This window comes from Corynebacterium suicordis DSM 45110 (assembly GCF_015351405.1).
Classification (GTDB): domain Bacteria; phylum Actinomycetota; class Actinomycetes; order Mycobacteriales; family Mycobacteriaceae; genus Corynebacterium; species Corynebacterium suicordis.
In genome coordinates, this window is sequence record NZ_JADKMY010000003.1 from 1 (window position 1) to 230,686 (window position 230,686).

Below are 230,686 nucleotides of genomic sequence, written 5' to 3' on the forward strand. Positions count from 1 at the left end.
ACAAAGGAATTTAGTGGGAAAGTGAGAAGATTCTCTGCTTGTCAGGGCCTGTTGTCCTGCCAACCACTGACCTGCAGTGGCGGTGTCGGTCGCGCTGACTTGAATTAATCTACACACCACCCTGAACAAACACAACCCCGCAGGTCAGAGGCAAAAACTTAAGCCTCGTTGCCCACTTTACGCTCCACGGTGGCGCCCAGGGCATTCAATTGCGCTTCAAAACCTGGGTATCCGCGATCCACGTGATAGATATCGTGCACTTCTGTCACGCCATCCGCGATCAATCCGGCAAGCACCAGTCCCGCGCCTGCCCGAATATCGGAGCTCCACACAGGAGCGGAAGAGAGTTGCCGGCCTCCGCGGATCACCACGTGGTGCCCGTCGATGGTGGCGTCGACTCCCAAACGCATCATCTCGTCCACGAACCTAAAGCGCGATTCAAAAATGTTTTCCGTGATCACGGACATTCCCTCGCTGGCGGCACACAGCGCGATGGCCAGCGGCTGCAGGTCTGTGGGGAATCCGGGGAAAGGCAGGGTCTGGTAGTCCACCGCCGTTGGCGCGGTATTTTGAATCACCCGGAAGCCGGTGGGGTATGTCTCCACCTGCGCCCCGGCCATCTTCAGCTTTCCGAGCACCAGGTGCAGGTGGGCGGGGTCTATGCCTCCCACGGTGATGTCTCCCCGGGTGATCGCCGCGGCGTAGGCCCAGGTGCCGGCCACGATGCGGTCACCGACCACCTCGTGGGTCACCGGAGCCAGCCGCTCCACTCCGTGCACAGTGATGGTGCTGCTTCCGGATCCCTCCACCTGCGCTCCCATTTCATTGAGGAAGTTGCACAGGTCCACGATCTCCGGTTCGCGCGCTGCATTGTCCAGCACTGTGATGCCCTCGGCCAGCACGGCCGCGGTCAGGATATTTTCGGTCGCGCCCACGGAGGGGAAATCCAGCTTGATGTTTGCTCCGCGCAGGTGCTCCACCTCGGCGACCACGCAGCCGTGTTCAATTCGGGTGGTGGCGCCCAGCTTTTCCAGTCCGCTTTGGTGCATGTCCAAGGGGCGGGATCCGATGGCATCACCGCCGGGCAGGGCCACCCGGGCTTTGTGCCGACGGGCGGTGAGCGGTCCCAGCACTGCAACGGAAGCGCGGAATTGACGAACCGCGTCGAAGTCCGCGTTGTATTCCACAACTTCCGGGGTGGTGATGTGTACGGTGTCGCCGTCCAGCTCCACCTCGCAGCCCAGGCCACGGAGGACTTCTCCCATGTAGCTGACATCCGCGATGTCTGGACAGTTGGTCAGCGTGGTAGTTCCGGGGGCCAGAAGAGCCGCAGACATCAGCTTCAGCACGCTGTTTTTCGCGCCGGCAACTTTGACTGCGCCCTGTAGGCGCGCCCCGCCATGTACTAGGAAGCTATCTTTCACATCCCCCACCCTAATCAGAAAGTAGCGCTGGTTTCAGGTCAACCCGCGCCAGCTGGGAGGAGTTGGCGTCGGGAAGAAAATCGGAAAGAAAAAAGACCCGGGAAATCTCCCGGGTACTCAACTAAATGTGATCAGGGCAGGGCGCCGATGCGGCGGGCGGCGTTCACGGCCTCGTAACGAGTGTGCGCGCCCAACTTGCGCATCACGGAGCGCAGGTAGCTCTTCACGGTTTCTGCACCGATGCCCATTTCGCTGGCGGCCTCCACATTGGTGTGGCCGAGCGCCACGCAGGCCAGAACGTCCAGCTCACGGGTGGAAAGCTTGGTGGTTTGCTTCACGCGAACGGGGGAAACCATCTGGTCGCAGAGGACTTCGAGGTCGCGGCGGAGGGCTTCATCGTTCACGCGGTTGGCCAGCATGCGCAGCTTGGAGTGGGTGGCGCGAACCTGCTCCCACTCGGCGCCGGACATGGATCGCACCTGCTTGACCCCGTTGGTGGCCCCCCGGCCATTTTCCGCGCGGCGCATGGCTTCATTGATGGCCAGTTCCTGTTCCAGGGTGCGGGCGGTCATGGTGACCTCTTCCAGCACCTTATCCCCCATGCGGGCCCGGGAATGCACACCGGCGTACATCACACCCTTGACCTCACGATTCACGATCACCGGCACGGCAACGATGCTGTGCATCCCCTCATCGTGAATCTGTCGGTCATATTCGTGAGTAATGGACTTGGCTCGCGTGTAATCCGAAACCCCCACTGGCCGGCGGGTGGTCACCACGCGCCCGCCCACGCCAGCGCCGGCGTTGATTTCCAAATTCTGCAGCGCGGGAGTGCGCAGCCCCACCCACTTGATGATCTTGAGCTTCCCCTCCGGAAGACAAGCACCGTACATCGTCGCGGGAATACCAGTGGCATTCTTCAAAGAATTCAGCGCTGTCAAGATCGCTTCTTCGTCATCACGATGGCGCTGCTGCTCCACGGACTCACTCCCTTTACAGGTTTTCTCGGATGAACCGAGAACATATCTCAGGCCCTCCAGCCACTGGATCGGGCGCGCAATCACTCTCAATTACTCGCCCGATCCAGCACGGCTACCCACATCGGGGGACACCTTACTGGGGGATGTCATTGTTCTGCTGACACGTCTGAGGTGAGTATAGAACACCCCCCGAACACCCCCAAAACCGGCACGCGATTTTCGCCAGAAAAACCGTGCTCATGGGTGCATTTCCGCAGCGTGAGTGGTCTTATGCTGTGTCCGAATTCACTGGATTCTCCACCAGATACTGCGCCCGTTTCAGACCCTTTTCCACGGTTTGCTCGGAATTTTCCAGCAGGTGCTTGGCCAGCTTCCCACCGATGATGGGAATGCTGGTATCCACCTTCACTTCGGTCTCCACGTCGCTGCCCTGGCCAGTGGAATCCGGGCGGATCTGCATGTCCGTGAACATGGTTCCCATGCCCGCCAGCGGGGTGATGGTGGAAAAGCGGAAGGTCATCCCCTGCCGAGCCTGCTCGATGGGACTCACCGTGGTGGTTTGTTCGATGCGCAGTTCCTTGGGGGCGTTCGTCTCCGTTTTTTCGACGCCACCCTCCTCACCTCCCGCGTTCTCATTAACGGGAACGGCCTGCACCATTTCCACGCGTGCGGCCACGGTCCCATCTTCCCGCACCTCAGAGTTGGCCTGAGCGATGTGCACTTCGCGATCCGAGACCACTCCGTCTGTGGTGAGCAGGTAGCGCTCGGAGGAGAACACCGCGTGCAATTCCTGAACCGGCAGCGGGCTGTGCAGCGTAAACTTCTTCTTCTTTGCCACTAGCTGTTCTTCCATTCTGGCTTGCGCTTCTCCACGAATGCAGCCATGCCCTCTTGCTGGTCATCCGTGGCGAACAGGGCCCAGAAGGTATCGCGTTCCGTGGCCACTCCCTGCGTGAGGGTGGTCTCGTAGGCGGCGTCGACCATCTTGGCCGCAGCTGCGGTGGCCACCTGGGACATGCCTGCTACCTTCTTTGCCACCTTGGCTACTTCCTGCTGGAAGTTCTCAGCGGGAAGGATGCGGGAAACCAGTCCGCTGCGCTCGGCTTCTTCGGCGTCCATCATTCGGCCGGTGAGGATGAGATCCATGGCCTTGTACTTGCCCACCGCGCGGGTAAGGCGCTGGGTGCCGCCCATGCCGGGGATGATTCCCAGCGTGATTTCCGGCTGTCCGAACTGTGCGGTCTCGCTGGCCAGCAGGATGTCTCCCAGCATGGCCACTTCGCAACCGCCGCCCAGTGCGTATCCGGAAACTGCGGTGATCAGCGGGGTATCCAGCTTGGCCAGACGCTCCCAATTTTCAAACATGCGCTCCACGCGGATGGCTGGGTAGGTCTTGGTCTGCATTTCCTTGATATCAGCTCCGGCAGCAAAGGCCTTCTCGCCACCGGTGAGCACGATGGCACCGATGTTGGCATCGGCATCGAACTGCTCGGCTGCCGCGACCACGTCTTCCAACACCTGGCTATTCAAGGCGTTCATGGCCTTGGGGCGATCGATGGTGATGGTGGCTACTGCACCTTCGGTTGCTGTCTTGATGGTTTCGAAGTTGTTCATATGAGCCATTGTCCACATCTGCGGCCAGAATTTCAGAGACATCGCATTGCGCAGGTGAATTGGTGGACGTTTCCTCCTCGAAAGAGGTAGACTCGGCCACGTACCCATATAGACCGAACGGTCTACAACGAATACTCGCTCGATACATTCAGCAGAAGGAGCACTCAGAAGCTCATGGCTAAAATTTACGAAAACCTCACCGACCTCATCGGCAACACCCCCCTGGTCAAGCTGAACAAGCTCACCGAGGGCCTGAACGCCACGGTTATCGCCAAGCTGGAATCCGCCAACCCAGGCAACTCCGTGAAGGACCGCATCGGCGTGGCCATCATCGATGCTGCGGAAAAGGATGGATCCCTCAAGCCAGGCGGCACCATCGTGGAAGCCACCTCCGGTAACACCGGCATCGCCCTGGCTATGGCCGGCGCTGCACGCGGATACAAGGTCATCCTGACCATGCCAGAGACCATGTCCACCGAGCGTCGCGTAATGCTGCGCGCTTTGGGTGCTGAGCTGGTTCTCACCCCAGGCACCGGCGGCATGCAGGGCGCAGTGGACAAGGCCAACGAGATCGTGGAGACCTCCGAAAACGCCATCCTGGCACGTCAGTTCTCCAACCCAGCTAACCCAGAGGTGCACTACAACACCACCGGCCCAGAGGTTCTGCGCGATACCGATGGCAACGTAGACATCTTCGTGGCTGGCGTGGGCACCGGCGGCACCGTCACCGGTGCAGGCCGCTACCTCAAGGAGAACAAGGAAGGCATCGAGATCGTCGGTGTGGAGCCAGCTGATTCCCCACTGATCACCGAGGGACGCTTCGGTCCCCACAAGATCCAGGGCCTGGGCACCAACTTCTTCCCAGAAAACCTGAACCGCGACATCTTGGACCGCACCCACGATGCTCCACTGGATGAGTCCATCCGCGTGGCTCGCGAACTGGCCGTGCAGGAAGGCATCCTGGCCGGTATCTCCTCCGGTGCTGCCGTATGGGCTGCTCTGGAAGAGGCAAAGAAGCCAGAAAACGATGGCAAGACCATCGTGGTTATCGTTCCTGACTTCGGCGAGCGCTATGTCTCCACCGTCCTGTTCGAGGACCTGCGCGACTAATCGCTTTCCCCATCATTGATGGAATAACCATGCGCTGCTTCGCCTTTAACTTAGGTGAGTAGCGCATCTTAATTTTGCTGCGGTAATTCGCTGCAGCCCGAAAGAGGTATTTACGTGAGCATCTGGGGTCTCCTCCGCGAGGATCTAGCAAACGCCCGATCGCATGATCCCGCGGCGCGGGGTGACCTGGAGAATGCGCTCATTTACTCCGGGCTGCACGCCATCTGGGTTCACCGCCTGTCCCACAAGCTGTGGAACAAGGGTCACCGGGGCATCGCACGCCTGCTGAGCCAGATCACGCGCGGTTTCACCGGCGTGGAGATCCACCCCGGAGCCACCATCGGCCGTCGTTTCTTCATCGACCACGGAATGGGCGTGGTGATCGGCGAGACCGCGGAGATCGGCGATGACGTGATGCTCTATCACGGAGTCACCCTGGGCGGCTCTGAGCTGGTTCAGCGCAAGCGTCACCCCACCATTGAGGATGGGGTGATGGTGGGCGCCGGAGCGAAGGTTCTGGGCCCCATCACCATCGGCGCGGGCTCAGCGATTGGCGCCAACGCCGTGGTGACCAAGGACGCTCCCCCGCAGTCCATCGTCACCGGCATCCCGGCCAAGGCTCGCCCCCGCAAGCCGGATCAGAACAAGCCTCTGGTGGATGCCGTGCAGTACATCGACGACATGCAGAACAACATCTAGCTGCCTCTCCCCCAGGCAGCGATAAACCCCAGCCACACTTCAATGAGGTGGCTGGGGTTTGCTCTATCTATCGAGCTACTTGAGCCAAACTACTCAGACCCAATTACCTACAGCTCAATCAATTAGGCCAGCAGGTCCTGGTAGTCAGGGTTCTTCTCCACGAAGCCCTCCACTGCCGAGCACGTGGCCTTGATCTTCTTGCCCTCTTCGCGCGTTGCATCCAGAGCCTGGGAAATCAGTGGCTTGGAGAGTCCCTGGCCGCGGAAGTTGGAGTCCACCACGGTGTGGTTGAAATCGCGCACGGAGCCGTCTGCGGAGTCCTGGAACGCGGCGAATCCGGCTTCTTGCCCATCGACCTCGATGACGAAGCGGTCATCCTTCTTCTTTACATCCTGTGCCATGCTGCTTCACCCTTCTTTTTTGTCGACGCCAACCGCGAGTCAATCAACCCACGGCCCACAGCCTCGGGCTGCGTTTCTCGGCTTAGGGTTCCCCAGTGTAGCCATCAACCCGCACTCCTCGCCGTGACCCGCATACAGAGCTCCGACACAAGGAGTGCAGTTGAATACAGAAAAGCCCCCAGCCTCTGATGAGACTGGGGACTTTCCTAAACCACGGTTGTGGCCAGAGCCGGGATCGAACCGGCGACCTTTCACTTTTCAGGCGAACGCTCTACCGACTGAGCTATCTGGCCTCGATACCACCCTAGCGGATGATAACGATGCGACCCTGACGGGACTTGAACCCGCGACCTCCGCCGTGACAGGGCGGCGCGCTAACCAACTGCGCCACAGGGCCACACACACGTTGCGCCACCGTGATGGCGCGTTTTGTGCACGAAAGAGTACTTTACACAGCCCGTCACAACACCTACAAATCAGCAGGTGGCAGCACTTATCCATCCCATTCAGAATGTGCCGGAAAGACGAAAAAACCGGATGCCGCGCGCTTGCGCTTCATCCGGTTTAATATGGCGACCCTGACGGGACTTGAACCCGCGACCTCCGCCGTGACAGGGCGGCGCGCTAACCAACTGCGCCACAGGGCCGTACTCCCAACGGGATTCGAACCCGTGTTGCCGCCGTGAAAGGGCGGAGTCCTAGGCCCCTAGACGATGGGAGCAATGCTAAACCACGCGCTTATATAAGCCCGCTTTGTTTAGCAGCTCGCTTAGTCTAAACCACCCACCATTAGCACTACAAATCAGCAGCTCACCCTACAGAAAAGCCCCCATCCGAAAGCTTTCGAATGGGGGCGTGTTGTGGGCCCTGTGGGGCTCGAACCCACGACCTGCGGATTAAAAGTCCGTAGCTCTACCAACTGAGCTAAAGGCCCGTCAACGTCTAAGATCCTAGCGCATCACCTGCGGACCTTAACAAACGGTCCCCAGGCAGATGCTGACTAGGATCTCAGTGCTGAAAACAACCGCGAAGGCTGCCCGCGGGTTACTGGCGCTTCATGGTGCCCGTCTCCAGGAAACGGGTGTGGAAGGCGAACGCCTGAGACAGGTCGTGAGGAGTTGCCAGGGCCTTGCCCTTGTTGGCAGCCTCCACGTACTCCTCCAGCAGTGGCTGGTACTCAGGGTTGGCGATCGCGATCATCTTCTTCACGCGGTCACGCGGAGCCAGTCCACGCAGGTCGGCAACACCGCGCTCGGTGATGATGACCATGGCGTCGTGCTCCGTGTGGTCGATATGGGAAGCAAACGGCACGACCGCAGAGATCGCGTCTCCCTTTGCCATCGATGGCGAGATGAAGGAGGAGATCAGCGCGTTGCGGGTGAAGTCGCCCGAGCCACCGATTCCGTTCATCACCTTGGAGCCAGCGATGTGGGTGGAGTTGATGTTGCCGTAGATATCCGCCTCGATCATGCCGTTGGTGGCGATGAGCCCCATGCGGCGAACTACCTCAGGGTGGTTGGAGATCTGCTGTGGGCGCAGGATGATGTGCTTGCGGTAGTGAGCCGCCTGATCGTTCATCTTGTCCGCTGCCTCAGGGGACAGTGCGAAGGAGGTGGAGGAGGCGACTGTCATCTTGCCGGCGTCGATGAGATCCAACATGCCGTCCTGGATGACCTCGGTGTAGGCCTTGATGTTCTCAAACTTGGAATCCAGCAGGCCAGACATCACTGCGTTTGGCACGTTGCCCACGCCGGACTGCATGACGTAGCCGTCATATGCCAGACGGCCAGCCTGAACCTCGCCATCCAGGAAGTCGAGGAAGTGTCCTGCGATCTGCTTGGAGGTCTCATCAGGAGCCTTGAATGGAGAGTTACGGTCCGCGGAGTTGGTCTCCACCACGGCCACAACCTTGTTCAGGTCGATGTCCATGTGCGGCTTACCGATGCGGTCACCCGGCTGGTTGATGGGCACTGGGGTGCGGTTAGGCAGCTTCTGGATGCGGTAGATATCGTGCATACCCTCCAGATCCAAGGACTGCCAGGAGTTCACCTCGAGGATGATCTTGTCTGCATAATCCATGAACTCCACGTTGTTGCCCACGCCGGAGGAAGGGATGAGGTAGCCCTCTTCGGTGATGCGGGTGACCTCGATGACCGCCACGTTGATGGGCAGGAAGCCGTGCTCAATGTACTGCGGAGAGTGGGAAAGGTGGATGTCCTGGTACTTCGCGCGGCCGGTGTTGATGGCCTCGCGCAGCTTGGGGTCACCCATGTAAGGCATGCGGTAGTTGATGGCATCGGCTTCCGCCATCACGCCATCGCAGTCAGGAGCGGTGGAGGCGCCGGTGTAGACGTCGATCTTGTAATCCTCGCCCTTCTCATGCGCTTCCTTTGCACGGTTGGCGATGGCAGTGGGCAGAGCCTTTGGGTAGCCGGCGCCGGTGAAGCCGGACATACCCACGGAGTCACCGTTGTTGATGAACTGAGCTGCCTCATCGGCGCTCATTACCTTGCCCTTAAGCAGCTCGTTGGCGATGCGATCTGACATCTTTCCTCCAAAAACTCGTTGTACGTGATTGTTGAATCTGAGTAGCCTCGCATGTTGCGCGACTCGGCCTTGGCAGATGAATTCATAACTGCATTTCTGCAGGTAAACTGCTTTTACCTTCGTTGTTCACCCTACCTAAATGAAACGCTGCGTGCCCTGTATCGCCCCCAAACGATTGCTTCTCCGCAGCACCTGTAGAACCACTCGCTTGGGTTTCTTCGGGGTCAGTGGGAAAATAGACGGGTGAATTCCCCAGCACTAGCCCCTGAAGCCTCCACTACCCCGGCCCTGCGCATCGGTCCCTTTGACCTCGATAGCCCCGTGGTGCTGGCTCCCATGGCTGGGGTGACTAACGTCGCTTTCCGCACGTTGTGCCGCGAGCAGGAGCGGGAGCGCATGGGTAGCGTGGCCGGGCTCTATGTCTGCGAAATGGTGACAGCGCGTGCCCTGGTGGAGCGCAATGAGAAGACGCTGCACATGACCACCTTCGCCCCGGACGAAAATCCCCGCAGCCTGCAGCTTTACACCACCGATCCGGAGTACACCTACAAGGCTGCGAAGATGATCGTGGACGAAAACCTCGCCGATCACATCGACATGAACTTCGGTTGCCCCGTCCCCAAGGTCACCCGTCGCGGTGGCGGCTCCGCGCTCCCCTACAAGCGCCGGCTGTTCGCCAACATCGTGGCCGCCGCCGTGAAGGCCACCGAGGGCACGGATGTTCCCGTCACCGTGAAGTTCCGCATCGGAATTGACGATGAGCACCACACCCACCTGGACGCCGGACGCATCGCCGCAGAAGAGGGCGCCGCAGCAGTAGCCCTCCACGCCCGCACCGCTTCTCAGCGCTACTCCGGCACCGCGGACTGGTCCGAGATCTCCCGGCTCGTGGAGCACATGGACGGTCGCGTGCCAGTGCTGGGCAACGGCGATATCTTCAAGGCCACCGACGCCCGCGCCATGATGGAGCAAACCGGATGCGATGGCGTGGTTGTGGGCCGCGGTTGCCTGGGCCGCCCGTGGCTCTTCGCCGAGCTCTCCGCCGAACTGCGCGGATTGTCCATCCCCGCAGAGCCCACGTTCGGTGAAGTGGCGCGGATCATCCTGCGCCACGGCGAGCTTCTGGCTCAGCACGACGGCGAGCACAAGGCCTGTCTCGACCTACGCAAGCACATGACCTGGTACCTCCGTGGCTTCCCCGCGGGAGGGGATTTACGACGCCAGCTCGCCCAAACCTCCACCCTCAGCGAACTGCATGAGATTCTCACCCCGCTGTTCTCCGCCACTGATCTAGCCGAGGATGCCGATGGCGCCCGCGGCCGCCAAGGCTCCCCCGGCAAAGTGGTTCTGCCCGAGGGATGGCTGGATGACCCAGAGGATGCCACCGTGCCAGACGGCGCGGAAATTATGCACAGCGGCGGTTAGATACTTCTATTTTTATGGCCTGAACACCACAATTGTAAAAATTGGCATATGGCAAACATATGCAATTAGGTCTAAACTCGTTCCACATGCGCACCGCTTATCGTGAACAACTGAACCGACTCACACATGACCTCCTCATCATGGGTGATCTGGTGCGAAACACAATGGAACTGGCGAGCACTTCCCTGTTGGAAGTCGACCTCGCAAAAGCGGAAAAAGTAGTCAGCAGCATTGACTCCATCGAGGAGCTGCGCGCCAAGTGTGAAGCCGCAGCTTTTGAGCTCCTCGCCTTAGAAGGCCCCGTGGCCAGCGACCTCCGCCAGGTGGTCAGCGGCATTTACATCGTTGAAGAGCTGGCACGGATGGCTGCGCTGAGCGTGCATGTGGCCAAACTGGCCCGCCGCCGCCACCCACAAGCGGCGATCCCGGAAGAGATCAAGCCGTATGTGAAAGAAATGGCGCAGCAGGCGGTCAACACTGCGTCGAAGATCAAAGACGTCCTGGTCACCGCGGATGTGACGCAGGCCATGAAGCTGGCCGAAGATGACGATGCGGTGGATGACATCCACCGTCACCTGTTTATCCTGACCACCCAGCGGGAGTGGAAGTACAGCACGCGGGAAGCAGTGGATCTCACGTTGGTTTCCCGCTACCTGGAGCGCTACTCCGATCACGCGGTGGATATCGCCTCGCGCGTGGTGTACATGGTCACGGGCATGCGGCTTCCTGAGTACCAGGAAGCTGAGCGGACCAAGGAGCAGCAGCGAGCGCTGGAGTCTCAGTTCAATGAGATCTCCCGCCGCTACAGCGATAATTGGTAAGCGCCCGGGCCTTCTAACGGGCTGCCGGGCGCTCGCAATGGGGGCTAGGCGGAGCTAGCAGGATTAGCGAACTCTCTAGCCGAAGTTCGCGCCTGGCCCGAATTCGCGAAGTCTAGCTCTGGTAAGCCTTGGCGGCGAAGTTCGCTGCCGCCATGGAATCTTCCTCCAGCTGCTCTGGGCTGCGAGTGACATCAAGCTGAATCCCCAGCTCATCGGCCTTGAGGGTCTCCAGCATGGTCAGCTGCTTTTCCAGCAGCTCAGGAGGCATGTTTTCCCCGATGCGATTAGCCATCCTGGACTGGAGCATGTCTTCCGTGCCGTAGAGGTGAACGTAGAACACGGTTCCCTTGGCCTGGTTGAGGGTCTCGCGGTGCGCGCCCTTCAAAGCGGTGCAGGCTACCACGGTGGATTCACCCTTCTCGCCGTGCTCGTTCATCCAATCCCGGACGGTGTCCATCCACGCCGCGCGTGCTTCGGCATCCGGGAGCCGGCCATCCTGCAGAGTGGCGAGGTCATCGGCTGGGTGGAGATCATCAGCTTCAAGCAATGGGCGGTTGGTGCGCTCTGCGAGGCGGCGGGCAAGCGTGGTCTTTCCGCTGCCGCTCACTCCCATGACCACGATGTGTAGTGGCTGTCCCGCCATTTTTCGCACTCCTTCCCGCCGCGCACTGTTGCTTTGCTGCAACCAGTTATCTGGCTCCACCATAGCTGTTCACGCGAGCTTTCGGGGGCAATTTCCCCCGGGCAGCTGGGCCCGGTTCTTAAGCAATGGAAAAAGGCGGGCACTGCGCTTGCGCGCGGTGCCCACCTTTTTCTTGCAGCCCCGCTAATTAGGGGCTGTGCACGAATAATCCACTATTCACTGTGCGGGGAAAAGCTGTGATTCTTGCAGTTAGTCCCGCGCCGATCATTGACCGGCGCGGCACCGCACTTCGGATTTATCCGAAGCGACCGGAGATGTAGTCTTCGGTTTCCTTCTTGTCAGGGTTCTCGAAGATCTTGGTGGTTGGGCCCACCTCGATCAGCTGGCCTGGGCGGCCGGTTGCTTCAAGAGAGTAGAAGGCGGTCTGGTCGGACACACGGGATGCCTGCTGCATGTTGTGGGTCACGATGACGATGGTGAAGTCTTCCTTCAGATCGTGGATGAGATCCTCCACGGCCAAGGTGGAAATTGGGTCCAGTGCGGAGCAAGGCTCATCCATGAGCAGCACTTCTGGCTCCACGGCGATTGCGCGAGCGATGCAGAGACGCTGCTGCTGACCACCGGAGAGGCCGCCGCCTGGCTTGTCCAGACGATCCTTAACTTCTTCCCACAGGTTTGCTCCGCGGAGAGCCTTCTCGGCGGTCTCCTTGAGCTTCTTCTTGTTCTTCTCACCGGACAGCTTCAGACCGGCAACCACGTTTTCCTCGATGGACATCGTTGGGAATGGGTTTGCCTTCTGGAACACCATGCCGATGGTGTTACGCACTGCTACGGGATCAACCTTGGAAGCGTAGATGTCTTCGCCGTCGAGCAAGATTTCGCCCTTGACGTAGGCACCTGGGATGACCTCGTGCATGCGGTTCAGGGTGCGCAGCACGGTGGACTTGCCACAGCCGGATGGGCCGATGAAGGCGGTCACTGCCTTTGGTGGGATGTTCAGGTTGACGTTTTGTACGGCGTGGAAATCGCCGTAGTAGATGTTGACATCGTTGAGGTCAAGGCGCTTAGCCATGATGAATTCCTTCTCCTTGAAGTGGTGACTGTGAGTTAACTGAAGTGAAACCGGCTATTAGACCTTGACCGAGAAGCGCTTGGAGACAAGACGCGCGCCGATCATCAATGCAGCCACCAAGATAACCAGGGTGAGAGCTGCGCCCCAGATGCGTTCCAGCACGGCTGGGTTGTTACCCGCGCGGTACATCTGCAGCATGAACAGTGGAAGCGAGTTCTGGTTGCCCTCGAAGACATTCCAGTTGATTGCTGGGGTGGAACCCACGAGGATCAGCACTGGTGCGGACTCGCCCATCACGCGGGCAACAGCCAGCATGATGCCGGTCACGATGCCGGACAGAGCGGTTGGCAGAACGATCTTCAGGATGGTCTTCCACTTTGGAACACCCAGTGCGAAGGAAGCTTCGCGCAGATCCATTGGAACGATGCGAAGCATTTCCTCGGTGTTTCGCACGATGATTGGAACCATCAGAAGCACCAGGGCCAGTGCCACGGCGAAGCCGGAGCGGTCGAACCCGAGAGTGGTCACCCACATTGCGTAGACGAACAGGGCAGCGACGATGGAAGGCACACCCGAGAGGATGTCCACCATGAAGGTGGTGATACGTCCCAGGAAGTTGCCGTTGGCGTATTCCACCAGGTACACAGCGGTGAAGACACCGATGGGCACGGAGATCAGGGAGGTGATGATCACCTGGGCGAGGGTACCGATGATGGCGTGGACAATACCGCCACCTGCGGTGTTGTTTGGCTGGCCGGTCATGTCGAACATCCACCAGTCAGCGGAGAGCAGGACAGGCAGGCCCTTGATGAGCACCGTTGCCAGCACCCAGATCAGTGGGGCCAGAGCAATGATGATGGACAGGTAGATGATGCCGGATGCGATCTTGTCCTTGGCCTTACGGGCGCCGGAGATATCGTCGAACATTTCGTTCTTCTTGGTCTTGCTTGCTGCTACTGCGTTTGTCATCTCTTCGATCTCCTAAGAATTCTTCGAGACGACTGCGCGGGCAGCTGCGTTCACCACGAAGGTGAGCACGAACAGCACCAGGCCAGCGGCGATGTAGGCGCCGGCCTTGAGGTCGTCATTAAATTCGGGGGCTGCGTTTGCAATCGCCGTAGCGAAGGTCGTGCCACCATCCATGAGGGATCCGCGGAAACCTGGGGAGGATGCAACAACCATGTAGAGCGCCATCGTCTCACCGAGTGCCCGGCCGAGGCCGAGCATGCTGCCGGAGATGTAGCCAGACAGACCGAATGGAAGCACGGTCATGCGAACAACTTCCCAACGGGTAGCACCCAGTGCGAGCGCTGCCTCAACCTGACCCTTTGGAGTCTGCACGAAGACCTCACGGGAGGTAGCTGCGATAACCGGCAGGATCATGATTGCCAGCACCACGCCACCGGTGAAGATGTTGCGGCTGGTTGAGAAGGATGGGGAAGAAGAAGGATCGAAGTTGAAGAGGAAGAATCCTCCGGCCCAACCGGAAATCCATTCGAAGAACGGGCCGAGCGCTGGGCCGAGCACCTGGATACCCCAGATGCCGAACACGATGGAAGGCACTGCTGCCAGCAGGTCAACGAGGAAGCCCAGTGGCTTGATCAGTGACTTAGGGCAGTAGTTGGACAGGAAAACTGCCACGCCGAGTGCAACTGGCATCGCGATCAGAAGTGCCACGATTGAAACCAGCACGGTGGTGAAGAAGAGGTTCGGAATACCGAACTGCATCGAGCCACCATCATTTGCAGCGTAGTTGGTGTTCCAACGATCGCCGTAGGTGAAGAAGCTGAAGAGTCCGTCGCGCAGGCGATCCATTGCGGGAACTGCACGGATGATGAGGAACAGAGCGATCAGGGCAATGATGACCGAAATCAGGATTGCCGATCCCTTTGCGAGGGCTTCGAAAATCAGATCGCCGGGGCGCTTAGCGTTGCTGCCGCTTTCACCCGAACGCTGACTATTTTCTGGTTCGCTGCGCGCAACAGTGGGCGCGGAGGTTGCCGTGAGGTTAGGTTCTACCTCAACCCCAGAGTTATTGGCATTTGCCATGTGAGTTGTCCTTTTAAGAAATTTGTTCCGCGTAGTGCCGAACAATGTGCAACATGGGCATGGAATTCACACTGGAACCCCCGAACGTTGTGTCCATTCGGGGGTTCTCAATTAAAGATGTAGTGAGACCTTAGAAAAGGAAGGTCTTACTGCAGTGCGTCAACAGCAGTTTCGAGCTTCTTCTTGAAGTCGCCGTCCACTGGGATGTAGCCCTGCTCTTCGAGCTTCTCGTCCTGGTTCTCCAGGATGGTGTACATGAGGTTCTTGACCAGCTTGGCGGTGTCACCCTCGTAGCCCTTGGAGCAAACGATTTCGTAGGTGGTCAGAACCAGTGGGTACTGGTTCTCGCCCTTCTCGGCGTAGAGCTTCTTGGAGTCAACAACCAGGTTGTTGCCCTCGCCCTTGAACTCTGCAGCGGAAAGTGCAGCGTTCACGTTCTCAGCGTTCAGCTCAACGGGGCCTGCACCGAAGTCGATGTTGGCGATTCCGAGCTGGTCGCGCTCCTTGGCGAAGCCGGACTCAACGTAGGTGATTGCACCCTGGGTTGCAGCAACCTGGTCAGCAACACCGGTGGAGCCGTTAGCGCCAGCGCCGGTGCCGGTTGGGAATGCCTTGCCCTCGTCGGTCCAGATGTCACCAGCGGAAGCGGTCAGGAACTTCTGGAAGTTGTCAGAGGTACCGGACTCATCGGAGCGGTAAACCACAGCGATGTTCTGGTCAGGAAGCTCGACGCCCTCGTTGGTGGCAGCGATGGCTTCATCGTTCCAGTTCTTGATCTCGCCCTTGAAGATCTTGGCGACGGTCTTGGTGTCCAGGTTCAGCTTGTCTACACCATCAAGGTTGTAGGCAACTGCCACTGGGCCGATGACCATTGGGAGGTGCCATGCTTCGTTTCCGCCACAGCGCTTAGCTGCAGCTTCAACCTGCTCGTCCTTCAGTGCGGAGTCAGAACCAGCGAAATCAACCTGGTTAGCGATGAACTGTTCCTGGCCAGCGCCGGAACCGGTGCCGTTGTATGCCAAGGTGGAGCCGGACGCGGAGAATGCTGGTCCGAAGACGTTCTCCATAGCGTTCTGCTGAGAGCTGGCGCCCTCGCCGCGCAGTTCTCCGGTTACGTCTGCCATTTCGTACTTGGAATCGCTTCCGCCCTCGCTGTTATCAGAGTTCTGCTCAGCGTTAGAGCAAGCAGCGAGAACAAGGGAGCTGGCGAACAAAGCAGCCGCAGCTGCGCTGGTGCGCTTAAGGTTAGACTTCACGGTATTTTTCCTCCGAAAGTAGTCAGTGTCATAAAAACGTTGTGGATTACTCGCACATCGGCTTCTACGCTTTCTTTACCAAAACAATTTTGGTGAGAGCGCGCAGTCGCCTTTGCATCAAGTAAGAATCTAACTACCCCGTATGGACTGAATTCGCACTAGGAATGAACAAAAGGTTAACGCCCTTTAATTCGCAGGTAGAACCTTGAAAAATAGATGAAAATTCCTGTGAAAACACCCCCATACCCCCGATATTTTCCCGCCAACCCGGTTCTTGAATATGCAGTTGTTCACTTTAAGTTCACCTAATAGGCCGTTTCTGAGAAACAAATAAACGCCTATGCTCTCTATTTCCAGAAAACCGCTCGCTCATTGCGGAGACCTTTATATATCCAGGAAATTCGAAAGCGTTCTAACTACACGTGCTGAGATGGAAATCCTAAAGCTGGGGGAAAGCCTAAAACGAAGGCCTCACACTTCAGCTCGCACGCCTATTACTCGGATTGCTCCGGTTGTTCGGCGGCCTCACCTCGGTAGACCACGTCCACCTGCACAATCTCAAATCCCAGGTGCTCATAGGTGGCCACTGCAGGCGCGTTATCACCCTCCACGTACAGCTCCACTGTGCCCGCGCCTGCCTCCAGCAGGGCCCCCAAGCCCACCAGAGTGATCGGGCCGCCGAGTCCCCGCCCCCTGGCTTCATCGGCCAGGCACACCACATAGACCTCGCCAACCTGCTCACCGAAGGGCTTTTCGCGCTCTTCTACCGGCAGCTTTGTCCAGTGGAAACCGAGGCAGCGCACCTCTTCTGAGACCGGATCTTTCGCCCACAGCGTCCACACGCCCTCGGGGGCAAACCAGTCTGTTTCGCGAGCAGTGCGCAACTTATCCACGCTCCATCCGCCCTGCTCAGGATGCCAAGCGAACGCTTCATTGTTGACCCGCACCCACTCCTCGTCCACAAAATCCGCCCCGAACTCCTCGGCGGCCTCTGCGTAGGTGAGCACACGTAGATCCTGCTCAGCGATCGCTCCTCGCGCCCGCTCGGTGCACTGCTCCAGCTGCTGTCGTTGCGTTGATTCAGGTGGGCATTCCACCGCCATCTTCAAAAGTTCTCTGGTTCGACGCCCACCAATCGATTCCACCAGCCGCTGCGCTGCCGGGAGGTCTCCATGCGCCCACACATCCACGGCACCCCCCAGATCTAGGTTCGCCACGACCGATTCGAGAAGCGCGCTGCCTATTCCATGGTTGCGTCGAGAAGGGGAAACGGCCAGCTCAATGGTGGAGGACGCATCCGCGCCCAGCACCCCGACCACTTCTGGGGAATCCCCGGAACCCTCGGGGGAACCCTCCAGCGCCAGGACGTGGCGGTGGCTGTGATCCTCGGAGATTCCGCGGACGAATGCCTCGCTGAGGGCGGGGATGGAATCGTGCTGGGAGACATCATCGAGAAGCCGCAGGACCCTTTCCACCAGCTCCGGGTGCGCGTAAAGGTCCTGATATTCCTGAAAAGTGACGTTGTCTTTCATGAGCTACTCCATATCCTCGGGATCAATTGCTTTGTAACCCACATTGCGCACGGTGGCAATCACGCCTTCATACTCTCGGCCCAGCTTGGCGCGGAGACGCCGAACATGCACGTCAACGGTGCGGGCGCCGCCAAAATAGTCATAACCCCACACGTCTTGCAGCAGCTGCTCCCGGCTGAACACGCGACCGGCATTCTTCACCAGGAAGTGCAGGAGCTCGAATTCCTTGTACGTGAGATCCAGCGGCTTGGCGCCGATGCGCGCCACATAGGTCACCTCGTCGACAACCAGTCGGCCAATGGCTGCGACCTGGGAATCCTCCGCCTGCTCGACAGGAACTGGGCGTCGAGAAAGAAGCAGACGCAAACGCGCATCGATCTCCACGGGCGAGGCAGTGGGCAAAATGAAGTCATCCACCGCCCACGAACTATCCAGGGCAATGAGGGATGCCTCGGCGATCGCAGCCACCACGGGGAGATCCTGATGCGCTGCCGCCACCGCGCGACAAAAATCGCGCGCGGCCAGCAGGTTGCTACCGGTGACGTCGATGATCACCACATCACTGTCACTCAGCAGACGAATGGACTTGGATTCAGCCGAAAGAAGTTCCAGCTCGTGGGAAAGCAGTGGCAACGCAGGGATCACGGAGGCGATATCTGCAGCGTGCGACACAATGGCAACTTTCACGCCGCATCCCTCCTCGCTCCCCTGCTTTCTGGCACTAACTAAAGCGGGCCCCGCAGGTAAACGAGCCCAGCCGTTCCCCCGACAATACCCAATTCGGGCTGCACTTGAGGTAAAAATTAGATTGATGAGCGCGTCGAGCAAACGGAACCGAATCCTATCCCGGATAGCAATAGGGCTGGTTATCACCTTTTTTGTGGCGGTACTGGCGGACAGCCTGGTGGCGGCCCGCACCGAACACCGGATCTCGCAGCTGCTGTACGAAGAGAGCAACCTCCCCACCCCGCCAGCCGTGGAGGTGGCCGGGTTTCCGTATGTCCGCGCGGCCTTTGATCACGAGCTGCCTTCCGTGACCGTCACCGCACAAGATATCGATGTGCCCGGCTGGGGGCTCATGAGTGTGAAGTCCTCCGCCCAGTACGTCACCGTTACTTCCGAGGACGTGTTTACCGGCACCATCGAAGATGCCCCGGCGCGCAAGGTGTTCACCCGGTTGCAGCTCGACGGAGTGAGTATCGGCCACCGCATGGAAATTGATGATCTGCTGATCCAGAACCTGGATGACATCTCTCCCCGTGGCGGCTGGGAAACCGAAGCGGTATTCGAAGGAACTCCCAAGGGATTCCGCGAGCCTGCCACGGTAGAGATGAAATTGCGCGTGGTGGAGGGGCAAGTGATCATCTCCCCGCAGAAAATCATCAAGGCTCCCACCAGCGCGGACAGCACAGGAAATCTGGTGGAGGGTGAGGAACTCTCCGAATCCACCCGCCAGGAAATCATGGATGCTTTCCGCTTGACCATTGGTGCCAAGTCCCTGCCGCTCAAGGACAAGCCCATCCGCGTGTACGTGGCCGGTGGTGGCGTGTTCATTGAATCTGAGCAGTTCTACACTTCTGTCAGCATTCAAGACCTCATGCCCAACACCCGCCCGCTCAGCGAAGACGAAGAGCCTGGACTCTAAACTCCGGGGTTCTGGCCCCAAGCCGATGAGTGCTGCGCGGTACAGTACAAGGCATGACTGAAGAATCCACCGGTCCAGTAAATCCCAACGAGGCAATCGCCCGCGCCGAAGACCGCGCACAGGGAACCAGCACCAAAAACCTGCCAGACTTCACGGACTTGCCCGTGCCTGAGGACACCGCAAACCTCCGCCTCGGCCCCAACCTGCATGATGGCCTGCTCGCCCTCCTGCCGCTGGTGGGAGTGTGGCGTGGCCAGGGTCAGGCTGCTCATCCCACCGAGGAAGAGTTCACCTTCGGCCAGCAACTGGTGTTCGCTCACGATGGCGAAAACCGTCTGCGCTATGAATCCCGCACCTGGCGGATGGATGAGGACGGCCAGCCGCTGAACACCCCGGATCGTCGCGAATCCGGTTGGCTGCGCATCAACGATGATGACGCGATCGAAATGATCATCACCCACTCCGATGGCATCGTGGAGATCCTCTACGGCAAGCCACTGACGGAACGTGCGTGGGAGCTGGAAAGCGCCTCCACCATGGTGACGGAAACCGGGCCTGCGGAATTGGGTCCAGGCAAGCGCCTGTACGGCCTCATGCCCAACAATGACTTGGGCTGGGTGGATGAGCGTCTGGTCAACGGCGAAATGGTGCCGTGGATGTCCGCGCAGTTGCAGCGCACGGTTGGCTAGCTAGTCACTGCCTCCCAAACCATTGCTTCCACCTCGGCTGCATTGCTGGGACGCTGCAGCGCTTGCCCGTCCACCTCTGTGACGGGCGCGGCTGCCCGCACCGAGGACACCAGCCACACCCCGTCTGCTTCCAGCAGATCCTCCACAGTCATCGTGCGATAAGCCACGTCCCATCCACGCTCCGCGGCAATCCGGAACAGCGCTGCCTGGCTGGTACCCGGCAATACCCCGGCCTCGATGGGCGGGGTGAGCAGCGTTTTCCCCTTCATCACGATGATGCTGGAGGTGGGCCCCTCCATGAGATGTCCCTCATCGGAGACGAAAATAACATCATCCAAATCCTTGGACTTTGCATAGCGCAGCGCAGCCATGTTGGCGGCGTAAGACAGAGTCTTGGCACCCACCAAGGCCCACGGGGAGCGCTGCGAAAGGTCGATGCGGAACCCGCGCTCTGCGGTCATGACCTTGAGCCCAGAAGTACGGGCGCGGGTGAGCTCCTCCCCCATCACGGTGATGACGATCCATCCCGTGGCCGCCCCAGTGGATTCTCGCCCGCGGGAGTACACCCAGCGCAGCGCAGCCTCATCGGATTCCGCCAACTCCCCCACCTGCGCATGGAATTGCTCCACGGCCAACTCGGTGGCGGCCAACCACAGGTCCATATCCGGAACCGGCAGGTTGAGCATCGCAGCGCTGGACAGGAAACGGCTGCGATGCAGCTCCACATTCTTCACGTGCCCATCGCGCAGCATCATGGTTTCGAATACGCCATCCCCGCGGATTGCCGCCAGGTCATCAACGAAGATCAGCGGCTGGGTGGGGTCCCACACTCGCGGTTGCTCTCCCCCGAGAACATCCACGATGATTTGGCTGGGCCGGGCATTGGGTTTTTCAAGATTCATGCTTAACAACCCTAGTGCCTGGCTTTTGCAGGCACGCAGAAAACCCGCTGCTCCGCGCACCCGCCACTAAACTCCTGGAGCTCCGAGTGGTACGAATAGAGACGTGGAAAACAACGCATCTGCCCACTTTCCCCCTCACCCAGCGAGCACCGATGGCTATCGCAGCCCCGTGCTGGAGCGTGTTCCGGGAGCCAGCAATGAAGCCGATGGCGTCACGCTTCCCGTGGCGTGGCACTACGGCAAGCCGCTGGTGGAGCAGTCCCGAGTGACACCCTCCCGCCCGGGAATCGTGGATCGCTCGGATCGCGTGGCCCTGTTGGTCAGCGGCGAAGAGGCTCTGACCTGGCTCAATACCCTCATCTCGCAAAAGGTCAACGCCATCCAACCGGGCCAGGCCACCTGGGGATTGAACCTGGATATCCAGGGCCGGGTGCTGCAACACTTCGGCATTTCGGCTCTGGATGATGGCGGTCTGCTGCTGGATGTCCCCGGTGCGCAGGCAGATGACCTCGAGAACTACCTGCGGAAGATGATCTTCTGGGCAAAGGTCACCGTGGAGCGTCTTAATCTGGCTCAGATCACCCTCGTGGGCGCGCCATTTAGTGCAGCCGGGTTGGATGGGGCGGATCAGACCAAGGGTGGCGTCGAAAAGAATGTACGCACCCGCATGCTGGGCGAGCTTCCCGTGACCGACCACTGGGTTCCGCGCGATGAGCTGCTGCAGCACTGGGATGAGCTGGCGGAAAGCGCCGAGCCCGTGGGGTTGATGGCGTACACCGCGTGGCGGATTTTGGGTAGCGAGCCGGAGCTGGGCGCGGATACCGATGAGAAGACCATTCCTCACGAGATTCCCGCGTTCCTGGGTGAGGGCGTGCACGGCGCCACCCAGAAGGAAGACATCAATGCCGGGCCAACCTCTGCGGCCGTGCACCTCAACAAGGGTTGTTATCGCGGGCAGGAAACGGTCTCTCGAGTGCACAATCTGGGGCGCTCGCCGCGGGTGTTGGTGCTGCTGCACCTCGATGGTTCCACGGGCACCCTCCCGGCAGTAGGTGCGGAACTGCAAGCCGGTGGGAAAACGGTGGGTCGGGTGGGATCCAGTGTGCACGACGCCGACTATGGCCCCATTGCACTCGGGCTCATGAAGCGCGCGGTAGTGGAAAAGCTGGCCAAGGATCCCTCCGCGGTGCCTCCATTAACCGCCGAAGGAGTGGACGCAGCGGTGGATCCAGCTGACATTCGTATCGATGATGCAGTCCGTCCGGGCCGCGAGGCGATCAACGCGCTGCGCAAAAAATAATTCACCGCGCCTGCTGCATGATCGTTGCAGGTCACTATGAGTAATTCCACCCACCCTGAAAGTGCTGGGGTGGGTTTATCAACCCTCGTTTCGGAAAACTAAGACCGCACCCGCTATGGTGTAGAGCAGGAAGAAACACACATCAGAAGAAGAGTGACCGCTCCCCGCGTCACTCCACTAAACGCAAGGGGGTCAAGCCATGGGTCGCGGCCGCGCAAAGGCAAAGCAGACTAAGGTTGCCCGTCAGTTGAAGTACAGTGCTCCAGACGTGGATTTGCAGAGGCTTCAACGGGAACTCGCAGGTGAATCCGAACCAGCTGAGCCGTCAGCAGATTCTGTGGAAGACGAGTCCCTGGACTCTGAGGATTCTGCAGACTGGAACGATTGGGATAGCAAGTACTGATCCCCGGACTAGAACCGCACTGGCATAATTGCCGGTGCGGTTTTGGCGTTGGTGGACGCTTTAAGCGCGCTTGTGCTCTCCGGTGAGGAACGCACGCTCTTCGCCTTCATTGGCGGTGCGCACCTCACCCATGCGCCAGGCATCGATGTGACGAGCGGTGAGCATGGCCAGCGCACGCTCGGCATCGTCCTCAGCCACCACGGCCACCATGCCCACGCCCATGTTGAAGGTCTTTTCCATCTCTTCCTGGTTCACCTTGCCCAGGCGAGCGATGGTGCGGAACACGGGCGCTGGGGTCCAGGTGTTGCGCTCCAGTTCGGCGGTCAGGCCTTCGGGGATCACGCGCGCCAGGTTTGCCGCGAGTCCGCCACCGGTGACGTGCGCGTAGGTGTGAACTTCGCACTCGCTAGCCAGATCCAGGCAGTCCTTGGCGTAGATGCGGGTGGGCTCCAGGAGCTCCTCGCCGAGGGTGCGGCCGAAGTCCTGCACAAAGCCATCCAGTGGCAGGTTGTTCATCTCCAGCAGCACGTGGCGCGCCAGGGAGTAACCGTTGGAGTGCAGGCCGGAGGATGCCATGGCGATCACCACGTCACCCAAGCGCACCTTGTCTGGGCCCAGCAGTTTGGACTCTTCCACCACGCCAATGGCGGTGGCGGATACGTCGTATTCGCCTTCCTTCATCAGCCCTGGGTGCTCAGCGGTCTCGCCGCCGAGCAGCGCACAACCGGCCTCTTCACAACCATCAGCGATGCCCTTGACGATGCTCGCCACGTGCTCCGGCACCACCTTGCCGATAGCGATGTAATCCTGCAGGAACAGCGGCTCTGCTCCGCACACCACCAGGTCATCCACACACATTGCCACCAGGTCGCGGCCGATGGTGTCATGCTTATCCATCGCCTGCGCCACGGCCAGCTTGGTGCCCACGCCATCGGATGCTGCGGCCAGCAGTGGCTTTTCGTACTCGCCCAGCGCGAACAGACCGGCGAATCCGCCCAAACCGCCACGCACTTCCGGCCGGGTTGCCTTCTTGGCCAGTGGGGCGAACAGCTCCACTGCCTTATCGCCGGCTTCAATGCTCACGCCAGCTGAAGCATAGGAGGCGCCTTGGGTGTTGTTCTCTTCAGTCATGTCAGTATTTTTCCAATAACTTTGTGTGTGGTCTGTGTTTCTTCGGCCCGCTGGGGTTGAGGTGGCATTTTTTCCGACGCCGCCTCTGACTCCCCTGTGTGTCACCGAGCTGGCTGCTCGACGAACTGTTCCAGGGGATCCGCGGTTTCGCAGCCCCCCACTCTCTGCTGCATTTTCCGGACGAGCTCCGCGTTGGGGTTGTTGGTGGGCATCCCCAGCGGGAAGTTTCCATCGAAGCACGCGGCACAGAGTTCATCATAGGGTTGCCGGGATGCTTCCACCATGGATTCTGTGGAGACATAGGACAGGGAATCCGCCCCGATTTCCTCACAGATGCGTGCTACGGGATCGTCCTGCTCCACGGTGTTCGCGATGAGCTCTTCCGGGGAAGCGAAGTCGATGCCATAGAAGCATGGCCACTTCACCGGTGGCGAGGCGATGCGCACGTGAACTTCTGCGGCACCGGCATCGCGCAGCATCTTGACCAGTGCACGCTGGGTGTTTCCGCGGACGATGGAATCATCCACCACGACCAGCTTCTTACCCTCAATGACGTGACGCAGGGGGTTGAGCTTCAGGCGAATACCCAGCTGGCGAATGGTCTGTGAAGGCTGGATGAAGGTACGTCCCACATAAGCGTTCTTCACCAGTCCCTGTGCGAAGGGGATGCCGGAACCCTGGGCATAACCCACAGCTGCGGGAGTGCCGGAATCCGGCACGGGGATGACCATATCGCCTTCTGCGGGAGCTTCCTTAGCTAGGCGCCGACCGATCTCCACGCGGGTCTCATTAACCGACTGGCCCTTGATGATTGAATCCGGACGAGCCAAGTACACGTACTCGAACACGCATCCCTTGGGCTGAGCCTTGGCGAAGTGCTGGGAACGCACACCGTCTTCGTTGATGACCAGCATCTCACCTGGCTCCACATCGCGCACAAATTTCGCGCCCACGATATCCAGCGCAGAGGTCTCCGAGGCAACTACCCAGCCACCGGCTTCCATCTGGCCCAGGGACAGCGGGCGGATTCCCCGCGGGTCACGCACAGCGTACAAGGTATCCCCATCGGTGAAGGTGAGGCAGAATGCTCCCTTCACCCGGGGGAACAGCTCCATCGCAGATTGCTCCAGCGGGTGATCTTCCCGGGTAGCGTGCGCGAGCAGCGAACACATCACATCAGAGTCCGAAGGCTCCTTGCGAGGATCAACGAGTCCGAGCTCTGCGGCTTCTTCCGTCAGCTCCCGGTGATTCACCAGGTTGCCGTTGTGCCCCAGAGCCACGTCAATGCTATCCGGGCTCATGCGGAACATCGGCTGGGCATTTTCCCAACCCGCTCCACCAGCGGTGGAATAACGAGTGTGGCCGATAGCCACATGCCCCTTCAAAGATTCCAGCGATTGCTCATCAAAGACCTGGCTGACAAGCCCCAGATCCTTGAACACCAATACTTGATCGCCATTACCCACGGCAATGCCCGCAGCTTCTTGGCCACGGTGCTGCAATGCGTAGAGACCGTAGTAGGTCAGTTTTGAGACATCTTCCCCCGGAGCCCACACTCCAAAGACGCCACATTCTTCCCGCGGACTATTTTCACCCAAGTCATCGTATGGCGAGCTCTGAACAGAGAGCGTGCTCACTGCTTGTTGCTCGTCGCGATTCAATTGGCTCGACCGCAGGTTTTCCCGGCTGTTCCTTTTTGCCACGGATCACAGAGTACTACCCCCTTAGGACAAACCCAACCGATCACCAAGCGGGCACTCCCCTATCGCCAGTGGGTTCCAATTGATACGCGCATCGCGTTAGGCAGAACGAAACGGCAGCAGCGGTAGATACGCCTCCACATCTTTGGCACGCGTTCCGGAGAGATCCGCGGTGGCGTCGGCCAACAAAACATCCCCCACTACAAGCCGCAACCACTCCCGCGGTGCGCACTCCACCACGTTCGGAGGGGTGCCACGCCGGTGCTCCGGGCCTGCCACGCACTGCACCGCGGCGAAGGGAGGAACGCGTACTTCCACGCTGTGACCAGGGGCGACCTCGCCAAGAACTTGGATGCTCAGGCGGACGGCGCTAGCCATTGCGGACCGAGAAGGACGCGGGGCGGACTCATCGCGCACCCAATCCAGCACTTCTGCTACCGCTTCGCGTGCCGCAGCGGAGAGTTCCACACCCGTCATGCCCTTTTTCATCCAGCCGAGCCTACTATGCGAAGTCACAAGGCGAAATCGCCTGGGGTTAGGATGGTGAGGTTCTGCGGTCAGAAGCAAGCCGCCCGGCACAGCGAAAGGTTAAACAGTGGGAGCTCACAGCGCGAAAGAGGAACAAGCGGACAATACGTCGTTTGAAACGGAGCGTTCGGCCAATGTGACCCTGCGTTTCCTCGCCGCACCCACCGATATTCTGATGGCCGGAGCCATCGGCGTGCACGGTGGCCGGGTTTTGGAGTGGATCGATAAGGCCGCATATGCCTGCGCCGTGGGATGGGCGCGCTCCTACTGCGTGACTGCTTACGTGGGGCACATTCACTTCAACCGACCCATTCCTTCCGGCCACATGGTGGAGGTGCGCAGCCGCATTGCACACACCGGGCGTTCCTCCATGCACATCGTCAACGAGGTGTTCTCCGCTGATCCGCGCGAGGGAATCTTCACCCGCGCCAGCGACTGCCTGGTGATTTTCGTGGCCATGGGCGAGGATCGCAAGCCCAAGGAAGTACCGAAATACGTGCCGGTGACCGACGAGGAAAAGCGCGTTGCCGAAGCTGCCCTTTCCCGAGTCAAGCTGCGCAAGGCCATCGAAGAGGAAATGCTCAAGCAGACCTACTCCGATGATTCCACCGCGCCCGAGCTCACCAACCGCTTCCTGGCCAAGCCCACCGACGTGAACTGGGGCGGCAACGTGCACGGCGGCACCGCAATGGAGTGGATCGACGAAGCCGCCACCGCCTGCACCATGCAGTGGTCCGGCGAGCGCACCATTGCCGTGTACGCCGGTGGCATCCGCTTCTACCGCCCCGTACAGATTGGGGATCTTGTGGAGGTCAACGCCAGGCTCATCCGTACCGATACTCGATCCATGTCCGTAATCGTTCACCTCCGAGCGGGAGACCCACGCAAGGGACGGGAAAACCTTCCCGTGGCGATCCACTCATCCTTCACATACATCGCCACGGACGTGGATGGGGATCCGCTGGCCGCGCGGCAATTTACGCCAGTCACCCAGGAGGACAAGCGCTTGGAGCAGCATGCGCGGACGCTGCGCGAACTGCGGAGTGAATACCAGCCACGTCCGCTGGTGCTGCCCGAGCGGGAAAACTACAAGCTGATTGACTAGCGGTTTCTAAACAAAACAGCTGTGCATGATTCATTTACCATTATGATTCCCTCTTGGAAAGTATCTCAATAAAAGAGGATGGTTCATGGATCAAGAAACCCAGCGTCAGTCACTCATCGCCTTCTATTTCGGGCCTACGGTTGCTACGTCTAGACCTGAGACCACTGAAGTAGTAATTGCGGCCTCTCACCGGGCATATCGAGATCTCAATCGAACGCTGACTGGCTTCGGATCCTATCGCGACCGGGAGTCGCTACGCAACGAAGTTCACGCATCAATCAGCGAATTCATCTCGACAGTAGGGGCAGTTAAAACCCAGGAAGAGTTTGATAAACAGCATCAAGATCAGTGTGAAAAGATTTGCAAGCTTTTCGAGCGAGTCGAAATCTCTAATCACACGTTCAATTTTCACCCTGGTCAAGCGCAAAAATGGCTCAACATGACGCTGAAGTACCTCGCGGTACTGGATCATCCGCAGGTTCAACGGGTTTATGAATATCTTCATGTGCCGATCGATAAATTCGTCTATGAAGCAGCTTTAAAGGAAGGCATCAAGCGCCCACTCCCCAACCCGAAAAGTTCGACTCGCAGTACCGCTTGGTCGCGCCTCACTTACAAGCAGTATTGGGATTATCAGCAAGAACTCCGAAAATTAGTGGGCCCTACTAAAGAGCACGCAACTCCTCTCGATTGGGAAGCTGCTGTTTGGGTCTCGCGAAACAATGAGAATCCCCAGACGAAAGGGAAGGCGAATTAATGAAGATGTTTGAAGCAGCTGAGTTCCCGGAATCTTTCAACAACTTGGACGAAATCCACCGATTTGTCGACGACAGCGCAAAATCTGCACAGAGCGGCGTGGGCTTTGGCGGAGGCATGATGATCGCGGACTATCAGGATAATCAGGCCTATTACCAGCCTCATGCGTACAACGGTTCTTGGCACAAGACTGATCCCGAGGGAAATCTCTACTAGTCCGAATTAAGACCCAGGTTGAAAACCGCCCCACTCCAGCATTTCTGCTGCGGCGGGGCGGTTTTCTTTCGTTCAAGCACTAAAACTCGGAGTCGCTACACCGCCGAGTTAGCCCCCACGGCGTGGGAGAACAGCGCCGGAAGAGTCGCAGTCCATACTTCGCGGAGCTCAGCCACGCTAACCGAGATATCTACGCCCGGAGTCTGTTCTTCGCCTTCGCTGACAGTGGCGCTGGCCTCTGCTGGCTGACCCAGATCCGTGGCCAATGCAGCCTGCTCGCTCATTGGGGTGCTGGGCATCGCCGCAGTGTTCAAACGCACCATTGGCTGACCCTGCTGGTCCTTGGTTCCGGTGACACCCACCCAACCTGCGGTCAGCTCTGCATCCACCAGCGCACGCATCACTTCACCGTAGTTCTCAGGGGTCACTGCCAACAGCACACGAGACGCGGTCTCGGAGAACAGAGACACGAACGCAGCTTCAGCAGCAGAACGCTGTCCACCGTTCTTCACGGTCTCGGTGAGCTCAGCGCGACGCTCATCAGTCAGCGCCTCGCCCTGACCCATTTCCTCGGCCACCAGTTCATCCATCGCAGAGATAGATTCCGCATCGCTCAGGAATGAGCTGTAGTGCATGCCCAGCAGTGGATTCACCGTCAGACCGGTGTTGGAGTTCATCGCAAACTCAGCCAGAGCCTGGGAGAGACCACCTTCAGAGAGATCATGAGCTGCAGCAATGTTGTCGCGCAGGGATGCGATGGCAGTGCCCAGCTTCTTCTCGAATCCCAGATCAACCTCTGGAGGCATTCCACCGAGAGCGTCGTGAATGGCCTGCTGCCAGATGGATCCACCCAGCTCATCCTTGGTCTCCGCACCTGCGAGGATCAGGTGGTAAGTCTGCTCATCACCCGCGGGGAGCTTCTGCGGGATACGAGTAGACACTTCATCGATGGTGCCCAGGACGGCGATTACTGGCGTCGGCAAAATAGGAACGCTGCCGGTCTGGTTGTAGAAGGACACGTTGCCACCGGTCACGGGGGTTCCAACCACAGCGCAACCATCGGCCAGGCCGCGCACCGCCTGGCTAAACTGCCACATCACGGCGGGATCTTCGGGCGAGCCGAAGTTCAGGCAATTGGAGACGGCCACGGGGGTCGCGCCGGTGACGGACACGTTGCGGTAGGCCTCAGCCAGGGCCAGCTGCGCGCCGCGGTAGGGATCCAGGCGGGTGTAGCGGCCGGAAGCGTCGGTGGCCAAAGCGATGCCGCGGCCAGTTTCCTCGTCGATACGCAGCACGCCGGCATCCGCATCCTTGGCCAACACGGTGTTGCCGCGCACGTAGCGGTCGTACTGCTCGGTGATGTACTCGCGGGAGCACAGCGCGGGGGAAGCGACCATCTTCAGCCACTGTTCGCGCAGCTCCATCACGGTGTTCGGGCGGGCCAGCTGTGGGTCTTGCTGCAGCTCGTCCTGGTCTGCAGGGCGCTCAAAGGGACGCTCATATACAGGGCCTTCCTCAGCCATGGTGCGAGGCGGCGCATCCACCACGATCTCACCCTGGTGGGCGATGGTGAGACGGCCGGACTCGTTGACATAACCGATGTCAGAAGCCGTCACCTCCCACTTTTCGCACACGGCCATGAAGGCATCCACATTATCCGGGGTAACCACTGCCATCATGCGTTCCTGGGACTCAGAGCTGAGGATCTCCGCAGCGGTCATGTTGTCCGCGCGCAGGTGCACCTTGTCTAGGTCAATGTGCATGCCGCCATCACCGGCGGATGCTAGCTCAGAGGTGGCGCAGGAAAGGCCAGCTCCACCGAGGTCCTGGATACCCACCACAACTCCAGCGTTGTAGAGCTCCAAACAGCACTCGATGAGAACCTTCTCCGCGAAGGGATCGCCCACCTGCACGGCAGGTAGCTTGCGCTCTTCGCCTTCCTCAAAGGAAGCAGAACCGAGCACGGACACGCCGCCAATACCGTCCAGGCCAGTGCTGGAACCAAAAAGAATCACGCGGTTGCCAGCACCGGATGCGAAAGCCAGCTTCAGATCCTCCACCTTCAGCGTGCCCACGCACAGGGCGTTGACCAGCGGGTTACCTGCGTAAGAGTGATCAAAGACGGTCTCGCCACCGATGTTTGGCAGGCCCAAGGAGTTGCCATAACCACCCACACCGGCCACCACACCGGGCAGAACGCGCTGGGTATCCGGCGCATCAGCTGCGCCAAAACGCAGCTGATCCATCACGGCAACTGGACGCGCGCCCATGGCCATGATGTCGCGGACAATGCCACCCACGCCGGTGGCCGCACCCTGGTAGGGCTCCACGTAAGAAGGGTGGTTGTGGGACTCCACCTTGAAGGTCACCGCATGGCCATCGCCGATGTCAATCACGCCGGCGTTCTCACCGATGCCAGCCAGCATCTTGGACTTCATTTCCTCCGTGGTGGTCTCCCCGAAATAGCGCAGGTGCACCTTGGAAGACTTGTAGGAGCAGTGCTCAGACCACATGACGGAGTACATGGCCAGCTCGGCATCGGTGGGACGACGCCCCAGGATCTCGCAGATCCGGGCGTATTCATCGTCCTTCAGGCCCAGCTCCACGTAGGGCTGTGGCGCGGTTGGGTTGTTCTGGGCATCAGCGACGGTGTCATTGTGAACCTTGTCGTTGTGAACCATGGCGTGGGTGCTCCTTTGGGCTTCAAGTCCGGTGTGTGACTCAACAGCGCTGTGTGCGGCTTGGCGGAAAGGTCCCGCGGCAGGACCTCAGAAAGATTAAGAAGAAATGAGAGAGGTCAGAACGGAGGTGAAAATGCCCAGGCCGTCGGTGGATGGCCCGGTGAGTTCCTCAATGGCGTGCTCCGGGTGTGGCATCAAGCCCACCACGCGGCCGTTTTCATTGCTGATTCCGGCGATGGAATTGCGGGAACCGTTGTGGTTGACCTGGTAGCGGAAGACCACGCGGCCTTCACCCTCCAAACGCTCCAGAGTTTCCGCATCCGCCTGGAAGCGTCCCTCGCCGTGCTTGGAAGGAACGTAAATGCTGGAGTTCTTCGCGAATCCATTGGTCCACGCGGTCTCCGTGTTTTCCACGTCCAGGTACACGTCGCGGCACACGAAGTGCAGGCCTTCATTGCGGGTCACGGCTCCGGGAAGCAATCCCGCTTCTTGGAGGATCTGGAAACCGTTGCAGATACCCAGCACGGGAACGCCTCGGTTAGCAGCTTCCACCACGGACTGCATCGCCGGAGCGATGGAGGCAATAGCACCCGCGCGCAGGTAATCGCCGTAGGAGAATCCCCCTGGGACCACCACGGCATCAACCTTCTGCAGGTCTGAATCCGCGTGCCACAGCTCCACGGGTTCTGCACCGGCGTAACGCACCGCGCGGGAAGCGTCTACGTCATCAAGGGTGCCGGGGAAAGTAATCACACCAATGCGCGCGCTCACTTATGCCTCGCCTTCGCCGGCTACCGCGCTGGCGCCTTCGATGACCACGTCGAACTCCTCAATGACAGTGTTTGCCAGCAGGGTCGCGGCGACCTTTTCCAGGTCTTCGCGAGTGACAGTTTCATCAACTTCCAGTTCGAAGCGCTTGCCCTGGCGAACGTCGGCGATGCCCTGCACCCCGATACGCCCCAGCGCGCGAACTACGGCCTGGCCTTGCGGGTCCAGGATTTCCTGCTTCGGCATAACATTGACAACGACACGGGCCATGGATTTTTCAGCTCCCAGCTGTGAGGATGAGTCCACTAAAAATGGATAAATACCCGCCTATCCTAACACCCGCCCGCGAGCCTTCACCCCCGCTGTTTTTCCGCGCGGATTTTAGGCGACTGCGAGCCGCTGCCGAGACACGTACTTGCTGTAATGCTGGGACTGATAGCCGCGATCCAGCAGCTCTTCCACGATCCGCAGCAGGTCAGATTTGGTGTTTTCCCGGTCTGCCTTACCAGCGTTGATGGACAGTCGCACATCCGCGCCGCGCTGCGCCATCCGCTCCACGGAGGCAGACACATTCCGACGCCACCACCGCGCCGCACCGAAACCATCACCGAAGGCAAGTACGCGCACATTGTGCCGTTCCCCGCTGTGTAGATCGCGGATTCCGTAGGCATCGGCCGCAGCCAGCAGGCCCTGTTGCCGTGCAGCCCTCATTGTTTCTTCCGACGCCATCCACTTATCAGGCGCGAACACCTCTGGCTCCAATCCCAGGGCAGAAAGCTGCCGACGCGACGCGGTGAGACGCAGCTGGGCCTCATGGTGACCGAGGCGGTGGAATTCCCCCTTGGTTTCCGAAGTACCCACGCGGCTGAGGCCCATACCTCCAAGTAAAAGCTCATGCTTCTGCGCGACGGATTCATGAATGAACTCCAAGGCTGCGGAATCGGCCTGCAATTTCCATTCAGGAGCTTGAGCAGTGACAACCAGCCCAGCTTTCGCCCCGATGCCGCGCAGGGCATCACGCATCGCCTCTGCGCCCACTACTGTTTCCCGCCGGATCCCCGTGATGGTGAGAAGAAGCTGCGGGGACTCGGCTGGATTCATCATGAAGAGTAGAGTGCCCCGACTACATGAACAGCGCGTGACCGAGAGTTTGCCGGAGCCCTAGTGCCGGCTGAATTCTTGGTGCTCCGGCTGGTTTTCAGCGCAGCAACTCGGTGGCACCCATGCGATCCAGCTCCCAGGCCGTCTCAAACGCGGCTTGTTCCCAGCGCTCGTAGCGTCCGCTGACTCCACCGTGCCCGGAGGTCATGTCCGTTTTGAGCAGCACATCCGCCCCTGCCACCGCGCGGAGCTTGGCCGTCCACTTTGCCGGTTCCACGTAAAGCACGCGGGTATCGTTCAGCCCACAGATCGCCAAGATTGGCGGGTAGGTCTTGTCCGCGGAGACATTGTCATAAGGCGCGTAGCTGGCCATGTAGTCATAGACTTCCACGTCCTCGTACGGGTTGCCCCATTCGTCCCACTCGGTCACCGTCAGTGGCAGCTCCGGCTTGAGCATGGTGGTGAGCGGATCCACGAAAGGAACGATTGCCTCGATACCCGCGAAGCGATCCCCCGCCTCGTTGGCGATCGCGCCCATGAGGATGCCTCCGGCCGAGCCACCTTCTGCCACCATCTGCTGCGGGGTGGTCATCCCTTCGGCGATGAGGTGGTCGGCCACATCGATGAAATCAGTGATGGTGTTGCGCTTGTGCAGCCCCTTGCCGTTGTCATACCAGGCCCGACCCATCTCTCCACCACCGCGGATGTGCACGATGGCGTACACCACTCCCCGATCCAGCATTGAAAGGCGGAAGATGGAGAAGCCGGGATCCATGCTGGCTTCATATGCGCCATAGCCGTAGAGCAGCACCGGGTTTGCCTTGCTCAGATCCACATCCGCATGGTGAATCAGCGAGACCGGGACCTGGGCGCCATCCCGCGCAGTCACCCACTCGCGCTGCGCGCGGTAGGACTCTGCGGAAAACGGGGTTCCATCCGGCGCCGGCAACACTTCTTGCTGCTTGCGGAGGATCTTCTCCCCCGTCTCCACCGAAATATCGTAGATCTGCGCTGGCTGGGTAAAGCTGGATACACCCACGCGGACCACGGGGGAATCCCATTCGGAATTACCCGTCGCGTTAACTCCCACCAGCTCTTCGGCGAACTCCACCTTCTGGAACTCCCCCAGGCTGTAGCTGTCCGGCTCCGCATTCTGTTGAAGCACCATCAGATAGAGGGTCTCCAGCGCGTTTTCACGCACCTCCAGCAGCAGGTGGTCAGAGAAGATCTCCAGGCCTTCCACACGCACGTCATCGCGGTGCGGCACCAGCACGGTGAGGTCATCCAAGCTGTTCACCTGCCCCACGGGCGCGTAGCCGATCTCCGAGTTCACGCCGTTCTTATTGTGGGTGATGAGCCAGTAGTCTTCCCCATCAATAATCCCGTGGTCAGCGCCGTATTCCACGCCGCTCTCCCGGGGTAGCAACAACTGCAGCTCGGCGGAATCATCGTGCAGATCCAGGTAGTGCATCTCAGAGGTGATCTTGGAACCGCTGAACACCACCAGGTAGCGCTCGGAGCGGGTGGTGCCCACTCCTGTCCAGAAGTGCTCATCATCCTCGCGGTAGATCAGTTCATCCTGCTCCACTGGTGTTCCCACGGTGTGCTTCCACACCTCGTGCGGCCGCCATGCCTCGTCCACGCGCTGGTAGTACAGGGTGTCATTACCCACCCACGTGGCGCCATGGGAGACTCCCGGAATTTCATCGGGCAGATCTTCCCCGGTCTGCAGGTCGCGAACTCTAAGTAGGAAGCGCTCATCACCGGTGGTGTCCGTGGAATACGCCAGACGAGTTCCATCGAGGGTCACGCTGGCTGCTCCCAGCGAGAAGAACTCATGGCCCTCGGCCTCTAGGTTGGCGTCGAAGAACACCTGTTCATTGTCCGCCGGATGCTCTGGGTGGATCTCCGGCGGCTGCCAGGAGTTGGCGTCGAGAAGAGGAATACGGCACATCTGGCCATAGGACTTACCCTCTTGCGTGCGGCCGAAGTACCAATAGTTTCCGGAGCGCACGGGCAGGGATTTATCGGTCTCTTGGACGCGCGCCTTGACCTCGCTGAAAATGGCCTTTTCCAAGGGCTTGAGGTGCGTGGTGCGAGCGGAGGTGTACTCGTTTTCCTCGCGCAGAAGTTGTTGAACTTCTGGGTTTTCCTTTTCGCGCAGCCACTCGTAATCATCGGCGAAATCCCGGCCGTGGAAGCTGCGCACATACGGCACCTTCTTGGCTACGGGTGCCGCGGGAGAGTTGGGCTGATGCTGAGGGGAATCAGAATTCATAATTGCCGATGGTAGCCCCTGCCCAATTCGGTCTTAGACGCAGCTACCGATCCAATCGGCGAAGCGCAGGCCGGAGATCTTTTCATAAGCCTCCACGTAGCGGGAACGGGTGGCTTCCACCACGGAACCTGGCAACGGTGGCGGCTGGGAACCATCCTTCGGGTTCCACCCGGACTTTGAGCTGGTCAGCCAGTTGCGCACGTACTGCTTGTCAAAGCTGGGCTGAACCTTACCCTCCTTGTAGCCCTCGAGAGGCCAGTAGCGGGAGGAATCCGGGGTGAGAACCTCATCTGCCAGCACCAATTTGCCCTCGGCATCCAGGCCGAACTCGAACTTGGTATCTGCCAGGATGACTCCGCGCTCCTCACAGAGAGCCGCTGCCTTGGAGTAGATGTCCAAGGTTGCCTGGCGAATCTCGTTGGCACGCTCCTCGCCCAGCACCTTCACCACCTGCTGGAAGGTGACGTTTTCATCGTGGTCACCGATTTCCGCCTTGGTTGCTGGGGTGAAGATTGGTTCGGGAAGCTTCGACGCCTCCGTCAACCCCTCCGGAAGCTCAATTCCGCACACTGTGCCGGACTCTTGGTACTCCTTGAGGCCGGATCCGGTGAGGTAGCCACGAGCCACGCATTCGAAGGGCAGCATGTCCAGCTTCTGGCAGACCATGGCGCGGCCCAATACGGATGGGGGGATCCGGTCATCATCGAGGCCGCCAGCCAGGTGGTTGGGGAAATCGATCTGTTCGAAGAAGTATGAGCTCATCGCGGTGAGCACTCGGCCCTTATCCGGGATCTCGGTTTCAAGCACGAAGTCATAAGCACTGATGCGGTCAGTGACCACCATGAGGAGAGTTTGCTTATCGATTTCGTAGATTTCGCGCACCTTACCTGCGGAAAGGTGTTCGTATGTACAAAGTTCCGGACGCATGGGTAGCAATAGTAGCCCTGTCTGTGTCCGTTGACTATTTGGTACCAATTTGGTGCAAAATCGGGTGATCCGGCGCACTTTCACCCCGGTAATTCCGGGGTGCGAATCAGGCTAGAGAATCTCGCTGGGAGTGTACTGCGCGGCCTTGCGGTGGCGGTTCACAAATTCATTGACGCGCAGCAGCACTGCCTCTACCTGGGATTCCGCAGCACCAATGAAAGCCTGGCGATCCACGAGAGCGTTCTCCAGATCTTCCTTGCTCATCGGCAGGCGGTCATCCGCAGCCAGGCGCTCCAGCAGATCTTGGTCTCCGCCGTTTTCGCGCATGTTCAATGCCACGGCTACGGCGTGCTCCTTGATCAGCTCGTGCGCGGTTTCCCGGCCCACGCCCGCACGCACGGCAGCCATGAGGATGCGGGTGGTGGCCAAGAACGGGAGGTAGCGGTCCAGCTCGCGCTCGATCATCGCGGGGAATGCGCCGAACTCATCCAAAACGGTGAGGAAGGTTTCGCACATGCCATCAAAGGTGAAGAAGGCATCCGGCAGGGCCACGCGGCGCACCACAGAGCAGAACACGTCTCCTTCGTTCCACTGCGCGCCAGCCAGGTCAGCGGTCATGGTGAGGTATCCGCGCAGCAGAACCTGCATGCCGCCCACGCGCTCGCAGGAGCGGGCGTTCATCTTGTGTGGCATGGCGGAGGATCCCACCTGCCCCTCCTTGAAGCCTTCCGTCACCGTTTCATTACCGGCCATCAAGCGGATGGTCATGGAGAGCGAACTCATGGCAGCACCCAGTTCCACCAGGGCGGAGATTGCATCGAAATCCAGGGTGCGCGGGTAGACCTGCCCCACGGAGTCAAACACCTGGTTGAAGCCCAGGTTGTCCGCCACGGAGCGCTCCAGAGAAGCGAGCTTGTCCTCGTTTCCACCCACCAGATCCAGCATGTCCTGCGCCGTTCCCATGGGGCCCTTGATGCCGCGCAGCGGGTAGCGGCTGAGCAGATCCTGCACGCGGTTGAGGCCCACCATGAGCTCATCTGCCGCTGAGGCGAATCGCTTGCCCAGCGTGGTGGCCTGCGCTGCCACGTTGTGGGAGCGTCCTGCCATCACCAGCGTTTGGTACTGCCCGGCGCGCGTGCCAATGCGGTTGAGCACCGCGATGGCCCGGTCGCGTGCCAGCTGCAGGGAACGGTAGATCTGCAACTGTTCCACGTTCTCGGTGAGATCGCGGGATGTCATGCCCTTGTGGATGTGCTCGTGGCCTGCCAGCGCGTTGAATTCCTCAATGCGGGCTTTCACGTCATGCCGCGTGACCTTTTCCCGTTCCGCGATGGAATCCAGATCAACCTGCTCTAGCACGTCCTGATATGCGCTGATGGCCTCAAGAGGCACATCCACACCCAGCTCACGCTGTGCCTGCATGACGGAGATCCAGAGCTCGCGCTCCATGATGATCTTGTTCTCCGGAGACCAGATATTGGTCATCTCTGCGGAGGCATAGCGGTTGGCAAGGACGTTGGAAATCTTCTTCTTTGGCTGCACGTTGGCCATTATCCCATAACGCCCCACCACTCGGTTATCCGCGAACCTCTAGCTCTTCTGGCAGGTAGGGCACCAGAACAGATTGCGCCCCTCCACCACTTTCTCCGCGATGTCCGTCCCGCACAGGTAACACGGCATCCCCGCCCGCCGGTACACGTACACTTCGCCCCCGTGATCATCCTTGCGCGGATCCCGATCCATCGCCTCTGGCGTGTGTTCCGGGCGCACCGTATCGATCCGCCCCGCCTTCTCCCCCTCCACCATCAATTCCACCAGGTCTGCCCAGATGGCTTCCATTTCTTCCGACGCCAACTCCGTTCCCTTCCGCTCCGGATTAATCCCCAAGCGGAACAGCACCTCAGCTCGGTAGATGTTGCCCACCCCAGCGAAGAGCTTTTGATCCATGAGCAACGAGCCGATGGTGCGGCGCGAGTTCCTCACCTTCTGTAAGACTCCGGTGAGCGTCTCAAAGTTCTCATCATCTGTACGCAACGGATCCGCGCCCAATCTTGCCACCGCGTGATCCCGCTCTGCATCGGTGATCAGCCGGCACCACTGAGGTCCTCGCAGCTCCGCAGCCTGCGCGTTTCCCCATGCGCAACTGTCTTCGCTGCCTTCCGCCGCGATGCGGTGCATGTGCAGCCGCACCTGCCCCACGGCTTCTCCCGGCTTATAGTCCTCAATCCGGAAGGTGCCGATCAATCCCAAGTGAATGTGCACGATGTGCTCCGCAGATCGCGCTCCCACTCCCGCTCCTGCCGAGTAGTCCGGCACGTCAAAATCGAGGAAGAGGTGCTTGCCCCATGCCTCTGCGCCATGCAGTCTGCACCCGTTGAGCACCGCAGCTTGATGAGCGAACCGCCCCTGCGGGGAGGTCACGCGGAGTACTTGACCGGCAAACTCGCGATTCAGCTCACGAGCCAGCCGGTGGATTACATGACCTTCAGGCATCGATGCGAATCTCGCCCTTGACGGCTGGCAGAGCGATATCCGTGCGGAAGTGCCCACCAGGCAACGTGATGTTCTTCAGTTCCGCATAGGCAGCTGCTCGTGCATCCTCCAGGGTCTTACCGGTTGCCACCACATTGACCACGCGGCCACCCGCGCTCACCAGCCCGGCGGCAGCACCTTCACCAGTACCAGAGGCAGCACCAGCACCTTCACTAACACCATCCTCAGCCGCCCGCACACCCGCTGCCCGCACACCGCGGGCTTCGCTTCCGGGATCCGCGCCGGTCAGGGGCACACCAGCCACGGGTGCTTCTGGGTATCCTTCCGCGGCCAGCACGACTGTCAGCGCATAACCGTCTTTCCATTCCAGTTCAGGAAGCTGATCCAAGGTTCCCGTGGCTACCGCGTTGAGCACGCCGCCCAGGGGAGTCTCCAAAAGCTCCAACACTGCCTGGGTTTCGGGGTCGCCGAAACGACAGTTGAATTCCACCACGCTGGGGCCGTCCTGGCCCCAGGCCAGCCCGGCATACAGCAGACCATTGAACGGAACTCCGTCTTCCACCATCTGTGCCGCCACGGGAACCACAACTTCATCAACGATGCGCTGCACTCCGTCTTCCGGCAACCACGGCAGTGGGGTGTACGCGCCCATGCCTCCGGTGTTCGGTCCGGAGTCATTGTCTCCCACGCGCTTGTGATCCTGGGCGGGCAGCAGAGGAACCACGGTTTCGCCATCTACCAGGCAGAACAGGCTCACCTCTGGACCGTCCAAGAAGCTTTCCAGCAGCACTGGGTTGCCACCGGCGTGGACCGCGCGGATATGCTCCCGCGCCTCCACCACGTCATCGGTGACCACCACTCCCTTGCCCCCGGCCAGGCCATCATCCTTTACCACATAGTGAGGGCCGAAGCGGTCCAGGGTGGCGTCGATCTCCTCCTCCGAAGTACCCACGGCCACCTGTTCGGCCCGTGCGGTCTTGACCCCAGCGCGCGCCATGGTGTCTTTCGCAAACTTCTTGGAGCCTTCAATCTGGGCGGCCTTGGCGGAGGGGCCGAAAACCGCGAAACCGGCCTCGCGCAGCTGGTCAGCCACACCATCAACCAGGGGGATTTCTGGCCCAACGACCACCAAATCCGCCGCGATCTCGCGGGCCAGAGCAACTGCGTCAGCCTGCGGATGCAGCGTGGCGATGGCACTCATACCGGCGTTACCTGGGCTCACGTGAACCTCGGTGACCTGCGGATCGCGGGACAAAGAGTAGGCCAGGGCGTGCTCGCGGGCACCGTTTCCAATCACAAGAATGCGCATGGACAACAGTGTAGTACTCGCCAAGACACCAGCCTGCAGCGCGCAATGTGGCTAGCATGGGTGAACATGACGAGCGTATTTACCAAAATCATCGAAGGCGAGATCCCTGGTCGTTTCGTGTACCGAGATGACGAGGTCGCCGCGTTTTTGACCATTCAACCCGTGGCTTACGGTCACACCTTGGTGGTGCCCATCAAGGAAGTTGATAAGTGGACCGATTTGGATCCGCAGCTTTGGGCTCGCTGCAACGAGGTGGCGCAAAAGGTGGGGCGAGCCATTATCGACGTTTTTGGTTCAGAACGAGCCGGCTACCTCATCGCCGGATTCGAAGTGCCTCACGCGCACATCCACGTTTTCCCGGCCAACGATATGTCCGGCTACAGCTTGTCCAACGTGATGAGCCCCGAGGACACCGACCCGGCCAAGATGGACGAGGCGGCCGAGAAGCTCTCCGCCGCGCTGGCCAAGTAACTCCATAACGCAGGGTGAACGACACTCCAGATCTCCCCGACCACCACCTCCCGGAGCCTCCCGAAGTGGATCCCTCCGAGGTGGCGATGAACCCTGCTCTTTCTGCAGGCTCCGAACTCGAACCAATCTTCACAGACAGCGACCTCGAGCACAGCGACCTCGAGCACAGCGACCTCGAGCACAGCGACCTCGGGGAAGTGGATGAACTCAACCCGCTGACCCTCGAAGATCAGCTGGTCCTGGCCGATGACGACTCCGCAGAAGAAGCAGTCTCCCGCGGCTTGTTCTCCCGCTTGGGCAGTGGCGTGGCCTCCACGGGCAAGTTCATCTGGGATATCCCCGGGAACTTGGGAATCGCCCGCAGCAATACGCCGCAACTGCGCAATGAGCCTGCAGCTGTCCCCTTGGGCGCGCGGCAGGTCTCCCACGGTTACGCGGACGATCTATGGCAGGCACGCCCGCCTTTGCACCGCCCCTACCCGGTGATCTTGATCCACGGCACCATCAGCTCCAAAAACGTGTGGCAGAACTTGGTGTTGCGCCTGCGCGCTGATGACTTCGTGGTGTTCTGCCCGGATTATGGCGTGCACGGCACCCAGGACATCCCCAGTTCAGCAGCGGATGTGGGCGCGTACATCGAGCAGGTTTTGGCTGCCACGGGTGCCACTCAGGTGGATATTGTGGGCCACTCTCAGGGTGGATTGCTCGCTCGGTATTGGATCAATGAGATGGGCGGCGAGGATCACGTCCACCATCTGCTCACCTTGGGCACTCCGCACCACGGCACCACGTTGCTGGGCATGCTCGGCGGGCTGGTGACCCGGGAATCCACCCAGCGCATGGCCACCTCAACCGTGAGGCGCATCTTTGGGCCGGCGGGCATGCAGCAGGTGGTGGGTTCACCGCTGTTGGAAACGTTGGCGGCTAGCGAAGATACCCGCCCGCACATCCTCTATTCCTGCTTCGCCACGCTCAACGATTCCACCGTGGTGCCCCACGATCAGGCGTTCCTCAAGGGCGAAGGGGACCGCTCCGATGGCTCACCACGGGTGCAGAATACGTACCTGCAGGACAGGGGCATTTCTCGCTGTCGCCATGAGGAGCTCCCCAGCCACCCGCAGGTCCAAGCTCTAGTGCATGAATTCTTACTGGATGGACTGGATCATGAGGAGGACTGGGAAGATTCCGAGCCGTATGAGCCGGAATCATCCGAGCCCGGCTCGCCTCAGCCACAGGATTCCGAGACCTACGAAGATGAGCCGAATTCCGCAGAATCCGCTGGTTCTTCCTGATCCATGCCGTTCTCCTCAGCCAGTTGCGGCAGCAGGATCCGGAACGTGGTGCCCTCCCCCAGCTGGGAGTGCACGGAAATGCTTCCCCCGTGCTTTTCCACCAGACCCTTGACGATTGAAAGCCCCAGCCCCGAGCCGCCCGAGTTACGCGAACGGGAGACATCCGGCCGGTAGAAACGATCAAACAGATGCGGCAAATCCTTCTCCGGAATGCCCCGCCCGTTGTCTTTGATTTCCAAGATGATGCTGTTGGGCGCCAGGTGCGCATCGGTGCGCAGCACCACGGTGGTCTCCGCGTCTTCACCCGCATGACGCATGGAGTTTGTCAGCAGGTTGCTCAACACCTGGTGCAGCCGAGCTGAATCTCCCGCCACCACGGGCACACTGCCGGATTCATTTCGCACCTTCACCACCCGCCCGGGGAATGCCGCGCGAGTGGATTCCGTGGTGGTCAGCGCCAGCTCCAACATGTCCACGTGATCTGAGCGCAGTGGCCTGCCTTCATCCATTCGCACCAGCGCGAGGAGATCTTCCACCAGCAGGCTCATCCGCCCTGCTTCCTCGGAAATTTTGTCCATCACCATGCCCGCATCTTGCGTGGCTCCGGATGTATAAAGCTCCGCGTATCCACGAACAGAAGTCAGTGGGGTGCGTAGTTCGTGGGAGGCGTCGCCAATAAACCGGCGCATGGAAGCCTCCGATTTACGTGCTTGTCTTTCCGACGCCGCCACTGCCACAAACGCGCCCTGCACCTGCTGCAGCATGCGGTTCAGCGCTTCCGATAGCCTTCCCACCTCAGTATTGTTGGGCCTTTCGGGGATGCGCTGCCCCAGCTGACCGCGGGAAATCAGTGAGGCGGTGTACTCCACCTCGTTGAGTGGTCGCAGCGCGCGGCGCACGATGTATGTGCTCAGGGCCATCACCACGGCCAGCAGGATGATGCCACCCAAGGCCTGGAAGAACACCAGGCGAGCGATGGTGTGCTCCTCATCAGAGAGGGAGAGCGCCACGATGGTGACGGTGCCGTCCGCATTCTCCACGCTGGCTGCGCGCCAATGAGCGGGATCGGCTGACCCGGCCCTGGCCGGCACTGTCCGCGGCTGTCCTGGCTGGGTGAGTGAGTTGACATCCGGCAAGGAATCCATCACGGAGTTGAAGGATTCGATGGCCCGGTCACCGTCCACCACGCGCACGTAGAACTGTGATGGGGGTCGGCTGGTGCCGTCATTTCCCGGCACGGAACCCTCCGAACCACCAAGCTGACCTTGCTGCGTACTACCCGAAGAGCCGCTGGGCCCAGGGAAAGCAGAGCCGGTTTGGGTGGGATCGGTCTGGGTGGTGTCATGCGCCCACGTTTGGGTGGCGGAGTTGAGCTGGGCATCCACTTGTTGGATGAGCACGTTTTGCAGAGTGGTGGTGATTGCCAGGCTGAAGACCATCAAGCCGAAGGCCGTCAGCGCGCCAATCACCATCACGAGCGAGACGCGCAGTGGCATCCGGCTCAACAGATGCCCGGAAAACCTGCGGTTTTCTTGGGGCTCCATCACTTGCACTGCTGCTCTATCCGGGCCCTTATCAGGGCGAAATGCACTCACTGAATTTATGCCCTGGGCTTCCGTAGTACGTAGCCCACACCACGCACGGTGTGGATGAGCCGTGGCTCCTCGGTATCAATCTTCCGTCGCAGGTAAGAGACGTAGCTTTCCACCACGTTGCCATCGCCGCCGAAGTCATAGTTCCATACGTGATCCAGGATCTTGGACTTGCTCAGCACCACTTCCGCGTTCACCATCAGGTAGCGCAGCAGTTTGAATTCCGTGGGGGAAAGCTCGATGACCTTGCCACCCTTGGTGACCTCGTGCATGTCATCATCCAGGGACAGGTCTTCGTAGGTGATGAGGCTGGTGGCAGCTTCCTCTTCCGGCGTCACTCGGCGCAGGATCACGCGCAAGCGGGTGATGACTTCTTCCAGGGAGAAGGGCTTGGTCACGTAGTCATCGGCGCCAATGGTCAGTCCGTGGATGCGATCCTCCACGCCATCCTTCGCGGTGAGGAAAAGCACGGGGGCATCGTGGCCCTGGGCGCGAAGCTTCTTCAGGAGGGTGAAGCCATCCATTCCGGGCATCATCACGTCCAGGATGAAAGCGTCCGGCTGGTAGGACTTGGCCAGCTCGAGGGCGTCTGCGCCGTTGTCTGCGCTTTCCACGTCGAAGCCTTGGAACTTGAGGCTGACCTTGATGAGGTCTGAGATATTGGCTTCATCGTCTACGACGAGCACCTTGATTGGCTGGGCATTTGGAGTTGTCATGCCGAGTATTATTACTCACCCTCGTCCGGTTACCCTGAATGGTCGCTGTACGTTTCCTGTGAGAGCTGACCTGTGAATTTAGCGTGTTTAACTGGCATGGAGCTGTCAAGAGGTTTAGGGTAAAAATTATGAGTTCTTACATTGGCACACACCGTCGCCCGAGCCGCACGGGTCGTCGTGCCGCTTCCTTTGGCTTTGCAGTAGTCGCAGCGTCCAGCCTCAGTGGTGGAGTCGCATCCGCACAGACTCCAGCAATTGGCTCCTCACCAGCCCAGATGGGTCAGCTTCGCAATGATTTCAACAACGGCGTGCTGAACGCTCGTGACGGAATCGTGAACGAGTCCGGTCGCCTCCCCCAGGAAATGCAAGCTCCTGTTCAGCAGGGCGTGGATAACGCAGTTGACGTTATCGCTCCCGGCGCATTGCAGGCTCGCGAAGCACAACGCGCAGCTGCAGAGCGCCAGGCAGTTGCCCAGCGCGAAGCCGCTCGCTTGGCAGAGGCAGCTCGCAACAGCCCATGCCCTCCTTCGGCACGAGCTTGCGTCGATTTGCAGAACAACCGCACCTGGCTGCAGAACAACGGCCAGATCACCTACGGCCCAGTGGGCATGTCCCACGGTCGCGCCGGCCAGGAGACCCCAAAGGGTACCTTCCGGGTGCAGTACAAGGTTCGCGATGAAATCTCCCGCGAGTTCAACAACGCGCCGATGCCTTTCGCCACCTACTTCACCAACTCCGGCCACGCTTTCCACCAGGGCACCACGGGCACCCAGTCCGCTGGCTGCGTGCGCATGAACCGCCCTGATGCGGAGTTCTACTTCAACAACCTGAACCCCGGAGACCAGGTCTTCATCTGGTAGGTTCGACAGCCTCTGTGGGCCAAACTGTTACCCTCGAGTAATGGTTAACCACACAGATTCTGCTGAAACACGCTCGATCTCCTTCCGCCCCGCCGTGGAAGCAGATCGAGATTTTCTTTTCCGCATGTTCCGCGAAACGGACACCTGGGGCGAGGATCGGGACGTTTCGGAAAGTTTTACCGAGGACGTCAAGCTATATGTCGACGCCTGGTCCCCCGAGCAAGGCGGTGTAATCCTCGAAGAAGATGGTGAACCCATCGGCGCATCCTGGTTGCGGAATTCCACCGAGGAAAAGCACGCCTCTGGTTTCATCTCTTCCGAAATCCCCGAGCTGGCAATCGCGCTGGCCCGCGGCAAGACCGGTGGCGGCCTGGGCAAGAAACTGCTGATGGAAGCAGTGTCCGTGGCCCGCGATAAGGGTAAGCCAGGCGTGAGCTTGGCTGTGGATCTGGGCAATGATCGCGCCTACCACGTGTACGAAAAGCAGGGCTTTGTCGATCAGGGACTCAACGAAAAGGGCACCTGCCACGTGATGCTCTATGACTTCGCTAAGCATCCCGCAGAGTAATTGTTGATTTTCCCCTAAGGAGCACCGAGGCCCATGAGCGCGACTGTTATCACTGTCCTGCTCGTGGGCTCCCTCATTGCTGGCTGGGTAGATGCCGTGGTGGGCGGCGGCGGGCTGATCCTGGTGCCGCTGGTGATGATCCTCAACCCGCAGTTCTCTAATGCGCAGGCCCTGAGCTTGAACAAGGTGGCCGCGATATTCGGCACGGGCAGCGCGGCCATCACCTTGGCGCGCAAGGTTCCCTCCGCGCGCACCGCCTTGAAATATGCGCCGCTGGCATTCTTCGGCGCTGCCGGTGGCGCCGTGATTGCCTCTTCCGTGGATAAAGACATCATGCGGCCCATCATCATCGCGATGCTGGTAGCCGTGGGTATTTTTGTGGCGGCGAGACCTTCGTTTGGGCAAACCCCGCAGCCTAAAACTGTGACCCGGAAGCGCTGGCTTAGTGTGCTTGCGCTGGTCGCAGCCATCGGCGTGTACGACGGCACCTTCGGCCCCGGCACCGGACTTTTCCTGATCCTGAGCTTCACCACCTTGCTGGGTACGGACTTCCTCACCAGTGCCGCGTGGGCCAAAATAATCAACACCTTCACCAACCTGGGCGCGCTGGTGGCGTTCGGTCTGCAGGGCGAGGTGCTGTGGCTCATGGGGCTGGCACTCGCGGTCACGAACGTGATCGGTGCGCAGATCGGCGCCCGCATGGTGATCGGCAGGGGAGCCGGTTTCGTGCGCGTGGTTCTGTTGGTGGTTGTGGTTTTAATGGCCACAAAGTTGACCGCTGACCAGCTGGGAATTGGGCTGAACTAAGGGAAAACTCCGTCTGGCTGGGCATCAATGAATGAGCTCATCAAGCCACGAAACATCCTAGGAGTCTCGTGAAAAACCTGTCCACCTACGCTGCAATCGTTCTGGCGATCCTCTCAATCCTCGTCGTGTTCATGAAGATAGGAAACCCAACGGTTCCACTGCTCCTGCTGGTTGCCGCGGTCATCGTCGGTTACTTTGGCAGCCGCCAAGAAAAATAGCCCCAACCGGCTGTCTTTGAAGCCTGCCAAGGAACTATCACGGCGGACACAGCAACCGATCCGTAGCTAACCTCCACTATTTAGTCGCTTGGCTGGCCCAGTCCACCGACAATGGACATTCTGCAGCTAGTAAGGCGTCACACTTCTGTTCTTGCCTTCCCAAATCAGTATCCCCGTGATAACATGCATGTAATCGTTCAGCCTGCCTTGGACTAGCCTTAAAAGGCAAGTTCAAGAGCGGGCTGGATCTTTTTATACCACTGGAGCCTAGAGCCTTGGTCAATGACCTCAAACCTGCTGCCACGCTCGAAGAACATGTTCAACGGCTCAGAGCCCGCCATATGCTCATCGACGATAAGGAAGCAGAGCAGTGGCTAAAAAATGTGAGCTATTACAGGCTTTCGGCATACTGGTACCCAGCACGAGCGATTGATCCCCATTCTAACAATCGTCGCGAAGACTTTATCCCAAACACTTCTTTTAAGGACGTAATCAGTCTCTACGAAGCGGATCGAAAATTGCGGACTCTTATCCACGATGGAATGGAGCGCATAGAAATCGCGATGCGTACCCAAGTGGTAGAGCTGCTCTGCTCGTATACGCCTGAAGATCCCACTTCCTACCTCAAATCGGATTTATTCAGAGAGAAATTTAATCATACCGACTGGATCTCCACTGCATACGGAAGATTGGCTCGCGCTAAATCAAGTGAATCGATCAAACACTATAAAAATTCGTACGGTGGTCGATTCCCACTTTGGGTAGTCGCTGAAGTAATGGATTTCCGCGATATTTCAGAGTTGTTTGCCGGCCTCAAAGGAAGAGACCAAATGAAGATTGCGCAGAATCTCAATCTCACAATCGATTTCGGGTCTTTGTCCCGTGCGCAAAAAGATAAGGTTCGGAACCGGCATCCTCTAGCGGGTTGGATGGAGCAACTCACCATCATCAGAAATACATGCGCCCATCATGGGCGACTCTGGAACAAGTCTTTCACACCCGCATCCACGTCCGCACTCCGATCGAATGGGAATTTGGACTTACTTCCAGAATCCGGGCAGAGCGAGAGAATTTTCGGAGCGCTTTTGATCATGTCGCATTTGGTGCGCGCAGTGTCACCTGGTACAACATGGCCCGACAAGATCGTTGATCTACTCGCTAACAGTTTCCTCAGCAACAACTTAGTTGCTCCAATTAACCTCGGTATACCCACCAGGTGGAATCGGACGGCAATCTAGACTAAGTCTTTTAAACCAGTATTTGTGAAGATCCCGCTATGGACAATCTGGTCTTTCGCGACTTCGGGTGTCCTGGGTTGAGCTGGTCAGACCCCGCATGTTTCTTGCGACGGTCCCGCCTCTGATCCCCCTAGCTGCAAACGATTTGTCCTTCTCTTCCCAGCGGAATCGCACATAGAAAACTGGAGATCGGATCCTCCGGCACCGACCCTGCCTAGAATCGGACTCATGAATCTATCCATAAAAGAACATCATTTTCCCGATCATAATTTCCCTGTTAGTGGTGGCTTTCAATTCCTCAGCAAATGGGAAGGCGTTAGATTTGAGCTTCAGTGCCGTGATCAAGATAGTTACCAGCGCTTCAGCTTTTGGAATGAAGACAACAGGTGCGTTGCGCTTCTAGAGTTGGATTGGGGGAACGTTGAGAACCGATTTGCGGGCAGTGACTACCAAGTCCCGACGACAAACAACGGCCTACTGGAAATTCAGTTCATCGATGTCCATCAAGGGTTTCGAAATAACGGGGTTGGAACCCAGATTATCGACTGGCTCATTAGAAAGTTTCCCGAATGCGACCTGTGCGCCCTTGAGGAAGAGGCTGCGGGATTCTGGCAGCGGTTGGGATGGGAACAAATTTTGCCATCCGAAAAGCGCATGAGAGAAATGTATTTCAAACGTGCCGCAATCAAAACCTAAAATTTTTAGCCATTTTTAGACACTTCAGCCGGAAACATCAAAGAACCCCAAGCAGAAACTGTGTTCTACCTGGGGTTTTTGAGCTGGAGACGAGACTTGAACTCGCAACCTACGCATTACAAGTGCGTTGCGCTGCCAATTGCGCCACTCCAGCACAGCCCACGCACGCAAAACGTGTTCAGACTGCCCAAAGATTAGCAGCAGCGTGAGGGTTCGCCCAATTCTCATCCTCGCTCTTCCGGTGTCTGCACCAACATGTACGGTAAGGGCGTGGCTAGCAAGTTCAGGAATGCGGTACGCAAAGGTGCCGACCTCATGTTCTCCGGAAACAGGGCGACAATCGATGCGATTCGCATGGCACCACCGCCCTCTATTTTGGCTCCGATTGATTTCACGGATACCTCCAAGATCCATGCAGTGATGGATCTGGCTTCGCGTATCGGCGATCTCCTCTTAGCCGCCGGAACAGGCAATTCAGATGCAAAGGCGCAGATCCGCGGCATCACCGCTGCCTTTGGTCTGCACTACGTGCACGTGGATATCACCCTGAACACCATCACGTTGTACGCCACGTATGACCAGTCCAAGAATCCGGCGTCCAGCTTCCGCGTGGTGCATAAACTCACCACGGATTTCTCGCGCTTGACCGAGGTGGACCGGCTGGTCCGCTCCATCGTGCGCGGTGGTGTGCGGTTGGAAGAAGCGCAGAAGATCCTCTTTGAGATTGAGACCTCCCCCCTGCCTTATCGAAATCGCTATGCGCTTGGCGCGTGGGGATTCTTCGCTGGTGCCGTGGCGCTGTTGCTCGGTGGTGGCTGGTGGGTGGCGCTGTTGGCCACCGCCACCACCATCTTCACGGTATTCGCCACCGCGTGGCTGGCCTCGAAATCCCTGCCCGTGTTTTTCCAGAACTTCATCGGCGGGTTCATCGCGGTGATCCCGGCCGGGCTGGCGTTTCGATTAGCGGACCAAATTGGCGTGTATCTCCCGCCCTCGCTGGTGGTCGCGTCCTGCATCGTTGCCCTGCTGGCAGGTCTGACTCTGGTGCAGGCACTGCAGGATGGAGTCACGGGGGCGCCCGTCACATCCTCCGCTAGGTTCTTCGAAACTCTGCTGCACACCGGCGGAATTATCTCCGGCATTGGTACGGGTATCCAGCTGATTAACTTCCTGGGCATCAATTTGCCACCCCTGGATACCTCGCAAACTGTCGGTGCGTTCGGTTCCACCACCATTCAAATCCTGGCAGGCGCAGTTGCCACGTCATTCTTCTGCATCGCGTGCTTCACGGAGCGCCAAGCAACCATCGTGGCATCCGCAACATCGCTGGTGGCCAGCTTTTTCTACTACCTGTTCATCAACGATTGGCAGCTCTCCCCCGTGGCAGCCGGCGGCATGGCCGCCATCATCGTGGGCTTCACCGGTGGTGTGCTTTCTCGTCGTTTCATGATCCCGCCACAGATCACCGCAGCTGCTGGCATTACCCCATTCCTGCCTGGTCTGGCGCTGTACCGCGGTATGAGCTCCATCCTCAACGACCAATTTGTGATCGGCCTGTCCAACCTCGCGATCGCCCTGGCTACCGCAACCGCACTGGCCAGTGGCGTGGTGCTGGGTGAGTGGATTGCTCGTCGTATCCGACGCCCACACCTGCCACGCATGCGCGAAACCCTGATCCCGCCACGGATGACCAAGACCGGACGCGTGCGCCAGCCGCTGCACTGGCGTTCCCGTGAGCGCAAGGGTGCGCAATCCCTGTGGCAGCTGGATGCCCAAGTGGCCGACCGAGAAGCCCCGCTGCTCGCGGATGATGAAGATACAGACACAGAGGCGAATGACGAAGGGGTCAAGGGCGGCGTCGAAAACTAAGGGCACCAAGAACGAGGACGACGCACCTTTCCGCGTCCTGGCGCTAGAGTAGAATGGTTAGGTAGAAAATTTTTAGCCACAATCAAAGGGGATGACACGTGCCGCCTAAGGTCACCGATAACCGGACCGCCAATACTGAGTCTTTGCATGCAGTGGAGACGGAAACTGCCGAGGCTGCTCAGCGCATCGTCGCTACGTACTCCGATGATTTCTTGGATGCTGTCACGCTCATGTCCATGCTGGGTGTGGAGCCAGAGGGCTTGATCCACCGCAAGGTGGTTGCAGATCTGGCAGCTGAGGAAGCCGAAGAGACCAAGACTGCCCGCAAGACCACCAAGAAGGCTGCAAAGAAGGCCGCGAAGAAGACGGCCAAGAAGGCAACCAAGAAGACCACCGCCAAAAAGGCGACGAAGAAGGCGGCGGAATAATCCGCAGATAAGGCAAAAGTGCTGCTGTGACAACCTCTCCAGAATCCACAGAACACACCACCTCCGAGGCTGATTTCGGCTCGGCTGATTTTGTCGTGGTGGCTAACCGCTTGCCAGTGGACAGCCAGAAAGATCCCGAGACCGGAGAGGTGACGTGGTCTCCCTCCCCCGGCGGATTGGTGACTGCCCTGCGCCCGGTGTTGGAAGCCAATAGTGGCGCGTGGGTCGGCTGGCCCGGCTCCACCGAGCCCGTGCAGCTGGAAGATATGCCCAGCGCGGAAGAAGCCGGTGGCTTGCACGCCATCCCCGTGAACTTGGACGAGGAAGACTTTGCCCAGTTCTACGAGGGTTTTTCCAACGCGACGTTGTGGCCGCTTTATCACGATCTGATTGTGCCTCCCCGCTTCGAGCGGGATTGGTGGGAGCGCTACCAGACGGTAAACCAGCGCTTCGCCGAGCAGAGTGCGCGCAGCGCCTCCGAGGGCGCCACCGTGTGGGTGCAGGATTACCAGCTGCACCTGGTGCCACAATTGCTCCGCGAACAGCGCCCTGATCTGTGCATCGGGTTCTTCCTGCATATCCCTTTCCCCAACCCGGAACTCTTCCGCCAATTGCCGTGGCGCAAGGAGCTGCTAGAGGGCACACTGGGGGCCGATGTGATTGGCTTCCACACTCAAGATGGCGCCCGGAACTTCCTGGATACGCTGCGCGCCCTGGATTACACGGTAGAAACCGATGACGATGAGGAATCCGCCGAGTTTCTGCGGGGAGCTCGCATGCCGGAGGATAGCTGCATCGTGGGACGCGTGATCATGCCCGATGAGCGCGTGGCGCGGGTAGGCGTGTTCCCTATCTCCATTGATTCTCAGAAGGTCAAGGATCAGTCTTATTCCGGCGAGACCATGGCTGCCACCACGCAACTGCGCGCGCAGCTCGGTTCACCGAAGATCCTGCTGACCGGTGTGGATCGGATGGATTACACCAAGGGCATCCTGCACCGATTGCTGGCCGTGGAATCCCTGATGGATTCGGGCGACCTCTCCCCCGCGGACATCGTGATGGTGCAGGTGGCCACCCCATCGCGTGAGCGGCTGGAGGATTACCGCCGCACCCGCGAGGAAGTGGAACGCGTGGTGTCCCGCATCAACGGCAATTACGCGCAGCTGGGACGTCCGCTGGTCCACTACATCCACCACGGCCTGCCGTTCGCGGAGATCGTGGGTCTGTATGCGGCCACGGACATCATGCTGGTCACCGCCATTAAAGACGGCATGAACTTGGTGGCCAAGGAGTACGTGGCCAGCCATGCCGATGGCAGCGGCGCACTGGTGCTCAGCGAGTTCACCGGTGCAGCCACCCAGCTCACGCAGGCATACCTGTGTAATCCGCACGATAATCAATCCATCTGCGATGCCATCCTGCTGGCCATCAAGGAGCCCACCGTGGCCCGGCGCGAGCGGATGCTGGAAATGTGGAAGCACGTGGAAGAAAACGACGTGGATTATTGGGCCTCCACCTTCCTCCACCAGCTCAAGGAAGCTCGCCAGTGAGGGCAGGCCTCCGCGCACGCGCAAGCGTCATCGCAGGTCTCATGACCTGTGGTTTTGCCTTGGCCGCATGTGGCTCGGACAGCGCCCCGCTGGGCACCACCCAGTGGCAGGTGAGCTCGGTGTACGACGGCACCGATCGCCCCACCGAACTCACACCCACCCAGCAGGGCCGCACATTCCTGGTATTCGGAGATTCCTCCTTCACTGGGGCCAGCGGCTGCCTTGCCCTCCGGGGTGACGTGGAGTGGAACAAGGACACCACCGAGGTGAGCATCTCCAACTTTTCCTCGGAGCTGATCGACCGCGGCGAGGACAGTAGCGTTCAGTGCCTCCCCGCCGATGAAGATACCGCCAAGCGTTTGCAGAAGGCCTTGGATAACTCCACCGTGAGTATCTCCCGCCCCACGGAAACCTCATTGCGGCTCCAGCAAATCCACGCTGATCAGCCCGATTGGCAGACCGCTCCTTCCGTGGAATTCATCAGCGGACCGTAGAATTCCCAGCGGAATCTTCAATATTTTTCTTCACACATTAAGGAAGCCCCTTGCGCGCACTCTCCCCCGCGGACATTGCCTACCTGGCGAATGTGCCGAACCTGCTGGTTGCCATGGATTTTGACGGCACTCTGGCTCATTTTTCCACAGATCCCTATCAATGCCGTGCGGTTGAAGGATCATTCGACGCCCTCCATTCCCTTTCCGCCATCAACAACACTTCAGTGATGGTGATTTCCGGGCGGAACGTGGAGCTCCTCTCTGCTGTCACGGAGATTGATCCTGCGCATGCCGCCAAGGCAGCCACTGGCGGCGATGGAATCATCCGCTTGGTGGGTAGCCACGGTGCGGAACCTGCGGATCAGCCAATGGTGAACCTCAGCGACCCGCAGCGGGAACTGCTGGGGCAACTCGCGCACTTCGCCGAAACTCAGGCGCAGCGGGAACCGGGGATCTGGGTGGAGCGCAAGCCATTTTCCGTGGGGTTGCATACGCGCGCGGCCAAGGATCGCTCGATCGCCCTGGATGCAGCAGAAGAATACCGGGCTTTCGCGCAGGATTGTGAGGGCGCAAAGGTGACCATGGGCAAGGACATCGTGGAGGTCGCGGTGGTCTCCATGACCAAGGGCAAGTATCTCTCCACCTTCCTGGAACGCGCGGTTCCAGCGATGGACGCGGTTGTTTTCGCTGGCGATGACACCACCGATGAGACAGTGATGAGCATGCTCCGCCCGGGCCAGGATATTGGCATCAAGGTGGGCGAAGGGGAATCTGCCGCCATCCGCCGGGTAGAGACACCGGAGGACATCCGGGATTTCCTGGTCCAACTAGCCACCGCCCGCCAAGAATGGGCAGCCACGCGAACTGGGAACAACTAAAACGGGAGATTTCCCTGACGAGGTGGACCGACAGATTCTCCCTGCACCACGCTGGTTTCCAGCAACACCCTGCGAGCACTCTGCGTGCGCGCGCCCTTGAGCGATTTCGCTGTCTGCGCCTGCTGAGATTCCTCGATGAGCTGAGCCAACATATCCCCGCTCTCCTGCCCCTTGCGCCGGGACGGCTGCCGCACGGTGGTGATGCCCCGGCTGACCGCCTGGGGAATGCCATCGAATCCGGTGATGGAAAGATCCCGGGGAAACTCGCCACCCCGCTGAGTCAGTACGTCTGCCACCGCGATGGCCATGGAATCCACCGTGCACACCACGGCCGTGATGTCTGGATGTGTGCTCAGTAGTTCCTCGGCCGCGCTGCGGGAAGTGTTCTCATTGTTGATGTGTCGCTCAATGATTGGCACGCTCTCGGGAGAAATACCTGCGGATTCCAATACTTCGAGAGCCCCGGTAATGCGCGATCGCTGCACATGCATCTGCGCGGTGCGGAGCCTTTCCGCCGAAACCGGACCGTTGTTCGGGGTGCGATCCAGACGGATGCACAGGATCCCCACCTTGGTGTGACCCACGTCCACCAGTTGCTGAACCACGGGTTTGATCGAGGTGACGTCGTCAATACCCACAAAGTTCGTGGCCGAATCATCTGCGGGCTGGTCGCAAATCACCGTGGGGAGATTGCGGTGGATCACGGTCTGGAGGAAGGGATCATCCCGGGCCACCGAATAAACGATGAACCCATCCACGCTGGCTTGGTTGATGAGTTCGGCGGCGTGATTGGCGGCCGGATCTGGGTCGACGCCAGCAGGTACCAACAACATGGAGGCATTCATCTTGCTGCATGCCTGGGATACGCCGGACATGAATTCAAGTGAGGCTTGGTCTTCGAAGGCGTAGGTGAGTTCCTCCGTGAGCAACACCCCGATGGCACCCGCCCGGCGCGTGCGGAGAGAACGTGCGGTGGGATCCGGACCAGGGTAACCGAGCGCCCGGGCGGTGGAGAGAATCTTTTCCCGCAGCTGTGGGGAGAGCTGGTCCGGCTTGTTATAAGCATTGGACACGGTGGTGCGAGAAACCCCCAGCTCGGCAGCGATGGAGGCCAGCGTTCCTCTACGGGCGGGGTGGTTCATGCTGTTCAGTCTATGGTCTGGGGTGGCAGGCGGGTTGAGTATTGGGGGGTTGCGCGGGGTGGCTAGCCCGGCGAGATCTCTAATTGACAACGGTTGTCAGATTCCATAATGTGATTTTCATGAAACGCGCGCTCTTCTCTTTGGTTGGCATCACTACATTGGCACTGGGGCTTTCGGCATGCGCGGAAGGCGGCTCCAACAGCAAGCCCGCGGACACCAATTCCATCACCGTGGTCACCTCCACCTCCATCTACGGGGACTTGGTGGAGGCTCTGGCCAAAGAGAACGCGGACGTGAACGTGGTTCCCATCCTGGATTCCACCAGCGATGATCCGCACGAGTACGAAGCCACCGCCAGGGACGTGGCCCAGATCCGCAAGGCAGATCTCGCGGTGGCCAATGGCGGGGGTTATGACAACTGGCTGACCGACCATGTCACCGAAGGCACTCCCCTGTTGACCGCTGCCGAGCTGGCCGAGGGGCACTCGCATGCGCACGGGGAGGATGGGCATGGCGAGGATGCGCATGAGGAAACCGGGGATGCTCAGCCAGAACAGAGCGGTTCCGAACAGAAAGGCTCCGACCACAAGGGCCACAACCACGGTGTGGCCTTCAAAGAAGACCCGCACGTCTGGCTAGACATGCATTCCATCGATGAGCTCGCGGAGAAGATCGCCGCCGAGCTGCACAAGCTGGATGGAAGCATCCCGGATGATGCAAAGGCTGTCACCGAGCGGACTGCCAAGTTCTCCGACCGGGTGAGCAAGCTGGACGCGATGAACAACCTCATTACCGAACCCGTGGCCTCGCATTTGCTGGAGGGTAGCAAGTTGCACGATGTCACCCCCTCCGGATTCGCCACCGCAGTAGCCAAGGAGGCCGAGCCTTCCGCCGCGGATATCGCCGCAGCTCAGCAAGCGATCAACGATGGGAAAGTGGACGTGCTCATTACTAACGAGCAGTCCCAGACTCCCGCCTCCCAGGAGCTCATGAGCGCCGCCAAGGACAAGAAGATCCCCGTGGTGAACATCAACGAGACACCCGACGCCGACAGCGACTATTTCCAGTACGTCGATAGCATCCTCAAAGATCTCGAATCCGCCAGCAAGTAGCGCACGATCAGACACACCAAGGCTCACATGATGGCACTCTCTCCAACCCGCTCAGCCGCGCCCTCCCCCGCGTTGGAATTTGTTAACGCAGCCGTGGATCCCCTGTGGCGCGGCCTCAACCTCGAGGTCGCGCCGGGCGAATTCCTCGCCGTCCTCGGTTCCAATGGCGTGGGTAAATCCACGTTGCTCAACGCTGCACTGGGAACCCGCTCGCTGACCCACGGAAGCGTGCGCGTCAATGGACCCATCGGCTTCATCCCGCAGCAGCGGATGTTCGATCCCGACACCCCGCTGCGCGCCAAGGATCTGGTGAGCTTGGCCATCGCCCACGGGGTGTTCAAGAACCGCACTCCGCGGGCCCACCAAGTGGCCGATGCCCTCGAACAAGTGGGCGCCACGGGATTGGCAAACCTGCGCGTGGGCGAGCTCTCCGGCGGGCAACAGCAGCTGATTAGGCAGGCGCAGGCCCTGGCCAACAACCCTCAACTATTGCTCTGCGATGAGCCATTGCTGTCCATGGACCTGCGGGCACAACAGGCGACGGTGGAATTGCTGGATCGGCGGCGTCGAGAAGAAAACACGGCCGTGGTGTTTGTGACTCACGGGATCAATCCGATTCTGGAGGTCACGGATCGGGTGCTGTACATCACGCCACACGGGCACGTGATCGGGCCGGTGGAGGAGATCATGACCTCGGAAACGCTCTCTGAGCTGTACCACACCGATGTGCGCGTGTTGCAGGTGGACGGAAAGTTGGTGGTGGTGTGAGCGAGTTTCATACGGGCGAGTGGTGGGCGGATACCGTCTCGCTGCTGGGCGTGGATTTCGTGCAGAACGCGATTGTGGCCGCACTGCTGCTGGGCATCGTGTCTGGCGCGGTGGCGCCGCTGATCGTGATGCGGAAGATGAGTTTCATGGCTCACTCCACTGGTGAGCTGGCACTGATGGGAGCCTCGGCAGCACTGCTGTTTGGTTTTGGGGTGAGCTGGGGCGCGGTGCTGGGTGCCGTGCTGGCTGCGTTGCTGCTAACCGCGCTGGGGAGGCGGGAGCAGGATTCCATCGTGGCGGTGATCCTCAGCTTCGGCATGGGGCTTTCCGTGCTGTTCATATACCTCTACCCGGGTAGGTCCACTGAGGCATTTAGCCTGCTCACCGGGCAGATCGTGGGGGTCTCCAACAACTCCCTGGGATGGCTGGCCGGGCTCACTGTTGTGGTGGTGGGTTTGATGTTCCTGCTGTGGCGGCCACTGCTGTTCGCCACGGTGGATCCCATCGTGGCGGCTGCGTCCGGGTTGAAGGTGCGCACGCTTTCCCTGATCTTCGCGGGCATCATCGGGTTGGTGGCCAGCCAGGGCGTGCAGATTGTGGGCGCTCTGCTGTTGATTGCCCTGCTGATCACACCGGGTGCCGCGGCAGTGAAAATCACCGCCAACCCGGTGCTGGCGGTGATTCTTTCCGGACTATTTTCCGTGACCGCGGCGGTGGGCGGATTGCTCGCCTCGCTTGCCCCGGGGCTGCCGGTCAGTGTGTTCGTGACCAGCATTTCTTTTGTCATTTACCTGCTGTGCCGTGGTGTGGCTTGGCTTCGTGGACGACGCCTCCATGCAGATGAGGTACGAGCCCGGGAGTTTGCCACTGCGGGTCACCATCACGTGGATCCCAACGAGTCAGCTCCCGCGCACCACTGACACTTCTTTGGCTACTTCGCCCGCTTGCGGGAACGCGCAGAAGACAGCGCCACGAAGAGGCAGCCAACCAGCATCCACGCCAGCAACACGATCACGGAGTGCGTGATTCCCGCGCCATTGAAATAGGCCACGGAGCGCACGGCATTGCCGGCTGCACCGATGGGTAGGAACTGGCCGATGTGACCCCAAGGGGAAGGTAGCCACTGCCAGCCGGTACCGATACCGGAGAGCGGGTTGGAGATGAAGATGGTGACCAACGCGCCCACTCCGAGACCTGGGGCGCCCAGCAGAGACTCGAGCCCCAACACGAACATGGACGTTCCCGCGATACCCAGGCCCAGCACTGCGGCGAGCTCAAAATAGTTGCCATCGATGTTGCCGAAGCCGAACTGCATGATCGCAGCGACCACGAAGCCCGCCACGGTAGAGAAGGCCAGGGAGCCCACGATCTTGCCCCAGCGACGGCCCTTCAGGCCAAACGTCAACATGGCTGCGGAAGCCATGCCACCGAAGGCCAGGGGCATAGCCAGGACAGAGATTCCCGAAGCGTTGGGATCATCCGGGGTGGTCGGAGCCAATTCCTCGATGGTCACATGTTGCCCGGACTTCTCCATGCCCTGTGCCATCTGCGTGAGCATCTGCTTGTAGGGGGTTCCCGCACCCGCTGCGGTGAACACGTGGAGGCCATCCTTTTCTACGGCCATGCCGCCGATGGCTTCGCGGTTCTGGATGGCTTCCTTGGCTGCATCCGGTGATTCATAGGTGGTCACGTCGAACGCGCCGGGTTGCTTTTGCTCCAGGCCCTCCAGCATCGGCTTGACTGCGGCTTCCGGTCCGGCGACCGCGAAGGGCAGATCCTTGGGGCCGGAGTTCATCACGGGAGCCAGGAAGCTGAGCAGCATGAGGGTGATCACTGCGGTGAGGGCGAGAACCACGCCGATGATGCGGCCGTTTGATGCGCGCTCTGGAGTCTGTTCTGTTGCGCGCTCTGTTGCGCCGCTTTCAGACACGGGTACCGATGCGGATGTGTTTTCCGCGGTGGTTGCGGAGTTTGGGATTGAGTCGTTCATGGGGTCCCCATTGCTTTCTTGAATCTTGCTTGACGCTCTAAGCGGAACACTTCGTTCCATTCAACAAACGGATCATAATGCTCCGTTTCGATTTGGCGCAACCCCAGCAGGCAGCTAAAGTTCGAAATACCCCCTTGAACACCCGTGGAGAGGATCCGCACCGTGCGCGCAGATGCCAAATTGAACCGCCAGGCAATCCTCGATGCCGCCCGCGAGCAATTTTCCCTCCACGGCTCCGAAGTCTCCATGCGCACGATTGCCTCGGAGGCTCAGGTGGGAATCGGCACGCTCTACCGGCATTTCCCCACCAAAGATGACCTCACCATCGGCATCTTCGAGGATCTTTCCGAGAAGGTCCACGAGATCCTCCTTGCTCACCAGCACCCGTGGGAGACCCAGGAGGAAGCGGAAGAGCAGTGGATAGATTTCTTCCAACGCCTAGCTGAGCTCAAGATCGGCGCGTTCGGCCCCCAGCTCTTCACGCGTCTCTCCACCCTGAGCAAATTCATGGAGGAACTGCAGACCCGCTCGCAGGAGTTCGCTACCGCCATGGAAGAGGTACTTAACCAGGCCAAGCACTGGGGATTACTGCGGCAGGAAGTGACCCCTTTTCAGTTCCACCTCGGACTATCCAGCATCACCCGGCCACTGCCGGAAATGGCAAGAAACAAGGCCCCCGACCTGGAAAATTACCTGCTCGATACGTACTTGCGCGGCCTGCGCCCCTAACGCAGACCGCCGCAATGACTCCTACTTTTTGGAGTCCTTAATTCGACGCTGACGCGCGAACTCGCTCAGCACCACACCCGCAGCTACGGATGCGTTGAGGGATTCCACCTTGCCACCCATAGGAATGCTCAGGATGGTGTCACAAGTCTCGCGCACCAAACGGGACAAGCCCTTGCCCTCGGAACCCACAACCACGACAACCGGAGTGGTGCCATCGTAGGTATCCAGCGTGTGATCGCCTCCGGCATCCAAGCCGATGACCTGGTAACCGGCCTGCTGCAGCTGCTTGAGCGCGCGCACCATGTTGGTGGCCTTGGCCACGGGAAGGCGCGCAGCCGTACCCGCTGAGGTACGCCACGCCACGGCCGTCACGGATGCCGAACGACGCTCCGGGATGATCACGCCGTGGCCACCGAAAGCCGCCACGGAACGAATGACCGCACCCAGGTTACGGGGGTCCGTGATGTTATCCAGAGCCACGATCAGCCCCGGCTTCACATCTGCCTGCACCCGCTCAATAACGTCCTCTACCTGGTGGTACTGGTAAGGAGGAATCTGCAGGCCGATGCCCTGGTGCATGCCATTGCCGGTCATGCGATCCAGCTCCTGGCGGGACACTTCCAGCACCGCAATGCCGCGATCCGCACACGTGTGCACGGCCTCGGCCAATCGCTCATCGCTCTTGGTGCCCTCAGCCACGTACAGCGCGGTGGCTGGCACATGCGCGTGCAGGCACTCGATCACCGGGTTACGGCCGACAACCAGCTCCACCTGCTCGTCCATACCGTGACGCTGGCGGATCGCCGCGCGGTTATCGTGCGCACCGGAGGCCCGACGCTCCTGCTGCTTCTTGCGCTTATACGCGGCGTGATACGTCCGATCCTCTGCCTTCGGAATGTCCTTCTTACCCGCGAGCCCACGTCGGCGCTGCCCCCCGGATCCCTTTTCGGATCCCTTCCGCTCAGTTTTGCGGATGGCGCCCTTACGTTGTGAATTGCCAGCCATACTTCTCCCTCATAGATTTTATCTCCCGTTAGTCTAACCCCCACCTGCACAAAAGAGTATTATCCTTCTCCATGACTGCAGCAGGCCCCAGCCAGACCCCCTCTTCTTTTTCCGACGCCAACCCAGCGCTTTCCCGCACCGAGCGACTCGATTCCCTGCCCGTGACCCGCAAGCACGCGCGCATCGTGGGTGTCTCTGGCCTGGGATGGGCGATGGATGCGATGGACGTGGGACTGATCTCCTTCGTCATGGCGGCACTTGCTGTGCAATGGTCCCTCACTCCCACCCAGACCAGCTGGTTGGGCTCAATCGGCTTCGTGGGCATGGCCCTGGGCGCCACCTTGGGCGGTCTCTTGGCTGACAAGTTTGGCCGACGCCAAGTCTTCGCCGCTACCCTGCTTATCTACGGCATCGCCACCGGAGCCTCCGCCTTGGCCGGCAGCTTGGCCGTGCTCATGGCTCTGCGCTTCCTGGTGGGTCTGGGCCTGGGCGCGGAATTGCCCGTAGCCTCCACGCTGATCTCAGAGTTCTCCCCGCGCAAGGTGCGCGGACGCATGGTGGTGCTGCTGGAGGCATTCTGGGCTGTGGGCTGGATCCTCGCCGCTGTGATCGGCACTTTTGTGGTGAGCGGTTCCACCGATGGCTGGCGCTGGGCTCTTGCGCTGGGCTGTATCCCCGCGCTGTACTCGGTGGTGGTTCGCCGAGGCATGCCGGAATCCGTGCGCTTCCTGGAAACCAAGGGAAAGCACGATGAGGCAGAAGCAGTTGTGCGCTCCTTTGAGGAGTCTAAAGCGCTGGCGTCGAAGAAGATTGCGAACTTCGAAGAAACGGTGGTGGAGCACGATTCCGCCGTGGAAAATGCGGACGGGATCTGGGACAAACTGCTGGCCAAGCGCACCGCGGCCCTGTGGCTGGTGTGGTTCTGCATCAATTTCAGTTACTACGGCGCGTTCATCTGGATCCCTTCACTGCTGCACGCGCAGGGATTCACGCTGGTGAAGTCCTTTACGTTCACGCTGATCATCACGCTGGCGCAGCTGCCGGGTTATGCGGTGAGCGCGTATCTGATCGAGCGTTGGGGACGGCGCGCCACGTTGGCTGCGTTCCTGCTGGGTAGCGCGTTTTCCGCTGGGGCTTACGGCCTGGCCAGCACGGAATGGCAGATCATCGTGGCGGGTTGCTTCCTGAGCTTCTTCAACCTTGGCGCGTGGGGTGCGCTGTACGCGATCGGGCCGGAGCTCTACCCCACTCGCCTGCGCGGCACGGGCACGGGCAGCGCTGCGGGATTCGGGCGCATCGCCTCTATCCTCGCGCCGCTTTCCGTGCCGGTGATCATCGGATTCGGCGGACAGGGAATGCTCTTCGGGGTATTCGGCATCGCCTTTGCTGTGGCTGCAGCAGCGGCCTTCACCTTGCCGGAACAACGCGGCAAGGTGCTGGCTGAATAATTAGCCCTTCAGCGACCACTTCGCGCCGTCGGCGGTATCGGTGATCTCCACGCCGGCGGCAGCCAGGCGGTCGCGGACTTCATCAGCCACGGCCCAATCCTTGCCCGCACGCGCGGTTGAGCGGCGTTCCAGCTCCGCCTGAACCAGCACGTCCAGTGCGCTCATCGCGGAGTCTGAACCGCCGCGGGTGGTCAAGGTGGATTCCAGCCACGCATCGCTGAGCGGATCCACGCCCAACACGGCGGTCATGGCACGAACCTCGCTGGCGATGCGGATGGTTTCCACCTTGGCTTCCGCATCCCCAGCTTCGGCCTTCTCCAGCGCCTTGTTTCCGCGGCGGATGGCATCGTGAATGATGGCCAGCGCCTGCGGAACTGCCAGGTCCTCGTTCATCTTCTCGGCGAATTCCGGCAGAACCTCTCCGACAGGAACGGCAATGTCAGGGGTGGCGCCGGAAATCAACGAGGAAGCCCGCAAAACGAACTTCTCGATGCGACGGTAACCCGCTGCGGCCTCGGTCAACGCGGCCTCGGAATACTCCAGCATGCTGCGGTAATGCGCGCTGCCGAGGTAGTAGCGCAGCTCCACGGGGCGGACCAGCTTCAGCACGTTCGGGATGCTCAGCACGTTGCCCAAGGACTTGGACATCTTCTCGCCGGACATGGTTACCCAGCCGTTGTGCATCCAGTAGTTGGCGAAGGAATCACCAGCGGCGTGGGCCTGGGCGGCCTCGTTCTCGTGGTGCGGGAACTGCAGGTCAAGGCCGCCGCAGTGGATATCGAACTCGCTGCCGAGGTAGGTGGTGGCCATCGCGGAGCACTCGATGTGCCAACCGGGGCGTCCCCTGCCCCACGGGGTTTCCCACGCAGGTTCGCCGGGCTTGGCTGCCTTCCACATGGTGAAATCGCGCGGATCTTCTTTACCCTGACCAGCGGATTCACCCTGGTCCATCTCCTCGAGCTTCTGCCCGGAGAGGAAACCGTAGTTCTCGATGGCGGCGGTACGGGCGTACACGTTGCCCTCGGAGGCGTAGCCCAGGCCGTTATCGATGATGCGCTGCATGTACTCGATCATCTGCGGGATATGCCCGGTGGCGCGGGGCTCGATGGACGGCGGAGTCACGCCCAGCTGCTCATAAGCCCAGTTAAACGCGCGCTCATGCGTGGCGGCCCACTCCCACCACGGGCGGCCATGCTCCGCGGCCTTGGTGAGGATCTTGTCATCAATATCCGTCACGTTGCGCACGAAGGCCACGTCCAGGCCTTGAGCCGTCAGCCAGTTGCGCAGGATGTCAAAGGCCACGCCGGAACGGACGTGCCCGATGTGCGGGATGGACTGCACGGTAGCTCCACAGAGGTACACGCTGGCGTGTCCCGGCCGAATCGGCTCGAAATCGCGGAGGGTGCGGGTGGCGGTATCGTAAATTCGCAAAGTTCCAGTGTTAATTACGGAATTAGTCACGTAACTAGTCTAGTTCAGGCGCAAATACCAGCGCCGTTGCCACTGCCGCCACGCCTTCCCCGCGCCCGGTGAAGCCCAGGTGATCGGTGGTGGTGGCGGAAACTCGCACGGGTGCGCCGATGATCTCGCCCATCACCTGCTGCGCTTCCTCGCGTCGCGGACCCATCTTCGGCCGGTTGCCGATCATCTGCACTGCCGCATTGCCGATGCGGAAACCCTTGGATTCCAGCAGCTCGCGACACTCTTTGAGCAGCTGTGCGCCAGAAACCCCGTCGTATTCCGCGCGCCCCACGCCCACGAACGAACCCAGATCCCCCAGCCCGGAAGCGCTGAGCAGCGCGTCCACCACGGCATGCGCCACCACATCGCCATCCGAGTGCCCCTCGCACCCATCCTGATCCTCAAACAGCAGGCAGGCCATCCAGCAGAGCTTGCCCTTTTCCACCTGGTGGGCATCGGTGGCGATTCCTACGAGCGGCATGTGCATGACGTGTTCCTATTCCTCTTCTGTCTGCTCATCCAGCAGCATCTGCGCGATGCGATAATCCAGCGCGGTGGTGATCTTCATGGCCAGCAGGTCACCCTCCACCGCAGTGACCCGTTTGCCCGCCAATTCCATCAGGGAGGCATCGTCCGTTGCTGCTTGCAGGGGTTGGGTGCCACCCATTCTCGACGCATGCGCCGAGCTAATTTCCACCGTCCGCAGGTATTGCTGGTTTGCCTCGATCAGCTCACCCAGCGCGAATACCTGTGGGGTTTGGGCGGCGCGCAGGTGTTCGCGGGCCGGGGTTTGCTCCAGCAGGATTTCTCCATCAGCTGGTCCAGATGTGGCCTGCTCCACCACCTTGATGGTGTCCACCACCGGCACCACGGGAATGGAACCCGAATACAGGGAGTGCGTGATTCCATGACGGGCGCTATCCACCACGCGGCGAATCATGGAAGGCGGGGTAAGGCAGCGGGCGGCGTCGTGCACAGCAACCACCGCGTCCTCTGGGACCTGGCGGTTTATGAGCTCCTCGAGCCCGGCGAACACAGAATCCATGCGCTCTCCGCCGCCTAACGCCACGCTCACGCCCATTCCGGCCCACGCCGCGCGGTTGGCTTCGGCGTTAATGAGGTCTTCGGCTTCTTCGCGCATTTCCGCGCTGACCAGCACGATTGTGTGGCTGATGGCTTCGGAGGCGGCGAGCCCATCGAGGGCTCTTTCCAGCAGCGTGCGACCTCCGAGTTCCACGAAGGCCTTGGGTTTAGCAAACCCCAAGCGAGTGCCACTGCCGGCGGCTGCCAGCAGTGCATAAGCCTGATCCACTGGTTTTAGTCTTCGTCTTCGCCCAGCGCTTCATCGAGGTCGATGGGGCCGGACTTGGCCTCTTCCTCGACTTCAATTCCCGCGGCGCGGGCTGCCTCTGCGGCTTCGCGGTGACGCTTGATGGTTTCCTGCATGCGGTTCAGGATGTCATCGGTCTTGGCATCATCCACGCCCTCTGCCAGGGCGAGCTCGCCCACCAGGATCTGGCGCGCCTTGGCCAGCATGCGCTTTTCACCGGCGGAAAGGCCGCGATCTTGATCTCGACGCCACAGGTCGCGGACAACCTCGGCAACCTTGTTCACGTCACCGGAAGTGAGGCGCTCCTGGTTGGCCTTGTAACGACGAGACCAGTTGCCTGCCTCTTCCACGTCAGTTTCGCGGAGCACGGAGAACACTTTGCGCAGGCCTTCTTCGCCCACCACATCGCGCACACCGACCTTTTCGGCATTGGAAGCGGGAACCATGACGGAAAGATCGCCCTGGTTGATGCGCAAAACCAGGTAATCGACCTTCTCGCCCTTGAATTCGCGCTGCTCAATACCCTCAATGACTGCGGCACCGTGATGGGGGTAGACCACAGTATCTCCGACCTTAAAATCCATCAGTGTCTTAGCCTGCCCTTCGGGTGAGTTTTGTTGAGTCTCTGACTTGCTGAGAAGCCCAATTAATACCGCATAATTCTACCTCAAGTGCGGTTCCTCAGGTGCGGGCGGGTAGAGCCGAGCGCGAGCCGGAGCGGAAAATCCCTCGCGTTCATTAGACCCCCTCCCCACGGATGGGCAACCTTAATATGTAATCGAGACACGCACGGACTAGGCTGTCAGGAAAGAAGATTTTAGCCTTTTGACGCCTCAGATGGAGGACCACATCGTGAAGTCCCAGAAGACGATTGCCGTGCGCAGTGCGCTGGCCATGGTTGCTGCCGGATCCGCCCTTGCATTGACCGCTTGTGGTGCAGGCCAGATTAGCCAGACCGCAAACCAGACTGCCGCGGTAAACGGCGCAAACGCCGAGGTGGAAAACGTTCAGGTGCGCGATGCCACCATCGTCATCGGCAAAGACGGCAACTCCTACCTGAAGTTCACCGCAGCCAACACCGAAGAGCGCGGCGAGGATTTGAACTTGCGCTCCGTCACCGTTGACGGCAAGGAAGTTGAGCTCGGCGGCGAAGCTACCGCGAAGGCTGGCTGCAACCTGGTGGCCTCCACTCCTGACGAGGTCAAGGAATTGGAGAAGGGCACCAAGAACCTGTGCACCACCTACATCTCCCCCAAGCTCACCAGCACCGAGGGCATCTACGCAGGCGGCGCACAGCCAGCGAAGTTCAACTTCAGCATCGGCACCGCAGAAGCTAGCCTTCCCGTGGCAGCCGAGCACACCCAGGCTGGCGAGGCTTACCGCAACCCAGCCAACGATGTGGTGAACAGCGAAGAGTTCCACGAGGAAGAGTCCCACGGCGGGCACTAATCCCCACACTCTTTTAGAACCCCTGTTCGATTAAATAGGGGGCGGCCACTCCGGTTGTCCGGGGTGGCTTTTACTATGTCTCCATGGCCACGAAAACCTCCAAACATAGCGTCTTTGTCTGCAGCTCCTGCGAGCATCAGATTTCCAAGTGGATGGGACGCTGCCCCTCCTGCGGTGAATGGGGAACCCTGCAGGAGAAGTCTGGCCTGCGGGAAAGCGTCGGTCGTTCCGGTGGGAGCGGTTCTAAATCACGCAATTCCCTCGGTTCACGTGGTCTGGTGGCGGGAAGTGGCGGCGCTCAACCCATCACGGAGATCAGTGCGGAGCTGGCGAAACACATCCCCTCGGGGATCTCGGAGCTGGATCGCGTGCTGGGCGGTGGGGTTGTCCCCGGAAGTGCCATCCTGCTGGCGGGTGAGCCCGGAGTGGGCAAGTCCACGCTCCTGCTGGAGGTAGCGGCCAGCTGGGCCCGGATGGAACGTAGCGCTCTGATCATCACCGCGGAGGAATCCGTGGGCCAGGTCAGGCAGCGCGCGGAGCGCACGGGGGCTCTGCTGGATCGGCTATTTTTGGCGTCGGAAAATGACCTGGCCACGGCTATCGATATCGTGGAAAACATCAAGCCTGACCTGCTGATCATCGATTCCTTGCAAACCATGACCGCCAGCGATGTGGAAGGCGTGGCCGGCGGGGTGGCGCACACCAAGGCCGTGGCGGCCACGCTGACTTCCCTGGCCAAGATCACGGGCATTCCCATCGTGATCGTGGGACACGTGACCAAGGAGGGCACGGTGGCGGGGCCGCGCACCATCGAGCACCTGGTGGATGTGGTGCTGAACTTCGAGGGCGATAAGCACAGCTCTCTGCGCTTCTTGCGCGGCATCAAGAACCGCTTCGGTGCCACTGATGAGGTGGGGTGCTTCGAGCAGAACGCACACGGGATCGCCGAAGTGGCGGATCCATCTGGGCTTTTCATCCATCACCGCACGGAATCCGTGGTCGGCACGGCAGTGACCGTGGCCATGGATGGGCGGCGCGCGCTGCTGGGGGAAATTCAGACCCTGGCTATTCCCGTGGAGATGAATTTTCCCAAGCGCTATGTCACAGGCATTGAGGCTTCTCGGCTCTCCATGGTGCTCGCGGTGCTGGCTCGGCGGGCTGGTCACAACCTCACGCGCAAGGAGGTCTATGGCGCGACCGTGGGTGGGATGAAGATCAACGAGCCTGCAGCGGATCTTGCGCTGGCCCTATCCCTGGCCTCCACTGCCACCGATACTCCCCTGCCGCATGGCCTGGTGATCGTGGGCGAGGTGGGATTGGGTGGCGAGGTGCGCAGTGTCCCCCAGATCACGCAACGGCTCAATGAGGCAGAGCGCCTGGGCTTTCACACCGCTATCGTGCCGGCCGGCTCGAAGAGCTCAAATGGTGCGGGCAGTGCGGCTGGCGCCAACGGGGCCGCGGAGGCAGGAAAGGGCCGGAAGAACGGGATGCAGGTAATCGAGGTGCGCAACCTCAGCCAGGCGCTTGCCCAAGCTTTTCGCTAGCTCAGGTTGAAGGTGGCTGGCTCAGAGACGTTATCGCCGAGGTGCGCGTACAACAGGTATGCGCCCGCGTCCACTGGCTGGCGGTTATCGCACTGGTCCGGAGCGGAGGTGGTGCGTGACCATGCCTTCAGCTCGTAGTTGACCTTCTCGCCAGCGGGAATCGTGACGTCACCCGAAACATCCGAGCTATTGCAGTCCAGGTCAGCCCACACCCGCTCGTATCCGCCCAAGGTGAACACCTCGAACTTCAGCGGAGAATCCCCGGCATCAATCACGCATTCTTTCTTCGTGGGATTAGAAATCTCGGCGAAGAAGTTTGGCTGCTTGCCATCGGCGAAAGTGGTGGCACCCGGCTTAGCGGTAATGTCCAGGTCTCCCAGCTCACAGGAGTTCTTGGCGGATGCCTCAGCCGAAGCGGACTCAGAAGTGGACGTGGCGGATTCCTTGGCGGACGTGGTCTCCGATTCGCTCTCCTTGGCATTAGGAGGCTCATTCGGAGAGGTCATATCCGGGGTGGTGGAGGTGACAGCCTGCTCCGTGGCGGCAGCATTTTCCGCATCATCAGAGCCGGTCAGGGAACTAATCAGCCACCACAACAGCAGCACAACCAGAAGCAGCGCCACGGCCGCAGCAACGCGTCGGCGCACATAGACTTCCTTGGGCAAAGGCTTAACTCGGTTATCCGCACTCACAGCAGCTGACATTACCGGCCAAGACCGGCAGCAACGTGTAACAACACAGAGTCACCCTGCGGCAAAAGTTTTACCCTTCAACCTGCCCCAAGGCCACGCACAAACCCCGGCGAGAGCAGCGTGTGAAGAAGGCTTAGGCCTGCACGGTCTCCGCGCCGATATCCAATCCATAACCCACCAATGGCTCTGCCAAACCATCGGAGAGACGGTAGCGCAAACCAACCACGGCACACCGGCCATCTTGCAGCCGCTCGCGGATCTCCGGAGAGCGATCCACGATGTGGTTCGCGATCTCCTTGACGTGGTTCCGCTCGAAATTCTCAATCCCGGTCAGCCCCTCCGCGCGAGCGCTCAGCAAGCTCGGGGTGACTTTCTCCACCAGAACGCGCTGGAATCCGCTGGGCATTTCCCCCTTCTCCAGGGCGCGCTCCGCGGCGGCAACCGCGCCACACTTCTCATGGCCCAGAACCACCACCAGCGGCACGCCCAGAGCATCCACCGCAAACTCCAGCGAAGCCAGCACCGAAAGATCCGTGATCTCACCCGCGGTGCGGATCACGAACACATCCCCCAACCCCTGGTCAAAAACGATCTCCACTGGAACGCGGGAATCGCTGCAGGCCAGTACCACCGCGTGAGGGTTTTGCCCGTGCTCGCCCAACCCGCGGCGTTCCTGATCCTGGCGAGGGTGATCCGCCTGCTGGCCGATGAACCGCTGATTACCCTCGCGCATGCGCTCCCACGCTTCCTGCGGGGTCACCGCTGAAGTGTTTTCGGGAGTCTCATTTCCAATTTCACTTGTCATGCTTTCCATAGTGCCCTGTGAACTACCCAGATTTCCAAACCATCAGGCACAATGTCCCCGATGAACACTCCCCACCAGCCACCCGTGGAACCCGCAGTGGAACCCACTGTTCTCACCGAGAAGCTGAACACCTGGTTTGGCGTGCACGGCCGCGATCTCCTGTGGCGCCACCCCGATACCAGCGCTTGGGGAGTTCTGGTCAGCGAAGTGATGGCCCAGCAAACCCCTGTTCGCCGGGTGGAACCGCTGTGGCAGGCATGGATGCAGCGGTGGCCAGACCCAGCAGCTCTCGCCTCAGCTCCCACGGCAGAGGTGCTGCGCGCATGGGCTAATTTGGGATATCCCCGGCGCGCGCTGCGGCTGCAGGAATGCGCGCGTGCTTGCGTCGAAAAACATCAGGGCGAGGTGCCCACCACGATCAGCGAGCTGGAAGCCCTCCCCGGAGTGGGCAGCTACACGGCGCGGGCGGTGGCAGCCTTTGCGCTGGGGCAGGCCGTGCCGGTGGTGGACACCAACGTGCGCCGCGTGTACCGACGCGTGGTGGATGGCGAGTTCCTGCAAGGGCCGGCACGTTCTCGTGACCTGCGGGATGTGGCCACGTTGTTGCCATATGTGGATCCGGATCCTTCCCTTTCCCGACGCCAACCCGGAGCCTCCCAGCCTATCCCCCAGCCTTCTGGCAATCCCGCGCACAGGGACGCCGCGAACCTGATGTGTGCCTCGCTGATGGAGTTGGGCGCGCTGGTGTGTACCGCCAAGAATCCCAGCTGCGAGCAATGCCCCATCTCTGAGCACTGCCGATGGGTGGCCTTGGGAAAGCCGCTGCCCACGCAGGAAGCGCAGGACGAGGCGAAGCGAAGGGTGCAGAAGTTCGCGGGGACGGATAGGCAGGTGCGCGGCAAGATCATGGCTGCGGTGCGCGGGGCTGATGTGGTGAGCAAGGCGGATGTCACACAGCTCTGGGCGGACCAGGTGCAGCTGGAGCGGTGCCTGGAATCTCTGGTGGCTGATGGCTTGGTAGTCGTGGAAGTAGCAGCGGGTAATATAACTATCCGCTTACCCCACTAATTGCCTGGACTTTTTGCGTATTTTTCAGCTCGCCCGGCAATGGGGAACCACGGGCATTTTTTTGCCTTTTCTTTGCCTTTTCTCTGCCGTTTCTAGACCATTCAAAACTCGTCAAACCTAATCAAGGAGCAATCACCCATGGCCAGCAGCCCTGCTACCGGCAGTAGCGCCACCAGCGAAAACGGGGCATCCCGGGGAAGCAACCGGGCAACCGTGGCGGCCATCGGCCTGATGCTTTTCTCCATGTTCTTCGGCGCGGGCAACCTGATCTTCCCGCCTATCCTGGGAGTAGAATCTGGGGAGCACTTCACCCCGGCGATCATCGGCTTTCTCCTCACCGCTGTGGCTCTACCTGCATTGACGGTGATCGCCGTGGCCATTTCCGGTTCGGGAGTCAAGGATTTGGCCTCGCGCGCGGGAGTGGTGTTTGGCCTGGTGTTCTCCGTGGTGGCATATCTGTCCATCGGCAGCTTCTATGCGCTCCCGCGCGCGGCGGCCATCGGCTATGAGTTGGGCATTGAGACCACGCTCAACCTCTCCGGAAGCTGGTGGCGCTTGCTGTTCACCAGCCTGTTCTTCGCGGTGACCTTTGCCATCGTGTTGGTGCCGGGCAAGGTGGCGGACACCCTGGGCAAGGTTTTGACACCGGTTCTGCTGATCCTGTTGGCAGTGCTGGCTGTGGTGACCATCTCTACGTTGGATAACCCACCTGCCCCGGCTACCCCGGAGTACGAGAACAACGCGCTGGTCAGCGGCGCTTTGCAGGGCTATTTCACCATGGATTCCATCGCTGCCCTGGCCTTTGCCATCATCGTGGTTTCCACCTTTGGCTCCAAGGGCATCACCGAGCACCGCACCGTGGTGAAGTTGACTGCAATCTCCGCGGGAATCGCAGCGGTATTCCTCCTGTTTGTCTACGTGGCGCTGGGCGTGATGGGCACGCGGATGCCGGACAAGGGTAGCTACTCCGATGGTGCCGAACTGCTCTCCACCGCCTCCGAGCTTTCCCTCGGAACCGCAGGCAGCGTGGTCTTCTCCGGCGTGGTGCTGCTGGCTTGCTTGACCACCGCGGTGGGTCTGATTGCCGCCTCCGCGGCGTTCTTCAATGAGCTGGTTCCGCGGGTGGCTTATCGCACCTGGGCAATCATCTTCACGCTGATCGGATTGGTGATTGCCAACCTAGGCCTGGAGCGCATCCTCAGCATTTCTGGCCCCGTCATCGGCTTGATCTACCCTCCGGCCATCGCGCTGATCGCCATCACCGTGAGCCACCTGTTGATGCCAAAGCTCCGCCTCCCGTACACCTACCGCACCGCTGTATACACCGCTTTGGTGTTCTCCACGGTGGACTTCTTCCAGAAGCTGGGTTGGGAATGGCCCGCGCTGAGCAACCTGCTCAGCCACATCCCCCTGTTCAATGAGGGGCTGGGCTGGCTGATCCCCACGGTGATCACTTCCCTAATCGCCGTGGCCGTTGACTTAACCCGTGGGCGCAAGCGGCGCGAGCCTCTGGTCTCCGGGGAAATCGATGAATCCCTGCACTCGGAAGTCTCCGCGAGCTCTTAAGTTTTCCCACCTGATGCGCCTATTCAGGGGTAAACCAGCAGTAGTTTTTGGTTTGGGGATAATTTCCCTCCCACAACTTTATGCTGAGCCACATGACGTCTCCGGAACCTCGCTCTGCCCGCCGCGTGCCCCAGCACCGGATTGCCGCATTACTCGCATCCACCACGCTCAGCGTGACCAGTATTCTCGCTTCCGCCGGCCTGGCCAGCGCGCAAGATTCCCCACTCTACGATGGCGCGGAGCAGGCCAATGAGGCCAGCATCGAGGCCTCCACCGAGGGCTCCGCTCCCGGTAGCGCCTCCGGCGTGGTTCCCGGTTCCGTGGATCTGAACCAGGATGACTTCTACTCATCTATTCCCAAGAATGTGGAAGGCAAGCCAGGCCAGATCCTCAAGACCGCTCCTTCCAACTTCGCGCTCGGCATCCCGCTGGTGGACTGGACAGGTTCCAGCGCCACTCGAGTTGCCTACGTGTCCACCGATGATGCTGGCAAGTCCATCCCCGTCACGGGTACTGTGTTGACCCCAACTGCTCCCTGGAAGGGCAAGGGTCCGCGCCCACTGCTGACCATCGCTCCGGGTACTCAAGGCTCCGGCGATGCCTGCGCCCCAGGAAAGCTCATGCCCTACGGCGTGGAGTACGAGGCACTCCCAGTGGCAGCGGCACTCGCCCGCGGATGGAACGTGGCGCTCACCGACCTGCATGGTCTGGGAACTGCACCTCAGCACAGCTACATGAACCGCACGCTGCAGGGCAATGCCACGCTGGACATGGCGCGCGCAGCCAATAACCTGCACCTGCCGGAAATCACTGCAGAAACCCCCGTGGCCACCTTCGGTTACTCCCAGGGTGGCGGCGCCTCCGCGGCTGCGCTGGAACTGCAGCCCACCTATGCTCCGGATGTGAATCTGGTGACCGGTTACGCGGGTGGCATCCCCGCTGATCTCCATTCCGTGGCCAGGCAGGTGGACAAGGCCATGCTCACCGGCGTGCTGGGCTACACGGTCAATGGCTTCCTGGAAACTAACCCGGAGATCGCTCCCATCGTGGAGAGCAAGCTCAATCCAAAGGGCCAGGAACTGCTGGCTAAGACCAAGGATGAGTGCATTCCCCAGTCCCTGGCCAACCACGCGTTCGTGGACACCCGCACCCTGACCAAGGATGGAAAGGCCCTGTGGGAGATCCTTCAGGAGGAGCCACTGAAGTCGCTGGTTGATCGCCAGCAGATCGGCAACCTGGCTCCCAAGGTGCCGGTTTACGTGGGCCACGGCACCAACGATGACAGCATCCCCGTGGAACAGTCCCGCGTCATGGCACACAAGTGGTGTGAGGCCGGTACCAAGGTGAACTACCAAGAGCACAACATTCCTATGGGCCCGCCGCTGACCAACCACGTCTTCCCCATGCTCACGCACCTCAACCCCGCGATTGTGTGGCTGGAGCAGGTCATCAATGGGGAAAATTTCCCCACCACTCCTTGTGGGGAAATCCCCAATGAGCTGGACGTGATGCCCACCGGTTCAGAAGCCGCTGGCAGCACGGCCGGTAGCGCCGAGGGAATGGCAGAAACCGTAGTCGATGGCGTCCCCGGTTCCCTGGGATCCGTCACTGGCTCTCACCAGCCTTACTGAGCCCTGGCCCGCGCGGCCAGCACCCGATCCACCAGGATCATGGCCGCCAGCGAGATCCCGAACAGCGGCAGGAATAGTCCCACCGTGAGCAGGAATCCCAGCACGATCACCCACTCCCCGGGGCGCAGCGTCCGGCTGGATCCGGGCAGCCCGGCCACTCCCGCGCGGGTTGGCCTGCGCTTCCACCACGCGATATAACCCAGCACCACCAGCGCGGCGATCCCCAGCCCGGTGGCACACAGCACCAGCTGCAGTGGCAGCCCAAACATGATGCCCATGTGCAGGTAGATTCCCCAGCTGGTCAGCTTGCTGAACAACGGCAACTCCGCGAATGGCAGGCGATCCACCACCGCCCCGGTTTCCCCGTTCACGCTCACCGCGTCCGAAGTGATCCGCCACGGCACCCAGCGTTCACTGGCCTGCCACGCATGGTCACCATCCTCCGGCGGGTACAAACGCACTGGTCCGGTGAGCCCCTCAGCCCGCGCGGCATCCAGCACCCGCTGCGCCTGCGAAGAGATCTCCTCCCCGCGCAGCGATTCCCCTCCTGGCATGGATCCACCGTGTTGGCTGTGGTCTTCCCCTTTTTCCGACGTCACCTGTGCCCCGCCCAGCGAAGTCTCAATTTTCCTGGGCTCACCCTGCAGGGCGCTCACCGTGCTGCTCACATTCGCACCAGCGAAAGTGGACCAGGTGATGCCAGTGGCAGAGAGCCCCAGCATGGCCACCAGCAACCAGGTGCCCAGCACTCCATGCGTGTTGACGTGCCAATTCCGGTTCTTGGATCCGCTCAACTTTTCCGCGGAATTGTCCTTTTCAGTCCGGCGACGGGAAAGCAGTTTGCGCCAACCTTGGCGTCGCCACCAAAGAAACAGTCCACCGAGTACCACGAACCAGAGCCAAGAAGCGGCGAGTTCCGAATACATTTCGCCGGGTGCGCCGAGCATGAGGCTTTCGTGGAGAGAGGAGATGACGCGGCGCAGGGGAAGCTCGCCGAGGCCGGAATAGCTCGGTTCGCTGCCGATCACTTCACCGTCGCCGGGATCCACGAAGACGCTGCGCAGGCGCTCTTCACCCAGGCTTTCATCCACGAGAAGCACGCGGGTGGAATCTTCGGGTTTGGTGGCGGGCCAAACCTGCGCCACGGTCATCTCTGGTTGGGAGGCAAGCGCGTTGTCCACCTGTTGCTGCAGGGGAACGGATTGCTCGGCCGGTTGCACCTTGAGGATGTCCCCGTAGACCAGGTTCTCCATGCTCGGTGCCAGGGCGTAGGCCGCGCCGCTGAGCGCCGCCACCAGGATGAACGGGCCGATGAACATCCCGGCATAGAAGTGCAGTCGGCGGATCAGGGCCTTTAGCCCATTTGATTTCGGACGTGGATTTTCGGCGGGCAAAGCCATGGGCTCTGCTACATCATGTTTGATACTCACGAGAAAATAGTCGTGTATTCAGGGCGAAGAGTTCCCGGGCCTGACCCGGAAAACCACTGATCCCCCACCCGCTAGAACCGAGGCGCACCATGATGCTGGCGCGGGGTTCTGCTGGTGGGGGATGGATCACCGATCCCGCATTAGCTGCGGAAATCAGTGCGGTGGATTCGCGTTATTCCACGCTGCTGGTGGACTCATCCGAGTCGCGCTCAGCGGCGGAATCGGGGGTGAAATCATCGCTTTCCGGAACAGTGGTTTCCGCGGCGTTTTCTACCGCGTGCTGAGCTTCCTCTGCACGGGTGTCCTCCGCAGGCTCCACGGAAGGCAGGGGCTTGACCTTGGTGCCGAAGACAAACTTGGCTTCTGCATCCTTGGTCTCGCCGTCCCAGTTCTCCACGTCCACGGTGACGATCTCTCCCGCGCCGATCTCACCGAACAGGATCTTCTCAGACAGGTTGTCCTCGATCTCCCGCTGGATGGTGCGGCGCAGCGGACGTGCACCCAATACTGGGTCGAATCCGCGCTTGGCCAGCAAGCTCTTGGCCTTCTCGGAGACCTCCAGGCCCATGTCCTTGGCAGCCAGGGAGGTGACCACGCGCTGCAGCAGCAGGTCCACCATGGTGACGATCTGCTCGCGAGTGAGCTGGTGGAAGACCACCACGTCATCAATACGGTTCAGGAACTCTGGTCGGAAGTGCTTCTTCAGCTCATCCTGCACCTTGAGCTTCATGCGCTCGTACTGCGTGTCCTCCCCGTTGGTTCCGGAGCTGGAGAAGCCCATGCCCACGGCCTTGGAGATGTCCGAGGTGCCCAGGTTGGAGGTGAAGATCAATACGGTGTTCTTGAAGTCCACTTCGCGTCCCTGGCCATCGGTCAGGCGACCTTCTTCCAGGACCTGCAGCAAGGTGTTGTAGATCTCCTTGTGGGCCTTCTCGATCTCGTCGAACAGCACCACGGAGAACGGCTTGCGGCGCACCTTTTCGGTGAGCTGGCCGCCCTCGTCGTGGCCGACGTATCCCGGAGGGGCACCGAACAGGCGGGATGCGGTGAAGCGATCGTGGAACTCGCCCATGTCGATCTGGATCAGCGCATCGTCCTCGCCGAAGAGGAACTCGGCAAGAGCCTTGGACAGCTCGGTCTTACCCACACCGGATGGACCGGCGAAGATGAAGGAGCCGGAAGGACGCTTTGGATCCTTCAGACCCGCGCGGGTGCGGCGGATGGCGCGAGAGACAGCCTTGACTGCATCGTCCTGGCCGATGATCCGCTTGTGCAGCTCATCTTCCATGCGCAGCAGGCGTGCGGATTCTTCCTCGGTGAGGCGGAACACGGGGATACCGGTCCAGTTGCCCAGCACCTCGGCGATCTGCTCTTCGCCCACCTCGGCTACGTCATCCAGCTCGCCTGCACGCCATGCCTTTTCCTTCTCGGCACGCTCTTCGGTGAGCTTGCGCTCGTCCTCGCGCAGGGCTGCTGCCTTTTCGAAGTCCTGCTCATCAATGGCAGTTTCCTTCTGGCGGCGAACCTCGGTGATCTTGTCATCCACATCCTGGACGGACTTTGGTGCAGTCATCCGCTTGATGCGGATGCGTGCGCCGGCCTCATCGATGAGGTCCACTGCCTTATCAGGCAAGAAGCGGTCATTGATGTAGCGATCCGCCAGCTTGGCGGCAGCTTCCAAAGCGCCATCCGTGATGGACACGCGGTGGTGAGCCTCGTAGCGATCGCGCAGACCCTTGAGGATCTCCACGGTCAGCTTCACGGAAGGTTCTGGAACCTTCACAGGCTGGAAACGACGCTCCAGCGCCGCATCCTTTTCGATGTGCTTGCGGTACTCATCCAGCGTGGTGGCGCCGATGGTCTGCAGCTCACCGCGGGCCAGCTTTGGCTTCAGGATCGACGCCGCGTCGATCGCGCCCTCAGCGGCACCCGCACCGACCAGCGTGTGAATCTCGTCGATGAACAGGATGATGTCGCCGCGCTGGTTGATCTCCTTGAGAACCTTCTTCAGGCGCTCTTCGAAGTCACCGCGGTAGCGGGAGCCTGCCACCAGTGAACCCAGATCCAGTGAGTAGACCTGCTTGTCCTTGAGCGTCTCGGGCACGTGGCCGTTGACGATGTCCAGGGCCAGGCCTTCCACCACTGCGGTCTTACCCACACCGGGTTCACCGATGAGCACTGGGTTGTTCTTGGTGCGGCGGGAGAGCACCTGCATCACGCGCTCAATTTCGGTGTCTCGACCCACCACTGGGTCCAGCTTGCCGTCCTTGGCTGCCTGGGTGAGGTTGCGACCGAACTGATCCAGCACCAGAGAGTTGGACTTCTGTCCCATCTTGGAGGCGGCTGGCTCAGAGCTGGAGGCACCCACTCCGGCGGTAGCTGGCTCTTCGCCGGAATCTTCGCCATCGTTGCCCTCGTAGCCGCTGAGCAGCTGGATAACCTGCTGGCGCACGCGGGAGAGGTCTGCTCCGAGCTTGACCAGCACCTGTGCGGCCACGCCTTCACCCTCGCGAATCAGGCCGAGCAGAATGTGCTCGGTGCCGATGTACTTGTGGCCCAGCTGCAGGGCTTCGCGCAGCGCGAGCTCCAGCACCTTCTTGGCGCGTGGGGTGAAGGGGATGTAGCCACTTGGTGGGTGACCGCCGGAGCCGATGATCTCCTTGACCTCAGTGCGCACCGCGTCCAGAGAAATGCCCATGGATTCCAGGGCCTTGGCTGCGACACCTTCGCCCTCTTGGATGAGGCCGAGCAAGATGTGCTCCGTGCCGATGTAATTGTGGTTTAGGGCGCGAGCTTCTTCCTGTGCCAGGACAACTACACGCCGTGCACGATCGGTAAACCTCTCGAACATGGTGTTCTCCCTCTTCTCCTGCGTTGCGGGTGTGGATTTCCACCATAGTGCGATGCTCACGGCACTCCTAAGCAGTTGGCACCACTTGCCCCTCGGCACCCGCGCGGAACCACCCAACCTTCGCCTCTCCGATCGACTAAAACCGAGGTCAAGCGCATTTTTGTAACTTGTAAAGTGTGCTGTACGCCTTCAGCGAACAGGGCACTTTCGCGTGCTTTCTGAGCGGTTTTCTGTCGAATTGTCCGGTGCTGTTCTATCCTTTTATATACAACACTAAATATAGGTAATTCCCCCTTTTTCCCCCGCATTTCAGAGGATGTTTCAATTTATGAGCAGTGCGTCTCCACAGCCCCGTCCCTCAGCCGTCAAAATTGCCAATAACTCCGCCTCCATGGCGGGAAATCTGGCCAAGGGGTTGGTACCACTGTTCCGCTCAGGGGTGCTCGGCGTGATCAATCCTTTGGCGCTGCCGAAGGTCGGACAGGGAATCGCTCAGTGGCGCTTCCTGCCCACCGGCTTGCTGGCCATCGCCGCGGCCCGAGATCCCAAGCACACCGCGATCATCGATGATGCCGGTGAAATGACGTATGCCGAGCTCAATGATCAGGTCAACACCCTGGCCGCAGCCCTCTTCCGCGCCGGAGTGCGCGAGCGCATGAAGCTCGGAGTGCTGTGCCGCAACCACCGCGGATTCATCATGGCTCTGTGTGCCCACGGTCGCTTGGGTACTGACATCGTGCTGCTGAACACCGGCGCTTCCGCCGAGCAGACCCGCGCGGTGATCAACGAGCAGCAGCTGGACATGCTGTTCATCGACGAAGAATTCATCCCCCTGCTGCCTCGCGATTTCAACCAGTGCCCAGTCATCGTGGCCTGGGAGTTCGGCGATACGCAGGGCACCACGCCAGAGCAGGAGGCAAACGCCAAGTGGGCGTCGAACATCCAAGACGCACTCGATGACGATGACCACGCCCAACGCTCCGAGGACTGGGATTCCCTGCGCGACATCCTGCGCACCACGCCGACCAAGCAGACTTTCCCGCGTTTCCCTCGTCAGGGCCGCACCATCATCCTGACCTCGGGCACCACCGGCACGCCGAAGGGCGCCAAGCGACCAGAGCCGAAGACCTACCTGCCGGCCTCCAGCATCATGAGCCGGATCCCGCTGCGCCACCACACGGGGATGTTCATCGTGGCACCGATGTTCCACACCTGGGGCTTTGCACAGATCCAGCTGGCCATGGCCCTGCGCAACACCATGATCATGCAGCGCAAGTTCGTGCCTGAAGCCACTGTGGCAGCGATCAAAAAGCACCAGCCGTATGCCATCGCCATCGTGCCGACCATGCTCAACCGGGTCCTCGATGAGACTCCGGAGGGCTTCCGCAGCGACGTGAAGGTCATCGCCACTTCCGGCGAGGCACTGCCACCCAAGGTGTTGGAGCGCACCTTCAACAAGTTCGGCGATGTGCTCTACAACCTCTACGGATCCACCGAGGTCAGCTGGGCATCCATCGCCCAGCCAGCGGAGATGCGCAAGCATCCACGCACCGCCGGCAAGCCACCTCTGGCCACCACGTTGAAGATCATTGGCGACGACGGCAAGGTGCTGCCCGAAGATGAGATCGGTCGGATCTTCGTGAAGAATGACATGCTCTTCGAGGGCTACACTCGCCCCGGCACGGACAAGGACATCGTGGATGACATGGTGGCCACGGGCGACCTGGGCTACTACAAGGACGGCCTGCTGTTCATCGCGGGGCGCAGCGATGACATGATCGTTTCCAGTGGTGAGAACGTGTACCCGCAGGAAACGGAAGACGTGATCAACACCTTCGAAGAGGTCAGCGAATCCGCCGTGCGCGGTGTGGAGGATGACAAGTTCGGCCAGGTGCTGTGCGCCTGGGTGGTGCTCAAGGACAAGACGGCTGATGATCTCAGCGATTCCGAGAAGGACGAGTTCATCCAGCGCGCAACCGCGGCCTCCAAGAAGAAGCTGGCCCGCCACAACGTGCCGCGTCACTTCATTTTCTTGGACAAGCTCCCCCGCAATGCGGTGGGCAAGGTGGTTCCCCGCGAGCTGCCGCAGCCAGGGGAATAACCTGCCCTAGCTGGGCACTAGCTGGGTGCTCGCTCGCGCTAGTTTGCCCTAGCTATCGATGAGATCCTCCTGGAAGTGCAGCTCCCCGGAATCCTGCGCGGTGCACACGATATTGCGCGCCAGCGGGATCTGGTGAGAAGCGCTCTCCAGGATGTGCATGAAATAACCCGCGGTATTCGGGATGGCGATGCAATCCCCGACTGCCACTCCCTCCGGGAATGTCATCCGCCGCCAAATGATCACCTCATCCTCGATGCAATACGCACCCACCAGGTAGGCCTGCAGCCCGCGGGTTTTCTCGCGCTGTTGCGCGGCCTGATTATCCTGCCCGGCGGACGATTCAGATGCGCTAGGCACCAGCAGTGGATCCAGCAAAATATCATCTGACGTGGTTTTACACTGCGTGCGGTTCATCTCCAGCCCCACCAGATCCACCCCATCGCTGCGCTTCTTCACGAACGCCACCCGCGCCAGGATCACCCCGCCGCCATCCAAGATGCTGCGCCCGGGCTCCAGGTGCAGGGCCAGACCCCGATCACGTAGCGCCTCAGCAGTGGTGCCGTATCCGGGAATCTCCCCTTGCAGCACCTGCTCCAGCCACACCCCCCGCGTGGGCGATTGGTGGAAGGGATAAGTGTTGCTCAGCGGGTGATTCTTCCAGGAATGCAGCGTGCTTTCCTCGCCCTGCGCACGCCGTTCGCGCTGCTCAGTGAACTCTTTCCATTCCTGAGCATCATCCAGATAGCTCATCGGCACTCCCCCACCCAGATCCACGAAGCGCGGGGTATGCCCCGCCTCTCGCAGCGCGTCCACCACCTGCAGGCAATCCGTCAGCACCGCCCGCCGATCAGCCTCCGCGTAGCCATGCAGGTGGGCATGCACTCCCACCACGTCCAGGTGCTCGTTCTGTTTTCCGACGCCACCCCTGACCCACTCACCTGCCACTTCACCGAAGCGAGTGGGTGGCAAACGCTCTGGATCCGGGGCAATACGCGGCGCCACGTGCGCCTGCACCGTGTGCGTTGCATCGCTCAGATACTCCGCAGCCTTGGCGATCCGCTGCAACTCCCCCAAGGAATCCACGGAGATGGTGACTCCCTGCGCGATGGCGAATTCCAGCAAAGCATCCGGCTTCACCGCGGCACTGAGGATGATGCTTTCCGCAGGAACTCCCTGCTCCAGCACCTGGCGGAGCTCCCGCTCGCTGGCCACGTCAATGCCGTGTCCTGCATTCTTGGCAGCTTCCACGAACCCCAATGATTTGTTTGCCTTGCGGGCGAAGAACACTCGCACCTGCACCCCATTGCGCGCTCCGGCATCCACCAGTTCCTGGGCATTGCGGGGCAGCACGGCGGGATACACCACGTTGACGGGTGAGGCGTACGTGCGCAGCAGATCCTCGCACTGCACAGGGTCTGCCAACAAGGTGTCCATCCACGGCTCCAAGCGAGCGGTCAGGGACGGGGTTCCGTGCACGGGCAAAGGATGGGTCATGGTTGTTTCACTCTTTCGGGAGGTGTGGCGGTTTTTAAGTGTTAATGTGGTCTTGCTGATGCCGAGCAATGAAGTGTTCTGCCCAGTCCGGGATGGTGTGGTGCAGTGTTCTGCTGAGTGTATCCAGCCCCAGGACAGTGTCTTCCGTATCTCGCCCGATCACGCTCAAGCCAGGGGTTCCGGGAACGGCGCCGTCTTTCTCCACAGCTAGTCCGCGGCCGGTGCCGTCCGCACCGCGCCTGATCTGCGCATAACCCTGCTGGACCAGCTGATCCACCACCGTCCCAGGTACCACTCCCGGTGGTGCAATGGTGGCATCCACCACACCGATGACCTCTGCGGATTCGGGCTCTAGCCAATCATTGATGCGACCCGGTTTCCCCAGCCCATCAACGCGGAGCAAACCGGCCTGAGCCACGGCCAGGATCACGCCTGATGTCTCCGCTGGTGGTCCAAACGCCACGCGCTCCATGGTGTGGGACAAACGGGAAAACCCAGGCAGATCATCGCGCCCGGAGAAGCTGGCACGTTCCACGATCCAGGGGTAAAGCCTGCGCCACGCTTCGCCGATCCCCCAGGGTGCCCCGGGCGGCTGCTTGCCGATGGCCACGTCATAGCTTCGGCGCAGATCAGCCAGGGGATCCTCCATGCGGTTCTCGCCCCGAATTTCCGCCTGCAAATCCGCCGCCGGCACGCTCGCTCCCGCCGTACGCAGCAGGTCCCGCGCTGCCTCTACCAACACATTCTCCAGCTCGGACACGCTCTGGCATGCAAGAATGGCGCGCCCATAATCCTCCTCTGGCAACTGCACCCCATCCAAGGCCGAGCCAGGAACAGGCTTGACCTCCATGAACCGCCCAGAACGGTTAACCGGATGCAGCACCGGCTCCGCACCACTGGGTAGATACTCGGGAATATCCCCACCCCGCTGGACCGTTCCCCCGCGCCCCACGGTCAGTTCCAGCATCACGTCGATAAACGTCAGCGCGGTACCGCGCACGCCCACATGCGCCCCGACGGGGATCTGCGAGAGATCATCGATCACTCGCGGGCCACTCAGAGCTCCGGGCCAGGCTTGCGCATGCCCCGCGGTGACCAAGACCTCGTCATAAGTCTCCCGCGAATCCCCCGTGACCTGCCAGCGTCCAGAAACCAGGCGCACATCCTGCACACGCTCCTGCACGTGCCGCACTTTCATCGTCTCCGGTAAACGCTCCAGCAGCCACTCCCACCAGGCCTGCAGGAACCCTCCAACTTCAGCGCGGGGTGGAAAATCACCAGCCTCCGGATGACACTCGGCAAAGTTTCCCATGGCAGTGGAAATTCCCGAACCACGCAGGTTCATCAGCCAATAATCCGGCTGCTCCAGCCGGTAGACGCGCCCTGCCCCGCAATGAGGTTCGGGCTCCCACACATCAATCTCCACCTCAGCGTGCGCCTTGGCTAGTTCCTCCACTGCCCAGAGCGCGCGCGGCCCACCGCCGATAATGCCCAGCCTCACCGGCGCAGTTTTCACTTGCCCCATTCGCGCACCTCGCGCTCGCAATCCTCCGCGCTCATCCCGAAGGTATTCTCCACCCATTCATCGCTGTAGACGGTGTCCAGGTAGGCAGTTCCTGCGTCGTGCAAAATCACCACCACGGTGGCACCAGCGCCCAATTGCTGCTCCAGCTCCGCGGCATTCTCCTTCAGAGCTGCCATCACGGCTCCCCCGGAAGCCCCGGGAAGAATGGCTTCGGCACGAGTGAGCGCGCGCGCCCCGATCACCGCCTTCTGGTCGGCGACACGGATTACTCGGTCAGGGGTGGCGTCGGCCGAAAGATCAGGCACCGCACCCGCCCCATAGCCGGGAAGCAAACGCTGCCCGCGCTGCCCGCCGAACAACACGGATCCCAGAGAATCCACGCCGATCACCAGGGTTTTTGCCTCTTCTCGACGCACACACCTCAAACATCCGCCAATCGTTCCCGTGGTGCTCATCGCCACCAGGAGAGCGTCCGGGGCGTGACCCAATTGTTGGATGATCTCGCTCATGGTTCCCTGGTCATGTGCCAAGAACGCCGCGCGGTTGCTGTACTGATCCAGGTTGATCGCGCCCTCGTCAGAGCTAATCAGCTCCGCGACCCGACGCTGCCGAGCGACCAGCCAGTCACCCGTCTCTGGATCCGGCTGTTCCACGTAATCAATGGTGGCGCCGAGGGCGCGCATGGTGGCCAAGGTGGTGTGGTTGGTCCGGGGGTCCACCACGCAGGTAAACCGCCACCCTCGGGTCACGGCCTGCCGGGCTAGGGCCACACCGAGGTTTCCAGAGCTGGATTCCACCAGGTGCACCGGACCTTCGGAGGGGATCTTCCCTTCCACAAGCGCCTGTTCAATCAGCGCGTTGGCGGTGCGATCCTTCGCCGAGCCTCCAGGGTTGAACTGTTCGAGTTTGGCCAGGATGCGCAGGTTAGTTTTCGGCAGTAGATGATGCAGTTCCACGAGCGGCGTGTGGCCGGTGAGCTCCAAGAAGCTGGAGGTGGTGGAGAAACCATTACGAGCGAGCATGTTGAACCACCATAGTCCGATATTTTGCAGGAGGCATGAAACCCCATTTCAGGTCCCGGGTGCGACCTGAGGGGAGAAACAGCGAAGCCGCCCGGGGAGTTTTCCTAGGCGGCTTGTAGCTGGTGAAACGGGTGAAACTATGAAGCTAAATCAAAACTGGCGCAACTTTGCGCAGCTGGGATTACTTCAGCTGTGCAGAAGACAGGCCCAGCACGCGGCGAGCCACGATGAGCTGCTGGATCTGCTGGGTGCCTTCGAAGATGTCCAGGATCTTGGAGTCGCGTGCCCACTTTTCCAGCAGGTCGCGCTCGGAGTAGCCGTAAGCACCGGCCAGCTCCACGGCGCGCAGGGTCAGGTCGGTAGCCATGCGGCCGGCCTTTGCCTTGCACTCGGAAGCTTCCTTGGAGTTTGGCTGCTTGTTATCGGCCATCCACGCTGCGCGGAGGGTCATCAGGTAAGCAGCTTCCCAATCGGACTCCAGGCGGATGTACTCGGCAGCAGCTGCGGACTGGGTCCATGCAGCGCCGTCGTAGTCGATCTCGATGCCGGCGTCGGTCAGGATTTCGCGGAGCTTCTCCAGGGAGGCACGAGCCACACCAACGGCCATGGCAGCAACCATGGGGCGGGTGTTGTCGAAGGTGGCCATCACGCCACCGAAGCCCTTCTTGGTGTCTACCTCTGGGGAGCCCAACAGGTTCTCCTTCGGGATACGCGCGTTATCCAGGATGAAGTGCGCGGTATCGGAGGAGCGGATGCCCAGCTTGTGCTCCAGGCGAACCAGTTCGAAGCCTGGGGTGTCGCGAGGAACCACGAAGGACTTGATGGCTGCGCGGCCTGCGGACTTGTCCACGGAAGCCCAGACCACAACGTGGGTGCAGCGCTCACCGGCGGTGACGAAAATCTTCTCGCCGTTGAGCACGTACTCATCGCCATCCAGCTTTGCGGTGGCGGCCACGGCTGCGGAGTCAGAACCGAACTGTGGCTCGGTGATGGCCATTGCTGCCCAGATCTTGCCGAAACGCTCGAGCTGCTCGTCGTTTGCCACTGCGGCTACGGCTGCGTTGCCCAGACCCTGGTAAGGGATGGACAGGGTAAGTCCCACGTCGCCCCAGCAGGTTTCGATGACGTTGAGCACGGAGGCCATGTTGCCACCGTTCTTCACGCCTTCTTGTGGCTTCTTCTTGGCATCGGCGCGTCCACCGGAAGCACCGGCCATGGACTGGCCTGCATCTGCCATTCCCTCAACGAGGGAGGCCATGGTGTCCAGCTCTACGGGACGCTCGTGCTCGCCGAGGTCGTACTTGCGGGATATAGGGCGGAAGATTTCTGCGGCTGCCTGGTGAGCTTGGTTAACTCCCGCTTTCAGACGCTTGGGAAGTTCCAGATTAATCATGAATGTTTCCTCTTAACGGATCGTCTTAGTGAATTGACTTGAGTTAGCGGGTTAGAGAACCACAACGCCCTCTGCGATGCCAACGGCTCGCAGATCGCGGTACCAGCGCTCGACAGGGTGTTCCTTGGTGTAGCCGTGGCCACCGAGCAGCTGCACACCGTCCAGGCCGAAGATCATGCCCTTATCGGATGCGTAGCGGCGTGCCAGTCCAGCCTCGCGGTGGAAGGACAGGCCCTGATCCAGGCGGGAAACGCCGCGCAGAACCAGCAGGCGCAGGCCGTCTAGCTCGATGCGGATGTTTGCCACCATGAAGGCCACTGCCTGGCGGTGGGAGATTGGCTCGCCGAAAGCTTCGCGCTCGTTGACGTAGCTCTTGGTGTATTCCAGCACGGCCTCGCCGGTGCCCATGGCCAGTGCGGCCCAGCCCAGGCGAGCGCGGCGGATGATCTCTGCGTACTCATCGGCACGCTCGGTCTCACCCAGGTCAGCGCCACCCAGCAGGTTGGCAGCGGGGATGCGCACGTCCTTGAGCAGCAGGCGGCCCAAGGCAGCGCCACGCAGGCCCATGGAAGGATCGGCTTCCACAACCACGCCGTCGGTGTCAGATTCCACGATGGCGAAGGTGTTCACACCGTCCAGCTCCACTGCTACAACGAACAGCTCGGCTTCTCCAGCGTTTGGCACCATGGTCTTCACACCGTTGATCACGATGGAATCGCCATCGCGCTTCGCGGAGGTCTGCAGGACGAATGGGTCGAACAGTGGGCGGGACTCGGACACCACAACAGCTGCTGCGGGAACGGTCTCACCGGCGAAGGATGGCAGGTAGGTCTTCTGCTGTGCATCGTCACCGTAGTTGGTGATGACGTTGGCAACACCGGCTGGAGCCAGGATTGCCACGGCCAGGCCCATGTCGCCGTAAGCCAGAGCCTCGGCGATCAGTGCGCCGGTGGTGGCACCGGAGGCGGTAGCGATGCCTTCGTACTCTTCAGGAAGGTTAACCAGGGTCACACCCAGCTCAGCTGCGGTGTCCATGAGGCCCTCAGCTGGCTTGGCAGCCTCGTTGCACTCGGAAGCCACTGGGCGCAGGCGCTCTTCAGCGAACTCGCGCACGGCCTGGACGATCATTTCCTGATCCTCAGTTGGGGTCAGGTCAAATGGTGCCTTGCCTGGCTGAGGTGCATCAGTTGGGGTTGGCTCGTTGTTCTCGTCCGTGGTCTGCGCTGGCAGACGAACGGGCTTACCGGAGCCGGTGATCTTCTTAAACTGACGGTTTGCGGCACCCAGGGTGCGCATTCCGGTCCTCGTGGATTCGTACGCCACGCGATCAACCTTGGGTCCCAAGCCGTACTTGTCAGCGAGGTCAGATCCGGTAAAGCGAGTGAGGTAACGCATTGCGGTTCCGATTGCATCCCGCTTGATGTTATTCAGGCCGGGAGTCGAATCGTTCCGTCGATTACGGTCGCTCATGCTGTGCGGCCACCTTTCAATGGTTCTTCTCTTTATGTTTTCTTCAGAGCTATCTGCCATCCGCGCAGATTCTTGTTTGTGGAGTCTTGCTCAGGCTCACTCACAAAACTGGAACTGCGCGAATACATATGTATCAAGCATAAACTAGGCGAGGACATCAGATAAGCACTTCCCCATTCTTGTTTTCCTGTGACAAAGCAAATCCCCCCGCTGAGCAGAGTCTTTGCTCAAAACGGGGGTTAGCACCGGGGTGCTGCACGCGAGAAGCACGTAACGTTCTCCAGCGTGATTAGCGCCACACGGCGCGGGTCAGTGTGTTGTTAACTTTCCCGCTCTGGACGCACCATCGGGAACAAAATTGTCTCGCGGATACCCAGGCCGGTGAGGGCCATGAGCAAACGATCCACGCCCATGCCCGTTCCGGAGGTTGGCGGCATGCCCTGTTCCATCGCGGCCAGGAAGTCCTCATCCAAAACCATGGCTTCATCATCGCCACCGGCTGCCAGACGCGCCTGATCCTCGAAACGCTCGCGCTGGATCACTGGGTCAATCAGCTCGGAGTATCCCGTGGAGAGCTCAAAGCCGCGCACGTACAGGTCCCACTTCTCGGTGACCCCGGCCTTGCTGCGGTGATCACGGGTCAGCGGAGAAGTCTCCACTGGGAAATCGCGCACGAAGATGGGGCCTTCCAGCTGATCTTCACACAGCAGCTCCCAGATCTCTTCCACCAGCTTGCCGTGGCCCCATCCACCCTTGGCAGGCACAGATAGGCCGATCACGTTGGCGATTTCCTTCAGTTCTTCCACGGTGGATTCCGTGGTCACTTCCGGCTGACCGGGGAACTTCTTCTGCAGCGCCTCGTTCAGCGATGGGTACATCTCGATGGACTTCCATTCGCCACCGAGGTCATACTCCGTGCCATCGGCCAGGGTCACCGTGGTGGAGCCGAAAACGTCCTTGGCCACGTATTGCACCAGATCCTGGTGCAGCTTCGCGCCGTCATCGTAGGTGCCGTAGGCCTGGTAGGTCTCCAGCATCGCGAACTCCGGGCTGTGGGAGGAATCCACGCCCTCGTTGCGGAAGTTGCGGTTGACCTCAAACACGCGATCAATGCCACCCACCACGCAACGCTTCAGGAAAAGCTCAGGAGCAATACGCAGGTAGAGGTCGATATCCAGCGCGTTGGAATGGGTCTCGAAAGGACGCGCCGCGGCGCCACCGTGCAGAGTCTGCAGCATCGGGGTTTCCACCTCCAGGAACCCGCGGGACTCCAGGAAGTTACGCAGGGAACGCATCACCTTGATGCGGGTCATCGCATTCTCGCGGGCCTGCTCGCGCATGATCAGGTCCGTGTAGCGGTGACGAACGCGCGTGTCTTCACTCATCTCCTTGTGCGCCACAGGCAGTGGGCGCAGGGACTTGGAGGTCATGAACCAGCGATTCGCCATCACGGAAAGCTCACCGCGCTTGGAGGAGATGACTCGGCCTTCCACGAAAACCATGTCTCCCATGTCCACATCGGCCTTCCACTCGGCCAGCGCGTCTTCACCAACAGCAGCCAGAGACAGCATGACCTGCAGCGACGTACCATCGCCTTCCTGCAGCGTGGCGAAAGCCAGCTTGCCGGTGTTGCGGATAAACATCACGCGACCGGCCACGCCCACCACGGTGTCGGTTTCTTCCCCTGGCGCCAGGGTAATTACGCCGTCTGTGTTTTCCGTGTCCTTATTTTCGACGCCAGCCTCAGCATCTTCCGGCTTCACCACCTGCCACCCAGCGCGAATCTCCGCGAGGGTGTGCGTGCGTGGTACTTCTACCGGATAGGCATCCCGCCCAGACTCGAGAATGCGCGCGCGCTTTTCTCGGCGGATGCGCAGCTGTTCTGGCAGGTCGTTTGCGGAATCCTTGCTGGGGGTATTTGATGCGTCAGTCACGGTTGTTAAGGATACTGCATGCCAAGACAGCCCCTGACCGTCGCGGGTGGCGGGAGTTTAGATCTCTGGGTCAGAGTGCCGCGGATTGAGTAACCCGGAGCCTTCCGGAGCGTGCGCTGGATCTTCGCCAGCTTCTACCTGCTTGTTGTTCTCATCCACGAAGATGACACTGGAGTGATAATCCTGCAGGTCTTCTGGGGTGAACTGGGCATAACCGATGATGATCACCAGGTCGCCCGGGCTGATCAGGCGCGCGGCGGCGCCATTGATGCCGATGACACCGGTTCCCCGCTCGCCGGTGATCACGTAGGTGGTCAGGCGATTGCCGTTGTTGACATCCACGATGTCTATCTGCTCCCCCTCGAGCAGATCCGCGGCCTCCATGAGGTCAGCATCAATGGTGCAGGAGCCCACATAGTGGAGATCCGCCTGGGTGACGGTGGCCCGGTGGATTTTGGATTTCAGCATGGTGCGCAACACGTCGCAATACCTTACTCCGTGGCTGTTCCCATGACCATTTGAGTCCGCCATCGCCCGGATTGGCGAAACCCACCGTCACCCAGCACTAGCGAAAATCTAGCGCTAGTTGATCAACCAATCGTTAGGGCTGAAGAGCTCGAAGTGGATGCTGGTAGGAACCAGATCCTGCTTGCCTGCCTCCAGCTGGTCACGAATGTCCTGCAGGAATCCGTTACCACCACAGAGGAACCACTGCGCACCCGCAGGGATCTTGCCGTCGTTCAGCAATTCGATCAGGGAAAGCTGCTCGTTATCCTGCCGGTAGGCAGCGATGTGCGTGGCGTTGCCATTCTCTGCCAGAGCGGAGACGAGAAGCTCGGTGGTTTCGTGCTGGGCGTATTCCTCAGGGGAGGCGTCGGCATGAAGAACCACCACGTCACGCGCAACCTGGTCCTTGGTTGCGGCCAGGTGAGAGAGCATGCCAGTCATTGGGGTGGAGCCGATGCCCTGGCTGACCAGGACGAGCGGTGCGGAGCTGTCGGTGAGGACCAGGTCGCCGGCAGGAAGGGTGGCGTCCACGGTATCGCCTGGGTTCACGGACTCCAGGAGGAAGTTGGAGACCTCGCCGTCCTGCTGCACGGCGATGGAGAAGGACTTCTCATCGGTGCTGATGAGGGAGTACTGGCGCAGCTGGCGGGCACCATCGGGAAGCTTGACGCCAATGGAGGTGTACTGGCCGGGGCGGGTGTCTGCGAAGCCCTCGGCGGCAAACGTGTACTGGGTGACCTTGGGGCTCAGCTGGGTGCGCTCGGTGAGCTCAGCCTTGACGAACACGTCACCGGGCTCCACACCGGCAGAAGCGTAGAGATCATTTTCGAAGTCAACCAGCACCTTGGCCATGAGCCAGTAGACCTCATCCCAAGCGCCTGCGACCTCTGGGGTGATGGCATCGCCGAGAACCTCGACGATGGCGGCGAAGAGGTTATCGTGCACAATCTGGTACTGATCAGCGGTGATACCCAGGGATACGTGCTTGTGGCCGATGCGGGAGAGCATCTCCACTGGATCCGGCGCGTTCTCATCAACGAGCATGGCAGCGAAGGTGGCGATGGATGCCGCCAGGGCCTTCTGCTGCTCGCCGGAGCGCTGGTTACCGCGGTTGAAGGTATCCGCGATGAGCTCTGGGTGGTTGGTGAACATCTTGTTGTAGAAGATCGGGGTGATGTTGTTAATGTTCGCGCCGATAACGGGCAGGGTCTGGCGGATGATTTCTGCGTTGGATTCGGAGAGTGCAGTGCGGCTGGTTTGCGGAGCTTGATCAATGAACATGTTCTTGTTCTTTCCGTGTTCAGCTCCCCTGGCGGGCTATTCGCGAAGTCTAGGAGTTCAACCCTAAGACGTTCGTACAATCGGCACGCCGAGAGGAGCAGAGGAACCGCGGGTTTCCTCAGTGCGAGTTTGGGCTGCTCGGGTTGCGCGAATCAGATCCTCGATGGTGTCACCATCCAATTCCACAAAGAAGGCTTCCTTGGCTTGTGCCAGGCGGTGACGCAGCGCGCATTGACGACTAGCCAACGGACACGGCTTACCACCTTCGCAATCCACCACTTCACCAGGGCCTTCTAGTTTCCTGAGGATCTGCCCCACGCTCGCCCCACGGGCGGTGTCCGGCAGATGCACTCCACCATTTCTTCCACGAATGGAAGTCACAAACCCCAGGTCAGCCAGCTTGGCAATCACGCGCGCCAAATGGTTCTCCGAAGCATTTGTGGCCTCTGCCAATTTGCCGATCGTGAGGCGCTCGCCTTCCGGCAAGTCCCCCAAGATCATCATGGACCGGAGTCCAAGATCAGCAAAGGTGGTCAAGTGCATGACTTCAGCCTATGTCCTTCCAGTTAAAGATGTAAGTCAGATACACCTTTTATTGAGGTGAGTTAGATCACCCAGAGAATGTGGTTGTGGCAACCCACGGTAGCATTCCAAAACCTTAGGTAAGAGCAGGTTCAGCGCCCTAATCCGCTCCAACGCATGAGCGAGATCTTCCCCTGCTCCACTGGCCCAGCCATGACGTAGGCAAACAGACAGCTGCCTTTGTGAGTACTGATCACACTGATCTGCTGGAACGTCTCCTACCCTCAACAATTCAGGCAAGATCCCTAGGCATGAAAGAGCCCCGGCTGCTTACTGAAGTAGAGGCAACGCGGGGCGTTCATCCACAGACTAGCATCTTCAATGTGGATGACCAAGGAGATCGTCTCAACCCAAACCAAGTATTGACTGCTTTTCCCTCACCTCGTCTAGACCCCTACCTGCTCGAAGCTAATGGAGACGAGGAATTAGCCCTTGAGCTTTACTCATGGAATGCTCGAATGGCAGGAGCTTCGCTCGAGCAACTTGCTCACCTGGAAGTACTTCTCCGCCATGCAATAGACAAACAATTTGCAAGATTCGTTCGCGAATAGGCGAACGGCATCCCATGGTTCCTTCTACCACCATTCATCTCCGCACAAGAAACTGAGATCGAGAAAGTTCGAATCAGGTTAAGGGCTCTACATCGCGAGACAAGGGATCAAATCGTCGCAGGACTAACCTTTGGTTTTTGGTCAGGATGGTTGGGAGCCAAGCACGAAGAACTGTGGCGTCAAACGCTGCATCATGCATTTCCACATGGATCTGGCTTGCGGAAAGACGTTTCAGTACTTGTTGAACAGATCAGAAAATTTCGCAATAGAGTTGCTCATCATGATTCTCTATTGCATGTTGATGTCGCCTTCGAAATGGACGCCGTTTTCCGGCTTGCTCATCTCATCAGCACAGACGCGGCAACCTGGATGCAATCCGTAGACAGAACACAACAAATCGGTTCGACTAAACCAATTTCAAACACGGACACCGTGGTAGTGCCTGCGGCTCAAGCTTGGGAATTCTACGAACAAGCTTTTGCTTACGTTTGCCAACCTGGGCGGTACTTCCAAGACGTCCAGCACATTGCTTTCTACGCTAATCAAGAAGTAAAACAGGATGTCCCCAAGATCAAATCGAGACATGACAATATCACTTGGAATCAGTCTGAAGCAGACCGCCTAAAAACAAGCACAGATCGCACAGAGAGGAAACTCGGTGCCGTCATGGAACAAGGATTACAAAACGGATTTAGACACGGCACATATCAAATATTTTTACTATCCAGACCCACTGATCCGGCCCATGTCAGACTTAAAGAGCCCTTGCAAAACTCCCGCGATGGTAAATCATCCGCCTACGTTCGTAAGCAGAGATACACCAGCATTCATCGACTCCGTCACGCGTCAACCGTTTGGGAACTTTGAGGTTTCCAAGCGATCCCGATCGCCCCTAGCCCTCGCCCTCAATATTCTTAAACCCAATCCCCAGCGGCAGGCTCACGTTATCAATCAACCGCGTTGAGCCCACGCGTGCCGCGACTAGCAGCCGTGCGTCACCCCTCTCCGGGGCTTCGCCTAGGTCAGCGCCACGCAGCTCTAGGTAGTCCACCTCAATCTCCGGCACCGCGTCGATGATCCCGCGTGCTGTCTCCAGCACCTTCTGCGCACCGTCCTCAGCCACAAACGCGCCAGCGGTCAGCGCTGCGGAAAGTGTCAGTGCCAGTTCCCGATCCTCCGCCGACAAGTACTGGTTCCGCGAGCTCAGCGCCAGGCCGTCCTGCTGTCGCACAATCGGCACACCATGCACGGTCACGCCCATGTTCAGGTCGTTCACCATTTGCTGAATCACCATGAGCTGCTGGTAATCCTTCTCTCCAAAGAAGGCGTGGTCGCAATGGGTGATCTGGAACAGCTTGTTCACTACGGTCAGCACACCAGCGAAATGCGTCGGGCGGAAAGCGCCTTCCAAAATGCGGCCGATTGGCCCCGGCTGCACGGTGGTCCGAGGGCCGTTGGGGTACATCTCCCGGGCGTTTGGTGCGAAGACCGCATCCACTCCTGCTGCTCGCAATTTCTGCACATCAGCTTCGAGCGTCCGCGGGTAAGCATCCAGGTCCTCACCCTCGGCGAACTGCAGCGGGTTCACAAAAATGCTCACCACCACGAGAGCCCGTGGCAGGCGCTGTGCGGCCTTGACCAGGGATAGGTGTCCCTCGTGCAGGGCACCCATTGTCGGCACGAGTGCCACGGGACGGCCCACCTTGCGCATGGCGCGGGTAAGCGTGCCGATCTCTTCGATGGTGTTGTAGATCGTGGCCTGGCCGGGCGTGAAAGAACCCTGCTGGGAGTTACCTGATTGCGTGGAAGGAGTGTTTTCCATGCAGGCTAGCGTAGTCGCTGATCCAATTCTCCCAGCATCCGCTCTACCTCAATGGCATGCAGCATCTGTGCTGTGCGCTCTGCCATGGAGATATAGGCGCCGGTGTAATTGGCCACGGGTGAAGCACTTTGCAGTTCTTCCAGGGCATCGATGTGTCGCCTCACGGCTTGGGCATCATCGCGGGCGACCGGCCCGGTGAGCCCCGTCATGCGTTGGCTCAGCGCTCGATCCACCGCCACGGGCACGATGCCCCGCAGCAACGTGGCGGACTCAGGAGTAGGTAGGGCGATGGCTTGGCCTGGTTCCGCGAGTGCCGCGTCCAGCATCTGCTGCGCGCTGGAGAGCAGCGTGACCACGTGATTGGCCGCGTGCGCGATGGCTGCATGGTACGCCGGGCGATTCTCCTCCGGCACGCGCACTGGCACGCCCTCCATGGAGCTGACCAGCAGTTCCGCAATGACCTCGCCGGTCTCCGAGTCCGCAGTGACGCCCCACGCGCAACCCTGCAGGTTCTCGTTATCCGCAGCCAGACCACTGAACGTCATCACCGGATGCAGCGCCAAGGGCACCGCCCCGGTATCCGTGATCGGCTGCAGAATCTCGCAGCCGTGCGCTCCGGACGTGTGGGCCACGATCTGCCCATCGCGGGTAATGCCCGCCACCTGCCGAATCACCTCGGCCAGCTGCGTATCCGGCACGGCGATAATCACCAGCGCAGCCTGCGCAGCCTCTTCCAATGACAGAATTCTGGTGCCCGGCAGGCGCTCCTGAACCCGCCTCTGCGAGCGATCACTACGTGCCACGATCCCATGAATCATATGACCGGCAGCAGCCAATCGCTCTGCCACAGCCGTCCCCACGGCCCCACCGCTGATGATTCCCACGGACAGCCGAGGTTTTTGCATATCTACCATCTGCTTGTTGAGCTGCTAGTCCTTCTTGAACTTGGCCATCAGCTCGGCCACGGTGAGCCCCCCAGACTCATCGGCGCGGCGTCGACCAGCATGCGATTCTTCCTGCGGCTCCACGTCCGGCTTACGCCTGCGCCCACCGGTGACTGGCTTGTCGTGCTTCGGCGCGGCAGCAACCGGCGCCTCTGGCTTGCGCGTGCGCTGTGGCTCTTCATCCATGGCGGTGGTGTCCACGACCAGCGGAAGCTGCGTGGTTTCCTTCGTATCCTGGCCATCCCAGCGCACGGCAGCGAAAGATCCCGTGGAGAAAGCTGGGGTTGGCTTCCGGTGTGCATTCGGGGTTTTCGACGCCACGCACTCGCCACTCTGGGTAGTCGGTTTGTTGGCTGCGAATCCATTGTTTGCGGGTTGCGCGTTGGTGGATTGGGCAGGTGCTGGCTTCGCTGCCGGCTGAGATGTCGCGGACTGCGAAGGCATGGACTGCGCGGAGCGAGCGGCGGCAGGCTGGCTCTGTGGCTGCTGCCATGCGCGCGGTGCCTCAGAGGCAGCGGAAGGAGAACCATTGGACAGCTCGCGCACGCGCTCGGAGCGAGCGTGCACGGAGGCCTGCTCGGTTTCATAATCCCGGCCGGTCATGGAGCTGAGCTGCTGGCGCATCACGGCCAGCTCGTGGCGCAACTGCTCCAGGTGGGCATCGCGCTGCTCACGCATTTGCTGCGCGTAGGAGGATTCCAGTTCTGCCTCGCGCTGGCGGTGTTCGGACTGCTCGCGGCGCAGCTCTGAATCATGGCTGCGCTCCAGCTGATCAATCCGCTGGCGTTCGGCGGACAGTGCGCTGGAGTAGCGGTTCACCAACACAGCTCCGAGGAATGCAGCCCACAGTGCGGCGATGACGGCAATCTTGAGCCACAGGTCAGAGTCCAAGAAAAGCATCAGCAGGCTGGCCACCAAGGCAAGGGCGATGAGTGCAGCCATGAGCAGCTTGGACAGCCCGCCACCTGCATCTGCGCTCTCGCTGCGGCTCTGCGGCAAGCGGGTGCCACCTTCGTGCCTACCGTGCCCATCGGACGCGGTCTGAAGATCATGCTGAGGTTGAGGCTGGAAACTCATGGGCTCAGCATACCTGCCCACTACCTGTGGAAGGCTCCGGAACGCCCGTCTTCCGGGATTTAGATTTACTCGGTACTCATCGCTGCGTTGAGAGAATCCGCCGGAGGAGCCTGGCATCCGCGCTCCAGCCAACTCCCCGCAATGGCGGCTGCGGCCCCTCCCACTACTCCGGCCAGGGCTCCCGGCACATCGTTAGCGGCCGCCTGCAGCTCGCCCGCGTTCAACAGCACGTGGATGGAAATTCCCGCATATGCGCCACTCAGCACGGCGCCGATCCACGCCACGGACTGACCAAACAGCATCCATTGCGCAGCGGTCACCGGGCTCAACTGGGAACGGTCATGCCCGATCTCCCCGTCCGCAATACGCTTGCGCACAATCCGCCCCAGCACCACGCACGCAATGGCCAGCACAAACAGGAAAACACTGGCCACCAGGTTGATCGGCGGGAAATTGCGATAAAACGCCCACGTGGTCATCCATCCGATCGCCAAGGCAATCCCCGCTGCCAAGAGCAGCGAGCTGGGTGGGGTGGGTCGCATCTCGTTCATGATCTCAGCCTAACGGAGGACACTAACCGCGCCCGTTCCATTGGGCAGCTTCCCCGGCGCTCACCGGTTGCACCCCGGCCACTTCCTCAGGCGCGCTCTTGGCCAGCTCCCCCAGCCAATGATCCACGCTGTTTCCGTTGATCAGCACGCCCTCGGCTCGCGCGAGCGAGAGATCCGCCCACGGCACCAGCACAAACCCGCGCTGATGAGCGTAGGGGTGCGGCACCGTCAGCTCTTTACCCCACTGCCCGTCTGAGGTGATGGGGTGATAGGTGGCGTCGGAAAGAAAAGAAAAGAGAGCCAGCACATCCAGGTCCAATGTCCGCGGGCCCCAACGGACCTCGCGGGTGCGGTGGGCGGAGTGCTCGATTGTCTGGCAGGCGTGGAGGAAATCCAGCGGTGCGAGCTCGGTGTCCACGGCGATGACGGCGTTGCGGAAGTCGTCCTGTTCCAGCACACCCCACGGCGGGGTGGCGAAAATGCGGGAGCGTTCCACGATACGCCCCGCACCCGTGCGTTCGATCTCTTCAGCGGCATAAACCAGCTGGTCGGTGACGCTTTGTGCGTCGCCCGCCATGTTGCTGCCCAGCCCGATAAACGCCAGCATGCGCGCCTACCTGCTCTTGTGTGAACGCCGCGCCACCACGCGCACATCGGCGAAGGGGAATTCGATCGGCGCGTGCGGCTTGTGCACAGTGATTTCGGTGGCCATTGCACCAGGGAGCTGGATCACACGATCGGCGATCTGCGCAGCCAGAGTCTCAATGAGATCATGCCCCGGACCCTGCACCAGCTCCACCGCGATGTTGGCCAGATCCACGTAGGAAATGGTGTCCGTGATGGCATCGGTGCTGGCTGCGTGGGCGAAATCTGTCCACACCACCATGTCCACCAGGAACTTCTGGCCGGCTTTCTTCTCGTGCTCAAACACGCCGTGGTAGCCGTAAGCTTCCAAGCCGATGAGCTCAATGCGGTCAGCCATGAAGGTCTCCTCAAGGTGGTGGGGGTACGGGCGAAACTTACTGTGTGTGGAGCCGGTTTCGCCAATCCTCAGCAATGTGTTCCCCTGTTCCCGACGCCACCGCGTACGCCACATCAACCGCTGCCCGGGAGGCTGCGACATCATGGACGCGCACTGCCCACGCACCAGCCTGGGCGCTCAGGGCGGACAGTGCTGCGGTGGCTTCATCGGCTTCGCGCGGGGAGGATGGCTGGCCATCTTCACGAGGGTGCAGGGCCGCGAGGAAGCGCTTGCGGGAAGCGCCGATGAGCACGGGAAATCCCATGCCTGTGAACTGCTTGGTGGCACCCAGCAGGGTCCAATTCTCCTCGGGAGTTTTGGCAAACCCGATGCCCGGATCCAGGATCAGGTTTTCCGGCGCGATCCCGGCCGCCAGGGCTTCATCTGCGCGATCTTGCAGCCATTCCTGCACGTGGGCGACTACATCATCCCCATGGTCTGCGGCTCCCTGGGCACCGGTGAATTCCGGGGTTCCCTCGGGGGTTTTCCAGTGCATGAGACACAGCAATGCTCCAGTTTGTGCCGCGACTTCCAGCATCTCCTCATCGGCCAGCCCACCGGAGACATCATTGATGATGTGCGCCCCGGCCTCAACCGCGGCCCGCGCGGTACTGGCCCGCATGGTGTCCACGCTGAGCAGGATGTTATTTCCACTGACTGCCGGGTGGTCTCGGAGCTCTGCGATCACGGAGACCACGCGCTGCTCTTCTTGCCGGGCCTGAATGCGGGTGGCCCCCGGGCGGGTGGATTCTCCACCGATATCGATGATATCCGCGCCCTGCTCAATCATCCGCAGGGCATTCTTCACGGCCGTCTCGGTATCCGGGTTGGATCCACCGTCAGAGAAGGAATCTTCCGTGACGTTCAGAATGCCCATCACCAAAGTTCTGCGGGGTACACCCGGCAGCGTTGCTCCGCCAGTGGCAGCCCCGGCCCCGGTACCTGCTCCCGTGCCTGCAACAGCATCTGCAACAGCGTCTACTCCGGACACAGCACCGGCACCAGCTCCCAATCCAGCGTCAGAACCGCTAGCCATCAACGGGTTGCTCACTGTCCACCCTTAATCAGAGCGAATGCTTCGGCGCGGGAGGCCACGCTGGATTCCAGCACACCGCGCACTGCAGAAGTGATGGTGCTCGCGCCTGGCTTGCGGATGCCCCGCATTGCCATGCACAGGTGCTCGGCTTCGATAACCACGATCACACCGGCTGGGTTTAGCTTCTCCACCAGCGCTTGTGCCACCTGAGTGGTGAGGCGTTCCTGAACCTGCGGGCGTTTGGCCAGCCCATCGACCAACCGGGCGAGCTTGGAAAGTCCCGTGACTTTTCCATCTTCCCCGGGGATGTATCCAATGTGCGCGTTGCCAAAGAATGGCACCAAGTGGTGCTCACAAGTGGAATAAAACGGGATGTCGCGCACCATGACCAGCTCCGAGTGCTCCTCGCTGAAGGTCTTGTTCAGCACCTCAGTGGGGTCGTCATAGAGACCCGCAAAAATTTCCTCGTAGGCACGTGCCACGCGGGAAGGGGTTTCTTGCAGTCCTTCGCGGTCTGGGTCCTCCCCGACCGCGTAGAGCAATTCCCGGATGGCGGCTTCCGCGCGAGCTTGGTCAAATTTCCGATTCTCAGCCACTAGTTATCCTCGTTCTCCGGCTTCTGGTGCTTGCCGCGTGGCTGGTCTTCGTTGCCTAGCTCGCGCTCGGTACGCACCTCGTTGTTGTGCGCACCGTTGCTGGGTCCGCCATTGTTCTGGGCGCGGTTGTTCTGGGCGTCGTCATTCTGCGGCCGGTTTCCCTGGCGCGAATCCCACGGGAATGCCTGGCGCGGCCACGATCCATCGCGGCGAGCGTTCGTATTACCTGGCTGGTCATTGCGAACCTGTTCGCCACGAACCTGCGCGTCACGAACCTGCGCATCGCGCGCCTGCTCGTTACGCACATTCTCCGGCTGCTCATGCTCCGGCAAGCGGAAACCGCGCTGCTCACTCACGGGGATCGCCTTGTGCTCGGGAGCTGCAGGACCGTTCCCCAGCGCAGCACCGTTGATCGGCCCACCACCGTTCACATGTCCAGTCACCGGTCCGCGGCCATTTGCCTGCCCCGGACCTTGGCCACCCCACACGTGGTCTTGGCCAGAATTCTCCACCTGCTTGGCTTCGTTGAGCTGCTTTTGCTGCTCAGCCTTGCGTCGTTCAATACGGGCACGCCGAGCCGCGGAGAAGTAATCGTTGCGCTTGGGCGGTTCTTCGCCACGTTCGCGGGCCAGCTCCACGGGGGTTTTCACCGGTTCGCGGTGATCCTGCGGGCGGTCCAGGTCCTGCATTGGGAACACGTCCGTGATCTCTTCCAGCTCAATGCCTTCGAAGATGGCTTCCAGATCCGGGCGGCGCAGCGTCTCCTTCTCCAGCAGCTTTTCCGCGAGGGTGTCCAGGTAGGCTCGGTTATCGCGCAGGATGCGGTAGGCGGTTGCCTGTGCCTTGTCCATGAGCATGCGCACTTCGTTATCGATCAGCGCTGCTACTTCCTGGCTGGGGCGGGATTCGCCGCCTCCTCCGCCGGCTTGGGCGCGGAACGGATCTCCCTCATCAGTGCCGTACTTCACGGCACCGATCTTGGGGCTCATGCCCAGTTCCATGACCATGCCGCGAGCGGTGTTGGTGGCCATCTCGATATCGGCCGATGCGCCGGTGGTGGGGCTACCGAACACCAGCTCTTCAGCGGCACGGCCACCCATGGCGAACACCAAACGAGCGAAAAGTTCGGAGCGGTTGTACATGCCCTTGTCGTCTTCGGGGACGGTCAGTGCATGCCCACCGGTACGGCCGCGCGCCAGGATGGTGACCTTGTACACGCGGTCAATGTCCTTCAGCGCCCACGCTGCCAAGGTGTGTCCACCCTCGTGGTAGGCGGTGATCTTCTTCTCCTGCTCGGAGATGATCTTGGTGGAGCGTCGTGGTCCACCGATCACGCGGTCGGTGGCCTCTTCCAGCGCGTCACCGGTGATCACGTTTCCGTCCACGCGAGCGGTCAGCAAAGCGGCTTCATTCAACACGTTTTCTAGGTCTGCGCCGGACATGCCAGCGGTGCGCTTGGCCAGGGAAGCCAGGTCTACGTCGTGTCCCAGGGGCTTGCCCTTGGAGTGCACGCGCAGGATCTGCTCGCGGCCGGAGAGATCCGGGTTGGTCACGGGGATCTGTCGGTCGAAACGGCCCGGGCGCAGCAACGCTGGATCCAGGATGTCTGGACGGTTGGTGGCTGCCATGAGAATCACGCCCTCGCGGTCACCGAATCCATCCATCTCCACCAACAACTGGTTCAGGGTCTGCTCGCGCTCGTCGTGACCGCCGCCCATGCCGGAGCCACGTTGGCGACCGACTGCGTCGATCTCATCCACGAAGATGATGCAGGGAGAGTTTTCCTTGGCCTGCTTGAACAGGTCGCGCACGCGGGAGGCACCCACGCCCACGAACATCTCCACGAAGTCAGAGCCGGAGATGGTGTAGAAAGGCACGCCAGCCTCACCAGCTACGGCGCGGGCCAGCAGAGTCTTACCGGTACCGGGAGGACCGTAGAGCAGCACACCGCGGGGGATCTTCGCGCCCAGTTCTTCATATCGCTGCGGGTTGGAGAGGAAATCGCGGATCTCGTCCAGCTCTTCCACTGCCTCATCGGCACCGGCCACGTCATCAAACGTGGTGTCCGGGTTGTCCTTGTTCAGCTCCTTGTGGCGGGACTTGCCCATGCCCAGGGCTCCACCCATGCCACCGCCACCCATACGTGACATGAGGAAGAACAGCAGTCCCATCACCAGCAACAGCGGCAGGATCATTACCAGCAGCGAGCCGAGGAAGCTGTCCTGGGTCACCTTGGTATCGAACTTTTCGGCTTCGGAACCCTTGACCGCATCAAAGATGCTCTCGCTCGCGCGCGCTGGGTAGCTGGAGATGACTTGCTCCACGCCATCCTTACCCTCTACGTTGATGGGCTCCTTGAGCTTCATCTGCAGCTGCTGCTCGCGGTCGTTGATCTGCACCTCGGAGACGTTTTTGTCCTCGAGCTGCTTCATCGCCACGGAGGTTTCCACATCTGCGAATCCACGGCTGCTATCCGTGAGCACGGAGAGGGTGTAGATGGCAATGAGAACGGCCGCAACGATGGCGGCGATCCTCAGCACTTTGGTCTTTTCCATAGTTCCTGTCGGTTGTCCGAAAATGCGCTACTGCTGGGCGCAGCTGAGCTGCGGGGCGCTTCTGACTACAACGCCCAATCGGTGTGAATAATGCCCCGGGGGTGGTGGGCTATTCGTACACGCGTGGGTGCAGCGTACCCACGAAAGGCAGGTCGCGGTAGCGTTCCGCGAAGTCCAAGCCGTATCCCACCACGAATTCATTGGGAATATCGAAGCCAATCTCCGCGAGATTCTCGATGTCCACCTTCACGGCATCGGGCTTGCGCAGCAGGGTCACCACGGAGAGGCTGCGGGGCTGGCGGTTGTGCAGGTTCTTCATCAACCAGGACAGGGTGAGTCCGGAATCAATGATGTCTTCCACGATCACCACGTCATGGTCGCGGATATCCCGGTCCAGGTCCTTGAGGATCCGCACCACTCCGGAGGAGCTGGTGGAGTTTCCGTAGGAGGAAACCGCCATGAATTCCAGCTGGGTGGGGATGGAGAGCTCGCGCGCGAAGTCGGTGATGAAGAATACTGCGCCCTTGAGCACGCAGATGAGGATCACGTCTTTTTCTGAATCCTTGAAGCGCTCGGAGGTGGCTGCTGCCAGCTCGCGGATGCGTTCCTGCAGCGTCTCGGTATCGATGAGCACGCTTTCTAGGTCGTCTCCATAGCGATTAGCGGGGACGTCTAGGTTTTTTTCTTGGGGGATTTTCGCCGTGGGCATTGCGTGAATCCGATCCTCACTGTGGTTCTGGTGGCACCGGGTGCTCGGCACGCGGGAGGGCGTGGAGCACCAGGTGCTTTTCTTGGCGACGCACCACCAGCCTGTGTGTGGCACGCCTAGCTGGGTTCATTGTATGCCAGTGGGCTGACCAAGGGACAGACACGGGTCCTTGTCCTCTCCAAGCGATCACCAGCGCATCGATCGCTTCAATGTGAACGTTCGTCAGCGCTCCGGCGGGCTCCTTGAGCCAGGCGCGGTAGATCCTTCGTCGCATAGCTGGCTGGTGCGCACTGACCTTGAGGCAGTTTATTTTCGACGCCAACCCCTCCGCATCCGCGTCCTCACTCACTTCCTGCAGGGCGGATTGGGCCAGGGAGTCCAAAGTGGTGGCGTCGTCCCGCAACAAGCGCGCAGACAGGGCGAGGTGATCAACCACCGCGCCCCCGAGCACCTCCTGCATGTGCGGGAGCAGTTCCGTGCGGATCCGGGAGCGAAGGTAGTCCGGGGAGGAGTTGTGCGGGTCGGTCCAATAGTCCAGCGCTGCATACTCACAGGTAGCTACGGTGTCCTCTCGGCTGGCGTGCAGCAGTGGCCTGCCTACCCAACCGGCACCGGCTTCCACGGCGGGATGCTCGCGGGTGAATTCCCGCATCCCAGCGAGCGATTCGGTGCCGGAACCCCGCGCGAGTCCCAGCAGGAAGCCTTCGGCATCGTCGGTGGCGGTGTGGGCGATCAGCACTCCCCGCCCCTCTGCCGCCGCGCCCAGCGCGCGATAACGAGCGGCCCGGGCTGGACCCTCACCAAACGCTTCTACCTCCACGGGCACGATGCGCGCGCTGGCCCCCAATCCTTCGGCTTGTCGTGCGGCCCGCTCAGCCACCGCGCGCGATCCGGCCTGCAGTTGGTGATCCACCACCACGGCCTCAACATTCAGCCCGGCACGCGTGGCCGCATGCACCAGGGACAGAGAATCGGCACCGCCGGAGAGCCCCACCACAACTCCCCGGTCCAGCTGGGCAAACGTTTCCGGGTGTTGGCTATTCAGCATGTCCAGCCAGCGCTGCATGTGCGCTGCGGTGGAAACGCGGGAGCGGCTCATGGCTTGGTGTCAGTACCGGGTTTGGCGCGCCTAGGCGCTGCGCAGGGAGTTTGCCAGGCGATCCAGCGCCTCGCGGGAGGCAGTGGGATCATCTCCGCTGGCCAGGAACGCGAAGGTGAGAACGCGGCCGGATTGGGTGGTCACGGTGCCGGCCAAGGTGTTCACTCCGGATAGGGTGCCGGTCTTGGCGTGCACCCAGCCACCGGAGTCCTCGGAGCCGGAGCCTTCCCCATAACGCTGGGTGAGCGTGCCGTCCACGCCACCAACCGGCAACTGCTGCAGCAACGGGTGGAGCTCCTTGTGCGAAAGCACCTGATCCAGGTGGTGGGCGCTCAGGCGGCTTTCGGTGCTCATGCCGGAATTGTCCTTGAGCACAGCGTTATCTAGGTCCAGGCCACTTTCGCGAAGCACTTCCAGGGCAGCAGTGGTGGCTCCTTCAAAGGTGCGCGGGGAACCGTGAGCTTCCGCCACTTCGCGCGCGATGGACTCGGCCAGCAAGTTATCTGAGTGCACCAGCATTTCATAGATGCGCGTATCCAGGGGCGCGGAGTGCACGCCACCCAGCCAGGTCAGGCCTTCGGTGAGTGAATCATTCGCATTGCCGCGCGTGGAGGCCGTCATGCCCGTGGCAGCGGTGGACCATTCCACATCCACATCCACGTCTTTCAGTCCCAGTTGTGCAGCCAGCACGTTGGCTGCGTCCTTGGCTGGTTCCATGGAGCGCGGGGAGTAGTTGTCCAGGGGCTCGATGCGAGCCGCATTGAGCATCACGGAATCCAGGTTGGCTACGTTGCCGTTGGGGATATCCCCGGTGTCCCAGGTTTTGTTGAATACTTCGCCTTCGCGCACGGAGTTATCCACCACGATGCGGTGAATGTCCTTACCTTCCAGCTGCGGGCGGAGCTGCTCGGCGAGCTCACGCATGCTGGCCGCGCCTTCGAAGTATCCGGAGTCGGGTTCGGCGGACAGGGTGATATCACCCTCGCCAACCAGGATCAGCTCACCTGGCTTTTCCTGGACCACGTAAGTTTCCAAGGATTCATCGCCGTCATTGGCCAATGTTGCGGCGGCTCCCGTGACCAACTTGGTCACGCTGGCTGGCGTGCGCAGCTTGTTCTCGTTTTCTGCCCAGAGGGTCTGCCCGGTGGCGGCATCGCTGACCTCGGCGGAAAGCTCTCCCAACGCGGGGTCTTTCGAGGTCTTGCTCACGGCAGCCTTCACGTCCGGCAAGTTTGCACCTTCACCCGTGGAATCTTCCGGCGGCAGCATCACTGGTGCTGCTTCGCTGGTATCAGGTGCGGCTGCTGGTTCCACTTCATAACGTGATGCGGCGTTCCAGACCAGCGCGGCGACAATGACAGCCACCACCACGAGGAGGAAAACCGCCAGGGAAATCCACCAACCGGTCCGTGTTGATTTCTGGGTACTCACAATCAGCCACTCTAGCGTTGCTGGGTTATCTACAGGCTGTTGGGAGACACGTTAAGATGGGGCGCGTTAAGTTCACTTATCCCAACCATCGCGAAGGGTGGCGCTTTCATCATGAGCTCCAACAGCATCGAAGTAACCATTGAGATCCCCAAGGGTTCCCGCAACAAGTACGAAGTCGATCACGAGACCGGAAAGGTTTTCCTCGACCGCTACCTGTTCACCTCAATGGCATACCCTGCCGATTACGGCTTCATTGATCACACCCTGGGCGAAGATGGTGACCCACTAGACGCGCTGATCATCATGCCGGAATCCGTATTCCCCGGAGTTATCGTCAAGGCTCGCCCAGTTGGTGTGTTCAAGATGACCGACGAGGCCGGCGGCGATGACAAGCTGCTCTGTGTGGTGGACGACGTCCGCTTCGATGCCTACCAGGATCTGGAAGATATCGATCAGTTCACCCGCAACGAGATCGAGCACTTCTTCGTGCACTACAAGGACCTGGAGCCCAACAAGGAAGTTTCCGGTTCCGGCTGGGGCAACAAGGCCGAAGCGCAGAAGATCCTCGAAGAGGCTATCGCTCGCTACAAGTAAGTATTGCTAGGCAGGCGCGATTTATTGCCTGCTTACTCCCCTGCCGCCCGGTATCCGCGCCGTAGATCCTCCACAATCACCGGATGATCCAGCGTGTTGGGCGGTAGGTCCACCAGCGGGTTATCTGGGGGAAAGACACCCGCTGCACGCAGCGTATCCGTGTTCAGATAGCGCAGTTCTGGGGCTGTGCTGGGCACACTCAGCTGGGTATTTTCGGGGGCGCACATGTTGAATCCCCAGTCACCAAAGGTGGGCACGTGCACGTGGTACGGCACCACCTCTGCACAACCGGCCGCTTTCAGAGTGGAACGCACACGATTAAACACATCGGGCGTGGTGAAGGCGCTGCCGGATTGAACCACCATCCGGCCTTCAGGGTCCAGCATTTTATGCAAGAGCCCATAGAACTCTTGGGAATATAACCGGGCCATGGTGTCATTATCGGGGTCGGAAAGATCGACGAGTATGGCGTCGAAAGGTGGTACGCCACCTCCCCCAGAACGCACCCAGGTGAACGCATCCTCGGTGCGCACGTGCACGCGGGGGTCTTCCAGAGAACCTTGGTTATCTTCGCGCAGCACGGTATTGGCCACGCGGATCATTTCTGGATCCAGCTCCACCTGTTCGATGTGCTGGATGTGATCCATGCGCAGCAGCTCGCGGGCGGCCAGGCCATCGCCACCGCCGATGATCAGTACCCGTTCCGTTTCCGGAGTGATGGCTGGATAGACCAGGGATTCGGTGTAGCGGTACTCATCGCGGGTGGAATACTGCAGGCCGCCGTTCAGGAACAACCGGCGATCCTTGCCGTCCTTGGTCACCACGATGTCCTGGTACTGGGATTGCTGCGAGTAAATGATGGGGTCTTGGAACAGGCGCTGACGCGCGGTGGCCACTACTCCGTCGGAGCGCACGATCAGCACCGCCAGACCCACGATGGCCACCACGATCACCGTGCTCACCAGCGCCAAGTGCGCGCGAGCCACCGACCAGCGCAACACCAGTGCTGCCACCACCAGAGCCGCGACCAGATTCAGCAGGCCCGCGGCAGCCGTGCCCTGCAACAACCCCAGATGAGGCAACAGCAGGAAAGGCCAAGCCAACCCACCCAAAAGGGCACCCAGATAATCGGCCACGTTGAGGGTAGCCAGGATGGAGCCCGACTCCTTGGCATCCACCAATCTGCCGCGCTGGAACATGGTCATCAGCAGCGGCAATTCTGCGCCCACCAGCATGCCAATCAGCAGGGTGGCCAGCACCAGAAGGATCAGGCTTTGCCCCGTGACAGCAAACGCGAGGTAGAGCAGCGTGGCACTCAATCCGCCCACCACGCCCAGGGTGGCTTCCACCCAGAGGAAGGCAGTCTCCGCCCACTTCAGCAGCGGTTTCGCGCACAGCGCGCCCAGTCCGAGGGCGGCCACGTACCCGGCCACGATCAAGCTGGTCTCCACGATTCCCCCGCCGTTGAGGCTGGTGGAGAGCGAGATCAGCGCCAGTTCATAAACCAGCCCCGAAGCTGCGCAGACGGCGACTGAAAGTAGGAGCAGAAAGCGACGCGGACCCGGCACCAAACCCCGCTCGCCGCGTTCACCCCGCTCAACCTGTTCGTTCTGCTCCTCCGCCACAACCGGCGCTGCAGACACTGTAGATTCCGTCGATGCCATGGATTACGTGAGGCACACGGCGTTCACGGCACCCACAACCACCAGCAGCACGCCGAGAACCAACGTGGAGCTGCGGAGTTTCCGATCCTCCACCAGGTTGCGGAACCTTCCGGGAATGGCGATCTCCACGACCACCATCACGATGGTCTGCAACGTCAAGCCCAGCAGCGAATACACGGCGACGTGAATGATGCCGTCCACCAGATTGGGCTCGGTGGTGGCGATAGCAGCGACCAGCACCATGCCGATGGCAATGAGCTGGCTACCCGCCATAACCGCCGCGTTCGGCAGGTGGTGCACAAAGACCTGGTCTCGCAGCCGTCCCGGGGTGAGCAGGTCCTGCACCACGAAGGAAAGCGCGAGCACCAGCAGCGCGATGAAGAAGTAGGCGACGGAGGCCAGGATGCCGTCCTGCAGGGAGTACTCGGCGGCAAGAATGTGCTGGTTCATGGTGATATTCCTGTTCTGCTGTGGGGTTCTACGTGTTGTTGATTACTTGTTACCGAAGGAATTTCCGCCAGTCCCGCCCGAGGAACCCGAGGGCGAGCCGGGTGAGAATCCCGTTCCGAGGAAAATAAAGTGGCCGCTGTTGACCCGCCGCAAGTCTTCGAAGCGCAGCACGCACTTCCCGGATTCATGGGAGATCGTGGCCAGCTCCTTGGGGTAACGGAGGTAGTAAGTTCCCTTGTCCTCTTTATGGGCTTGGGGATCCGTCTCCGCGACCAGCTCGTCATAGGCCGCCTTGGCATCCGTGCAGTTGTACTGGGAATCCGAGACGCGCGTGAAGGTGTCTGAATTCTTCAGGTACGTGTGCACCGATGACCCGTTGGAGAATCCCGCGAGCGTGAACACCGCGCCGAAGACGATCAGCAGCACACCCACCGCGATTTTCAGCTTCCAGCTCATGGCTCTCCCACCTCGTTTTCCTCCACAGTCAGCTCAGATTCGCTTTCCACCACCACTAATTCAGCCGGGTAGAAATGCCAGGTTCGCCACTGCGCCCGCTCCCCCTCGACCTTCCCCCACAGCGCCGTGAGGTGGTATTTCCCCTCTCCCGGGAACGTCCCCACCAGCCAAGATTCAGCTTCAGCTTCTCGCAGGATCCGCTCCGCCTGCTCCGCGAATTCCTCCGGCGCGTAGGCCACCCGCCGGGCTGTCAGGCGGTAATTCCCGGCTCCCCATCGTTGATTTTTTTCGACGCCATCACTCATCGCCATCCCGCCTTCTAGCGCGTGGCAGCTGATCTCTTCCCGAAAGGATGCGGGGAGCTGAGTATTGGCGGGCGTGGCGTCGACCACATGGGAAGCACCCAAAATACCCAGTGTGAGTTGGAGGCGAGCCCCGGGTGCGTGCACTCTGGCCTCGGCGAGCATGGCAGGCGCAGGGCCATCCAGGCGAACCCCGAGGGATTCAGAATGGATGTCCTGTGGTGCGATTGCCAGCCGAGAAATACTCATGGGGTCTACTGGCTTGGTGCGGGGTAGACGGTTACTTCGCCCGGCGCGATGACCTGGCCGAGGGAGACTTCCCAGGGGGAATCGCCGAACTTTTCATAGCTCAGGCGGCGAGAACTATCTGCACCGCTGCCCTGGTAATCCACGTAGCTCAAGTCGCCGGACTCAGCCAGGCCCGTGTTGCCGGTGGAGCGGTAGTGCGCGGGGCCACGCTCAGACTCCCGGTAGATCACGCCGTTGACCTCGGTCTGTGAGGGTGGTTCCGGCTCGGTGGAGTAGGCACCCTTTTCCCAGAGGACGAGCTCCAGGGTGCCTTCGTCCACCTCCACGGAGAAGTACCGGGAACCGCTACCGCCATCCACCATGTGCTCGTGCCACACATAGGGACCCTGGTTGATCTCGAGAGAACCGCGCACCACGTAGTCCGTCTGCCCGTGCCGGATGATCGCGCCGGGAGCAATGTTCGTGGGGCTGAATTGGCTCGCGCCATCAACATCGGCGAAGGGATCCTGCGGTTCCCGGGGCCGGCTGTTCTCGGCCTGCTCAGCCTTGCGCTTAGCCAGGCCTTGCACCACCAAAATCACGCCGACCAGAACCACGACGATTCCCAGTAGTATCCATAACCAGTTCATGATCTCGACCCTAGTTGATGGGTGGGACAGTGGCAGTTGCTGCCGGAAGATTACCCGCCAGTAAAGTGAGTTTTTCGAATTTCTTCATCCAGGAATTACTTCCCCGGGAAAGGCCTCCCCGCGTTGTCCTCAACACATTCTCGCTACCAGACCGTTGCTGAACTGCGGGAATTGTTCTCTTCCACTCCGGAATCCGAGCATGAGGCATTGTTCCGGGAGGTGGCCTCCGCGGGCTTTCCCCTCCTTGCTCCCGAGGGAACCCGCGCCACATTTTGTCTGTGGGAACCCGACGTATTTCCGGAACCGGTGCCGGATGATTGCGTGGCGCATCTCTGGGTGAATCGGTTGACGGATAAGCAGTTCTATTCCCGCGGTTTAATGGCTCGCATGCCAGGAACTCAAGTGTGGGCGGTAGAGCTGGACGTGCCGCCGACTCTCATGGCGTCCTATGGTTTCGGGGTGGTGCCATCCCCCGAGACTGATTCCCCCGCCACCAGTGCCACCGCAACCGCTCACCACACCATCACCCGCTACCCGGATCCGCATGCCCGCGCAGGTGCTGCGCGCTTCACTCTGGAGGGCGAACCGGAACTCTCCGCGTTCTACGGACCGTTGAGCCCTGCCGCGCGCAGCAACTGGCTCACCAGAACCCACGTGGGTGCTTCTCCCGTGTCAGAAACCACCACCTGCCCCGATGGGAAGAACCGCCCGATCCTCGCGTACCTGCCGGAGTATCATGAACAAGCGAACGCTGCCCTCCCCGTGGTTTTCCTGTTCGACGCCCCCACCTGGTTCCAGCAGTTCCACCTAGCAGACGTGCTGAACTGGGCGATCTCTGCCGGATTGTTGCCGCCCCTGTGCGTGGCCGGAGCGGGTGCGCTAGACCCCCGCGATCGCGCACACGTCTACGCCCATCTCCCCGAAACTCCCGAGACCAGCATCTTGGCGCATCTCTACTCGCAAGCGTTGGACTTTGCGCGGGAATCAGCCACCGAATCCGGGACTGCACTTAACACCTCTAACGGGGTGATCATCGCTGGTCAGAGCATGGGCGGGTTGGGCGCACTCCAGCTGGACCGTCACCTCGCCCGCGCGGGAACTCCACCCCGCGCGCTAGTCATTTCCTCCCCATCCGTGTGGTGGTCCCCGAAACCCGGCGCGATCCCGGCGAACCTGGGCCAGGAAGAAGTGGATTGGGCAGCCCGCGAGTATTTCCTGGAGCCACACAGCTCCCCCAGCCACGCTCCCCTATTTATCGACGCCGGCGCCCGCGAAGGCCTGCTCGTCTCCAAGTCTTTCCAGTTGTTGGCTGCCGCGGCGGGTAATGGGCGCGACACCCATTTCCGGGTGATGGATGGCGGGCATGATCAGCTGTGGTGGGCATTTTCCTTGGTCGAGCGGCTCGGCATGATCCTCAACGCGTCGACAGCCTCCGCGAACCCGGAACAAACCAACACCCCCATTTGAGTTAGCTTAGGCTAACTTAAAACTGTTAGGTATAGTCGTCCTGTCATGCCAACGCGCAGCAGGAAGGATTCACCTATCGTGGCTCACACCATTGTCACCGGCGCCACCGGCGGGATCGGCAGCGCGTGCGTCTCCGCGCTCCGCGATCTTGGGCATCAGGTTTCCGCTTGGGACCTCCCCGAAGTCGACGTGACCGACCAAGCAGCCGTACACGTGGCCCTAGAAAAGGCCATCGTCGAACACGGCCCCATCAGCGGATTGGTGCATTGCGCTGGAGTGTTGGCGGCCGATGAAGCGCTGCACCCGCAGCTCTCCACCCTGCAGCACAGCATGGAGGTGAACTTCTTCGGCGTGGTCAATGTATGCGCTGCAGTGGCGCAACACATGGTGGAGCGCTGCGGGGGATCCATCGTTACCGTCACCTCGAATGCGCATTCCACCCCGCGGCAGGGCATGGCCGCCTATGGCGCATCAAAGGCAGCCGCGGCTTCGTGGATGCGCACGCTGGCGCTGGAAACCGCGGGGCACGGCGTGCGCTGCAACACCGTCTCCCCAGGATCCACCGAAACTCCCATGCTCACCGGCATGTTCGAACCCAAGCAAACTGAGCAAGCCTTCCGCCAGGTCATTGCCGGAACCCCGGAGACTTTCCGCCTGGGCATCCCCCTGGGCCGCATCGCCGATCCAGCGGCAGTTGCAGAGACCTGCCTGTTCCTCCTCTCTGATGCCGCCCGCCACATCACCATGCATGACCTGCGCGTGGATGGCGGCGCCACTTTTGACTCTTAAACCACCCACCCATCACCCCGAAGGAAAACATGACTGAAGAAAACGCCGTAAACAACCACACGAACGAGCCACAATTGACGCGCGAAAGTATGAAGGCTGGCGTCGGAAAAATCATGAATATCCCCGCCGATCAGGTGGAGGAAAACGAATCCCTGGTGGATCAGGGTCTTGATTCCCTCCGGCTGGTGACGCTGATCGAGGAATGGCGCACCGATGGCGCGGACATCGATTTTCATGCGTTTTTGGAGGCGGACACGCTGAACGAGTGGTACGAACTGCTGCACATCTAGCCATGAACTCCTCCCCCATTTTCGAGCTCTCCGCAGGCCAGCGAAGCATCTGGTTCGGCCAATCCACCTGTCCCGGCACCGCCACATACCAATGCGGTGAGTTGATCCGTTTCCCTTCGGGGAGCGACGTCGATGCGGCGCGGTTGGCGCGAATCATTCGGCGCTGCATTTCTCAACTGCCGGTTTTCACGGCGGAGTATGTGGATGGGGGAGTGTCAGGACCGATCGCCCGGCGCGGTGATGAGGATGCTCGCATCTCGGTTGAGGTGCTGGATTCTGCGCAGATCGTTGGTGCAGGCGGAGACCTGGACCCGGATGCGGACCTGGATGCCGAGGTGGAGTTGGCGGCGCGGAGGTTCATCGCTCGGCCCACCGGATCTGAACTGCGGGGAGCCGACCTGACCGCGCATCAGCTCATCACGCACGCCGATGGAAGGCTCTGGTGGGTGGCGCGATTCCATCACATCGCTGGTGATGGTTTCTCCTTCAATGCCCTGCTCACGTGGATCACTCAGTGTTACACAGCAGAGAGCCGGGGCGAGGAGCTGCCGGAAAGCCCATTCACTTTGCCGGAGCCTGCTGATCGCGCGGTGTCACCTGAAACGGTGGAATTTTGGCGCGAGCACACGCTCCCAGAACCAGGGATTTCTCTGCTTCCGGATGTGGCTGATTCTCCCGATCCCGTGGATGCAGACGTGGTGGTGTCCGGTGCAGCACTTCTGCCAGCTGATGCGCGCAAACAACTACGCACCTTGCTGCAGGGGCTGAACTCCGTGGCTGAATCTACTGCTCCAGGCTCGGAACACCCCATTGAACACCCGACTGAGCTGGATCTAGTGATGCTGCTGACCAGTAGGTATATCGCATCCTTGAGTAACGCCGAAGAGCTCAGCATCGGCATCCCGTTGATGAACCGCACCTTTGGGCGAAAGGTGGTGGAGTGCGGTCCGGCCGTGAGCGTGATGCCGCTGTGCGTGAATTTTGCGGCCGCTTCAAGCGCTGCTGCGCTGCTCCAAGATTTGAGCCGTGAGCTGCGCGCCATTCGCGAACACAGTTCCATTGGGGTGGATCAGCTGCGCGCTCTCACGCAGCGCACCGATCCCACGCTGAGCGTGACCGGCCCGCACGTTAATTTCCGCCCGTTCACACCTGCGTTCAGGTGCGGTTCGGCAACGGGCACGTTGTCCACACTGTCTGTGGGTCCGCTGGAGGATATCGAGATCATCTTCCAATCCGCCCGCGGTGGCGCGCTGGAGATCATGGTCATGGCACGCGGTGTGCATCACAGCTCCGCCGTGCAAGCCCATGCGGATCGGCTGGCCCATGTGCTCACCCAAGCCGCGGAGCTCACTGCCCAATCTGAATTCGATCCCGCAGCGGAAGATTTTGGCACCGTACAATGCGTGCTTCCCGAGGAATTCCAGCAGGTCATCAACGATTTCAATGCCACTGAGCATGAATTGCCCGGCCACCGAACCCTGCGAGAAATGCTGCTGTCCGAACATGCGCGCATCACGGATCACGGCTCGGATCGCAGTTCAGAACTCGCACAGCAACCACTGTTGATCTTCCATGACCCGGAAACAGACACTTCGGCCCACCTGAACCATGACGAGCTATGGCAGCTAGCTACTTCTGGAGCTCAACAACTCAAGGATTGCGGTATCGGCCCCGGCGATGTGGTGGCCCTGCACCTGCGGCGCAGCCCAGAATTCATCATTGCGGTGGCTGCCACCATTTTGGCCGGTGCGGCATGGGTTCCGATTGACCCGGACATCCCGGTTGCTCGTCGCAGGAGCATGCTGACCAGGTGCAACGCGCGCCTCGCGGTCTCCGCATACCCTAATGCGGAACTGGAACTACCCACCATCCTCACCAGCGACGATGGGCATCTCACCCCCTGGATTCTCAGTTCCACTCAGCCAGAAGATCACGCTCCCTCGCGCGCAGTAGAAGACACCCAAGGCATCGATGTGGCCTATGTCCTGTTCACCTCGGGTTCCACCGGCACACCCAAGGCAGTGGCCGTGCCTCAGGAAGGAATCGTGAACCGCCTCGAATGGATGTGCGCGTATTACGATCTGCCCGCCCAGAGGATGCTGCACAAAACTCCCCTCACATTCGATGTCTCCGTGTGGGAGTACCTCTTACCGCTCACGCATTCCATCCCCACGGTCATCGCCCCGCCACAGGCACACCTTGATCTGCAGCACATCGAACGCCTCTTGCGGGATCATCGCGTGAACTTCTGTCATTTCGTGCCCTCGGCTCTGGCGGCCTTCCTCCCGCAGGTGTGTGATCTCCCAGACCTGCAGCAGATCATCACGTCCGGGGAGGCACTGCCCGCTCACTTGGCGCAGCAAACCCGCGAGGCGTTGGACGTGGAGGTGCACAATCTCTACGGCCCCACCGAGGCCTCCATCGACGTCAGCGCGCACACCGTCGACGATTCCGATCAGGTCATTCCCATCGGCACTCCTGTGTGGAACACCGCCCTGTATGTGCTGGATCGGTGGAATCAGCCCGTCCCCGCGCAGTTCCCCGGCATGCTGCATATCGCTGGCCGTCAAGTTGCCCTGGGGTACATGGGCCAGCCCGAACTCACTGCGGAAAAGTTCATCGCAGATCCCTTCCCGCCTGCAGAATCCACTCCCGGTTCCGCACCGCAGCGCTGCTACAACACCGGTGACATTGCACGTTGGAGGCCATCGGGAACCCTGGATTACCTTGGGCGCAGCGATGGCCAGGTGAAGCTTCGCGGCCAGCGCCTCGAGCTGGGCGAAGTCACCTCTGTTGTGGAATCCGCGCCGGGAATCGCTCGCGCCGCCACGGTCATCCGCGAGGTTGCCGGCAGCCCGGCACTGGTTGCGTATGTGGTTCTCGCGCCAGAAAACCCGCAAACAGAAAACCCGCAGAACCTCTCGGCCACCATCAAGCAGTGGTGCGCGAAACACCTCCCGGATTACATGGTCCCTTCGTTCGTAGTCCCGCTCGAATCCATGCCGCTGACCGTCAACGGCAAGCTGAATGCCACAGAACTCCCCGCTCCCGAGCTCCCCACGCTGGGTAGTTCATCAGCGCAGCACTCCCCGCATCCAAGCACCCCAGCGAGCATTTATCTGCCGCAAGTCATCTCAGCCTGGCGTCGAATATTGGAACTACCAGCCGAAACAAACAGCGAACACCTGGCCCATGCCAACTTCTTCGAGCTCGGCGGCAACTCACTCTCCGCCGTGCTGCTGGCCGCGGAGATCCCCAACGTGACCGTGGCGGATGTCTTCGCCCACCCCACTCCCGTGGCCCTCGCGCAGCGGGCAGAACAACCTCGCACCACAGGTTCGGATCTTGGCCCGGCGTATGCGGAGTTGCTCACGTTGCGCCCGCATCGCCACGGCACTCCCGTGGTGTGTGTCCATCCCGCGGGCGGCCTGGGCTGGGTGTACGCCGGTTTGCTCCCGCACCTGCACAGCCCCGATGTGGGCGTGTACGTGGTGCAAACCCCGGCTTTTTCCGGCGGTGAACTACCCCGTTCCATCGATGCTGCCGTGCAGCGGGCCGCGACGCTCATCGAGGATCTACTCACCGAAACAGGTTGCGACACCGTGGACGTGGTGGGTTGGTCCATCGGCGGGGTCCTCGCGCAGCATCTCGCGGCAACTCGGCCGTCCGTGGTGGCTCGCCTCCTTCTTCTCGACGCCTACCCCGCCGCAGCGTGGCGCCAACTTCCCATGCCTAACCAGCAGGAGATGTGGCGCGCGGTTCTGGACATGGCGGGAATCTCCACGGTGGAGGTGGAGGAATCCACGCTGGACCAGGAGGCAATCGCCCAGCTACTCGCGGATTCTCAGGGCGTGTATGCGCACCTACCCAGCTCCGTGCTCAAGGCGCTGCCAGAGGTGGTGGAGGCCAGCTCTCGAGCCATGCGGGAGCACACCACGCAACCATCGCAGGTCCCCACCTGGCATTTCACCGCCCTGCAGAAACCGGACGTGCAGAGCACCGCGCTACAGGCGAACAAATGGGCCGACGTGCTGGGAGAATGCACGGAATTCCTTGCGCTGGACGTGACCCACCCGGGGATGGTGGGCCCGCTCGGATTCCAGGTCGTGGCAGAGATCCTCCGGGATTAAACCCCGATTAGCTTTCCTCATCCACCGGCACCACGATGGGCCGCCCGGAACGGGGATCGTGCAACAGCTCGCAGCGCAGGCCGTAGACATCCTCCATGAGTTCGGGCGTCACCACGTCGTTGACCTGCCCTTCCGCCACGATCGCCCCCTCCTTCATCATCACCAAATTGGTGGCATAGCGAAACGCGAGCGTGAGCTCATGCAACACCGCGACCACCGTGAAGCCTTCGCGCTGGAGCGCCCGCGCCAGGTTCAACACCTCAACCTGGTGGGCGATATCCAGGTACGTGGTGGGCTCATCCAGCAACACGATCGGCGCATCCTGAGCCAGCACCAAAGAGATCCACACGCGCTGCCGCTGCCCACCGGAAAGTTCGGTGACATATCGCTGCGCCAGCTCCTCCACGTGCGCCCGAGCCATGGCTTCCTTGACCTTGCGCTCGTCCTCGGAACTCCACTGCTTGAAGAATCCCTGGTGCGGATACCGACCCCGCCCCACCAAGTCCTCCACCACGATCCCCTCAGGCGCCACCGGTGATTGCGGCAGCAAGCTCATTTGCCGCGCCACCTCCTTGGGCGGCAGCTCCCCCACCGGTTTCCCGTCCAGCAGCACCTCCCCGCGCACGGGCTCCACCATCCGAGAAAGCGCCTTGAGCAGCGTGGACTTGCCACACGCGTTCGGTCCCACGATCACCGTGAATTCTCCATCGGGGATCTGCAGACTCAGGTCCTCGATGATCACCTTGTTCCCGTAGGCCACGCAAATGTTCTTCGCCTGCAGTCGATTTTTTTCGACGCCAAGCTCGTCATTGTTCATAGTTTTCATCTTTTTCTGCGCCATTCCATGGCCAGGAGCCACACTAGATACACGCCACCGACAGCTCCTGTGACTACCCCCACTGGTAGTTGCGTGGGTGCGAAAAGTCGCTGAGCAATGGCGTCGGAAAGAAGAACCAACGTTGCCCCCATGAGGGCAGCAAGTCCCAAGCCCACCCCGGAGGTGCGGCTGAGGGTGCGGGCTAATTGCGGAGCGGCCAGTGCCACGAAGGCAATGGGGCCGGCGGCGGCCACGCTGATCGCCACGAGGATGACCCCCATAGCGATGAGCTGAAGCCGGCGTCTACCCACGGGAACGCCCAGGCCCACGGCCATCTCGGCACCGGTCATCATGATGCTCAGGGAGCGCGCTAACACCAGGGCCAACGGGGAGAGCACCGCGATGGCGATGGCGAAGGTGGTGGTTTCGCCCCAGGTGGTGGCGTTGAATGAACCCACCAACCACTGTTGCGCGGTCTGCGCGGCGGAAAGCGATGCCTTCACGATGAGCAGCTGGTTGATGCCCTGCAGCACCGCAGCGATACCGATTCCCACCAGCACGAACCTGGTGCCGGACATGCCCGCGCCCGCGGAAAGTCCGTACACCAGTGCGCCCGTGGCGAAGCCGCCGATGATGGCTGCCAATGCGATGGCAGCGGGGCCGCCGTTGAACACGATGATCTGCAGCAACGCGCCCGCGGCCGCACCCGTGGTGAAGCCGGTGATGTCCGGGGATCCCAGCGGGTTGGCGGTGAGCTGTTGGAAGATGCAGCCGGACATGCCCAGTGCCGCGCCCACCAGAATTGCCAGCACCACGCGCGGGGCGCGGAGCTCTTGGACGAAGTAGATAGCCAACGGATTGGAGTGGGTACCGATGACGGCACGCACCACGTCCGCGGGGCTCAGTAGGTAATCACCGAGCGTCATGATGAACACCGCAGCGGTGGCCATGATCGCGGTGAGGATGGCTCCGACCAGCAGAGATCGACGCTCCACGCGGAGCGTGAATGGGCCGAGCCGCAGCACCACGTGCCGGGACTGCATCGCTTTGTGAGATGTCATCGCGCGGCCACCTCAATCTTGGAGCGGCGCACCAACATCACGAACACCGGGCCGCCGAGAATCGCGGTGACGATTCCTGTCTGCACTTCCTGGGGCATCACCACCACGCGCGCGAAGATATCTGCGCACAGCATCACCGCCGGGGCGATCAGCGCGCTGAAGGGAATGATCCATCGCTGGTCTGGGCCGCTGAAAATGCGGGCGATGTAGGGCACGCCCAAACCGATAAACATGATGGGGCCCACCGCGGCGGTGGCCGCACCTGCCAGCAGCGTCACGGCGATCATCACCATCACGCGCAGCCGCACCACGCGCACGCCCAAAGCCTTCCCCGCCTCTTCACCCAAGGCCACCGCGTTCAGGCCTGGTCCGCAGAGGAATGCGAGAAGCAATCCAGCGGCGATGAATCCCCCGACACCCAGAATCACCGGGTAGCCCCGATTTTCCAGCGATCCCGCGGCCCACAGGCGGAACTCATTGTACACGTTTTGGTCATTCAGGATCACCACCTGCACAAACGAGCTGATCACCATGGATATCGCTACACCCGCCAAAGCCAGGCGAGCAGGAGTGGCAGCAGAAGTGCCCATCCCGCCGAGCACGTACACCACCACTGCGGCCAACGCAGCACCGAAGAAAGCGAACCAGAGGTAGAACCAAATGCTGGTCAACCCAAATATGGCCACGGCCAACACCACTGCCAACGAAGCACCCGCGTTCACACCCAGCACGCCTGGATCCGCCAGCGGGTTGCGGGTCAGCGATTGCATCAGCGCACCCGCGACTCCCAAGGCAGCACCCACCAGGATCACCAGGATGGTTCGGGGGATGCGCTGCTGATGCACCACCACGGATTCGAAAGTCTCATCCGGGTGGAGCAACAACTGCCACACATTTGCCAGCGGAATGTGGTTGGAGCCCACCGCTAGTGATCCGCAGATCAGCACCGCCAGCAGGGATAAACAGGCCACGATTCCCGTGGCGCGACGAGTCATATACATAAATGGGTGTGTCTGTTGTCCCGTTATTCTTCGTACAGGTAATCGTCACCGCTGCCGGTGTATCGGCGCCTCTGGTTCAACCACACATACGCGGCAACTCCAGCTAGGCCGACGATAAGAATCGCGCCGCCCACGTACATCCCGAAACGCGCAGAGCGAGCCCCGGTATTAGCTGCCAGCGCAGTGGTGGCCACGGTCGTGCCGTCTTGACCCACCACCACTTGCTCACCCGCGGCGAGATCGCCGCCCGCGCCGGTGGCCAGTACGTTTCCTGCCGCGTCCACCACATTGCCGTTTTCGTCCACGGTGCCCGCAGTGCCGGTCACGGTGCCACCATCCGCCAGTTGAACGGTGGCTGGAGATCCTCCCGCAGCAGATCCACCGGCAGTACTCGCACCCGCGGCACCAGCCACGCTGCTGGAGTTTACGGCAGCAGGCTTGGCCGCTGTCCCACCAGTGGCAGCTGCGCCCGGCGCGGTCACCCGGTTCTGAGCGGTACCCGTGCTGGTCTTTCCACCGGCTGTAGTGCCGCCAGTGGTTCCTCCCGTTGTGGCGCCGGTGGTACCCGTGCCCGTGGTGCCTCCGGTGGTTCCCCCAGTGGTGCCGCCAGTAGCTGCAGCGGTGACAGTGAAATTGGCAGAGCGGTTGGAATAGCCAACCACCCCATCCTTGGCCTTGGCCGAGGCCAAGAACCGCAGCCAGTGGCTTCCCTTGGCGATATTGGCGGGCAGCTTGATGGTGCCGCGTGCCGTACCGCTGGAATCGATACGCTGCTGGGCGGAGACTCCCGCGCCCTGCGTGGATTGATCACCCTGGCCCTTGCCGTCATCGATCTTCACCGAGACCACCTCGCCCGCCGGGAAACCGGAGACGGCGTAGCTCAGCGTATCCCCCGCTTTCAGCGAGGATGGGCTTACATTAGAGCTGGTACCGGGCGTATTGGAGTCATTGGCACCTCCCGGTGGAAGGGCCTCGGCAACTGGGATGGTCAGCAAGGCGGAGGCGCCCGCCAGGGCAATGCTCGCCAGCATCGCGCCCACTGCGCTCACCACGCCCGCCGAGCTACGCCGCCTGAAGACACCACTACGGGATGAAGAAAAAGTAGAACTCATCGAAATCTCACTAACTATTGCGAAGGAAAAGCGGAGGTCTAGAAACAAGCGAATTAAGCGCGGCGTCGATTCACAAAGACGTAGCCACCCATCGCCATGGCCTGCACCAATACCACCGCGCCCAGAATCATGAGCCAGTCATTGGTGCTGGTCAGTGGGCCGGATTTCGCTGCAGCCACGGGAGCTGCGGCACCGGTGGAGCTTTCCTGAGCGGCCAGATCGACCTTGATATCTGCCCGATCCCAACCGATCAGCTCGCCCGCACTGTCCTGCACGGCGATCTTGTACAAGCCGCTCTTCATGCCCACCAGGTCTGCGTAGACCTTGCCTTCTGCGTCTGTCTGCGCCCATCCCAAACCGATGGTTTCCTCGGGAGCATAGACGGTGAGGTAAACCCATTGGCCCTGCTGAGCGCCTTCGATGGCCACGTCGATCGCGGTGCCGTTCACGGTCACCTTCACGGGCCCGCGCATGTCATCTTTCAGGTCACGCATGCGCTCTACCGGAGGTTTCGGCACGTCCTGCGGCATGTCTTCGATGGGTGCGGCTTCCACGGCAGCGGCGTCCCCCACCACGGCTGGAGTGGTAGATCCGGTGGCCACTCCATCGATCACGGGAGCGCTGACCATCGCGGCACCCTCGGCAGTGACGATGTGCGGCACGTTCACAGCGCTCGCATTCTCGGGCAGGGTCAGCACTTCGCCCTGCTCTGCCACTCCGTCGGCTGGGTTTCCGTCAGCAGAATTCCCGTCAGTGGCTTCCGATCCCTTCTTGCTCTCCAGGTATTCGGCCCACTCGCCAATGGCCGAATTCAGCTCATTGACGCTGCTCACGAACACATCGCCGAGTTCTTGATAAGGCTTGGTAGTTCCATCCGGGTTGGTCTCTCCACCCTTGATGGTGGTCCAACCCAACACCTTGCCACCCGCACCCTGGCTCACGTCTTGCACCACGAACCTTCGGGTGCCTTCGCCCAAATCCTTACCGGCCACTGGCACAGTGAATTTCTTGTCCTTGTCCAGCTGGAAGTACTTGCCGCTCCACGGCGCGCGGGGTGAGGTGTCCGCGAGGTAGAGGGACGGGTAGACCCAATCGCCCTCCTTGCCCTTGGGCACGGTGACAACCCAGGCATTCTCTTTGATTTCGACGCCAAGCCCTCCCCCAGTAGCCGCCGTCAAATCATCATTGGGGCTGATCGGATCCGGGTCTGCGGTGGGTGCGTACTTGCCGATGACGAAACGATCCGCCTCGTTCGATTTCGGGTCACCTGTTTGCGCACTGCCGGTGAGCGCACGGATGGTGTGCTCACCTTCCGCCACGAAAGCTGGGTTAGAGCCATTCTTTCCCGCAGTGGTTCCATCTGGCAGCGGCATCTTGTACGTGAACGTGCCGTTGTGATCATCCGCCTTAACCTGCGCCCAGATAGTGCGGTTTTTATTCACGGAATCGTCCAGCCGGGAGATATTTCCTTCGTCGATCTTGAAGGAAACCAGCGCGCCACCAGAGATGGAGTTGCAGTATCCCTTGCCAGTGATGGTCAGGGTGTTATCGGCATTGGGATGATCTGCCGCATCGATGGTGGGCTTATCAGTGGTAGCAGCACACGTGACGGTGTCGGCGGTCTGCAGTGTGGAAGGCACCCCGTTGACCACCATGGAATCGGTGGAGATTTTTGAGTTCGGCTTCTGATCGGCAGCTACCTTGTTTTCCGAAGTGACCGAGGCAGGGCTCTCCCCAGTGGAGGTGTTGGTGATCTGCTCGGCTTGTGCCTGAGCCGTGGGCATTTCCACCGCGGTGGCGAAACCAGCGGTGGACAGGCACAGGCCCATCAGCGCGAGAGCTGCGGCACCCGACTTCAGCGGTGAGCGGGTGGTGGTTTGTGAGCGCTTCATGGGGTTTTAGGCCTTTTCGATCAGTAGTTTGTGGATGTCATCGAGAATGCGATTCATCAGCAGCGGGCCACCCGTGGAGGTCCACGCGGAACCATCAACGGGGTAAATGTGATCCTCTTTGTATGCTTTGAGCTCCGGGAAACCGGCCGTGGCTTCGGCTTGGGCCAATGCAGCTTCAGCGGCGGCGGTATCCGCTGTGCCACCCGCCTCTGGATTGGCCACGCTGGAACCTCCGAGGGTGCCGAAGAAGATGTAGTCGGCGTCGATATCCCGAAGGTTTTCTGCGGACACAGGCTCCGAATGACCACGCCCCTCCCGGTCCTGGTTGGCGGGCCGCTTCAGGCCGAGGTCCGTCAGTGCCACGCCGGCCGGGAGCTCCTTGAGGATCAATGCCGCGGAGTTGCCCTCCCAGCGCACGATGCTGAACGTGGAATCGGTGTATTCGCCCAGCTTGGAATGCATATCCGCGGTGCGGGCTTCGTAATCGGAAATGACCTGCTTGCCCTTGTCCGCGAGGTTCACGGCATCAGCCACCAGCTCAAAGTTGGTGCGCCAGTTACCGCCCGCGTTGCCGGTCATCACCACGGGGGCAATCTGCTTGAGTGAATCGATGACTGGCTGGTTGTTGTTGATCGAGGTGCCATCCACCAGGATCAGGTCCGGCTTGGCCGCTCCGATGGCTTCAAAGTTGGGCTGGGCCACGGTTCCCAGCACCTCGATGCCCTCGGCTTTGTTGCCCAGATATGAGCCAAAGGAGGATTGCCCGCGACCGGTCACCGCGCCGATTGGGGTGATCCCGAGCGCCAGCAAGCTATCCAGCGTGGGCTCAGAGAGGGAGACCACCCGCTCCGGCTTGGCTGGGACCTGCACGTCTTGGTCATTGATGTCCTTGACCGTGCGCGCTTCCCCCTTAACTTCCGGGCCGCTGCCACCATCCCCGCATGCGGAAAGAACTACAGCTCCGGTGGTGGCCAGAGCGGCCATGCTGCTCAGGCGGAAGAAACTTCTACGGTCAAGCTCGAAACGTGTCACGGCAAATTCTCAACATTCTTGTTAGGTGTGCGGCCTGAAATTTCCTGCGGGTTATCCATCGGGGATGCCCACTTGGTGTGTCCACTGGTGTGTTCACTGGGGATACTCACTGGGGATGTCCACAAGGCCGTACTCGCCAAATCCACTGCTACCCCGATGGAAGCGAACTCCGCCTTTGCACAAAGGTGGAGGTGTGGATGGTTGACGAGCACGGGCTTGCGGGCACCCCACCCCTTCCTCACCGTTCAGGTGTCGGTGAAGGAAGGGAAAGGTACTCGGTACTAGAGATTCAGCAGTGCGCGCAGCTGGCTGGGCAGCACGTTGACGTCGAACAATTTGTGATCAGCAGCGAACTTCAGCGCGCCCACGGCCGCTCCCACCAAGCCGGCACCAGCGGCCAAGCCAGCGAGCATCTTGAACACGGGAGAGTTGACTGCGTCGCTGGAGCTGCCGAGCCCGTCGAGGGATCCCAGCAGGCCATCGCCCTTGTAAGAGATCTTGGTGACCTGATCCTTGGTCGAGCCATCAGCACCAGCTAGGGATGCCTTGTTCACCACGTAGATGTTTCCGCGGTTATCCACGGCAGCGTGGTTTCCATTGCGGCCCACTTTCAGGTTGCCCACAACCTTGAAGTTCTTGGTGTTGATGATGGAGGCAGTACCTGCACCGCGGTTCGTGGCCACCACCACGTTGTTCTTTGGTTCAAAGACCACGTTGAGTGCCCCGCCGCCCACTGGGATGTCAGCAACGACCTTGTTCTGGGTGGTGTTGAAGACCAGCACGTTGTCCACACCCTGGTTGGCGATGTAGAGGTTCTGGTTCTCGGCATCCCACGCCACGCCAGATGGGGTGACCGCGCGTTCGGCAGGCAGGGCGTAGGTAGTGACTGCGTTTCCGGAGCGGGTAGCGATCTTGTACGCCGTGGCTGCATTCCGGTTCACCGTGTAGAGATCGCCGGTGGCTTGATCCATGGTCAGGGACATCGTGTTATCCACGCCGGTAATGGTTTCTACCTTGGAACCCTTGTTGTCCGCACCCAGCTGGAAAACTTCAATTCCGGTACCGGTTGGCTTAGAAACATAAGCTTTACCAGTGGTTTCGTCCACGACCACATCACGGGAATGTTCGGCCAAGCCCGGCTCGCCCTGCCAGATGAGGTCGAGGGTGGAAGCCCGGTAGGCAGCCACAGTGTCATTACGGGTGTTGGTGACCCAGAGGACATCGCGCGTGTTGTCCACGGCCACACCGAACGCGCCATTCAGAGATGGCTTTTCTGGAGTGTTTTCAGGGGCTGGAGCTGGGGTTACAGTCTTCTTCACCTTGAGGGTGTCTGCATCCAGCTTGTAAATGCTGGCGTTTGTAATTGGTGCGCGACCGGCAGTGCGACTAACGATCAGCGTGTTGTCCTGAGCGAAGTACGCGGACTGGTACAGACCGGAATCCAGATCCTGCCGGGTGACGGTGAAGTTGCGAATGTTGAGCTCGACTTCAGCAGGAGCAACCTTGGCGGTAGTGGTGTAGCGGACTGCCTTGCCGTCCAGCGTGTAACCCACGACGATTGCCGTGCCTACCTTGGCATCCTTGGCCACGGTGTAGTTGACGGTGGCCTCGCCCTTTTCGGACGCTTCTACCTTTTCGGCGGTCCAGTTCTTTCCTTCTTCGACGCCAACAAAATCCACAACAGCGCCCTTCGGCAGGCCCTTAACGAGTACCTTGCCTTCGGTTCCCGGAGCGCGTCCGGTACCTGCGGTGTTCGCGACCTTGGCAGAGAAGCTGGTGCTCAGCTTCACGTCCGCGGGAGGCGTGGTTGGGGTGGTGCTGGTCGGTTCAGTAGTGGCTGGCTCGGTGGTGCTCGGAGCCGTAGTGGTTGGGGTAGTCGGCTCAGTGGTGCTTGGCGCGGTCGTGGTTGGTTCACTCGGCGCGGTGGTAGTTGGAGCGGTGGTGGTCTGCTCGGTTGGAGCGGTAGTGGCGCTAGCTTCTTCGACCTTGAACCACTCCACGCGAGAAGCGGCGGGGCCTTTATCCTGCCCGGCGAGAGCCCGAATCCAGTAGTAACCAGGCTGCAAATCCGCAGGTAGACGGAGTTTCGCGGTGAAGGAAGACTCGCTTGTCCATTCCTTAGCTGAAAGTCGGATCGCTCGGCCAGAACCTGTGGCGTTTCCAGCCTGGTCTTTTTGATCCGGCCAGTTGATGTTTCCATCATTGATCAGGAAGCTAACAAATCCATCAGTTGGGCGCTTTTCGTATCCGGTGCCCTCGAGTTCCAAAAGCCCACCTGGCACTACGGAGGGTGCGACGGTTTTGAGTTCACCCTGCCCATTTGTTTCATTGGGCTTCGCCCCGGTGACAGAAACTCCGTTTTCAGGAGCAGGGATTGCGGTGGCCGCGGGAGCCGCAATGACGGCGGTCCCGGAGGTGATGACTGCTGCGGTCAGGAGCGCAGAAATGGCACGTTTGCCAGCAACGCGGCTGGCGTTGAGAGACTTCATGGGAGGTGTTGATCCTTGGGGAAAACGAACGCGATTCTCCTAGGAGGTGAATCGTCGCCCTGATGACGCTTCTCTCGGGGTTGAGACGCAGGAAACGGCAATGAGGTTGGTGAGCTGGTGTTTCTTTCCGTGTGTGCGGCACGGTTCAGCATCAGGAGTGATCATAAAAATTGCCATTAGGTTAGTCAAGCCTAATTGATGTAAGCCTAACTTAATCCTGATTTAGACCTGGCAAGAATCGCATACCCACCTGCCGAAACACGGGGATTTAGGCACACCGCCCCCTCTACCCCCTACGATGGTTGAACATGAGCGACTTTGAAACAGTGCAACCAACCGAAGTTCCCGCCGATGCCCAACTGGTGGATATCCGCGAAACCGATGAATATGCCCAGTGGCACGCCAAGGGCGCGATCAACCTGCCCCTCTCCGAGCTACAGGCTCGGTACGGCGAGCTGGATCTGAACGAAGACATCTACCTCATCTGCCTCTCCGGTGGACGCTCCGCGCGAGCCGCGCAGTGGCTGTCCACCAACGGCATCGAGGCCATCAATGTGGCCAACGGCACCGCCGGCTGGCGCGATGCCGACCTGCCCATGGTTTACCCAGAAGACAAGTAGTTCCTCGCTAAATAATGGGGATTGCCTACAGTTAGACAATTCCCACTGTATGGGACTATTCTGGGTCACATGCATGAAACTCTCCCACTCCCGGCAGATCTCCTCAGTTCTCCGTCTTTCCAGCTGGAAAGACTGCGCAGACGCACCCGCGAATTCGTGGAAACCGCGCTGCAGGAACATGGGTTTAACCTGCGGGAGTACTGGGTGCTCACGTGCTTGGTTGATGGCGACGCCGCCTCCCAAGCCACCCTCGGAGAAATCCTGGGTGTAGACCGCTCGGACATGGTCCGGCTCGTGGATTCCCTGGAAGATCGCCAATTGGCGAAGCGGGTCAAGGATCCGAAGGATCGACGCCGCCAAATCATCTCCGTGACCAAAAAGGGCACCAAGGCCTACGCACAACTGCGCCCGCTGGTCACCACCGCGGAAGACAAAGCGCTGGATGAATCCACCTCCAAGCAGCTCAAGCACCTGCGCAAGCTAGCCAAGTCCATCATCGCGGCGGATGCTCCCGATGCCATCGAGGGATCCAAGGACTAATCACACCCATGACCCAATCCTCAGATAACTCTGCCCAAAATAGCCCTAGCCAAAACATCCCGCCCCAGTACCTCCGCGCTGCCGAGGCCCCCGCGCCCCGCACGCTGCTCGACGTCCTGCGCGCCACCACCGAACGCTATCCGGAAGCCCCGGCGATCGATGATGGCCACGGGATCGTCACCTATTCCGAGCTCCTCGCTGAGGTCACGGAAACCGCCGAGACCCTGGCCGCCCAGGGCATCCGCCGGGGCGATCGCCTGGGTATCCGCATGCCCAGCGGTCAGCGCAGCCTGTATATCGCCATCCTCTCCACCATCGCGGCCGGCGCAGCTTATGTCCCGGTAGACGCAGATGACCCCGAGGAACGCGCAGAATTAGTCTTCGGCGAGGCGGACGTGCAGGGCATCTTCACTGCCGATGGTCTGCAATTGAGCACTCCGGCTGAGGAGCTGCGGCGTCGGGAAAACACCCTGACCGGCCCGGATCTGGACACGGACGCCTGGATCATCTTCACCTCTGGCTCCACCGGCAAGCCCAAGGGCGTGGCCGTGAGCAACCGGAGCGCGGCGGCCTTCGTGGATGCCGAGGCGGAAATGTTCCTCCAGGCTGAACCATTGGGCCCGGAGGATCGCGTGCTCGCGGGATTGTCCGTTGCTTTCGACGCCTCCTGCGAGGAAATGTGGCTGGCCTGGGGAAATGGCGCTTGCTTGGTGCCCGCCCCGCGTTCTTTGGTCCGCTCCGGTGTGGACCTGGGACCATGGCTGATCTCTAAGGACGTCACCGCCGTCTCCACTGTTCCCACCCTGGCGGGACTGTGGCCGGATGAGGCTCTCGATGCCGTGCGCCTGCTCATCTTCGGCGGTGAAGCATGCCCGCCGGAACTGGCTGCACGTCTGGCCACTGATACCCGTGAGCTGTGGAACACGTACGGCCCCACCGAGGCGACCGTGGTGGCCTGTGGAACCACGATGGACGGAATCAATCCCGTCTCCATCGGCCTGCCTTTGCGCGGCTGGGATCTGGCCGTGGTCAACGCGGACAACCAGCCCGTGGCCATGGGCGAGGTCGGCGAGCTGATCATCGGTGGTGTGGGCCTGGCCCGCTATTTGGATCCGCAAAAGGATGCGGAGAAGTTCGCTCCCATGCCGGAACTCGGCTGGGAACGCGCCTACCGCTCGGGTGATCACGTGCGGCTGGAAGAAGATGGTCTGTACTTCGTGGGTCGCGTGGATGACCAGGTGAAGATCGGCGGGCGTCGCATTGAGCTCGGTGAAGTAGACGCCGCCCTCAGCGCCCTGGATAACGTCCGCGGTGGTGCCGTGGTGGTGCAGACCACCGGCGGTGGAGACAAAGTCCTGGTGGGTTACATCTCCCCCGAGGAAGGCTCCGCGGAGGAATTCGATACCGCCGCTGCCATGACTCAGCTGCGGGATAACCTCCCTGCAGCCATGATCCCGCGCCTGTGCGCGCTGGATTCCCTGCCCGTCACCACCTCCGGCAAAGTGGATAAGAAGGCCCTGCCGTGGCCACTGCCTTCTCATGGCGAGGCGGAGTTTGAAACTCCGACGCAGGAATGGCTCGCCGGGTTGTTCTCCGACGCGCTGGGCACGTCTGTATTGTGCCCCGATGTGGACTTCTTCACCCTCGGTGGCACCTCTTTGGCAGCGGCCACGCTGATCGCGAGGGTTCGCGAGCGCGCACCGGAGGTATCCGTGCGCGACCTCTACGATCACGCCCGCTTGGGTGCGTTCGCTGCACACGTGGATGAATTCCTAGGTGATACCGCAAACACTGCACCTCAGGCTGAACTTCCACCGGTCAAGCCCGTGGGCATGGGCACGCGCATCGCGCAGGCACTCATTCAGATTCCCGCCATGACCTTGGCCGGTGCGCAGTGGGTGACGTGGCTGCTGGTGGCCAACGGCGCACTGCACGCTGCTGGCTCAGGTGTAAGTGTCGTGGGTTCCGTGCCTACCGTGGATATCTCCTGGTGGCTGATCCTGCTGTCCGTGCTCATTTTCGCCACCCCGCTGGGTCGCCTGCCGCTGTCTGCCCTGCTGATCCGCGCGATCACCACCGGCATCAAGCCCGGTACGTATCCACGCGGCGGCTCGGTACACCTGCGCATCTGGGCGGCCGAACGCTTGGCTAACACCGCTGGTGCTCGCGATGTCTCCGGTGCCACCTGGATCACCACCTATGCGCGCTGGCTGGGCGCGGATGTGGGCAAGGGCGTGCAGCTGCACACCCTGCCACCCGTCACGGGCCTGCTCACCCTGGGCGATTACTGCTCCGTGGAGCAGGAAGTGGATATCTCCACCTACTGGGTGGAGCGCGATCAGCTGCACGTGGGCGAGATCGAAATCGGTGCGGAAGCCTCCATCGGTGTGCGCAGCACCATCTTCCCCGGTGCCCGCATCGGCGAGGGTGCCTCGGTGGAAGCCGGCAGCGCCGTGACCGCCCGCAAGAAGGTCAAGGCCGGTGCCCGCTGGGCTGGCTCCCCTGCCCGCAAGGTGGGCAAGGTGCGCAATCACTGGCCGCAGGAGGCTCCTCCCCGCAAACCGATGTGGGTGGGCATTTATGGCGTCACCTCAATCTTGCTTTCCCTGCTCCCACTGGTCGCGGTGGTTAGCGGCGCAGGCTTTGTGCTGTGGGCGCTCACCTTGAGCACCTCTGCGGGCGCCTCTTTCGCTGAGCTCTTCGTGCACTCCGTGCTCTGGGGAGCCCTGGCTGGCCTGCTGGTTTTCGCCGTATACATGGGACTGACCTGGCTCTTGGTACGCGCACTCTCCGTCGGCCTGCAGCCCGGTGTGGTGCCGGTGCGCTCGGCTCGAGGCTGGCGCATCTGGACCGTGGAGCGTCTCATGGACGCCGCCCGCACCCACCTCTTCCCCCTTTATGCAGCGCAGCTCACCCCAATGTGGTTCCGCAGCCTGGGCGCGCAGATCGGCAAGGACGCGGAAATCTCCACCGCCGTGATGGTGCCTCGCTTCGCAGAGGTGAAGGAAGGCGCATTCCTGGCCGATGACACCATGGTCGGCGGCTACGAACTCGGCGGCGGTGGCTGGATGCTCTCCGGCCGCACCCGCGTGGGCAAGCGCAGCTTCCTGGGCAACTCGGGAATCGCCGGCCCAGAACGCACCTTGAAGAAGAACTCCCTGGTCGCCGTACTTTCCTCCACCCCGAGGAAGGCAAAAGCAGGCACCAACTGGATGGGCTCGCCGCCTGAGAGGTTGCGTCGAGTAGAAGTGGAATCCGAAGGCGATTCACGCACCTACAACCCCACGTTCGCGCTCAAGGCAGCCCGAGGCCTGGTGGAAACCCTGCGCCTGCTGGCCCCGATGGTTTCCGCCATGTTGTTCGTGGGCACCCTGGCCGCCATGCAATGGGTGCTGGTCAACCACGGAGTTGAGGTCCTCTTTGCGACGTCAGGTCTCATCCTCATCGCGACTGGCTTCTTCGCTGCCCTTGTCACGATCGCAATGAAGTGGCTGTGCGTACAGAAGATCAATGCTGGTGAGCACGTGCTGTGGAGCCGCTTCGTGTGGTTCAACGAGCTACAGGATCAGTTTGTGGAAACCGTGGCTGGGCCGTGGTTCCTCTCGCACACCATGGGCACGGGCAGCCTGAACATGTTCCTGCGCGCGCTCGGCGCCAAGGTGGGCCGGGGTGCGTGGATGGATTCCTACTGGCTGCCGGAAGCGGACCTGATCAGCATCGGCCGGGGCGCCACCGTGGGCCCAGGTTGTGTGGTGCAGACCCACCTGTTCCAGGATCGCGTGATGAGCTTGGACACCGTCAGCGTGGGCGAGGGCGCCACGATGGGCCCACATTCCGTGGCGCTTCCCGCTTCAGCATTGGCGCAGGATGCAACAGTAGGCCCTGCCTCCCTGGTGATGCGCGGCGATCATGTTCCGGCAAATACCAAGTGGCAGGGCAACCCCATCGAGCTGTGGCGTGACTAGTCGCCGATCTGGTCGCGTCCGCGCTTCACGATCTTCGGGTCTGGCTCGCCGACCACTTCGTGATCCTTGTCCGTGTACTCGAACTTGCTGAGCACGTAGCGCATCGCGTTGAGGCGAGCGCGCTTCTTGTCATTGGACTTGATGGTGATCCACGGAGACTCGTTGGTGTCCGTGTAACGGAACTGCTCTTCCTTAGCGCGGGTGTAATCTCCCCAACGATCCAGGGAAGCTAGGTCCATGGGGGAAAGCTTCCACTGACGCACTGGGTCAACCTGGCGGATGGCGAAGCGAGTGCGCTGCTCCTTGCGGGTCACGGAGAACCAGAACTTGGTCAAGGAGATGCCCGAGCCCAGGATCATGTTTTCCAGCATGGGGACCTCGCGCAGGAACTCAGCGTGCTGAGATTCCGTACAAAAGCCCATCACGCGCTCCACACCAGAACGGTTGTACCAAGAGCGGTCGAAGAAGACGATCTCTCCGCCAGCTGGGAAGTGCTCGATGTAGCGCTGGAAGTACCACGAGGTGGACTCACGTGGGGAAGGCTTTTCCAGGGCGACGATGCGCGCGCCACGGGGGTTGAGGTGCTCGTTGAAGCGCTTGATGGTGCCACCCTTACCGGCGGCATCGCGACCTTCGAAGAGGATGATGTGGCGCTGGCCGGTTTCCTTGGTCCAGTTCTGCCACTTCAGCAGCTCGATCTGCAGGGAGCGCTTGGTCTTCTCATACTCTTCGCGGCTCATGCGCTCGTCGTATGGGTACTGATCGCGCCAGGTATCCACGCGGTGACCATCAGGGGTGATGAGTACGGGATCATCCTCATCGGAATCGTCGACCAAGTAGCCCTCGGTGGCGGCGAGATCTACATCGTGGAAATCGTCCTGGTTCTCATCAGCCATGGTGGCGCTCCTTAATTCGGTGCATTTCGGTGAACTATGCTGCAGTTTGTTGGGGTCATGCTGGGGCGTGGCGGAAACCTCACCCGTTCTTTTCGCAGGCTTCATCTTATCGTGATCTGGCACTCCCCCGCCGGTCGAATGAGACCCCGCTCCCCCTTTTGCCCGAAAGGCATGCCACGCAGAGGGTCAGCACCCAATAGAGCGGAAACCTGGGATATCCGGGCATAGAAAAATCCCAGCAACCGAAGTTGCTGGGATTTTCAGGTTTAGCCGTGATGGCTAAAACTGCAATTAGGCAGCTGCAGCGGTCCACTTGGTGATAACACCGATGACATCGAAGATGCCGGAGAACAGGTCGCCCAGTCCGCCGAAGATGTCGCCGAAGCCTGCGAAGAAGTCGCCGAGCTGCTCTACGATTGCGTAATCCATGTTTTTCTCCCTTATCAGAGGCGTCACATTCGAGTGTCGAATGGACATTGTGTTTTGGTTTTCCCTGACGCCCCCGGTGAGGCTGTCTGCGGATTACTTTAATCGCTTGCGCAGAGCATTCAACCGCTGGAGCCAAGCAATTTTCAGCTGGTGCTAGAACAACTCACAGGATCCGCGCATTTATTTTCGGCACTCAGCGCAGTCTTTGCAGGTAGACAGCAAATTCGACACCCATCATTTCGGGACAGTTCTCAACCACCTCAACTACCCCCGTCCACCACCCCCGATTTGCGCCCTCAACCCCCTATTAACCTGCCGTTAATTTTGAATATGTGGAGCGTTCATTTACCGAGCGCTCCCGCTCCTGCCAGACAAACCAAAAGTAATAATTGCGCGCACGCTGCGATAATGCGCCAGAGTTCTAGAACCCACAATTATCCGGATCCGATTAAGGGAACCCTTACCACGCCTCCTGAACCTCTTGGAGCAAAACGCAAAAAACACTGCCCGCACCCATTGGGCGCGAGCAGTGTGTAACGCTTTGAGAAAAGCGTGCAAACGGGCTTGAGGGGGCTTAGAAACCGCCCATGCCACCCATCTCATCAGCACCTGGCATAGCTGGTGCCTCTGGCTCTGGCTTGTCCGCCACCACTGCTTCGGTGGTGAGGAACAGAGCCGCGATGGAGGCCGCGTTCTGCAGTGCAGAGCGGGTCACCTTCACTGGGTCGGAGATGCCCGTCTCCAGCAGATTCACGTACTCGCCGGTTGCAGCGTTCAGGCCCTGGCCCACTGGAAGGTGGGAGACCTTGTCCACAACCACGCCTGGCTCCAGGCCAGCGTTGTGAGCGATCTGCTTCAGTGGAGCAGACAGTGCGGAACGCACGATCTGCACGCCGGTGGCTTCATCGCCCTCGAGTCCTAGACCATCGTCCAGAACGTGGGCGGCCTGCAGCAGTGCAGCGCCACCGCCGGCAACGATGCCCTCTTCAGCAGCAGCCTTAGCGTTACGCACTGCATCCTCGATGCGGTGCTTGCGCTCCTTCAGCTCCACCTCGGTGGCAGCGCCAACCTGCAGCACAGCCACGCCACCGGAGAGCTTGGCAACGCGCTCCTGCAGCTTCTCGCGGTCGTAATCGGAGTCAGCGTTCTCGATCTCCTGGCGGATCTGCTTCACGCGACCAGCCAACTGCTCTGCGGAGCCGCCACCATCAACGATGGTGGTGTCATCCTTGGTCACAACCACCTTGCGGGCGGTGCCCAGCAGTGGCAGATCAGCGGTCTCGAGGGAGAGACCAACCTCTTCGGCGATAACCTGTCCGCCGGTGAGGATAGCGATGTCCTGCAGCTGTGCCTTACGACGATCGCCGAAGCCCGGAGCCTTGACGGCCACGGACTTGAAGGTCCCACGGATCTTGTTCACCACGAGGGTGGACAGGGCTTCGCCCTCGAGATCCTCAGCCACGATCAGCAATGGCTTGCCGGACTGCATGACCTTCTCCAGCAGAGGAAGCAGGTCCTTGACGTTAGAAATCTTGGAGCTCACCAGGAGGATGTATGGGTCTTCCAGTACTGCTTCACCGCGCTCGATGTCGGTGGCGAAGTAGCCGGAGATGTAGCCCTTGTCGAAACGCATACCTTCGGTGACCTCGAGGGTCACGCCGAATGCGTTGGACTCTTCAACGGTGATCACACCGTCCTTGTTCAGCTGGCCATCGCCCACGCGGTACATGGCCTCGGCGATCAGCTTGCCGATTTCCTCATCAGCAGCGGAGATGCCGGCGGTTGCGGCGATCTGCTCCTGGGTCTCGATCTCCTTGGCGGAGCTCAGCAGCTCCTGGGTGACCTTCTCCACGCCAGCCTGGATGCCGCGCTTGATGCCCATTGGGTTGGAGCCTGCAGCCACGTTGCGCAGACCTTCGCGCACCAGTGCCTGAGCCAGGACGGTTGCGGTGGTGGTGCCGTCGCCAGCAACATCATCGGTCTTCTTGGCGACTTCCTTGACCAGCTCTGCGCCGATCTTCTCGTATGGATCCTCGAGCTCGATCTCACGAGCGATGGTGACACCGTCGTTAGTAATGGTTGGGGCGCCCCACTTGCGCTCCAGGACGACGTTGCGTCCCTTCGGGCCGAGGGTTACCTTAACCGCGTCTGCCAGGGTGTTAAGACCCCTCTCCAGACCGCGGCGTGCTTCTTCGTCGAATGCAATCATCTTAGCCATGTGGCTGTGATCCTCCGTTTGGTTTTGCGACACGTGCGGTTCAGAGTCAGCGCCCGCGACGGCACGAACGGACGAATGTCGCGACATCCATTCTCACTGCTTCTGATGGTGCGTTTATTGGCACTCGAATGCTCCAAGTGCTAACCACCGTTTTAGCACTCCCCCTATGCGAGTGCAAGATTTGCGCGTGCTCGCCTCAACTTTGCGCACGGCACCCTCCTGTCCCGAGCTCAGGCCCGCTACATCTTGCCCAGCCTGTCTTGGCCGGGGAGTACCGTGTGAGACATGAATACTGCATTACCTTCTACCGCTGATCAGATCACCCCGGAGCTCACCAAGGAGCTCATCGATTCCCAGCTGCCGTTTATCTGGGATTCGCTCAAGGAACTCGTGGCCTTCCAGTCCGTGCACTCCGTGCCGGGTCTGGAGGAGCACAATGCCGGAGCAGCGCAGTGGTGCGTGGATCAGTTCCGCGCCGCGGGCATCCCCGTGGAATCCATCACCACCACCGATGGCTCCAGCGCCGTGATTGGCCTCAAGGAAGCCGCAGAGGGTTACCCCACCATTTTGCTGTATTCACACTTTGACGTGCAGCCTAGTGGCGTCGAAAAGGATTGGACCAGCGATCCCTGGACCCTCACCGAGCGAGATGGTCGCTGGTACGGCCGTGGCGCCGCCGATTGTAAGGGTCATGTGGTCATGCACCTGGCCGTGTTGCGGGCGCTTCGTCAGTTGATCGACGCCGGCTCCTCTCAACTCGACAACCTCGGCATCCGCGTGGTGGTGGAGGGCTCCGAGGAGCGCGGTGGGTACGGCCTGGAGGATCTCCTGGAGTCCCAGCCGGAACTCTTCCGCGCGGATACTTTCCTTATTGCCGATAGTGGCAACGACGAGCTCGGTCTGCCCAGCTTGTGCACGGCTTTGCGCGGTTCCGCTCCCGTGACTGTGGAACTGCGGACCATTCAGCAGCCCATGCACTCCGGTCAATATGGTGGCGCTGCCCCGGATGCACTGCTGGAGCTCATTGCGTTGCTGGGCACCCTGCACGATGAAAAGGGAATGTTGGCAGTGGATGGACTGGCTTCCTCCGCGGTCTGGGAGGGCGCGGGCCCCGATGCGGCTGCCTTCCACCGCAATGCGGGCGTATTAGAAGGAGTCAACGTGCTTGGCGCGGATGAGGGCCTGGCACCCAATGACCTCACGGTCATGCGCCCCTCCATTACCGTGACGGGCCTGGATTCCCTCAGCGTGGCGGATGCCATCAACGCCGTTCCCGGCCGCGCCGCGGCGGAAATCAGCCTGCGCGTACCACCCGGAATGGATCCACAGACCGCGCAGGACGCGCTGGTTGCACACCTGGAGAAGCATCAGCCCAACGCGCAGATGGAGATCACCCGCGGCGTGCAGGCGCAGGCTTTCCGCGCGGATACCTCCGGCCCCGCGCTGCAGCGTTTCCTAGGCGCGCTGGGCGATGTTTACGGGCACAAGGCCGAGCAGACTGGCAGCGGCGGCTCCATCCCGCTGACCAATAAGCTGCTCACCGCCTACCCAGATTCTGAGCTGGCGCTGTTCGGCATTGAAGAACCACAATGTCGCATTCACAGTGCCGATGAGTCTGTTGACCCTTCGGAAATCGTGCACATTGGTGCCACTGAGCTGCTGTTTTTGGCCCGCACAGCAGTGGAGAACAAGGCTTAAGCTCCGCCCGCCTATCTCACCAGATGGGAAACTTGCGCTCACTCTATGGTTTGCACTAGGTTTAATTCCCATGAGCAACATTCTTATGCGAGTACCCAACCCGGGTGGAGGCGAGGACTGACCCCTCCATATCCGGGGTTAGCGTCAACCGCATGAGCGTCGGTCCAGATAGAAAGTCACCCACATCTGACCTTGAGAAGGACCGGCACCCACACAATGTTTGCAGAAGATGAAGGCACCATGAACGCCACCACCATGATCCGTTTCGCTCGCGCGGAATCAGACTGGGATCGCCCCGTTTACACTCTGACGCGAGATGCACAAAGCCCCACGGCTCGCCGCTCCACCGCGAAGACCTACTCCACGCAGTCCGCCACGCGCATTGAGAAGCGACGCCAGCGCACCCGCACCTTCGCCGAAGATCCTTTCCGCGCTCGGTTCGGCCTGCGCCTTCCCAGCGGAATGCGCCAGGAAGCCCGTGGCATGGAGTGGAAGCAGTTCATTTCCACCTACGCCCCCTCCCCCATCCGCGTTGAGCACCTGCGCGCGAACCGACTGCGCGCTGGCCGCCACGAATACCAGATGAGCATCACCGGGCTGAATAGAGAGGGTTGCGGCACCAAGGTGTCCATCACCTCGATGGGCGCATCTTCCGCAATGACCCAGATCCTGGCGGATCACGGTTACCGCGTGGAGATCCTGCAGTTCCACCAGTACGACATCTTCGAGGCCACCGTCACCTTCATCTACACCACGCACAAGTCCAAGCGGGCGTGGGCAGTGGGCTTCGGCGCGAGCCGGGATCACTCCATCGCCAACGCGTTGTGCGCAGCGGCTTCCCGGCTCTACGAGCTCTAGGCTCCTCGCAGCCGCGAGTGTTTAGACGCTCTTGCGCAGGGTCTCCACGGTGAGATCCACTGCTGCCACCCAGGCCTCTGGCTGGGTAAAGCCCTGCTCCGCGCCCACATCGCCACGGGTGCGGGTGCCAGGCTCCAGCGCAGCTCCCGCTTCGCGGGCAGCTCGGCGCTGCAGCTCATAATCGCCACCGCGCTCCACCAGGCGCAGCACATCGCGCAGTTCCGCGGCGCATCCCAGCTCTTCAGCCAGAGGTGTCAACTTCTCCACCCACGCCTTGAGGTCATCCTTGACCCACTTCTCGGTGGTATCCCGGTCGGTGATGATCTCCGCGTCCAAGCCATAGCGCGCTGCGCGCCACTTGTTCTCCGCAATATGCCACGGCTGGAGTGTGGGTAGGGTCTCGCCGGCGTCGAAAAGCCTTTCAAAATGAACCACCAAACAGTGCGTGTACGCGCAGATGGCGGCCAGTTCCCAGACGGCCATGGTGGCGTCCGCGAAACGGACCTCGACGGTGCCGTAGGTGGAGGGGCGCACGTCGAAGTGCCAAGAACCCGTGTGGTTGATCACGCCAGACTTATCGGTATCCGCGTTGAACTGCTCCCACTCCTCCCAATTGGCGAATTGGTACGGGGTTCCGGCGGTGGGCAGCTGCTGGTAGAGCAGCGTGCGGTTGGAGGCGTAACCGGTGTCCAGTCCCTCCCAGGCGGGAGAGCTGGCGGAAAGTGCCAGGATGTGCGGGTAGTGGGTCATCATCGCGTTGATGACCGGCCACACCTTGTCCTTGGAACCGACGCCAACATGTACATGAATGCCCCAGATGATCATCTGGCGGCCCCAATACTGGGTGCGCTCGATGATCTCCTGGTAGCTGTTCTTCTGGCTGAGCTGCTGATCTCCCCAATCCGCGAAAGGGTGGGTACCGGCGGAGAACAGCTGCACGCCCAGCTCATCGGCGCAGATGAACAGCTGCTGGAGCTGTTCGCGAAGATCCTCCACCGCGTTGGGGATGGTCTCGTGCACACCGGTGACCATCTCCACGGTGTTGGCCAGGAACTCGCGGGTCACTCGGTGGCCGGGGAACTTCTGATCCATCAGTTCCAGCAGCTCAGCGGCCAGCGGCGTGAGGTTGCGTGTGTGCGGATCCAGCAGGGCAACTTCCCATTCGATGCCAACGGTGGGCCGGGAACCTGGGAAATCCATTGAGCGGTCCTTCGATCGAGGATGATGGGTGCCGAATGTTCAAGCTTCACGGCACGATTAATGCAGCACTCTGCAGTATATCCGCAGTCCCGAACCGCGCCTCAACTAGCGGGGCTTCAACTAGCGGGGCATGTCGTTGGTGGTCACCACCACCACTGCGGTGGGACCTTCACCCTCCAGCATGTGGGCATTGGCCAGGCGGCCATCGATTTCTGGGTTGCGCACCTCTGCGCGAATGCCCAGATCCTTGGCCAGCTGCTCGGCGGCTGCCTTCGCGCTGGCATCGTTGCCTGGGTAGAACACTGCGGAGTTAGGGAATGCACCCTGGGTATCCGGCAGGTTGCCAAAGCTGGTCTTGCTCCACTGCTCACCTTTCAGACGCTTGGCGGTATCCCCCGCCAAACCCTGAATTGGGCTGTTGTTCAGCACGGTGATGCGCTGCTCTGCCTTATTCACCGCGCCCTGCTGAGCCGCACCACCCTGGGCTGCACCTGCCTCTGGGTTCTGACCCGCGGGAGCGCTTTCCTGGGCGGAGCTGGCCGCGCCATTGGATTCTGCCGGGGTTCCCGGCGCGCTGCTCTGCGGCTGATTAGTGGGCTGGTTGGTGGCCGCTGGCTGGCTGGCGCTGGTCACCGCAGCGTTATTGTCCGCCGCATCATCATCGCCACCGAACAGGCTGAAAGCACCCCAGCCCACCAGCACAATGCCCACCGCAAGCAGGATCATTCCGAGTCCGCGCATCGGCACGGCGCTGCCAGATCGGCCCGACTCAGCGGGGATGGCAGAGCCGTCTTCAGTATCTTCGTAGTCCGCAGGGGCATCCTCGAAGGCGAAAGCTTCGTCGAAGCTATCGTCGTCGTCGAGGGAATGGCGTGGTCGATTCGAATCAGTCACGCACCAATATTAACTCTCGTCACATGAGTCACAAGCCACGACACGCTGAAGCTGGCGTCGAAAAATAAGAAATGTTTAAGACTCATCCCCGCGGCGTCGCAACAACATGCGCACCGTCACCGGGTCATAATCCAGCGCTTCCGGGCGTTCAATCAGCGCGTTGAGCTGCTGGAAGTACCGCACCGGAGGCACCCCGAATTCCTGCCTGATCCGCTCGGCCTTGTTGCTGCGCTGAGTCCACCAGCGACGCTCAAAATCCAGCATCGACCGCTCACGCTCATTCAACTCCGGCAGATTTTCCACGGTGCTCATTCTAGGTACGGTCCTGCTTAAGCAATTAACCCGGTGACCTAAACTCTTTAACTATGAGCGAGCCCACCATCATGCCCATCGTCATCGCCGGCGACCCAGTCCTCCACAACCCCACCGAAACCGTGGAACTGACAGACGGCACACCCAGCGCGGAGCTCCAAGAACTCATCGCGCGGATGTACGTGACCATGGACGCCGCGCATGGTGTGGGCCTGGCCGCCAATCAGGTGGGCGTGAACAAGCGCCTGTTCGTCTACGCCTGCCCGGATATCGAAGGCCCCGGAGGCACCCGCCTCAGTGAAGAGCAGGTGCAGGCCAACGGTGGACCCACGCGCCGCGGTTGCGTGATCAACCCCGTGCTGGAGACCTCCGAGGTTCCAGAGACCATGCCCGATGATGAGAATGACGTGGAAGGTTGCCTCTCCGTGCCCGGCTACGACTTCCCCACCGGCCGCGCCGATTGGGCGCGCGTGACCGGCGTGGATGAAAACGGTCAGCCGGTCAGCATCGAAGGCTACGGGTTCTTCGCCCGCTGCCTGCAGCACGAGGTGGGTCACTTGGACGGTTTCCTCTACACCGACATGCTGATCGGCCGATACAAGCGACAGGCAAAGAAGGCGTTCAAGGCCGAAGGTAGGAACACCGCTGGGCGCACGTGGACCCCCGGGGTGGATAAGGATCCCTTTGGCCACGATGATGAACCCGGCGATGATTACGGCGATGAATAAGCCTCCCGCCACTGACTTCACTGCCGCCGCGGCCGGTGCGCGTCGCGTGGAGGGCTTTGCATTTCCGCTCTCCCGGCACACCACCGCGGTGAGCGTGGTGCCCGGCGCGCGAGTCATCGTGCGCTATGCACTGGGCGATCAACCGGCTGCCGGCGCCAAGGTCACCGATGTGATCGGCGAGCTCATCTCTCTGGATCCATTGCAGGTGCGGCCGCAGAGCCGGCAGGCAACCAGATCGGAACCAGCGCAGATCGTGGAGATCGACGCCAGCACTGTTGTAGTCCTGAAATCCCTTTCCGCCCAGCCGGTGCGCAACAGCGATATCCGCGCGGTAGAACAGGCCATCGCTGCCGCATTCCCCGGTATCGAGAACCAGGAGATCAGTGGCTGGCTGGCACGAGCTGGCGATGGCATCACCGAGCGTTCCAATTCCGCGGTCCCCGTGGGCCCCAATGCAGCACTGCAACCGGTCCCGCTGGAGGAGATCCGCGCGTTTTACCGCGAGCACAACCTACCTACCCAGCTGCTGCTCCCGGATCGGATCGGGCGCGTTGCCGAATCCATCCCCGGCACTCGTGGCCCGGAGATTCTCATCATGACGCGCGAACTGCCTGCCATCGCGAATACGCACGCCGATGCAGAGCTTCCCCACCTGCCCTCATCGATAGAAAACCTCGAGTTCCGCGTGGATGAGCAACCGGATGAAGAGTGGCTGAGCATGTACCACTTCCGCGGTAAGCCCCTTCCCCGCCATGCGCTGGATCTACTCAGCGCGCGAATTGAGGGCACCCTCGGGTTCGGCCGTCTGCTGATCGATGGCCATACCGCGGCCATCACCCGCGGCACAGTCACTGAAGGTGGCAACCGCACCTGGCTGGGTTATTCCGCGGTGGAAGTTGCCGAGCCTTTTCGTCGACAAGGTTTAGGAACTTACCTGGGCCAGGAGATGCTGCGATGGGGCACTGAACAGGGTGCGGATCACGCGTACCTGGAGGTCATCGACAGCAATACCGCAGGCCAGGCCCTGTACCACCGCCTGGGATTTTCGATTCATCATCGGCATCGCACTGTGGCTGTCTCCTAGCGCGCTAGAGTAATTCACATGCGCATTGCTACGTGGAACATCAACTCCGTCCGCACCAGGGAAGATCGGGTGCGGGATTTCTTGGAGCGCTCCGATGTGGACGTGCTGTGCCTGCAGGAAACCAAGTGCACGGATGCCCAGTTCCCGGACTTCACGGACACCGGTTATGAGCAGGCGCACTTCGGGCTGCACTCCTTCAATGGCGTGGCCATCCTCTCCCGCGTGGGCCTGAAGAATGTGACCCATGATTTCGGCCAGCCGGGCTTTGATAAAGACCTCACCGCCCCGCAGGAAGTGGAGGCCCGCGCGATCGGTGCCGAATGCGATGGCGTGACCGTGTGGAGTCTGTACGTGCCCAACGGCCGGGAGATTCATGACCCGCACTACACCTACAAGCTCGCGTGGCTGAACAAGCTGGCGGAATACGCCAAGAACGGCCCGGACAAGCTCTGCCTGGTGGGAGATTTCAACATCGCCCCCCGCGATAAAGACGTGTGGGATCGCCGCCACTTCGAGGGCAAAACCCACGTCACTCCCCGCGAGCGCGCGGCCCTGGCCAAGCTGGAGGAAGCCGGGCTCACCCAAGCCACCGAGCTGATCCAGGATGAGTACACCTACTGGGATTACCAGGCGCTGCGCTTCCAAAAGGGCGAGGGCATCCGCATCGATCTGCAATACTCTCGCGGCCTGAAAGCCACGGAGGCGCGCGTTGACCGCGATGAACGCAAGGGCAAGGGTGCTTCGGATCACGCCCCGGTGATCGTCGATTATGCAGTGAAGTAGGCCCACACCATGGAATGGCTCTACGAACCGCTGCTCTCACTCAACAGCTTTGTCTTCGGCGCCACCGATAACCTCGAGTGGTGGCAGGTCGCGCTGATCGTCCTGGATTATATTTTGAAGTTCGTGGCGCTCGGCTGGGTGCCCGCGGATCGTCGCCCCACCAGCGCGATGGCCTGGTTGCTGGCTATTTTCCTGGTCCCCTTCGTGGGTATCGCCCTGTTCTTCCTCATGGGCTCGCCGTATATTAATCGACGCCGCCACCGGATCCAGAACCGCGCCAACGAGCAGCTGCGGGAACTGGGCAAAGATGAGCCAGACATCCCGGAAGGCGCGTCTCTCACCGAGGAACTGCTGAGTTTGGTTCACCTGAACCGCAAGCTCACCTCTCTCCCCGCCACTGATGGCTCCCTAGTTGCGCTGCACCCGAACTACGAGAAATCCATCGAGGCCATGACCCGCGCCGTGGATCGGGCGGAGAAGTTTGTCAACGTGGAGATCTACATCATGGCCTGGGATTCCACCACCCGCCCCTTTTTCGAGGCGCTGGGCCGGGCAAGGGAGCGTGGTGTGTCTGTCCGCCTGCTCTATGACCACATCGGCAGCTTGAAGTACCCGGGTAGTCACAAGTTGGGCAAGCGCTTTGATGCGCTGGGCATCCATTGGCACCTCATGCTTCCCCTGCAGCCACTGCGCTGGCGCTTCCGCCGGCCGGATCTGCGCAACCACCGGAAGCTCTTGGTGGTGGATGGGCGCACGGCGTTCATGGGATCGCAGAACATGATTGATTCCAGCTACTTGATGAAATCCAACGTCAAGGCTGGTCGGCACTGGGTTGATGTGATGGCTGAGGTCACCGGCCCGGTGGTGAACACCATCAATTCCGTGTTCGCGGTGGACTGGTACACGGAGACTAATGAGGAATTGGACTTGATGCCGCCGCGCAAGTTCAAGGAGCGCCTCTCAGAGGATCTGCAGGACACCGGCCAGGAGATCATGCAGATCATCCCTTCCGGCCCGGGATTCACCACGGAACCCAACCTGCGCCTGTTCACCTCCATCGCGCACCATGCCAAGACGCGCCTGCAGTTGGTGAGTCCCTACTTCATCCCGGATGAGGCTCTCATGGAGGCCATCACCACCGCGTGTTATCGCGGGGTCAAGGTGCAGCTTTATGTCTCCGAGAAATCAGATCAGTTCCTGGTGGGCAGGGCGCAGGCCAGTTATTACCGCGAACTGCTGCGCGCTGGGGTGGAGATCTATCTTTTCCCCGCACCGGCCGTGCTGCATTCCAAGTTCGCCATTGCGGATCATGAAGTGTCCGTGATGGGTAGTTCCAATATGGACATGCGCTCTTTTGGCCTGAATTATGAAATCACGCTCATGTCAGGCGAAGGAGAATTGATGACTGAGCTGCGCAAACTTTGCGCGGATTATCACGATCAATGCCGCCGGCTCACGGTGAAAGAGTGGAAATCCCGGGCTTGGTACGACCGCTACGTTGATAACGTGGCGCGATTAACCAGCGCTTTGCAGTAATTTCACACATTTCCCGCCCCTAGATGTTTTAATATCAAAACAATCAAGGAAAGGCTGGATGAAATGACTACAAGCAAAACTACCCCGAACAACGCTACCCACGTACCAACCATCCGTGGGCACCGCGCACCCGAGGTTCTACCCGATGTCGACGTCTCGGAGATCGCCGCCAGCGTCTACGAGTTCCTCTCCGCCACCCGGCGCCTCATGGAACGTCCGAACCAGAAACTGAACATCTCCCAATCGGAGATCGAAGTATTGCAGTTCGTTTCCCAGCACCCCGGCTGTGGCGTCTCGGATATCGCCCGCCTCCGCTTCCTCCGCGCCTCCAACGTCTCCGCCACCGTGCGTCGACTCATCAACTCCGGTTTGCTGGTGCGCCGGGAAAACGATTTCGATCGGCGCGCCCAGGATCTCTACATGGCCTCAGCGGGCGTGGAGATGCTCAACTCGGTGATGGATGAATGGGCTCTGCTCATCGCGGATGCCACCCAGCGCATGGATGCCCGCGATATAGCAAAGTTGCGCCGCGGAGTTCCCGCCTTGCGCAACTTGTCTATCGCCGCGGAGACCCTCATCGAGGATATCCAGCGGCATCCGGAAAACTCTTAAGCGTCCCGCTTCTTCAGGGCCACGATGCCCGCGATGAAGATCGCCAGGGCCCAGACCACGAAGTAGATCAGGGATCCGGTTGGTCCCCACGGTGCATCGGGGACTTCCGTGCCCTGCACTGCCGCGTCCATGTTCTTGAACGGCAGGTATGGGGGCAGCCAATCGCGCACCCATGGGATCTGGCCCACCAGCATGAGCTCCACGATGAGGATCCACATCAGCAGCACGGAAATCGCTCCGGCGGTGTGGCGGATCAGGTAGCTCACACCGATGGCGATCATCACCACCAGCACCGCATACAGGCAGTTCAGACCGATGAAGCGCCAGGTGTCATCCGCCGAAAAGCTCAGGCGATCCAGCAGGGAGCTATCGTCCACGTTCCAGGACAGCGCCCAGCGAGCAATCGGCACGGAGATGACCTGCGCGAGGAAAGCCACGATCGCCGCGATGATCCCGTAAACCACGAACTTCGCCACGGGCACCGGCCAACGCTTCGGGGTGGCCAGCAGCGTGGTCTTGGCGCTGCCGTTGCCATATTCGGATGTCACGGTCATGCAAGCCTGGATGATGATCACGATGATGCCGAACAGGCTAAAACCGGACAGGGCCTGCATCGGCGAGATGGATTCCACCATCTGTGCGTAGAGCAGCGGGTCCTTCTTCACCTCTTCATCGGTCAGCGACATGCCGGAGCCCAGGCCCATCATCATGGCGAACAGGCCGGAAAGCAGCACTACCAAGATACTGGTGGCCCACAGCGCCTTGGTGCTCTTGAGCTTGATCCACTCGGATTTGATGAGATTGATCATCTACTTCTTCCCCTCCATCTGCGGAATACCTGCGACGGGTACTTCGTTCTGCTTCGCCTGGTACTCCTGGCTGTGCCCGGTCATCTTCATGAAGGCATCTTCCAAGCTGGCGCGGCGCTCGGACAGTTCGTTGAGCTTGAGCCCATAGGAAAACGCCACGGATCCCACGTAGTCGGTGTCGCGATCGCTGATCACCAGGGTCTCGCGACCATCGAGATCGCGCTCCTCGGCAAACTGCACACCCTCTTCGCGGAGCGCATCGCGCATCTGCTGCAGGTGTTCGGAGCGCACGATCGTATAGGCTTCCGACGCCGACTTGATGAACTCGTGCGTGGAGGAATTAGCTACCAACTGTCCCTTGCCGATAACCACCAGGTGGTCAGCGGTCTGTGCCATCTCGGAGAGCAGGTGGGAGCTGATCAGCACGGTGCGGCCTTCGTCCGCTAGCGAGCGCACGAAGGAGCGCACCCAGCGAATACCTTCGGGGTCCAGGCCATTGACTGGCTCGTCCAGGATCAGCACTTCGGGGTCTCCCAGCAGTGCGCCTGCCAGGCCCAGGCGCTGTCCCATGCCCAGGGAGAACTTGCCGGCATTGCGTCCGGCCACATCGGTGAGGCCGACGATATCCAGCACCTCATCAACACGCTTGGAGGGGATGCCGTTGGCGGCGGCGATCCACTTCAGGTGGCTGGCCGCGCTGCGGCTGGGGTGCAGCCACTTGGCATCCAGCAGCGTGCCTACTTTGCGCAGGGGGTGCTTGTATTCCGAGTAGTGCTTGCCATCGATGGTGGCGGAGCCGGAGGTGGGTGCGTCTAGCCCCACCATCATGCGCATCGTGGTGGATTTACCAGCTCCGTTGGGGCCGAGAAAACCTGTCACAATGCCGGATTGCACTGCAAAGTCCAAGGAGTCAACGACAGTAGTGGAGCCATAACGTTTCGTGAGGGAACGGGCTTCAATCATGCGTTCCATAGTGCCATAGACAAGCCATTTTAGCCCCGTGTGCGCATTTTGGTTGAGGACTGTTGACTCATCTCTATACTTTGAAAGCATGCCTTCCCTCCCGGCGCTTGATGCAGACCGGTGGATGGATCGAGATGCTGTCCGGTCCCGTCCATCCCGGTCTTTGTTGGGTGTCGCTGTGGCCGCGCGCCACGCTCCCAAGCGGCTGTATCGCTTCGTGGTCACTCCCCCGGGAGTGATGACCCTAGTCTCCATGATGTGCGTGCTGGCCATCTTGGCCGCCGGCGGCGCGATGGTCTCCACCTCGAGTTCCCAGCAGGATGAGGTGAATACGCTCATCACGCGCAATGAGCCGCTGGCGGATGCTGCCCAGGAGATCTTCAACAACCTCTCCGTGGCGGATTCCATCGCCACCACGGGCTTCCTCAAGCAGAGCCAGGGCAATAACGATTCCGAAGCGGAATACACCAGGGCCATCCGAGATGCCTCCTTCGCGGTGCTGCGCGCCAGCCACGGAATCTCGGAAGTGGATAGCCGGGAGATGGAGATCGCCCTGCACATCCAGCAGGAACTGCCCAAATACATCACGCTGATTGCGCAGGCCCAGACCAATGACCGGATGCGCAATCCCATCGGCGCCAGCTATCTCACCGAGGCTTCCGCGCTCATGCAGGGCACCCTGCTCCCCCATGCCCAAGAGCTGCACCTCATCACATCTCGCCAGGTGGCGGACAAGCAAGCCACGTTGATGAGACCACTGTGGTTCCCCATCTCGGGCTTGCTAGCCGCAGTGATCATCCTGTTCATCGTGCAGATCTGGCTCTCTGCGGAGACTCACCGCCGGTTTAATCTGGGCTTTCTGCTGGCCACCGCGCTCATGGTGTGCGCGCTGCTGTGGGCCTCCGGAAATTCCTTGAGTCTTTGGGCCAATGGTGCGCAAAAGGTGGAGAGCACCGTGCAACCCCTGCAGGAACTCACGCAGGCACGTATCACCTCCCAGCAGGCACGCACGGATGAGGCCCTGGGCTTGGTGCAGCGCGATTATGACATGCGCCGCCAGGAGACATTCTCCCTGCGGATGACCCAGATCAGCCAGGCCCTGGAGAATTCCCGCGATGTGGTGGAATCCCCAGCGCGCGTAGATAACGCCCGGGAAGCGCTGCGTCTCTGGGATTCCGCACACGCCGGAATGCTGTACCAAATGAACAACGGCCACTACAACGAGGCGCTCAAGATCAGCTTTGAGACCAGCTCTGATCCCAAATCCTCCGGCCCCAATTACGCCATCCTGGATTCAGAGCTCCAGGCTCTGATCTCTGACCAGCGCGAGGATCTGCGCGATCTGCTCAACGACGCCCGCAGGTCTGCCAACCGCGTGACCAACATCGTTGCCCTGCTGACCCTCCTGGCAGCCATTTCCGTGCTCTTCGGCATGCGCCCCCGATTGCAGGAGTACGTGTGATGAACCAGAAATCCCGAGCCGTCCTCGCCTCCCTGGCTATCCTCGGCCTGCTCTCCGGCTGTGCCTCCACCGTCTCTGCCCCACCGAAGTGGCCAGAGGTCAACGTGGAAGGTGCCGAGGAGGAACTTCCCGTGGGTGCCGAGCTCCTGCAGCGCAGCGCGCTCCAGGAACTGGTGGATGGCACGGTCTCCAGCACCCCTCCCTGGGGCTCCATCCGCCCCGATGCCCGCCCGGTGGAACAGCGCATTCCAGACATCATCGAGCGCGGCCGGATCGTGGTGGGCGTGGGCCAGTACCTCAACCGCCTCGGTTTCCGCGATCCCCTCAGCGGAGAGCTGGAAGGTTTTGAGATCGACCTGGCCAAGGAAATCGCGCAGGACATCTTCGGCGATCCCTCGAAGGTGGAATTCCGCTACGTGGAGAATCGGCGTCGAGAAGAAGCCCTAAAAACCGGCGACGTGGACATGGTGGTGCGCACCTGGACCATCACCCAACCTCGCCAAAACACCACGGAATTCTCCGTGCCCTACCTGGGCATCAGCAGCAAACTGATGGTCATGCGCGATTCCGGCATCACCGAAAAGGCCGACCTGAAGAACAAGACCATTTGCGCCACCCGGGATTCCGCGCCCACGCGCACCATCGACGGCATCGATATCGGCGGCCTCCTCATCACCCGCACGTGGACCGATTGCCTGTTGGCCATGCAACGCAACCAGGCTGACGCGATCTTTTCCGACGACGCCATCCTCTCCGGCCTGCAGGCCCAGGACCCCTCCACCACGGTGATCGACACGGGCGAGTCCACCAGTTATTACGGCGTGGGTATGCCCGCCCCGACGACGGGGCGCCGCGCTGAGGGCCTGGTGATGCAGGTCAACTCCACCATCGAGCGCATCAAGGCCGATGGCACGTGGGACAGGCTGTACGAAGAATGGATGCAGGAATATCTGGGTGATCCGAAGTCACTGCCGCTGAAATACCGCTCAGAGCAGGAGAATCAGGAGATCTACGAGTCTCGTGTGCAGTGGCTGCGCAACAACACCGAGTCTCCGGTGAGCCGGATCGCGGGAACCATCAACAGGGAGGATTTCCATGACTAATGAGCTATCCGACCTGCCCGAGCGGGACGAGGATTCCCAGGTCACCGACCCGCAGATCCACGAGGATTCCGCGGAGACCGAGGCGCCCACCTCCGCCGTGCCCTTCGATCCCTTCGCCGATGATGACGATGATGACGACGGGTTCGATACCGAAGACACCAACCCGATGAAGATTGACTCGGGTGAGAAATCCCGGCGCGAGGCTCTCTCCACGTTCCGCAAGCGCCGCGGTGTCTACCGAACCGGAGCGACCGTAGCCGGTGGCATGGTCAAGCTGCCGTTTGTGACTCCCACGGAGCCCGAGGCGGCCATCGTGGATCCGTCGGAATCCATCAAGCGCGGTGTGGAAGCCCCCACGCTGCAGCCGGGGGATATTCTCGCGAACCAGTACGAGGTGCTGGGTCCCATCGCCCACGGTGGCATGGGCTGGGTGTACCTGGCGATGGATCACTTCGTGGCGGATCGCTACGTGGTGCTCAAGGGCATGATGGCCGCGCACAGCGCGCACGAGCGGGCGGTTGCGGAATCCGAGCGAGCCTTCCTGGCGGAGATCACCCACCCGGGAATCGTGAAGATCTTCAACTTTATTGATGATCCGCGCTCCGAGGGTGGATTCATCATCATGGAGTTCGTGGGTGGGCCTTCCCTGCGCTCGCGCCGGCGGAAGATGAACGGCACGCTGAACGTGGATATCGCCATCGGTTATATCTTGGAAATCCTCCCCGCGCTGGATTATCTGCACGCGCGCGGAGTGGTCTACAACGACCTCAAGCCGGACAACATCATCATCACCGAGGATCAGGTGAAGCTGATCGACCTCGGTGCCGTCACGGGCATCGGCGCCTTTGGGCACATCTTCGGCACCAAGGGATTCCAGGCTCCGGAGGTGGGCACCACCGGTCCCACGGTGGCCAGCGATATCTTCACTGTGGGACGCACCCTGGCCAGCCTGATCGTGAAGCTGCCGGTGGAAAACGGTGTGTATGTCTCCGGGCTGCCCACCCCGGATGAGGAGCCCTTGTTCCGCGAGTACCTCTCCCTCTACCGCTTCCTCATGCGCGCCACGCATCCCAATCCGGAGGCGCGCTTCCCTTCCGCCAGCGCGATGTCCAACCAGCTCATGGGCGTGCTGCGCGAAATCCTGGCCCTGCGCGATGGCCGGCACTTCCCGCATCTGTACACTCGCTTTACGGCTCAGCGTTCCACCTTCGGCACCAAGCACATTGTGTTCCGCACCGATCAGCTGCTGGATGGCATCAAGCGCTCCGTGGAGATCTCCGCGCCGGAGATCGTGGCGGCTCTGCCCACCCCGCTGACGGATTCCGAGGATCCGGGTGCCAGCCTGCTCTCCGCGGCCTCGTTCACGGAGCCCTCGGAAATGCTCTACACGCTGGAGCTCGCACTGAAGCAGCCGGAGATGAGCAACTCCGTGGAGATCCCGCTGTCCATGGTCCGCGCGAAGCTGGACCTGGGCATGACCGGCGAGGCCAAACGCCAGCTGGAGGAGCTCTCCCACAGGCTGGATAACGACTGGCGCTACCACTGGCACTCCGGGGTAGCGGCACTGCTCTCCTCGGACTTCGTGGGCGCGCAATCCTATTTCAACCGGGTGCTGAACATCCTGCCCGGCGAGCCCGCCCCTAAGTTGGCGTTGGCTGCCACCGATGAGCTCCTGCTGCAGCAGCAGGGGATGAATAATTCGCGCCTGCTCACCCAGGAAGTGTGCCGAGCCGCGTCCTCCCTGGCCTTCGCACAGCGCGTGCCCGTGGATGATTATTCTCAGGTGCCCTCGTGGAACCACATCACCCAGGATCCGGTCGCCCTGCGCTTCCACGCCATGCGACTCTATGGCCTGGTGTGGGCCACCAACCCCACCACTGTCTCCAGCGCTTTTGGCCTGGCGCGGCAGCTGCAGGCCGAGGGGATGGTGGATACCGCCGTTGCGGCGCTGGATCGGGTTCCGTCCAACTCTCGGCATCAGCGCCTGGCTCGCCTCACCACGATTGTGCTGCTGGTGGGAGATACGGATTCCCTCACGGAGTCCCGGATTCGCCGAGCTGCGCGTCGGCTGGAGCTTCTCCCCACCAACGAACCCCGGCTGCAGCAGGTGCGCCTCGCGGTGATGTCCGCGGGTCTGACCTGGCTGCGCGATCCCCGGAATTCCGGCAATTCCCCCATCAGCCGAGCACGGCTATTCGATGTAGATTTCAGCGAGCGCGGGCTGCGCACCGGCGTGGAAGCCAGCTTGCGTTCCCTTGCCCGGCAATCCCCCTTTGCCCGCCACCGCTATCGCCTGATAGAGATGGCGAACATGATTCGCCCGCAGACGCTCACTTAAGAGCGTTTACTTAGCCAGCTTCACGGCGTAGCGAGCGATGGCCAGCTCTTCGTTGGTAGGAACCACGAAGACCTTGACGGTGGAGTCATCGGTGGAGATCTCCCGAGCTCCGTGCACACCCTCGGTGTTGGCGTTGCGGGAATCATCCAGCTTGATGCCGAATGCTTCCAGGTTTGCCATGGCTGCCTTGCGCACGTTGACATCGTTCTCGCCTACACCTGCGGTGAAGGTGATCGCGTCTACCCCACCGAGGTTCAGCATGTAGGAACCGATGAAGCGGCGCAGGGTGTGGATGTACACGTCGAATGCCAGCTTGGCGTTTGCATCGCCATCGTTGACCAGGGTTTCCAGCTCGCGGAAGTCGTTGACTCCGGAGAGGCCCTTGATGCCGGACTTGCGGTTGAGCAGGGTATCGATGTCATCCACGCTCATGCCCGCAGAACGAGAGAGGTGGAAGATGATACCGGGATCGATATCGCCACAGCGGGTACCCATGACCAGGCCGGCCAGCGGGGTCAGGCCCATGGTGGTGTCCACTGCGCGGCCACCATCCACTGCGGATGCAGAAGCGCCGTTACCCAGGTGCAGGGTGATCTGCTTGACCTCGGAAGGCTCCTTGCCCAGCAGGGATGGGACCTGCTGAGAGATGTACTCATGGCTGGTGCCGTGGAAGCCGTAGCGGCGGATGCCGTACTCCTTGGCTACCTCGCGGTTGATCGCGTAGTTCGCGGCAGACTCAGGCATGTTGGCGAAGAAAGCGGTATCGAACACGGCCACATGAGGCACGTTCGGCAGCAGCTCCTGGGCGGTTTCGATGCCCTCGATGTTCGCTGGGTTGTGCAGGGGTGCCAGCGGGATGAGCTTCTTCAGGCGCTCAATCACATCGCCCTCGACCAGCTGCGGAGCAGCGAACTCTTCCCCACCGTGCACCACGCGGTGACCCACTGCGATGAGGTCCAGGTCCTGCGGACCCACGTTCTTCTCGCTCATCATGAGGAAGGCGCGCTTGAGGCCAACGGCGTGGGAGGCAACGGCGCTGGTATCTTCCTGCTTCTCGCCGTTGATCTTCACCCTCACCAGGCCGGTTGGCTCGCCGATCTTCTCCACCAGGCCGGAGACCAATGGTTCATCGGTGGCAGCTGCGTTGGGATCCAGAACCTGGAACTTGATGGAGCTGGAACCGGAGTTCAGGACGAGTGCGTATTGGGTAGACATAGTGCTACTCCTTCTTTTCTGCTCATTGTGCTTTTTGTAAAAGCGTTTTAGTGCTGGCTAATGATTATCAGTTTTCAGCGGGCTATTCGTGCTGAATGCACATTACTGCCCGCTGAACTAGCGGATTTACTTAGCCTGGATAGCGGTGATTGCCACAGTGTTTACAATGTCCGGCACGGTAGCTCCGCGGGAGAGGTCGTTGACTGGCTTGTTCAGTCCCTGCAGGATTGGGCCCACTGCCAGCGCATCGGCGGTGCGCTGCACTGCCTTGTAGGTGATGTTGCCGGTGTTCAGATCGGGGAAGATGAACACGGTGGCCTTGCCCGCCACATCAGAGCCGGGGAGCTTCTTCTGTCCAACTGATTCCACCACTGCGGCATCGAACTGCAGCGGTCCATCGATGGAGAGCTCTGGGTTGTTCTGCTGTGCCAGCTCGGTGGCCTTGACCACGGATTCCACGTCTTCACCAGTGCCGGAGGCACCGGTTGAGTAGGAAAGCATGGCCACCTTTGGCTCGATTCCGAACTGCTTGGCGGTCTGTGCAGACACTGCGGCGATCTCCGCAAGCTGTTCTGGCGTCGGGTTAGGATTCACGGCGCAGTCACCGAATGCCCACAGCACACCGTCCATGACCATGAGGAAGATGGAGGAGACCACGGAGGAACCGGGGGCGGTCTTGATGATCTGGAAGGAAGGCTTGATGGTGTGCGCGGTGGTGTGCGCTGCACCGGAAACCATGCCATCGGCCAGACCCTTGTGCACCATCATGGTGGCGTAGTGGCTGATGTCCTTCATGGTTTCGCGGGCTTCATCCACGGTCATGCCCTTGTGCTTGCGCAGCTCGGCGAAATCCTGGGCGAACTCTTCCAGCTGATCGCCGGAGGTGGGGTCATCCAGGGTGGCGGCCTCGATGTTCAGGCCCAGCTCCTGGGCGCGGGACTTCATGGACTCAGGGTCACCCAGGATGGTCAGTTGGCATACTTCGTCTTCCAGCAGCTGGTGCGCAGCCTGGAGGATGCGGTCATCATCGCCCTCGGGCAGCACGATGTGTGCCTGGCGCTGGCGGGCTTCCAGGATGAGGTTGCGCTCGAAGAGCTCTGGACCCACCTTCTGCTCGCGGCGGTTCAGCTCTGCTGCCTGTGTGAAGTTCACCTGGTGCTCGCCGGCGGCATCCTGCGCGTCCAGCAGTGCATAACCGGCTACGGAGTAACCCATGCGCTCAAGACGATCGTTAAGAATGCTGATGTGTTCAATATCTGCCTCGCCTGCACCCACGAGCACCAGGTTGGCGCCGGTGGCATCAGCCAAGCGAGCATCGTTAACGGGAGCGCCGGATCCCACCAGCAGGCTGGAGTCAGCCTGCAGTGCAGCGTCCAGGTAATCGGAGAATTCTCCGGTCACGGGGTCTACGTTGGAGAACAAATCCTGGGCATTATCCGCTGCCTGCAGAATGTCTTCCCGGCGGGTGGTGGCGCTAGCTACTGGGGTGAGGACCGTGCGAATGGTGGGCTGTTGTGCGGAAGTCACAGGTAAGTGCCTTTCAGGTGGGATAGTGCAGGTTAGCAATTGTCTTTCCCATTGTGCCTGAGCTCACCCTATCCTTCATCTACTCCCGATGATTCGCGTGCGAATACGCAGGTGCCAGCACCTTTTCTTCGCTGTCTCCCGGCTCTGCTTCGCCCAGGTTTTCGGCTGGATTGGTCGTCCGTGCGGCCCGTTCTCCCAGCAATTTCCGACGCCGCGTCAGCACCAGAGCCACGATTCCCAAGGCTGCCACTACGGCGATAGCGATGCTCACCTCATTGGAGGCCGCCAGCAAGCGCGGGATGTTGATGAGCATCAGCAGCCCACCAACGAAACCGCCGAGGATCTGCGGCTTGATCTTGGTGACCAGCCACGCGGCCAGGGGAGCGGCGATTACGCCACCGATCAGCAGTCCCACCACGGGCCGCCACACTTCCTGCAATTCCCCGGCCAGGCCGAAGATGAAGCCGAGGGAAGCCGCCACGGACACCAGGAACTCGGAGGCGCTGACAGTACCGATGATCTTGCGCGGTTCTGCCTTACCCAGGCCCATCAGGGTTGAGGTGGTCACGGGACCCCAGCCGCCGCCACCGGAGGCATCCAGGAATCCGCCGCCCAGTCCCAGCACGCCCAGGCTCAGCTTGGACTTGCGCGTGGGAGCGCCACCCGGGCCGTAGCCCTTCGCGGTGTTTTCCGCTGCCTGCGTGCGGTTCCACGGCAGGAGGAAGGAGCGCAACATCACGTAGAAGCCCAGCAGTGCGAGTATCGCGGTGATCACCGGCTTGGCGGCATCGGTGGAGAGGTTGGAGAGCAGCGTGGCGCCGAAGAACGCGCCGATGGCTCCCGGCACACCGAGGAAGAACACGGTGGGCCAGTGCACGTTGCGCAGCTTCCAGTGCGATGCACCCGAGGCGAACGTGGTGCCCATCTCAGCGAAGTGCACAGCCGCGGAGGCGTGGGCGGGAGTCAGCCCGGAAAACAGCAGGACGGTGGTTGCGGTGACACCGAAGGCCATGCCCAACGCGCCATCCACCAGTTGCGCCAGTAGTCCGGCGATGGCGAAGAGAAATAGCTTGTACATCGTTGATCGAATCCTTAAGTTTTTAAGTGAGCTTGCGCTCTATAACTCCCGCGAGTGCAGTGCCCAGTGGCCTGCCGTAGCTCGCGTTGGGGACACCGCTTTCCACGGCCATGTCCCAGAGTTTTCCGGGGGCAACAAACAACGGAATCACGTGGGTGGGCCCGTTTTCTGCGCAGTACGCGCGCAGTCCGGCGACTCCCCTATCCACACCTTTTCCGGTGGCAAAGAGAGCCGAGCAGGGCATTCGTAGGGTCTCCCCCACTTTTTCGGCGAGCTCACGGACGGCTTGGTTGGCCGCCTCATCGCTGGAGCCCACTGCGTAGATGGCAAGATTTTTCGACGCCACCCCTGCCGTTTTCACTTGGTTCACAAGGATTTCAGCGATGTCCCCTCCGGTGCCCAGGGTGCTGGTCAAGCGGATGGTGATTCCCGTCTTTTCGGCGGTTTCTGCCACCACGGCGGGGACATCATGGCGCGCGTGGAATGCATCTGTGAACAGCAGTGGAATCACGTCCACGTGGCTGTGTCCACTCGCGGCCAGAACCCGCGCCTGGTTTTCCAGGGTGCGCGGGGAAAAGTCGAGAAAGGCTGCGTGAGCTCCCACTTCATCGGCCACCTGGTGGATGGCCGCGTCCGCCAATGGGTGCCTCGACCCATGGGCCAGCACGATTCGGGGAGTGTTCACGTCTGCGCGCCTTTTAGTCGATCAGACCGGCGGTCACGGTGTCACCCGTGCCCGGCTGGATGAGAAGGAAACTGCCCACCCGGCCGCCGCGGCGGTAGGACTCGAAGGGCAGTGGCTCGGCCACGGTGATGCGCACGCGAGCGATGTCATTGAGCACCAGCTCTTCAGAGGTGCCCTGGGGTGCATCGATGCGCTCGATCACTTCATCAACGCGGGCGCGCACGGTGGCGCTGCCGTAGCGCAGCAGCACGTTTCCGCGCAGGCGCACGGGGGTTTCCGAAAGGTGGAAGACCGTGGCGGTGAGCTGATTGGTGGGCTCGGGCACGTCTGAACCAGCGATGATGTCACCGCGGGAAAGATCAATCTCCCGATCCAGGCGGATCACCACGGACTGTCCACGCTCTGCACGATCCAGCTCACCGTCCGGAGAGTCGATGCCCTCCACCACTGCCTCGCGGCCACCGGCGGAGATGGTCTCCCCCACGGCAACGGCTCCGGCAGTGATGCGTCCGGCATAGCCGCGGTAATCGGTGGCGTGCTCGCGGATCACCATTTGGATGGGGAAACGCAGCTCGCGTTCCACTCCCTGGTTTTCCGCGCCTGGGGTGGCTTCTTCCAGGATCTCCAGCACGGAGGGGCCTTCGTACCACGGGGTGTTGGAGGATCGCTCCACCACGTTATCGCCCAACAATGCACTGGTGGGCACGATATCCACGTGGTTGAGCTCCAGCTCGCCAGTCAGCTGGGTGATATCTGCTGCCACGTTATTGAAGACTTCTTGGGAGAAATCCACGGCGTCGATCTTGTTCACGGCCACCACCACGTGGGAGATCTTCATCATGGCTGCAACGCGCAGGTGACGACGGGTCTGCTCGGTCACGCCGTTGCGGGCGTCGATAAGAACGATGACCAATTCAGAGGTGGAAAGTCCCGTCACCGTGTTGCGGGTGTACTGGACGTGACCGGGGGTGTCCGCGAGGATAAAGCTGCGCTTATCCGTGGCGAAGTAGCGGTAGGCCACGTCGATGGTGATGCCCTGCTCGCGCTCGGCGCGCAGGCCATCGACCAGTAGGGAGAGGTCAGGGTTGTCCAAGCCCTTGGCCGCAGAGACGCGCTCCACGGACTCGTACTGATCCGCGAGGATGGACTTCGTGTCGTAGAGCAGACGGCCCACAAAGGTGGACTTGCCGTCGTCTACGGATCCGGCCGTGCACAGGCGCAGGGTGGGCAGAGCGGTCATCAGAAGTAACCTTCCTTCTTGCGGTCTTCCATGGAAGATTCGGAGAGCTTGTCATCGGCGCGGGTAGCGCCTCGCTCGGTGGTGGTGGATGCGCGGATCTCGTCGATCACGTCGTCGATGCTGGTGGCTTCGGAAAGCACGGCACCGGTGCAGCTCATGTCACCCACGGTGCGGTAGCGCACGGTCTTGGTGACCAGCTCTTCGCCTTCCTTCGGGCCGCCCCACTCGCCGGCGGTGAGCCACATGCCACCGCGCTCGAAGACCTCGCGCTGGTGGGAGTAGTAAATACCGGGAACCTCTACCTCACGGTCGCGGATGTAGTCCCAGATATCGGCTTCGGTCCAGTTAGAGATGGGGAACACGCGAATGTTCTCGCCGGCCTGGTGACGGCCGTTGTACAGACCCCACAGTTCGGGGCGCTGGCGGCGGGGATTCCAGCCGCCGAAGGAATCGCGCACGGAGAATACCCGCTCCTTGGCGCGCGCCTTCTCCTCATCGCGACGGGCACCACCGAGCACTGCGTCATAGTTCTGCTCTTGGATGGTCTCCACCAGAGGAACCGTCTGCAGCGGGTTGCGCGTACCGTCCGGACGCTCCTGCAGCACGCCGGAATCAATCCAGTCCTGCACGTGAGCCACGCGCAGGTTCACGCGTGGATCGGCAGCGATCTTGTCCCGGAACTCGATGACTTCCGGGAAATTGTGGCCGGTATCCACGTGCAGCAGCTCGAAGGGAACGGCAGCTGGGGCGAAGGCGCGCTTGGCCAGCTCTAGCACCACCACGGAATCCTTACCGCCGGAGAAAAGCAGTGCAGGGCGGTCGAACTGGCCGGCCACCTCGCGCAGGATCTCGATGGATTCCGCCTCCAGCGAGGCCAGGTGTGGGGAAAGTACAGAGGTCTGAGTAGTCATTAGGTGTGTAGCCCGCATTCTGTCTTGTTGGAGCCAGCCCAGCGGCCGGAGCGTGGATCTTCGCCTTCGGCAACGGGGAGGGTGCACGTGGCACAGCCGATGGAGGGGTAACCCTGGGTGGTCAGTGGGTGGATGATCAGGTCGTGGTCGTGGATGAAGTTGTTCACGTCTTCGTCCGTCCAGTCCACGATCGGGTTGATCTTCAATCGCCCGGTTCGGTCCACTTCCAGCACTGGCGTGTTGGCGCGCAGTTCGCTATCTACCCGACGCACCCCGGTGATCCATGCCTCGAAGGGATCCAGCATGCGAGCCAGCGGTTCCACCTTCCGCATGCGGCAGCACGCGGTGTTATCGCGCAGGTAGAGATCCTTGCCGTACACCTCGTCTTGTTCCTTGCGGCTCAAGGTGGGCGTGATGTTGGTCAGCGGCAGGCTGTAGCGCTCTTGGACGTTGTCCCTGGTCTGCAGGGTTTCCTCGAAGTGGTAGCCGGTGTCCAAGAACACCAGCTCGGCATCTTCGAGGCGACCTTCGGAGAGCTCCGCGAGGATGGTGTCCTGCATGGACATGGTCACGGCAACGGTGCCGGGCACATGCTCGTGGATCCAGTCGAAGATCTCTTCAGCCGTGGCGTTTTCCAGCTTCTCGTTCCACGTGGAGACCAGCTCTTCGTGAACCCGACGCTGCTCCTCGCTCAACGGCGTAGTTCTGGTGGTATCACCCGGAGGGCTCACCGCGGGATCGCGGTAGTCATCCGCGTCCGTGGTGCGTCGACTACTGCCGATGAATCCTCCGCCCTTAAGGCCGGAGGCATCTGCAAAGTTCATGCGTTCCTCTCATCACGTCGTGGAAAAATTCGTACAGACCAATCTGTCTGTTTGCTTGGGCACAACAGTAGACCAATCGGTTCAGTTCTACAATTGGAATTCGCGAAAATTAGCCTGTGCTGCGCTTTGAATAGACCGATTAGTCCATCACCCTGCGCAACCAGGTTTGCCGCGGTTTTATTTCAGGTTGAGATGCCCGTGGAATTTCACCGAGAACACCCGCAGGCATTCGCGGCACTGCCAGGCGTTATCAGTTTCCGCATCCGGAAACAGGTTCTCCGACATGCAATAAGGACAGTTATTCACTGTGGCTCGACGGCCATTGGGATGGCCTTCCTTGCCGCCGATCTCCTTATTTACCGAAGGCAAGGAGTCCTCATCGGGGACGCTCATACCAGCAGCTCCTCATCGGCGCGGACAACCCATTCGCCGAATGATTCCCCGGTTTCCCGGCCAGCCTTGAAGTTCTCCACCACGCGCACCACGTAATCCCCCAGGTCAGCGGAGAACACGTTGTTGCCGCGGAGCTTCCTGCCGAATCCCGCACGCATGCCGACCGCGCCGCCCAGGTGCACCTGAAAACCTTCCACGCGCTCGCCATCGTCAGTAGTGAGGATCTTGCCGGACAGGCCGATATCCGCCACCTGCGTGCGCGCACAAGAGTTGGGGCAGCCGTTCAAGCTGATCTTGAGGGGCACATCAAGATCGCCCAGGCGCTCTTCCAGTTCGTCAACCAGCGTGATTGCCCGCTGCTTGGTCACCACGTGTGCCAGCTTGCAGAACTCCAGGCCGGTGCAGGAGATAATGTCCCGCCTAAACGCGCTCGGATTAGCGCTGAACCCCATCACCTCTAGCTCTTCGGCCAGCAGTTTCGCGTTTTCTTGCGTCAGATCCAGGAACAGCAGCTCCTTGTCCGGGGTGGTGCGCAAGCGGGTAACACCGTACTTATCCGCCAGGTCAGCCAGCTGTTGCAGCTGCTCGCCATCGGTGTGACCCACGGTGGGCTTCACACCCAGGTAGAACTTGCCGTCCCGCTGCGGGTAAAGACCCACGTGATCGCGGTAGCCGGGAGCCACCTCTGGCGCTGGGCCATCGAGGAGTTTCTTACCCAGGTATTCGTCTTCCAGCACCTGTCGGAACTTTTCAACTCCCCAGTCCGCAACCAGGAACTTCAGGCGGGCGCGGTTGCGCACCTTGCGGTAACCGTAATCGCGGAAGATCCCCACCACTCCAGCCCAGGTTTCCGCCACGTCTTCCAGTGGCACCCAGGCGCCGAGGCGCTGTGCCAGCATCGGGTTGGTGGACAAGCCGCCGCCGACCCAGACGTCAAAACCAGGACCATGCTCGGGGTGTTCGGAACCAATGAAGGCCAGGTCCTGGATCTCGTGGGTGATGTCCTGGCGCAGGTTGCCGGAAATGGCGGACTTGAACTTGCGGGGGAGGTTTCCGAATTCCGGGCGGGTCAAGTAGTTCTCTTTGATGTCCATGAGTGCCGGGGTGCCGTCGATGATCTCATCTGCGGCAATTCCCGCCACGGGTGAACCCAGAATCACGCGGGGCACATCGCCACAGCCGAAGCGGGTATCCAGACCCACGGTTGCCAGCCGGTCCCAGATCTCGGGAACGTTTTCCACGGCAATCCAGTGCAGCTGCACGTTTTGCCGGTCGGTGAAGTCCGCGGTTCCACGTGCGAACTCGCTGGAGATTTCCCCGATGGTGCGCAGACCCTCGGTGCTCACCTGGCCGCCGTCGAGGCGAATGCGCATCATGAAGTAGTTGTCTTGCAGTTCCGCGTTGCTCAGCGTGGAGGTTTGGGTTCCATCCAGGCCCTGCTTGCGCTGCGTGTACATACCCACCCACTTGAGGCGGGGCGCGAGATCCTCCGGAGGAATGGAGGCGAATCCCTGCTTGGAGTACGTTTCGCGCACGCGGCTCATCACGGCAATGCCCGGATCCTCCTGCTTGATCCGCTCATCGTCATTGAGGGGGTCGGTTCCATCGACCAGCCATTGCCCTTGTGGGCGGGGCTTGCGCTTGGCAGTAGTCATCGTCGCCTTTCCAGGTGTTTCCTAGACCAATCTGTCTATCGAATGCCCACAATAGACCGCTCGGTTCATCTAATCAAGGCAGCCGAGACTTGCCACTCCTAGACCACTCTGTCTATAGTTCAGCCCTAGTGTGTACAGTGCTGGTTTCAGTACGGTTAACCTAAGAACTAATAACCGAAGAACCATCCATTTCCCCAAGCAAAAAGGAACCCATGGCTGACAATCGCCCGCTCCGAGTAGCCGTCATCGGCTCCGGCCCCGCCGGAATCTACGCCTCCGATGCCCTGACCAAGTCAGATCAGGACGTTGCAGTGGACATCTACGAGCGCATGCCGGCCCCCTTCGGCCTCATTCGCTATGGCGTGGCACCCGATCACCCCCGCATCAAGGGCATCATCAAGTCCCTGCACAAGGTGCTGGACAAGCCGGAAATTCGTCTGTTTGCCAACGTCAACGTGGGCGTGGACATCACCCTCGATGAGCTCAAGCAGTATTACGACGCCGTCATCTACGCCACCGGCGCAACCGACGACCGCGAACTTAATCTCCCGGGTGGCGAGCACACCATCGGCGCCGGAGAGTTCGTCGGCTTCTACGATGCCAACCCAGATTTCGAGCCTTCCTGGGACCTGCAGGCCGATTCCGTGGCAGTCATCGGCGTGGGCAATGTGGGTCTGGACGTGGCTCGCGTACTGGCCAAGACGGGTGACGAACTCCGCGTCACGGAAATCCCCGACAATGTCTATGACTCCCTCAAGGACAACCAGGCCAAGGAAGTCCACGTGTTCGGCCGTCGCGGCCCGGCACAGGCAAAGTTCACGCCTTTGGAGCTCAAGGAACTCAACCACTCGGACACCATCGAGGTAGTGGTTAATCCAGAGGACATTGACTACGACCAAGGCTCGGAAGAAGCGCGTCGTTCATCAAAGATCCAGGACATGGTCTGCACCCTGCTAGAGCAGTACGCTATCGCGGAACCAAAGGGCGCGCCACACAAGCTCTACCTGCACTTCTTCGAGTCTCCGCACGAGGTGAAGACCGACGAGAGCGGCAAGGTCACCGCCTTGGTCACCGAGCGCACCCAGCTCACGGGTGATGGTCGCGTCGAGGGCACGGGTAAGTTCACCGAATGGCCCGTGGGTGCTGTCTACCGCGCTGTGGGTTACAAGTCTGACCAGCAAGCTGACCTGCCATGGGACGAACGGGAAAACGTGCTGCCCAACGTGGGTGGACGCGTGCTCACTGAAGGCCCCACCGCAGACGGCATCGCCGGCGTGCCTGGATCCGCTGATCCCGAGGCAGAAAAGCGCGAGCGCCTCCCGGGCGTGTATGCCACCGGTTGGATCCGCCGTGGCCCAGTGGGCTTGATCGGTAACACCAAGGGCGATGCCAACGAGGCAGTGGCCAACCTGCTGGAGGATTACGCCGCGGGCATCGGCTTTGCCCCCGCCACCCCAGAGCTGGAAGCGGTGGACGAGTTCCTCAAGAGCAAGGGAATCACCTTCACCACCTGGAACGGCTGGTACGCGCTGGATAAGCACGAACGCGAGCTGGGCGAGGCCGAAGGTCGCGAGCGCAAGAAGGTTCGCGACTGGGACGAAATGGTTAAGTTCTCTCAAGATAACTAAACCAAGAGACTTCAGCCCCGCTACAATCTTTTCCTATGACGCAGCCGGATATGCAGACGCCCAAGATTCACCTCACAGGCCGAGCACTACTGAACATGACCCCGCAGCAGGTGCATGCGCTGTACAAACTGCGCGTTGATATTTTCGTCAGCGAGCAGCGTGCACCCTTCGCGGAGATCGACGATGTGGATATTCACCCGAATACCCAGCACATTCTGGCCTATGTGCACCCCGGCTCCGGGCCAGATTTCCCCTTCGGAGCCCCTGACCCCGCCAGCCCCCTGCGCTTGGTCGGCACAGCCCGCATCTACGGCCAGCCAGAAGAACAGCACATTGGCCGCCTGTGTGTGAGCTCGGATATGCGCGGATTCGCCATCTCCCGGCAGATCATCGATGAAGCCCTCGACGTATGCCGTGGACGCGCCGCTGCACTGGACCCTTCCACGCAGAAGGCAGTGGTGAAGATCGAGGCGCAGGCTCACCTCACGGAGTTCTACCGCAGCTACGGCTTCGAGCCGATCGGCGAGGAGTTCGACGTGGATGGCATCCGCCACGTAGAAATGCACCTGCAGCTGGACTAGTTCCCGCTCACTCTCACCGGTTCTGCTTTCCCGCAGGGCCGGTTTTTTGAGGTCTTGTCCTGCCCGAGACTATCATTTCCCCATGGCCACTAGCGCATCCGACCTCTTAGAATCACGCATTTTGCTCTACTACTGCTTCACCCCGATCGAAGATCCCATCGCGGTGATGCTGTGGCAGCGCACCCTCTGTGAGCAGCTCGGACTCACCGGCCGCATCATCGTGAGCAAGCACGGAATCAACGGCACGGTCGGCGGCAAGCTGGGCAGCTGCAAGCAGTACACGCGCAAGACCCGCGAGTACCCAGGCTTTGCCCGCATGTCATTCAAGTGGTCCGAGGGTGGCGCGAAGGACTTCCCCAAGCTCTCCGTCAAGGCGCGCGATGAGATCGTGGCCTTCGGCTCCCCCGATGAGATCAAGGTGGATGCCAATGGCATTGTCGGTGGCGGCACACATCTGAAGCCAGAAGCGGTGAACAAGCTGGTGGAAGAGCGCGGCGATGAAGTGGTGTTCTTCGACGGACGCAACGCCATGGAAGCGGAGATCGGCAAGTTCAAGAACGCCATCGTCCCCGATGTGAACACCACGCATGACTTCATCGCCGAGCTGGAATCCGGCAAATACGATGACCTCAAGGACAAGCCAGTGGTCACCTACTGCACCGGTGGCATCCGTTGCGAGATCCTCTCCTCGCTGATGAAGAACCGCGGTTTCAAAGAGGTGTACCAAATCGACGGTGGCATCGTCCGCTACGGCGAAAAGTTTGGAGATCAGGGCCTGTGGGAGGGCTCACTGTATGTCTTCGATAAGCGCATGCACATGGAGTTTTCCAATGATTCCAAGCAGCTGGGACACTGCATTCACTGTGAGGCGCCCACGAACCTGTTCCACAACTGCATCAACGAGGAGTGCCGCAAGCAGCAGCTCATGTGCGATGACTGTGCCTCCAACCCCGCCACCGCACACTGCGGGCGCGCGGAATGCGCAGAAGTTGGAGCGCAGATGGCGGCTAGCTCTCTCTAACCTCCACCAGGCGGGCGGCTGCCCCGGCGCGATCGCGCGCCAGTTCCACTGATTCAGCAGTGGAAATAGCCACGCCCATTCGGCGTCGAAGATAAGAAACGGGCTTGCCGAACAGGCGCACGTCAGTCTCCGGGAGGCTCAGCGCCTGGGCCAGCCCGCCATAGGTCACGGGGCCTTCGCTCTGCACGCCGTAAATCACGGCGGAGGCACCCGGGGAGACCAGGGTGGTATCGATGGGCAGGCCCAGGATCGCGCGCGCATGCAGGGCGAACTGGCTCAGGCGCTGCGAGCCCATGGTGACCATGCCGGTGTCATGCGGGCGGGGGCTGACCTCGGAGAAGTAGACGTCATCGCCCTTCACAAACAGCTCCACCCCGAAGACTCCGCGCCCACCTAGAGCGCTGGTCACGCGGGCTGCCACGCTGCGGGCGTTATCCCACGCGATCTCGCTCATGGCCGCAGGCTGCCAGGATTCCACGTAATCCCCGCGGTCTTGGCGGTGGCCGATGGGCTCGCAGAACCACGTGGCATCGCGGCCGGTCTCTGGGTCGATGGACCGCACGGTGAGCAGCGTGATCTCGTAATCAAACGGGATGAACTGCTCCACGATCACCCGCTGGTTGCTCACCCGCGCGCCGCGCATGGCCGCATCCCAGGCATCCGGTAGTTCATCCACGTTTCCCACGTAGCTCTGTCCCTTGCCGGAGCTGCTCATCAGTGGCTTCACTACGCAGGGGAATCCCACTTCTTCCGCGCCGCGGTACAGCTCATCATAGGTCGAGGCGAAGCTATACGCGCTGGTGGGAAGGCCCAGCTCTTCGCTCGCGAGCGTGCGGATGCCCTCGCGGTCCATCGTCAGCCGAGCCGCGCGAGCAGCGGGCACCACCGTAGCCAACTCGGCCTCCTCGATGCGCTCCAACTCATCGGTGGCCAGGGATTCGAGCTCCGGGATGATGAAATCCGGGCGTACCTTTTCCACCAATTCTCGCAACTCAGTGGCGTTGGTCATATCGATGACGTGCGCGTGATTGGCCACGTGATGCGCCGGCGCCCCCAGGTAACGATCCGCCGCGTGCACCTCCACACCCAGCCGCTGCAGCTCAATGCTCACTTCGCGGCCGAGTTCTCCCGATCCAAGCAGCAACACCGTGGTGGCGTTTTCTGACAGCGGGGTACCGATGTTTTCAGGGGTGTACATGGGCTTCCATGCTACTCCCACGCCACGTTCTCGAGGCACACCCCGTGGGCCTGCGCGTTCGCCTCCACGATGTCCCGCAGGTATTCCGTTTGCTGCTGGTAGGTGGCGGCAAAGCGCTCGTCCTGCACGTACATCCGCGCCAGGATCACCTGCTTGGCATAAGAGCACGGGTACCAGCGGTCCACGGTGGCTTTATGTTGTTCTGCCAATTCGTTCGCGCGCGTGCTTCCTGGTTCGACGCCACCCTCCGCCGCCTCAACCAAGTCCTTCGCCAACTGCTCATTGGCGGCCTTGGTGGCAGCCCAGTCATCTTTGTTCATGGACTTGGCCACGCGCTGGGACTGCTCCCATTCTTCAGTGTTTCCCCAGCGCTGTTCAGCTTCAGCTTGGTATTCCGGGTCCCAATCGGGTCCGAGGATGTTCTTGATTTGTTGGGTGTTCATGTTCTCGCTCATGTTCTCCTCCTGGAGTTCCAACAGTTCCTCGACCGCGCGCATCATGCGCTGCACGTTGCCGAGTCGCTGCGTGAGTAGTTGCTTCTGCCGGACAAGGTGAGTGCGGAGATCTGCGCCACTTTCCAGCGCCTCGGCGATCTGGTTCAGGGGCATTCCAGCTTCCCGGTACATGAGAATCAGCTGACCCCGTTCCATATCCTCGGGCGTGTAGAGGCGATAGTTCCCATAGGTTCGCCACCCTGGGGAGAGCAGCCCGATGTGATCCCAGTGGTGCAGCGTGCGCACGCTCACTCCCAGGAAATCGGCCGCTTCGCCAACGGTGAGTTCAACTTGTTCCGACATGACTCCAGAGTTTTCAGTATGACGCTGCGTGAGGGTCAAGACCATAGCCTGCCCTTGCTAGATTAGCGCTGGCTGGAGCGCAATAATGAGAAGTATGAGCGCTTCCAATTCTCCGCTGTCCTGCTCCCGTCGCCAATTCTTCCGCGGGGTCGCCCTCGCTTCCGCCGCAACCGCCTCCGGTGCGCTCTTGGCAGCGTGTGCCGGTGACAAAGTGGTGGCCAAGGCCGCGAAGGCCGATATCCCGGTGGGCGATGCCACCATTATCGACGGATGGATCATCAGCCACCCCACCGAATCCGAGTACACCGCGTTCTCGACAGTGTGCCCGCACGCCAATGGCACCATCGACAAGATCGAGGACTTCGAGGGCACCACCGTGGCCACGTGCCCCAAGCACGGATCCCGCTTCGATGTCGCCACCGGTGACGTGGTGGAGGGCCCATCCCGCGATCCCCTCACCGCGGCCAAGTCCGTGTCTACGAACGGCGATTCTGTGGAAGTGTCAGACTAACGTCGCTCACCGCCGCGGCGAATTCCGCGTCGTGGCAGGTCCACAGCACGGCTTTGTCACCGTGGCTCACGTAGTCGCGCATCACTCGCGCTAGCCACTGGTACCCAGCCGTATCCAGCCCGACGGTCGGCTCATCCAGCAGCAGCACGTCTGGCTTCCTGACCAGGGCGCATGCCACCAGGAGCATGCGCCGTGCCGAGGCGGGCATGTCCAGCGGGTGTGCGTCGGCGTATTCCTGCAGCCCCACGAACTCCAGCGCTTCTCTTCCCGCTGCAGCTCCCCCGCCCAGCGAGACTTCGCGCAAGGCCGTGCGCTGCGTGATGGACTCATCCAACGCCGTGGGTGTCCAGCCCGCGCTGCTGACCTCCAGCAGACCACCGTGTTTCAGCAATCCCATTGCCGCCATGAGCAGGGATGTCTTCCCACAACCGTTGGGCCCAGCCAGGTGAACTATCTCTCCGGCGCGAACCTGCACGTCAAATGGCCCCAGCTCCGTGGCCCGGTGCACGCGCACCCCTTCCGCCCGGAGGAGCACTGGCTGATCCTCGCGCTGGCCTGCCTTGGCCTCAACCGCGCACACCGCAATATCCTCCCCTTGCCACGGTTCCAATTCACCGCTGGGAAGCAGGGTCAAGCACGATGCTGCCTCAGCAAAAAGCGGACCACACACGCGGTCATACACGGTCACCTCGCCAGAAAACGCGAGCAGGCTCTCCCGCAGAATCTCTACGGCTTCCGCGTCCAGCCCATCCGTTGGACAGTCCAGAACCAGCGCATCCGGCCTGGTCAGCAGTGCCGCTGCGATGGCCACCCGGCGGGTTTGCCCGGTGGACAACGTGGTGGGGTCTTGGCCAGCCACGTCCTCCAGCCCCCAGATGCGCAATGCGGAATCCACGCGCGCCCGCATGTCCTCCCGTGGCACCCCGCGCTGTTCCATCCCCACGGCCAGCTCTTCCTCCACAGTGGAGCGCAGCAGCGTGATGTGCGCGGCGGCATTATTGCCCACCCAGGCGGCACCGGTGGATTCGGCTAACTGCCAGGAATGCTCGGTAATCCCTGTGCCGGAGGGCGCCCAAATGTGCGTGATCACGGGGCCCATCCTAGGGCCCAGACAACTACTGCAGCGGTCAGCAGCAGCGCTCCCCAGCGCAGGAACTTCTCCACCGCGGAATCCGCCACGGGATGCAACACCGTGCGCGGCCCCCGCTCCCCCACTCCCAGGTGCTGCAAGGGCCGGGCGCGCTGGGCAGCATCGTCCACCAAACCCACGATCAGCGGCAACACCAGATGCGCCTTCGCGCGGATTCCGGAGGTATCGATCCCTCGGGATTGATGCACCTGCTGGATTGTCTGCAGCCTTTGCCGCGCCATGGGATACAGACGCACCGTGGAGCCCACCACGTAAAGCAGAGGTGCTGGCACCCGCGGCTGCAGCGCACGCATCAGCCGATCCACGTCCACCTTGCTCATCCCCAGCAGCGCCACGGCAGTCACCGCCAGAAACCTGATCCCCAAGTGCAGTGCTGTGCTCAGGCCATCGCGCGTGATGATCCACCATCCCAGCTCCTGGCCGAAAGGCGCGTACATCAGCACAAACCCGAGACACGCAGGCAGACCAATGGCGAGGGTCGGGAGGAGAACACGACGTGGCGTCGATAAGAAGACCGCCCCCACAACCACCGCGGAAAGGATCCACGAATCCACGGCCAGCACCATGATGGCTGCGCAGGCCGCGAACGTGAGGGGGGTCAGTGGATTCATGAGACGGGGGCGAAGGTCCTCAGGGTGCGTTGGGGCAGGGCGCGGATGACCGCGAAGATCACGCTGAACACGATGAGTTTATCCAGCGGGTCGGAGGTCCACGATTGGAGGAATACGGCGGTGAGGGTCTCGAAGCCGAGGGAGCGGTAGAAGCTCACCAGCAGGCCGGTGCCCGTGCCCGCGGTGCCGCCGAAGATGAAGCTGGCCACGGGTGCGGAGAGCAGCGCGGTGAAGAAACCGATCACCAGGGCTGCCAGCGCGATGCGCCACCATGAGCCCCTCCACCAGCGGCGGAGCAATCCTGCGGCCAGTCCCACGAATGCGTAGGCGGCGGCGAAGGGGATCACGGTGGGGTTGAATGTGCCCCACACCAGCGCGGAAAGCACGCCCGTGACCAGGCCTGCGGCGGGCCCGGCCAGCGCACCCACTAGGACAGTGCCGAAGGAGTCGAAGTACAGCGGCAGCGGCAGGCCCATGGTGCCGATCACCTGTCCCACCACGATGTTCAGCGCCAGCGCCACGGGCATCAAAGTCAGCGTGCGCACGGGTAGGCGCGGGATGATGGCGATAAGCGCCAGGATGGCTGGGGCCACAAATCCCACCAAAGCGATGGCTGAGCTGCGCGAATCCGCGAGCGCGTCCCAGTTGGAATCCGTGGGTTGGGAGAGCACCAAGTAGAGCCAGGTGGCCGCGATGATGATGCCGGAAATTGCCAGCAGTGCGCGGGAAATGGTGGGTGACATGGTTTCCTTTGGTCGCGAAAGGAGGCGCCCCTATGTCACCTCGGGGCAGGAAGTTTTTGCAGGGTTATCGTGCGCCAATCCGGGGCGTTCGTCAAGTCCGCTGGAGAGCAAGGTTGACAGACAGAGCGGTCTAGTGTTTGCTGTTTCTTGAGCAACCGGTTCACGCCACCCACCTTCTGGAGCCCCGGACAAGGTGAACGGTCGAGCGTGAACATAGCAGGGGAATCCGGTGAGAAACCGGAGCTGTCCCGCAACGGTATGCGCACGTCGTCCGGGGTTTTTCCTCGCTTCGCTGCGCTAAGTCCGAATGCCTGCCGGTAGCCGCCACACAGACATCGAATGACGAGGATCAGACTCATGAATTTTCACGCCACCATCGCCGGGGTCCCACGCATTGGCCCCGATCGCGAACTCAAAAAAGCGCTCGAGACCTACTGGAAAGACTCTTCCACCGGTCGCAGCCTGGCCTCCACGGCCACCCAACTGACCAACAACTACACCAACGCTGTTTTGGCAGCCGGTGTGGATGCGGTTCCGTTTTCTGGTCGTTCTTTTTACGACGCCACCCTGGACACCTCCGCCCTTCTCGGCGTGCTGCCAGAGCGCGTTCAGGACATCGCGGATCACGACAATGACGGCCTACCAGCGTTCATCGACCGCTACTTCGCTACCGCCCGCGGCACCTCGGAATTGCCCGCCTCCGCGATGACCAAGTGGTTCGACACGAACTACCACTACATCGTGCCGGAGCTCTCCGCATCCACCACGTTCAGCTTGGATGATTCCGCGTTCCTGGAGGATGTGTCCGACCAGATCAAGCGCGTGGGCACTGCTGTGCGTCCCGTGCTGGTGGGGCCGTTGACCTACCTGAGCTTGGCGCGCACCACGGATGGCTCTTCTGCGCTTTCTCACCTTGATGAATTGTTTGCCACTTACGCTCGCCTGCTGCCGCGCATCGCTGACCGCGGTGTGGAGTGGTTGCAGCTGGATGAGCCCACGCTGGTGACCGAAGTGGATGCTGCCGTGCTGGAACAGGTACGCGCTGGCTACGAAAAGCTGTCTGCTGCTTCTGGCTTGAAGCTGCTGGTGCAGACCTATTTCGGCGAGGGAGAGCAAGCTTTGCAGACTCTGAGCGGCACTGGTGTGGCCGCCATTGGCGTGGATCTGGTTGCGGGTAGCACCGAGCTGCCTTCCTGGACTGGTTCCGAGCTGCTGGTTGCTGGCGTGGTGGATGGCCGCAATGTGTGGCGCACCGATCTGGACGCAGCACTGGAGACTTTGCGCGGTTTGGCTGAGCGCGGCCCAGTTGCCGTTTCCACCAGCTGTTCTTTGCTGCACGTGCCGTACAACCTGGATCGCGAGGCGCAGTTGCGGGCCGAGCACCCCGAGGTTGTGGAGTGGCTGGCTTTCGGAACTGAGAAGATCCAGGAAGTCGCCGTGCTTTCCCGCGCGCTGCAGAGTGTTTCCACCCCTGCGGATGAAGCGGCCCTGGAGGCCTCCCGCAAGGCTATTGCCGCGCGTGCTGAGTCCCCGCTGACCCACAACTCTTCAGTTCGCAAGCGCACCGAGGCGATCACCGAAGAGCAGCGTCACCGCGATCCCGTGGCAAAGCGCCGCGAGGCTCAGGCCACCTCCCTAGACCTGCCTCCATTGCCAACCACCACCATCGGCTCCTTCCCACAGACCCAGGAGATCCGTGCTGCCCGTGCGAAGTTCCGCAAGGGTGACATCGACGTTGCCGCCTATGAGCAGGCGATGAAGGACGAGGTGGCGGATGTGATTCGTCGCCAAGAAGAGCTGGGCCTGGACGTACTGGTGCATGGTGAACCAGAGCGCAACGACATGGTGCAGTACTTCAGCGAGCAGCTGGAAGGTTACCTCTCCACTGAGTTCGCGTGGGTGCAGAGCTACGGTTCTCGCTGCGTTCGTCCGCCAATCATCTTCGGCGATGTACACCGCCCTGAGGCCATGACCGTCAACTGGTACAAGGCCGCGCAGGATCTCACGAACAAGCCAGTCAAGGGTATGCTGACTGGCCCCGTGACCATGCTGGCCTGGAGCTTCGTGCGCGATGACCAGCCACTCGGCGAAACCGCCGATCAGGTCGCGCTGGCGTTGCAAGACGAGATCGATGACCTCGTTGCCGCCGGAGCGCAGATCATCCAGGTGGATGAGCCTGCCATCCGCGAGCTGCTTCCGTTGCGCAAGGAAGATCAGCCGGCTTACCTCGAATGGGCCGTGGGCAGTTTCCGACTGGCCACCGCCTCTGCCCCGAACGAGGTTCAGGTGCACACGCACATGTGTTATTCCGAGTTCAACGAGCTGATCGATACCGTCAGCAACCTGGACGCAGACGTGACCAGCATCGAGGCAGCCCGCAACGGCATGCAGGTGCTCGAGGCACTGAAGACCGCAGGTTACGAACTCGGTGTGGGCCCCGGCGTGTGGGATATCCACTCCCCTCGCGTGCCTTCCCAGTCCGAGGTTGACGAGCTCCTTGCTTCCGCTCTGGATTCCGTGGATCCTCGCCTGCTGTGGGTCAACCCCGACTGTGGCTTGAAGACCCGCGGCTGGGATGAAACCACCGAGTCCCTGAAGGTGCTGGTTTCCGCCGCTCAGAAGGCACGTCAGAACGCTTAGGTTTCTGAGGTTCTAAAGTTCTGCGGTTCGAAAGGCATTCCGGATAGGCTCTAGAGCGATCGTGCTCTAGGGCTTTTTCGGTTGCAGGGGCTTTTCGCGGTGGTGAGGGCTTTTTCTCGGTTGCGTGTGCGGGGCTCTGTCGGATCCCCTCCGGAATCAAGCCACGGTCTGGTGTTCTCTATTCTGCGCTCGTTGATTCTCTTGGCGTCGGAGTCCGCGGCGTTCCTGCATCCGCTCCTCCCAGTTCTGGCGCCACCGGCCATCCAACGATTGCTTCGCCGGCCACTTGATCGGACCACCGGGCAACGTCACCACCACTGAACCATCCGGGAAAATCCAGTGATCTGCGCCTTGGGCGTCCATGATCACTTTCATCACCCCATCGGTCTTCCGATTGTGGCACTTTCGGCACAGCGCATGCAGATTTGCTGGAGTGGTTAGACCGCCCTGGTCGAATGGGATCCGATGGTCTAGATCGCATCGCGAGGCCGGAACCACGCATCCCGGTCCCCGGCACGTCCCATCCCGGCCGCGCACAAAGGCCGCCATCGCCTCCGGCACCTTGTATCCAGGGACGATCAACCCAGCCATCCCATCGCGCAGATCGCGCGGGCTATTGGTCTTCCCCGCGGCCACCAGATCCTTGATTCGGGCAACAGCCTGGGGAGAGAGTGCGCCGGCACCATCCATGACATCGGCATCGGCACCCTCGTTGGAATACACGTTGACCACCACGCGCGCGTCCACTTTCTCGCACACCAGCTTGAGTAGGGCATCCACGAGCGTGCACTCCTCTTTGCGTGCGATCGTGGTCAGAGCTTCGTGCAGGATGTGGGCCTCATCAGCGGGCAGATAGCCCAACATCTTCGCGCCCCCACCACTGGTCGGGGTGAATCCGAGGCTGCGTCGGTTTTCGTCCTCATCCCGCTCGGCAGCCAGCGGATCATGCTCCAACACAATCTTGCGCACCTTATTCCGGATAGCCACCGCACCCGGCAAATGCTGATTGGGATAACGCGGGGTGAGGTATTCGGTGATGGCGGTATCCACCGCATCTAGCGCATAGTGTTCCACGCCGATGGTGGCCCGATCAATGGCACGCAACCGCCACAAATCGATGTGCGCCATCTCCTCGATCAGCGCTGAAAGCTTCGGCAAAGAATGCAGCATCAACAGCGCGTCGAAATTCTGCCGCGCCAAGGTTTCTGACACCCCCATGCGGCAGGCGATGCGCACTGAGTGGACACCGACATCATCAGTGACTGGGTTGGGCATGACCGAGCGCCAGGCGGCGTAGTCAGCACGATTGGTGTGCATGTAGTGGATGGATAGTGGGTCATCCGGCGCGCAGGCGTCGAAATATAGGTCCCCCATGACAACGTTCCCCTAGTTGTTCGAGTCAATTCAACGTACACAAATGACTATACGAACAGCCAAGACAACAACCTGGATAAACTCATATAAATTAGAACACCTGTTCTAATTTAGGAAACCAGCCGACCGACCATCGCAAAAATGCCCGCGCTAGGCAGAGCCTCGCACGAGCATCAACCGCCTACAGATACAGACGGTTAATTCCGGGTGTTCCTCGATCCCGCCAGGCACCTATTGCGCTGGTGCCCGGGATGAGAGGAACAGGAAGATTAGTTCTCAGAACCGGTTGGGTTGGTGCCACCCTCGGCCTGGTCGATGAATTGCCACTCGCCATCGACGTTTGCCTCGAGGCCGTAGCCGAGGGAATCGTCAGCCTTGGACTCATCCTTGAACCAGTCGTAAGCCTTCTCGTCAGACTCCAGCTCGGTCTCCTGGATTACGTTCTTCTTCGCGTCAATGATGCGGTACTGAGTCATCTTTTCATCCTAACTTTCTTGGAATCATTTTCGGTTCCCCGGTGAGAACCAAAGGCGCGCCACAAAAATGCCTAGGGAAAAGCAAAATATCAGGCAAAGATTTCTTGTAGCGCTCTGCACCCATTGTGCATGAAAATCGACGTCCATGCCGACGCCCATGCCGTGATCCATGCCGTGGTGCTCGCTCACCTACACACCGAAGTAGCTGCTCACCTTCGCGGCCACTTCATCGGAGCGGGACATCAACACGCCATGGCTATGTCCGCTGACCACGACCACTTCGCCGCCCATTCGCCTTTGCATGTCCCAGATGGAGGTTCCGCGCACGGCGCTATCGTGATCGAAACCGATGAGCAGCGGCTTGACCTCGAGGTTATCGCCGTTCACCGTCATCGCCGGACGAGGCAATGGCCAGCCGATGCAGTTCTGTCCGGACTTGAAAGACAACTCGATGGTGTTGATCACGTCTCCACCGGTCATGGAATCCACCAGCTGCGGGATGGTGCGTTCGCCCTCGATGGGGTATCGGTTTTCGTTGCACAAGATGGCGCGCTCCACCATGCCCATGGTGAGTTGCTGGTTCATGATGTCCTGCATTACTTCTTCGCTCTCGGGCACATCGGGCATTGCGGATTCACCCTGCTGCAGCTTGCCGTCGCGGATGTATTCCGCCACCTTGCCGCGCTTGTCTTCGTTGTAGAGAGCCTGGAAGTAGGTGTACTGGAACAATCCGGATTCCTGGGTTCCAGTCGGCTTTCCTCGGGTGACCGTGTGCCACGCGGAGTACAAGCGCCACGCGGCGGGCAAGGCCTGGTTAACCGTGGGCAGAGCCACGTCAGAATGCTGCGCGATAGCCGGTGGAAGATCACCGATCTGCGCCGGCGGAGGGGTCAGCTGTGCGGGCACACCCACTTCCTTCTCCACCACCTGTGACCAGCGCTGGTACACCTTCAGCGGGGTATCTCCCAAACCGTATTCATCATCGCGATCCGCGATCCACTTGAACAGCTCGGTAAGGGAATCCCGGCGATCGCCAACGCGGTTGGACGTATCCGCCCACTGCATATCCTGGCCCATAGAGGAATCCAGCAACGTGCGATCTGTGTGCTGCGGGAACTGGGTGGCGTAGCTGGACATCAACAGCCCGCCGTAGGACAAGCCGTAGAGGCTCAGCTTCTCCAGCCCCATCATCTTGCGCGCTTCGTTGAGATCCCTCGCGGTGTTATCCGTGGTCACGTTATCGATGTAACCGGGCTGCACCGCATTGCAGATTTCCCGGGTCAAACCCGCGGTGAGGCTCAGAGCCATCGGTCCCGCCGGAACTCCCCCAACTTCGCAGGTCAAAGGCTCACCGAAGGCCAGCCCGCGGGGCTCCAGCGCCACCAGGTCGTAGTTATCCTGCACGTTCTTGGGCATCTTCACGCGATTTTCATACAGCGGATCGCTGGGATCCCCATTGCTGAACATCGCCAGGGCGTCGCCACCCGGACCTCCCGGGTTGCCCGCGATGGTTCCGCGCGCGTGTCCGCTGGCTGCAGGGATCTTGCTCATGGTGAGCGTGATGGTTCCAGCCTGCGGATTGGCGTAATCCTTGGGCACCTCCACGTCCGCGCACACGCCACCCTCGGCCACGAAAGCACCTTCTGGGCACGCGCCCCAAGTCAGAGAGTCAGCGCCCGGAGCCGCACCTGCAACCGGCACAGCGGCCATAGAAAAGGACATGAGGAAAGCACTTGCCACCCCGATGACGGTGTTTTTCTTCTTCATCAATACCTCTGGAAAATGTGGAATTTCTTCGCGTGACAGTTGACGGGCTGAAGCCAAACTGCATCCACTGTAAAAAACTTCTAGGCGCCCCACACGTCTTCTTTTCCAGCGGGGTTAGCTCTTATGCAGCTCCGCATCCAGGTAGTCCAACACCGCCGCCGCATCAATCCCGGAAAGCACTTCCGCGTTGGCCGGGCGCTCCCAGTAACTCCCGTCCCAGTCGGCAACAGTGGTCCCACGCAACAGGGAAGACTCCGCCTCCACATCAACCGTCGCCCCGCGCAGACGATGAGAAATCTGCAGATGCAGAGCCTCAGCCAGCATCACCTGAGCCGCGGCCAGATCGTGGATCTGCGCCTGATATCCCACCCCCACGGATTGATGGAATTCGAAATAGAACGTGGCGGCGTCGTGAAGAAGATCAATCAATTCCGCCCTGCGCAGGGGAAGATCCCGCAGCATCGCCCGCAAACGCTCCGGGGTCAGCAGCACAGTTTCGGTCACGTTGAGCGGGCAGATGCGCAGCGCGGGCGCGTTGGCCGGCCAGTTGTCCAGCACGTGCTTGAGCGCGTGGGGATCCACCCAGGCATTCCATTCGGCCGTGGGCGTGGTGTTGCCGGGGTAGTTAAACGCGCCCGTCATCAGCGTGACCTGGCAATTCTCCAGCAGCCGCGGCGCATGATCCAGCACGTACGCCAGGTTGGTGGCAGGCCCGGCGATCAGGATGTGGGTCGGCTGGGTGTTTCGCCATGTTTCCAGCAGGGCGACGCCACGATCCGGTTCATCAGCAGGAACATGATCCTGCCAATAACCCAATCCGCGTGGGCCGTGGGTTTCCGGAGTGGTAGTCAGCGGCACAACCCTGGGCGCGGGAAGGCCCGGGATGGCGCGGGCGGATGAACCCGTCATGCGGAGGACGGCGTTTGAGTTACGGGCGGCGTCGTGAACCGAACAATTGCCCGCCGAGGTGGTGACGGTGAGGTCAATCGCGCCCCGCGCATGCAGGCAACCCAGCCAGGTCAGGGCCAGGGCATCATCGATACCGGTGTCTACATCTGCGATGACTACGGGGCGAGACATCCCTTTAGGTTACGGGACGCACCCGCAAATCCTTGCGGAGAATCTTGCCCGTGGCGGATTTCGGGATCGCGTCGATGAACTCGACCATGCGGATCTTCTTGTACGGCGCCACGCGCTCGGCCACCCACGCCATGATCTCCTCCGCATTCGGCTGATGGCCCTCCTGCGCCACCACGAACGCGCGAGGAACCTCTTCGCCATCCTCCCTGCGGAAGTAGCCGACCACGGCGGAATCGGAGATGTCCTCGCGGGTCAGCAACAGCGCCTCCAGCTCGGCCGGGGCCACCTGGTAGCCCTTGTACTTGATCAGTTCCTTGGCGCGATCCACCACGAAAACATCGCCGCGGGAATCGATCACTGCCACGTCTCCCGTGCGCAGCCAACCGTCCTCCAGCAAAGTATGGCGGGTGGCCTCCTCGTTGTTGAGGTAACCCACCATGATCTGCGGCCCGCGCACCCACAGCTCGCCCGGCGCGCTACGCTCCCCCTCCTCGGTGGGCTGGTGGATCTCCGCGAGATTCGGATCCGTGAGATCCACGATCTTGTGTTCCGTGTTGGCCAGCGGCGCACCGATGGAGTTCATGGGCGTGACTCCCTTCACGGAACAGTGGGTCACGGGACTGGTTTCTGTCATGCCGAAGCCCTGCACCACGTTGACGTTCAGGCGCTTCTTCACCGCCTCCGCGAGCTCCAGATCCAGCGGTGCCGCGCCGGAGAGGACGTTGTTCAGCGAGGTGAGATCGTACTGATCCACGATGGGGTGCTTGGCCAGCGCCACCGCGATCGGAGGGGCCACGAAAGAGAAGTCGATGTTGTGCTTCTGGTGGAGCTCCAGGAACTGCGGGAGGTCGAACTTCGGCATCGTCACCAGCGTGGCCCGGATGGCCAGAATCAGGTTGAGCAGCACGTTCATGCCATAGATGTGGAAAAACGGCAGCACACCCATGACCGTGGAATCCCGGTGCAAACCCACCGCATCCAGCGCCGGGACCATCTGGACCACGTTGGAACCCAGGTTGCGGTGGCTCAGCTTGACCCCCTTGGGCACGCCGGTGGTGCCGGAGGAAAACGGCAGCACGGCGATGTGCGTAGTCCCATCCACCTGCACCTCTGGCGGCTGATGCCCTTCGGCCAGGAGCGCCTGGAAAACGGTGGCCTGGCCCTGGGTGGCGGTGAGGTCAAAGATATTTTCCTTTTCGACGCCCACCTTCTCCGCCGCCTGCAATCCCGCAGGGCCCAGAAGTGTGGTGGTGAAGACCATCTTCGCCTGGGAAACCTTGAGCTGCTTCTCGATATCCTCCACCGTGGCCAGCGAGCCGATAGTGGTGACCGTGGCTCCGGCGCGCATCGCCCCGTGGAATACAACGGCGAAGATCAGCGAATTCGGGCAGTGCAACGCCACTACGTCATGCGGTTCCACACCTCGGTGCGCGAGAGCTCCGGCGAATGCATCCACCATCGCTTTGAGCTGGCCATACGTGGTCTGCGTGCCGGTGGCGCTATCGATGATGGCGATGCGCTCGGTGTCTTCCGGCTGGAGGCTCTCGAAGATGAGCTCATAAAGGGAACCGGTGGGGACCTTGATGTCTGGACGAGCGTTGGCGATGGGCATGGGTTGGGCCTCCGGGGCTTGTTGGTGGTTTTCGTTTTGGGAAACTATCTATTTCTTGCTCACTTTATCTGTAGCGGGTGTGGGTGGGCGCTGGTTTGAGAAAACACCTGGGTTAGGTAGCGGTGGAGGGTTTTCCAAGTCCAGGGAACAGCAACTGGTTGCTGTAGGTTTGGATTGCTCCCGAAACACTTCGGGATGACCCATAGGTACTAACCGGTGGGAAATGCTCCCCGCTAACGCGGGGATCATGCCCGCTGTCTTCCTAGATTTGTAAGACCTTGAGGCCGAGCACCCCGCCGCAATCTTCGATCCCCTCGGAAGTAAGAAAGCTGCGGAAAACTCCCCTCCTCCAAAACACCAACAAGGCGCTAAACAACTTCGGGCACCCCGCCCTCTTCCCCGCCGATGAGTGCGTATTCACTAGGCGATGCAGTCATCACTCACCTCAGAAGGGGACGAGAACCATGACTTTTTCTACGGCCTCGGCTCCTGCTGCGTCATAGGCCCACACGAGGAAATCACCGATGAGGATTGGGGCTTCTAATTACCCCCCTTCACCTTGGAATAACTGGAACGCTAGGGATCGCACCTCACCGCTAAAGTAGGTGGGTGTGGAAGATTACTCAACCCCCAGCGAACGATCCGAACGGCTCCATGAGATAGCCAAAAACATGACCGTTACCCCGGCCATGAAAGCGGCGATGAACAACCTCGCCGCCACAATGACACCTGCAGCCTTCTCACCCCGCATGAACCAACCCCTCGTAGAACTCGCCCAAAACATCTACAAGCCTCCATCCACACTCGGCGATATGGCGACTTGGGCACAAGAGGTAAACCGCAGCACGGCTCAATTTCAACCGCTAGTTGAATTTACCGAATCCTTCTCTCGCCAAAACGAGCAGATGATGAAGAACATCATGGGATCCGTCCTCCCCGTCATGATGAATAACTCCGCGCAGTTTAAGGCCCAAGTCCCCAGCATCGCAGCAAGCCTAGCCAAGGTAAATGTTCAGGTGCCGAACTTCAATGATCTCGGAATAGCCAGACTGGCGGAGCAATACCGGAACCTTGCCCCGCGAATTAGCTTCTCCATGGAGCCATACATGAGCGCCGCCAAAGCAGCCGCGAACATCATTGAGCAGTATGAACTCAACACATCCTCTTGGAACATAGGGCACTCCCTCCAGCGTGCCGCCGAACTAGCCGACCTCTACGGAGTAGACAACCCCGCCGGGTACATGGAGCTTCTCGAGCGCGAAGTTGAAGAAAAACGCCCCGCTGACGAAGAAGAGAATGAGGCGTTCCGCCAGTACCTGCACCAGCTTGGCTCCATCTATCTAACCGTCTCCCACTTCCTCATCTCCGACCCTAAAGCCCACCTCGCGTACTTCCTCCTCGGACTATTTTTTACCCAGCTCTCCAACATCGGCTGGCATCCCGCCATCAGTAATAGCCTCGGCACCGTTATAGGTGGCGGCCCCGCAGTTGTGCACATGTTCCGTGAAAATGCCAAGAAAAAAGCGGACAAAGAGAAGACCGCAGACTAACCTCCCCTCCTGACCTCAGCGCCACGCACTGCACTATGCGGAGCATGACCACCCAACCCCCCGAAGTGCTCCGCCTCCCACTAGACCAGCTCACCGAAGACCACAAGAACCCACGCCACGGAGACATAACCACCATCGCATCCTCCCTCCGCGCGCACGGACAATTCCGCCCCGTCCTCGTCAACAAAGGCACCCACACCGGACGGCCGTACGAGATCCTCGCCGGTAACCACACCATCAAAGCCATGCGCACCCTCCACGCGGAAGACCTCACCGCATGGTCACACGCCGACGTATGGCTCATAGACGTGGATGAAGAGAACGCCACCCGCATCGTCCTCGCAGACAACCGCACCTCCGACCTGGGTAGCTACACCAACGATGCGCTACTAGACCTCCTGGATGACCTAGACGGAGACTACGAAGGCACCGGGTACACCGAGGACTACGTGAGAGCACTCCTCGGAGAAAACACACCAGACGGGTTGTATCCGGACGACGAACACGAACCCGGGGGGGAGGAGACCACCCTATTGGAGGGGAAGAAAGAAACGCAATCACTAATGACTAATCCCAACTTCGTCGCGCTCAACCTCACCCACTGCAGCCCCGCCAGCCAACTCACATTCCGCTCCTTCCGCAAGTACGAGTGCTCCCCGCTCACGCGGGCATGATCCCGTTTAACGTCGAGGAAACGACAGCGGGGCTAGGCGAATCGCGGAACTAAGACTCCTCGGAGTGCAGGAGTTCACCACCGAATCCCTTTTGCCAGTCTTTGCACTGGGCTACCGACTTACAATCCACCGTCCAGTTTGCACCCCGCAAGACCGCCATGTCCTGGTATTCCCATTCGGCAGTTCCGCGCACAACCGATAGATGTTCTTCAAGGTCATCGTTCGACGCATAAGTCGCGATCGTAGTTAGCGAGCTCGTGGCCTCGATGCAGTTGACCTGGTGCTCCGCACCCTCAATTTCCGGTGGGACTACCTCTTCTCGCTCTACGCAAGAGACAGGACTATCTTCTGCGTCAATCTTGTCGTACAGCTCCTGCGGCGTGGAGAATTCAACAGAAGCAGGTGATTCTTCTGTTGCGTTTGTTGATTCTGTTGAGTCACTTCCGCATGCTGCGAGGGTAAGGATTGTGCAGGTCACGGCCAGTGTGGCGAAGGTCTTTCTCATTCCCTGATAGTAACCCAAATGAAGCTGGTGCTCCCCGCTCAGCCAGGGATACTCCATAGACTGGACACCATGAAGACGTTCAAGTGGCAGGCGGTATCGGTCATCGCAGTAAGCGGTTTGTTACTCGCAGGATGCGGGTCGGAAAATTCGGAGCAGCAGAGTTCCGTGGCCAGCAGTGGCAGCAGCACTCCAGCTACAAGCACGCAAGAATCCACCCTGCAAGAAACCACCGAGACCAGTACCAGCGCCACCGAAGCCTCCCCCACCGCAACCAGCAACGAGCAGCTCAAGCCCCTCGGCACCCCATCGCTCGAGGATCAGACCCTCTACCCCGAGCGCGGATCCAACCTCACCCCCAAGGCCATCCGTGCCGCGCACCACCAGGGTTTCGATCGGGTGACCATCGAGTTCTCCGGCACTGGTCCAGCGGGCTGGTACAGCAAGCTCCTGGAGCAGCCGAAGCAGCAGGCCTCCGGCCATGACATCGCCTACGAGGGAAATTGCGCGCTTGACCTGGGCATTGAGATGACCCCCTACCCCATGGATGACCCAGCCGCGCAACAGCAGATGCTGGAAACCAAGCAATACCCCGGCACCACGGAGCACGGGGGAATCGTCACCGGCGTGAACTACAACAGCGCGTTTGAGGCGCGCTCGCAGTTCATAATCGGGCTCACCAAGAAAGCACCCTACTCACTGACGTACCTGGACGGCCCGCCGCGCGTGGTGATCGACTTCCAGATTTAGACCCCGCCAGATTTAGCTTTCCAGCACGTCGTGAATCACGATTGTCTGATCGCGACCCGGTCCCACGCCGATGTAGGACATACGGCAACCGGATAGCTCCTCCAGGCGCTTCACGTAATCCTGCGCCTTCTCTGGCAAGTCAGCGAAGGTGCGGCACTCGGTGATGTCCTCATCCCACGCGGGCATGGTTTCGTAGATCGGAGTGGCGTGGTGGAACTCGGTCTGGGTCATCGGCATTTCATCGTGACGCACGCCGTCCACGTCATAAGCCACGCAAATGGGGATCTCACCGATGCCGGTGAGCACATCCAGCTTGGTCAGGAACATGTCCGTGAATCCGTTCACGCGGGAGGCGTAGCGGGCGATCACAGAGTCGTACCAACCGGTGCGACGCTTGCGCCCGGTGTTCACGCCGATCTCACCGCCAGTGACCTGCAGGAACTCACCCCACTTGTCGAACAACTCAGTGGGGAAAGGTCCCGCTCCCACGCGCGTGGTGTACGCCTTGATGATGCCCAGCGTGGAGGTAATCCGGGTGGGACCCACACCGGAACCCACACACGCGCCGCCGGTGGTGGGGTTGGAAGACGTGACGAATGGATAGGTTCCGTGGTCCACGTCCAGCATCGTGGCCTGCCCACCTTCCATCAACACCCGCTTGCCTTCATCGAGGCCCTTGTTCAGCTCGAGGGTGGCGTCGATAAGCATGGGGCGCAGGCGGTCGGCGAAGGAGAGGAAATACTCCACGACCTCGTCCACATCCACGGCCTTGCGGTTGTAGATCTTCACCAGGATCTGGTTCTTCTGCTCCAGAGCGGACTCAATCTTCTGGCGCAGGATGGACTCATCCAGCAGGTCCTGGGCACGGATGCCCACGCGGGAAACCTTGTCGGAGTACGCCGGGCCGATGCCGCGACCGGTGGTGCCGATGGCGCGCTTGCCCAGGAATCGCTCCGCCACGCGGTCGATGGCCACGTGATAAGGGGCCACCAGCTGGGCATTCGCGGATACGCGCAGGCGGGATGCGTTGGCGCCGCGGGCCTCCAGGCCCTCGATCTCCTCGAACAGAGCCTCCAGATTCACCACACAGCCGTTGCCGATGATGGGCATGGCGTTTTCGGAAAGCACGCCAGCGGGAAGGAGCTTCAGCTCGTACTTCTCGCCACCCACAACCACGGTGTGACCTGCGTTATTGCCACCGTTTGGCTTGACCACGTAATCGACATGTTCGCCGAGAATATCGGTGGCCTTGCCTTTACCTTCATCGCCCCACTGGGCCCCGACGACAATAATTGCTGGCATAAGCGCAGACACGTCCTTAAAACTTGAGTGGTGATTTTGGGCAGCGCCAACGGCACGCCCCTCCTAGACGTTTGTTCATTCTACTGCATGCGCCGCCGCTGCCCGGGGAAACGCTGTCCTGGCCAGCGTTAGAATCGAAGCATGATCATCTACCTGCCTTGCTCCCCCACTGGTGGCCCGCTCGATATGCCCAGCTCGGGCACGCGAAATGAGGAAACCCGCACGGTAGAACTCCCCTCCCTTCCCGGCCGCACCGATCTCAAGTTCCTGGATGCCCTCCCCGCTCGCTTCCTCCGCGGGACCACCCCGAGCCTGGCGGAGATTGCCGCACAGCCCGATGTCGCCCACCTCGGCATCCCTCAGCCCGATCCGCATACCGTGAGCGAGCGCGTGCGGTTGATCGTGCATGGCTCTGATGCAGCCTTGGCCGCCATCGTGGGCAAACTCATGCGCGTTGATGCGCTGTGGATGGAGGTGGCCTTCGTCCCCAATGATCCCGCCACTTCCCCCGTGGCCAAGAATTGGGGTCTTATTTCCGACGCCACACCCCAGCAATTCCTGGAGTTCTCCTGCACCGCCCCGGTATTGCCCACCACGCTGATCCGCGATGATCATGGTCAAGTGGTGCTCGGAGCTGCGGAGATCACCGGCCCGGCTGGTGCCGCGGGAGAAATGATCGGCGAGGCGATCGTGGATTCCAGTGTTCTCTACAGCCACGATCCTCAGACCGGCACGCGCGGCACGTTCACGCGTGGGCTGCGAATGATGCCGATGATGGGAGCCCCGGGGATCGTCGCGGTTCCGCTGCCCTCCCCGCAAGGAGAGAAGGGCGGATGGTGGACGAGGTGGCGTCGAAAAGAAAACATCCAGCCACCAGTGCTGGAGGGGCGCGCGCTGCAGGCAGGAGGGGTGGATCTGCAGGTCACTCGTGATGGGCAGGCGCATCCGCGACCGCTGAAGTCCGTGACGTTCTACCGACATCTGCGTGATGGGCAGTTCGTGAGAAACTAATCGCGAACTTCCGGCTCGATGCTGGGTTCCTCCACCGTGGGCGCCAGGGAGGCCATGGCTGACTCGCGAGAAAAGCCGCAGACCATCAAGGTATCCACGATGACGGAGCGCATCTGCGCCAGCACCACGGTTCCGGAAATACCGGTGCCCTCGGCCACGTCGAGAGTGGCGCGGGCAGCGATGCGCTGCAGGTTGCGGGCGATCTCCGGCATCTCCACCGCGTCTTCCCGAGAGCCGCGCGTGCCACCGGTAGCGAAGAGCGAACCCAGGTGGCCCAGCTCATTGGCCAGCTCGTGCAGGAGTTCGTGCAGTACCGGGTCCGGGTTGATACGGTCCGCGATCATCACCTCTGCGCGCCGAGCCAGCACACGCGTATTGCGCATGATGTTATCCACCGGATCCAGTGAGCGCATCAACGATCTGTTGTGTCTGCGGGCGTTCCAGTAGATCGGGCTCACTGCGATCATCTCGGCACCGCCATCCGCCCGGACGTTGAGGGTGTTGACCGAGCCTTGGGTGCTGCGCGCGATGTTCAGCGCATCCTGAATCGCTTCGGGATCCTTCTCATCGATACCGCGGGCCACGTCGTCCAACACCAGCGCAGCCTTGGAGAGGATCTGAGACATCACCCTGCGAACCGGTTTCAGCGGAGAGTTGGGAATCACAGCCATCACGAAAATTCCCACGAGGCCGCCGATGAGGGCGTCGATCATTCGGTCCCACGTACCCGTCGTGCCTGGCGGCAGGATGGTGCCGATCAGCACGCCGGTGTTGGCTGCTTGGATGGCCACCGAAGCTTCCCGATCCACGAAGGTGGCCACCACGATCGCCAGGAAGACCACCACGCCGACCTGCCAAAAACCATCGCCGATCTGGCTAACCACGAAGTCGCCGATGCCGATGCCCACCGCCACACCCAGAGCCAGCTCAAAGGTGCGACGCAGGCGGCGACCACCGGACACACCCAAGGAGATTATGGCTGCCATGGGTGCGAAGAAGGGGTCGGGGTGGTTACCGATCCAGTTGGCGATCAAGAGCGCCAAGCCCGCGGCCAGCCCGGCCTGCAGGGCGAAGATCATGCGCTCCTGCACTCGGCTGACACCCTGGGCGGGAGGCGAGGTGGAGAGAGCGCGGGCGGCTTTGCTCACGCCCGGCGCGTTGGAGCGGATGAATCGGCGGAGCCGGGCGGCGCGGTGCTGCCGAGTGTCCGGCTCGCTCCTCGTCACTTCATTCATCTATGTAAATCTAGACGCTGCGGGGAACTAGTCCAGCAAGCGCATGGCGGGTGCTGCTGCGGGGTCGCAATCGTGCAGCAGGTTGAGGCAACGAATTTCCTCGTCCTCTTCCTTCACCGCGCGAGCTGCGGACACCAAAGCGCCGATGGCGCGAAGCACGCCGCGGTTGGGCTCGTGATCCCAGGGAACGGGACCGGTGCCGCGCCAGCCGTTGGCACGCAGCGCGTCCAGACCGCGGTGGTAGCCGGTGCGGGCGCACGCGTAACCGGTGACGGCATCGCCATCATCCAGGTGGCGGTTGGCCAACGCAGCCCACACGCCACTGTCCTTGGGATCATTGAGGGCTAGAGCTTCCAGAGCTTCAATTCCCGCTCCAGCCACCTCCGCGTTTGCCGCGGTGATGAGCTCATCGGGGAGGCGTACTTCTGGGTGTTCAGCGCCGAAGAGATCTCGGCCGCCGCGTAGTTGCTCGCTCATGGTTCTCCTAGTGGTTCGCGTAAAACGCGAGGGTTGAAGCGTGGGCGATTAGTTGGAAACGGACTTGCCAGCGGAGTGCAGATCCTGGCAGGCCTCAACAACGCGCACGCTCATGGCCTCTTCGGCCTTCTTGAGGTAGGAGCGGGGATCGTAGACCTTCTTGTTGCCCACTTCGCCGTCTACCTTGAGCACGCCATCGTAGTTGCCGAACATGTGGCGGGCGATGGGGTTGGTGAACGCGTACTGGGTGTCCGTGTCCACGTTCATCTTGATCACACCGTAGCGCAGTGCCTCTTCGATCTTTTCCTTCTCGGAGCCGGAGCCACCGTGGAAGACGAAGTCGAATGGCAGGGAGCCTTCGGACAGGCCGAGCTTCTGGGAAGCGGCCTTCTGTCCCATGTCCAGGATCTCTGGGCGCAGCTTCACGTTGCCTGGCTTGTACACGCCGTGGACGTTGCCGAAGGTGGCGGCCAGCAGGTAGCGGCCGTTCTCGCCGGTGCCGAGGGCATCGACGGTCTTCAGGAAGTCATCTTCGGTGGTGTAGAGGTTGGCACCAGCCTTGGCTTCCACGCCGTCCTCTTCGCCGCCGACCACGCCGATTTCCACCTCGAGGATGATGTTGGCTGCCTTGGCCTTGGCCAACAGCTCCTGGGCGATCTCCAGGTTCTCATCGATGGGAACCGCGGAGCCATCCCACATGTGGGACTGGAACAGTGGCAGCTCGCCAGCGTCAACGCGCTTCTGGGAGATCTCGATCAGGGGGCGCACGAAGTCATCCAGAACTTCCTTCTGGCAGTGATCGGTGTGCAGCGCCACGTTCACGCCGTAGTGCTTGGCGGCCTCGTGTGCGAAGGCTGCCAGTGCAGCAGCACCAGCCACCTTGTTCTTCACGTTCAGGCCGGAACCGAATTCCGCGCCGCCGGTGGAGAACTGGATGATGCCATCGGACTCAGCATCCGCGAAGCCCTTGAGAGCTGCGTTGATGGTCTCGGAGGAGGTGCAGTTGATCGCGGGGAATGCGAAACCGTTCTCCTTCGCGTTATCGAACATGTCCATGTACTGGGACGGGGTTGCAATTGGCATAGATGCCTCCTGTAAGTTTTGCTGAGTTTCTACCTTGGATTATGCCCGTTTTGCAGACCCAGTGGGGGCAGGGTTGTCCGTTTTAGGCCTAATTTGGGGGCTGTTTTTTCCGACGCCACCTCTGAAACTTCCCGAAAGCACCATCAACCCGATGCATGCCAGCAAAGGAATGCCCAGCGCGATCCGGGCATCCGTGAGGGCCAGAACCGAGCCGATGACCACTCCGCCGAGGATGGTCCCCGCATAGTTGAAGAGGTTGAGCCGGGCGATGATCACGTCCAGGGAGCGCTCGGTGCTGAGTTCTGCTGCAGCGGAGAAGCACAGCGGGGCGATGACCGAGGCGCCCAAGCCCGTGATCCCCAGCCCGGTGAGGGCCACCGGGATGGATTGGGCGGTGATGGTGAGGAGCATGCCTGCGGTAGCGATCAGCCCGCCCGCGAGCACCACTCGTACAGCGCCGAATTTGCGGGTCCAGAAATCTGCGGTCACGCGGGAGAAGAACCCAGCAACCTGGTAGGCCGCCACGCCCAGGGCTGCGGTTGAGGTGGAGGCGAGGAGGGCGTCGTGCAAAAAGATGGGTGACCAATTGGAAAGGCCGAAGTCAACCGCATAAAACAGGGCCATGGCTAACCCGAGGGCAACCACCGGCCGCCACGGGAGCAGGACAGGGATGGGATCCAGATCCAGGTGCGGCTGATGCCCATAGCGGAGGAAACAACGGGAGGCCAGCGCGCCCACCAGGGCCACGACCAGGGCCACCACGGCGATGGTCACCTTGTAGGACGCGCCCATGCCCTCGCCGATGGAGACGGCCACGGCACCAAGGATGGCGCCGGCGGACCAGGAGGCGAAGAAGCTGGAGAGGATCACGGTGCCCACGCGGCGCTGGACGGTGGCGGCCTGCATGTTCACGGCTGCGTCCACCATGCCCACGCCGATGCCGTAGAGCGCAACGGCGGCGATGAAGGTGGCGATGTTTGGGCTGATAGCCACGGCCAAGCCACCGCACACCAAGACACCCAGGCCAGTCATCAACGCGGTGGAGGAATCTTTAAACTCAGCGAGCTTTTCCGCGGCCACCGAACCCAGCGCGGAGAGCACGCTGACCACGCCGATGATCACTGCGAGCAGGCCATCTGTGGCCTGGAGCTCCGCGCGAATGGCGGGTAGCTCAGTGAGGATGGCAGCCAGGAGCATGCCCTGCAGGAGGAAAACCGCAGCCACCGCGATGCGGGAGCGGCGGAGAGTGACCGGTGTACGGCCAGTGCTGTTCATGAAGGGAAAGCTTATGCCCGTGCGGGGTTACACGGAGGTAAATCGCCGTAATCTACTGCGAGCGCGTGACCTTCGCGGCGGCTTCCATGGCCATCCATCCGGAGAGCTGTACGGAGAGGTCACGCTCGGCGATATCGGAGCTGGCCACCGCACCGGCGATGGTGGCGCCGATCAACCCGCCGGCCTGCGGGAGAACAGCATCGCGTTCCCAATCGGCGCTGAATACGGGCAGGCCATCGACTTCCAGGCGGGAGCGCCACACAGCTTCTGCGGTGGCCAGCACGATCCGGCGGGCGCGGCTCTTGGCCTGTCGGGTGGCATCACTGGCACCAGGAAGATCCGTGGCCACCAGGGCTAGGTAGCGCATGAGGATGCCATTGAACAGGCCGCCATCTCCACCACCGGTTCGCCAGTTGATCACGTCATGGTTGTTCGTCATGTGCGTGCTCACCGCATCCACCAGGTGGTGCACGCGGGTGATGGAAGAAATGCCCACCGGGGACACTTCATCCGGACCCACACCTTCGGCCTTGCGCTGCGCCTTGGCCAGCTCCGTGCACGCGCCGAGCATCACGCCCTGGCAATAGGAATGAGTATCCGTGGCGTTTTGCGGCCCGTGCATGCGCATGTGCAGGCCATCCATCACCAGGCCCTTGCCATCGATGAGGTTTTCAAAGACCCAATCAACCAGGTGCGCGGAGAACTCCAGCTGTCCTTCCCGGGCAGCCAAGAGGGCTGCGGGACCATTGGTCGGGACGTTGTAGAAATTCTCATTGCTGCGCCACGGCAGCACGCCCGTGAGCCCGTCCACGCCTTCCATGATGTTGGTGGAGAGTTCCCGGCTGCCCCAGATGGTCTTGAATTCGGGGAGCCGCTGGGCGCGTTCGAAGGCGAGGGCCAGCCAGGCTTTATCGTCGTAATAGCTGTTCTTGGACAGCGGGCTGAGGTTACGGATCCGAATGCCGCGGATGGTGCGGAGGATGCGCTGGGTACGCGCCTTGGTGCCGCGACGCTGAGCCGCATCCACCTGGTTATCCAGGTAATGCGCCTGCCACCAGTAGTGCCAGCGCAGGAACACTTTGTCTCGAGTGGTGGGCGGCCACGCGATGATGGCCAAATTGGTGCGCGGGAGTCCCCACAGCCGAGTGGCATGGCGTTCGTTCACTGCCTGCTCGGCCAAATCCGCCCTGTGTTCCCAACGTACTGTCACGCGCGTTGCCCTCTCATTACTTCCGAATAGCTCAAGATTTACCAGCTCTTACCCAAGTCTGTGTGGGTACTGATCCACGCATGCATGGCGATGCCCGCGGCCACTCCCGCGTTGATGGATCGGGTGGAGCCGAACTGGGCGATGGACACTGTCATCTTCGCTCCAGTTTGGGCTTCCTCGGTGACTCCCGGGCCTTCCTGGCCAAAGAGCAACAGGCAGCGTTCGGGCAGCTCCGCAGTCTCCAGCGGCACGCTGCCCGGAGTGTTATCTACCGCCACCACGGTGAGGTCATGCTGCTTGGCGTACTCCAGCACGTCCGTGACCGTGGGGTGATGCATCAGGTGCTGATAGCGGTCGGTGACCATCGCCCCGCGCCGGTTCCACCGCCTGCGCCCAATGATGTGCACGGTATCCACCGCAAAGGCATTCGCGGTGCGAACCACGGTGCCGATGTTGGAATCATTCTCAAAGTTCTCAATCGCGATGTGCAGCGGGTGGCGCTTGGTATCGATATCCGCCACGATCGCCTCGCGCGTCCAGTACCGATACGCATCCACCACGTTGCGACGATCACCCTCATCCAGCAGCTCGGGATCCCACTGCTCACCCGTCGGCCGCAGCTCACCGGGATGTTCTTCCTCCCACGGGCCGAGCCCATGCGGGTGCTCGTGCCACTCGGTGGGGCCAGGTTTGGAGTTTGAATCTTCCATGTCAGCGCCCCTCAAGAATGTAATCAACCAGTCGATTCACCAGCAGCAACTGCGCGGTCACATACGTGGCCATCACGGCACCATCGGTGAGCGCATCCAGCCGAGACAGCTGCTTGAGCAGCGTCAACCGAGCCAAGATCAACCCATCCGAGGCCACAAACAGGTTTCCACCCAGCGCCGCATCCTCCCGAGAATCCTGCGCCAGCACACTGGTGAGCCCCAGCAGCGAGCCATAACCCACCGCCGCGGGGAGTGCCTTTTTATTTCTTATCGACGCCAAACCGATCCCACCCAACATCGCCGGCACCCGCAGCACCAGATTCTTGCCCGTGATCCGTGCCCCGGAGCGCAGCAGGAGTGCGTGATAGGCCAGCTGATTCACCGCGAAGGCAGCACTCCCCTGGTTCAGGTTCTTTGCCCGGACCTGCGGGTTCTCGCTGCGGGAATCCTTGCCCATCAGGATGATGTCCCCTACCCAGCCACCGGCCAGACCTGCTGTGAGCAAGGCCGCATCCACCGGCTTGTTCAATGCTGTGCGACGGTTGGATTCCGTGGCGAACAACGCACTCGATGCCAGAAGTAATGGCATGAGGGTGGGCTTGATGACGCGGGTGGTGGCGTCGGAAGGAAAGGCGGCAGCTACCACCGAAACGGCCGCGGCACCCAGGTAGGCCGAGCGCAGTTTAGGCAAGGTCCAGATCCTCCAGGTCCAACAGGCTGCGGTACTCCACTCCCTCGGCCTGGATAACATCCTTGGCACCCGTGGCGCGGTCCACCACGGTGGCCACTCCCACCACGATGGCACCGGCGTTGCGCGCGGCGGCCACTGCGGTGAGCGGGGAATTTCCGGTGGTGGTGGTGTCCTCCACGATCAGCACGCGTTGGCCCTCGATGCTCGGGCCCTCAATCTGGCGCTGCATGCCGTGCTTCTTGGCTTCCTTGCGCACCACGAATGCGTCCACGTCCTCGCCGGCGTGCATGATCGCGGTGGCCACGGGATCAGCACCCAGGGTCAGGCCGCCGACGTGTGCGTAATCCCAATCTGCGGTGAGCTCACGCAGGAGGCTGCCGATGAGCTTGGAGGCCTCGCGGTGGAGGGTGGCGCGACGCAGGTCAACGTAGTAATCGGCCTCTTTGCCGGAGGACAGCGTGACCTTGCCATGCACCACGGCCAATTCCTTGACGAGCTCAGCGAGGCGCTGCTTGTTGGCGGGGTTCACTTCTGCGGACATTTGGGTTTCCTCCACTGCGATCGGGTTCTCTCCGAGAGTCTAGTGGAGGGACAGGACTAGTCCTCCACCACTTCGCCATCCACCGTTTCGATGTCCTCCACCTCAACGGCCTCGATGGGTTCGGGGCGGGCGTGGCGCGCATCGGGGGCGCGGTGACGGCCGCGGGTTCTAACCCGAGTGTCTCGACGCAAACGCGAGACGTGGGACAAGGCCTCTTCATCAGAATCAGCATCAATAATTTCAGCGGAATACACGCCCTCGGCGGGCTCGGCGATCTCCGAATCGGCCACGAATGTCTCTTCTGCAGCTGCGGAATCGTATTCCGCGAAGATGGTGGCCTCGTGCTCCACGTCATTGCGGATGACCTGCGAGTATCGCGCGGTGGACGGGCTGATGTGTTCGGCATCCTCGCCCAACCGGGGCAAATGCCCATCGGATTCTGATTCCGCATCGGCCACGTGGAATTCCGCGAAATCCTCCGGGTCTCCCTCACTGCGCCCCGTGGAACGGGAGGGGAACACCACTGGTTCGGCTGGACGGGTGATGTCTGGACGACCGTCTTCCTCAATGAGACCCGCCTCCAGGGCGTCCGCTACTGGGTCGGCCACTGGCTCAGGATCGGTGCCCGCATCGGGAACTGCGCGCAGGTGACCGCCAGCGGTTGATGGCGCAGCCTTCTCTGCCTCCACCCCGCTGCCCAGCTGGAGCGTCTTGGCCTCCAGAGTCAGCGGGCCACCCGGCATGGGACGAGTTTGATCGGCCAAGTCCATGTCCAGCGGAATGCTCAGAGACTCCGGCGGGAGCACCATCGCTGCATCCGCCAGGTTGCGCACGTGGGGCAGGATCTTGTCCCACACGCTGACTTCCAGACGACGGGAAATCTGCAGGATCACCCAGTTGCTATCCCATATCACTTCACTGCTGACCTGGGACAACGCGCGCAAACCATCTTCCACACGGGCATCCAGCATGCGATCCAACGCGCGCACATCCGTGGTGTACGCCACGAACGGTGGCTGATCCAGTGGTTCGATGCGGCGCATGCCCTCGGGCACGGCGCGCGTGGTGGAATAGTGCACGCTGACCGGGGAATATGCCTCGCGGCGGACAGCCACGATAGTCCTACCCTCCACATCCGCGATGTGGGTCTGCAGGCCGTGCGCGTATCCGCTGACCACTTCCCGGGCCACGGGATTGGGCTCAGTGATACCCAGCAGATCAACCGGCCACTGCGCAGCCAGGGTTTTCTCATCCTTGAAGTATTCAAAACCGTGTTCGGCTGCCCAGGCCCTGCGTCGGCGGCGCACACCACCAAAGTTCAGTGGTGAGGAAGCCTCTTCCTCACGCGCCACGGCAGGCTCTTCCCCGGAAGTATCGGTTTCGGGGTGCGGCGCGGGTTCGTGAGCAGGAGCGGGCACCGTTTCGGGAGCATCAGCTACGGGCTCGGTGGGCTCAGCGTAGTCAGCATCATCCGCGAAATCAGCGGAATCAACTGACCCAGCGCGCTCCGTGTAATCCCCGTCTTCCGGCTCATCCGCAGGCTCGGAGGACTCAGCGGAAGCATCATCATCTTCCGCGGACTCCCACTCCCAATCAGCAGCTTCGGATGAATGAGAAGCGGATGGGTCAGGGGTGGCGTCGGCAACAAAGGAATCAGAATTGGCACGACGAAGCAGCCACACAGCAAGGCCGAGCAGCAGCAGCCCTATGAGCAGGGCAAACCCCGATCCATCCATAGAAAAATTACTCGTTAGCGGCGGCGTATTCGCTGGAATCCATCAGCTCGCCAACCTCGGATACCTTCACCTCGTAGAGCCAGCCAGCGGTGTACGGATCTTCGTTGATCAACGCGGCGTTATCAGCCAGCTCCTCGTTGATGGCCACGATCTCACCGGTGACGGGAGCGTAGATATCAGAGACGGACTTGGTGGATTCCACCTCGCCGAAAGCCTCGCCGGCTTCCACTTCATCGCCAACCTCTGGCAACTCCACGAAAACGATCTCTCCCAGCGCCTCAGCAGCGATGTGGGTAATGCCCACGCGGACGGTATCCCCAGCAGAGACCTCGGTGGAATTAACCCACTCGTGCTCCTCGGAGTACAGGTAATCAGTTGGCAAAGTGGCCATATCGGGCTCCTCAAATGCGTGATGGTGATGATGCGCTGGTCAAGACTCTACACCAGCGCAGGATTGAATTGGGACTACTTCTTACGGGAGTAAAACGGCAGCTTAACCACGGTGTATGGGTAGCGCTTGCCGCGGATATCCACCTCCACGGTGCTGCCCTCTGCCACGCCATTTTCCTGGGCTTCGGTGGAGATGTAAGCCATCGCGATGGGGTGGCCGAGCGTTGGGGACAGCGCGCCGGAAGTCACGGTGCCGATTGCCTGCTCACCCTCGGCAGTGAACACCTCATAACCACCTCGGGCTGCGCGGCGGCCTTCGCCCTCCAATCCCACGAGCACCTGCTGGGTGCCCTTTTCCTTGGCGGCCACGATGGCATCGCGACCCACGAAGGATTCCTTGGACTTGGTAGCAGCCAGCACTCCGAGACCTGCGGCAACGGGGGTCAGTTCCAGGGAAAGCTCGTTGCCGTACAGCGGCATGCCGGCCTCCAGTCGGAGGGTATCGCGGCAGGCCAGGCCACAGGGCTTGCCGCCCAGCTGACCGGCTTCATCCATGGCCTTGGCCCACACCAGCTCGGCGCCATCGTTGTTCACGATGATCTCAAAGCCATCCTCACCCGTGTAACCGGTGCGAGCGATAATGCATGGTTGACCTGCGACGATCCCCTGGAATGCCGCGTAGTAACCCAGGCCTTCGATAGCTTCGGCCACAGTCTCGCCAGCGCCGGACGCCTCGGGAGCGTCGGTGACATTCTCCACCACTTTGAGCATCACCTCAGCGGCCTTGGGGCCCTGCACGGCGATCATGGAGGTCTGCGCGGATTGGTTATCCAGCTCTACCTCGAAATTGTCAACCCGCTGCTCCATCGCGGCGAACACGGCATCCGCGTTACCGGCATTGGGGATAACCAGGAATTCCTGTTCAGCCAAGCGGTACGTGATGAGGTCATCGATGATGGTGCCCTCCTCCGTGCAGATCATGGAGTACTTGGCCTTACCCACTTTCACCGCGGCGATGTTGGAGATGAACGCCTCGTTCAAATACTCCGCGGCCTGGGTTCCCGTGACGCGCACTTCACCCATGTGGGAGAGGTCAAACACACCCACTGCTTCGCGCACGGCGCGGTGTTCTTCCAGCTCGCTTTCATATTTCAGTGGCATATCCCAGCCGCCGAAATCGGTGAAACGCGCGCCCAATTTTTCGTGGACCAGGTGCAGGGCAGTCTGCTTTGGTTCTGTGCTCATGCTGGTTTCCTTTTCTTCTTTTTTCCCGACGCCTAGCTCTCGATATCGAAAGCTTCAAGCGGTGGGCAGCTACATACGAGGTTGCGGTCACCGTAGGCATCATCGATGCGACGAACCGGAACGAAGTACTTGGTGGTGCGCAGGCCATCCACGGGGAACGCGGCCTGGGTGCGGGTGAAGTGGCCGCCGGAGACAGCCTCTTCGAAGTCATCGCGGGTCACCGAGTACGCGGTGAACGGAGCGTGGCGCAGCACGGAATCTTCCGCGGACACCTTGCCATCGATAACGTCCTGGATCTCCCGGCGCACGCTAATCATGGCTTCGATGAAGCGATCCAGCTCTGCCTTGTCCTCGGATTCGGTGGGTTCCACCATCAGGGTTCCCGGCACGGGGAAGGCCAGGGTTGGGGCGTGGAAACCGTAGTCCATCAGGCGCTTTGCCACATCGGCTGCGGTGATCCTGGAGAGCTTGGTCAGCTCGCGCAGGTCCAGGATGCACTCGTGGGCCACCAGGCCGGAATCTCCCTTGTACAGCGTTGGGTAGTGATCCTGCAGCTGGTGGGAGATGTAGTTGGCAGTCACCAGCGCCATGCGGGAAGCCTCGGTGAGGCCTTCATCGCCCATCAGCGCGATGTAAGCCCAGGTGATGGGCAGCACTCCGGCGGAGCCGTAGCGCGCGGCGGATACTGGCTGGCCGGAGGTGTAATCGTCCTCGCCCTCGGGCAGTTCAGCAGAAGGATCCGCAGGCAGGAATGGGATGAGGTGCTCGGCTACGCACACTGGACCCACACCCGGACCGCCACCACCATGGGGGATGGTGAAGGTCTTGTGCAGGTTCAGGTGGGAGACGTCGCCACCAAATTCACCCGGCTGCGCCAAACCGACCAGCGCGTTGAGGTTCGCTCCATCGATGTAGACCTGCCCACCGGCGGCGTGCACCTTCTCGCAGACCTGGCGCACATGCTCCTCGAAGACACCGTGCGTGGACGGGTAAGTAATCATGATGGCTGCGGTCTGAGGGCCATACTTCTCCAGCTTGGCATCCAGATCATCCAGGTCCACTGAACCCTCTTCGCCGTTCTTCACGGCAACGACCTTCAGACCGGCCAGCGCTGCGGAAGCCGCATTGGTGCCGTGCGCGGAGGCGGGGATCAACACGATATCGCGCTGATCATCCCCGCGGGAAAGGTGGTAGCGATGAATGGCCAGCAGACCAGCGAATTCACCCTGGGAACCGGCATTAGGCTGCACGGATACCTTGGCATAACCGGTGATCTTTTCCAGTCGCTCTTCCAGATCCTTAATCAGGTCCAGCCAACCCTGGGCCTGCTCGGCGGGAGCGTGCGGGTGGATTCCGGCGAAGCCTGGCCAGGTGATGGGCTCCATGGAGATGGCGGAGTTCAGCTTCATGGTGCAAGAGCCCAGTGGGATCATCGTGCGGTCCAGCGCCAGGTCCCTATCGGCAAGCTTGCGGAGGTAGCGCATCATCTGGGTCTCAGAGCTCACGCTATGGAACACGGGGTGCGTGAGGATGGCATCCGTGCGGAGCAATTCTGCTTCACCGAGGGGGCCAGAGGTGGCGTCGAAATCAGAGGAATCAACGGAGGCGGACTTGCCGGAAATGACCTTGACCAGCTCGGCGATATCCGCATCCGTGGTGGATTCGCCCACGGAGATGCCCACGAACTCGGCGTTGACTCGGCGGAGGTTGTAGCCCGCGTCTGCGGCTGCGGCGATGATGTCATCGGCGCTGGAGACCTGCACGGTGACGGTATCGAAGAAGGTGTCATGAGCCAGAGTCAGGCCTGCCTCGGAGAGTGCCACTGCCAGGCTGACCGCGCGGCCGTGGATGTCCGTGGCGATCTCGCGCAGACCATCAGGGCCGTGCCAGACCGCATAGAAACCGGCCATCACGGCCAGCAGAGCCTGGGCGGTACAGATGTTGGAGGTGGCCTTTTCGCGGCGAATGTGCTGCTCACGCGTCTGCAGAGCCAGGCGGTAAGCGGGTGCGCCTTCGGCGTCCTTGGAGACGCCAACGATGCGACCCGGCAGCTTGCGCTCCAGTGCGTTGGTGCAGGACATGAACGCGGCGTGCGGGCCGCCGAAGAACAGCGGGACGCCGAAGCGCTGCGCGGAACCCACGGCGATATCCGCGCCCTGGGAGCCGGGAGAAGTGAGCAGCACCTGGGCCATGAGGTCGCAGGCCACGGTCACCAGCGTGGCGGATTCCTTGGCAGCAGCGATCAGCGGGGTGAGATCCCGCACGCGGCCGGTTGATCCAGGGTTGGAGAGCACCACGCCCACCAGGTTCTCGTAGGCAGAGAAATCGAAATCATCGGTGATCTCCACCAGCTCCACGGGGATCTCCGCGGCCTCGGCGCGAGCCAGAGTCACGGTGACGGACTGCTGGTGCAGCGCGTTATCCAGCAGCACCACTCCGCCCTTTTTGAAGGCCTTGGCATTGCCACGAGCCATCAGCTGCACAGCTTCGGCAACCGCTGTGGCCTCATCCAGCAAGGATGCGCCAGCGATGGGCAAGCCCGTGAGGTCCTGCACGGCAGTCTGGAAGTTAAGCAGCGCTTCTAGGCGGCCCTGGGAAATCTCTGGCTGGTACGGCGTGTACGCGGTGTACCAACCGGGATTTTCGGTGACATTGCGGCGGATCACGGCTGGGGTGATGGTGTCGTAGTAACCGTTGCCGATCAGCTGCTTCTTCTGCACGTTCTTATCAGCAAAAGCGCGCAGGGCGGCCAGGGTGTCCTGCTCGCTCAGGGCATCTGGAAGGCCGATTTCACCCTTTTGGGCGATGCTGGCGGGAATCGCGGATTCAGCCAAGGCCTGCGCGGATTCATAACCGAGGATCTGCAGGATCTCAGCGGTATCGGACTCATTGGGGCCGATGTGACGGGGGACAAAGGGTGCAGCGTGTGCCATAAATGGATTCTCCGATTGTTTGCACGGGCGTTTGTCCTCCCCACTCTGTCCTTTGCGCCTGAGAGCTTCAGCATGACCACGCTGCCTTTCTCCTTCGGCGACCGCCGCGCAAACGAAGGCGCGGGATTCTTTCCAGAGGTGCCTTGCTGCGGCGGTACGGGTGCCTGAGAGTGTCCTGGGGAGGGTTTGCTCCGTCGGCGGCCGCGCGCGAAGCGTGACCTCTCCCACCGCAGCTAATAACGGCTTATTGAATTATGCATGCCCATATTAACCCGGGGTGTGTCCTGCGCCATATAAACCGTCACGCAGCACAGCCTCCGCGTCCCCCCCGGGTCCACCGCGGATCTTCCAGAATGTTGAGGGCAAGACCGTCGAGGAGGGGGCCTATTCTTCTTCCTTTTTCAACGCCGCCATCGCCTGGTTAGACGGCTCGCTCGCAGATTCGATAGTTCTTTCGCTAGTTCCGCGTGCGCTTGTTCGATTTATTGAGGGGAGGATGTCTTGACCGTTTTCTATCGTTGCAGCATGACCAACGATAGTTATGATGCCCTGCTCGCAGACCTCCTCACGCGCATCCAAAATGTCCCAGCTTCCACTGATAAATTCCTCGACATTCTGATCTCGATAGCCAAGCGAACGCGGTTCATGTCACCGTTTAATGCGATGCTCGTCGAGTTTCAACGCCCCGGTGCCAACCACGCGATGACCGCAAGTCAGTGGGAAAAGTATGGTCGCCGCCCACGTCCCTTCATCCCCGGAATTTTGATCCTGAAGCCCTTTGGTCCGTGTATCCCAGTTTTTGAATTCTCCGACACAGAACCAATCCCGGGGTTTGAAGATGTTGCAGTCGATCTCACACCTTCGTTTGAGCTTGTGCAGACAGTGGAAGATGCGCGCCCTTTCGTCGATAGACTTCTTACTCACGCCTGTCACGTTGGAATCGACGTAGCACCAACTCACCTCGGGGGAGATCTGGCCGGCGATGTTCAAAGACTCGATCGCGGGATCAAGGTAGTGCCACGGGGCGAGAAGGACCACCTCTTCGCTCTGCGTTTTATGGTGCGATTCAATGCCAATCACGCCCCTGCGGTGCAGTTCCAAACGCTCGTCCATGAGTTTGCACACGTGCTGCTTGGTCACTTGGGCCCAATTGATTCCGATACTCCAGAGAAGAAGTGGAATCCAGAAACACGTAAGCGAACCGAGTTGCCTAAGGAAGTCCGCGAACTGGAAGCTGAAGCCGTCGCCCATATTGTCTGCATGAGTTTCGGCATCAATGGCAATTCCGGCGCGTACCTGCGCGGTTATGTGGGGGCAACATTGGACAAAAGCAACGCTTGGCCAGCAGATATGTCAATCGTGAAAGTGACCCAGACAGCAAACACGATCATGAAACTGCTTGGAGACTACAACGAGATACCAGTGCGGAAGTCGATCCGTTCGGTGCGCGTCCGCGGAGATCAGATCACTGCGTCAGCATCGACAAAGGATACGGTTCTGGTGCGCCAACCTCCCATCATCACTGGAGTGGAAGTGGGAGACCAGGGCAGGCTATTCCGGGCAGTCTCCTAATCCGCAGTATCCGGAACTTCCGCTCAGCTCAGTCGGCACTATTTCCGCCGCATTCGAAAATTGCCGGGCCCATCTAACAATTCTTCAGTCCCGCCCCGAAAACCCCCGCCGTGAACCAGAATAGTAAGCATGGCAAAACAAGTTCTTTCAGCGGTTAAATCGCTGGGCAACCCTCCCCTACCTGTCCCCCGCCAAGGCGTGGCCGTGGTGACCGGTGCATCCTCGGGAATTGGCGCGGCCACCGCCGAGGCGCTGGTAAATCACTCGGGGTCTGACTTCCACGTCATCGGCACCACCCGCGATCCAGCTCGCATCACAGAACCCATCCCCGGTGTGGAATACCTGGCCCTGAACCTGGAGAACCCAGAGAGCATCGCTGAATTCTGCGATCAGGTCTTGCAGCGTGGCACTCCCGCGGTACTCATCAACAACGCGGGAGAAAGCCAATCCGGGCCACTTGAAGAATTGCCTCGCGAAGCCCTGGAGAGACTTTTCCAGGTCAACGTTTTGGGGCATATCGACGTGACCCAGCGGCTGCTCCCGGCCATGCGCGCGACCGAGCAAGGAAGGATCGTGATGGTGGGCTCCATGCTGGGCAGCTTCCCGCTGGCCTATCGTTCCAGCTACTGCGCCTCCAAGGCAGCACTCAAGGCTTTCGCCAATGCTTCTCGGCGGGAACTGCAGCCCCACGGAATAGGCATGACAACCATGGAACCCGGGTCAATCGCCACCGGACTCTCCGCCCGCCGCACCAAATACGTCCAAGAAACCGGACCCTACAGTCAAGAATTCACCCACATGCTGGCCAAACTGGATAACAACGAATCAAAGGGCATCACCGCGCAGCGCGTGGCTGAGGAGATCCTCCGAGCAGTCTTTGCCGAAAACCCCAAGCCGCTCTACGCCGCGGGATCAAACGCGAAACTGGTCTTCCCCCTGTCCCGGCTACTCCCCCAAGCCAAGATGCACTGGCTGATTAATCGAAAGCACGGCTTGTAGCGCCCACGCTCTCCTCATCCGGATGCGGTTCGTGATAAGTCCAGTCCCGCCAAGGTGTGGCAAAAAAGGCCAGCACGGCTGAGGCCACGATGCCTAAGAACATGAGGGGACCAGCAAGAATGAGGACGAAATCCAGGTCGCCATTCTTGTTGTTCAAGAACACCACCAGGGCCACTCCCAGAGTGCCGATGATCCCCAGCCCGGCGAAAGAAGAATACATCTTGTTGGCCGGGTGTCGCCGCTTGCCGAAATGCCCGCGCAGGGTCATCATCATCGGCCAGGCCTGCACAAACAGCATCGCCAGGAAGAAGATCGCCAGCGCTGGGCGGAGCAGTTGCGCGGAGATGGGGGCGGTGTTGTTGGTGGTCATCAGCAACAGTCCAGCCACCGCAAAACCCGCAAACACCCGCCTCATCATGGGATTGACCTTAGCCGCGCTCGATGGGTCGGGAGGAATCCGCAGCCCACTGGGACCATCCGCCCACGAAGTGGCGGGCGCCCGTGAGACCCGCGTGCTCCAGCGCAGCGATGAACAGGGAGGAGTGCAGGCCGGAACCGGAGTACACGGCCACATTGCTGCCCTCGGTGATGCCTTCGGTCTTGAACATCGCGCGCAGCTGCTCCGGGGCCAGAATCTTGCCGTTGGAATCCGCGAGGCGCGTCACGGGGATGTTCAGAGAGCCGGGAATGTGGCCTGCCTGGTGATCAAAAGATTCTTTCACCCCTTGATGACGCCCCTCTTCGCGAGCGTCGATCAGCAAGTGATCGCTGACCCAATCTTCCACATCATCGATGAACAGCTCCGGCATATTCCCCGGCTTCACTTCTGCATCTCCGCGGCCACGCAAGGCACCGATTCCACCAGCGACGTCGCCACCAGCGGCCTCCCACGCAGGGGTTCCACCGTTGAGGATATGCACGTTGTTCAGGCCCGCCCAGCGGATGACCCACCACGCGCGAGCAGCGTAGATATTCGGACCCGCATCGTAAATGAAGATGGGACGGTCTTCGCTAAAACCCCAGTCGCGGAAGCTGCGCTGGAGGTCATCCACGTTGGGCAGAGGATTGCGCCCGCGCTGGCGGGTGGGCAGATCCGCCAGGTGCACCAATGGGTTGCAAAACATGGCCCCGGGGATGTGCTGGCCCACGTAGGCCTCCCACGCGGAGTTCTCCGTCTTGGCCCAGTGAGAATCCAGGACAGTCATCCGCTGACCTGCGGCGAAGCGAGAAAACATGTCATCGCCGGTCACGAATGGGCTGTCCTGCTGGGGCGTGGTTTCACTCATAATTCACCAGTGTAGAGGTCGGCTTAGGATTGCGCGCTGCCATCTCGCTTAGGCAACCAGCCGAGTACAAACGGGATGGCGAAGATGACAATCGCGGCCACTGTGGTGATGGCGCCGAATCCCATGGTAAATCCAGCGATCACTGCCAGTGGTGCCAGGATGTTCACCGCAATTTCAATGGGCGCATAGCCCACGTAAGCGATGCCGTATTCATCCAAAGCACCGGATTCCAGCTTCGGGTCCACGATCTTGAGCAGCGCGATACCCGTGGCCACCGCGGCAGTGGCCCAACCCCAGCCGAAGATGCCGCGCTCCAGCCACTTCTCACCGAAGAAGATCGGGGAGGCGACGAAGAAGAACAGGGTGCAGTACACCACGCCCAGGACGAACATGACCACCAGTGGCCAGAGGTAATCCGCCACCGCAGCCGGGACGATGGACGCGATGCCGAAGGCGATCAGGAAGTCGGTGGATGCGCCGGAGATGGACTTCACCGTGGTGGGATCCAGGTACTCCGGACGGCGAATCACCTTGAGGAAGATCTTGCCGCCGATGCCCACCACGAAGGACAGCGCGAACAGCGGGATGGAGACGTTGGCGAACTGGTGCTGGATTGCCTGCTGGATGAAGTACGCGATGGTCACCGTCACCATGATGAAGCCCAGGTGCAGGGCCAGCGGATCGATGGATGAGGGGTTGGTAGTGGCGTGGCCAATCGAGGGCTGTTCGGACTTCTTGGTGATCTCACCAGAGCGCAGTTCCCACGGCAGCTTCTTGGGCAGCGTGGCCGTGCGGCCGGTCTTGATGCCCCAGTTGGCGAAGATGATGCCACCCACGATGGCCGCCAAGGTGCCGACGGTCGCGGCGGTAAATCCCAGGGAAGACGCTTCCTGAATGCCGATGGAATCCAGCGCGCCACCCACCGCCGCGGCAGTGCCGAAGCCACCCACGAAACCAACCGGCAGCATCATGCCAAACCAGTCCTCCGTGCCGAACACCGGCGCGAAAAGGAACACGCCCAGCAACACAAACAGACCCCACTGGCCTAGGAACATAGAGGCGGAATAGGACCACATGTTCTTGGCCTTGGAGATGTCCCGCGAGTCAAAGCTCATGGAGTACGGCATGGCCGCGAAAACCACCGCGATGAGCAAGGTGGAGTAATCCCCCAAGGCGCCGGAAAACGGCATGATGCCCAACACTTCCGGGCCCAGCAACAGGGCGAGCAAACCGGCAGTGATGGGCGCGGGGATGAGGAGTTTGCGGAACCACGCGAAGTGGCGTCGCATAAAAGTACCCACGATGAGCAGGACGGAGATCAGGCCCACGTCCACCATCAGGTCAAATGCGGTGTAATCCACTCAAAGCCTCCTCATTTTTCACGCTATGTGCACACGAAGTTATGAGGCGAGCTTATTCCCCGGTCCGGGCAATGGCCTAACCCGGGTGGAGGGCTAGAACAGGCCGGTTGGGTTCTCGTCGTAGGACCACAGCAGGTTCTTGGTCTGCTGGTAGTGGCCCAGCATCATCAGGTGGGTCTCGCGGCCCAGGCCGGACTGCTTGTAGCCACCGAAAGCCGCGTGAGCTGGGTAGGTGTGATAGTTGTTCACCCACACACGACCGGACTGGATTGCGCGGCCCGCCTTGTACGCGATGGTTCCGTTGCGGGACCACACGCCGGCACCCAGGCCGTACTCGGTGTCATTGGAGATGCGGATGGCCTCATCGAAGTCCTTGAACGTGGTCACAGCCAGCACTGGGCCGAAGATCTCCTCCTGGAAGATCTTCATGTCGTTGTTGCCCTTGAGGATGGTGGGCTCGATGTAGAAGCCGTTTTCGCGACCTTCGATTTGGTTCACGTCGCCGCCCACCAGCACCTCTGCACCCTCCTTCGGGCCGGATTCCAGGTAGCCGGTGATCTTGTCCATCTGCTCCTGGCTGGCCTGCGCACCCATCTGGGTTTCGGTATCCAGCGGGTTGCCCACGCGGATCTTCTTCACGCGCTCCACGGCCAGGGCCAGGAACTCCTCGGCGATATCTTCCTGCACCAGCGCGCGGGATGGGCAGGTACACACTTCGCCCTGGTTCAGCGCGAACATGACCAGGCCCTCTACGCACTTCTCGCGGAAGGCATCGTCCTTATCCATGACATCACTGAAGAACACCGATGGGGACTTGCCGCCCAGCTCCAGGGTGACGGGGATGAGCTTTTCGGCAACGGCCTTGCTAATCATCTTGCCCACCTCGGTGGAACCAGTGAAGGCGATCTTGTTGAGGCGATCAGAGCCGGTCAGGGCTGCACCAGCCTCCTCACCCAGGCCGTTGACGATGTTCAGCACGCCCGCGGGAACCACGTCCTGGATGAGCTCGGCCACCAGCAGAATGGAGGCTGGGGTCTGCTCGGCTGGCTTGAGCACCACGGCATTGCCCGCAGCCAGCGCTGGGGCCAGCTTCCACGCGGCCATGAGGATGGGGAAGTTCCAAGGGATGATCTGCCCCACCACGCCCAGTGGCTCGTTGAAGTGGTACGCGATCAGATCCTCGTTGATCTGCGAGGTGCGGTCTTCCTGTGCTCGCAGCGCGCCCGCGTAGTAGCGGAAGTGATCCACGGCCAGCGGCATATCCGCGGCCAGGGTTTCGCGCACGGCCTTGCCGTTATCCCAGGTCTCGGCCACGGCCAGCATCTCGAGGTTCTCCTCCAGCCGGTCCGCGATCTTGAGCAGCACGTTGGCGCGATCCTGCACGGAGGTCTTCCCCCACGCGCCCTTTGCCTTGTGCGCGGCCTCGATGGCCTTGTCCACGTCCACTTGCTTTGAGCGTGGCACTTCGCAGAACTTCTTGCCGGTCACGGGCGAGACGTTGTCCAGGTACTCGCCATCTTCCGGCACAATCCATTGGCCGCCGATGAAGTTTTCATAGCGATCCTTGAACTTAACGATGGAATCCTGCGTGCCCGGATCTGAATAGACGGTCATGAGCTGCCTCCTGCTTGGTGGGAAAGGTGGTGATGTACCTCGGGTGGTAGCCCCAACCTACGCGCCTTGGGTGATTTCTTTTTCTCTTTCCGACGCCACACCCACGCCAATAAAAATATGTGTTTAGCAGTACATATATCTTTTCCCGCTGAGCCCAGAGAAACCGCTGGTATGGGTGATTCTCGGAGGCTGGATGTTTCCTGTGAGCGGGGGTGACGCGCGCAAGAGGGCTGTCTTGGGTGGGGTTTAGAATCGGGCGTGGCGTCGGGAAAAAAGACGAAGGACGGTGCGCACAGTGACGAAGAAGATCCACAAGACCAACGCGATGCGACAGTTGGATCGCGCGAAAGTGGAATATTCCATGACCACCTATGAGACCGATGGCGGGATTGATGCGCTGCATGTGGCGGAATCGCTGGGGGAAGCGCCGGAGAGGATTTTCAAAACACTGGTTTTGGAGAGCTCGGATAAACAGCATTTCGTGGCGGTGATCGGGGCGGATCATGAACTGGATTTGAAGAAGGTGGCCGCGCATTTCGGGGTGAAGAACGTGAAGCTGTTTGATTGGCGGCAGCTCAAGGAACTGACGGGATATGTGCGCGGGGGTTGCTCGCCGGTGGGCATGAAGCGGGCGCTGCCGACAGTGATCGATGCAAGTGCTGCCGAGATGCCGGAGATGTATGTGTCCGCGGGTGAGATCGGCACGCAGATTGTGCTTGCCCCGCAGGATTTGGCTGCCGTGGCGGATGCGGAGTTCGCGGACGTGCAGCATGCTGTTCGCTGAGCTGCCTCGGGAGAATTCGCTGGTCACTGCAGGTGTGGTGCATCTGCCGAACTGGCTTGAGCTGGGTGGCCAGCGCACGGTAGTGGAGGAGTTTCGGGAGACGGCACGCTCGGTGGCAGGCACTCCGCTGGCAATGCGCCGGCCGCAGCTGCAATCCGGGCAGATGTCCATGCACATGTTGCATTTGGGACGCTTCTGGCAGGCCAATCCTTATCGCTACGTGGATTCCGTGGATGGGCATCCCGTGCCACCTCTGCCTGCGCATCTCACGGATCTCGCGAAGCGGGCAATGCGCGATGCTGCCGCGATGGATCCAGACTTAGCACCGTGGGCGGATACTTATCGCCCGGACATGGCGCTGATCAACTACTACTCGCCCGGCGCGAAAATGGGCATGCACCAGGACGCGAATGAAAATTCCCCAGCACCCATCGTCTCGCTCTCCATTGGCGATGAAGCGCTGTTCCGCATCGGTGGCACCGAAAATAGAAATAAGCCGTGGAATGACGTGGCGCTGCTCTCCGGAGACGTCATCATCTTCGGAGGGCCAAAGCGCCTCGCCTTCCACGGCGTTCCCACGGTGCGCGAGGGCACGCTGCCCGCGGGGTGTGGGCTGAAGGAAGGTCGGATCAACGTGACCTTCCGCCAGCTCAGCTAATTACTCCTCTTCGGAACCGCCGAGGGAGTAAACATCCAGCTCATCGGTGCCGTCCTCAGGGGTGTAATCCACCTGGATCTTGTCCCCATCGCGGATCTCTCCGGCCAGGAGAGCCTTGGCCAGCTTGTCGCCAATCGCTTTCTGGATCAGGCGACGCAGCGGGCGGGCACCGTAGGCAGGTTCGTAACCGCGCTCTGCCAGCCACTTCTTGGCGCTTTCGGTCACCACCAGCTCCAGGCGACGGGCTGCCAGACGCTCGGCCAGTCCGCGTACCTGGATGCCCACGATATCTTCCAGCTGCTCCTCGGAAAGCGGATCGAAGATGAGCACGTCGTCCAAACGGTTGATGAACTCGGGCTTGAAGGCTGCCCGCACCGCGTTCATCACCTGCTCATCCGTGCCACCTGCACCCAGGTTGGAGGTCAGGATGAGGATGGTGTTCCGGAAATCCACGGTCCGGCCTTGGCCATCGGTGAGGCGGCCTTCGTCCAAGACTTGCAGGAGTACGTCAAACACATCGGGGTGGGCCTTCTCCACCTCGTCAAATAGCACCACTGTGTATGGGCGACGCCGCACTGCCTCGGTCAGCTGACCGCCGGCGTCGTATCCCACGTATCCCGGAGGTGCACCGACCAGACGGGCCACGGAGTGCTTCTCGCCATACTCGGACATGTCGATGCGCACCATGGCGCTTTCATCATCGAAGAGGAACTCGGCCAAACCCTTGGCCAGCTCCGTCTTACCCACACCAGTGGGGCCAAGGAAGAGGAAGGAGCCGGTGGGGCGGTTCGGATCCGCCACGCCTGCCCGTGCTCGACGCACAGCATCAGACACGGCCACGATGGGCTTGGTCTGGCCGACCACGCGGCCGGAGAGAACCAATTCCATGTTCAGCAGCTTCTCGGTCTCGCCCTGCAGCATCTTGCCGGCAGGAACACCCGTCCACGCGCTGACTACATCGGCAATCGTGTCTGGGGTGACCTCCTCGGTGAGCATGGTTTCACCCTCCTGCTTGGCCACGGTGTTCTCGGCCTCAGCGAGCTTCTTCTCCACATCGGGGATGCGACCGTAACGCAGCTCAGCCACCTTGGCGAAGTTGCCCTCGCGCTCGGCGATCTCCGATTCGCGGCGCAGCTCATCCAGCTCTTCCTTGAATGCGCGGAGGCTATCGATGCCACCCTTCTCGTTTTCCCAACGGGCAGTGAGTCCAGCGAGCTTCTCCCGCTCATCGGCCAACTCAGAACGCAGGCGCACCAGGCGATCCTTGGAGGCGGCATCAGACTCATTGGCCAGGGCCATCTCCTCGATCTCCATCCGGCGCACGATGCGCTCGATGGTGTCGATCTCCTCCGGACGGGAATCAATCTCCATCCGCAGGCGAGAAGCGGCCTCATCCACCAAGTCGATAGCCTTATCCGGCAGGAAGCGGCTGGTGATGTAGCGATCAGACAGCGTTGCCGCGGCCACCAGGGAGGAATCCTGAATGCGCACGCCGTGGTGGACCTCGTAGCGCTCCTTGAGGCCACGCAGGATGCCGATGGTGTCCTCCACCGTTGGCTCGCCCACGTAGACCTGCTGGAAACGACGCTCCAGCGCGGCATCCTTTTCGATGTACTTGCGGTACTCGTCCAGGGTGGTGGCACCGACCAAGCGCAGCTCACCACGGGCCAGCAGCGGCTTAATCATGTTGCCCGCGTCCATTGCGGAATCTCCACCCGCACCAGCACCGACGATGGTGTGCAGCTCATCGATGAAGGTGATGACCTCGCCTTCGGCCTCCTTGATTTCATCCAGGACGGCCTTGAGTCGCTCCTCGAATTCACCGCGGAACTTGGCTCCGGCCAGCATGGAACCGAGATCGAGGGAGACCAGCTTCTTTCCACGCAGGGACTCGGGCACGTCGCCGGCCACGATGCGCCGGGCCAGACCCTCCACGATGGCGGTCTTACCCACACCGGGCTCACCGATGAGCACCGGGTTGTTCTTGGTACGACGAGACAACACCTGCACCACGCGGCGAATTTCCTGATCACGGCCGATGACCGGATCAATCTTGCCTTCGCGGGCACGTGCGGTGAGATCCTGGGAGTACTTGGCGAGCGCCTGGAACTGGCCCTCCGGCTCCTCGGTGGTCACCTTGCGGTTACCGCGCACTGCTTCAAAAGCGCCGCGGATGGCCTCGAAGGTTCCACCCTCCTCGTGCAGCAACTTGGAGGCTTCGGACTTGCCCTTGGCAATACCCGCGAGCAGCACCTCGGTGGAGACATAGGTATCCCCCAGCTCAGAGGCGAGCTCCTGGCCCGCGGTGAGCGCGTTCAGCGCATCGCGGTTGAACTGTGGGTTAGCCATGCCGGAACCGGAGGCCTGTGGGTACTTGGCGGTGAGGTCCCGCGCCTTGGTGAGCACGGAAGCCACGTTCACTCCCGCGGCCTGCAGCACTGGCTGCGCGATGGAATCGTCCTGCTCCAGCAATGCCACCAGGAGGTGTGCTGGGCGGATATCCGGATTGCCCTTGGCCGAGGCATCCTGCAGTGCTGCCTGGAGGGCAGCTTGGGTTTTGGTAGTTGGAGTGAAGCTGTTCATGTGTAGGTTCTCTCTCCTGAGGGTGTGTGGTGCGTATGGTGTTGTTCACCGTGCGATTTCACTAGTGAATTCCGACAATACTTGAGTACACCTAACTCAGCCACAAGAGTCTTGAGTCTATTCCACTCAACTTAAGAATTTTTCGATCCCCTCCGAGTAACTTGTGCCACAATAAAACCCATGTCCATCCGCGCCGCATTCCATGCCGCCCGCGAGTACCGCGCTGAGATAATTTTCGGAACCCTCACGGGATTGATGAGCAGTGGTCAGGCCCCCGCTCCCGTAGCTCTCCCCCGCCGCGCAGGTTCTGCAGAACCGCAGGTTGCCAGCCATTTTGGGCACACCATTCCCCAGGACACCTCCGCGTTACTCAGCTTGCTGGATTCCATCGGAGACGGCCTGACCCCCGGCGGTGAGTTCGATGAGCCCACCGGTTCCCGTTTGTACCGGCTCGGTTTTTCAGTTCGACGCCACGGTTTCACCGCCGCCCACTTTGAGCCATTGACCACGGCCATCTCCAAAAGCATTGACCGCCACCTCAAGCCCGAGGAGGATGTGAACTCGCAAGATATCCTCGCGTTGAAGGACGCGGCCTACCTGGCCTGCAACATCATGGCGCAGGGATGCGCGGAAGCCGAGGAAACCGAGCGCGAAGCAGAGCTGGAGGGTGCTCCGGTTAATCCACCGACGGCGCGGGCAAAGATCGTGGAGATTGAACGCCCCAATCCCACCACGAGAGTGGTGCGCATGCAGGTGGATCCCCCGCTGATGTACGCCGCTGGGGAACCCCTCATGGTCAGCACGCCCTACACCCCGCTGAGGTGGCGGCCGCTGTTCCCCGCGTTGCCCTGCAATCCGGACGGGATGCTCGAGCTGCACGTGTTGCTGGAAGAATCCGGCGACGCCGGGCTGGAACAGTTCCTGCAGGGGATCATCAACCACGCCGAAGCCGGCGATGAGTGGGTGTTATCCACCCAGGCCAGCGACCTTTCCGATGTTCCACTCGGGCTGCGCAGCGATGATCCTGCATGGAAGAAACACGCGGACAAGGATCTCATCATCGTGGCGGAAGGAGCCGGGTTGGCTCCTGCCCGGGCGGCCATCCTGCAGCAAGTTTTTGGCGGTGCTGTGGGGTATGTGGTTGGCGTCGAGAATGAGGAAACAGAACCGGGTGTCCGCAAACCCCGGCGCATCCACCTGATCTGGGGCGCGGAGAGCGGCGCGGATCTCTATGAGCTTGATGGATTACTGGGCCTGGCTAGGGCATTCGATTGGCTGCGGGTGACTCCGGTGGTGAAGCAGGCCGATGCGCGGAGTGGGTATCGCACGCTGTTGACCGAAGGCGACCTGCGCGAGGAAGTCCTACGCAGCAGCAAGTATCTGGATGATCACGTGATCATCGTGAGTGGCCCCGGCGAGCAGGTGGAGCAGACGATCGAGACCCTAAAGGAGCAGGGCGGGGTGCCAGCCGATCAGCTGGTGCGGATCAAGACTGATTGGAACCTTTTGCGCAGTTAGCGCTCGTCCCCTACTGCGACCACGATGTCTTCCAACTGGCGTTCGCGCAGGTGGCCGGCCAGAACAGGTAGCCCCTTGCGCACCTTATCCACGTAGTTCGGGTCAATGTCCACGGTGAGCACCTGGGCTGCGTAACCGGTCTCTGCCAGCTTGGCGCCATCCGGGGAAATCACCACGGAGTGCCCGATGCCCGTGGGGCCATCTGCGCGGCCATAGCGATCCGGTGAGCCCGGACGACCCTGACCCGCAGCCACCAGGTAGCTGGTTGAATCCAAGGCACGAGCAGCGGTCAACGCACGCCACTGATCCAGCTTGCCCGGACCATCTGCCCAACTGGTGGGCACGATGATGACCTTGGCATCTGCATTGGCCAGGTCGATGAAGTGGTTCGGGAAACGGATGTCATAGCAGGTGGCGAGCCCCACGGTCACTCCCGCGACCTCGCAGGTAATGCGGCGAGTACCGGGCTTGACGGTGTCCGATTCGCTGTAACCGAAGGCATCGTAAGTGTGAATCTTGTTGTATGACGTCACCACATCAGGGCCCGCGACCAGCAGCGTGTTGTAGACGCGGCGGATCTTGTTCGCCTCTCCCGCGCCTTCCGGCATTTCCTCCACGATATCGCCCGAAGGCTCGCGGTAGACGGTATCCGCAGGCGTGAACATGCCCACAATGGCGGTGATGTTGTGCTTACGCGCGGTATCCACCACAGCAGTGGCGAAGGGGCCATCGAGAGGTTGCGCGATCTGATCCAGACGACCGCTATCGAAGGGGAACATGGCTGCTTCTGGGAAAACCACCAGGTCAGCGCGGTTCGCCGCGGCTCCAGCAATGTACTTGCGGATGAGAGCCAGGTTAGATTCCACGTCTGGTTGAGAGATCATTTGAATCACTGCAATGCGCATGGCACCAGCCTAGCGCCGAATTCAAGTGGATGTCTGGCGTGCCTGTGCATATCTTTTCCGCTCTCCACAGCTGGCCGCGGAGATGGCGAGGATTGTCCTGGGTTGTCCTGCCCGGAGGTTAGAGTTTTCCGACAAGGCACTCAGTGGGGACAAGAGGGGGATTATTTATGCCGTGGGGAAGTGTTTTGCCCGGTTTGGGGGACACAAGCGTGCATCCGGAGGCCGTGCAGTTCCGAGCTCAGGAGCTGCAGCGGGTGGCGGGTTTGGTGGGAGTGGCTGGGCGTCGCTTGGGTGAGGCACCGCATGTTGATCTGCCGGGCGAGATGTTCCCCGGTGTGCTGGCTAGCGCTTGCGAACAGTTCGCCCGAGCTGCGATTTCGCATGGCGCGGCGGCCGAAGCCACTGCTGGGCAGATCGTGGAATATGTGGCGAGCGTGCAGGCCGCGGATCAGCAGGGTGCCCGTGCACTAGGCGGGTCTATGGGTGAATCTGCTGGCGGTGGTTGGCGATGAAGGTAACGGTGAATTCCATCGCGCACGCCGAACTGGATGCAGCACGAACGATGAGTGACGAGTTTTCCCAGGCCGGTTCTGAGTGGCGGGGGCATGCTGATTCCGCGCGGGATCGGGTGGCATGGGAGAGCGCTGGTCAATGGACGGGCAGTGCCGCAGAAGCTGCAACGCATCGGGTCAGCGCTTCCATCAATCGCTGGGATGTCCTGGGGGCATCAGCCAGCAGCATTGGTCTGGTCAGCCACGCGCACGTGCAGCTCCTGCGCGCGCTGCAGTTGGTGGTGAATGTGGCGCTGAGCTCTGCCCGGGCCAGCCTGTTGAGCGTCTCCCCCGCTGGCCACGTGACATCCCCCCTACCCGCGTGGACACCGGGATTAGGTACGGCCGCGCACATTCTGGCGCGTTCGCTGACCGGGGTTTTGACCAGTGCCTTAGGCACGGTCCGGGTGTTGGATGCGCGCGCGGCATCGGCGGTTCACGCCATGACATCCGTGACCGATGATTTGCCAGCCCTCAATTCTTTTTCGACGCCACAACCGGCCTCCATTCCGCCCGTACCTCCCACCGGCCCCCTCGGGCCCGGGGAGTTGCCGGAGATCAACCGCATTGATACACCCCAAGGCCCCATCTACGTGGCGGGTGATCTCAATTCCGCGGAGTCCATCACCACGTTCGTTTCGGGCGTGCACTCCGGTTCCGTGGAATCCATGCGCACCACGCACCAGTGGGCGCTGGCCGAAGTGGAAAGGGCTCGCGCCGAGGGCAGGAATATTGCCGTGGCTACCTGGCATGCCTACCCCGCGCCTTCCTCCTTGTTGGGCGCGATGAGCAGTGCCCCCGCAAAGTCCGCCGCCCCTAACCTTCAGGCTTTCCAGAATTCTCTGCGCGAGAATAGTCCGCGCGCTCATCTCAACGTGGTGGGTTTCAGCTATGGCTCGGTGGTGGTCGGCCAGGCAGCGGCCGCCGATGGTGATGGCCTTTCGGCGGATAAGGTTACTTTTTTCGGAAGCCCTGGGGTTTCGGCGGATTCCGCCGCGGATCTGCGCCTCAACAGCTCAGGAAAACCAATAATCCGCAGTGAGCATGTCCCGGGGGATTTAATTCAGCTCGCCACTGGCCCGGTATGGGGCATTCACGGCCTGGATCCTTCCTCCCCGGGGTTTGGAGCGAGCCCACCGCTCGGCAGAACAGGTCCCCAGAGCTGGTCGGAGTATTCATGGGAGGAATTGATGGATCTCTATGTGATGGGCCGGGGTGAGACAGGTGCGCATAGCTCGTACTTGTGGGATCCCTCGGTGGATCTGACCTCTGATGAGAAGTGAATCAACTGCTGGGCTCTTGGTGTGTAACTACCGTTTGCCGGGGAAAGTTGGCTAAGGTTTTGTTCGTGAAGTCAGCAAATAATGGGGATCACCCAACAAATGGCATCGGCGGAGGCACCGCCACTAACGCCTCCACCGACACAACCGCCGCCAGCTCTACCGGCACCACCGGCACGGCCAACACAGCCAACACCGCAGCCGGCGCGGCCAGCCCAGCCAACGCAGAAATGCGCACGGTTCGAATGGGCACGCTGGTCAGCCTCATCGTCGGCTCTTGCGTGGGCGCGGGCATCTTCGCGCTGCCACAAAACGTCGCGATGGTGGCCTCACCCGGCGCGGCGATGATCGGCTGGGCCATCACCGGCGTGGGCATGCTCTGCATCGCCTATGTTTTCCAGGCTTTGGCTACCCGTAAACCCCACTTGGATTCGGGTGTTTACTCTTATGTCCGCGCTGGTCTGGGCGATTTCGTGGGCTTTGCCTCCGCGTGGGGTTATTGGCTGGGAACCATCATCGCTCAGGTGGGCTATGCCACCTTGTTCTTCAGCTCCCTGGGTTTTTTCATCCCGCTCTTCGATGGCTCCCGCCCGCTCACGCAGGCGTTTTTCGTCTCGGCACTCACCTGGACCATCTTCCTGGTCCTCTCCCGCGGTGTGCGCCAGGCGGCTGTTCTGAATGTGGTGGCCACGGTGGCCAAGGTGCTGCCGATTGCTGCGTTCCTCATCCTCGTGGCATTCCTGGGCTTCAACCCGGAGATCTTCACGGCTGATTTCTGGGGACACGCGGCCACTTTCGGCGAGAACCAGGATCAATCAGCCACATTGATGGACCAGGTCAAGGGCATGATGCTCTTCACCGTGTGGGCCTTCATCGGCGTGGAGGGCGCGTCCACCTATTCCAAGCGGGCACGTAACCGCAAGGATATTTCGCTGGCTACTTTCATCGGCTTCGTTGTGGTGTTCTTCCTGCTCACCGCCGTGAGTTTCCTGTCCTATGGTGTGGTGTCGCGCGAGGAATTGGCTGCGATGGGCGATAACTCCATGGCCGCTGTTTTGGAAGCCACCGTTGGCAGCTGGGGCGCTGGCCTGATCAGCGTGGGCCTGTGTATTTCCGTGTTGGGTGCCTATGTGTCCTGGCAGATGCTCTGTGCCGAGCCCATCACCCTCATGGCGCAGGATCGCCTGCTGCCCAAGATCATCGGCAGGACCAACGCCCTCGGCGCTCCCGTGGTGGCGCAATTGTGCTCGGCCGTGGTCATCCAGGCGTTCATCGTGGTGTTCTACCTCAACGAGTCCACGTACACCACGATGGTGCAGCTGGCCACGTCTCTCTACCTGCTGCCGTACGTGTTTTCTTCGCTGTACCTGATCTTCTTGACCACGCGCGGCAGCGGAATCGCCCACCCCGATGCAGGCCGCAAGTTCGATCTCTCCGGCCCTGAGGTCAGCTCCTCCACCAACTCGGTGCACATGGTGCTGGGATTAGTGGCGTTCTTCTACTCGCTGTGGCTGCTATATGCCGCGGAGCTGCGCTTCGTGTTGCTGGGTACGCTGCTCATCCTGCCCGGCCTCATCATCTACGTGTGCACGCGCGTAAAGTCCGGTGGTCGCATCTTCAACCTCTTCGAGTGGTTCATCGCCGCCGTGGTCGTGGTCTGCGCGCTCTACTCGCTGTACGCGATCCTCACCGGAACCCTGGAACTTTAGTTCTGGTCCTTTTTCTTTCGACGCCGCGGCTCCCACATCACCACAGTCGTAGAGCGTGGAACGTGCACGATCTCTCCGCGGCCCCGCCCGCGTCCCTGCATCCAGGCGCGCATTTGCTCCTGGGTTTCCACTAGTTGTTGACGCAGCTCAGCGGCGTCCTGCTCGAGCTCAGCAATCCGGTTCTGCTGTTCAATGATGGTGCGGATGCCCGCGAGGTTCACGCCTTCCTCATGAGATAGCCGCTGGATTTCCTGGAGCGCCTCAATATCCTGGCGCGAATACCTGCGGCCACCACCTTGGGTGCGCTGCGGAGAGACCAAGCCCATGCGGTCATAGGTGCGCAGGGTTTGAGCGTGCATGCCCGTGATTTCCGCAGCCACGGAAATCACGAATACTTCATGCTTGCCCTTGCCTCGGGATTCTTCAGCGCGCCCGCCATTCTGAGACGCGCTCTGGTTTCCTTCTTGAGAATTGTTGCTCATGATGCTTCACCACTCACTTGCCTTCCCAGTGCTCACGCGGGTCGAATCCGCTGCGCTTCTCCTCTTCGGAGTACTTGCGCAGTGCACTCATCGCGCCTTCGTCTAGATCCTTTGGAACTTCTACCTTCACTGTTACGAGGAGATCTCCGCTGGCACCGTTGCGCTTGTTCACGCCCCTGCCACGGACACGCAGGGTGGTGCCGTCCGCGGTGGCCTGCGGGATGCGCACGCGCACGCGGGAATCCAAGGTAGGCACGGTAACAGCCCCGCCCAGCACCAGCTCGGAGAAGCTCACGGGCACGGTGAGCTTCAGGTCATCACCACTGCGGGTGAATACCTTGTCCTTCTTCACGTGCACGGTAACCAGCAGGTCTCCCGCTGGTTTTCCGCGCTGACCAGCTGCGCCTTGCCCGGCTAGGCGTACTTTTTGTCCGTCCACCACGCCAGCGGGAACGCGCACGGTGATAGTGCGTGGCCGGGTTTGCCGGCCTTCTCCACCGCAGTCCTCGCAGGGTTCCTTGATGATGGTTCCCTGTCCGGCACATGCCTCGCACGGGCGGGAGAATCCAAAGGAGCCACGGTTTTCGCTCACCATTCCGCTGCCGTGGCACTGACCACATGTCTGTGGCGAGGTGCCCTCTTTCGCACCCGACCCATGACAGGTGGAGCACGGTGCTGGGCTGGTCAAGCGAATAGGCACGGTCACGCCCTTGGTTGCCTCGCGGAATTCCAAGGTGATCTCGGTTTCCACATCTGCACCACGCTCGCGAGCAGTGCTCCTACCAGCGGTGGAACCGCCGGTAGCGCCGCCGCCAAACATTCCGCCGAAGACATCCCCGAAGCCCCCGCCGCCGAAGATATCGGAGACGTCATACTCCGAGCTTTGGAAACCTCCGTTAAAGCCACCGAAGCCACCCATGCCGGAGCCAGCCCGTGACCCTGCGCCAGGCGTGCGCATGCCGTAGCCACCGGAGGCGACCAAGGTCTTGAACTCGTCATATTCTTTGCGCTTATCTTTATCTCCGACCACCGAGTATGCCTCGGAGGCAGTTTTAAATCGCGCTTCCGCAGCTGCATCCCCGGGCTTCTTGTCCGGGTGATCCTCGCGGGCGATCTTGCGATAAGCCTTCTTAATTTCCTCCGCGCTCGCGCTCGAAGAAACGCCAAGGTCGCGGTAGTAGTCTTTCTCTAACCACTCCTGCTGTGCCAATTTTTCAATGCTCCTTTACACGTCAGCACTCAATATTTTTGAGTGTACCCCGCTTAACTTTTTTGCTCTACTCAACCTAACGCACAGTCCAGGCGCTACATTCCCCTCTCGGACCCCGCCCGATTAGCCGTTCAATTGATCGCTCACTTATCAGGTCTTGAGGGTGGTCTAAGCGAGGGTTGTCTTGGCAATCGCTAGGGTGGAGAACATGAGTGACCGCAGGAAGAACTGGTTCAAGCGTCTCTTCGGAGACCAACCCTCGGCAGAAGCCACCCCTTCGCCAGAGTTCACTGAAGGCACCCCAAAAAACGCCACAGAGAAAAGTGGCACAGAGGACGCATCCCAAAACACCACTGAAAACACGCCCGAAGATTCTTCTCCAGAAACTCGCTCCGAGAATCACGCCGAAGATCCAACCCCTGAGCACCCCTCGGAAGTGGATTCCCCTTTGGTGGCGCAGGCGCGGGAGGGCGCGGGGTTGGCGTCGGACATGAAGGTTTTTGAACCATCTTCGCTGGATGATGTGGATTTTTATCGACGCATGCGAGTGGCACTCCAGCCCATCGAATTGGCAGAGGCTTCTGTAGATACTGAGGATTTCGGGCCTGATTCTCCCGTGCGCCCGTTTAGTGGGGACACGTTGCTGCGGTTGACGCTGGACATGCCGCTGGATGACGAGGATGCGCACTCTACGTTCCCTTTGGATGCGGAGGCGCTGAACGATCGCGGTCCGGTGGAGGATCTCTACCGGATGGGTTATCGCAATCTCTGGCAGGACTTGGTGGATTCCGACCTGCATGTCACTGAAATTTCGCCAAGTCCAAAGGAAAAGGTGTGGGCGTTTGAGGGCACGTCGCCCTATGTGGGGAGTGCGCCGATTTTCCTGGAGGAGCTCATCGGCAAATTCCTCCCGCAGATTGATATGGCCACTGGTGTGCTGTTCACGATGCCGTCCAGCGGGCAGATGCTGGTGCGCGATGTGACCGAGGGCATGGAGCTCTTCCACACCATCGGGTTGCTGGCCACCGCCTCGGCGGATGAATACTTCAAGTCTGCGGATAAGATCAGCCCGCGTTTGCACCTGTGGCACGAGGGGCAGATCGAGACCATCTCGGATATCAAGATGCCCGAGCCTGGCGAGATGCAGACAGAGATTCAGATCAAGCCCACCGCATATCTCATGGCGCAGATGAATGAAGGTCCGGATGCCCCAGATGATTGGATGAAGGGCTTCGGCGGGCCAGATGATCCCGATGATCCGGACGGTATTGGGCCAGATAGCCCAACTCCCCCGCCAGTGGTTTAGATATAGGAAAAGGGCTCCCGCCAGCACAATGCCGGCAGGAGCCCTTTGTTGAATCTATTTAGCTGTTGTTGCTAGTCCGTGATGATGACCATCGCGGTGCGCAGAATGCGATCACCCAAGCGATAGCCTTTCCGCAACACGGTGCCCAGCACCTTGGTCTCTCCGGAGGAGGTGTCTTGCACAGCCTCGTGGAGTTCTGGGTTGAACTCATCGCCCTCGGCGCCGAAGGATTCCACCTTGATGGCAGCCAAGACGCTCTGGAGCTTGTCATTGGCGGCCTTCAGCGGCCCGGTGAGATCGCCGTGAGACTCTGCCAGCTGCATGTCATCCATCAGCGGCAGGAGCTTTTCGGCAACCTCAGCCTTGGCTCCAGCGATGACTCCCGCACGGTCCCGCTCCACACGCCGACGGTAGTTGGCGTATTCAGCGGAGAGCCGCTTGAGGTCATCAGTGGTCTCATCCAGTTGCTGCTGAAGCTGGGCAACTTCGTCCAACTCAGCCGCTGCTGCTTCCGGGCCAGCACCAGCGGCATCGGCGGCAACTTCTTCTGCCACTTCCTGCTCGTCTGCTACTGCTTCGGCGGCGGCAACAGGATCAGCCTCTTCACCAGCGAGGATGTCCTGGAGTTCCTGATCCACGGCATCCACCTCTGGTGCCACGGGGTTCACATCATTAGCTTCCCGCGCATCCAAGGTTTCCTCGTCCGTCGCCCCGGGATCACCCGGGTTGTCGGTCCAGTTGGTGTCAGCCATTACTTCTTGTCATCCTCCTCGTCGACAACTTCAGCGTCGACTACATTTGGATCTTCGTTGGTTGCACCTGCGGCATCACCGGCTGCAGCAGCGTCAGCGCCAGCAGCGGCTTCCTGCTCGTAGAGGGCCTTGCCGATCTCCTGAGACTCAGCGGAGAGCTTCTCCACTGCATCCTTAATGGCCTCGATGTCATCGCCCTTCAGGGCTTCGTCAACAGCCTTGGCAGCATCCTCGACCTTGTTCTTCTGCTCCTCGGAGATCTTGTCCTCGTTGTCAGTGACGAACTTGCGGGTCTGGTAAGCCATGGTCTCTGCAGAGTTGCGGACTTCTTGCTCCTCGCGGCGCTTCTTGTCCTCGTCTGCATGAGCCTCGGCATCCTTAACCATGCGGTCGATCTCTTCCTGAGACAGTCCGGAGCCATCCTGAATGCGGATGGTGTTCTCCTTGCCCGTTCCCTTGTCCTTGGCGGACACGGAGACGATGCCGTTGGCGTCGATATCGAAGGTGACCTCGATCTGTGGAACTCCGCGTGGGGCTGGAGCGATGTCGCCCAGCTCGAAGGATCCCAGCAGCTTGTTGTGAGCAGCCATCTCGCGCTCACCTTGGAAGACCTGGATCTGCACGGAAGGCTGGTTGTCCTCAGCCGTGGTGAAGGTCTCCGAACGCTTGGTTGGGATGGTGGTGTTGCGTTCGATGAGCTTGGTCATCACGCCGCCCTTGGTCTCAATGCCCAGGGACAAAGGGGTGACGTCCAGCAGCAGCACGTCTTTGACCTCGCCACGCAGCACGCCGGCCTGCAGAGCGGCACCCACGGCAACAACTTCGTCTGGGTTAACGCCCTTGTTTGGCTCCTTGCCGCCGGTCAGGTCCTTGACCATCTCGGAAACTGCAGCCATACGGGTAGAACCGCCCACCAGCACAACGTGGTCGATGTCCTTGACATCTACCTCGGCATCCTTGAGAACCTTCTCGAAAGGAACCTTGGTGCGCTCCAGCAGATCCTCTGTGATGCGCTGGAACTCGGTGCGGGTCAGGGTCTCGTCCAAGAACAGTGGGTTCTTGTCTGCGTCCACCGTGATGTACGGCAGGTTGATGCTTGCCTGCTGGGAGGAAGACAGCTCGATCTTTGCCTTCTCAGCAGCCTCGCGCAGACGCTGCAGAGCCATCTTGTCCTTGGTCAGGTCGATGCCATTGGCGCTCTTGAACTTCTCTACGAGCCAGTCGACGATGCGCTGATCCCAGTCATCGCCACCCAGCTTGTTATCACCAGCGGTAGCGCGAACCTCTACCACGCCGTCGCCGATCTCCAGCAGGGAGACGTCAAAGGTACCGCCACCGAGGTCGAAGACCAGGATGGTCTGCTCCTTATCGCCCTTTTCCAGGCCGTAAGCCAGTGCAGCCGCAGTGGGCTCGTTGACGAGGCGCAGCACGTTCAGGCCTGCGATCTGTCCAGCTTCCTTGGTTGCCTGACGCTCAGCGTCGTTGAAGTATGCAGGAACGGTAATCACCGCATCGGTGACGTCCTCGCCCAAGTAAGACTCAGCGTCACGCTTGAGCTTCATCAGCGTGCGAGCGGAGATTTCCTGTGGGGTGTAATCCTTACCGTCGATGTTCTTCGTCCAGTCAGTGCCCATGTGGCGCTTGACGGAGCGGATGGTGCGATCGACGTTGGTGACCGCCTGGTTCTTGGCGGACTGTCCCACCAGAACTTCGCCATTCTTAGCGAATGCGACCACGGAAGGGGTGGTGCGTGCTCCCTCGGAGTTGGCGATAACAGTTGCCTCGCCACCTTCCAATACGGAAACCACAGAGTTGGTGGTTCCCAAGTCAATGCCTACTGCGCGTCCCATTTGTAAATCCTCCTGTTTGTTGCGAATTAAGTAACTTTCGCGAGCCCTTAGTGCCAGTGGCTCAAGTACTGACCTCCAGTATCCGCAAAATATCTCTTGCGTCAAGTCAACTTGAGTCGGTCTAGCTCAACTCGCTCACACTCTGTACAACTACCCAACCCCCAAAGTTGTTCCCAATTCACTCAACTTTTTTATTTTCTTTTTCGGCGCCACCCATTTCCGCACGTCAGAAACCGCTTCAAGCGCTGAGGGCCGAAAATTTCCCCGGTGAATTACGCTGTACTCATGAGTTTCCTGGATCGTATCTCCGCCATACTCTCCTCAGACAAGCCCGGTTCAGACAAGCCCGGTGATGTTCCTGCACCCGCAGAACCGCCACATGCGCTGCGCCAGCATTTCGCCGTGTCCTCCCGCACTGTGCAGGGCTTCGAGGTCTACTCGGTAGCGCCGATGAAATTCGGAGAAACCAGCGCGAAGGATGTCACACACTACGATCCCCACGCCGAAGCCCTTGACGAGCTAGCACCCGCCGATGCAGCCACCCAAGCGGTTTTGTACGTGCTGCCCGGTGGATTCGCCCAGCCCATCAAGGCGCGGAACTGGGACTTCATTGCCCAGCTGGCCAATGCCGGGCTGCGCGTGGAAATCCCTCTCTATGGACTCATCCCAGAATATAACTGCGCGCAGGGCCTGCCTTTGCTGAGCCAGACATACCGCGAACTCGTGGAAGATCACGGCGCAGAAAACATCACCATCATCGCCGATTCCGCGGGTGCGAGCCCCGCGCTGGGGATGTTCATCGCCCGGTTGGAAGCGAACGCAGTGAGCCCCGAAGAAGGGTTGCTCCCGGCCCCGCGGAAGATCATTCTCAATGCCCCTTGGATAGATATGGATTTGGGAGGAGATGGCGTCGAAAAATATAAGAACAAAGACCCCATCCTGGATCCGGAAAAACTCCGGCCACAGGGCAATCTCTGGGCGCAGGGGTTGTCCGACCTGCGCATCGATGCTGCAGAACCCACCGCGCACCCGGCTGTTTCGCCGTTGAATCTGGACGCGGCCAGCTGGCCCAAGCTCTTCGGCGGGACGGAGTTTCATGTTTTCTGCGGGGATCGGGATCTCTCCTACCCCAGCTCCGTCCAGCTCACCGAGCAGCTCACCAGCGCAGGACTGACGGCCACGTTCCATCCACAGCCCGGTGCCACGCACATGTTCCATTTGGGCAAATCCAGGGAAGGCAAAGCAGCGCGCAAAGTTATGGCTGCCTTAGCCGGAGAAGTCCGCGAATAAATCCAATTAAGCAACAGAAATGTTGTTTAAATAGCGGCGAAAAACGGGTGTGACCTGCGATATCGAAAGCCGATGAAACCTCGGGGATATTGCTAATGTGCAGAGAAATCATTAATTCACGCTTTACTGCACACGCTAGGAATTAGCCCATGAACCTGCTTGCAGCGGGGACCGCAACGTCCAATGACATCCCGTGGGACATCACGATCCCGATGGGCATTATCGGTGCTCTCTTGTCACTTCCCGCCTGGGTATTTTTCATCCGTGGCGCTCTGCGGATCTTCTCCACCATCCGGATCGGCCAGCCCGCGCTGAGCCGTGTGGATAACCCGGCTGGGCGCTTGCTCAACATGATCAAGGAGATCCTGGGCCACACCAAGATGGCGAAAAAGCCAGGTGTGGCCATTGCGCACTGGATGGTCATGGTGGGATTCCTGCTGGGGTCCATCGTCTGGTTTGAGGCTTACATTCAGATCTTCAACCCGGAGGGTGGCTGGCCCATCTTCGGCGGCTGGGGCATCTACCACTTCGTGGATGAGCTGCTGGGAATCGCGACTGTCCTGGGCATTATCGCGCTGATCATCATTCGTCAACGGATCGGCGATAAGGAGAAGAAGGCCCGCTTCTACGGCTCCTACTCTAGAGCCGCGTACTTCGTGGAAGCCGTGGTGTTGGTCGAGGGCCTGGGCATGATCTTCGTGAAAGCCTCCAAGATCGCCACCTTCGCCTCCTACGAGGGCGGGCACGCAGCAACGGATTTCCTCACCATGCACATCGCGCAGATCCTTCCGGAATCCCCGCTGCTGGTGTCCATCTTCGCCATGATCAAGCTGCTCTCCGGCATGATTTGGCTGTTCATCGTGGGCTTGAACATCCGCTGGGGCGTGGCATGGCACCGCTTCTTGGCCTTCTTCAATATCTTCCTCAAGCGAAATTCCGATGGCCGCAACGCCTTGGGTGCCGCCAAGCCCATGACTTCCCAGGGCCGAGCCCTGACCATGGAAAACGCCGATCCAGAAACGGACACCATCGGCGCCGGAAAGATGGAGGATTTCACCTGGAAGGGCATCATGGACTTCACCTCCTGCACGGAGTGTGGACGATGCCAAGAACAATGCCCCGCCTGGCACACCGCCAAGCCACTTTCCCCGAAGCTGCTGATCATGGATCTCCGCGATCACACGCTGGAATCCGCCCCTTACCTCAAGGCCGCACGGGCCGGCACCGATGCGCAGGCCCTTTCGGGTGGCGTGGATGTTCTGGAAGCCGACGCCTCCACTGAAGCCCACTCCAGCCTCCCACTGCTGCAACTGGTGGGCGAGGGCGAAATGGGTGTTATCGATCCTGACGTTCTGTGGTCCTGCACCAACTGTGGCGCCTGCGTGGAACAGTGCCCCGTGGACATTGAACACATCGACCACATCATCGACATGCGCCGCTACCAAGTGCTGGTGGAATCAGATTTCCCCACCGAGCTCGGTGGCTTGTTCAAGAACATGGAAACCAAGGGAAATCCTTGGGGTCAGAACAACAACAAGCGCGCAGAGTGGATCGAGAAGGCCAAGTCCGAGGGAATCGATATCCCCGTATACGGCCAGGACATTGAGAACTTCGATGACACCGAGTACCTGTTCTGGGTCGGCTGTGCTGGTGTGTATGACGACAACGCCACCAAGACCACCCGCGCAGTGGCTGACTTGCTGCACACCGCTGGCGTGAAGTTCGCTGTGCTGGGTGAGGGCGAAGGCTGCACGGGCGATTCCGCGCGTCGAGCAGGTAATGAGTTCCTCTTCCAGATGCTGGCGGAACAAAACATTGAGATGCTGGATCAGGCATTCGAGGGCGTACCGCCGCAGCAGCGCAAGATCGTTGTGACGTGTGCACACTGCTTCAACACCCTGCGCAATGAATACCCAGACATGGGTGGCAACTACGAAGTTGTGCACCACACTCAACTGCTGAACAAGCTGATCCGGGAAAACCGCCTGCAACCAGTCTCCACCCCGAACTCCGGCCAGACCGTGACCTACCACGATCCTTGTTTCCTGGGCCGTCACAACAAGATCTTCGAAGCTCCCCGCGAGCTGATCGGCGCATCCGGCGCCAACCTGGTGGAGATGGATCGCAACCGAAATACCGGATTCTGCTGTGGTGCAGGTGGCGCCCGCATGTGGATGGAAGAGCACCTCGGCGAACGCATCAACCTGAACCGAACCGATGAAGCCCTGGCCACCGGCTCGGATGCCATCGCCATCGGTTGCCCATTCTGTAAGACCATGATGAGCGACGGCGTGAATACCCGCCAAGCTGATATCGAAAACAAGAATGAACGCACCCAGGTGCTGGATATCGCCCAGATGTTCCGCTCGTCCATTCTGGTGGAGGGAGAACTGCCTCCGGCCATGAACCGCGAGTTCCTGGTGGCACCTGAGCGCGGCTGGGTTGACGAAGAAAAGTTGGCCCGCGAGGAAGCCGAGCGCAAGGCAGAGGCAGAAGCTAAGCGCCGCGCTGACGAAGAGAAGAAGCGTAAGGCTGAGGAGAAAAAGGCAGCAGACGCCAAGAAGGCTGAACCTGCTGGCAGCGCTGGTGTGCCTGCACCGGGTGCTGCTGCGGCTCCTTCAGCACCGGGTGCGCCGGTCGCGCCTGCTGCGGGTGGCGCTCCTGCAGCTCCTTCAGCACCGGGCGCACCGACTGCTCCCAAGGCTGGTGCTCCTGCAGCACCAGCTGCTCCGGGTGCTCCATCCGCACCGAGTGCTCCGGCTGCGCCCGCTGCGCCAAAGGCTGCGGCTCCGGGTGCTCCAGCTGCCCCAAGTGCTCCGGCCGCTCCAAAGGCTGCTGCTCCTTCGGCTCCTGGTGTTCCATCAGCACCTGGTGCTCCGGGTGCGCCTTCAGCTCCTGCTGCTCCGGTCGCCCAGGCTCCGACCAAGGCCGAGAAGCCTGCGGAATCTCCAGCGCCACAGACGCAATCTGCACCAGTCCCGGCCACCAATGCCGGCGGCCCAATCAAGCTGACCAGTACTGCTCCTGGTGCTCCGGGAGCTCCTTCATCTAGCGCCCCAGCTGCAGCGCCGGTTGCACCTGCTGCTGCCACTTCCCCGAATGTCCCTAGCGTCCCGGGTACGCCTAATGCCCCGAGCACGCCAGGAACCCAAGCCCCCGCCCAAACGAAGAAACCCGCTGAGAAGCAGGATGCACAGGCGCAGAGCCAAACAGCGCCGGCACCCGCGCCAGCCAGCAACGAGGGTGGACCCATCAAGCTGACTAGCTTCGCCCCAGGTGCGCCCGGCGCACCGGGCGCGCCAGCTGCCACTGCACCCGCGACTCCTGCGAGCACTCCCGCTCCAGCTGCTCCCGCAGCACCGGAAGCAGCAGAATCAAAGACTGCAGTTCCAGAGACCACCGAGCCCCCGGCCAAGGAAACAGAAACGGCGGCGCCTGCCGAAGCTGAATCTCTCAGGTCAGAAACCCCCAAGCCGGAAACCTCGACCACCGATCAGACGCAAACCCCAGCTGCCTCCACCAGCTCCGCAGCAGATCTGGTCGATGGCGTGCTCAAGCTCAAGTCACCCGGCGCTCCGGGAGCCCCAGGCGCACCCAAGGCCTGAGCTGCAAAAGCCCAAGCAATACCACCTCCTCAACACAGAGGAAACCCCTGAATAAGCGGGTAAAAACTCCTGGTGAGAACGCGAACATTTCGCCCTCACCGGGAGTTTTTCTCGCATGTGCAAGAACCTAGCCCAGAGATCCCGCAGAGTGATTCTTCGCATCATGTGGACTAGACTCATCAGAATTAAGTAGCCAAGATTGGCGTCCACTTCGCTTTGCCAAAAAGCTTCGGGCGCAGATCCGCAGAGAAGATTCTCTGTGAAGCACAGGTATTGTTCGCCTTCAATCAAGCGTGAGAGAGACTTCGTAAAATGTCAGCTGGTAAGCCTCCAACCGAGTCGAGTTCGGCGTCGGTAATTCCAAAGGATCCAGAGGACACGGTCACGCAAGACGATCAGGAAAACCAGGGCTGGTTTGCTTCCACGGTCCGCAAGATGGAGCGCATCATGCCACTGTGGGCATGGGTGCTGGCGATCGGTGCGATCTTCGCTCTGCTGTTTGCCCTGCTCGCGGGAATAATGATGAACAATCTGGACGTGGGCAAGGATTCCCTCGACGGGGACAACACCACTATTTCGCCCTCCCACCCTGCGGCCACCACCACGGGCAAGTGGGATAAGGAACCGGAAATCGGCGGTGGCGATGGCAGCTACGGCACTGGATATGACCCAAATTATGTCCCGCAGGCGCCTCTCAGCACGGTTCAGGAAAACACCAAGGAATCCGCGCCGAGCTCCGAAAAGAAGAAGCCGGAAGAGTCCAAGCCCGCTGAGTCCTCCCAGCCTTCGAATCCTTCCCCTCCCCCAGCTTCCACCAACCCATCACCGGACCCGCTTCCCACGCAGGATCCCGTCCCCACCAGCGCACCGGGCACTCCGGTTCCCAATCCTGCACCCGGCGGAGCAGCTGGCCGCAACTAGGCAGAATTAAACGGAAAACCCGCTGCGGATATGGCTATTGCCCTGCTCAACTGGCAGAGTAGACAGAATGAGTAGACCCCTCCGACCCAGTGAGCTGCGCACGCTTGATCAGTCGACCAAGCTGCAGAACGTCCTTTATGAAATCCGCGGACCCGTTAATACGGAAGCGGAGCGCATGGAGGCGGATGGCCACCGCATCCTCAAGCTGAACACCGGCAACCCGGCAGTTTTCGGCTTCGAGGCGCCCGATGTGATCATGCGAGACATGATTTCCGCGCTGCCTTATGCGCAGGGTTACTCCACGTCCAAGGGCATTATTAGTGCACGCCGGGCAATCTGCTCCCGCTATGAAGTGATTCCGGGCTTCCCAGAGTTCGACGTGGAAGACGTCTTCTTGGGCAATGGTGTCTCCGAGTTGATCACCATGACCACCCAGGCCTTGCTCAACGACGGTGATGAGGTGCTGATCCCCTCCCCGGATTACCCACTGTGGACTGCTGCTACCTCGCTGGCTGGCGGCAAGCCCGTGCATTACCTCTGCGATGAAGAGGATGACTGGAACCCCTCCATCGAGGATATTCGCGCCAAGATCACCGAGCGGACCAAAGCAATCGTGGTGATCAACCCGAATAACCCCACGGGTGCCGTGTACTCGCGCCAGATCCTGCAGCAGATTGTGGACATCGCCCGGGAGAACTCCCTGTTGATCCTGGCTGATGAGATCTACGACAAGATCCTTTATGACGACGCCAAGCACATCTCCATGGCCGAATTGTGCCCTGACCTGCTGTGCATCACCTATAACGGTTTGTCCAAGGCATACCGCGTGGCTGGGTATCGCGCGGGCTGGATGGTGATCACCGGGCCGAAGGATCACGCGGCTGGGTTGATTGAGGGCCTCACCCTGTTGGCCAGCACTCGTCTGTGCCCGAACGTGCCCGCACAGCATGCCATCCAGGTGGCAATTACGGGCCGTCAGTCCATCAATGATCTGGTGCTGCCCAACGGCCGACTGCTGGAGCAGCGCAACGTGACGTGGGAGAAGCTCAACGAGATCCCCGGTGTGAGCTGCGTGAAGCCCATGGGTGCGCTGTACGCATTCCCAAAGTTGGATCCGAACGTGCATGAGATCCATGACGATGAAAAGCTCATGTTTGACCTGCTGCGCGCGGAGAAGATCCAACTGGTGCAGGGAACCGGCTTCAACTGGCCTACCCCGGATCACTTCCGCGTGGTGACACTGCCGTGGGCTCGTGACCTCGAGCGCGCTATTGAGCGCTTGGGCAACTTCTTGGCCAGCTACAAGCAGTAGCTGGCTCGGGTCGGCTGGTCGCGGCTCAGCGGTTAGCTGGGCTCGGTAGTTAGCCGCGGCCCAGCGCGCGGACCTTCCAGCCCGCTGCCTGCCATGCCTCGGTATTCAGACAGTTGCGGCCGTCAATCACCACGGGCTTTCCGCCTTCCTGCGGAACCGCCACGAGGTCGCGGACCCATTCCGGATCCAGCTCCTGGAACTCCTGCCACTCGGTGGCCACCAGTACAACCTCGGCGCCTTCCAGGGCATCTTGCGCATCGGCGGCGTAGATCAGCGTGGGGAACATCCGCTTGGCGTTCTCCATCGCCTCCGGGTCAAACACCGTGACCTGCGCACCGGCCAGGGACAGCGAGCCCGCAACGTTGAGTGCTGGGGAATCGCGTACGTCGTCGCTGTTCGGCTTGAACGCCGCACCCAGCACGGTCACGTTGCGTCCCAGCAGCGAGCCGCCGAGTTCCTGGCGGGTCACCTCAACCATCTTTTCCCGACGCCGCATGTTGATAGCATCCACTTCCCGCAGGAAGGACATTGCTTGATCCGCGCCCAGCTCACCCGCACGAGCCATGAATGCGCGGATGTCCTTCGGGAGACAACCGCCGCCGAATCCCAGGCCAGCGCCCAGGAATTTGCGGCCGATGCGATCATCGTGGCCGATGGCATCTGCCAGAGCGGTCACATCCGCACCCACGGTCTCGCAGACTTCGCTGACTGCGTTGATGAAGCTGATCTTGGTGGCCAGGAATGCGTTTGCGGATACTTTCACCAGCTCTGCAGTGGGCAGATCCACCACCAGGAACGGAGTTTCATGCTCCAGCGCGTCCGCGTACACCTCGCGAGCTACTGCTTCTGCGGTGCTTTCGCCTTCGCGCACGCCTAGGACGATGCGATCCGGACGCAGTGTGTCCTTCACCGCGTGGCCTTCGCGGAGGAACTCTGGGTTCCACGCCACCTCGATGGACGCACCTTCATGCACGGTTTCATCTGCCAGGGTCTGCAGCAAAGCGGCAGTGCCCACGGGAACCGTGGACTTTCCGAGCACCACGTGATCGCCCTCGATCAGCGGAGCCAAAGATTCGATGACCGCCCGAACATATGTGGTATCCGCAGCATAAGAGCCCTTTTTCTGCGGGGTTCCCACTCCGATGAAGTGGAGATTCGCGAACTTCGCGGCCTCTTCATAGTCCGTGGTGAACCTCAACCTTCCGCTGTCCAGATTCCTCTGCAACAGCTCCGGGAGGCCCGGTTCAAAGAACGGCACCTTTCCTTCGGTCAGGGACTTGATCTTTGCCTCATCCACGTCCACACCTAGAACGTCATGCCCCAACTCCGCCATGCAGGCGGCGTGGGTTGCGCCTAGGTATCCCGTGCCAAACACAGTCATACGCATAAGAGACCACGCTACTGGCGGCAGGTGAATTGCCGGTGAAACGGAGGTAAATCATTGGCTTTTGCCCCGTGACGAGTGCCCCCGTGCCTTGCACCGGGAGCACCCACGAAGAGACCCTCACTTACACCCAAGCAACCACGCTAGATGTTGTTCTCCTGCAGCCAATCCTTAGCGATCTTCAGACTGTCGGCTTTCTCCGCTCCGGAATTGCGCAAGTTCATCTGCTTGAGCGCCTCTGTGGTCAGCGCGGCTTGCACCTTCTCCAGCACTTGGCGCGCCTCATCGCTCATACCTTCCTCGCGGAAGATGGGCAGCACGTTCTGCGGCAGGATAAGCAGCTCAGGATCTGCCAGTTCCACCACCTCTACCTCTTGCCCATCTGGGCCCAGCACTGGCGTGGTGGTGTAGATATCCGCGATATCCACGGAACCATCCAGCAGTGCTTGCACCGTCAGTGGACCGCCGCCATCGCTGATCGGCACCACCTCAATGCGGTCAGCCGGAACCCCGTACACCTTGTTGAGCCCGGGAGGGCCATAGGTGCGCGTCTCCACTTCTGGAGTGGCTCCGAGGCGCAGGTTACCGCCCTTTTGCTCCACCAGCCCCGGCAAATCTCCAAGTTCCTTCAAGCCATAGCGTTCAGCTACTTCCGGCATCACCCGGTAGCTGTCCTTGCTCTCTGCCTCCGCGAGTTCTCCTTGCTTCAAGCCCTCCGGGAGCACCTTCTCCAGTGCCTGCGCGGCATCCTCGGAGGTGGTGCCTGGCTCCAGATCTACCTTCGGCGCACCGGGGGAATCCGCGTAGAACTGCGTTAGGTTACCCACGTATTCCGGAACCACACTGATCTCGCCGTTTTCCAGCGCGGAGAGATACGCATCGCGGGCGCCGATTCCCGGCACTAGTTCGGCGTCGATTCCCTCTTCTTCCAAGGCCTGAACGTAGATCTGCGCGATGATCTCACTTTCCGGGAAGTTCGCGGAGCCCACGCGCACGATGTCATCGTTGCGGGCTCCGCCGAACACCGTTCCGCCAGCCACCAGGGCCAGCACAGCCACGGCGCTGACTACTGCGACCGCCGCAGGCAGCCATTGCTTATCATCCGCAGTCACTGCTGCCCGAGGCGTGGATTCCTTGGGTGGGTGCGGCGGCAGGATGCGCAGGGCTTCAAGAACCAGCACCAGCACGATCACCCAGACCACGCCCACCACCATCATCTGCGTATCGCGCTGCGCGAGGCCATCGATCAGGTAGCGGCCCAAACCACCCGTGCCGATGTAGGCACACAGCGTGGCCGTGGCCACCACCTGAGCTGCAGCAGAGCGGATACCATCGAGAATCTGCGGCAAAGCCAGAGGGATTTCCACGGAACGCAGAATCTGCATTTCCGAGTGTCCGGTGGCCCGTGCGCCATCGATCACGCTGGGCTTGATCTGCTGCACACCCGCGTAGGCGGCCGCCAGGATCGGTGGAATAGCGAGGATCACCAGCACGATCGTGGAAGGCAACCAGGCGCGCTCCACTGCCCCTCCGGGCAGGAACAACGCCAACACAGTCAACAGACCGAGCGATGGGATAGCTCGCAAACCACCAGAGAGAGCCACAGCCACGCCACGTCCACGACCGGTGTGCCCAATGTAAAGGCCAGCCGGCACGGCAATGAGGATCGCCGGGATCAACCCGAGCAGCGAGAGCCACAGGTGCTCCTCGATCCGCTGCCAGACCATCGCATTGAAAAATTCGCTAAGCATGACCAGCCTCCTGCAGAACCTTCTGCCACGGCATGATGAGACGCCCCAGCAGCACCAATAGCGCATCCATCACGAGCGCGAGGACGATGATCGCCAGCGTGCCCACGATGATCTGCTCCGGATAATTTCTCAAGAAGCCCTGCGTGATCAGATCACCCAGGCTGCTCACCCCGATCAGCGCGCCCACACTCACCATGCTGATGGTGGACGCACTCACCACGCGCATCCCGGCCAAAATACCCGGTCCGGCCAGCGGTAACTCTACTTGGAGGATGCGCTGCCCTTCCGAATACCCCAGCGCGCTGGACGCTCCCACGGCAGCTGATTGAATGTCCGACGCCGCGGTGAAAGATTCCGCAACCACACGAGTCTGCAGCGCAATTCCATACAGAAGCAGCGCGGAGATCACGTTGAAGGGGCTGAGGATCGGGGAATCGAAGATCACCGGCAACAGGAGAAAGAGTGCCAAGGAAGGGATGGCGTAAAGGATGCTGGTGAGCCCCACGATGATCGCGCCGCCGTCGAAAAATCGACGTGAACGATGCTGCGCACTCATGCGGTAGGCCGCCCAGCCCAAAGGCAACGAGAGCAGGAAACTCAGGATGATCGGCGGCAATGCCAGGCCAAGGTGCGACCACGCGAGGGAAAACAGTTGTTCCCAGTTACTGCCTATCCAGTTCATGCCTGGTCCAAGGGGCCGATAACCGCGCCGAATTGGTCCACCACAACATCGCGGCCATTGATGTGCTTCACGCGGTAGCTGTTGTCATCCACCCCGATGAAACTGCGCACGAAGTCATTGGCGGGCGCGGTGGCGATCTCCTCCGGCGGACCCTGCTGCGCGATGTGCGCTCCTTCTTGCAGGAGCACCACGTTATCGCCGAGGGTGAAGGCTTCGCGCACGTCGTGGGTCACCAGGATGATGGTCTTGTTGAGGCGTTCCTGCAGCTCCAGCATCAGCTCCTGCAGACCGCGGCGCACGATGGGATCCACCGCGCCAAAAGGCTCATCCATCAAGAGAATGTTGGGATCACTGGCCAGTGCGCGAGCCACTCCGGCGCGCTGCTGCTGACCACCGGAGAGCTCGTGGGGGAAGCGGTCCAGCTGTTCGCTGGTGAGGCCGACCTGCAGGGCGGTGTCATGTGCCCGCTCCGCAGCCTCGGCCTTGGAAACCCCGTTCAGGCGCAGCACGGTGCCGATGTTGTCCCCCACTGAACGGTGGGGCAAGAGGCCCGCGTCCTGCAGCACGTAACCGATGGAACGGCGCAGCTGAATGGGAGGGCGGTTGGAGACATCCTTGTCGTCGATAAGCACTTGCCCACCGGTGGGTTGAACCATGCGGTTCACGCAACGAATCAAGGTGGTCTTGCCGCAACCCGAACTCCCGAGGAAGACAGTGGTCTTGCCGGTGGGAGCAACCAGGCTGAAATCATCGACCGCGCGGCCGCTGGCACCGGGGAATTGAACGCTGACGTTTTGGAAAGTGATCACAAAGGGCCCCTTTGAAGGGTGGAGAGGATGTTCCGTGCGCCAAATAATTGACCGTTTGAGCCTACGTCAAGCGAAGAGAAAAGGTGCCTACTTATGAAAATTCAGATACGCCTTGGAAGCGGTAGGGCCGCGCTGTCCCTGGTACTTGGAGCCCAGCGAGCCGGAGCCATATGGGTTTTCTGCGGGGCTGGTCATCCGGAAAAGTGCCAACTGGCCCACCTTCATGCCTGGATACAGCGCGATTGGCAGGTTAGCCGCGTTGGAAAGCTCGAGGGTGATGTGGCCCTGGAAGCCTGGGTCGATGAAACCTGCGGTGGAGTGAGTAACCAGACCGAGGCGGCCGAGCGAGGATTTACCTTCCAGACGACCAGCCAAATCTGCAGGGATGGTGAAATGTTCCAACGTGGAACCAAGGACAAACTCCCCAGGGTGGAGGATGAAAGGCTCCTCCCCTTTCACCTCTACGAGCGTGGTGAGCTCTTCCTGCGGGAGCTTGGGATCGATGTGCGTGTACTTGGAGTTGTTGAAGACTCGAAAGAGCCCGTCCAGTCGTACATCAATGCTGGAGGGTTGGATCATCGCGGGATCGAATGGATCCAGAATCAAGCTCTGGGAATCGATGGCGGCAGTGAGGTCTCGATCTGAAAGAAGCACGATAACTACGATACCGCGAGGCTGGCCGTTTACGGCAAGATCGCTCCCCAGCAGCATTCATCACGTTCTTCCCCCGCGCGGATGGACTTACTGTCTCATGCAGCGAAATGTGACAACCCCGTTATGGGGTAATTTGCAAACAATTTCCGTGCGCTCCGCTGGTCTTTTTCCGGCTTCCGAACGGAACCTGAGCGTTTTCTTAGACCTGAGAGGGGGTTAAGGGAGCGTGACTGCTGTTTTGGGGACTTACACCGGTGTAGTTCCTCAGATCATTGTGCAAACCCGGGCATTTCGGAGCAGCAGTTGTGCGGCAAATGACGCAAAAATGTTGATTGACACCGACTTTTACTGGTAAATATTTGCATTCGTTAAGCAAAATATCAACGTTAGTTTCCGCTATGAATCATTTAAGAAACTCACAAACTTTCAGTGACACGAAAGAATACATTC

General features: G+C 60.8%; 204 protein-coding genes, 6 tRNA genes, 1 pseudogene and 3 riboswitches. Of the genes and pseudogenes, 77 read left to right on the forward strand and 134 right to left on the reverse strand.

Annotation, left to right across the window (positions count from 1 at the left end; translation table 11 throughout):
* Positions 1–158: 158 nt before the first annotated feature.
* The 4 genes from murA to IRY30_RS08425 all read right to left on the reverse strand — a co-directional run bounded on the left by murA (position 159) and on the right by IRY30_RS08425 (position 4,027).
* Positions 159–1,424 carry a UDP-N-acetylglucosamine 1-carboxyvinyltransferase gene (gene murA, locus IRY30_RS08410; protein WP_194556998.1) on the reverse strand — a complete coding sequence of 422 codons (1,266 nt, stop codon included), beginning with the start codon at positions 1,422–1,424 and terminating at the stop codon, positions 159–161.
* Between the two features lie 131 nt (positions 1,425–1,555).
* A complete protein-coding gene (gene ramA / locus IRY30_RS08415; protein ID WP_194556999.1) occupies positions 1,556–2,404 on the reverse strand; it encodes an acetate metabolism transcriptional regulator RamA in 849 nt (282 codons plus the stop codon).
* Between the two features lie 268 nt (positions 2,405–2,672).
* Positions 2,673–3,257, reverse strand: a complete 585-nt coding sequence (locus tag IRY30_RS08420) for a DUF2505 family protein (protein ID WP_194557000.1) — start codon at positions 3,255–3,257, stop codon at positions 2,673–2,675.
* On the reverse strand, positions 3,242–4,027 hold the full coding sequence (locus IRY30_RS08425; protein WP_194557001.1) for an enoyl-CoA hydratase-related protein: 786 nt from the start codon (positions 4,025–4,027) through the stop codon (positions 3,242–3,244). Before IRY30_RS08425 ends, IRY30_RS08420 begins: the two co-directional genes overlap by 16 nt.
* Positions 4,028–4,192: 165 nt before the next feature.
* Between IRY30_RS08425 and cysK the strand changes: the two genes are divergently transcribed.
* The gene (cysK, locus tag IRY30_RS08430) at positions 4,193–5,128 is read left to right on the forward strand and encodes a cysteine synthase A (protein ID WP_194557002.1); all 936 of its coding nucleotides are present in this window, start codon (positions 4,193–4,195) and stop codon (positions 5,126–5,128) included.
* Positions 5,129–5,242: 114 nt separating this feature from the next.
* Positions 5,243–5,827, forward strand: a complete 585-nt coding sequence (gene epsC, locus IRY30_RS08435; protein WP_194557003.1) for a serine O-acetyltransferase EpsC — start codon at positions 5,243–5,245, stop codon at positions 5,825–5,827.
* Between the two features lie 122 nt (positions 5,828–5,949).
* Here the strand turns inward: epsC and IRY30_RS08440 are convergent, their stop codons facing one another.
* The 7 genes from IRY30_RS08440 to IRY30_RS08470 form a co-directional block, all read right to left on the reverse strand.
* Positions 5,950–6,228 carry a GNAT family N-acetyltransferase gene (locus IRY30_RS08440; RefSeq protein WP_194557004.1) on the reverse strand — a complete coding sequence of 93 codons (279 nt, stop codon included), beginning with the start codon at positions 6,226–6,228 and terminating at the stop codon, positions 5,950–5,952.
* A 220-nt stretch (positions 6,229–6,448) separates the two neighbouring features.
* Positions 6,449–6,521, reverse strand: a tRNA-Phe gene (locus IRY30_RS08445).
* Between the two features lie 30 nt (positions 6,522–6,551).
* Positions 6,552–6,625 (reverse strand) — tRNA-Asp (locus tag IRY30_RS08450).
* A 173-nt stretch (positions 6,626–6,798) separates the two neighbouring features.
* Positions 6,799–6,875 (reverse strand) — tRNA-Asp (locus IRY30_RS08455).
* A gap of 1 nt (position 6,876) precedes the next feature.
* Positions 6,877–6,949, reverse strand: a tRNA-Glu gene (locus tag IRY30_RS08460).
* A 140-nt stretch (positions 6,950–7,089) separates the two neighbouring features.
* Positions 7,090–7,162, reverse strand: a tRNA-Lys gene (locus tag IRY30_RS08465).
* A 110-nt stretch (positions 7,163–7,272) separates the two neighbouring features.
* Entirely contained in the window at positions 7,273–8,775 is a 1,503-nt protein-coding gene (locus IRY30_RS08470) for an acetyl-CoA hydrolase/transferase family protein (RefSeq protein ID WP_194557005.1), read from the reverse strand.
* 243 nt (positions 8,776–9,018) lie between these two features.
* Here IRY30_RS08470 and dusB point away from each other — a divergent pair, with 243 nt between their 5' ends.
* Complete coding sequence (gene dusB / locus IRY30_RS08475) at positions 9,019–10,200, forward strand: tRNA dihydrouridine synthase DusB (protein WP_374708528.1); 1,182 nt, start codon at positions 9,019–9,021, stop codon at positions 10,198–10,200.
* A gap of 86 nt (positions 10,201–10,286) precedes the next feature.
* Positions 10,287–11,021 (forward strand): phosphate signaling complex protein PhoU, encoded by a 735-nt coding sequence (phoU, locus tag IRY30_RS08480; protein ID WP_194557006.1) that lies wholly within the window; start codon positions 10,287–10,289, stop codon positions 11,019–11,021.
* 112 nt (positions 11,022–11,133) lie between these two features.
* Here the strand turns inward: phoU and IRY30_RS08485 are convergent, their stop codons facing one another.
* From IRY30_RS08485 to IRY30_RS08515, 7 genes are all read right to left on the reverse strand, one after another.
* Positions 11,134–11,664 carry a gluconokinase gene (locus IRY30_RS08485; RefSeq protein ID WP_194557007.1) on the reverse strand — a complete coding sequence of 177 codons (531 nt, stop codon included), beginning with the start codon at positions 11,662–11,664 and terminating at the stop codon, positions 11,134–11,136.
* Positions 11,665–11,959: 295 nt separating this feature from the next.
* Complete coding sequence (gene pstB / locus IRY30_RS08490; RefSeq protein WP_194557008.1) at positions 11,960–12,736, reverse strand: phosphate ABC transporter ATP-binding protein PstB; 777 nt, start codon at positions 12,734–12,736, stop codon at positions 11,960–11,962.
* Positions 12,737–12,793: 57 nt separating this feature from the next.
* Positions 12,794–13,705, reverse strand: a complete 912-nt coding sequence (gene pstA / locus IRY30_RS08495; protein WP_194557009.1) for a phosphate ABC transporter permease PstA — start codon at positions 13,703–13,705, stop codon at positions 12,794–12,796.
* 12 nt (positions 13,706–13,717) lie between these two features.
* Positions 13,718–14,785, reverse strand: a complete 1,068-nt coding sequence (gene pstC, locus IRY30_RS08500) for a phosphate ABC transporter permease subunit PstC (RefSeq protein WP_194557010.1) — start codon at positions 14,783–14,785, stop codon at positions 13,718–13,720.
* Between the two features lie 146 nt (positions 14,786–14,931).
* Positions 14,932–16,041 (reverse strand): phosphate ABC transporter substrate-binding protein PstS, encoded by a 1,110-nt coding sequence (pstS, locus tag IRY30_RS08505; RefSeq protein WP_194557011.1) that lies wholly within the window; start codon positions 16,039–16,041, stop codon positions 14,932–14,934.
* A 494-nt stretch (positions 16,042–16,535) separates the two neighbouring features.
* Positions 16,536–17,573: a mycothiol synthase gene (mshD, locus tag IRY30_RS08510; protein WP_194557012.1), complete on the reverse strand. Its 1,038-nt coding sequence runs from the start codon at positions 17,571–17,573 to the stop codon at positions 16,536–16,538.
* A gap of 3 nt (positions 17,574–17,576) precedes the next feature.
* Positions 17,577–18,260, reverse strand: coding sequence for a winged helix-turn-helix transcriptional regulator (locus IRY30_RS08515; protein ID WP_194557013.1), 684 nt, complete (start codon positions 18,258–18,260; stop codon positions 17,577–17,579).
* Between the two features lie 193 nt (positions 18,261–18,453).
* On the opposite strand from IRY30_RS08515, the gene IRY30_RS08520 reads away from it, so the two are divergent.
* The gene (locus tag IRY30_RS08520; RefSeq protein ID WP_288814501.1) at positions 18,454–19,218 is read left to right on the forward strand and encodes an LmeA family phospholipid-binding protein; all 765 of its coding nucleotides are present in this window, start codon (positions 18,454–18,456) and stop codon (positions 19,216–19,218) included.
* Positions 19,219–19,271: 53 nt separating this feature from the next.
* Entirely contained in the window at positions 19,272–19,907 is a 636-nt protein-coding gene (locus IRY30_RS08525; RefSeq protein ID WP_194557015.1) for a heme-binding beta-barrel domain-containing protein, read from the forward strand.
* Here the strand turns inward: IRY30_RS08525 and IRY30_RS08530 are convergent.
* Positions 19,904–20,809 (reverse strand): aminodeoxychorismate lyase, encoded by a 906-nt coding sequence (locus tag IRY30_RS08530; RefSeq protein WP_194557016.1) that lies wholly within the window; start codon positions 20,807–20,809, stop codon positions 19,904–19,906. The two genes, IRY30_RS08525 and IRY30_RS08530, sit on opposite strands and share 4 nt — an antisense overlap.
* 103 nt (positions 20,810–20,912) lie before the next feature.
* Here IRY30_RS08530 and ygfZ point away from each other — a divergent pair, with 103 nt between their 5' ends.
* Together ygfZ and IRY30_RS08540 are read left to right on the forward strand one after the other, a co-directional pair.
* Positions 20,913–22,109, forward strand: a complete 1,197-nt coding sequence (ygfZ, locus tag IRY30_RS08535) for a CAF17-like 4Fe-4S cluster assembly/insertion protein YgfZ (RefSeq protein ID WP_194557017.1) — start codon at positions 20,913–20,915, stop codon at positions 22,107–22,109.
* A 199-nt stretch (positions 22,110–22,308) separates the two neighbouring features.
* Positions 22,309–22,512: a DUF3073 domain-containing protein gene (locus tag IRY30_RS08540; protein ID WP_194557018.1), complete on the forward strand. Its 204-nt coding sequence runs from the start codon at positions 22,309–22,311 to the stop codon at positions 22,510–22,512.
* Positions 22,513–22,572: 60 nt separating this feature from the next.
* On the opposite strand, the gene purM is transcribed toward IRY30_RS08540, so the two are convergent.
* From purM to IRY30_RS08555, 3 genes are all read right to left on the reverse strand, one after another.
* A complete protein-coding gene (gene purM / locus IRY30_RS08545; protein WP_194557019.1) occupies positions 22,573–23,643 on the reverse strand; it encodes a phosphoribosylformylglycinamidine cyclo-ligase in 1,071 nt (356 codons plus the stop codon).
* A 101-nt stretch (positions 23,644–23,744) separates the two neighbouring features.
* The gene (gene purF / locus IRY30_RS08550; protein WP_194557235.1) at positions 23,745–25,304 is read right to left on the reverse strand and encodes an amidophosphoribosyltransferase; all 1,560 of its coding nucleotides are present in this window, start codon (positions 25,302–25,304) and stop codon (positions 23,745–23,747) included.
* 138 nt (positions 25,305–25,442) lie between these two features.
* Positions 25,443–25,832 (reverse strand): sterol carrier family protein, encoded by a 390-nt coding sequence (locus IRY30_RS08555; RefSeq protein WP_194557020.1) that lies wholly within the window; start codon positions 25,830–25,832, stop codon positions 25,443–25,445.
* Positions 25,833–25,938: 106 nt separating this feature from the next.
* Here IRY30_RS08555 and IRY30_RS08560 point away from each other — a divergent pair, with 106 nt between their 5' ends.
* The 3 genes from IRY30_RS08560 (at position 25,939) to IRY30_RS08570 (ending at position 27,948) form a co-directional block, all read left to right on the forward strand.
* Positions 25,939–26,976, forward strand: coding sequence for an acyl-CoA thioesterase (locus IRY30_RS08560; protein ID WP_374708527.1), 1,038 nt, complete (start codon positions 25,939–25,941; stop codon positions 26,974–26,976).
* 85 nt (positions 26,977–27,061) lie between these two features.
* Positions 27,062–27,733 (forward strand): hypothetical protein, encoded by a 672-nt coding sequence (locus tag IRY30_RS08565; RefSeq protein ID WP_194557021.1) that lies wholly within the window; start codon positions 27,062–27,064, stop codon positions 27,731–27,733.
* Positions 27,733–27,948, forward strand: a complete 216-nt coding sequence (locus IRY30_RS08570) for a hypothetical protein (protein ID WP_194557022.1) — start codon at positions 27,733–27,735, stop codon at positions 27,946–27,948. The genes IRY30_RS08565 and IRY30_RS08570 overlap by 1 nt, the downstream gene beginning before the upstream one ends.
* A gap of 95 nt (positions 27,949–28,043) precedes the next feature.
* On the opposite strand, the gene purL is transcribed toward IRY30_RS08570, so the two are convergent.
* The 9 genes from purL to purD all read right to left on the reverse strand — a co-directional run bounded on the left by purL (position 28,044) and on the right by purD (position 39,505).
* Positions 28,044–30,629 carry a phosphoribosylformylglycinamidine synthase subunit PurL gene (purL, locus tag IRY30_RS08575; protein ID WP_194557023.1) on the reverse strand — a complete coding sequence of 862 codons (2,586 nt, stop codon included), beginning with the start codon at positions 30,627–30,629 and terminating at the stop codon, positions 28,044–28,046.
* Positions 30,630–30,725: 96 nt separating this feature from the next.
* Entirely contained in the window at positions 30,726–31,400 is a 675-nt protein-coding gene (gene purQ / locus IRY30_RS08580; RefSeq protein ID WP_194557024.1) for a phosphoribosylformylglycinamidine synthase subunit PurQ, read from the reverse strand.
* Positions 31,401–31,667: a phosphoribosylformylglycinamidine synthase subunit PurS gene (gene purS, locus IRY30_RS08585; protein WP_194557025.1), complete on the reverse strand. Its 267-nt coding sequence runs from the start codon at positions 31,665–31,667 to the stop codon at positions 31,401–31,403. It abuts the gene before it with no gap.
* Positions 31,668–31,778: 111 nt separating this feature from the next.
* Positions 31,779–32,501 (reverse strand): DUF2334 domain-containing protein, encoded by a 723-nt coding sequence (locus IRY30_RS08590; protein WP_228503331.1) that lies wholly within the window; start codon positions 32,499–32,501, stop codon positions 31,779–31,781.
* Between the two features lie 94 nt (positions 32,502–32,595).
* Positions 32,596–34,776, reverse strand: a complete 2,181-nt coding sequence (locus IRY30_RS08595; protein WP_194557026.1) for a S9 family peptidase — start codon at positions 34,774–34,776, stop codon at positions 32,596–32,598.
* 33 nt (positions 34,777–34,809) lie between these two features.
* Entirely contained in the window at positions 34,810–35,703 is an 894-nt protein-coding gene (locus IRY30_RS08600) for a phosphoribosylaminoimidazolesuccinocarboxamide synthase (protein ID WP_194557027.1), read from the reverse strand.
* 111 nt (positions 35,704–35,814) lie between these two features.
* Positions 35,815–37,254 carry an adenylosuccinate lyase gene (gene purB / locus IRY30_RS08605; RefSeq protein ID WP_194557028.1) on the reverse strand — a complete coding sequence of 480 codons (1,440 nt, stop codon included), beginning with the start codon at positions 37,252–37,254 and terminating at the stop codon, positions 35,815–35,817.
* A 39-nt stretch (positions 37,255–37,293) separates the two neighbouring features.
* Entirely contained in the window at positions 37,294–38,196 is a 903-nt protein-coding gene (locus IRY30_RS08610; protein ID WP_194557029.1) for an Fpg/Nei family DNA glycosylase, read from the reverse strand.
* Complete coding sequence (gene purD / locus IRY30_RS08615; RefSeq protein ID WP_194557030.1) at positions 38,189–39,505, reverse strand: phosphoribosylamine--glycine ligase; 1,317 nt, start codon at positions 39,503–39,505, stop codon at positions 38,189–38,191. The genes IRY30_RS08610 and purD overlap by 8 nt, the downstream gene beginning before the upstream one ends.
* Before the next feature lie 66 nt (positions 39,506–39,571).
* On the opposite strand from purD, the gene IRY30_RS08620 reads away from it, so the two are divergent.
* Complete coding sequence (locus tag IRY30_RS08620) at positions 39,572–39,976, forward strand: HIT family protein (protein ID WP_194557031.1); 405 nt, start codon at positions 39,572–39,574, stop codon at positions 39,974–39,976.
* Positions 39,977–39,990: 14 nt separating this feature from the next.
* Positions 39,991–41,268: an esterase/lipase family protein gene (locus tag IRY30_RS08625; RefSeq protein WP_309824446.1), complete on the forward strand. Its 1,278-nt coding sequence runs from the start codon at positions 39,991–39,993 to the stop codon at positions 41,266–41,268.
* On the opposite strand, the gene IRY30_RS08630 is transcribed toward IRY30_RS08625, so the two are convergent.
* Both IRY30_RS08630 and IRY30_RS08635 read right to left on the reverse strand, forming a co-directional pair.
* Positions 41,223–42,812 carry a sensor histidine kinase gene (locus IRY30_RS08630; RefSeq protein ID WP_194557032.1) on the reverse strand — a complete coding sequence of 530 codons (1,590 nt, stop codon included), beginning with the start codon at positions 42,810–42,812 and terminating at the stop codon, positions 41,223–41,225. The genes IRY30_RS08625 and IRY30_RS08630 overlap by 46 nt on opposite strands.
* Before the next feature lie 56 nt (positions 42,813–42,868).
* Entirely contained in the window at positions 42,869–43,576 is a 708-nt protein-coding gene (locus tag IRY30_RS08635) for a response regulator transcription factor (RefSeq protein WP_194557033.1), read from the reverse strand.
* 128 nt (positions 43,577–43,704) lie between these two features.
* Between IRY30_RS08635 and IRY30_RS08640 the strand changes: the two genes are divergently transcribed.
* The 6 genes from IRY30_RS08640 (at position 43,705) to IRY30_RS08665 (ending at position 47,963) form a co-directional block, all read left to right on the forward strand.
* On the forward strand, positions 43,705–44,436 hold the full coding sequence (locus tag IRY30_RS08640) for a L,D-transpeptidase (protein WP_194557034.1): 732 nt from the start codon (positions 43,705–43,707) through the stop codon (positions 44,434–44,436).
* Between the two features lie 40 nt (positions 44,437–44,476).
* On the forward strand, positions 44,477–45,004 hold the full coding sequence (locus IRY30_RS08645) for a GNAT family N-acetyltransferase (protein ID WP_194557035.1): 528 nt from the start codon (positions 44,477–44,479) through the stop codon (positions 45,002–45,004).
* A 33-nt stretch (positions 45,005–45,037) separates the two neighbouring features.
* Positions 45,038–45,811, forward strand: coding sequence for a TSUP family transporter (locus tag IRY30_RS08650; protein ID WP_194557036.1), 774 nt, complete (start codon positions 45,038–45,040; stop codon positions 45,809–45,811).
* 68 nt (positions 45,812–45,879) lie between these two features.
* Positions 45,880–46,029, forward strand: coding sequence for a hypothetical protein (locus IRY30_RS08655; RefSeq protein ID WP_194557037.1), 150 nt, complete (start codon positions 45,880–45,882; stop codon positions 46,027–46,029).
* A 275-nt stretch (positions 46,030–46,304) separates the two neighbouring features.
* Positions 46,305–47,267: an Abi family protein gene (locus tag IRY30_RS08660; RefSeq protein ID WP_228503334.1), complete on the forward strand. Its 963-nt coding sequence runs from the start codon at positions 46,305–46,307 to the stop codon at positions 47,265–47,267.
* A 228-nt stretch (positions 47,268–47,495) separates the two neighbouring features.
* Positions 47,496–47,963 carry a GNAT family N-acetyltransferase gene (locus tag IRY30_RS08665; protein WP_194557038.1) on the forward strand — a complete coding sequence of 156 codons (468 nt, stop codon included), beginning with the start codon at positions 47,496–47,498 and terminating at the stop codon, positions 47,961–47,963.
* A gap of 81 nt (positions 47,964–48,044) precedes the next feature.
* On the opposite strand, the gene IRY30_RS08670 is transcribed toward IRY30_RS08665, so the two are convergent.
* Positions 48,045–48,117: transfer RNA gene (locus IRY30_RS08670), tRNA-Thr, on the reverse strand.
* A gap of 116 nt (positions 48,118–48,233) precedes the next feature.
* Here IRY30_RS08670 and thrE point away from each other — a divergent pair.
* From thrE to otsB, 5 genes are all read left to right on the forward strand, one after another.
* The gene (gene thrE, locus IRY30_RS08675; protein WP_309824433.1) at positions 48,234–49,832 is read left to right on the forward strand and encodes a threonine/serine exporter ThrE; all 1,599 of its coding nucleotides are present in this window, start codon (positions 48,234–48,236) and stop codon (positions 49,830–49,832) included.
* A 98-nt stretch (positions 49,833–49,930) separates the two neighbouring features.
* Positions 49,931–50,260 carry a hypothetical protein gene (locus IRY30_RS08680; RefSeq protein ID WP_194557040.1) on the forward strand — a complete coding sequence of 110 codons (330 nt, stop codon included), beginning with the start codon at positions 49,931–49,933 and terminating at the stop codon, positions 50,258–50,260.
* Positions 50,261–50,286: 26 nt separating this feature from the next.
* Positions 50,287–51,810 (forward strand): alpha,alpha-trehalose-phosphate synthase (UDP-forming), encoded by a 1,524-nt coding sequence (locus IRY30_RS08685; RefSeq protein WP_194557041.1) that lies wholly within the window; start codon positions 50,287–50,289, stop codon positions 51,808–51,810.
* Positions 51,807–52,304, forward strand: coding sequence for a hypothetical protein (locus IRY30_RS08690; RefSeq protein WP_309824430.1), 498 nt, complete (start codon positions 51,807–51,809; stop codon positions 52,302–52,304). The genes IRY30_RS08685 and IRY30_RS08690 overlap by 4 nt, the downstream gene beginning before the upstream one ends.
* Before the next feature lie 50 nt (positions 52,305–52,354).
* A complete protein-coding gene (gene otsB, locus IRY30_RS08695) occupies positions 52,355–53,182 on the forward strand; it encodes a trehalose-phosphatase (protein WP_228503337.1) in 828 nt (275 codons plus the stop codon).
* Here otsB and IRY30_RS08700 read toward each other — a convergent pair.
* Complete coding sequence (locus IRY30_RS08700) at positions 53,179–54,324, reverse strand: LacI family DNA-binding transcriptional regulator (RefSeq protein ID WP_194557042.1); 1,146 nt, start codon at positions 54,322–54,324, stop codon at positions 53,179–53,181. The two genes, otsB and IRY30_RS08700, sit on opposite strands and share 4 nt — an antisense overlap.
* A gap of 119 nt (positions 54,325–54,443) precedes the next feature.
* Here IRY30_RS08700 and IRY30_RS08705 point away from each other — a divergent pair, with 119 nt between their 5' ends.
* From IRY30_RS08705 to IRY30_RS08715, 3 genes are read left to right on the forward strand one after another with little or no spacing between them, the layout of a single operon-like run.
* On the forward strand, positions 54,444–55,436 hold the full coding sequence (locus IRY30_RS08705) for a metal ABC transporter solute-binding protein, Zn/Mn family (RefSeq protein ID WP_194557043.1): 993 nt from the start codon (positions 54,444–54,446) through the stop codon (positions 55,434–55,436).
* A 27-nt stretch (positions 55,437–55,463) separates the two neighbouring features.
* Positions 55,464–56,204: a metal ABC transporter ATP-binding protein gene (locus IRY30_RS08710; protein WP_228503340.1), complete on the forward strand. Its 741-nt coding sequence runs from the start codon at positions 55,464–55,466 to the stop codon at positions 56,202–56,204.
* A complete protein-coding gene (locus IRY30_RS08715) occupies positions 56,201–57,124 on the forward strand; it encodes a metal ABC transporter permease (protein ID WP_194557044.1) in 924 nt (307 codons plus the stop codon). The genes IRY30_RS08710 and IRY30_RS08715 overlap by 4 nt, the downstream gene beginning before the upstream one ends.
* 11 nt (positions 57,125–57,135) lie before the next feature.
* Here the strand turns inward: IRY30_RS08715 and IRY30_RS08720 are convergent, their stop codons facing one another.
* The gene (locus tag IRY30_RS08720) at positions 57,136–58,194 is read right to left on the reverse strand and encodes an ABC transporter permease (protein ID WP_228503343.1); all 1,059 of its coding nucleotides are present in this window, start codon (positions 58,192–58,194) and stop codon (positions 57,136–57,138) included.
* A 162-nt stretch (positions 58,195–58,356) separates the two neighbouring features.
* Here IRY30_RS08720 and IRY30_RS08725 point away from each other — a divergent pair, with 162 nt between their 5' ends.
* A complete protein-coding gene (locus tag IRY30_RS08725; RefSeq protein ID WP_194557045.1) occupies positions 58,357–58,923 on the forward strand; it encodes a TetR/AcrR family transcriptional regulator in 567 nt (188 codons plus the stop codon).
* A 21-nt stretch (positions 58,924–58,944) separates the two neighbouring features.
* Here IRY30_RS08725 and rlmB read toward each other — a convergent pair whose 3' ends face one another.
* Positions 58,945–59,928, reverse strand: coding sequence for a 23S rRNA (guanosine(2251)-2'-O)-methyltransferase RlmB (gene rlmB, locus IRY30_RS08730; RefSeq protein WP_194557046.1), 984 nt, complete (start codon positions 59,926–59,928; stop codon positions 58,945–58,947).
* A gap of 71 nt (positions 59,929–59,999) precedes the next feature.
* Between rlmB and IRY30_RS08735 the strand changes: the two genes are divergently transcribed.
* Positions 60,000–61,376, forward strand: coding sequence for an MFS transporter (locus IRY30_RS08735; protein WP_194557047.1), 1,377 nt, complete (start codon positions 60,000–60,002; stop codon positions 61,374–61,376).
* Here IRY30_RS08735 and cysS read toward each other — a convergent pair whose 3' ends face one another.
* The 4 genes from cysS to IRY30_RS08755 are packed head-to-tail and all read right to left on the reverse strand — an operon-like array spanning position 61,377 to position 64,751.
* Positions 61,377–62,837 carry a cysteine--tRNA ligase gene (cysS, locus tag IRY30_RS08740; RefSeq protein WP_309824402.1) on the reverse strand — a complete coding sequence of 487 codons (1,461 nt, stop codon included), beginning with the start codon at positions 62,835–62,837 and terminating at the stop codon, positions 61,377–61,379.
* A gap of 4 nt (positions 62,838–62,841) precedes the next feature.
* A complete protein-coding gene (gene ispF, locus IRY30_RS08745; protein ID WP_194557048.1) occupies positions 62,842–63,324 on the reverse strand; it encodes a 2-C-methyl-D-erythritol 2,4-cyclodiphosphate synthase in 483 nt (160 codons plus the stop codon).
* Between the two features lie 9 nt (positions 63,325–63,333).
* Entirely contained in the window at positions 63,334–64,149 is an 816-nt protein-coding gene (locus tag IRY30_RS08750) for an IspD/TarI family cytidylyltransferase (protein ID WP_194557049.1), read from the reverse strand.
* Positions 64,150–64,154: 5 nt separating this feature from the next.
* Complete coding sequence (locus IRY30_RS08755) at positions 64,155–64,751, reverse strand: CarD family transcriptional regulator (protein ID WP_194557050.1); 597 nt, start codon at positions 64,749–64,751, stop codon at positions 64,155–64,157.
* A gap of 268 nt (positions 64,752–65,019) precedes the next feature.
* Between IRY30_RS08755 and IRY30_RS08760 the strand changes: the two genes are divergently transcribed.
* Together IRY30_RS08760 and radA are read left to right on the forward strand one after the other, a co-directional pair.
* Positions 65,020–65,616 (forward strand): hypothetical protein, encoded by a 597-nt coding sequence (locus IRY30_RS08760; RefSeq protein ID WP_194557051.1) that lies wholly within the window; start codon positions 65,020–65,022, stop codon positions 65,614–65,616.
* Between the two features lie 83 nt (positions 65,617–65,699).
* A complete protein-coding gene (radA, locus tag IRY30_RS08765) occupies positions 65,700–67,160 on the forward strand; it encodes a DNA repair protein RadA (protein ID WP_194557052.1) in 1,461 nt (486 codons plus the stop codon).
* Here radA and IRY30_RS08770 read toward each other — a convergent pair.
* Both IRY30_RS08770 and IRY30_RS08775 read right to left on the reverse strand, forming a co-directional pair.
* Complete coding sequence (locus IRY30_RS08770) at positions 67,157–67,852, reverse strand: hypothetical protein (protein ID WP_288814463.1); 696 nt, start codon at positions 67,850–67,852, stop codon at positions 67,157–67,159. The genes radA and IRY30_RS08770 overlap by 4 nt on opposite strands.
* A 133-nt stretch (positions 67,853–67,985) precedes the next feature.
* Positions 67,986–68,666, reverse strand: coding sequence for a carbonic anhydrase (locus IRY30_RS08775; RefSeq protein WP_194557054.1), 681 nt, complete (start codon positions 68,664–68,666; stop codon positions 67,986–67,988).
* Between the two features lie 51 nt (positions 68,667–68,717).
* Here IRY30_RS08775 and IRY30_RS08780 point away from each other — a divergent pair, with 51 nt between their 5' ends.
* The 3 genes from IRY30_RS08780 to IRY30_RS08790 all read left to right on the forward strand — a co-directional run bounded on the left by IRY30_RS08780 (position 68,718) and on the right by IRY30_RS08790 (position 72,922).
* Complete coding sequence (locus tag IRY30_RS08780) at positions 68,718–69,725, forward strand: A/G-specific adenine glycosylase (protein WP_194557055.1); 1,008 nt, start codon at positions 68,718–68,720, stop codon at positions 69,723–69,725.
* A gap of 138 nt (positions 69,726–69,863) precedes the next feature.
* On the forward strand, positions 69,864–71,291 hold the full coding sequence (gene brnQ / locus IRY30_RS08785) for a branched-chain amino acid transport system II carrier protein (RefSeq protein WP_194557056.1): 1,428 nt from the start codon (positions 69,864–69,866) through the stop codon (positions 71,289–71,291).
* A 92-nt stretch (positions 71,292–71,383) separates the two neighbouring features.
* Entirely contained in the window at positions 71,384–72,922 is a 1,539-nt protein-coding gene (locus IRY30_RS08790; protein WP_194557057.1) for a lipase family protein, read from the forward strand.
* Here IRY30_RS08790 and IRY30_RS08795 read toward each other — a convergent pair.
* Both IRY30_RS08795 and IRY30_RS08800 read right to left on the reverse strand, forming a co-directional pair.
* Entirely contained in the window at positions 72,916–74,352 is a 1,437-nt protein-coding gene (locus IRY30_RS08795; protein ID WP_309824392.1) for a PepSY-associated TM helix domain-containing protein, read from the reverse strand. The genes IRY30_RS08790 and IRY30_RS08795 overlap by 7 nt on opposite strands.
* A gap of 172 nt (positions 74,353–74,524) precedes the next feature.
* The gene (locus tag IRY30_RS08800) at positions 74,525–77,203 is read right to left on the reverse strand and encodes an ATP-dependent Clp protease ATP-binding subunit (protein WP_194557246.1); all 2,679 of its coding nucleotides are present in this window, start codon (positions 77,201–77,203) and stop codon (positions 74,525–74,527) included.
* A 328-nt stretch (positions 77,204–77,531) separates the two neighbouring features.
* Here IRY30_RS08800 and IRY30_RS08805 point away from each other — a divergent pair, with 328 nt between their 5' ends.
* Positions 77,532–79,304 (forward strand): AMP-binding protein, encoded by a 1,773-nt coding sequence (locus tag IRY30_RS08805; protein WP_194557058.1) that lies wholly within the window; start codon positions 77,532–77,534, stop codon positions 79,302–79,304.
* A 48-nt stretch (positions 79,305–79,352) separates the two neighbouring features.
* On the opposite strand, the gene IRY30_RS08810 is transcribed toward IRY30_RS08805, so the two are convergent.
* From IRY30_RS08810 to IRY30_RS08850, 9 genes are all read right to left on the reverse strand, one after another.
* A complete protein-coding gene (locus IRY30_RS08810) occupies positions 79,353–80,798 on the reverse strand; it encodes an alanine racemase (protein WP_194557059.1) in 1,446 nt (481 codons plus the stop codon).
* 34 nt (positions 80,799–80,832) lie between these two features.
* The gene (locus IRY30_RS08815) at positions 80,833–82,323 is read right to left on the reverse strand and encodes an FAD/NAD(P)-binding protein (RefSeq protein WP_194557060.1); all 1,491 of its coding nucleotides are present in this window, start codon (positions 82,321–82,323) and stop codon (positions 80,833–80,835) included.
* A complete protein-coding gene (locus IRY30_RS08820; RefSeq protein ID WP_194557061.1) occupies positions 82,311–83,345 on the reverse strand; it encodes a pyridoxal-phosphate dependent enzyme in 1,035 nt (344 codons plus the stop codon). The genes IRY30_RS08815 and IRY30_RS08820 overlap by 13 nt, the downstream gene beginning before the upstream one ends.
* 181 nt (positions 83,346–83,526) lie before the next feature.
* Complete coding sequence (locus tag IRY30_RS08825; RefSeq protein ID WP_194557062.1) at positions 83,527–84,738, reverse strand: acyl-CoA dehydrogenase family protein; 1,212 nt, start codon at positions 84,736–84,738, stop codon at positions 83,527–83,529.
* A gap of 51 nt (positions 84,739–84,789) precedes the next feature.
* On the reverse strand, positions 84,790–86,208 hold the full coding sequence (locus tag IRY30_RS08830; protein WP_194557063.1) for an acyl-CoA dehydrogenase family protein: 1,419 nt from the start codon (positions 86,206–86,208) through the stop codon (positions 84,790–84,792).
* Between the two features lie 320 nt (positions 86,209–86,528).
* Positions 86,529–88,142 carry a lysine--tRNA ligase gene (lysS, locus tag IRY30_RS08835; RefSeq protein ID WP_194557064.1) on the reverse strand — a complete coding sequence of 538 codons (1,614 nt, stop codon included), beginning with the start codon at positions 88,140–88,142 and terminating at the stop codon, positions 86,529–86,531.
* A 57-nt stretch (positions 88,143–88,199) separates the two neighbouring features.
* Complete coding sequence (gene panD / locus IRY30_RS08840) at positions 88,200–88,622, reverse strand: aspartate 1-decarboxylase (RefSeq protein WP_194557065.1); 423 nt, start codon at positions 88,620–88,622, stop codon at positions 88,200–88,202.
* 102 nt (positions 88,623–88,724) lie between these two features.
* Entirely contained in the window at positions 88,725–89,930 is a 1,206-nt protein-coding gene (locus IRY30_RS08845; protein WP_194557066.1) for a globin domain-containing protein, read from the reverse strand.
* Positions 89,931–89,993: 63 nt separating this feature from the next.
* Positions 89,994–90,473, reverse strand: a complete 480-nt coding sequence (locus tag IRY30_RS08850; protein WP_194557067.1) for an RrF2 family transcriptional regulator — start codon at positions 90,471–90,473, stop codon at positions 89,994–89,996.
* A gap of 362 nt (positions 90,474–90,835) precedes the next feature.
* Here IRY30_RS08850 and IRY30_RS08855 point away from each other — a divergent pair, with 362 nt between their 5' ends.
* Together IRY30_RS08855 and IRY30_RS08860 are read left to right on the forward strand one after the other, a co-directional pair.
* Positions 90,836–91,063 (forward strand): hypothetical protein, encoded by a 228-nt coding sequence (locus IRY30_RS08855; RefSeq protein WP_194557068.1) that lies wholly within the window; start codon positions 90,836–90,838, stop codon positions 91,061–91,063.
* Between the two features lie 150 nt (positions 91,064–91,213).
* Entirely contained in the window at positions 91,214–91,930 is a 717-nt protein-coding gene (locus tag IRY30_RS08860; protein WP_194557069.1) for a hypothetical protein, read from the forward strand.
* Positions 91,931–91,955: 25 nt separating this feature from the next.
* Here IRY30_RS08860 and panC read toward each other — a convergent pair whose 3' ends face one another.
* From panC to dacB, 12 genes are all read right to left on the reverse strand, one after another.
* Complete coding sequence (gene panC, locus IRY30_RS08865; protein ID WP_194557070.1) at positions 91,956–92,885, reverse strand: pantoate--beta-alanine ligase; 930 nt, start codon at positions 92,883–92,885, stop codon at positions 91,956–91,958.
* 5 nt (positions 92,886–92,890) lie between these two features.
* Positions 92,891–93,790 carry a Rossmann-like and DUF2520 domain-containing protein gene (locus IRY30_RS08870; RefSeq protein WP_309824377.1) on the reverse strand — a complete coding sequence of 300 codons (900 nt, stop codon included), beginning with the start codon at positions 93,788–93,790 and terminating at the stop codon, positions 92,891–92,893.
* Between the two features lie 24 nt (positions 93,791–93,814).
* Positions 93,815–94,906 (reverse strand): DUF6779 domain-containing protein, encoded by a 1,092-nt coding sequence (locus IRY30_RS08875; protein WP_194557072.1) that lies wholly within the window; start codon positions 94,904–94,906, stop codon positions 93,815–93,817.
* Positions 94,907–94,971: 65 nt separating this feature from the next.
* Entirely contained in the window at positions 94,972–95,457 is a 486-nt protein-coding gene (locus tag IRY30_RS08880) for a DUF3180 domain-containing protein (RefSeq protein ID WP_194557073.1), read from the reverse strand.
* 22 nt (positions 95,458–95,479) lie between these two features.
* On the reverse strand, positions 95,480–96,064 hold the full coding sequence (gene folK, locus IRY30_RS08885) for a 2-amino-4-hydroxy-6-hydroxymethyldihydropteridine diphosphokinase (RefSeq protein WP_194557074.1): 585 nt from the start codon (positions 96,062–96,064) through the stop codon (positions 95,480–95,482).
* A 6-nt stretch (positions 96,065–96,070) separates the two neighbouring features.
* Positions 96,071–96,439, reverse strand: coding sequence for a dihydroneopterin aldolase (gene folB / locus IRY30_RS08890; RefSeq protein WP_194557075.1), 369 nt, complete (start codon positions 96,437–96,439; stop codon positions 96,071–96,073).
* Positions 96,440–96,476: 37 nt separating this feature from the next.
* Positions 96,477–97,355 (reverse strand): dihydropteroate synthase, encoded by an 879-nt coding sequence (folP, locus tag IRY30_RS08895; protein WP_228503424.1) that lies wholly within the window; start codon positions 97,353–97,355, stop codon positions 96,477–96,479.
* A gap of 170 nt (positions 97,356–97,525) precedes the next feature.
* Entirely contained in the window at positions 97,526–98,110 is a 585-nt protein-coding gene (folE, locus tag IRY30_RS08900) for a GTP cyclohydrolase I FolE (RefSeq protein ID WP_194557076.1), read from the reverse strand.
* Positions 98,110–100,665 carry an ATP-dependent zinc metalloprotease FtsH gene (gene ftsH / locus IRY30_RS08905; protein WP_194557077.1) on the reverse strand — a complete coding sequence of 852 codons (2,556 nt, stop codon included), beginning with the start codon at positions 100,663–100,665 and terminating at the stop codon, positions 98,110–98,112. The genes folE and ftsH overlap by 1 nt, the downstream gene beginning before the upstream one ends.
* Positions 100,666–100,774: 109 nt before the next feature.
* Complete coding sequence (hpt, locus tag IRY30_RS08910) at positions 100,775–101,374, reverse strand: hypoxanthine phosphoribosyltransferase (RefSeq protein WP_228503349.1); 600 nt, start codon at positions 101,372–101,374, stop codon at positions 100,775–100,777.
* Between the two features lie 16 nt (positions 101,375–101,390).
* Positions 101,391–102,473 (reverse strand): tRNA lysidine(34) synthetase TilS, encoded by a 1,083-nt coding sequence (tilS, locus tag IRY30_RS08915; RefSeq protein WP_228503352.1) that lies wholly within the window; start codon positions 102,471–102,473, stop codon positions 101,391–101,393.
* Between the two features lie 30 nt (positions 102,474–102,503).
* The gene (gene dacB, locus IRY30_RS08920) at positions 102,504–103,904 is read right to left on the reverse strand and encodes a D-alanyl-D-alanine carboxypeptidase/D-alanyl-D-alanine endopeptidase (RefSeq protein ID WP_309824366.1); all 1,401 of its coding nucleotides are present in this window, start codon (positions 103,902–103,904) and stop codon (positions 102,504–102,506) included.
* A gap of 111 nt (positions 103,905–104,015) precedes the next feature.
* Between dacB and IRY30_RS08925 the strand changes: the two genes are divergently transcribed.
* Positions 104,016–104,498 (forward strand): inorganic diphosphatase, encoded by a 483-nt coding sequence (locus IRY30_RS08925; RefSeq protein WP_194557078.1) that lies wholly within the window; start codon positions 104,016–104,018, stop codon positions 104,496–104,498.
* Positions 104,499–104,530: 32 nt separating this feature from the next.
* Here IRY30_RS08925 and IRY30_RS08930 read toward each other — a convergent pair whose 3' ends face one another.
* From IRY30_RS08930 to IRY30_RS08950, 5 genes are read right to left on the reverse strand one after another with little or no spacing between them, the layout of a single operon-like run.
* Positions 104,531–106,162, reverse strand: coding sequence for a polyamine aminopropyltransferase (locus tag IRY30_RS08930; protein WP_194557079.1), 1,632 nt, complete (start codon positions 106,160–106,162; stop codon positions 104,531–104,533).
* A 3-nt stretch (positions 106,163–106,165) separates the two neighbouring features.
* Complete coding sequence (locus tag IRY30_RS08935) at positions 106,166–106,612, reverse strand: DUF350 domain-containing protein (RefSeq protein WP_194557080.1); 447 nt, start codon at positions 106,610–106,612, stop codon at positions 106,166–106,168.
* Between the two features lie 42 nt (positions 106,613–106,654).
* Positions 106,655–107,068, reverse strand: a complete 414-nt coding sequence (locus tag IRY30_RS08940) for a DUF4247 domain-containing protein (RefSeq protein ID WP_194557081.1) — start codon at positions 107,066–107,068, stop codon at positions 106,655–106,657.
* Positions 107,065–107,619 carry a DUF2617 family protein gene (locus IRY30_RS08945; protein ID WP_194557082.1) on the reverse strand — a complete coding sequence of 185 codons (555 nt, stop codon included), beginning with the start codon at positions 107,617–107,619 and terminating at the stop codon, positions 107,065–107,067. The genes IRY30_RS08940 and IRY30_RS08945 overlap by 4 nt, the downstream gene beginning before the upstream one ends.
* Positions 107,620–107,624: 5 nt before the next feature.
* Complete coding sequence (locus IRY30_RS08950) at positions 107,625–108,248, reverse strand: DUF4178 domain-containing protein (RefSeq protein WP_194557083.1); 624 nt, start codon at positions 108,246–108,248, stop codon at positions 107,625–107,627.
* 123 nt (positions 108,249–108,371) lie between these two features.
* On the opposite strand from IRY30_RS08950, the gene IRY30_RS08955 reads away from it, so the two are divergent.
* The 4 genes from IRY30_RS08955 to IRY30_RS08970 all read left to right on the forward strand — a co-directional run bounded on the left by IRY30_RS08955 (position 108,372) and on the right by IRY30_RS08970 (position 114,924).
* The gene (locus IRY30_RS08955; RefSeq protein WP_194557084.1) at positions 108,372–109,715 is read left to right on the forward strand and encodes an alpha/beta hydrolase; all 1,344 of its coding nucleotides are present in this window, start codon (positions 108,372–108,374) and stop codon (positions 109,713–109,715) included.
* 78 nt (positions 109,716–109,793) lie between these two features.
* On the forward strand, positions 109,794–110,504 hold the full coding sequence (locus tag IRY30_RS08960) for an SDR family oxidoreductase (RefSeq protein WP_309824344.1): 711 nt from the start codon (positions 109,794–109,796) through the stop codon (positions 110,502–110,504).
* Between the two features lie 29 nt (positions 110,505–110,533).
* Positions 110,534–110,794, forward strand: coding sequence for a phosphopantetheine-binding protein (locus IRY30_RS08965; protein ID WP_228503355.1), 261 nt, complete (start codon positions 110,534–110,536; stop codon positions 110,792–110,794).
* 2 nt (positions 110,795–110,796) lie between these two features.
* Complete coding sequence (locus IRY30_RS08970) at positions 110,797–114,924, forward strand: non-ribosomal peptide synthetase (RefSeq protein ID WP_194557086.1); 4,128 nt, start codon at positions 110,797–110,799, stop codon at positions 114,922–114,924.
* 7 nt (positions 114,925–114,931) lie between these two features.
* Here IRY30_RS08970 and IRY30_RS08975 read toward each other — a convergent pair whose 3' ends face one another.
* The 7 genes from IRY30_RS08975 to IRY30_RS09005 form a co-directional block, all read right to left on the reverse strand.
* Positions 114,932–115,741 (reverse strand): ABC transporter ATP-binding protein, encoded by an 810-nt coding sequence (locus tag IRY30_RS08975; protein WP_194557087.1) that lies wholly within the window; start codon positions 115,739–115,741, stop codon positions 114,932–114,934.
* A gap of 5 nt (positions 115,742–115,746) precedes the next feature.
* Positions 115,747–116,802, reverse strand: coding sequence for a FecCD family ABC transporter permease (locus tag IRY30_RS08980; RefSeq protein WP_194557088.1), 1,056 nt, complete (start codon positions 116,800–116,802; stop codon positions 115,747–115,749).
* Positions 116,799–117,803, reverse strand: a complete 1,005-nt coding sequence (locus IRY30_RS08985) for a FecCD family ABC transporter permease (RefSeq protein WP_194557089.1) — start codon at positions 117,801–117,803, stop codon at positions 116,799–116,801. The genes IRY30_RS08980 and IRY30_RS08985 overlap by 4 nt, the downstream gene beginning before the upstream one ends.
* 23 nt (positions 117,804–117,826) lie before the next feature.
* Entirely contained in the window at positions 117,827–118,915 is a 1,089-nt protein-coding gene (locus IRY30_RS08990; protein WP_194557266.1) for a hypothetical protein, read from the reverse strand.
* Positions 118,916–118,968: 53 nt separating this feature from the next.
* Positions 118,969–120,807: a hypothetical protein gene (locus tag IRY30_RS08995; protein WP_194557090.1), complete on the reverse strand. Its 1,839-nt coding sequence runs from the start codon at positions 120,805–120,807 to the stop codon at positions 118,969–118,971.
* Positions 120,808–120,813: 6 nt separating this feature from the next.
* Positions 120,814–121,839, reverse strand: coding sequence for an iron-siderophore ABC transporter substrate-binding protein (locus IRY30_RS09000; RefSeq protein WP_309824340.1), 1,026 nt, complete (start codon positions 121,837–121,839; stop codon positions 120,814–120,816).
* A 281-nt stretch (positions 121,840–122,120) separates the two neighbouring features.
* Positions 122,121–124,328, reverse strand: a complete 2,208-nt coding sequence (locus IRY30_RS09005) for a YncE family protein (protein WP_194557091.1) — start codon at positions 124,326–124,328, stop codon at positions 122,121–122,123.
* A 308-nt stretch (positions 124,329–124,636) separates the two neighbouring features.
* On the opposite strand from IRY30_RS09005, the gene IRY30_RS09010 reads away from it, so the two are divergent.
* The 3 genes from IRY30_RS09010 (at position 124,637) to IRY30_RS09020 (ending at position 129,453) form a co-directional block, all read left to right on the forward strand.
* Entirely contained in the window at positions 124,637–124,948 is a 312-nt protein-coding gene (locus IRY30_RS09010; RefSeq protein ID WP_194557092.1) for a rhodanese-like domain-containing protein, read from the forward strand.
* A 69-nt stretch (positions 124,949–125,017) separates the two neighbouring features.
* Positions 125,018–125,488, forward strand: a complete 471-nt coding sequence (locus IRY30_RS09015; RefSeq protein ID WP_194557093.1) for a MarR family winged helix-turn-helix transcriptional regulator — start codon at positions 125,018–125,020, stop codon at positions 125,486–125,488.
* A gap of 8 nt (positions 125,489–125,496) precedes the next feature.
* Positions 125,497–129,453, forward strand: coding sequence for a Pls/PosA family non-ribosomal peptide synthetase (locus tag IRY30_RS09020; protein ID WP_194557094.1), 3,957 nt, complete (start codon positions 125,497–125,499; stop codon positions 129,451–129,453).
* Here the strand turns inward: IRY30_RS09020 and ppk2 are convergent.
* The 3 genes from ppk2 to groL all read right to left on the reverse strand — a co-directional run bounded on the left by ppk2 (position 129,450) and on the right by groL (position 132,996).
* Complete coding sequence (gene ppk2, locus IRY30_RS09025) at positions 129,450–130,349, reverse strand: polyphosphate kinase 2 (protein ID WP_194557095.1); 900 nt, start codon at positions 130,347–130,349, stop codon at positions 129,450–129,452. The two genes, IRY30_RS09020 and ppk2, sit on opposite strands and share 4 nt — an antisense overlap.
* A gap of 291 nt (positions 130,350–130,640) precedes the next feature.
* The gene (locus IRY30_RS09030) at positions 130,641–130,778 is read right to left on the reverse strand and encodes a PorACj family cell wall channel-forming small protein (RefSeq protein WP_194557096.1); all 138 of its coding nucleotides are present in this window, start codon (positions 130,776–130,778) and stop codon (positions 130,641–130,643) included.
* Positions 130,779–131,352: 574 nt separating this feature from the next.
* Complete coding sequence (groL, locus tag IRY30_RS09035) at positions 131,353–132,996, reverse strand: chaperonin GroEL (RefSeq protein ID WP_194557097.1); 1,644 nt, start codon at positions 132,994–132,996, stop codon at positions 131,353–131,355.
* 285 nt (positions 132,997–133,281) lie between these two features.
* Here groL and IRY30_RS09040 point away from each other — a divergent pair, with 285 nt between their 5' ends.
* Both IRY30_RS09040 and IRY30_RS09045 read left to right on the forward strand, forming a co-directional pair.
* Positions 133,282–134,694 carry a dipeptidase gene (locus tag IRY30_RS09040; RefSeq protein WP_194557098.1) on the forward strand — a complete coding sequence of 471 codons (1,413 nt, stop codon included), beginning with the start codon at positions 133,282–133,284 and terminating at the stop codon, positions 134,692–134,694.
* Between the two features lie 216 nt (positions 134,695–134,910).
* Positions 134,911–135,552, forward strand: coding sequence for a hypothetical protein (locus tag IRY30_RS09045; RefSeq protein WP_194557099.1), 642 nt, complete (start codon positions 134,911–134,913; stop codon positions 135,550–135,552).
* A 21-nt stretch (positions 135,553–135,573) separates the two neighbouring features.
* On the opposite strand, the gene IRY30_RS09050 is transcribed toward IRY30_RS09045, so the two are convergent.
* The 3 genes from IRY30_RS09050 to IRY30_RS09060 form a co-directional block, all read right to left on the reverse strand.
* Positions 135,574–136,752: a glutamate--cysteine ligase gene (locus tag IRY30_RS09050; RefSeq protein ID WP_194557100.1), complete on the reverse strand. Its 1,179-nt coding sequence runs from the start codon at positions 136,750–136,752 to the stop codon at positions 135,574–135,576.
* A 120-nt stretch (positions 136,753–136,872) separates the two neighbouring features.
* Positions 136,873–137,646 carry a LytR C-terminal domain-containing protein gene (locus IRY30_RS09055; RefSeq protein WP_194557101.1) on the reverse strand — a complete coding sequence of 258 codons (774 nt, stop codon included), beginning with the start codon at positions 137,644–137,646 and terminating at the stop codon, positions 136,873–136,875.
* A 75-nt stretch (positions 137,647–137,721) separates the two neighbouring features.
* Complete coding sequence (locus tag IRY30_RS09060) at positions 137,722–137,949, reverse strand: DUF3263 domain-containing protein (RefSeq protein WP_309824329.1); 228 nt, start codon at positions 137,947–137,949, stop codon at positions 137,722–137,724.
* 62 nt (positions 137,950–138,011) lie between these two features.
* Between IRY30_RS09060 and IRY30_RS09065 the strand changes: the two genes are divergently transcribed.
* The 5 genes from IRY30_RS09065 to IRY30_RS09085 all read left to right on the forward strand — a co-directional run bounded on the left by IRY30_RS09065 (position 138,012) and on the right by IRY30_RS09085 (position 142,701).
* Positions 138,012–138,686 (forward strand): peptide deformylase, encoded by a 675-nt coding sequence (locus IRY30_RS09065; RefSeq protein ID WP_228503358.1) that lies wholly within the window; start codon positions 138,012–138,014, stop codon positions 138,684–138,686.
* Positions 138,652–139,770 carry an N-acetylglutamate synthase, CG3035 family gene (locus IRY30_RS09070; RefSeq protein ID WP_228503360.1) on the forward strand — a complete coding sequence of 373 codons (1,119 nt, stop codon included), beginning with the start codon at positions 138,652–138,654 and terminating at the stop codon, positions 139,768–139,770. The genes IRY30_RS09065 and IRY30_RS09070 overlap by 35 nt, the downstream gene beginning before the upstream one ends.
* A gap of 18 nt (positions 139,771–139,788) precedes the next feature.
* Positions 139,789–140,553 (forward strand): exodeoxyribonuclease III, encoded by a 765-nt coding sequence (locus IRY30_RS09075; RefSeq protein WP_194557103.1) that lies wholly within the window; start codon positions 139,789–139,791, stop codon positions 140,551–140,553.
* Positions 140,554–140,562: 9 nt separating this feature from the next.
* Entirely contained in the window at positions 140,563–142,089 is a 1,527-nt protein-coding gene (gene cls, locus IRY30_RS09080; protein WP_194557104.1) for a cardiolipin synthase, read from the forward strand.
* Between the two features lie 63 nt (positions 142,090–142,152).
* On the forward strand, positions 142,153–142,701 hold the full coding sequence (locus IRY30_RS09085) for a MarR family winged helix-turn-helix transcriptional regulator (protein ID WP_194557105.1): 549 nt from the start codon (positions 142,153–142,155) through the stop codon (positions 142,699–142,701).
* Here IRY30_RS09085 and IRY30_RS09090 read toward each other — a convergent pair.
* Positions 142,698–143,510 (reverse strand): ABC transporter permease subunit, encoded by an 813-nt coding sequence (locus IRY30_RS09090; protein ID WP_194557106.1) that lies wholly within the window; start codon positions 143,508–143,510, stop codon positions 142,698–142,700. The genes IRY30_RS09085 and IRY30_RS09090 overlap by 4 nt on opposite strands.
* The gene (locus IRY30_RS09095) at positions 143,511–144,473 is read right to left on the reverse strand and encodes an ABC transporter ATP-binding protein (RefSeq protein ID WP_194557107.1); all 963 of its coding nucleotides are present in this window, start codon (positions 144,471–144,473) and stop codon (positions 143,511–143,513) included.
* An 88-nt stretch (positions 144,474–144,561) separates the two neighbouring features.
* On the opposite strand from IRY30_RS09095, the gene IRY30_RS09100 reads away from it, so the two are divergent.
* From IRY30_RS09100 to IRY30_RS09110, 3 genes are read left to right on the forward strand one after another with little or no spacing between them, the layout of a single operon-like run.
* Positions 144,562–145,935, forward strand: coding sequence for a hypothetical protein (locus IRY30_RS09100; protein WP_194557108.1), 1,374 nt, complete (start codon positions 144,562–144,564; stop codon positions 145,933–145,935).
* Positions 145,935–147,038 carry a transporter substrate-binding domain-containing protein gene (locus tag IRY30_RS09105; RefSeq protein ID WP_194557109.1) on the forward strand — a complete coding sequence of 368 codons (1,104 nt, stop codon included), beginning with the start codon at positions 145,935–145,937 and terminating at the stop codon, positions 147,036–147,038. Before IRY30_RS09100 ends, IRY30_RS09105 begins: the two co-directional genes overlap by 1 nt.
* Complete coding sequence (locus IRY30_RS09110; protein ID WP_194557110.1) at positions 147,031–149,376, forward strand: serine/threonine protein kinase; 2,346 nt, start codon at positions 147,031–147,033, stop codon at positions 149,374–149,376. The genes IRY30_RS09105 and IRY30_RS09110 overlap by 8 nt, the downstream gene beginning before the upstream one ends.
* Before the next feature lie 6 nt (positions 149,377–149,382).
* Here the strand turns inward: IRY30_RS09110 and IRY30_RS09115 are convergent, their stop codons facing one another.
* From IRY30_RS09115 to IRY30_RS09155, 9 genes are all read right to left on the reverse strand, one after another.
* Positions 149,383–150,591 carry an acetate kinase gene (locus IRY30_RS09115; RefSeq protein WP_194557111.1) on the reverse strand — a complete coding sequence of 403 codons (1,209 nt, stop codon included), beginning with the start codon at positions 150,589–150,591 and terminating at the stop codon, positions 149,383–149,385.
* A 126-nt stretch (positions 150,592–150,717) separates the two neighbouring features.
* Positions 150,718–152,040 (reverse strand): phosphate acetyltransferase, encoded by a 1,323-nt coding sequence (gene pta, locus IRY30_RS09120; protein ID WP_228503440.1) that lies wholly within the window; start codon positions 152,038–152,040, stop codon positions 150,718–150,720.
* A 157-nt stretch (positions 152,041–152,197) separates the two neighbouring features.
* The gene (locus IRY30_RS09125) at positions 152,198–153,196 is read right to left on the reverse strand and encodes a sulfite exporter TauE/SafE family protein (RefSeq protein ID WP_194557112.1); all 999 of its coding nucleotides are present in this window, start codon (positions 153,194–153,196) and stop codon (positions 152,198–152,200) included.
* Between the two features lie 22 nt (positions 153,197–153,218).
* Positions 153,219–153,881, reverse strand: coding sequence for a sirohydrochlorin chelatase (locus tag IRY30_RS09130; RefSeq protein ID WP_194557113.1), 663 nt, complete (start codon positions 153,879–153,881; stop codon positions 153,219–153,221).
* A 13-nt stretch (positions 153,882–153,894) separates the two neighbouring features.
* A complete protein-coding gene (locus tag IRY30_RS09135) occupies positions 153,895–155,121 on the reverse strand; it encodes a sulfate adenylyltransferase subunit 1 (RefSeq protein WP_194557114.1) in 1,227 nt (408 codons plus the stop codon).
* On the reverse strand, positions 155,121–156,032 hold the full coding sequence (gene cysD / locus IRY30_RS09140; protein WP_228503363.1) for a sulfate adenylyltransferase subunit CysD: 912 nt from the start codon (positions 156,030–156,032) through the stop codon (positions 155,121–155,123). Before cysD ends, IRY30_RS09135 begins: the two co-directional genes overlap by 1 nt.
* Positions 156,032–156,856, reverse strand: coding sequence for a phosphoadenylyl-sulfate reductase (locus IRY30_RS09145; RefSeq protein ID WP_194557116.1), 825 nt, complete (start codon positions 156,854–156,856; stop codon positions 156,032–156,034). Before IRY30_RS09145 ends, cysD begins: the two co-directional genes overlap by 1 nt.
* Positions 156,857–157,033: 177 nt before the next feature.
* Complete coding sequence (locus tag IRY30_RS09150) at positions 157,034–157,249, reverse strand: hypothetical protein (RefSeq protein WP_194557117.1); 216 nt, start codon at positions 157,247–157,249, stop codon at positions 157,034–157,036.
* A complete protein-coding gene (locus IRY30_RS09155) occupies positions 157,246–158,904 on the reverse strand; it encodes a nitrite/sulfite reductase (protein WP_194557118.1) in 1,659 nt (552 codons plus the stop codon). The genes IRY30_RS09150 and IRY30_RS09155 overlap by 4 nt, the downstream gene beginning before the upstream one ends.
* A gap of 212 nt (positions 158,905–159,116) precedes the next feature.
* Between IRY30_RS09155 and IRY30_RS09160 the strand changes: the two genes are divergently transcribed.
* From IRY30_RS09160 to trhO, 3 genes are all read left to right on the forward strand, one after another.
* Positions 159,117–160,532 (forward strand): FAD-dependent oxidoreductase, encoded by a 1,416-nt coding sequence (locus IRY30_RS09160; protein WP_194557119.1) that lies wholly within the window; start codon positions 159,117–159,119, stop codon positions 160,530–160,532.
* 35 nt (positions 160,533–160,567) lie between these two features.
* On the forward strand, positions 160,568–161,113 hold the full coding sequence (locus tag IRY30_RS09165; protein WP_194557120.1) for a GNAT family N-acetyltransferase: 546 nt from the start codon (positions 160,568–160,570) through the stop codon (positions 161,111–161,113).
* A gap of 82 nt (positions 161,114–161,195) precedes the next feature.
* Positions 161,196–162,134: an oxygen-dependent tRNA uridine(34) hydroxylase TrhO gene (gene trhO / locus IRY30_RS09170; protein WP_194557121.1), complete on the forward strand. Its 939-nt coding sequence runs from the start codon at positions 161,196–161,198 to the stop codon at positions 162,132–162,134.
* Here trhO and purT read toward each other — a convergent pair.
* Positions 162,121–163,332 (reverse strand): formate-dependent phosphoribosylglycinamide formyltransferase, encoded by a 1,212-nt coding sequence (gene purT, locus IRY30_RS09175; RefSeq protein ID WP_194557122.1) that lies wholly within the window; start codon positions 163,330–163,332, stop codon positions 162,121–162,123. The genes trhO and purT overlap by 14 nt on opposite strands.
* A gap of 11 nt (positions 163,333–163,343) precedes the next feature.
* Positions 163,344–164,129, reverse strand: a complete 786-nt coding sequence (locus tag IRY30_RS09180; protein WP_194557123.1) for a MerR family transcriptional regulator — start codon at positions 164,127–164,129, stop codon at positions 163,344–163,346.
* A 94-nt stretch (positions 164,130–164,223) separates the two neighbouring features.
* On the opposite strand from IRY30_RS09180, the gene IRY30_RS09185 reads away from it, so the two are divergent.
* A complete protein-coding gene (locus IRY30_RS09185; protein ID WP_194557124.1) occupies positions 164,224–164,640 on the forward strand; it encodes a Rieske (2Fe-2S) protein in 417 nt (138 codons plus the stop codon).
* Here IRY30_RS09185 and IRY30_RS09190 read toward each other — a convergent pair.
* From IRY30_RS09190 to IRY30_RS09200, 3 genes are read right to left on the reverse strand one after another with little or no spacing between them, the layout of a single operon-like run.
* Positions 164,606–165,739, reverse strand: a complete 1,134-nt coding sequence (locus tag IRY30_RS09190) for an ATP-binding cassette domain-containing protein (RefSeq protein WP_194557125.1) — start codon at positions 165,737–165,739, stop codon at positions 164,606–164,608. The genes IRY30_RS09185 and IRY30_RS09190 overlap by 35 nt on opposite strands.
* Positions 165,727–166,401, reverse strand: a complete 675-nt coding sequence (locus IRY30_RS09195) for an energy-coupling factor transporter transmembrane component T family protein (RefSeq protein ID WP_194557126.1) — start codon at positions 166,399–166,401, stop codon at positions 165,727–165,729. Before IRY30_RS09195 ends, IRY30_RS09190 begins: the two co-directional genes overlap by 13 nt.
* Complete coding sequence (locus IRY30_RS09200) at positions 166,398–167,144, reverse strand: ECF transporter S component (RefSeq protein ID WP_194557127.1); 747 nt, start codon at positions 167,142–167,144, stop codon at positions 166,398–166,400. The genes IRY30_RS09195 and IRY30_RS09200 overlap by 4 nt, the downstream gene beginning before the upstream one ends.
* Positions 167,145–167,325: 181 nt before the next feature.
* A riboswitch (cobalamin riboswitch) is annotated at positions 167,326–167,477 on the forward strand.
* 24 nt (positions 167,478–167,501) lie between these two features.
* On the opposite strand from IRY30_RS09200, the gene metE reads away from it, so the two are divergent.
* Positions 167,502–169,784 (forward strand): 5-methyltetrahydropteroyltriglutamate--homocysteine S-methyltransferase, encoded by a 2,283-nt coding sequence (gene metE, locus IRY30_RS09205; RefSeq protein WP_194557128.1) that lies wholly within the window; start codon positions 167,502–167,504, stop codon positions 169,782–169,784.
* A 156-nt stretch (positions 169,785–169,940) separates the two neighbouring features.
* On the opposite strand, the gene IRY30_RS09210 is transcribed toward metE, so the two are convergent.
* From IRY30_RS09210 to IRY30_RS09230, 5 genes are all read right to left on the reverse strand, one after another.
* Positions 169,941–171,158, reverse strand: a complete 1,218-nt coding sequence (locus IRY30_RS09210; RefSeq protein WP_194557129.1) for an HNH endonuclease signature motif containing protein — start codon at positions 171,156–171,158, stop codon at positions 169,941–169,943.
* Positions 171,159–171,427: 269 nt separating this feature from the next.
* Complete coding sequence (locus IRY30_RS09215; protein ID WP_194557130.1) at positions 171,428–171,634, reverse strand: hypothetical protein; 207 nt, start codon at positions 171,632–171,634, stop codon at positions 171,428–171,430.
* 189 nt (positions 171,635–171,823) lie between these two features.
* Entirely contained in the window at positions 171,824–173,401 is a 1,578-nt protein-coding gene (locus IRY30_RS09220; RefSeq protein ID WP_194557131.1) for an alpha/beta fold hydrolase, read from the reverse strand.
* A 114-nt stretch (positions 173,402–173,515) separates the two neighbouring features.
* A complete protein-coding gene (locus IRY30_RS09225; RefSeq protein ID WP_194557132.1) occupies positions 173,516–174,481 on the reverse strand; it encodes a nucleoside hydrolase in 966 nt (321 codons plus the stop codon).
* Positions 174,482–174,485: 4 nt separating this feature from the next.
* On the reverse strand, positions 174,486–176,093 hold the full coding sequence (locus tag IRY30_RS09230; protein ID WP_194557133.1) for an AMP-binding protein: 1,608 nt from the start codon (positions 176,091–176,093) through the stop codon (positions 174,486–174,488).
* A gap of 611 nt (positions 176,094–176,704) precedes the next feature.
* On the opposite strand from IRY30_RS09230, the gene IRY30_RS09235 reads away from it, so the two are divergent.
* The gene (locus tag IRY30_RS09235; RefSeq protein ID WP_194557134.1) at positions 176,705–177,643 is read left to right on the forward strand and encodes a hypothetical protein; all 939 of its coding nucleotides are present in this window, start codon (positions 176,705–176,707) and stop codon (positions 177,641–177,643) included.
* 44 nt (positions 177,644–177,687) lie between these two features.
* Positions 177,688–178,317: a ParB/RepB/Spo0J family partition protein gene (locus IRY30_RS09240; protein WP_194557135.1), complete on the forward strand. Its 630-nt coding sequence runs from the start codon at positions 177,688–177,690 to the stop codon at positions 178,315–178,317.
* Between the two features lie 49 nt (positions 178,318–178,366).
* On the opposite strand, the gene IRY30_RS09245 is transcribed toward IRY30_RS09240, so the two are convergent.
* Positions 178,367–178,879 (reverse strand): hypothetical protein, encoded by a 513-nt coding sequence (locus tag IRY30_RS09245; RefSeq protein ID WP_194557136.1) that lies wholly within the window; start codon positions 178,877–178,879, stop codon positions 178,367–178,369.
* A gap of 12 nt (positions 178,880–178,891) precedes the next feature.
* On the opposite strand from IRY30_RS09245, the gene IRY30_RS09250 reads away from it, so the two are divergent.
* Positions 178,892–179,569 (forward strand): AMIN-like domain-containing (lipo)protein, encoded by a 678-nt coding sequence (locus IRY30_RS09250; protein WP_194557137.1) that lies wholly within the window; start codon positions 178,892–178,894, stop codon positions 179,567–179,569.
* A gap of 12 nt (positions 179,570–179,581) precedes the next feature.
* Here IRY30_RS09250 and IRY30_RS09255 read toward each other — a convergent pair whose 3' ends face one another.
* A complete protein-coding gene (locus IRY30_RS09255; RefSeq protein ID WP_194557138.1) occupies positions 179,582–180,871 on the reverse strand; it encodes an adenylosuccinate synthase in 1,290 nt (429 codons plus the stop codon).
* 141 nt (positions 180,872–181,012) lie between these two features.
* Here IRY30_RS09255 and IRY30_RS09260 point away from each other — a divergent pair, with 141 nt between their 5' ends.
* Positions 181,013–181,882 carry a hypothetical protein gene (locus IRY30_RS09260; protein ID WP_194557139.1) on the forward strand — a complete coding sequence of 290 codons (870 nt, stop codon included), beginning with the start codon at positions 181,013–181,015 and terminating at the stop codon, positions 181,880–181,882.
* Here the strand turns inward: IRY30_RS09260 and IRY30_RS09265 are convergent.
* The 12 genes and pseudogenes from IRY30_RS09265 to gcvP form a co-directional block, all read right to left on the reverse strand.
* On the reverse strand, positions 181,879–183,117 hold the full coding sequence (locus tag IRY30_RS09265; protein WP_194557140.1) for an FUSC family protein: 1,239 nt from the start codon (positions 183,115–183,117) through the stop codon (positions 181,879–181,881). The genes IRY30_RS09260 and IRY30_RS09265 overlap by 4 nt on opposite strands.
* 27 nt (positions 183,118–183,144) lie before the next feature.
* Entirely contained in the window at positions 183,145–183,594 is a 450-nt protein-coding gene (locus tag IRY30_RS09270; RefSeq protein ID WP_194557141.1) for a DUF3151 domain-containing protein, read from the reverse strand.
* 48 nt (positions 183,595–183,642) lie between these two features.
* A pseudogene (gene fbaA, locus IRY30_RS09275) lies at positions 183,643–184,680 on the reverse strand (class II fructose-bisphosphate aldolase); the annotation flags it as partial.
* A 36-nt stretch (positions 184,681–184,716) separates the two neighbouring features.
* Positions 184,717–185,952, reverse strand: a complete 1,236-nt coding sequence (locus IRY30_RS09280; protein WP_194557143.1) for an MFS transporter — start codon at positions 185,950–185,952, stop codon at positions 184,717–184,719.
* 52 nt (positions 185,953–186,004) lie between these two features.
* Entirely contained in the window at positions 186,005–187,162 is a 1,158-nt protein-coding gene (locus IRY30_RS09285) for a glycoside hydrolase family 76 protein (protein ID WP_194557144.1), read from the reverse strand.
* A 38-nt stretch (positions 187,163–187,200) separates the two neighbouring features.
* The gene (locus IRY30_RS09290; RefSeq protein ID WP_194557145.1) at positions 187,201–187,872 is read right to left on the reverse strand and encodes a TrmH family RNA methyltransferase; all 672 of its coding nucleotides are present in this window, start codon (positions 187,870–187,872) and stop codon (positions 187,201–187,203) included.
* Between the two features lies 1 nt (position 187,873).
* Positions 187,874–188,563 (reverse strand): lysoplasmalogenase family protein, encoded by a 690-nt coding sequence (locus IRY30_RS09295; protein ID WP_228503367.1) that lies wholly within the window; start codon positions 188,561–188,563, stop codon positions 187,874–187,876.
* Complete coding sequence (pyrE, locus tag IRY30_RS09300; protein ID WP_194557147.1) at positions 188,556–189,104, reverse strand: orotate phosphoribosyltransferase; 549 nt, start codon at positions 189,102–189,104, stop codon at positions 188,556–188,558. The genes IRY30_RS09295 and pyrE overlap by 8 nt, the downstream gene beginning before the upstream one ends.
* 56 nt (positions 189,105–189,160) lie before the next feature.
* Positions 189,161–190,840, reverse strand: a complete 1,680-nt coding sequence (locus tag IRY30_RS09305; protein WP_194557148.1) for a hypothetical protein — start codon at positions 190,838–190,840, stop codon at positions 189,161–189,163.
* A 7-nt stretch (positions 190,841–190,847) separates the two neighbouring features.
* A complete protein-coding gene (gene gcvH, locus IRY30_RS09310; protein ID WP_194557149.1) occupies positions 190,848–191,231 on the reverse strand; it encodes a glycine cleavage system protein GcvH in 384 nt (127 codons plus the stop codon).
* A 74-nt stretch (positions 191,232–191,305) separates the two neighbouring features.
* Positions 191,306–192,475, reverse strand: coding sequence for a glycine cleavage system aminomethyltransferase GcvT (gene gcvT, locus IRY30_RS09315; RefSeq protein WP_194557150.1), 1,170 nt, complete (start codon positions 192,473–192,475; stop codon positions 191,306–191,308).
* Between the two features lie 32 nt (positions 192,476–192,507).
* A complete protein-coding gene (gene gcvP, locus IRY30_RS09320) occupies positions 192,508–195,408 on the reverse strand; it encodes an aminomethyl-transferring glycine dehydrogenase (RefSeq protein ID WP_194557151.1) in 2,901 nt (966 codons plus the stop codon).
* 35 nt (positions 195,409–195,443) lie between these two features.
* Positions 195,444–195,549: riboswitch (glycine riboswitch) on the reverse strand.
* 1 nt (position 195,550) lies between these two features.
* A riboswitch (glycine riboswitch) is annotated at positions 195,551–195,645 on the reverse strand.
* Positions 195,646–195,933: 288 nt separating this feature from the next.
* Here gcvP and IRY30_RS09325 point away from each other — a divergent pair.
* Positions 195,934–196,980, forward strand: a complete 1,047-nt coding sequence (locus IRY30_RS09325; protein ID WP_194557152.1) for an ImmA/IrrE family metallo-endopeptidase — start codon at positions 195,934–195,936, stop codon at positions 196,978–196,980.
* A gap of 129 nt (positions 196,981–197,109) precedes the next feature.
* Entirely contained in the window at positions 197,110–197,979 is an 870-nt protein-coding gene (locus IRY30_RS09330; RefSeq protein WP_194557153.1) for an SDR family oxidoreductase, read from the forward strand.
* Here the strand turns inward: IRY30_RS09330 and IRY30_RS09335 are convergent.
* The 4 genes from IRY30_RS09335 to exaC all read right to left on the reverse strand — a co-directional run bounded on the left by IRY30_RS09335 (position 197,957) and on the right by exaC (position 202,240).
* Positions 197,957–198,349: a hypothetical protein gene (locus tag IRY30_RS09335; RefSeq protein ID WP_194557154.1), complete on the reverse strand. Its 393-nt coding sequence runs from the start codon at positions 198,347–198,349 to the stop codon at positions 197,957–197,959. The genes IRY30_RS09330 and IRY30_RS09335 overlap by 23 nt on opposite strands.
* A 58-nt stretch (positions 198,350–198,407) precedes the next feature.
* Entirely contained in the window at positions 198,408–199,265 is an 858-nt protein-coding gene (locus tag IRY30_RS09340) for a sulfurtransferase (RefSeq protein ID WP_194557155.1), read from the reverse strand.
* Positions 199,266–199,288: 23 nt separating this feature from the next.
* Positions 199,289–200,626 carry a sodium/glutamate symporter gene (locus IRY30_RS09345; RefSeq protein ID WP_194557156.1) on the reverse strand — a complete coding sequence of 446 codons (1,338 nt, stop codon included), beginning with the start codon at positions 200,624–200,626 and terminating at the stop codon, positions 199,289–199,291.
* Between the two features lie 93 nt (positions 200,627–200,719).
* A complete protein-coding gene (gene exaC, locus IRY30_RS09350) occupies positions 200,720–202,240 on the reverse strand; it encodes an acetaldehyde dehydrogenase ExaC (protein ID WP_194557157.1) in 1,521 nt (506 codons plus the stop codon).
* Positions 202,241–202,535: 295 nt separating this feature from the next.
* Here exaC and ybaK point away from each other — a divergent pair, with 295 nt between their 5' ends.
* Positions 202,536–203,024, forward strand: a complete 489-nt coding sequence (ybaK, locus tag IRY30_RS09355) for a Cys-tRNA(Pro) deacylase (RefSeq protein WP_309824267.1) — start codon at positions 202,536–202,538, stop codon at positions 203,022–203,024.
* Complete coding sequence (locus tag IRY30_RS09360; protein ID WP_194557158.1) at positions 203,011–203,682, forward strand: alpha-ketoglutarate-dependent dioxygenase AlkB family protein; 672 nt, start codon at positions 203,011–203,013, stop codon at positions 203,680–203,682. Before ybaK ends, IRY30_RS09360 begins: the two co-directional genes overlap by 14 nt.
* Here the strand turns inward: IRY30_RS09360 and clpB are convergent, their stop codons facing one another.
* On the reverse strand, positions 203,683–206,265 hold the full coding sequence (clpB, locus tag IRY30_RS09365; RefSeq protein WP_194557159.1) for an ATP-dependent chaperone ClpB: 2,583 nt from the start codon (positions 206,263–206,265) through the stop codon (positions 203,683–203,685).
* Positions 206,266–206,445: 180 nt separating this feature from the next.
* On the opposite strand from clpB, the gene IRY30_RS09370 reads away from it, so the two are divergent.
* Positions 206,446–207,783 carry a ferredoxin reductase domain-containing protein gene (locus IRY30_RS09370; protein WP_194557160.1) on the forward strand — a complete coding sequence of 446 codons (1,338 nt, stop codon included), beginning with the start codon at positions 206,446–206,448 and terminating at the stop codon, positions 207,781–207,783.
* Here IRY30_RS09370 and IRY30_RS09375 read toward each other — a convergent pair.
* Positions 207,780–208,688 carry a carbon-nitrogen hydrolase family protein gene (locus tag IRY30_RS09375; protein ID WP_194557161.1) on the reverse strand — a complete coding sequence of 303 codons (909 nt, stop codon included), beginning with the start codon at positions 208,686–208,688 and terminating at the stop codon, positions 207,780–207,782. The two genes, IRY30_RS09370 and IRY30_RS09375, sit on opposite strands and share 4 nt — an antisense overlap.
* Before the next feature lie 167 nt (positions 208,689–208,855).
* Between IRY30_RS09375 and IRY30_RS09380 the strand changes: the two genes are divergently transcribed.
* From IRY30_RS09380 to IRY30_RS09390, 3 genes are all read left to right on the forward strand, one after another.
* Complete coding sequence (locus tag IRY30_RS09380; RefSeq protein ID WP_194557162.1) at positions 208,856–209,200, forward strand: hypothetical protein; 345 nt, start codon at positions 208,856–208,858, stop codon at positions 209,198–209,200.
* Positions 209,201–209,208: 8 nt separating this feature from the next.
* The gene (locus IRY30_RS10440) at positions 209,209–210,522 is read left to right on the forward strand and encodes an alpha/beta hydrolase (RefSeq protein ID WP_194557163.1); all 1,314 of its coding nucleotides are present in this window, start codon (positions 209,209–209,211) and stop codon (positions 210,520–210,522) included.
* 227 nt (positions 210,523–210,749) lie between these two features.
* Positions 210,750–212,228, forward strand: coding sequence for a basic amino acid/polyamine antiporter (locus IRY30_RS09390; protein WP_194557257.1), 1,479 nt, complete (start codon positions 210,750–210,752; stop codon positions 212,226–212,228).
* On the opposite strand, the gene IRY30_RS09395 is transcribed toward IRY30_RS09390, so the two are convergent.
* The gene (locus IRY30_RS09395; RefSeq protein WP_194557164.1) at positions 212,225–212,710 is read right to left on the reverse strand and encodes a heat shock protein transcriptional repressor HspR; all 486 of its coding nucleotides are present in this window, start codon (positions 212,708–212,710) and stop codon (positions 212,225–212,227) included. The genes IRY30_RS09390 and IRY30_RS09395 overlap by 4 nt on opposite strands.
* 13 nt (positions 212,711–212,723) lie before the next feature.
* The gene (gene dnaJ, locus IRY30_RS09400) at positions 212,724–213,920 is read right to left on the reverse strand and encodes a molecular chaperone DnaJ (RefSeq protein ID WP_194557165.1); all 1,197 of its coding nucleotides are present in this window, start codon (positions 213,918–213,920) and stop codon (positions 212,724–212,726) included.
* Positions 213,921–214,128: 208 nt separating this feature from the next.
* On the opposite strand from dnaJ, the gene IRY30_RS09405 reads away from it, so the two are divergent.
* On the forward strand, positions 214,129–215,226 hold the full coding sequence (locus tag IRY30_RS09405; protein ID WP_194557166.1) for a hypothetical protein: 1,098 nt from the start codon (positions 214,129–214,131) through the stop codon (positions 215,224–215,226).
* Positions 215,227–215,297: 71 nt separating this feature from the next.
* Here IRY30_RS09405 and grpE read toward each other — a convergent pair whose 3' ends face one another.
* Together grpE and dnaK are read right to left on the reverse strand one after the other, a co-directional pair.
* A complete protein-coding gene (gene grpE / locus IRY30_RS09410) occupies positions 215,298–215,978 on the reverse strand; it encodes a nucleotide exchange factor GrpE (RefSeq protein WP_194557167.1) in 681 nt (226 codons plus the stop codon).
* Entirely contained in the window at positions 215,978–217,828 is a 1,851-nt protein-coding gene (gene dnaK / locus IRY30_RS09415) for a molecular chaperone DnaK (RefSeq protein ID WP_194557168.1), read from the reverse strand. Before dnaK ends, grpE begins: the two co-directional genes overlap by 1 nt.
* Before the next feature lie 267 nt (positions 217,829–218,095).
* Between dnaK and IRY30_RS09420 the strand changes: the two genes are divergently transcribed.
* The 4 genes from IRY30_RS09420 to IRY30_RS09435 all read left to right on the forward strand — a co-directional run bounded on the left by IRY30_RS09420 (position 218,096) and on the right by IRY30_RS09435 (position 224,956).
* The gene (locus tag IRY30_RS09420) at positions 218,096–219,118 is read left to right on the forward strand and encodes an alpha/beta hydrolase (protein ID WP_194557169.1); all 1,023 of its coding nucleotides are present in this window, start codon (positions 218,096–218,098) and stop codon (positions 219,116–219,118) included.
* 149 nt (positions 219,119–219,267) lie between these two features.
* The gene (locus IRY30_RS09425) at positions 219,268–222,723 is read left to right on the forward strand and encodes a heterodisulfide reductase-related iron-sulfur binding cluster (RefSeq protein ID WP_194557170.1); all 3,456 of its coding nucleotides are present in this window, start codon (positions 219,268–219,270) and stop codon (positions 222,721–222,723) included.
* A gap of 312 nt (positions 222,724–223,035) precedes the next feature.
* Entirely contained in the window at positions 223,036–223,644 is a 609-nt protein-coding gene (locus IRY30_RS09430; RefSeq protein WP_194557171.1) for a hypothetical protein, read from the forward strand.
* A 67-nt stretch (positions 223,645–223,711) separates the two neighbouring features.
* Complete coding sequence (locus IRY30_RS09435; RefSeq protein WP_288814723.1) at positions 223,712–224,956, forward strand: pyridoxal phosphate-dependent aminotransferase; 1,245 nt, start codon at positions 223,712–223,714, stop codon at positions 224,954–224,956.
* 49 nt (positions 224,957–225,005) lie between these two features.
* Here IRY30_RS09435 and IRY30_RS09440 read toward each other — a convergent pair whose 3' ends face one another.
* The 5 genes from IRY30_RS09440 to dcd form a co-directional block, all read right to left on the reverse strand.
* Positions 225,006–226,343, reverse strand: coding sequence for a UDP-glucose dehydrogenase family protein (locus IRY30_RS09440; protein WP_194557172.1), 1,338 nt, complete (start codon positions 226,341–226,343; stop codon positions 225,006–225,008).
* 140 nt (positions 226,344–226,483) lie between these two features.
* Entirely contained in the window at positions 226,484–228,091 is a 1,608-nt protein-coding gene (locus IRY30_RS09445) for a glycine betaine ABC transporter substrate-binding protein (protein ID WP_194557173.1), read from the reverse strand.
* A complete protein-coding gene (locus IRY30_RS09450; RefSeq protein WP_194557174.1) occupies positions 228,084–228,773 on the reverse strand; it encodes an ABC transporter permease in 690 nt (229 codons plus the stop codon). The genes IRY30_RS09445 and IRY30_RS09450 overlap by 8 nt, the downstream gene beginning before the upstream one ends.
* Positions 228,770–229,582 (reverse strand): ABC transporter ATP-binding protein, encoded by an 813-nt coding sequence (locus IRY30_RS09455; protein ID WP_194557175.1) that lies wholly within the window; start codon positions 229,580–229,582, stop codon positions 228,770–228,772. Before IRY30_RS09455 ends, IRY30_RS09450 begins: the two co-directional genes overlap by 4 nt.
* A gap of 87 nt (positions 229,583–229,669) precedes the next feature.
* Complete coding sequence (gene dcd / locus IRY30_RS09460; protein WP_194557176.1) at positions 229,670–230,236, reverse strand: dCTP deaminase; 567 nt, start codon at positions 230,234–230,236, stop codon at positions 229,670–229,672.
* Positions 230,237–230,686: the final 450 nt, after the last annotated feature.

Coding starts and splice junctions, on each gene's coding strand:
- IRY30_RS08420 (WP_194557000.1), bottom strand. CDS start 3,257: ATGGAAGAACAGCTAGTGGCAAAGAAGAAGAAGTTTACGCTGCACAGC.
- IRY30_RS08425 (WP_194557001.1), bottom strand. CDS start 4,027: ATGGCTCATATGAACAACTTCGAAACCATCAAGACAGCAACCGAAGGT.
- cysK (WP_194557002.1), top strand. CDS start 4,193: ATGGCTAAAATTTACGAAAACCTCACCGACCTCATCGGCAACACCCCC.
- IRY30_RS08440 (WP_194557004.1), bottom strand. CDS start 6,228: ATGGCACAGGATGTAAAGAAGAAGGATGACCGCTTCGTCATCGAGGTC.
- IRY30_RS08470 (WP_194557005.1), bottom strand. CDS start 8,775: ATGTCAGATCGCATCGCCAACGAGCTGCTTAAGGGCAAGGTAATGAGC.
- phoU (WP_194557006.1), top strand. CDS start 10,287: ATGCGCACCGCTTATCGTGAACAACTGAACCGACTCACACATGACCTC.
- IRY30_RS08485 (WP_194557007.1), bottom strand. CDS start 11,664: ATGGCGGGACAGCCACTACACATCGTGGTCATGGGAGTGAGCGGCAGC.
- pstB (WP_194557008.1), bottom strand. CDS start 12,736: ATGGCTAAGCGCCTTGACCTCAACGATGTCAACATCTACTACGGCGAT.
- pstA (WP_194557009.1), bottom strand. CDS start 13,705: ATGACAAACGCAGTAGCAGCAAGCAAGACCAAGAAGAACGAAATGTTC.
- pstC (WP_194557010.1), bottom strand. CDS start 14,785: ATGGCAAATGCCAATAACTCTGGGGTTGAGGTAGAACCTAACCTCACG.
- mshD (WP_194557012.1), bottom strand. CDS start 17,573: ATGAAAGACAACGTCACTTTTCAGGAATATCAGGACCTTTACGCGCAC.
- IRY30_RS08525 (WP_194557015.1), top strand. CDS start 19,272: ATGACTGAAGAATCCACCGGTCCAGTAAATCCCAACGAGGCAATCGCC.
- IRY30_RS08530 (WP_194557016.1), bottom strand. CDS start 20,809: ATGAATCTTGAAAAACCCAATGCCCGGCCCAGCCAAATCATCGTGGAT.
- IRY30_RS08540 (WP_194557018.1), top strand. CDS start 22,309: ATGGGTCGCGGCCGCGCAAAGGCAAAGCAGACTAAGGTTGCCCGTCAG.
- purM (WP_194557019.1), bottom strand. CDS start 23,643: ATGACTGAAGAGAACAACACCCAAGGCGCCTCCTATGCTTCAGCTGGC.
- IRY30_RS08555 (WP_194557020.1), bottom strand. CDS start 25,832: ATGAAAAAGGGCATGACGGGTGTGGAACTCTCCGCTGCGGCACGCGAA.
- IRY30_RS08565 (WP_194557021.1), top strand. CDS start 27,062: ATGGATCAAGAAACCCAGCGTCAGTCACTCATCGCCTTCTATTTCGGG.
- IRY30_RS08570 (WP_194557022.1), top strand. CDS start 27,733: ATGAAGATGTTTGAAGCAGCTGAGTTCCCGGAATCTTTCAACAACTTG.
- purL (WP_194557023.1), bottom strand. CDS start 30,629: ATGGTTCACAACGACAAGGTTCACAATGACACCGTCGCTGATGCCCAG.
- purS (WP_194557025.1), bottom strand. CDS start 31,667: ATGGCCCGTGTCGTTGTCAATGTTATGCCGAAGCAGGAAATCCTGGAC.
- IRY30_RS08590 (WP_228503331.1), bottom strand. CDS start 32,501: ATGATGAATCCAGCCGAGTCCCCGCAGCTTCTTCTCACCATCACGGGG.
- IRY30_RS08595 (WP_194557026.1), bottom strand. CDS start 34,776: ATGAATTCTGATTCCCCTCAGCATCAGCCCAACTCTCCCGCGGCACCC.
- IRY30_RS08600 (WP_194557027.1), bottom strand. CDS start 35,703: ATGCGTCCGGAACTTTGTACATACGAACACCTTTCCGCAGGTAAGGTG.
- purB (WP_194557028.1), bottom strand. CDS start 37,254: ATGGCCAACGTGCAGCCAAAGAAGAAGATTTCCAACGTCCTTGCCAAC.
- IRY30_RS08610 (WP_194557029.1), bottom strand. CDS start 38,196: ATGCCTGAAGGTCATGTAATCCACCGGCTGGCTCGTGAGCTGAATCGC.
- purD (WP_194557030.1), bottom strand. CDS start 39,505: ATGCGCATTCTTGTGATTGGAAACGGTGCCCGCGAGCACGCCCTGGCC.
- IRY30_RS08620 (WP_194557031.1), top strand. CDS start 39,572: ATGACGAGCGTATTTACCAAAATCATCGAAGGCGAGATCCCTGGTCGT.
- IRY30_RS08630 (WP_194557032.1), bottom strand. CDS start 42,812: ATGGAGCCCCAAGAAAACCGCAGGTTTTCCGGGCATCTGTTGAGCCGG.
- IRY30_RS08635 (WP_194557033.1), bottom strand. CDS start 43,576: ATGACAACTCCAAATGCCCAGCCAATCAAGGTGCTCGTCGTAGACGAT.
- IRY30_RS08640 (WP_194557034.1), top strand. CDS start 43,705: ATGAGTTCTTACATTGGCACACACCGTCGCCCGAGCCGCACGGGTCGT.
- IRY30_RS08645 (WP_194557035.1), top strand. CDS start 44,477: ATGGTTAACCACACAGATTCTGCTGAAACACGCTCGATCTCCTTCCGC.
- IRY30_RS08650 (WP_194557036.1), top strand. CDS start 45,038: ATGAGCGCGACTGTTATCACTGTCCTGCTCGTGGGCTCCCTCATTGCT.
- IRY30_RS08665 (WP_194557038.1), top strand. CDS start 47,496: ATGAATCTATCCATAAAAGAACATCATTTTCCCGATCATAATTTCCCT.
- IRY30_RS08700 (WP_194557042.1), bottom strand. CDS start 54,324: ATGAACCACCCCGCCCGTAGAGGAACGCTGGCCTCCATCGCTGCCGAG.
- IRY30_RS08705 (WP_194557043.1), top strand. CDS start 54,444: ATGAAACGCGCGCTCTTCTCTTTGGTTGGCATCACTACATTGGCACTG.
- IRY30_RS08710 (WP_228503340.1), top strand. CDS start 55,464: ATGATGGCACTCTCTCCAACCCGCTCAGCCGCGCCCTCCCCCGCGTTG.
- IRY30_RS08720 (WP_228503343.1), bottom strand. CDS start 58,194: ATGAACGACTCAATCCCAAACTCCGCAACCACCGCGGAAAACACATCC.
- rlmB (WP_194557046.1), bottom strand. CDS start 59,928: ATGGCTGGCAATTCACAACGTAAGGGCGCCATCCGCAAAACTGAGCGG.
- IRY30_RS08735 (WP_194557047.1), top strand. CDS start 60,000: ATGACTGCAGCAGGCCCCAGCCAGACCCCCTCTTCTTTTTCCGACGCC.
- ispF (WP_194557048.1), bottom strand. CDS start 63,324: ATGCACATGCCGCTCGTAGGAATCGCCACCGATGCCCACCAGGTGGAA.
- IRY30_RS08755 (WP_194557050.1), bottom strand. CDS start 64,751: ATGGATTTTAAGGTCGGAGATACTGTGGTCTACCCCCATCACGGTGCC.
- radA (WP_194557052.1), top strand. CDS start 65,700: ATGGCCACGAAAACCTCCAAACATAGCGTCTTTGTCTGCAGCTCCTGC.
- IRY30_RS08775 (WP_194557054.1), bottom strand. CDS start 68,666: ATGGAAAGCATGACAAGTGAAATTGGAAATGAGACTCCCGAAAACACT.
- IRY30_RS08780 (WP_194557055.1), top strand. CDS start 68,718: ATGAACACTCCCCACCAGCCACCCGTGGAACCCGCAGTGGAACCCACT.
- brnQ (WP_194557056.1), top strand. CDS start 69,864: ATGGCCAGCAGCCCTGCTACCGGCAGTAGCGCCACCAGCGAAAACGGG.
- IRY30_RS08790 (WP_194557057.1), top strand. CDS start 71,384: ATGACGTCTCCGGAACCTCGCTCTGCCCGCCGCGTGCCCCAGCACCGG.
- IRY30_RS08800 (WP_194557246.1), bottom strand. CDS start 77,203: ATGTTCGAGAGGTTTACCGATCGTGCACGGCGTGTAGTTGTCCTGGCA.
- IRY30_RS08805 (WP_194557058.1), top strand. CDS start 77,532: ATGAGCAGTGCGTCTCCACAGCCCCGTCCCTCAGCCGTCAAAATTGCC.
- IRY30_RS08810 (WP_194557059.1), bottom strand. CDS start 80,798: ATGACCCATCCTTTGCCCGTGCACGGAACCCCGTCCCTGACCGCTCGC.
- IRY30_RS08815 (WP_194557060.1), bottom strand. CDS start 82,323: ATGGGGCAAGTGAAAACTGCGCCGGTGAGGCTGGGCATTATCGGCGGT.
- IRY30_RS08820 (WP_194557061.1), bottom strand. CDS start 83,345: ATGCTCGCTCGTAATGGTTTCTCCACCACCTCCAGCTTCTTGGAGCTC.
- IRY30_RS08825 (WP_194557062.1), bottom strand. CDS start 84,738: ATGATTAATCTGGAACTTCCCAAGCGTCTGAAAGCGGGAGTTAACCAA.
- IRY30_RS08830 (WP_194557063.1), bottom strand. CDS start 86,208: ATGAGCGACCGTAATCGACGGAACGATTCGACTCCCGGCCTGAATAAC.
- IRY30_RS08845 (WP_194557066.1), bottom strand. CDS start 89,930: ATGTTCATTGATCAAGCTCCGCAAACCAGCCGCACTGCACTCTCCGAA.
- IRY30_RS08850 (WP_194557067.1), bottom strand. CDS start 90,473: ATGCACTTGACCACCTTTGCTGATCTTGGACTCCGGTCCATGATGATC.
- panC (WP_194557070.1), bottom strand. CDS start 92,885: ATGGAAAACACTCCTTCCACGCAATCAGGTAACTCCCAGCAGGGTTCT.
- IRY30_RS08870 (WP_309824377.1), bottom strand. CDS start 93,790: ATGCAAAAACCTCGGCTGTCCGTGGGAATCATCAGCGGTGGGGCCGTG.
- IRY30_RS08875 (WP_194557072.1), bottom strand. CDS start 94,906: ATGAGTTTCCAGCCTCAACCTCAGCATGATCTTCAGACCGCGTCCGAT.
- IRY30_RS08880 (WP_194557073.1), bottom strand. CDS start 95,457: ATGAACGAGATGCGACCCACCCCACCCAGCTCGCTGCTCTTGGCAGCG.
- folK (WP_194557074.1), bottom strand. CDS start 96,064: ATGCTGGCGTTTATCGGGCTGGGCAGCAACATGGCGGGCGACGCACAA.
- folB (WP_194557075.1), bottom strand. CDS start 96,439: ATGGCTGACCGCATTGAGCTCATCGGCTTGGAAGCTTACGGCTACCAC.
- folP (WP_228503424.1), bottom strand. CDS start 97,355: ATGGGCATTCTGAACGTCACGGAAGATTCCTTCTCTGACGGTGGATCC.
- ftsH (WP_194557077.1), bottom strand. CDS start 100,665: ATGGAAAAGACCAAAGTGCTGAGGATCGCCGCCATCGTTGCGGCCGTT.
- hpt (WP_228503349.1), bottom strand. CDS start 101,374: ATGCCCACGGCGAAAATCCCCCAAGAAAAAAACCTAGACGTCCCCGCT.
- tilS (WP_228503352.1), bottom strand. CDS start 102,473: ATGAGCCGCTCCCGCGTTTCCACCGCAGCGCACATGCAGCGCTGGCTG.
- IRY30_RS08925 (WP_194557078.1), top strand. CDS start 104,016: ATGAGCTCCAACAGCATCGAAGTAACCATTGAGATCCCCAAGGGTTCC.
- IRY30_RS08930 (WP_194557079.1), bottom strand. CDS start 106,162: ATGGCATCGACGGAATCTACAGTGTCTGCAGCGCCGGTTGTGGCGGAG.
- IRY30_RS08935 (WP_194557080.1), bottom strand. CDS start 106,612: ATGAACCAGCACATTCTTGCCGCCGAGTACTCCCTGCAGGACGGCATC.
- IRY30_RS08940 (WP_194557081.1), bottom strand. CDS start 107,068: ATGAGCTGGAAGCTGAAAATCGCGGTGGGTGTGCTGCTGATCGTCTTC.
- IRY30_RS08945 (WP_194557082.1), bottom strand. CDS start 107,619: ATGAGTATTTCTCGGCTGGCAATCGCACCACAGGACATCCATTCTGAA.
- IRY30_RS08950 (WP_194557083.1), bottom strand. CDS start 108,248: ATGAACTGGTTATGGATACTACTGGGAATCGTCGTGGTTCTGGTCGGC.
- IRY30_RS08965 (WP_228503355.1), top strand. CDS start 110,534: ATGACTGAAGAAAACGCCGTAAACAACCACACGAACGAGCCACAATTG.
- IRY30_RS08970 (WP_194557086.1), top strand. CDS start 110,797: ATGAACTCCTCCCCCATTTTCGAGCTCTCCGCAGGCCAGCGAAGCATC.
- IRY30_RS08975 (WP_194557087.1), bottom strand. CDS start 115,741: ATGAACAATGACGAGCTTGGCGTCGAAAAAAATCGACTGCAGGCGAAG.
- IRY30_RS08980 (WP_194557088.1), bottom strand. CDS start 116,802: ATGACATCTCACAAAGCGATGCAGTCCCGGCACGTGGTGCTGCGGCTC.
- IRY30_RS08985 (WP_194557089.1), bottom strand. CDS start 117,803: ATGTATATGACTCGTCGCGCCACGGGAATCGTGGCCTGTTTATCCCTG.
- IRY30_RS08990 (WP_194557266.1), bottom strand. CDS start 118,915: ATGAGTTCTACTTTTTCTTCATCCCGTAGTGGTGTCTTCAGGCGGCGT.
- IRY30_RS08995 (WP_194557090.1), bottom strand. CDS start 120,807: ATGAAGCGCTCACAAACCACCACCCGCTCACCGCTGAAGTCGGGTGCC.
- IRY30_RS09005 (WP_194557091.1), bottom strand. CDS start 124,328: ATGAAGTCTCTCAACGCCAGCCGCGTTGCTGGCAAACGTGCCATTTCT.
- IRY30_RS09010 (WP_194557092.1), top strand. CDS start 124,637: ATGAGCGACTTTGAAACAGTGCAACCAACCGAAGTTCCCGCCGATGCC.
- IRY30_RS09015 (WP_194557093.1), top strand. CDS start 125,018: ATGCATGAAACTCTCCCACTCCCGGCAGATCTCCTCAGTTCTCCGTCT.
- IRY30_RS09020 (WP_194557094.1), top strand. CDS start 125,497: ATGACCCAATCCTCAGATAACTCTGCCCAAAATAGCCCTAGCCAAAAC.
- ppk2 (WP_194557095.1), bottom strand. CDS start 130,349: ATGGCTGATGAGAACCAGGACGATTTCCACGATGTAGATCTCGCCGCC.
- IRY30_RS09030 (WP_194557096.1), bottom strand. CDS start 130,778: ATGGATTACGCAATCGTAGAGCAGCTCGGCGACTTCTTCGCAGGCTTC.
- groL (WP_194557097.1), bottom strand. CDS start 132,996: ATGGCTAAGATGATTGCATTCGACGAAGAAGCACGCCGCGGTCTGGAG.
- IRY30_RS09040 (WP_194557098.1), top strand. CDS start 133,282: ATGAATACTGCATTACCTTCTACCGCTGATCAGATCACCCCGGAGCTC.
- IRY30_RS09045 (WP_194557099.1), top strand. CDS start 134,911: ATGTTTGCAGAAGATGAAGGCACCATGAACGCCACCACCATGATCCGT.
- IRY30_RS09050 (WP_194557100.1), bottom strand. CDS start 136,752: ATGGATTTCCCAGGTTCCCGGCCCACCGTTGGCATCGAATGGGAAGTT.
- IRY30_RS09065 (WP_228503358.1), top strand. CDS start 138,012: ATGAGCGAGCCCACCATCATGCCCATCGTCATCGCCGGCGACCCAGTC.
- IRY30_RS09070 (WP_228503360.1), top strand. CDS start 138,652: ATGATGAACCCGGCGATGATTACGGCGATGAATAAGCCTCCCGCCACT.
- IRY30_RS09075 (WP_194557103.1), top strand. CDS start 139,789: ATGCGCATTGCTACGTGGAACATCAACTCCGTCCGCACCAGGGAAGAT.
- cls (WP_194557104.1), top strand. CDS start 140,563: ATGGAATGGCTCTACGAACCGCTGCTCTCACTCAACAGCTTTGTCTTC.
- IRY30_RS09085 (WP_194557105.1), top strand. CDS start 142,153: ATGACTACAAGCAAAACTACCCCGAACAACGCTACCCACGTACCAACC.
- IRY30_RS09090 (WP_194557106.1), bottom strand. CDS start 143,510: ATGATCAATCTCATCAAATCCGAGTGGATCAAGCTCAAGAGCACCAAG.
- IRY30_RS09095 (WP_194557107.1), bottom strand. CDS start 144,473: ATGATTGAAGCCCGTTCCCTCACGAAACGTTATGGCTCCACTACTGTC.
- IRY30_RS09100 (WP_194557108.1), top strand. CDS start 144,562: ATGCCTTCCCTCCCGGCGCTTGATGCAGACCGGTGGATGGATCGAGAT.
- IRY30_RS09105 (WP_194557109.1), top strand. CDS start 145,935: ATGAACCAGAAATCCCGAGCCGTCCTCGCCTCCCTGGCTATCCTCGGC.
- IRY30_RS09110 (WP_194557110.1), top strand. CDS start 147,031: ATGACTAATGAGCTATCCGACCTGCCCGAGCGGGACGAGGATTCCCAG.
- IRY30_RS09115 (WP_194557111.1), bottom strand. CDS start 150,591: ATGTCTACCCAATACGCACTCGTCCTGAACTCCGGTTCCAGCTCCATC.
- IRY30_RS09125 (WP_194557112.1), bottom strand. CDS start 153,196: ATGTACAAGCTATTTCTCTTCGCCATCGCCGGACTACTGGCGCAACTG.
- IRY30_RS09135 (WP_194557114.1), bottom strand. CDS start 155,121: ATGACCGCTCTGCCCACCCTGCGCCTGTGCACGGCCGGATCCGTAGAC.
- cysD (WP_228503363.1), bottom strand. CDS start 156,032: ATGACTACTCAGACCTCTGTACTTTCCCCACACCTGGCCTCGCTGGAG.
- IRY30_RS09145 (WP_194557116.1), bottom strand. CDS start 156,856: ATGAACTTTGCAGATGCCTCCGGCCTTAAGGGCGGAGGATTCATCGGC.
- IRY30_RS09150 (WP_194557117.1), bottom strand. CDS start 157,249: ATGAGCGTCCCCGATGAGGACTCCTTGCCTTCGGTAAATAAGGAGATC.
- IRY30_RS09155 (WP_194557118.1), bottom strand. CDS start 158,904: ATGACTACTGCCAAGCGCAAGCCCCGCCCACAAGGGCAATGGCTGGTC.
- IRY30_RS09160 (WP_194557119.1), top strand. CDS start 159,117: ATGGCTGACAATCGCCCGCTCCGAGTAGCCGTCATCGGCTCCGGCCCC.
- IRY30_RS09165 (WP_194557120.1), top strand. CDS start 160,568: ATGACGCAGCCGGATATGCAGACGCCCAAGATTCACCTCACAGGCCGA.
- trhO (WP_194557121.1), top strand. CDS start 161,196: ATGGCCACTAGCGCATCCGACCTCTTAGAATCACGCATTTTGCTCTAC.
- purT (WP_194557122.1), bottom strand. CDS start 163,332: ATGTACACCCCTGAAAACATCGGTACCCCGCTGTCAGAAAACGCCACC.
- IRY30_RS09180 (WP_194557123.1), bottom strand. CDS start 164,129: ATGTCGGAACAAGTTGAACTCACCGTTGGCGAAGCGGCCGATTTCCTG.
- IRY30_RS09185 (WP_194557124.1), top strand. CDS start 164,224: ATGAGCGCTTCCAATTCTCCGCTGTCCTGCTCCCGTCGCCAATTCTTC.
- IRY30_RS09190 (WP_194557125.1), bottom strand. CDS start 165,739: ATGGGCCCCGTGATCACGCACATTTGGGCGCCCTCCGGCACAGGGATT.
- IRY30_RS09195 (WP_194557126.1), bottom strand. CDS start 166,401: ATGAATCCACTGACCCCCCTCACGTTCGCGGCCTGCGCAGCCATCATG.
- IRY30_RS09200 (WP_194557127.1), bottom strand. CDS start 167,144: ATGTCACCCACCATTTCCCGCGCACTGCTGGCAATTTCCGGCATCATC.
- metE (WP_194557128.1), top strand. CDS start 167,502: ATGAATTTTCACGCCACCATCGCCGGGGTCCCACGCATTGGCCCCGAT.
- IRY30_RS09210 (WP_194557129.1), bottom strand. CDS start 171,158: ATGGGGGACCTATATTTCGACGCCTGCGCGCCGGATGACCCACTATCC.
- IRY30_RS09215 (WP_194557130.1), bottom strand. CDS start 171,634: ATGACTCAGTACCGCATCATTGACGCGAAGAAGAACGTAATCCAGGAG.
- IRY30_RS09220 (WP_194557131.1), bottom strand. CDS start 173,401: ATGAAGAAGAAAAACACCGTCATCGGGGTGGCAAGTGCTTTCCTCATG.
- IRY30_RS09225 (WP_194557132.1), bottom strand. CDS start 174,481: ATGTCTCGCCCCGTAGTCATCGCAGATGTAGACACCGGTATCGATGAT.
- IRY30_RS09230 (WP_194557133.1), bottom strand. CDS start 176,093: ATGCCCATCGCCAACGCTCGTCCAGACATCAAGGTCCCCACCGGTTCC.
- IRY30_RS09240 (WP_194557135.1), top strand. CDS start 177,688: ATGACCACCCAACCCCCCGAAGTGCTCCGCCTCCCACTAGACCAGCTC.
- IRY30_RS09245 (WP_194557136.1), bottom strand. CDS start 178,879: ATGGAGTATCCCTGGCTGAGCGGGGAGCACCAGCTTCATTTGGGTTAC.
- IRY30_RS09250 (WP_194557137.1), top strand. CDS start 178,892: ATGAAGACGTTCAAGTGGCAGGCGGTATCGGTCATCGCAGTAAGCGGT.
- IRY30_RS09255 (WP_194557138.1), bottom strand. CDS start 180,871: ATGCCAGCAATTATTGTCGTCGGGGCCCAGTGGGGCGATGAAGGTAAA.
- IRY30_RS09260 (WP_194557139.1), top strand. CDS start 181,013: ATGATCATCTACCTGCCTTGCTCCCCCACTGGTGGCCCGCTCGATATG.
- IRY30_RS09265 (WP_194557140.1), bottom strand. CDS start 183,117: ATGAATGAAGTGACGAGGAGCGAGCCGGACACTCGGCAGCACCGCGCC.
- IRY30_RS09270 (WP_194557141.1), bottom strand. CDS start 183,594: ATGAGCGAGCAACTACGCGGCGGCCGAGATCTCTTCGGCGCTGAACAC.
- IRY30_RS09280 (WP_194557143.1), bottom strand. CDS start 185,952: ATGAACAGCACTGGCCGTACACCGGTCACTCTCCGCCGCTCCCGCATC.
- IRY30_RS09290 (WP_194557145.1), bottom strand. CDS start 187,872: ATGGAAGATTCAAACTCCAAACCTGGCCCCACCGAGTGGCACGAGCAC.
- pyrE (WP_194557147.1), bottom strand. CDS start 189,104: ATGTCCGCAGAAGTGAACCCCGCCAACAAGCAGCGCCTCGCTGAGCTC.
- IRY30_RS09305 (WP_194557148.1), bottom strand. CDS start 190,840: ATGGATGGATCGGGGTTTGCCCTGCTCATAGGGCTGCTGCTGCTCGGC.
- gcvH (WP_194557149.1), bottom strand. CDS start 191,231: ATGGCCACTTTGCCAACTGATTACCTGTACTCCGAGGAGCACGAGTGG.
- gcvT (WP_194557150.1), bottom strand. CDS start 192,475: ATGAGCACAGAACCAAAGCAGACTGCCCTGCACCTGGTCCACGAAAAA.
- gcvP (WP_194557151.1), bottom strand. CDS start 195,408: ATGGCACACGCTGCACCCTTTGTCCCCCGTCACATCGGCCCCAATGAG.
- IRY30_RS09325 (WP_194557152.1), top strand. CDS start 195,934: ATGACCAACGATAGTTATGATGCCCTGCTCGCAGACCTCCTCACGCGC.
- IRY30_RS09330 (WP_194557153.1), top strand. CDS start 197,110: ATGGCAAAACAAGTTCTTTCAGCGGTTAAATCGCTGGGCAACCCTCCC.
- IRY30_RS09335 (WP_194557154.1), bottom strand. CDS start 198,349: ATGACCACCAACAACACCGCCCCCATCTCCGCGCAACTGCTCCGCCCA.
- IRY30_RS09340 (WP_194557155.1), bottom strand. CDS start 199,265: ATGAGTGAAACCACGCCCCAGCAGGACAGCCCATTCGTGACCGGCGAT.
- exaC (WP_194557157.1), bottom strand. CDS start 202,240: ATGACCGTCTATTCAGATCCGGGCACGCAGGATTCCATCGTTAAGTTC.
- IRY30_RS09360 (WP_194557158.1), top strand. CDS start 203,011: ATGCTGTTCGCTGAGCTGCCTCGGGAGAATTCGCTGGTCACTGCAGGT.
- clpB (WP_194557159.1), bottom strand. CDS start 206,265: ATGAACAGCTTCACTCCAACTACCAAAACCCAAGCTGCCCTCCAGGCA.
- IRY30_RS09370 (WP_194557160.1), top strand. CDS start 206,446: ATGTCCATCCGCGCCGCATTCCATGCCGCCCGCGAGTACCGCGCTGAG.
- IRY30_RS09375 (WP_194557161.1), bottom strand. CDS start 208,688: ATGCGCATTGCAGTGATTCAAATGATCTCTCAACCAGACGTGGAATCT.
- IRY30_RS09380 (WP_194557162.1), top strand. CDS start 208,856: ATGCCGTGGGGAAGTGTTTTGCCCGGTTTGGGGGACACAAGCGTGCAT.
- IRY30_RS09390 (WP_194557257.1), top strand. CDS start 210,750: ATGCGCACGGTTCGAATGGGCACGCTGGTCAGCCTCATCGTCGGCTCT.
- IRY30_RS09395 (WP_194557164.1), bottom strand. CDS start 212,710: ATGAGCAACAATTCTCAAGAAGGAAACCAGAGCGCGTCTCAGAATGGC.
- IRY30_RS09405 (WP_194557166.1), top strand. CDS start 214,129: ATGAGTGACCGCAGGAAGAACTGGTTCAAGCGTCTCTTCGGAGACCAA.
- grpE (WP_194557167.1), bottom strand. CDS start 215,978: ATGGCTGACACCAACTGGACCGACAACCCGGGTGATCCCGGGGCGACG.
- dnaK (WP_194557168.1), bottom strand. CDS start 217,828: ATGGGACGCGCAGTAGGCATTGACTTGGGAACCACCAACTCTGTGGTT.
- IRY30_RS09425 (WP_194557170.1), top strand. CDS start 219,268: ATGAACCTGCTTGCAGCGGGGACCGCAACGTCCAATGACATCCCGTGG.
- IRY30_RS09430 (WP_194557171.1), top strand. CDS start 223,036: ATGTCAGCTGGTAAGCCTCCAACCGAGTCGAGTTCGGCGTCGGTAATT.
- IRY30_RS09435 (WP_288814723.1), top strand. CDS start 223,712: ATGAGTAGACCCCTCCGACCCAGTGAGCTGCGCACGCTTGATCAGTCG.
- IRY30_RS09440 (WP_194557172.1), bottom strand. CDS start 226,343: ATGCGTATGACTGTGTTTGGCACGGGATACCTAGGCGCAACCCACGCC.
- IRY30_RS09445 (WP_194557173.1), bottom strand. CDS start 228,091: ATGCTTAGCGAATTTTTCAATGCGATGGTCTGGCAGCGGATCGAGGAG.
- IRY30_RS09450 (WP_194557174.1), bottom strand. CDS start 228,773: ATGAACTGGATAGGCAGTAACTGGGAACAACTGTTTTCCCTCGCGTGG.